The sequence below is a fragment of the Armatimonas rosea genome (assembly GCF_014202505.1).
In the GTDB taxonomy this organism is placed as follows: Bacteria; Armatimonadota; Armatimonadia; order Armatimonadales; family Armatimonadaceae; genus Armatimonas; species Armatimonas rosea.
In genome coordinates this window covers 1129354-1353789 of record NZ_JACHGW010000001.1, presented here as the reverse complement: position 1 = coordinate 1353789, position 224436 = coordinate 1129354, and the positions used below count along the sequence as shown (strand labels likewise).

At 62.5% G+C, this 224436-nt stretch carries 212 protein-coding genes, 8 tRNA genes and 1 pseudogene (2 of these 221 cut by a window edge); 108 read left to right on the top strand and 113 right to left on the bottom strand.

The window, feature by feature from the left end:
• From HNQ39_RS06265 to HNQ39_RS06245, 5 genes are all read right to left on the bottom strand, one after another.
• Positions 1-188 carry the 5' portion of a DUF6941 family protein gene (locus tag HNQ39_RS06265; RefSeq protein WP_184193085.1) on the bottom strand. 208 nt of this gene lie to the left of the window's left edge, so 188 of the gene's 396 nt are visible here — the first part of the coding sequence; its start codon is at positions 186-188; its stop codon lies beyond the left edge, outside the window.
• Entirely contained in the window at positions 189-374 is a 186-nt protein-coding gene (locus HNQ39_RS06260) for a hypothetical protein (RefSeq protein ID WP_184193084.1), read from the bottom strand. It abuts the gene before it with no gap.
• Between the two features lie 62 nt (positions 375-436).
• Positions 437-679 (bottom strand): hypothetical protein, encoded by a 243-nt coding sequence (locus HNQ39_RS06255; protein WP_184193083.1) that lies wholly within the window; start codon positions 677-679, stop codon positions 437-439.
• Between the two features lie 97 nt (positions 680-776).
• Positions 777-1643: a sugar phosphate isomerase/epimerase family protein gene (locus HNQ39_RS06250; RefSeq protein WP_184193082.1), complete on the bottom strand. Its 867-nt coding sequence runs from the start codon at positions 1641-1643 to the stop codon at positions 777-779.
• A gap of 70 nt (positions 1644-1713) precedes the next feature.
• Positions 1714-1932, bottom strand: a complete 219-nt coding sequence (locus HNQ39_RS06245; protein ID WP_184193081.1) for a hypothetical protein — start codon at positions 1930-1932, stop codon at positions 1714-1716.
• A gap of 198 nt (positions 1933-2130) precedes the next feature.
• On the opposite strand from HNQ39_RS06245, the gene HNQ39_RS06240 reads away from it, so the two are divergent.
• Positions 2131-5298 carry a S41 family peptidase gene (locus HNQ39_RS06240; protein WP_184193080.1) on the top strand — a complete coding sequence of 1056 codons (3168 nt, stop codon included), beginning with the start codon at positions 2131-2133 and terminating at the stop codon, positions 5296-5298.
• On the opposite strand, the gene HNQ39_RS06235 is transcribed toward HNQ39_RS06240, so the two are convergent.
• From HNQ39_RS06235 to HNQ39_RS06225, 3 genes are all read right to left on the bottom strand, one after another.
• A complete protein-coding gene (locus HNQ39_RS06235; protein WP_184193079.1) occupies positions 5276-6997 on the bottom strand; it encodes a tetratricopeptide repeat protein in 1722 nt (573 codons plus the stop codon). The two genes, HNQ39_RS06240 and HNQ39_RS06235, sit on opposite strands and share 23 nt — an antisense overlap.
• 80 nt (positions 6998-7077) lie before the next feature.
• On the bottom strand, positions 7078-7572 hold the full coding sequence (locus tag HNQ39_RS06230; RefSeq protein WP_184193078.1) for a fasciclin domain-containing protein: 495 nt from the start codon (positions 7570-7572) through the stop codon (positions 7078-7080).
• 68 nt (positions 7573-7640) lie between these two features.
• A complete protein-coding gene (locus HNQ39_RS06225; protein WP_184193077.1) occupies positions 7641-7943 on the bottom strand; it encodes a hypothetical protein in 303 nt (100 codons plus the stop codon).
• On the opposite strand from HNQ39_RS06225, the gene HNQ39_RS06220 reads away from it, so the two are divergent.
• Entirely contained in the window at positions 7942-8445 is a 504-nt protein-coding gene (locus HNQ39_RS06220) for a hypothetical protein (protein ID WP_184193076.1), read from the top strand. The genes HNQ39_RS06225 and HNQ39_RS06220 overlap by 2 nt on opposite strands.
• On the opposite strand, the gene HNQ39_RS06215 is transcribed toward HNQ39_RS06220, so the two are convergent.
• The 5 genes from HNQ39_RS06215 to rsgA form a co-directional block, all read right to left on the bottom strand.
• A complete protein-coding gene (locus tag HNQ39_RS06215) occupies positions 8344-9042 on the bottom strand; it encodes an SAM-dependent methyltransferase (RefSeq protein ID WP_184193075.1) in 699 nt (232 codons plus the stop codon). The genes HNQ39_RS06220 and HNQ39_RS06215 overlap by 102 nt on opposite strands.
• A gap of 54 nt (positions 9043-9096) precedes the next feature.
• Positions 9097-9315: a hypothetical protein gene (locus HNQ39_RS06210; RefSeq protein WP_184193074.1), complete on the bottom strand. Its 219-nt coding sequence runs from the start codon at positions 9313-9315 to the stop codon at positions 9097-9099.
• 72 nt (positions 9316-9387) lie between these two features.
• Positions 9388-9822: a hypothetical protein gene (locus HNQ39_RS06205; RefSeq protein WP_184193073.1), complete on the bottom strand. Its 435-nt coding sequence runs from the start codon at positions 9820-9822 to the stop codon at positions 9388-9390.
• A gap of 5 nt (positions 9823-9827) precedes the next feature.
• A complete protein-coding gene (locus HNQ39_RS06200; protein ID WP_184193072.1) occupies positions 9828-10379 on the bottom strand; it encodes an ankyrin repeat domain-containing protein in 552 nt (183 codons plus the stop codon).
• Positions 10380-10390: 11 nt separating this feature from the next.
• A complete protein-coding gene (gene rsgA / locus HNQ39_RS06195) occupies positions 10391-11380 on the bottom strand; it encodes a ribosome small subunit-dependent GTPase A (RefSeq protein WP_184193071.1) in 990 nt (329 codons plus the stop codon).
• A gap of 39 nt (positions 11381-11419) precedes the next feature.
• Between rsgA and HNQ39_RS06190 the strand changes: the two genes are divergently transcribed.
• Complete coding sequence (locus tag HNQ39_RS06190; protein WP_184193070.1) at positions 11420-11902, top strand: GNAT family N-acetyltransferase; 483 nt, start codon at positions 11420-11422, stop codon at positions 11900-11902.
• Between the two features lie 96 nt (positions 11903-11998).
• Here HNQ39_RS06190 and HNQ39_RS06185 read toward each other — a convergent pair whose 3' ends face one another.
• Genes HNQ39_RS06185 through HNQ39_RS06170 form a run of 4 tightly spaced genes read right to left on the bottom strand, consistent with a single transcriptional unit; the run spans position 11999 to position 17333 of the window.
• A complete protein-coding gene (locus HNQ39_RS06185) occupies positions 11999-13825 on the bottom strand; it encodes a hypothetical protein (protein ID WP_184193069.1) in 1827 nt (608 codons plus the stop codon).
• 27 nt (positions 13826-13852) lie between these two features.
• Positions 13853-15676 carry a hypothetical protein gene (locus HNQ39_RS06180; RefSeq protein ID WP_184193068.1) on the bottom strand — a complete coding sequence of 608 codons (1824 nt, stop codon included), beginning with the start codon at positions 15674-15676 and terminating at the stop codon, positions 13853-13855.
• A 1-nt stretch (position 15677) separates the two neighbouring features.
• Complete coding sequence (locus HNQ39_RS06175; protein WP_184193067.1) at positions 15678-16721, bottom strand: PilW family protein; 1044 nt, start codon at positions 16719-16721, stop codon at positions 15678-15680.
• A 57-nt stretch (positions 16722-16778) separates the two neighbouring features.
• On the bottom strand, positions 16779-17333 hold the full coding sequence (locus tag HNQ39_RS06170; RefSeq protein WP_184193066.1) for a hypothetical protein: 555 nt from the start codon (positions 17331-17333) through the stop codon (positions 16779-16781).
• A gap of 196 nt (positions 17334-17529) precedes the next feature.
• Here HNQ39_RS06170 and HNQ39_RS06165 point away from each other — a divergent pair, with 196 nt between their 5' ends.
• Both HNQ39_RS06165 and HNQ39_RS06160 read left to right on the top strand, forming a co-directional pair.
• On the top strand, positions 17530-17913 hold the full coding sequence (locus HNQ39_RS06165; RefSeq protein ID WP_184193065.1) for a RidA family protein: 384 nt from the start codon (positions 17530-17532) through the stop codon (positions 17911-17913).
• Between the two features lie 46 nt (positions 17914-17959).
• Positions 17960-19372, top strand: coding sequence for an RNA polymerase factor sigma-54 (locus tag HNQ39_RS06160; protein ID WP_184193064.1), 1413 nt, complete (start codon positions 17960-17962; stop codon positions 19370-19372).
• 161 nt (positions 19373-19533) lie between these two features.
• On the opposite strand, the gene HNQ39_RS06155 is transcribed toward HNQ39_RS06160, so the two are convergent.
• A complete protein-coding gene (locus tag HNQ39_RS06155) occupies positions 19534-20667 on the bottom strand; it encodes a DUF1385 domain-containing protein (RefSeq protein ID WP_184193063.1) in 1134 nt (377 codons plus the stop codon).
• Between the two features lie 64 nt (positions 20668-20731).
• Between HNQ39_RS06155 and HNQ39_RS06150 the strand changes: the two genes are divergently transcribed.
• Positions 20732-21469 (top strand): polysaccharide deacetylase family protein, encoded by a 738-nt coding sequence (locus tag HNQ39_RS06150; RefSeq protein WP_184193062.1) that lies wholly within the window; start codon positions 20732-20734, stop codon positions 21467-21469.
• Positions 21470-21477: 8 nt separating this feature from the next.
• Here HNQ39_RS06150 and HNQ39_RS06145 read toward each other — a convergent pair whose 3' ends face one another.
• From HNQ39_RS06145 to HNQ39_RS06125, 5 genes are all read right to left on the bottom strand, one after another.
• Positions 21478-22182 (bottom strand): winged helix-turn-helix domain-containing protein, encoded by a 705-nt coding sequence (locus HNQ39_RS06145; RefSeq protein WP_184193061.1) that lies wholly within the window; start codon positions 22180-22182, stop codon positions 21478-21480.
• Between the two features lie 57 nt (positions 22183-22239).
• A complete protein-coding gene (locus HNQ39_RS06140; RefSeq protein ID WP_184193060.1) occupies positions 22240-23223 on the bottom strand; it encodes a sensor histidine kinase in 984 nt (327 codons plus the stop codon).
• A gap of 85 nt (positions 23224-23308) precedes the next feature.
• Positions 23309-25069: an ATP-binding protein gene (locus HNQ39_RS06135; RefSeq protein WP_184193059.1), complete on the bottom strand. Its 1761-nt coding sequence runs from the start codon at positions 25067-25069 to the stop codon at positions 23309-23311.
• A 165-nt stretch (positions 25070-25234) separates the two neighbouring features.
• A complete protein-coding gene (locus HNQ39_RS06130) occupies positions 25235-26449 on the bottom strand; it encodes a type II secretion system F family protein (RefSeq protein WP_184193058.1) in 1215 nt (404 codons plus the stop codon).
• A gap of 6 nt (positions 26450-26455) precedes the next feature.
• Positions 26456-27748 carry a type IV pilus twitching motility protein PilT gene (locus HNQ39_RS06125; RefSeq protein WP_246385270.1) on the bottom strand — a complete coding sequence of 431 codons (1293 nt, stop codon included), beginning with the start codon at positions 27746-27748 and terminating at the stop codon, positions 26456-26458.
• A 121-nt stretch (positions 27749-27869) separates the two neighbouring features.
• On the opposite strand from HNQ39_RS06125, the gene HNQ39_RS06120 reads away from it, so the two are divergent.
• From HNQ39_RS06120 to HNQ39_RS06105, 4 genes are read left to right on the top strand one after another with little or no spacing between them, the layout of a single operon-like run.
• Complete coding sequence (locus HNQ39_RS06120; protein ID WP_184193057.1) at positions 27870-29162, top strand: sigma-70 family RNA polymerase sigma factor; 1293 nt, start codon at positions 27870-27872, stop codon at positions 29160-29162.
• Between the two features lie 56 nt (positions 29163-29218).
• Positions 29219-31882 (top strand): hypothetical protein, encoded by a 2664-nt coding sequence (locus tag HNQ39_RS06115; RefSeq protein ID WP_184193056.1) that lies wholly within the window; start codon positions 29219-29221, stop codon positions 31880-31882.
• A gap of 6 nt (positions 31883-31888) precedes the next feature.
• Positions 31889-32566: a 3-keto-disaccharide hydrolase gene (locus HNQ39_RS06110; RefSeq protein ID WP_184193055.1), complete on the top strand. Its 678-nt coding sequence runs from the start codon at positions 31889-31891 to the stop codon at positions 32564-32566.
• A gap of 9 nt (positions 32567-32575) precedes the next feature.
• A complete protein-coding gene (locus tag HNQ39_RS06105) occupies positions 32576-33046 on the top strand; it encodes a hypothetical protein (protein WP_184193054.1) in 471 nt (156 codons plus the stop codon).
• A gap of 90 nt (positions 33047-33136) precedes the next feature.
• Here the strand turns inward: HNQ39_RS06105 and HNQ39_RS06100 are convergent, their stop codons facing one another.
• Both HNQ39_RS06100 and HNQ39_RS06095 read right to left on the bottom strand, forming a co-directional pair.
• The gene (locus HNQ39_RS06100; RefSeq protein ID WP_184193053.1) at positions 33137-34093 is read right to left on the bottom strand and encodes an acetyl-CoA carboxylase carboxyltransferase subunit alpha; all 957 of its coding nucleotides are present in this window, start codon (positions 34091-34093) and stop codon (positions 33137-33139) included.
• Positions 34094-34107: 14 nt separating this feature from the next.
• Positions 34108-34935, bottom strand: coding sequence for an acetyl-CoA carboxylase carboxyltransferase subunit beta (locus tag HNQ39_RS06095; protein WP_184193052.1), 828 nt, complete (start codon positions 34933-34935; stop codon positions 34108-34110).
• 34 nt (positions 34936-34969) lie between these two features.
• Here HNQ39_RS06095 and pheA point away from each other — a divergent pair, with 34 nt between their 5' ends.
• Together pheA and HNQ39_RS06085 are read left to right on the top strand one after the other, a co-directional pair.
• Entirely contained in the window at positions 34970-36043 is a 1074-nt protein-coding gene (pheA, locus tag HNQ39_RS06090; protein ID WP_184193051.1) for a prephenate dehydratase, read from the top strand.
• 8 nt (positions 36044-36051) lie between these two features.
• On the top strand, positions 36052-36423 hold the full coding sequence (locus tag HNQ39_RS06085; RefSeq protein ID WP_184193050.1) for a hypothetical protein: 372 nt from the start codon (positions 36052-36054) through the stop codon (positions 36421-36423).
• 12 nt (positions 36424-36435) lie between these two features.
• Here the strand turns inward: HNQ39_RS06085 and HNQ39_RS06080 are convergent, their stop codons facing one another.
• Genes HNQ39_RS06080 through HNQ39_RS06070 form a run of 3 tightly spaced genes read right to left on the bottom strand, consistent with a single transcriptional unit; the run spans position 36436 to position 39365 of the window.
• Complete coding sequence (locus HNQ39_RS06080; RefSeq protein ID WP_184193049.1) at positions 36436-37392, bottom strand: endonuclease/exonuclease/phosphatase family protein; 957 nt, start codon at positions 37390-37392, stop codon at positions 36436-36438.
• A 19-nt stretch (positions 37393-37411) separates the two neighbouring features.
• Entirely contained in the window at positions 37412-38371 is a 960-nt protein-coding gene (locus HNQ39_RS06075) for a hypothetical protein (protein WP_184193048.1), read from the bottom strand.
• Positions 38372-38381: 10 nt separating this feature from the next.
• The gene (locus tag HNQ39_RS06070; protein WP_184193047.1) at positions 38382-39365 is read right to left on the bottom strand and encodes a hypothetical protein; all 984 of its coding nucleotides are present in this window, start codon (positions 39363-39365) and stop codon (positions 38382-38384) included.
• 72 nt (positions 39366-39437) lie between these two features.
• Between HNQ39_RS06070 and HNQ39_RS06065 the strand changes: the two genes are divergently transcribed.
• On the top strand, positions 39438-41957 hold the full coding sequence (locus tag HNQ39_RS06065) for an ATP-binding protein (RefSeq protein WP_184193046.1): 2520 nt from the start codon (positions 39438-39440) through the stop codon (positions 41955-41957).
• 23 nt (positions 41958-41980) lie between these two features.
• Here HNQ39_RS06065 and HNQ39_RS06060 read toward each other — a convergent pair whose 3' ends face one another.
• The gene (locus HNQ39_RS06060; RefSeq protein WP_184193045.1) at positions 41981-42700 is read right to left on the bottom strand and encodes a PEP-CTERM sorting domain-containing protein; all 720 of its coding nucleotides are present in this window, start codon (positions 42698-42700) and stop codon (positions 41981-41983) included.
• A 193-nt stretch (positions 42701-42893) separates the two neighbouring features.
• On the opposite strand from HNQ39_RS06060, the gene HNQ39_RS06055 reads away from it, so the two are divergent.
• A complete protein-coding gene (locus HNQ39_RS06055) occupies positions 42894-45125 on the top strand; it encodes a glycoside hydrolase family 95 protein (protein ID WP_184193044.1) in 2232 nt (743 codons plus the stop codon).
• Between the two features lie 94 nt (positions 45126-45219).
• Here the strand turns inward: HNQ39_RS06055 and HNQ39_RS06050 are convergent, their stop codons facing one another.
• The 15 genes from HNQ39_RS06050 to HNQ39_RS05985 all read right to left on the bottom strand — a co-directional run bounded on the left by HNQ39_RS06050 (position 45220) and on the right by HNQ39_RS05985 (position 62865).
• Positions 45220-46623: a bifunctional metallophosphatase/5'-nucleotidase gene (locus HNQ39_RS06050; RefSeq protein WP_184193043.1), complete on the bottom strand. Its 1404-nt coding sequence runs from the start codon at positions 46621-46623 to the stop codon at positions 45220-45222.
• A 28-nt stretch (positions 46624-46651) separates the two neighbouring features.
• A complete protein-coding gene (locus HNQ39_RS06045) occupies positions 46652-48193 on the bottom strand; it encodes a HEAT repeat domain-containing protein (RefSeq protein ID WP_184193042.1) in 1542 nt (513 codons plus the stop codon).
• Position 48194: 1 nt separating this feature from the next.
• Positions 48195-48692 (bottom strand): Uma2 family endonuclease, encoded by a 498-nt coding sequence (locus tag HNQ39_RS06040; protein WP_184193041.1) that lies wholly within the window; start codon positions 48690-48692, stop codon positions 48195-48197.
• A 195-nt stretch (positions 48693-48887) separates the two neighbouring features.
• Positions 48888-49634: an undecaprenyl pyrophosphate synthase gene (gene uppS, locus HNQ39_RS06035; protein ID WP_184193516.1), complete on the bottom strand. Its 747-nt coding sequence runs from the start codon at positions 49632-49634 to the stop codon at positions 48888-48890.
• Positions 49635-49735: 101 nt separating this feature from the next.
• Positions 49736-51415, bottom strand: a complete 1680-nt coding sequence (locus tag HNQ39_RS06030) for an alpha/beta hydrolase family protein (RefSeq protein ID WP_184193040.1) — start codon at positions 51413-51415, stop codon at positions 49736-49738.
• Between the two features lie 225 nt (positions 51416-51640).
• A complete protein-coding gene (locus HNQ39_RS06025; RefSeq protein WP_184193039.1) occupies positions 51641-52042 on the bottom strand; it encodes a hypothetical protein in 402 nt (133 codons plus the stop codon).
• Positions 52029-52457: a type II toxin-antitoxin system VapC family toxin gene (locus HNQ39_RS06020; protein ID WP_184193038.1), complete on the bottom strand. Its 429-nt coding sequence runs from the start codon at positions 52455-52457 to the stop codon at positions 52029-52031. The genes HNQ39_RS06025 and HNQ39_RS06020 overlap by 14 nt, the downstream gene beginning before the upstream one ends.
• Before the next feature lie 10 nt (positions 52458-52467).
• Positions 52468-52596: a hypothetical protein gene (locus HNQ39_RS30240; protein WP_281380154.1), complete on the bottom strand. Its 129-nt coding sequence runs from the start codon at positions 52594-52596 to the stop codon at positions 52468-52470.
• Positions 52597-52691: 95 nt separating this feature from the next.
• The gene (locus tag HNQ39_RS06015; protein ID WP_184193037.1) at positions 52692-54629 is read right to left on the bottom strand and encodes a hypothetical protein; all 1938 of its coding nucleotides are present in this window, start codon (positions 54627-54629) and stop codon (positions 52692-52694) included.
• A 3-nt stretch (positions 54630-54632) separates the two neighbouring features.
• Entirely contained in the window at positions 54633-56246 is a 1614-nt protein-coding gene (locus HNQ39_RS06010) for a phospholipid carrier-dependent glycosyltransferase (protein ID WP_184193036.1), read from the bottom strand.
• An 8-nt stretch (positions 56247-56254) separates the two neighbouring features.
• The gene (locus HNQ39_RS06005; protein ID WP_221289826.1) at positions 56255-57061 is read right to left on the bottom strand and encodes a TerC family protein; all 807 of its coding nucleotides are present in this window, start codon (positions 57059-57061) and stop codon (positions 56255-56257) included.
• Positions 57062-57074: 13 nt separating this feature from the next.
• Positions 57075-57911, bottom strand: a complete 837-nt coding sequence (locus HNQ39_RS06000; protein WP_184193035.1) for a histidinol-phosphatase HisJ family protein — start codon at positions 57909-57911, stop codon at positions 57075-57077.
• A gap of 23 nt (positions 57912-57934) precedes the next feature.
• The gene (locus HNQ39_RS05995; protein WP_184193034.1) at positions 57935-61144 is read right to left on the bottom strand and encodes a M56 family metallopeptidase; all 3210 of its coding nucleotides are present in this window, start codon (positions 61142-61144) and stop codon (positions 57935-57937) included.
• 4 nt (positions 61145-61148) lie between these two features.
• Entirely contained in the window at positions 61149-61532 is a 384-nt protein-coding gene (locus HNQ39_RS05990) for a BlaI/MecI/CopY family transcriptional regulator (protein ID WP_184193033.1), read from the bottom strand.
• 58 nt (positions 61533-61590) lie between these two features.
• The gene (locus tag HNQ39_RS05985; protein ID WP_184193032.1) at positions 61591-62865 is read right to left on the bottom strand and encodes an MFS transporter; all 1275 of its coding nucleotides are present in this window, start codon (positions 62863-62865) and stop codon (positions 61591-61593) included.
• Between the two features lie 127 nt (positions 62866-62992).
• Between HNQ39_RS05985 and HNQ39_RS05980 the strand changes: the two genes are divergently transcribed.
• From HNQ39_RS05980 to HNQ39_RS05960, 5 genes are read left to right on the top strand one after another with little or no spacing between them, the layout of a single operon-like run.
• A complete protein-coding gene (locus tag HNQ39_RS05980; RefSeq protein WP_184193031.1) occupies positions 62993-65869 on the top strand; it encodes an ATP-binding protein in 2877 nt (958 codons plus the stop codon).
• A gap of 26 nt (positions 65870-65895) precedes the next feature.
• Positions 65896-67023 (top strand): WD40 repeat domain-containing protein, encoded by a 1128-nt coding sequence (locus HNQ39_RS05975; protein ID WP_184193030.1) that lies wholly within the window; start codon positions 65896-65898, stop codon positions 67021-67023.
• Between the two features lie 9 nt (positions 67024-67032).
• Entirely contained in the window at positions 67033-67857 is an 825-nt protein-coding gene (locus HNQ39_RS05970) for a hypothetical protein (RefSeq protein WP_184193029.1), read from the top strand.
• Between the two features lie 53 nt (positions 67858-67910).
• Positions 67911-69707 carry a M3 family oligoendopeptidase gene (locus tag HNQ39_RS05965; RefSeq protein ID WP_184193028.1) on the top strand — a complete coding sequence of 599 codons (1797 nt, stop codon included), beginning with the start codon at positions 67911-67913 and terminating at the stop codon, positions 69705-69707.
• A gap of 7 nt (positions 69708-69714) precedes the next feature.
• Entirely contained in the window at positions 69715-70128 is a 414-nt protein-coding gene (locus HNQ39_RS05960) for a hypothetical protein (RefSeq protein WP_184193027.1), read from the top strand.
• Between the two features lie 153 nt (positions 70129-70281).
• Here the strand turns inward: HNQ39_RS05960 and HNQ39_RS05955 are convergent, their stop codons facing one another.
• Positions 70282-71061, bottom strand: a complete 780-nt coding sequence (locus tag HNQ39_RS05955; RefSeq protein WP_184193026.1) for a phytanoyl-CoA dioxygenase family protein — start codon at positions 71059-71061, stop codon at positions 70282-70284.
• A 43-nt stretch (positions 71062-71104) separates the two neighbouring features.
• On the opposite strand from HNQ39_RS05955, the gene rfbB reads away from it, so the two are divergent.
• The 4 genes and pseudogenes from rfbB to HNQ39_RS29820 all read left to right on the top strand — a co-directional run.
• Positions 71105-72109, top strand: coding sequence for a dTDP-glucose 4,6-dehydratase (rfbB, locus tag HNQ39_RS05950; RefSeq protein ID WP_184193025.1), 1005 nt, complete (start codon positions 71105-71107; stop codon positions 72107-72109).
• 170 nt (positions 72110-72279) lie between these two features.
• The gene (locus HNQ39_RS05945; RefSeq protein ID WP_184193024.1) at positions 72280-73245 is read left to right on the top strand and encodes a glycine-rich domain-containing protein; all 966 of its coding nucleotides are present in this window, start codon (positions 72280-72282) and stop codon (positions 73243-73245) included.
• 15 nt (positions 73246-73260) lie between these two features.
• Entirely contained in the window at positions 73261-73959 is a 699-nt protein-coding gene (pgl, locus tag HNQ39_RS05940) for a 6-phosphogluconolactonase (RefSeq protein ID WP_184193023.1), read from the top strand.
• A gap of 17 nt (positions 73960-73976) precedes the next feature.
• Positions 73977-74219: pseudogene (locus HNQ39_RS29820) on the top strand (DciA family protein); the annotation flags it as partial.
• Between the two features lie 180 nt (positions 74220-74399).
• Here HNQ39_RS29820 and HNQ39_RS05935 read toward each other — a convergent pair.
• Entirely contained in the window at positions 74400-75716 is a 1317-nt protein-coding gene (locus tag HNQ39_RS05935) for an acyltransferase family protein (protein WP_184193022.1), read from the bottom strand.
• A 50-nt stretch (positions 75717-75766) separates the two neighbouring features.
• Here HNQ39_RS05935 and HNQ39_RS05930 point away from each other — a divergent pair, with 50 nt between their 5' ends.
• The 6 genes from HNQ39_RS05930 to HNQ39_RS05905 all read left to right on the top strand — a co-directional run bounded on the left by HNQ39_RS05930 (position 75767) and on the right by HNQ39_RS05905 (position 84444).
• Positions 75767-77230 (top strand): ComEC/Rec2 family competence protein, encoded by a 1464-nt coding sequence (locus HNQ39_RS05930; protein WP_184193021.1) that lies wholly within the window; start codon positions 75767-75769, stop codon positions 77228-77230.
• The gene (locus tag HNQ39_RS05925; RefSeq protein ID WP_184193020.1) at positions 77227-77844 is read left to right on the top strand and encodes a hypothetical protein; all 618 of its coding nucleotides are present in this window, start codon (positions 77227-77229) and stop codon (positions 77842-77844) included. Before HNQ39_RS05930 ends, HNQ39_RS05925 begins: the two co-directional genes overlap by 4 nt.
• Before the next feature lie 69 nt (positions 77845-77913).
• Entirely contained in the window at positions 77914-78555 is a 642-nt protein-coding gene (locus HNQ39_RS05920; protein ID WP_184193019.1) for a hypothetical protein, read from the top strand.
• A 43-nt stretch (positions 78556-78598) separates the two neighbouring features.
• Positions 78599-81604, top strand: coding sequence for a PSD1 and planctomycete cytochrome C domain-containing protein (locus HNQ39_RS05915; RefSeq protein WP_184193018.1), 3006 nt, complete (start codon positions 78599-78601; stop codon positions 81602-81604).
• Positions 81605-81617: 13 nt separating this feature from the next.
• A complete protein-coding gene (locus tag HNQ39_RS05910) occupies positions 81618-83051 on the top strand; it encodes a DUF1501 domain-containing protein (RefSeq protein WP_184193017.1) in 1434 nt (477 codons plus the stop codon).
• 37 nt (positions 83052-83088) lie between these two features.
• The gene (locus HNQ39_RS05905; protein ID WP_184193016.1) at positions 83089-84444 is read left to right on the top strand and encodes a Gfo/Idh/MocA family protein; all 1356 of its coding nucleotides are present in this window, start codon (positions 83089-83091) and stop codon (positions 84442-84444) included.
• Between the two features lie 2 nt (positions 84445-84446).
• On the opposite strand, the gene HNQ39_RS05900 is transcribed toward HNQ39_RS05905, so the two are convergent.
• From HNQ39_RS05900 to HNQ39_RS05885, 4 genes are read right to left on the bottom strand one after another with little or no spacing between them, the layout of a single operon-like run.
• Entirely contained in the window at positions 84447-85202 is a 756-nt protein-coding gene (locus HNQ39_RS05900; RefSeq protein WP_184193015.1) for an SDR family NAD(P)-dependent oxidoreductase, read from the bottom strand.
• 9 nt (positions 85203-85211) lie between these two features.
• Positions 85212-85538 (bottom strand): permease prefix domain 1-containing protein, encoded by a 327-nt coding sequence (locus HNQ39_RS05895; RefSeq protein WP_184193014.1) that lies wholly within the window; start codon positions 85536-85538, stop codon positions 85212-85214.
• Complete coding sequence (locus HNQ39_RS05890) at positions 85535-86092, bottom strand: permease prefix domain 1-containing protein (protein ID WP_184193013.1); 558 nt, start codon at positions 86090-86092, stop codon at positions 85535-85537. Before HNQ39_RS05890 ends, HNQ39_RS05895 begins: the two co-directional genes overlap by 4 nt.
• On the bottom strand, positions 86073-86429 hold the full coding sequence (locus HNQ39_RS05885) for a PadR family transcriptional regulator (RefSeq protein WP_184193012.1): 357 nt from the start codon (positions 86427-86429) through the stop codon (positions 86073-86075). The genes HNQ39_RS05890 and HNQ39_RS05885 overlap by 20 nt, the downstream gene beginning before the upstream one ends.
• A gap of 73 nt (positions 86430-86502) precedes the next feature.
• Between HNQ39_RS05885 and HNQ39_RS05880 the strand changes: the two genes are divergently transcribed.
• From HNQ39_RS05880 to HNQ39_RS05865, 4 genes are read left to right on the top strand one after another with little or no spacing between them, the layout of a single operon-like run.
• Positions 86503-87318 (top strand): transglutaminase domain-containing protein, encoded by an 816-nt coding sequence (locus HNQ39_RS05880; protein WP_221289825.1) that lies wholly within the window; start codon positions 86503-86505, stop codon positions 87316-87318.
• A gap of 36 nt (positions 87319-87354) precedes the next feature.
• Entirely contained in the window at positions 87355-88107 is a 753-nt protein-coding gene (locus HNQ39_RS05875) for an N-acetylmuramoyl-L-alanine amidase (protein ID WP_184193011.1), read from the top strand.
• A gap of 51 nt (positions 88108-88158) precedes the next feature.
• Positions 88159-89865 carry a GGDEF domain-containing protein gene (locus HNQ39_RS05870; RefSeq protein WP_184193010.1) on the top strand — a complete coding sequence of 569 codons (1707 nt, stop codon included), beginning with the start codon at positions 88159-88161 and terminating at the stop codon, positions 89863-89865.
• Positions 89866-89903: 38 nt separating this feature from the next.
• Positions 89904-90584: an SIMPL domain-containing protein gene (locus tag HNQ39_RS05865; protein WP_184193009.1), complete on the top strand. Its 681-nt coding sequence runs from the start codon at positions 89904-89906 to the stop codon at positions 90582-90584.
• Here the strand turns inward: HNQ39_RS05865 and HNQ39_RS05860 are convergent.
• Complete coding sequence (locus HNQ39_RS05860; protein WP_184193008.1) at positions 90574-91566, bottom strand: acyltransferase family protein; 993 nt, start codon at positions 91564-91566, stop codon at positions 90574-90576. The two genes, HNQ39_RS05865 and HNQ39_RS05860, sit on opposite strands and share 11 nt — an antisense overlap.
• Before the next feature lie 79 nt (positions 91567-91645).
• Between HNQ39_RS05860 and HNQ39_RS05855 the strand changes: the two genes are divergently transcribed.
• The 8 genes from HNQ39_RS05855 to HNQ39_RS05820 all read left to right on the top strand — a co-directional run bounded on the left by HNQ39_RS05855 (position 91646) and on the right by HNQ39_RS05820 (position 100813).
• Positions 91646-92095, top strand: coding sequence for a hypothetical protein (locus HNQ39_RS05855; RefSeq protein WP_184193007.1), 450 nt, complete (start codon positions 91646-91648; stop codon positions 92093-92095).
• 24 nt (positions 92096-92119) lie between these two features.
• Positions 92120-94012, top strand: coding sequence for a DNA mismatch repair endonuclease MutL (gene mutL, locus HNQ39_RS05850; RefSeq protein ID WP_184193006.1), 1893 nt, complete (start codon positions 92120-92122; stop codon positions 94010-94012).
• Between the two features lie 5 nt (positions 94013-94017).
• The gene (locus HNQ39_RS05845; protein WP_184193005.1) at positions 94018-95988 is read left to right on the top strand and encodes a hypothetical protein; all 1971 of its coding nucleotides are present in this window, start codon (positions 94018-94020) and stop codon (positions 95986-95988) included.
• A gap of 232 nt (positions 95989-96220) precedes the next feature.
• Complete coding sequence (locus tag HNQ39_RS05840; protein WP_184193004.1) at positions 96221-96871, top strand: PEP-CTERM sorting domain-containing protein; 651 nt, start codon at positions 96221-96223, stop codon at positions 96869-96871.
• Positions 96872-96928: 57 nt separating this feature from the next.
• Positions 96929-97765 carry a DNA glycosylase gene (locus HNQ39_RS05835; RefSeq protein ID WP_184193003.1) on the top strand — a complete coding sequence of 279 codons (837 nt, stop codon included), beginning with the start codon at positions 96929-96931 and terminating at the stop codon, positions 97763-97765.
• Positions 97766-97932: 167 nt separating this feature from the next.
• Complete coding sequence (cysS, locus tag HNQ39_RS05830) at positions 97933-99348, top strand: cysteine--tRNA ligase (RefSeq protein ID WP_184193002.1); 1416 nt, start codon at positions 97933-97935, stop codon at positions 99346-99348.
• Positions 99345-100013 (top strand): phytanoyl-CoA dioxygenase family protein, encoded by a 669-nt coding sequence (locus tag HNQ39_RS05825; RefSeq protein ID WP_184193001.1) that lies wholly within the window; start codon positions 99345-99347, stop codon positions 100011-100013. The genes cysS and HNQ39_RS05825 overlap by 4 nt, the downstream gene beginning before the upstream one ends.
• 5 nt (positions 100014-100018) lie before the next feature.
• Positions 100019-100813 carry an arylamine N-acetyltransferase family protein gene (locus HNQ39_RS05820; protein ID WP_184193000.1) on the top strand — a complete coding sequence of 265 codons (795 nt, stop codon included), beginning with the start codon at positions 100019-100021 and terminating at the stop codon, positions 100811-100813.
• Between the two features lie 13 nt (positions 100814-100826).
• On the opposite strand, the gene HNQ39_RS05815 is transcribed toward HNQ39_RS05820, so the two are convergent.
• Positions 100827-102035 carry a GDSL-type esterase/lipase family protein gene (locus HNQ39_RS05815; protein ID WP_184192999.1) on the bottom strand — a complete coding sequence of 403 codons (1209 nt, stop codon included), beginning with the start codon at positions 102033-102035 and terminating at the stop codon, positions 100827-100829.
• A gap of 58 nt (positions 102036-102093) precedes the next feature.
• Here HNQ39_RS05815 and HNQ39_RS05810 point away from each other — a divergent pair, with 58 nt between their 5' ends.
• A complete protein-coding gene (locus HNQ39_RS05810; protein WP_184192998.1) occupies positions 102094-102732 on the top strand; it encodes a hypothetical protein in 639 nt (212 codons plus the stop codon).
• Here HNQ39_RS05810 and HNQ39_RS05805 read toward each other — a convergent pair.
• Positions 102729-103283 carry a hypothetical protein gene (locus tag HNQ39_RS05805; protein WP_184192997.1) on the bottom strand — a complete coding sequence of 185 codons (555 nt, stop codon included), beginning with the start codon at positions 103281-103283 and terminating at the stop codon, positions 102729-102731. The two genes, HNQ39_RS05810 and HNQ39_RS05805, sit on opposite strands and share 4 nt — an antisense overlap.
• Before the next feature lie 141 nt (positions 103284-103424).
• Here HNQ39_RS05805 and HNQ39_RS05800 point away from each other — a divergent pair, with 141 nt between their 5' ends.
• From HNQ39_RS05800 to HNQ39_RS29815, 6 genes are all read left to right on the top strand, one after another.
• A complete protein-coding gene (locus HNQ39_RS05800; protein WP_184192996.1) occupies positions 103425-103703 on the top strand; it encodes a hypothetical protein in 279 nt (92 codons plus the stop codon).
• Between the two features lie 69 nt (positions 103704-103772).
• Complete coding sequence (leuC, locus tag HNQ39_RS05795) at positions 103773-105170, top strand: 3-isopropylmalate dehydratase large subunit (protein ID WP_184192995.1); 1398 nt, start codon at positions 103773-103775, stop codon at positions 105168-105170.
• A gap of 4 nt (positions 105171-105174) precedes the next feature.
• Positions 105175-105570: a hypothetical protein gene (locus tag HNQ39_RS05790; RefSeq protein WP_184192994.1), complete on the top strand. Its 396-nt coding sequence runs from the start codon at positions 105175-105177 to the stop codon at positions 105568-105570.
• A 29-nt stretch (positions 105571-105599) separates the two neighbouring features.
• Positions 105600-106166, top strand: coding sequence for a hypothetical protein (locus tag HNQ39_RS05785; protein WP_184192993.1), 567 nt, complete (start codon positions 105600-105602; stop codon positions 106164-106166).
• A 6-nt stretch (positions 106167-106172) separates the two neighbouring features.
• On the top strand, positions 106173-106925 hold the full coding sequence (locus HNQ39_RS05780) for an aspartyl/asparaginyl beta-hydroxylase domain-containing protein (protein WP_184192992.1): 753 nt from the start codon (positions 106173-106175) through the stop codon (positions 106923-106925).
• On the top strand, positions 106922-107461 hold the full coding sequence (locus HNQ39_RS29815; RefSeq protein ID WP_184192991.1) for an MOSC domain-containing protein: 540 nt from the start codon (positions 106922-106924) through the stop codon (positions 107459-107461). Before HNQ39_RS05780 ends, HNQ39_RS29815 begins: the two co-directional genes overlap by 4 nt.
• Positions 107462-107465: 4 nt before the next feature.
• Here the strand turns inward: HNQ39_RS29815 and HNQ39_RS05770 are convergent, their stop codons facing one another.
• The 10 genes from HNQ39_RS05770 to HNQ39_RS05725 form a co-directional block, all read right to left on the bottom strand.
• A complete protein-coding gene (locus tag HNQ39_RS05770) occupies positions 107466-108473 on the bottom strand; it encodes a Clp1/GlmU family protein (RefSeq protein WP_184192990.1) in 1008 nt (335 codons plus the stop codon).
• Between the two features lie 109 nt (positions 108474-108582).
• The gene (gene msrA, locus HNQ39_RS05765) at positions 108583-109155 is read right to left on the bottom strand and encodes a peptide-methionine (S)-S-oxide reductase MsrA (RefSeq protein WP_184192989.1); all 573 of its coding nucleotides are present in this window, start codon (positions 109153-109155) and stop codon (positions 108583-108585) included.
• A 75-nt stretch (positions 109156-109230) separates the two neighbouring features.
• A complete protein-coding gene (locus tag HNQ39_RS05760) occupies positions 109231-110418 on the bottom strand; it encodes an ABC transporter permease (RefSeq protein WP_184192988.1) in 1188 nt (395 codons plus the stop codon).
• 3 nt (positions 110419-110421) lie between these two features.
• On the bottom strand, positions 110422-111162 hold the full coding sequence (locus HNQ39_RS05755; RefSeq protein ID WP_184192987.1) for an ABC transporter ATP-binding protein: 741 nt from the start codon (positions 111160-111162) through the stop codon (positions 110422-110424).
• Positions 111162-111884 carry a LolA-like protein gene (locus HNQ39_RS05750; RefSeq protein WP_184192986.1) on the bottom strand — a complete coding sequence of 241 codons (723 nt, stop codon included), beginning with the start codon at positions 111882-111884 and terminating at the stop codon, positions 111162-111164. The genes HNQ39_RS05755 and HNQ39_RS05750 overlap by 1 nt, the downstream gene beginning before the upstream one ends.
• A complete protein-coding gene (locus HNQ39_RS05745; RefSeq protein WP_184192985.1) occupies positions 111885-113114 on the bottom strand; it encodes a S41 family peptidase in 1230 nt (409 codons plus the stop codon).
• A 47-nt stretch (positions 113115-113161) separates the two neighbouring features.
• Positions 113162-113725, bottom strand: coding sequence for a helix-turn-helix domain-containing protein (locus HNQ39_RS05740; protein ID WP_184192984.1), 564 nt, complete (start codon positions 113723-113725; stop codon positions 113162-113164).
• Between the two features lie 84 nt (positions 113726-113809).
• Positions 113810-114628 (bottom strand): sugar phosphate isomerase/epimerase family protein, encoded by an 819-nt coding sequence (locus HNQ39_RS05735; protein ID WP_184192983.1) that lies wholly within the window; start codon positions 114626-114628, stop codon positions 113810-113812.
• The gene (locus HNQ39_RS05730; protein ID WP_184192982.1) at positions 114609-115742 is read right to left on the bottom strand and encodes an outer membrane protein assembly factor BamB family protein; all 1134 of its coding nucleotides are present in this window, start codon (positions 115740-115742) and stop codon (positions 114609-114611) included. The genes HNQ39_RS05735 and HNQ39_RS05730 overlap by 20 nt, the downstream gene beginning before the upstream one ends.
• A complete protein-coding gene (locus HNQ39_RS05725) occupies positions 115739-116803 on the bottom strand; it encodes a Gfo/Idh/MocA family protein (RefSeq protein WP_184192981.1) in 1065 nt (354 codons plus the stop codon). Before HNQ39_RS05725 ends, HNQ39_RS05730 begins: the two co-directional genes overlap by 4 nt.
• Positions 116804-116917: 114 nt before the next feature.
• Between HNQ39_RS05725 and HNQ39_RS05720 the strand changes: the two genes are divergently transcribed.
• Genes HNQ39_RS05720 through HNQ39_RS05700 form a run of 5 tightly spaced genes read left to right on the top strand, consistent with a single transcriptional unit; the run spans position 116918 to position 120749 of the window.
• Positions 116918-117805, top strand: a complete 888-nt coding sequence (locus HNQ39_RS05720) for a phytanoyl-CoA dioxygenase family protein (protein WP_184192980.1) — start codon at positions 116918-116920, stop codon at positions 117803-117805.
• Complete coding sequence (locus HNQ39_RS05715; RefSeq protein ID WP_184192979.1) at positions 117792-118499, top strand: 2-phosphosulfolactate phosphatase; 708 nt, start codon at positions 117792-117794, stop codon at positions 118497-118499. The genes HNQ39_RS05720 and HNQ39_RS05715 overlap by 14 nt, the downstream gene beginning before the upstream one ends.
• Positions 118496-119470, top strand: coding sequence for a GNAT family N-acetyltransferase (locus tag HNQ39_RS05710; protein ID WP_184192978.1), 975 nt, complete (start codon positions 118496-118498; stop codon positions 119468-119470). The genes HNQ39_RS05715 and HNQ39_RS05710 overlap by 4 nt, the downstream gene beginning before the upstream one ends.
• Entirely contained in the window at positions 119467-120447 is a 981-nt protein-coding gene (locus tag HNQ39_RS05705) for a GNAT family N-acetyltransferase (protein ID WP_184192977.1), read from the top strand. The genes HNQ39_RS05710 and HNQ39_RS05705 overlap by 4 nt, the downstream gene beginning before the upstream one ends.
• A 5-nt stretch (positions 120448-120452) precedes the next feature.
• On the top strand, positions 120453-120749 hold the full coding sequence (locus tag HNQ39_RS05700; protein WP_184192976.1) for a hydrolase: 297 nt from the start codon (positions 120453-120455) through the stop codon (positions 120747-120749).
• On the opposite strand, the gene HNQ39_RS05695 is transcribed toward HNQ39_RS05700, so the two are convergent.
• The 5 genes from HNQ39_RS05695 to HNQ39_RS05675 all read right to left on the bottom strand — a co-directional run bounded on the left by HNQ39_RS05695 (position 120730) and on the right by HNQ39_RS05675 (position 124746).
• Positions 120730-121506, bottom strand: coding sequence for an ABC transporter substrate-binding protein (locus HNQ39_RS05695; RefSeq protein ID WP_184192975.1), 777 nt, complete (start codon positions 121504-121506; stop codon positions 120730-120732). The genes HNQ39_RS05700 and HNQ39_RS05695 overlap by 20 nt on opposite strands.
• Entirely contained in the window at positions 121487-121996 is a 510-nt protein-coding gene (locus tag HNQ39_RS05690) for an ABC transporter substrate-binding protein (protein WP_184192974.1), read from the bottom strand. The genes HNQ39_RS05695 and HNQ39_RS05690 overlap by 20 nt, the downstream gene beginning before the upstream one ends.
• A 34-nt stretch (positions 121997-122030) precedes the next feature.
• Positions 122031-122861, bottom strand: coding sequence for a prepilin-type N-terminal cleavage/methylation domain-containing protein (locus HNQ39_RS05685; protein ID WP_184192973.1), 831 nt, complete (start codon positions 122859-122861; stop codon positions 122031-122033).
• Positions 122862-122943: 82 nt separating this feature from the next.
• A complete protein-coding gene (locus HNQ39_RS05680; protein ID WP_184192972.1) occupies positions 122944-123882 on the bottom strand; it encodes a phytase in 939 nt (312 codons plus the stop codon).
• Positions 123883-123888: 6 nt separating this feature from the next.
• Positions 123889-124746, bottom strand: a complete 858-nt coding sequence (locus tag HNQ39_RS05675) for a DUF1559 family PulG-like putative transporter (protein WP_221289821.1) — start codon at positions 124744-124746, stop codon at positions 123889-123891.
• A 116-nt stretch (positions 124747-124862) separates the two neighbouring features.
• Between HNQ39_RS05675 and HNQ39_RS05670 the strand changes: the two genes are divergently transcribed.
• The 4 genes from HNQ39_RS05670 to HNQ39_RS05655 all read left to right on the top strand — a co-directional run bounded on the left by HNQ39_RS05670 (position 124863) and on the right by HNQ39_RS05655 (position 129112).
• Positions 124863-125774 (top strand): Gfo/Idh/MocA family protein, encoded by a 912-nt coding sequence (locus HNQ39_RS05670; protein WP_184192970.1) that lies wholly within the window; start codon positions 124863-124865, stop codon positions 125772-125774.
• 142 nt (positions 125775-125916) lie between these two features.
• Positions 125917-126588 carry a hypothetical protein gene (locus tag HNQ39_RS05665; RefSeq protein WP_184192969.1) on the top strand — a complete coding sequence of 224 codons (672 nt, stop codon included), beginning with the start codon at positions 125917-125919 and terminating at the stop codon, positions 126586-126588.
• 449 nt (positions 126589-127037) lie between these two features.
• Complete coding sequence (locus HNQ39_RS05660; RefSeq protein ID WP_184192968.1) at positions 127038-127937, top strand: DUF1559 family PulG-like putative transporter; 900 nt, start codon at positions 127038-127040, stop codon at positions 127935-127937.
• 143 nt (positions 127938-128080) lie between these two features.
• The gene (locus tag HNQ39_RS05655; protein WP_184192967.1) at positions 128081-129112 is read left to right on the top strand and encodes a glutamine synthetase beta-grasp domain-containing protein; all 1032 of its coding nucleotides are present in this window, start codon (positions 128081-128083) and stop codon (positions 129110-129112) included.
• Between the two features lie 59 nt (positions 129113-129171).
• On the opposite strand, the gene HNQ39_RS05650 is transcribed toward HNQ39_RS05655, so the two are convergent.
• Entirely contained in the window at positions 129172-130254 is a 1083-nt protein-coding gene (locus tag HNQ39_RS05650) for an NF038122 family metalloprotease (protein WP_184192966.1), read from the bottom strand.
• Between the two features lie 127 nt (positions 130255-130381).
• On the opposite strand from HNQ39_RS05650, the gene fdhD reads away from it, so the two are divergent.
• Positions 130382-131143: a formate dehydrogenase accessory sulfurtransferase FdhD gene (fdhD, locus tag HNQ39_RS05645; protein ID WP_184192965.1), complete on the top strand. Its 762-nt coding sequence runs from the start codon at positions 130382-130384 to the stop codon at positions 131141-131143.
• On the top strand, positions 131133-133400 hold the full coding sequence (locus HNQ39_RS05640; protein ID WP_221289819.1) for an FdhF/YdeP family oxidoreductase: 2268 nt from the start codon (positions 131133-131135) through the stop codon (positions 133398-133400). The genes fdhD and HNQ39_RS05640 overlap by 11 nt, the downstream gene beginning before the upstream one ends.
• On the opposite strand, the gene HNQ39_RS05635 is transcribed toward HNQ39_RS05640, so the two are convergent.
• The 4 genes from HNQ39_RS05635 to HNQ39_RS05620 all read right to left on the bottom strand — a co-directional run bounded on the left by HNQ39_RS05635 (position 133369) and on the right by HNQ39_RS05620 (position 140375).
• On the bottom strand, positions 133369-134466 hold the full coding sequence (locus HNQ39_RS05635; protein WP_184192964.1) for an NF038122 family metalloprotease: 1098 nt from the start codon (positions 134464-134466) through the stop codon (positions 133369-133371). The two genes, HNQ39_RS05640 and HNQ39_RS05635, sit on opposite strands and share 32 nt — an antisense overlap.
• Positions 134467-134651: 185 nt before the next feature.
• Positions 134652-136166, bottom strand: a complete 1515-nt coding sequence (locus tag HNQ39_RS05630; RefSeq protein WP_184192963.1) for a DUF1501 domain-containing protein — start codon at positions 136164-136166, stop codon at positions 134652-134654.
• Positions 136163-139333 (bottom strand): DUF1553 domain-containing protein, encoded by a 3171-nt coding sequence (locus tag HNQ39_RS05625; protein WP_221289817.1) that lies wholly within the window; start codon positions 139331-139333, stop codon positions 136163-136165. The genes HNQ39_RS05630 and HNQ39_RS05625 overlap by 4 nt, the downstream gene beginning before the upstream one ends.
• 337 nt (positions 139334-139670) lie before the next feature.
• Positions 139671-140375 carry an NIPSNAP family protein gene (locus HNQ39_RS05620; RefSeq protein WP_184192962.1) on the bottom strand — a complete coding sequence of 235 codons (705 nt, stop codon included), beginning with the start codon at positions 140373-140375 and terminating at the stop codon, positions 139671-139673.
• A gap of 199 nt (positions 140376-140574) precedes the next feature.
• On the opposite strand from HNQ39_RS05620, the gene HNQ39_RS05615 reads away from it, so the two are divergent.
• From HNQ39_RS05615 to HNQ39_RS05595, 5 genes are all read left to right on the top strand, one after another.
• The gene (locus HNQ39_RS05615) at positions 140575-141999 is read left to right on the top strand and encodes a cytochrome-c peroxidase (protein WP_184192961.1); all 1425 of its coding nucleotides are present in this window, start codon (positions 140575-140577) and stop codon (positions 141997-141999) included.
• 113 nt (positions 142000-142112) lie between these two features.
• A complete protein-coding gene (locus HNQ39_RS05610; protein ID WP_184192960.1) occupies positions 142113-142448 on the top strand; it encodes an ArsR/SmtB family transcription factor in 336 nt (111 codons plus the stop codon).
• Positions 142435-142926, top strand: coding sequence for an ArsI/CadI family heavy metal resistance metalloenzyme (locus HNQ39_RS05605; RefSeq protein WP_184192959.1), 492 nt, complete (start codon positions 142435-142437; stop codon positions 142924-142926). Before HNQ39_RS05610 ends, HNQ39_RS05605 begins: the two co-directional genes overlap by 14 nt.
• The gene (locus tag HNQ39_RS05600; protein ID WP_184192958.1) at positions 142923-143327 is read left to right on the top strand and encodes an arsenate reductase ArsC; all 405 of its coding nucleotides are present in this window, start codon (positions 142923-142925) and stop codon (positions 143325-143327) included. Before HNQ39_RS05605 ends, HNQ39_RS05600 begins: the two co-directional genes overlap by 4 nt.
• Positions 143324-143971 carry an MIP/aquaporin family protein gene (locus HNQ39_RS05595; RefSeq protein ID WP_184192957.1) on the top strand — a complete coding sequence of 216 codons (648 nt, stop codon included), beginning with the start codon at positions 143324-143326 and terminating at the stop codon, positions 143969-143971. The genes HNQ39_RS05600 and HNQ39_RS05595 overlap by 4 nt, the downstream gene beginning before the upstream one ends.
• Here HNQ39_RS05595 and HNQ39_RS05590 read toward each other — a convergent pair.
• The 12 genes from HNQ39_RS05590 to HNQ39_RS30500 form a co-directional block, all read right to left on the bottom strand.
• On the bottom strand, positions 143968-144933 hold the full coding sequence (locus HNQ39_RS05590; protein ID WP_184192956.1) for a galactose oxidase: 966 nt from the start codon (positions 144931-144933) through the stop codon (positions 143968-143970). The genes HNQ39_RS05595 and HNQ39_RS05590 overlap by 4 nt on opposite strands.
• Positions 144930-146168 carry an MFS transporter gene (locus tag HNQ39_RS05585; RefSeq protein ID WP_184192955.1) on the bottom strand — a complete coding sequence of 413 codons (1239 nt, stop codon included), beginning with the start codon at positions 146166-146168 and terminating at the stop codon, positions 144930-144932. Before HNQ39_RS05585 ends, HNQ39_RS05590 begins: the two co-directional genes overlap by 4 nt.
• Positions 146169-146171: 3 nt before the next feature.
• Positions 146172-147188 (bottom strand): NAD-dependent epimerase/dehydratase family protein, encoded by a 1017-nt coding sequence (locus tag HNQ39_RS05580; protein ID WP_184192954.1) that lies wholly within the window; start codon positions 147186-147188, stop codon positions 146172-146174.
• A 198-nt stretch (positions 147189-147386) separates the two neighbouring features.
• On the bottom strand, positions 147387-147854 hold the full coding sequence (locus HNQ39_RS05575; protein ID WP_184192953.1) for a hypothetical protein: 468 nt from the start codon (positions 147852-147854) through the stop codon (positions 147387-147389).
• Positions 147855-147859: 5 nt separating this feature from the next.
• Positions 147860-149311, bottom strand: coding sequence for a hypothetical protein (locus HNQ39_RS05570; protein ID WP_184192952.1), 1452 nt, complete (start codon positions 149309-149311; stop codon positions 147860-147862).
• Complete coding sequence (locus tag HNQ39_RS05565; RefSeq protein WP_184192951.1) at positions 149308-149889, bottom strand: RNA polymerase sigma factor; 582 nt, start codon at positions 149887-149889, stop codon at positions 149308-149310. Before HNQ39_RS05565 ends, HNQ39_RS05570 begins: the two co-directional genes overlap by 4 nt.
• 31 nt (positions 149890-149920) lie before the next feature.
• Complete coding sequence (locus tag HNQ39_RS05560; protein WP_184192950.1) at positions 149921-150316, bottom strand: VOC family protein; 396 nt, start codon at positions 150314-150316, stop codon at positions 149921-149923.
• Positions 150313-151200 carry an ATP-grasp domain-containing protein gene (locus HNQ39_RS05555; protein ID WP_184192949.1) on the bottom strand — a complete coding sequence of 296 codons (888 nt, stop codon included), beginning with the start codon at positions 151198-151200 and terminating at the stop codon, positions 150313-150315. The genes HNQ39_RS05560 and HNQ39_RS05555 overlap by 4 nt, the downstream gene beginning before the upstream one ends.
• 3 nt (positions 151201-151203) lie before the next feature.
• Positions 151204-151950, bottom strand: a complete 747-nt coding sequence (locus tag HNQ39_RS05550) for a type II secretion system protein (protein ID WP_184192948.1) — start codon at positions 151948-151950, stop codon at positions 151204-151206.
• Positions 151951-152017: 67 nt separating this feature from the next.
• Complete coding sequence (locus HNQ39_RS05545) at positions 152018-153304, bottom strand: polysaccharide deacetylase family protein (protein WP_184192947.1); 1287 nt, start codon at positions 153302-153304, stop codon at positions 152018-152020.
• Entirely contained in the window at positions 153297-154079 is a 783-nt protein-coding gene (locus tag HNQ39_RS05540) for a serine hydrolase (RefSeq protein WP_184192946.1), read from the bottom strand. Before HNQ39_RS05540 ends, HNQ39_RS05545 begins: the two co-directional genes overlap by 8 nt.
• Complete coding sequence (locus HNQ39_RS30500) at positions 154080-155687, bottom strand: AAA family ATPase (protein WP_184192945.1); 1608 nt, start codon at positions 155685-155687, stop codon at positions 154080-154082.
• A 227-nt stretch (positions 155688-155914) separates the two neighbouring features.
• On the opposite strand from HNQ39_RS30500, the gene HNQ39_RS05530 reads away from it, so the two are divergent.
• Complete coding sequence (locus HNQ39_RS05530) at positions 155915-156133, top strand: heavy-metal-associated domain-containing protein (protein ID WP_184192944.1); 219 nt, start codon at positions 155915-155917, stop codon at positions 156131-156133.
• Here HNQ39_RS05530 and HNQ39_RS05525 read toward each other — a convergent pair.
• The 5 genes from HNQ39_RS05525 to rplU form a co-directional block, all read right to left on the bottom strand.
• Positions 156130-157017, bottom strand: coding sequence for a ComEC/Rec2 family competence protein (locus tag HNQ39_RS05525; protein ID WP_184192943.1), 888 nt, complete (start codon positions 157015-157017; stop codon positions 156130-156132). The genes HNQ39_RS05530 and HNQ39_RS05525 overlap by 4 nt on opposite strands.
• Positions 157017-157685, bottom strand: coding sequence for a redox-sensing transcriptional repressor Rex (locus HNQ39_RS05520; protein ID WP_184192942.1), 669 nt, complete (start codon positions 157683-157685; stop codon positions 157017-157019). The genes HNQ39_RS05525 and HNQ39_RS05520 overlap by 1 nt, the downstream gene beginning before the upstream one ends.
• A gap of 9 nt (positions 157686-157694) precedes the next feature.
• Positions 157695-159041 carry a GTPase ObgE gene (obgE, locus tag HNQ39_RS05515; RefSeq protein WP_184192941.1) on the bottom strand — a complete coding sequence of 449 codons (1347 nt, stop codon included), beginning with the start codon at positions 159039-159041 and terminating at the stop codon, positions 157695-157697.
• A gap of 67 nt (positions 159042-159108) precedes the next feature.
• Positions 159109-159390 carry a 50S ribosomal protein L27 gene (gene rpmA, locus HNQ39_RS05510; RefSeq protein WP_184192940.1) on the bottom strand — a complete coding sequence of 94 codons (282 nt, stop codon included), beginning with the start codon at positions 159388-159390 and terminating at the stop codon, positions 159109-159111.
• A gap of 30 nt (positions 159391-159420) precedes the next feature.
• Complete coding sequence (gene rplU, locus HNQ39_RS05505; protein ID WP_184192939.1) at positions 159421-159729, bottom strand: 50S ribosomal protein L21; 309 nt, start codon at positions 159727-159729, stop codon at positions 159421-159423.
• Between the two features lie 92 nt (positions 159730-159821).
• Here rplU and HNQ39_RS05500 point away from each other — a divergent pair, with 92 nt between their 5' ends.
• From HNQ39_RS05500 to HNQ39_RS05490, 3 genes are all read left to right on the top strand, one after another.
• Complete coding sequence (locus tag HNQ39_RS05500; protein ID WP_184192938.1) at positions 159822-160211, top strand: RidA family protein; 390 nt, start codon at positions 159822-159824, stop codon at positions 160209-160211.
• 131 nt (positions 160212-160342) lie between these two features.
• Complete coding sequence (locus HNQ39_RS05495; RefSeq protein ID WP_184192937.1) at positions 160343-161059, top strand: RNA methyltransferase; 717 nt, start codon at positions 160343-160345, stop codon at positions 161057-161059.
• 99 nt (positions 161060-161158) lie between these two features.
• Positions 161159-163150: an OPT/YSL family transporter gene (locus HNQ39_RS05490; RefSeq protein WP_184192936.1), complete on the top strand. Its 1992-nt coding sequence runs from the start codon at positions 161159-161161 to the stop codon at positions 163148-163150.
• Between the two features lie 9 nt (positions 163151-163159).
• Here HNQ39_RS05490 and HNQ39_RS05485 read toward each other — a convergent pair whose 3' ends face one another.
• Both HNQ39_RS05485 and HNQ39_RS05480 read right to left on the bottom strand, forming a co-directional pair.
• Positions 163160-163936, bottom strand: coding sequence for a glycoside hydrolase family 16 protein (locus tag HNQ39_RS05485; RefSeq protein ID WP_184192935.1), 777 nt, complete (start codon positions 163934-163936; stop codon positions 163160-163162).
• Positions 163933-164700, bottom strand: a complete 768-nt coding sequence (locus HNQ39_RS05480; RefSeq protein ID WP_184192934.1) for a hypothetical protein — start codon at positions 164698-164700, stop codon at positions 163933-163935. The genes HNQ39_RS05485 and HNQ39_RS05480 overlap by 4 nt, the downstream gene beginning before the upstream one ends.
• Before the next feature lie 35 nt (positions 164701-164735).
• Between HNQ39_RS05480 and HNQ39_RS05475 the strand changes: the two genes are divergently transcribed.
• Positions 164736-164806: transfer RNA gene (locus tag HNQ39_RS05475), tRNA-Gly, on the top strand.
• Between the two features lie 214 nt (positions 164807-165020).
• A tRNA-Ala gene (locus HNQ39_RS05470) sits at positions 165021-165091 on the top strand.
• Here HNQ39_RS05470 and HNQ39_RS05465 read toward each other — a convergent pair.
• Positions 165092-165991, bottom strand: coding sequence for a hypothetical protein (locus tag HNQ39_RS05465; RefSeq protein WP_184192933.1), 900 nt, complete (start codon positions 165989-165991; stop codon positions 165092-165094). It lies immediately after the preceding tRNA gene.
• Between the two features lie 21 nt (positions 165992-166012).
• Here HNQ39_RS05465 and HNQ39_RS05460 point away from each other — a divergent pair.
• The 3 genes from HNQ39_RS05460 to HNQ39_RS05450 all read left to right on the top strand — a co-directional run bounded on the left by HNQ39_RS05460 (position 166013) and on the right by HNQ39_RS05450 (position 166367).
• Positions 166013-166084 (top strand) — tRNA-Cys (locus HNQ39_RS05460).
• Positions 166085-166204: 120 nt separating this feature from the next.
• A tRNA-OTHER gene (locus tag HNQ39_RS05455) sits at positions 166205-166277 on the top strand.
• 18 nt (positions 166278-166295) lie between these two features.
• Positions 166296-166367 (top strand) — tRNA-Met (locus HNQ39_RS05450).
• A gap of 88 nt (positions 166368-166455) precedes the next feature.
• On the opposite strand, the gene HNQ39_RS05445 is transcribed toward HNQ39_RS05450, so the two are convergent.
• Complete coding sequence (locus tag HNQ39_RS05445) at positions 166456-167334, bottom strand: hypothetical protein (protein ID WP_184192932.1); 879 nt, start codon at positions 167332-167334, stop codon at positions 166456-166458.
• A gap of 27 nt (positions 167335-167361) precedes the next feature.
• Between HNQ39_RS05445 and HNQ39_RS05440 the strand changes: the two genes are divergently transcribed.
• From HNQ39_RS05440 to HNQ39_RS05410, 7 genes are all read left to right on the top strand, one after another.
• Positions 167362-167463, top strand: a tRNA-Tyr gene (locus HNQ39_RS05440).
• A 41-nt stretch (positions 167464-167504) separates the two neighbouring features.
• Positions 167505-167571: transfer RNA gene (locus tag HNQ39_RS05435), tRNA-Trp, on the top strand.
• Positions 167572-167591: 20 nt separating this feature from the next.
• Positions 167592-167666, top strand: a tRNA-OTHER gene (locus HNQ39_RS05430).
• Between the two features lie 10 nt (positions 167667-167676).
• Complete coding sequence (locus HNQ39_RS05425) at positions 167677-168990, top strand: SDR family NAD(P)-dependent oxidoreductase (RefSeq protein ID WP_184192931.1); 1314 nt, start codon at positions 167677-167679, stop codon at positions 168988-168990.
• Positions 168980-169474 (top strand): SMI1/KNR4 family protein, encoded by a 495-nt coding sequence (locus HNQ39_RS05420; protein ID WP_184192930.1) that lies wholly within the window; start codon positions 168980-168982, stop codon positions 169472-169474. Before HNQ39_RS05425 ends, HNQ39_RS05420 begins: the two co-directional genes overlap by 11 nt.
• Before the next feature lie 14 nt (positions 169475-169488).
• On the top strand, positions 169489-169941 hold the full coding sequence (locus HNQ39_RS05415) for a hypothetical protein (RefSeq protein ID WP_184192929.1): 453 nt from the start codon (positions 169489-169491) through the stop codon (positions 169939-169941).
• Between the two features lie 30 nt (positions 169942-169971).
• A complete protein-coding gene (locus HNQ39_RS05410) occupies positions 169972-172113 on the top strand; it encodes a M20/M25/M40 family metallo-hydrolase (protein WP_184192928.1) in 2142 nt (713 codons plus the stop codon).
• A gap of 208 nt (positions 172114-172321) precedes the next feature.
• Here HNQ39_RS05410 and HNQ39_RS05405 read toward each other — a convergent pair whose 3' ends face one another.
• Positions 172322-172663: an endonuclease domain-containing protein gene (locus tag HNQ39_RS05405; RefSeq protein ID WP_184192927.1), complete on the bottom strand. Its 342-nt coding sequence runs from the start codon at positions 172661-172663 to the stop codon at positions 172322-172324.
• A 260-nt stretch (positions 172664-172923) separates the two neighbouring features.
• On the opposite strand from HNQ39_RS05405, the gene HNQ39_RS05400 reads away from it, so the two are divergent.
• Positions 172924-173829: an ROK family protein gene (locus tag HNQ39_RS05400; protein WP_184192926.1), complete on the top strand. Its 906-nt coding sequence runs from the start codon at positions 172924-172926 to the stop codon at positions 173827-173829.
• Here the strand turns inward: HNQ39_RS05400 and HNQ39_RS05395 are convergent.
• The 3 genes from HNQ39_RS05395 to HNQ39_RS05385 all read right to left on the bottom strand — a co-directional run bounded on the left by HNQ39_RS05395 (position 173826) and on the right by HNQ39_RS05385 (position 177451).
• Complete coding sequence (locus HNQ39_RS05395) at positions 173826-174128, bottom strand: P-II family nitrogen regulator (protein ID WP_184192925.1); 303 nt, start codon at positions 174126-174128, stop codon at positions 173826-173828. The two genes, HNQ39_RS05400 and HNQ39_RS05395, sit on opposite strands and share 4 nt — an antisense overlap.
• A complete protein-coding gene (locus HNQ39_RS05390; protein ID WP_184192924.1) occupies positions 174125-175105 on the bottom strand; it encodes a sodium-dependent bicarbonate transport family permease in 981 nt (326 codons plus the stop codon). Before HNQ39_RS05390 ends, HNQ39_RS05395 begins: the two co-directional genes overlap by 4 nt.
• 72 nt (positions 175106-175177) lie before the next feature.
• Positions 175178-177451, bottom strand: coding sequence for a CHAT domain-containing protein (locus HNQ39_RS05385; RefSeq protein ID WP_184192923.1), 2274 nt, complete (start codon positions 177449-177451; stop codon positions 175178-175180).
• 87 nt (positions 177452-177538) lie between these two features.
• Here HNQ39_RS05385 and HNQ39_RS05380 point away from each other — a divergent pair, with 87 nt between their 5' ends.
• From HNQ39_RS05380 to HNQ39_RS05360, 5 genes are read left to right on the top strand one after another with little or no spacing between them, the layout of a single operon-like run.
• Positions 177539-177952 carry a hypothetical protein gene (locus HNQ39_RS05380; RefSeq protein WP_184192922.1) on the top strand — a complete coding sequence of 138 codons (414 nt, stop codon included), beginning with the start codon at positions 177539-177541 and terminating at the stop codon, positions 177950-177952.
• 9 nt (positions 177953-177961) lie between these two features.
• On the top strand, positions 177962-179821 hold the full coding sequence (locus HNQ39_RS05375) for a beta-galactosidase (RefSeq protein WP_184192921.1): 1860 nt from the start codon (positions 177962-177964) through the stop codon (positions 179819-179821).
• Between the two features lie 43 nt (positions 179822-179864).
• Positions 179865-180014, top strand: coding sequence for a hypothetical protein (locus HNQ39_RS05370; RefSeq protein WP_184192920.1), 150 nt, complete (start codon positions 179865-179867; stop codon positions 180012-180014).
• Positions 180015-180062: 48 nt separating this feature from the next.
• Positions 180063-180581 (top strand): RNA polymerase sigma factor, encoded by a 519-nt coding sequence (locus HNQ39_RS05365; protein WP_184192919.1) that lies wholly within the window; start codon positions 180063-180065, stop codon positions 180579-180581.
• Positions 180565-181752 (top strand): hypothetical protein, encoded by a 1188-nt coding sequence (locus HNQ39_RS05360; RefSeq protein WP_184192918.1) that lies wholly within the window; start codon positions 180565-180567, stop codon positions 181750-181752. The genes HNQ39_RS05365 and HNQ39_RS05360 overlap by 17 nt, the downstream gene beginning before the upstream one ends.
• Here HNQ39_RS05360 and HNQ39_RS05355 read toward each other — a convergent pair.
• From HNQ39_RS05355 to HNQ39_RS05345, 3 genes are all read right to left on the bottom strand, one after another.
• Complete coding sequence (locus HNQ39_RS05355) at positions 181682-182707, bottom strand: phytanoyl-CoA dioxygenase family protein (RefSeq protein WP_184192917.1); 1026 nt, start codon at positions 182705-182707, stop codon at positions 181682-181684. The two genes, HNQ39_RS05360 and HNQ39_RS05355, sit on opposite strands and share 71 nt — an antisense overlap.
• A gap of 54 nt (positions 182708-182761) precedes the next feature.
• Positions 182762-183268, bottom strand: a complete 507-nt coding sequence (locus HNQ39_RS05350) for a hypothetical protein (protein ID WP_184192916.1) — start codon at positions 183266-183268, stop codon at positions 182762-182764.
• 98 nt (positions 183269-183366) lie between these two features.
• Positions 183367-185445, bottom strand: a complete 2079-nt coding sequence (locus HNQ39_RS05345; RefSeq protein WP_184192915.1) for a hypothetical protein — start codon at positions 185443-185445, stop codon at positions 183367-183369.
• Positions 185446-185636: 191 nt separating this feature from the next.
• Between HNQ39_RS05345 and pilM the strand changes: the two genes are divergently transcribed.
• The 11 genes from pilM (at position 185637) to HNQ39_RS05290 (ending at position 199011) form a co-directional block, all read left to right on the top strand.
• Positions 185637-186764, top strand: a complete 1128-nt coding sequence (pilM, locus tag HNQ39_RS05340) for a type IV pilus assembly protein PilM (RefSeq protein ID WP_184192914.1) — start codon at positions 185637-185639, stop codon at positions 186762-186764.
• A 21-nt stretch (positions 186765-186785) separates the two neighbouring features.
• A complete protein-coding gene (locus tag HNQ39_RS05335; protein WP_184192913.1) occupies positions 186786-187427 on the top strand; it encodes a PilN domain-containing protein in 642 nt (213 codons plus the stop codon).
• Positions 187420-188163 (top strand): hypothetical protein, encoded by a 744-nt coding sequence (locus HNQ39_RS05330; protein ID WP_184192912.1) that lies wholly within the window; start codon positions 187420-187422, stop codon positions 188161-188163. The genes HNQ39_RS05335 and HNQ39_RS05330 overlap by 8 nt, the downstream gene beginning before the upstream one ends.
• 15 nt (positions 188164-188178) lie before the next feature.
• Positions 188179-188940: a hypothetical protein gene (locus tag HNQ39_RS05325; RefSeq protein WP_184192911.1), complete on the top strand. Its 762-nt coding sequence runs from the start codon at positions 188179-188181 to the stop codon at positions 188938-188940.
• A 23-nt stretch (positions 188941-188963) separates the two neighbouring features.
• Positions 188964-191753: a hypothetical protein gene (locus tag HNQ39_RS30495; protein ID WP_184192910.1), complete on the top strand. Its 2790-nt coding sequence runs from the start codon at positions 188964-188966 to the stop codon at positions 191751-191753.
• Between the two features lie 84 nt (positions 191754-191837).
• Positions 191838-193559, top strand: a complete 1722-nt coding sequence (locus HNQ39_RS05315) for a GspE/PulE family protein (RefSeq protein WP_184192909.1) — start codon at positions 191838-191840, stop codon at positions 193557-193559.
• Between the two features lie 45 nt (positions 193560-193604).
• Positions 193605-195359 carry an Hsp70 family protein gene (locus HNQ39_RS05310; RefSeq protein WP_184192908.1) on the top strand — a complete coding sequence of 585 codons (1755 nt, stop codon included), beginning with the start codon at positions 193605-193607 and terminating at the stop codon, positions 195357-195359.
• A 46-nt stretch (positions 195360-195405) separates the two neighbouring features.
• On the top strand, positions 195406-196698 hold the full coding sequence (locus HNQ39_RS05305) for a J domain-containing protein (protein ID WP_184192907.1): 1293 nt from the start codon (positions 195406-195408) through the stop codon (positions 196696-196698).
• A gap of 55 nt (positions 196699-196753) precedes the next feature.
• Positions 196754-198067: a phosphopyruvate hydratase gene (gene eno / locus HNQ39_RS05300; protein WP_184192906.1), complete on the top strand. Its 1314-nt coding sequence runs from the start codon at positions 196754-196756 to the stop codon at positions 198065-198067.
• Positions 198068-198239: 172 nt separating this feature from the next.
• The gene (locus HNQ39_RS05295; protein ID WP_184192905.1) at positions 198240-198614 is read left to right on the top strand and encodes a DUF4234 domain-containing protein; all 375 of its coding nucleotides are present in this window, start codon (positions 198240-198242) and stop codon (positions 198612-198614) included.
• Positions 198589-199011: a DUF2752 domain-containing protein gene (locus HNQ39_RS05290; RefSeq protein WP_184192904.1), complete on the top strand. Its 423-nt coding sequence runs from the start codon at positions 198589-198591 to the stop codon at positions 199009-199011. Before HNQ39_RS05295 ends, HNQ39_RS05290 begins: the two co-directional genes overlap by 26 nt.
• On the opposite strand, the gene HNQ39_RS05285 is transcribed toward HNQ39_RS05290, so the two are convergent.
• The 3 genes from HNQ39_RS05285 to HNQ39_RS05275 are packed head-to-tail and all read right to left on the bottom strand — an operon-like array spanning position 199012 to position 201304.
• Entirely contained in the window at positions 199012-199479 is a 468-nt protein-coding gene (locus HNQ39_RS05285; RefSeq protein WP_184192903.1) for a hypothetical protein, read from the bottom strand.
• Entirely contained in the window at positions 199480-200034 is a 555-nt protein-coding gene (locus HNQ39_RS05280; RefSeq protein ID WP_184192902.1) for a Uma2 family endonuclease, read from the bottom strand.
• A 4-nt stretch (positions 200035-200038) separates the two neighbouring features.
• Positions 200039-201304, bottom strand: a complete 1266-nt coding sequence (locus HNQ39_RS05275; protein ID WP_281380153.1) for a BaiN/RdsA family NAD(P)/FAD-dependent oxidoreductase — start codon at positions 201302-201304, stop codon at positions 200039-200041.
• Between the two features lie 49 nt (positions 201305-201353).
• Between HNQ39_RS05275 and HNQ39_RS05270 the strand changes: the two genes are divergently transcribed.
• The 8 genes from HNQ39_RS05270 (at position 201354) to HNQ39_RS05235 (ending at position 210003) form a co-directional block, all read left to right on the top strand.
• The gene (locus tag HNQ39_RS05270) at positions 201354-202586 is read left to right on the top strand and encodes an FAD-binding protein (RefSeq protein ID WP_184192900.1); all 1233 of its coding nucleotides are present in this window, start codon (positions 201354-201356) and stop codon (positions 202584-202586) included.
• Positions 202583-203467 carry an MBL fold metallo-hydrolase gene (locus tag HNQ39_RS05265; RefSeq protein ID WP_184192899.1) on the top strand — a complete coding sequence of 295 codons (885 nt, stop codon included), beginning with the start codon at positions 202583-202585 and terminating at the stop codon, positions 203465-203467. Before HNQ39_RS05270 ends, HNQ39_RS05265 begins: the two co-directional genes overlap by 4 nt.
• A gap of 115 nt (positions 203468-203582) precedes the next feature.
• Positions 203583-204335 carry a PEP-CTERM sorting domain-containing protein gene (locus HNQ39_RS05260; protein WP_184192898.1) on the top strand — a complete coding sequence of 251 codons (753 nt, stop codon included), beginning with the start codon at positions 203583-203585 and terminating at the stop codon, positions 204333-204335.
• 36 nt (positions 204336-204371) lie between these two features.
• On the top strand, positions 204372-205040 hold the full coding sequence (locus tag HNQ39_RS05255) for an ABC transporter ATP-binding protein (RefSeq protein WP_184192897.1): 669 nt from the start codon (positions 204372-204374) through the stop codon (positions 205038-205040).
• Positions 205037-208318 carry an ABC transporter permease gene (locus tag HNQ39_RS05250; RefSeq protein WP_184192896.1) on the top strand — a complete coding sequence of 1094 codons (3282 nt, stop codon included), beginning with the start codon at positions 205037-205039 and terminating at the stop codon, positions 208316-208318. Before HNQ39_RS05255 ends, HNQ39_RS05250 begins: the two co-directional genes overlap by 4 nt.
• Before the next feature lie 4 nt (positions 208319-208322).
• Positions 208323-208832 (top strand): DUF4365 domain-containing protein, encoded by a 510-nt coding sequence (locus HNQ39_RS05245; protein WP_184192895.1) that lies wholly within the window; start codon positions 208323-208325, stop codon positions 208830-208832.
• Positions 208825-209085 (top strand): hypothetical protein, encoded by a 261-nt coding sequence (locus HNQ39_RS05240; RefSeq protein ID WP_184192894.1) that lies wholly within the window; start codon positions 208825-208827, stop codon positions 209083-209085. Before HNQ39_RS05245 ends, HNQ39_RS05240 begins: the two co-directional genes overlap by 8 nt.
• 3 nt (positions 209086-209088) lie before the next feature.
• Positions 209089-210003: a YwqG family protein gene (locus HNQ39_RS05235; protein ID WP_184192893.1), complete on the top strand. Its 915-nt coding sequence runs from the start codon at positions 209089-209091 to the stop codon at positions 210001-210003.
• Between the two features lie 3 nt (positions 210004-210006).
• Here HNQ39_RS05235 and HNQ39_RS05230 read toward each other — a convergent pair whose 3' ends face one another.
• Positions 210007-212640 carry a beta propeller repeat protein gene (locus HNQ39_RS05230; RefSeq protein WP_184192892.1) on the bottom strand — a complete coding sequence of 878 codons (2634 nt, stop codon included), beginning with the start codon at positions 212638-212640 and terminating at the stop codon, positions 210007-210009.
• Between the two features lie 31 nt (positions 212641-212671).
• On the opposite strand from HNQ39_RS05230, the gene HNQ39_RS05225 reads away from it, so the two are divergent.
• The 3 genes from HNQ39_RS05225 to HNQ39_RS05215 are packed head-to-tail and all read left to right on the top strand — an operon-like array spanning position 212672 to position 215695.
• A complete protein-coding gene (locus tag HNQ39_RS05225) occupies positions 212672-213652 on the top strand; it encodes an NAD-dependent epimerase/dehydratase family protein (RefSeq protein ID WP_184192891.1) in 981 nt (326 codons plus the stop codon).
• Positions 213653-213676: 24 nt separating this feature from the next.
• Positions 213677-214822 (top strand): glycosyltransferase family 4 protein, encoded by a 1146-nt coding sequence (locus tag HNQ39_RS05220; RefSeq protein WP_184192890.1) that lies wholly within the window; start codon positions 213677-213679, stop codon positions 214820-214822.
• 27 nt (positions 214823-214849) lie between these two features.
• The gene (locus HNQ39_RS05215) at positions 214850-215695 is read left to right on the top strand and encodes a glycosyltransferase (protein ID WP_184192889.1); all 846 of its coding nucleotides are present in this window, start codon (positions 214850-214852) and stop codon (positions 215693-215695) included.
• A gap of 29 nt (positions 215696-215724) precedes the next feature.
• On the opposite strand, the gene HNQ39_RS05210 is transcribed toward HNQ39_RS05215, so the two are convergent.
• From HNQ39_RS05210 to HNQ39_RS05175, 8 genes are all read right to left on the bottom strand, one after another.
• Positions 215725-216993: a glycosyltransferase gene (locus HNQ39_RS05210; protein WP_184192888.1), complete on the bottom strand. Its 1269-nt coding sequence runs from the start codon at positions 216991-216993 to the stop codon at positions 215725-215727.
• A 78-nt stretch (positions 216994-217071) separates the two neighbouring features.
• Positions 217072-217857, bottom strand: coding sequence for an FkbM family methyltransferase (locus HNQ39_RS05205; RefSeq protein ID WP_184192887.1), 786 nt, complete (start codon positions 217855-217857; stop codon positions 217072-217074).
• Positions 217854-218135 carry a hypothetical protein gene (locus HNQ39_RS05200; RefSeq protein ID WP_184192886.1) on the bottom strand — a complete coding sequence of 94 codons (282 nt, stop codon included), beginning with the start codon at positions 218133-218135 and terminating at the stop codon, positions 217854-217856. The genes HNQ39_RS05205 and HNQ39_RS05200 overlap by 4 nt, the downstream gene beginning before the upstream one ends.
• A gap of 8 nt (positions 218136-218143) precedes the next feature.
• Positions 218144-219103, bottom strand: coding sequence for an ABC transporter ATP-binding protein (locus tag HNQ39_RS05195; RefSeq protein ID WP_184192885.1), 960 nt, complete (start codon positions 219101-219103; stop codon positions 218144-218146).
• Positions 219104-219115: 12 nt separating this feature from the next.
• On the bottom strand, positions 219116-220003 hold the full coding sequence (locus HNQ39_RS05190) for an ABC transporter permease (protein ID WP_184192884.1): 888 nt from the start codon (positions 220001-220003) through the stop codon (positions 219116-219118).
• Between the two features lie 108 nt (positions 220004-220111).
• Entirely contained in the window at positions 220112-221065 is a 954-nt protein-coding gene (locus HNQ39_RS05185; RefSeq protein ID WP_184192883.1) for a 3-keto-disaccharide hydrolase, read from the bottom strand.
• Positions 221066-222490 (bottom strand): DUF1501 domain-containing protein, encoded by a 1425-nt coding sequence (locus HNQ39_RS05180; protein ID WP_184192882.1) that lies wholly within the window; start codon positions 222488-222490, stop codon positions 221066-221068. It abuts the gene before it with no gap.
• 201 nt (positions 222491-222691) lie between these two features.
• Positions 222692-224436: the 3' portion of a PSD1 and planctomycete cytochrome C domain-containing protein gene (locus HNQ39_RS05175; protein ID WP_184192881.1), read on the bottom strand. It continues 586 nt past the right edge of the window; the window shows 1745 of its 2331 coding nt (coding positions 587-2331); its start codon lies off the right edge, out of view; the stop codon is at positions 222692-222694.

Sequence of the window (224436 nt, the reverse complement as noted above, 5' to 3'; positions counted from 1 at the left end):
AGGTGAAACTCCAGCCGACACGCTCTCCCCAGGTCCGTAGCGTCGAGCTCTAGGTTTACAAAGAGGGGCATCTTCTCCAGAGTCACGGGGAGGCTAGGAAACCCAAAGCCCTCGGTCAGGCCACAGAGGTCGATCCCATTCTCCCCCTGCCGCACCCCATCCACAAACACCGCACAGGAAATCGTCACTTACTTCTTCTCCGCTCCATAGCGCACCTTGAACTGGCGCAGGGCTTTCCATAAAATCGAGCCGGTGACTCCGGCGAATGCCAAGGTAATGAGCAGCATAATCCAGCCAAAGTGCGGCTCTGCCTGAAACGCGATAACCGTGATGCTCGAAAAAACAAGTAGTCCAATGACAACACGAATGCTCAAGACGGTCAGGATAATCTTTTCGGCCGCTTTGGTAGGCTTAGGGCGCACACGCTGGCGGGGGATCACTGGCGCTGTGCCTCCCGCTCCGCGAGCTTTTGCTGGCGCTCAGCGCTGAGCTTCTTCCACAGCACGATCGTGCTACGGTGCAGAAAGAGGGAGCCCGCCGCGAGCACCCCCACCGAGACCCAGCTCTTTTGCACGAGGCTGTAGACCACCATGATATTGGCGACCAGGCAAAGAAAAAAGCGCCCCAGCAGGTGCAGGAGGTCTGCGGGATCGGTGATGGGCTCAGCGCGTTTTGGCATAGCGTCTCTATGGTACCGCACCCAGTGGCCCCCTGACCCCCACGCGTGGGGGAAATATGCGGAATCGGAGTCCTTACGGTTCCCCCAATCTTGGGGGTCAGGGGGCCGCGTCCCAGGCCTCTTGGGCGAGGCGGGTCATCAGCAGGCCCTGCTCCCAGCGGTCGGAGATCTCTTTGCCGTCGGGGGTGGTGATGGCGTAGCGCGGGGGGCCAAGCTCCGACGAGAACGGGAGGATATCGCCGGGGGCGGCGGCGGCTTTCCAGCTTTGGATCGCGATCGTCCAGAGTTTCACAAAGAACCGCGCCCAAGGCGTGCTTCCATCGCCGCAGTCCACCTGCACCTGCTCGCCGTTGCTGATGCGGCCGTGGATATGGGAGACACGCTCTAGGATCGGCAGCATCCGCTCGTGGGCGCGCTCCGCCTCCCAGCCGTAGAACTCCCCGACCACCACAAAGTGCGAGAGATCGGCGGTGATGCGAATCTCGGGGACGCGCTCGATCAGCGCTAGGGTCTGGGGGATGGTCTCGGTGAAGTTGCCGCGGTGGGTCTCCACGAAGTAGCACAGGCCAGCGTCGTTGGCGAGCCTCCTGCCGTCGGTGACCAGCTTGGCGACCTCGTCGAGGGGCGTGTAGGCATCGGCGGGCTGGGCCATGACATAGTCTGCCCCGACCCGCACCGCACGCTCGATCAGCCGCTGTGTGTCGTCGATTTTAAAGGGCCGGTGCCCCAGGGCAAGCCGCAGCCCATGGCGCTGGAGCGCCTCGGTCACGTCTTTTTCGTTGCTGTCGTCCAGCCAGCACTCGACTCCCTCCAAGCCTGCCGCCTTGCAGCGCGCGAACTTCTCGTCGAGTGTCCACTCCGCCGCGCCGTTCATCGGGAGCTTGACCATCCCCCAGAGAGTCTGCTGCACCCGCAAGCGCGGTGCGCTCTGTGTGCCGTCGTTGAGCCTATCAAAAGCCGCCATGGTTTTCCTTCGTCCTCCAGCAACCAAGTTCGACAGCAGCTCCGCGAGGCCCTCCTCAGGCTTAAACTTGCTAGTGTGTCAGTTGGGTATCGAGGAAGCGCTTGACGTTCTCGGCGATCTGGGTGGGCTTGAGGCCCTGCGTGACCACGTGCGCGGAGATATCTTCATTGTTGACCAGCGCACGGTAGCTCCACTGTCGGAGCGGGCTTCGCCCGATATAGGCAACTCGGGGTGTCTCACGGATGGTGACCTGATAGCCGCGGTGGGCCTCTTCTAAAACAACTCTCATGTGCAATCGATTCTCCCAATGTACTCTACCAAGCGGGACGGGGAAATGTTTCCCGCACTAGACAGACGGACCAAAACCCGCCCTAGCCTGCACAGGGGGCAGGATCGACAACGAGTGTCCGGGCAAATCTGTCCGGGCTTCATTCGTTGTCCGGGCCGCCTGTCCGGGAATCCTACGCCAAAAGGTACAATGCCCTCTATGCAAACCCTGCGACGAACGCTCTCTCTTGCCCTCTGCTTTGCGCCTTGCTCTCTAGCACTGGCTCAGCTGACTCCCCCCGTGGACAAGCCCGTGGTGGGGGCGCGGATGCCGGCGCTCTCTCCCGATGGGAGCAAGCTGGCGTTTGTCTGGCGGGGCGATATCTGGGTGTCACCGTCGAGCGGCGGGCGCGCCTACCCGGTGACCACACACGCGGAGTACGATGCCTACCCCGTGTTCTCCCCCGATGGCAAGTGGATCGCGTTTCAGTCCAACCGCACGGGCTCGTCGGATATCTGGGTCGTGCCGGCGGAGGGGGGGACGCCACGCCAGCTGACCTTTGCGGGTGGCACCGAGTCCCCCACCGACTGGTCCCCCGATGGCAAGAGCCTGCTGTTTGTCAGCCGCCGCGACCGCCCCTACGACACGGTCTTCTCCCTGGACCTGGCGACCCGCCGCTTCACCAAGCTCGCCGAGGACTTCAAGAAGCTCAACCGCCCCACCCTCTCGCCCGATGGCACCCGGCTAGTCTACGAGCGCAATGGCTTCCCCTGGACACGGCCGCGCTACAGTGGCTCCGCCGCCGCGCAGCTCTGGACCGAGGATCTGAGTTCAGGGAAGAGCAGTCCCCTGGTCGAGGATGGCAGGCAGCACCTCTACCCCCACTTCCTCCCCGATGGCAAGAGCATTGTCTGTGTGACCTACGGTGAGGAGAGCCCCAGTGTCACGCTGCTGGGCAAGACACCGCCCAAGCTCGACGATAGCCCCAAGCGCACCCCGAACCTCTGGGCCTTTCCCGCAGGCGGCGGCAAGCCCAAGCAGCTCACGCAGTTTGTGGGGAGCGCGGTGCGTTTTCCTTCCGTGGCGCGCAGGTCCGGGGATATCGCCTTTGAGCACGGCACCGACCTCTACCTGCTCAAGGCGGGTAGCAACGAGCCGATCAAGCTCTCCCTGCTCTGCGGCGGCGATGACAAGAGCAACGCCGAGCAGCGCAGTGTCATCAGCAACGCCGATGTCAGCGAGGCGCGGATCAGCCCCGATGGCAAGACCTTTGCCTTTGTCCTGCGCGACGAGCTCTGGACCATCCCGGTCGATAAAGCCAAGAGCCGCAACGCCGACCAGGCGACGCGTCTCACGGACTACCCCGGCACCGACCACGACCTCTGCTGGAGCAAGGACGGCAAGACTCTCTTCTTTGTCTCGGACCGCAACGGCAACGAGCGGGTCTTTGCGATGGAGGTGGCCACCAAGGCGGTCAAGCCGGTCTGGACGGGCCGCTCCGATGCCAGCACCCCGATCCTCTCCCCGGACAGCAAGACCCTAGGCTTCTGGGTGAAGGGCAAGGAAGAGGAGGGCGCGGGCTTCTACACCTGCCCGGTCGATCTCTCCGCGCCCCCGACCCGCCTGCTCACAATCGCCGGCGATGTCCAGGGCGAGGTCGCGTGGTCGCCGGACCAGCGCTGGATCGCCTTTACCCGCCGGGGCCGCGAGTCCGGGGGGACGAACCTCTATATCGCCAAGAGCAATGGCACCGACCCGATCAATGTCACCCGCCTGAATGCGTCGCACAGCGCCCCCACCTGGTCCGCCGATGGCCGCTACCTCTACTTCGGCAGCAACCGCGACGGTAGCAATGGGCTTTGGGTTCTCCCGCTCACCCGCGAGGAGGCACGCGGCGCGGAGCTGGAGGTGAAGTACATCAAGCCTGGCGACCCTGTGCAGGTGACCATCGACTTTGAGGATGTCCACTACCGCCTCCGCAAGCTCAGCAGCACCCCGCCCGAGGCCGATCTCCAGCTCACCGACTCCGACGGAACCCTCTACTTCCTCTCCGGCGGCAATGTCTGGGCCGCCTCCTACGACGGCAAAGAGGTCCGGCCGCTCACCGGGATCGGGGGGATCGGGAACCTGCGGATCAGCGCCGCGGGCGACATGGCCTACTTCCAGCGCGGGGGCCAGCTCTTCTCCCTACGCACCCGTGTCCCCGGTGCCCAGCCCAGCCTGATCGGCTTCAGCGCGTCCTATATCCAGAACCTGCGCGCCCTGCGTCAGGCCGCCTTCAACCAGCTCTGGCGGAGCTACAACACCCGCTTCTACGACCCCAACTTCCACGGGCGCGACTTCGCGGCCCTCAAGGCACGCTACGAGCCGATGCTGGAGGGTGTGGGAACGCGCGAGGAGATGGCCAACCTGGGGAACCTCCTGCTCGGGGAGCTCGAGGCCAGCCACTCCGAGGTGAGCGCCGCGCCCGGAACCACGATCGGCCCGAGCACGGCGCAGCTTGGGGTGTACTTTGACTACAGCTATGTCGGCCCCGGCATCCGTGTGAAAGAGGTCCCCAAGCGCGCGCCCGGCAGCTACGAGAAGACCCGGATCAAGCCCGGGGAGTACATTGTCGCCATTGATGGGGTGGATGTCACGCTTGATGAGAACCTCTACAGCGTCCTCAACGACAAGGGCGAGCGGGACTTCACGCTCCTGGTCAACGACAAGCCGGGCCGCGACGGTGCCCGGACCGTCACCTACAAGGCCCTGAGCGAGGCCGAGTGGAGCGACCTGCACTACCGCAACCGAATCGAGGCGCGGAGCAAGCAGGTCGAGCAGGCATCGGGTGGGAAAGTAGGCTATGTCCATATCTCGGGGATGGGCGGCCAGAACCAGCAGCAGTTTGTCCGGGAGTTCTACGAGTGGGCCGAGGGCAAGGACGCGATGATTATCGATGTCCGGGAGAACGGCGGCGGCAATATCGGCGATACCCTGATCTCCTGGCTGCGCTTCAAGCCCTACGCCACCAACTCCCCCCGCGGCGGCTATGTGGTCCCCGCCCCCATCCTTGAGGGACGCCAGCCGTGGAACAAGCCGATTGTCGTGCTCATGGGAGACTCGTCGTTCTCCAACGCGGAGATGTTCCCCTACGGCATGCGCGCCACCGGCCTCGCCAAGCTCGTGGGAGAGCCCACCCCGGGCTATGTCATCTGGACCTATGGGCTGGGGCTTGTCGATGGGACGGGTGCCCGCATGCCCTTCCAAGGTGTCTGGCGCACCGATGGCACCCCGCTGGAGAATATCGGGGAGCGCCCCGACTATCTCGTGCCCTGGAGCACCGCGGACTACTTCGCCGGAAAAGACCCGCAGCTCGAGAAAGCTATCTCCCTGCTGAAGAAATAGCCGCGAGCGCCGTGCGTGCCCGGGTGTAGCCCGGGTCTCGTGCAAGCGCCTGCAGGAGATAGCCTCGGGCCTCGTCGCTCTTGCCCTGCTCCTGTAGGCAAACCGCGAGGTTGTAGTAGCTCTGCGGCGACTCCGGGGAGAGCTGGAGCGCCCGCGCAAACGCCTCCTGTGCCGGGCTTAGCTCCCCCTTGAGGTAGGCAGCCTCCCCCAGGCTTGTCCAATACTCCGCGTTCGCAGGCTCCTGCTGCAGCGCACGGCGTAGATACAGCTCGGCATCATCGGGGCGCTTTAGGGCCAGCAGGCGGTTTCCCGCACTCCAGCAGTCCTGGCTATCCCAGTGGGCTCTCGGGAGCCTGAACCAGTCTCCGCCCACGAGGAGGAGGAGCCCCGCCAGAAGCACGAGTGCCTGCTTCCCGAGGCGCTCGTGGTAGCAATGCAGAAGCTGCCAGCCCCCCTCGACCGCAAACAAGAGCAAGAGCGGAACCAGGGGCAGGCGGAAACGGTCTGCGGCAAAGAACACGACAATACTCAGAAAGTACAGCCCTAGGAAGCCCACCAAGAGCTGGATCGCCGCACGCTGAGGGTGCCGCCGTAGCGCCAGGAAGAGCCCCACTCCGCCCAGCGGCCCCGCCCAGGCAAACCCAAAGGGGGCCAGCCAGAGCAGAGGGACCCAGGCCTCGCGGATGTAGTGGTAGCCCGTGTTGTTTCGAATCTCGACAGACGAGAGGGTTAAGATCGCCTTCTTGAGCGTGAGTGCCAGCGCCTCTCTCGGGTGCGCCTGCCACCAGCGGAGCGTTTGGCCCACCCAGTAGCGCGAGACCTCGGAGGGGCGCAGGCGCTTGCCCAGGGCCTCCTCCGCGGCGCGCTGTCCGTAGAGCGCGACCGAGTCTTCGTAGGCGGAGTCGAACCGATAACGCTGGGGGGTGCTGGGAGTAAAGCCATCGGCGTGGGCGCGGTTCCCGAGATAGAGGTTGATCCCTCCCTGGGACGCGATAAAAACAGGGTCCCCACTGACGCGTGCATTGCGAAGCGTAACGGCGAGCGGAGGCAGGAGGGCAAGGACCACAAAGAGCACCAGCGCTCGCCACGGCCGCCGCGTCTGCCAGAGATACCACAGCCCCAACGGGAGCAGGACCAGCGCATTCGGGCGGGCAAGTGCCGCAAGCCCTGCAAGCCCCCCGGCAAGCGCCACGCCCTTCAGACCAACACCGGAGCGCACCAGAGCGGTCAGGGCCGCTAGGGTAAAGAAGACCTCCACCACGGGCGTATGGAGCTCCAGGTTGTTGTAGACAAGCGGCCCGTAGAGCGCCATGCTCACCGCGGCCAGAAACGCAACACAGGGACGAAAGAGGCGCTCTCCCAGGAGATACAGCAGCAGGACACTCCCCGAGCCGACCACGAGCTGCACCAGCCGCGGTGCCCAAGGGCCTTCACCCAGTGTCGCATAGACCCCCGAGAGGAGCCAGAGGTAGAGGGGAGCACGGAAGTAGGGCTCGGCGGGGGCCTGCCTGTGAGCGAGGGCATGGGCCTGGAGGCTATGGTAGAGCGCATCCATCCGAGGCACCCAGAAGAACGGAGAGGCGGCGTACTGGGTTAGGCAGAGAAACGGAATGCCGAGGGCTAAGACAAAGAGATAGACCAGGCTCTTACCGCGCCTCGCACGTAGCCAGGCATCTGCTTTTTCTGCGACACTCTCCACAACCTTAGTATCGGTACAACGACTAGGTTCGTGGAGGAAAAAAGACGCTAGGGGCGAGCCCGCCCCTAGCGTCGCGCTTCCTAGAGCTTGAGGCCCTTGGGCAGGATGACGCTGTCGATCACATGGATCACGCCGTTGCTGCCGACAATATCGGTCTTGACAACCTTGGCCTTGTCGACCGTGACGCCGTGCTTGGTGCCCACGGTGATCGAGGCGCCGTTGACGGTCTTGACCTTGGTGCCGCTCTTGAGCTTCACGACATCCGCCGCCATGACCTTACCGGCCACGACATGGTAGGTCAGGACTGCCTTGAGTGCCTCCGGGTTCTTACCCAGCTTGTCGAGGACGGTCTTCGGGACCTTGGCAAACGCCGCGTTGGTGGGAGCAAAGACCGTGAAGGGGCCGGTGCCACTGAGGGTCTCCGCCAGACCGGCGGCCTTCACCAGGGAGACGAGGGTGGAGAAATCAGGGTTGCTTGCGGCGATCTCGACGATGGTCTTGTCCTGGGCAAAGACGGGGCGCACGGGAGCTAGAGCAGCCAGCGCAAGCGCGGCAAGGACAAAATACTTTTTCATGGGAACAACTCTCTTTCAGAGGGGTTTGAGATTCTGTAGGGAGGGCGCGCTCCTCCTCACTTGCTACTCTAAACGCCACTCTTTCCAAGCTGTTCCCAATTTTTAGTATTTTTTCTCAGTCCTTGCTTTTCCGCCCCCAGGCAAAAATAAACCCGGTCCAAGAGATCAGACCGGGTTTCCATCACGTCCGATGGACAGTGAAAAGGAGGACATGCGCTGGTTATTAGTACGAATTCCCCCCGCGAATTGTTCCCTGTTTCTAAAAAATAGCTTTTTGTCGGCGCATCACGGGCAGCTCCTTGTCTCCAGGCGGCTTCTTGTGATACACCCTCTTTTACCTTACCGTACTCTCTTTGAGGCGTCTCTCTCATGCGACTTGGCTACTCTTACCGCCTCTCCCAGTATGCCTTCGGCCTAGGCGTCCTTGCGCTTGTGGTTGCTGGGGGAGTTATTTTTTTCTTGAACTTAATCACGCTGCGCACGGAGCAGTTTCAGACGAAGCTCTCCACTCGGCTCGCCCAGGCCACTCCGGTTGAGGAGCAGGAGGAGGCAACACCGCCCTCTCCGTCGCCGGAAGCCTCACCGTCGCCGGAGCCCGCCAGAGGAGGCAAGCCCCCCAAGAGCGCGGTCGCCTCCCCGCCGCGCGAGCGGTCCCTCACCCGGCTTGCAGCGCTCCAGACCGTGCGGATGCTCCGGCCCCTTGCCCTCTACCTGCTCCTGACCGGCGTCGCGCTGGTGCTTCTGCGGAGTGCTAAAAAACAGGAGCCCTCGCTAGCCTTTGCGGGAGAGGAACATAACCTCAATCTCGTCCCAGTCGAGGGGGCGGCGAGCCCAGCTCCCAGCAGTGCCCCCCCAGACATGCTCGACACTTAGCCCCGCGCCCTCGTGCATCTTCACAAGCTCGGGGACGATGTAGTGCCGCCCCTGGAGCATCCCGGAGTCGTCGCCGGGCCAGGTCTCCACCATGCTCAGCGGATCGAGTGCGGTCTCTTTCCCCGCGCGGCGGATCGTCCGATAGCCATTGAGGGTGGTCAGGAGGAACGCCGCCCCCGGCTTGAGGCAGGCCGCGATATGCCGCAGCACCCGCACATTGTCTTCGTCGGTCTGGAGCAGGGCAAACGCTCCCTCGCACAGGCAGACCGCGGCATCGAAGGCGAGTGGCCGCACAAAATCGCGGGCATCGGCGAGGACAAACTCGGCGCGCTCGCTCAGGCCCTCGCGGGCGGCGGCCTCTTGCGCGAACTGAATAAACTTCTCGGTAAAGTCCACCCCGGTGACCTGGAAGCCACGGCGTGCCAACTCCAGCGAGTGCCGCCCCGGCCCACAGCCCATGTCCAGAACCCGTGCGCCGGGGGTGAGCCCACAGGCATCGATCACAAAATCGACCTCGGCGAGCGTGTGCTGTGTGAACACCTCAGTCAGGTAGCGCTCAGGTCCAAGCGCCTCAAAAAATCGTTTCCAGTCGTTCATAACTCTCTGCCGACCGTGCTCAGGTCGCCGGACAATTCTATCATCCCTGACGTTTTATCCGTGAGGCAGCTCCGGGATGGCGAGCGGGCGCCCCTTGGGCCCGTTGTAGAAATAGAGCTCGTCCTTGCCGTCCACAACCCCTTGCAAGACGGGCTCGTCGGTGTCCAAGCGAATGCCCTTGCGGGTCGCTTCCTGCTGTAGAAACAGCCGCAGCCGCTCCAGCTTGACCTCGTCGGGGAGGTCCCCCTTGATGGCAAATGCCACCGCCTTCATGGATACAATAAGTTTGGTTCCGCGCACGACAGTCCTCCGGAGAGAGTATATCCCGCTCAGGAGGCAAGTGTCTTACTCGGTCTTTATACGCTCTACTTCAGTGACGACTGCCTCATAGAAGCCGCGGTGCTCCTTCTTGATGTACGTGTTTACCTCTTCAGAGTCTGGCCCAGGGGTACATCGATGCAGAGACGCAATCCCTCCGGTCCAGTAGTAGTTATTCACCGCTTCGTCGAAAGAGAGCGGGGTCTTTCTCCCGTGGGCGTAGGGCTCCTTCAACGTAATCGTTTTTGTCTTCTCAGGCGCAGGGGTCGGGCAGATAGTCACCAACGTCCCCCAATTACAGCCACCGGCAAATGGGTCAGGTCTCGGTGATGGTTCCGGAGTGGCACGCTCCCAGCACCTTCCTGTGGTCATTGTCCAAGGCCGGGTAGCGATCAAACGATACAGCCCCACAGAGGCCACGATACCCAGGAGGGCAAAGGTGATTTTCTTGGGTTGGTTCATGCCGGTTACTCCTTCGCTCCCCTCTCCAACAGCAGCGAGATCACACTGTCGCGCTGGGTGGCGCGTGCGAGCTTGAGCGCGGTATCCCCTCGCGTCGTTCGGTGATTTATCTCCGCACCATGCTCCAGCAGCAGGCGGACAATCCGCGGGCTCCCGGCCTCCGTGGCGGCAATCAGCGGTGTGATCCCATCGAGAAAGGCCACGTTGGGGTTGGCGTTGTGCTTGAGAAGGGCCTTGACCGCGTCTTCGTTGGCGTTGGTACAGGCCATAAAGAGCAGCGGCATCGGCTCGTACCCCGTGGCGGGAGTGCCCCCGGCCACGAGCGCGACGAGCTTCTCCTTGACGCTAGGCTCCGAGTAGGTTCGGTCGAGGTAGTTAGGATCTACCCCTTGCTCTAAGAGGGTTTCAAAGATCGGGCCGTCTTCATAGTCTTGGATCGCGGTCACAAAGCGGTGCGCCTGGGCATCTGGGCTACGGGCTACCATCCACCAAGCCCCCAAGACACCGGTAACCACAAGCGCAACGAGCCCTACGATTACTTTACGATGTTTTGTCATGGCGGTATCTCTCAGGATGGAGCGGTCTTACGGGGGGCGCTCCCGTGCGTGGGATCGGTCAGGGTCATCTGGAGGTAGCTCTGGTAGCGCCGAGGGCTGACCCGCTGGTCGTCGACCGCGGCGCGGACCGCGCAGCCAGGCTCCTTGCGGTGGCGGCAGTTGGGGAACTTGCAGTGGCCCATCAGCGGCTCCAGCTCCGGGAAACAGAAGGCGACATCCTCGGGGAGCAGGTCCCAGAACTCCACCTGACGGAGCCCCGGCGTGTCCGCGACCCAGCCACCGACCTCCAGGGTGAGCAGCTCTGCGCGGACGGTCGTGTGGCGCCCAGCGTGGGTGATCTCGCTGGTCTCCCCGGTCTTGAGGCGCAGGCCCGGCTGGACCGCGTTGAGCAGCGACGACTTCCCCACCCCCGACGGCCCACAGAACGCGGAGAGGCGGCCCTTGAGCCGGGCACGGAGCGTGTCGATCCCCTCGCCCGTGATCCGGCTGGTGGTGAGGATCTCGTAGCCAATCGCGCGGTACTCCGCCAGGGCCTCGGTGAGCTCGCTGGGGTCGGCGAGGTCGGCTTTGTTGAGGACGATCAGGATCTCTAGCTCGCTATCCTCGGCGAGGACAAGAAAACGGTCCAGCTTGAAGAGATCGGGGCGGGGCTCGGCGGCGGAGAAGACAATCACGGCCAGCTCCAGGTTGGCGACCAGGGTCTGGCGCTCCCGCTCGTTGCCGGAGCGGCGCACCAGGGCCTTGCGGCGGGGGAGCACTTCCTCGATCACCCCCTCGATCCCCGAGTCGCCCACCGCGATCACGACCCTATCTCCCACGGCAATCGGGTCGGTCTCGGCTAGTTTCTTGACCTTCTCCACCCGCCGAACATGGCTGGCGGTCTCGGAGTAGGTAAAGCGCTTCTTCAGGTTTCCCCGCAAGCGGCAGGGCAAGATGCGCCCCGTATCGGTCTGAACCGTGTAGAGCCCACGTCCCGCCCGTGTCACGATGCCTTCACTCAATCATTATCCCCTCGCTGTTGCACGAGGTATTATAGCGCCGTGTTCACGATAAAGGAAACCTCGGCGGACTCTCTCCTCGCCCTGCGCTGGCGGGTGCTTCGCCCCGGCCGCCCAGAGAGCACCACGCACTTCCCCGGCGACGACCTCCCGACCACACGCCACTTCGCCGCTCTGGATCAAAAGGGCGAGGTTATCGGCTGCGCTAGCGTCCTTGAGGCAGACTCCCGGCTCCAGCTTCGCGGCATGGCCACTGCCCCCGAGTGGCAGGGCAAGGGGGTGGGACGTGCGGTATTAGAGGCGGTCCACCAGTACGCCAGCCATCGCGCCCTCCCGCTCTGGTGCAACGCACGGGTGAGTGCGGTGGGCTTCTATGAAAAAAACGGCTGGCAGGTAGAAGGGGACCGCTTCGAGGTCCCCGATGTCGGCCCCCACTACAAGATGCACTACGTTACGGGGAGACTACCAGGGCCTGAAAGTCCCCGTCTGATGCCGCCTACAACGAAGCGGCCCGAGGCCGCGTAGAGTACTTAGACTTCTCTGCGGGCTCGGCCCGCTTCGCGCTTGCGCGGCCCAGAAGTGGACTTTCAGGCCACTGACGGACGGTTCATAGCAAAGGCCCTAGTTGAGGGTGGTATTGACCTTCTGGAAGGACATCACCTGGTAGCTCCGGTCCGCGGCGGGGTAGGCCGGAGGCGGGTTGTCGGAGATACGCTGGTCGTAGTTGCGGTTGAGGATAAAGCCGTTATTGACCGTCCCATCCAGCTGAACCACCCCCATCTGGCTGTTGTTCTTGACAATAAAGCCCCCCAAGAGGTTGATCACCCCCGGAGCACGGGTCGTAGGATCGACCACTTGAAACGTGTTGTAGGCCATGGTCACCGCATGGATCGTCAGGTAGGTCAGTGCCGTCCCCCCACCATCCAGCAGCGGAACGCGGTAGTTCCCCGCCACCAGCCCCAGCGTTCCGGTACTGTCCGTCGCGCTATTGGCACTGGACTTCAGGTTATTGGGATTGGTGCCATCGGTGATCAGGTTCTTGTAGACAATGCCACCGTCGATATTGATGGTCTTGTTGCTCGCCGTGGCGATGGTCCAGGTATTGGGCCGCACAACGGTGGAGCCGGACATGTAGTTCATCGCAATCGCGCCGGAGAGGCCACCGGTGTAGGGAGCGGTCTGGCTGCCAATGTTCCCATTGACATAGATCGTCCCATTGGTCGTGCCGCCGGTGTAGTTAGTGGTCCCATCGTGCTGCCAAGAGGCCGTTGGGCTCGCCCGCTCGTAGGTCTTTATCTTGATATCGTTGTTGAGATTGCAGACCTCGATGACATACTTTTTCTCGCCCGTTCCGTCCTGCTGGATAATCTCAAAGATCTGATCGTCCTGGCCAGAGTGCAGGTTGGTGGACATCGTAAAGTCCTTAACATCTCCGCCAATGTAGATGCCTGCGGTCGGGGTGGAGCCGCTCATGGGGATAAAGACGCCCCTAAAGCCGATAGCGGGCTCGCTGGCCGTCCCCAGCGCGGCGTTCTTCTGGTCCGTGGTCGCGGTGGGCATCTTGATGATCGGCTGGTCGGTCTTGGGCGCACGGTTCGCCGCCGTGATATGCCCCCAGGAAGGCATCCACCAGTTTGGATCGTAGCCGTAGGCTCCCGCTCCGTAGGAGTAGACCCAGTTGATCTGGGAGTAGCTCATCGCGGTCGTGAAGTAGCCATCATCGGGGTACGTGAAGATCCAGTCGGTGGTGTAGGGTGCGGTCCAGTCTGCCATCTTGAACAAGATATTGATGCGCGCATTGGGATCGACCGCGTTGCCCGTCGAGTCCACACCATTGACATGCACCGGACCTTGGAAGCGCGTGCTGCCCGCAACCCACCAGCCCGACGGAGCCGTGTCGCTGAAGTACGCGTAACGTGCAAAGCTGTTCTGGCGCACAAACACACGCGATGTGTAGCTGTAGCCCTGGTACTCACCGATGGACTCAATCCCAAACATCTTACGGTTCGAGGTCGCGTTGCTCGCATACGGGTAGAAGCGAATACGAGCCGTGCCGTTCACCTGACCCGCAGTCGCGTTCTCGCTGCTCGTCGGACCCTGGTTGATGCTCACCTCCGTCCAACCGCTCACCGTCGTGCCACCGTAGAACGCGGCCACATCCGAGGGCGCAAACGCCGTCAGGTTCGTCGGGGCGCTCGACTGCTGCATCAGCCACTGCAGCGACATACGAACACCCGCCTCAGAGATCGTCTGCGCCCCAAGAAGCTCCGCACGACGACGCGTCAGGTGTAGACCGCTCTTAGCAGACGAGGCCACGTCCCCGCCACGCCCCTGGTTGAGCATCGAGATCATGTACAGCGAGAGGATCAAGAAGAGCAAGATCATCACACCGACCATCGCCACACCGCGGCGATTTAGTTTCCCTCGTTGGGGAGTCTTTGTTTTCATTTTGCGAGCGAGTAGCTTTCTTAAGCATTAGTTGAGGGTGGTATTGACCTTCTGGAAGGACATCACCTGGTAGCTCCGGTCCGCGACCGGGTAGGCGGGCGGTGGGCTATCGGCGATGCGCTGGTCGTAGTTGCGGTTGAGGATAAAGCCATTGACAACCGTCCCATCCAGCTGGACGACCCCCATCTGGCTGTTGTTCTTGACAATGAAGCCCCCCAGGAGGTTGATCACCCCTGGAGCACGGGTCGTGGGATCGACCACCGCAAAGGTGTTGTAGGCCATGGTCACGGCATGAATCGTCAGGTAGTCCAAGACGGCTCCCCCATCGTCGAGCAGGGGCACACGGAAGCTCCCCGCCACCAGCCCCATCGTCCCCGATGTGTCGTTGGCGGCTCCGGCATTGGACTTCATGTTGTAGGCATTGGTCGTATCGCTTACCAAGTTCTGGTAGACAATGCCGCCGTTGATATTGATGGTCTTGGTGCTCTCGGTGGCGACAGTCCAGGTATTGGGCTTGAGTATCGTGCTCCCGGACATCATGTTATTGGCAACAATCCCCGAGATCCCTCCGGAGAAGCTTCCAGTCTGTGAGCCAATATTGCCATTGACATAGATCACCCCATTGGTCAGGTTGGTGTAGTTAGTCGTACTTACCAGAGTCCATGCAGCCGTGGCACTGGCGCGTGTGTAGACCATCAGACGGGTATAGGGATCATCAGGGCAGATATCCAGCGAGCTTTTGATCTGGCTTGTCCCCGAGCCGGCCTGGATAATATCGATCAGCTGGTCCTGGTGTGTCGTGCGCTGCTGGTAGGAGAGGTTCATGTCCAGCACATCGCCCCCCACATAGATCCCTGCGGTTGCGGTTGTCCCGGAGGCGGGGATAAAGACACCAACAAAGCTAGATCCCGGCTCACTGGCACTGCCGAGCGCGGCGCTCTTCTGGTCCGTGGTCGCGGTGGGCATCTTGATGATCGGCTGGTTGGTCTTGGGAGCACGACTTGCGGCGGTGATATGCTCCCACGACGGCATCCACCAGTTCGGATCGTAGGGCGAGGCGCTCCCACCAGAGCTATGCACCCAGTTGATCTGGGAGTAGTCCATCGCGGTCGTGAAGTAGCCATCGTCAGTGTAGGTGAAGATCCAGTCGGTCGTGTAGGGTGCGGTCCAGTCATCCATCTTGAACAAGATATTGATGCGCGCATTGGGATCGACCGCGTTGCCCGTCGAGTCCACACCATTGACATGCACCGGACCTTGGAAGCGCGTGCTGCCCGCAACCCACCAGCCCGACGGAGCCGTGTCGCTGAAGTACGCGTAACGTGCAAAGCTGTTCTGGCGCACAAACACACGCGATGTGTAGCTGTAGCCCTGGTACTCACCGATGGACTCAATCCCAAACATCTTACGGTTCGAGGTCGCGTTGCTCGCATACGGGTAGAAGCGAATACGAGCCGTGCCGTTCACCTGACCCGCAGTCGCGTTCTCGCCACTGGTTGGCCCCTGGTTGATGCTCACCTCCGTCCAACCGCTCACCGTCGTGCCACCGTAGAACGCCGCCACATCCGAGGGCGCAAACGCCGTCAGGTTCGTCGGGGCGCTCGACTGCTGCATCAGCCACTGCAGCGACATACGAACACCCGCCTCAGAGATCGTCTGCGCCCCAAGAAGCTCCGCACGACGACGCGTCAGGTGTAGACCGCTCTTGGCAGACGAGGCCACGTCCCCGCCACGCCCTTGGTTGAGCATCGAGATCATGTACAGCGAGAGGATCAAGAAGAGCAAGATCATCACACCAACCATCGCCACACCGCGGCGGCGCAGATTTTTAGTGGGAAGTAGCTTCATCATCTTAGTTAATCGGGATCGGTGTCGGGGTGGGCGTTGGAACAGGCGTGGGTGTCGGCACCGGGGTTGCGGTGGGAACAGGAGTGGGTGCTGGAGTAGGTGTCGGCACGGGAGTCGGGGTTGCGGGTGCCGGAGTCATCCCAAAAGGGGTCGGGGTTGGGGTCGGGCGCGGTGTCGGGCTGGGACTCGGTGTCGGCGTCGGAGTCGGTGGCACCGGAGTCGGCGAGGGCGTCGCCGTATTCGCCTGGGGCAGGAGCAGCGGGTTGTTCGGGTAGGTGATCGTCGTCTGTGTTGTCATCGCCGTATTGGCCATGTAGATCACGCGCCCGGAGGTCTGGGTCACCTTCGACTTGCTATCGGTGCTATCGCTGGTCTGCTCGCCATAGGCATAGGCGGACTCCCCACAGACCGCCTTGACCTCCACTGCACGCTCGGTGGTGTTGTGTCGCCGAAAGTACAGCGCGTTCCAGGCCGTACTGAGCTCATTGGTCAGCAAGCGAGTCTCGACCCGGTTTCCATTCTCAAAGCGCCACACCCAGAGGCAGGTGCCATAGCCCGGGTTGGTCGTCCCATCGGGGTTGCCTCGGTAGACCAGTGCGGTGCGAGTGATCACAGCGGCTCCCCGGTTGACCGGCAAGTTGCCTCCCGCGAGGACCAGATCAGCTCCACTGGAGCCCTTGACTGTCGCTGCCCCCGCGGGTGGGTAGAGGATAAAGACCGCCGTGTTGAGCTCCGAGGGCCAGGCCGCATTCACCGTCCCGCCAGGATTGTCTGCCACATAGTGGCTTACCGCCCCGAGCTGGCCCGCATCCCAAGCCGGGTTGCTATCGCTGGGGAGAACCACACCGTAGGCCTCGTGGAGCTCATTATCGAGCCACTGCATCACGAGCCCGGCGGAGCGGGTGCTATTGGTCATGGCATGCATCTTCCCCACGGTTCGTCCCGTGGTCATGAAGAGCTGTGCCACCACCAGAAAGAGCAGGCTCATCAGCACCATGGCAACGAGTACCTCGGTGAGAGAGAACGCCCTTGCTAGCTTCTTAAACAACGTTTTATTTTTCAACATCATCGCTAGTTCACTGTCGCTGCTAGTTCACTGTCGCTGCTAGTTCACGGTCGCGCGTGGGATCAGCGTGGTCCCCGAGAAGGCCTGCATGTTGCCCTTGCTCGTCCACCACTGAACCGTCACCGTGGCACGGATCAGCCCGTACTCGGTCGCTCCCGCGGCATTGGTGTAGGCACTGGGGCTGTAGGGGGCCAGGTAGATATAGCCACGCGGGGTATTGCTACCGGTGATCCGAGCACCGGTCGAGTCCACTCCTCCGGCAAAGGACTGCCAGAGCTTGTCCCGGTCCGTAAACTCAAAGGTCACGCTCTGGTCTCCCAGGGGGTTGGTCGCCGGGGTGTTGGGGGAGCCATCGATAATCGCCAGCCCGTTACCGCCCAAGTTCGGGGCGTTCATCCCGTTGTAGCCAGCGTCTTGGAGCTGGTTGATCTTGTGCTGGACCAGGGAGGCAGCCTGCGAGAAATCGGTGCTGTAGCGGCTGGTGCGCAGAGAGCTAGGAACCACGGCGGCGACCATCACCACCATAAACAGCACGACCAAGAGGGAGAGGACCACCTCCATGATCGTAAACGCACGAGGAATCCTCGGGGACACGCGGGCTCTATTCTTGAAACGGCTAAGCATGATTTCTCCACTGAGGATTATCGGTCTCTCAGGAGAGCACATTTAGGTTAGGCAGTCTCTCGCCAAAAACCGTAATGCTACTTGTTTTTCCCTATCTTGCTCCCTTACTCCCCCTAAAATCGCGAAATGCCAGGTACTATTGCTGGTTGAAAAGGAAAACCAACCTATGGAAAAAACACCTATCTTTGGCGCGGGCGCTGCGGTCTCGGGCGCTCCCTACACCCCGGCTGTCCGTGTGGGCGACCTGCTCTTTATCTCCGGTCAGCTCGGGCTCGACCCTGAGACCAAGCAGCCGCATGCCGAGTTTGCCGCACAGGTCGAGGGCGCGATTGCGGGGATCAAGGCGCTTGTCGAGGCCGCGGGGGGGACACTGGCCAATGTGGTCAAGACCACGATCTTCCTCTCGGGCGACATGTCGCGCTTCGCGGAGCTCAATGGGCTCTATGCGGCGCACTTTGCCGACGGTGTCAAGCCGGCGCGCTCGACCTTTGCGGTCGCGGCCCTGCCCCTGGGAGCGCTGGTAGAGATCGAAGCGATCGCCGTTTTATAAGTCCTCTAAATTTGGGAAGGGTCTGCCGAAAATAGCTCTAGAAGTTATGAGACTTTCGCAGACCCTAGAAGCCCGACAGCACCAGACCCAGCGTATCGACCCGCGCCAGATCCTCGCCAGCGAGATTCTCGCCTGGACCACCGAGGAGCTGGAGGCGGCGATTGAGCGTGAGCTGGCCGAGAACCCCGCCCTGGAAGCGCAGGAGAATGAGTCGTTCTCGGCGCTGAGCAACACCCAGGCCACGGCGGAGCCTCTCTCCCTGACCATTGCGATCGGCGGCAAGAACGACACGGCGACGGCGGCGGAGAACACTGCCCCGGCGCTTCAGGTGATGGGCGGTGGGCTCGATGACGAAGACCCGCTGGACCGAGTCGCCTCCAACACCACCCTGCGAGAGCACCTGCGTAGCCAGGTCGGGCAGGTAAAGGCGGGGGTTCCGCTGGAGCTACTGCGCTACCTGATCGAGAATGTCGATGACCGGGGCTACCTGATCGGGGACCTCGACGAGATGATGGAGCGCTTCCGCCTCACCCGAACCGGCCTAGAAGACGCGGTGAAGGCCCTCCAGAGCATGGACCCCGCCGGGGTGGGAGCGCGTGACCTGCGCGAGTGTCTCCTACTCCAGATCGACTATCTTGAGCAGACCGGGGAGGGCCATGCCCTCGCGCGGCGTATCCTCACCCGCTGCTGGGACGAGCTCGTGGCGCGCCGCGAAGACCGGATCGCCACTCGGCTCAAGGTCTCCCCGAGCGAGGTCAGCCGCGCCGTGCGCTTCTTGCAGCAGGCGCTCTCCCCCTATCCCGGTGCCCTCTTCCGCCCCAGCGACCACCGCGCGGCGGCCAGCGCCCCCGTGGTCAAGCCCGATATTCTCTTCTTGCGCACCGAGGCCGGCATTGTTGTCGAGCTAGCCCGCGACTTTGAGCAGCTTGTCTCGGTCGCCCCGCTCTGGAAGCGCCTCGCCGATGGTAGCGAGACCCACTCGGATGAGGCGATGCGTCGCTACATCCGCGACCATGTCGATCGCGCCCAGAGCTTCATGGCCGGTGTCTCCCGCCGTGGCCGGACCCTGCGCGCCATCGCACGCGAGATCGCCCGGGTCCAGCAGGGCTACCTCGAGACCCGAAACCGCGCCTTTCTCAAGCCCCTCACCCGCCAGGCCTTGGCCGAGAAGCTCAAGCTCGATGAGTCCGTGATTAGCCGCGCGGTCGCCGATAAGTGGGCACAGCTCCCCAGCGGCGAGATCATCCCGCTGGATGCCTTCTTTGGCAACTCCCAGGCGGTGCGCGAGGCGCTGCTGAACCTCATTAGCTCCGAGAGCCCCAGCAACCCCTACTCCGACGACGAGATCGCGGCGATCTTAACCGAGCAAGGCTTTCCGCTCGCACGGCGCACGGTGGCAAAGTACCGTGGGATCGAGCGCATCCTCCCGGCCCGCCTGCGCAAGCGCAAAGCGGCGTAGGCGTTTTACATCGCCGCCGGTTGGAAACCGGCGTCTGCAACGGCCTTCGGCCACAAAGCCCGTGCCGGGCTGGCCTCCCCCGGCTCAGCGAACCGGGGGAGGCAAAACACGCCACGGGGGAGGCTAAACGCAGCGCGGGGGACAGCAAACTCAAGCAGCGGCTAGAAAAGCTCGTTCCAGTGCGGGCGCAGAACATCCCCAAGGGCGGGGATCAGCAGGCAGAGCAGCGCGAGAAAGCCCACCCCGAGCGCAAAGCCCAGCAGCATCTGCGGCATCCCACTGTGGAGCAAGCGGCGCAGCGGCGTGGGGGTGATGGTCGAGGCCTCGTGGCGCTCTAGGAGGGTGCGGGCCGCGGCAATCGCCTGGACGAGCTGCGCCTCGGTCGCGGGGCGGGTTGTGAGGTGCTCCTGGAGCCAGGCCCCGACAGAGCGCCAGTAGAAGAGAGTCAGCAGGCCGGAGAGCACAAAGCCAAGCTCCCCCAAGAGCGGCGTGAACGCCCCACCCAGCCCCAGCAGGAACATCCCCGCCATGAGATTGGTCCCACAGCGCGGGTGGACGCGTGGCATCCGCGCCACTTGGTCTGGCAGGAGCGGGACACTCCGCTCCACAGCATGGACCACCTGGTGCTCGGCCGCATGAAAGCCCGCCAAGGGCGAGAGCCGGATCAGTGCGAGAAAGCCCGTGAGGGTCACGAGGCCGGTCAGGGTAAGCTCGATAGCCTCCCGCCAGCTTGGGGGGAGCGGCAGAGTGGGAAGGTAGGGAGTCACGACAGTCAGCAGCGCCAGCAGCGCAAACTGAGCGACAAAGAAGCAGAAACCGGTCGCGACCAGGGCCGGGTTGCCCACCCCCGCCGCCACACTGCCGGTCGAGAGGTGCACCCCCACGGGAGTCGCCATCCCCGCGAGCTGCGGCAGGGCAAGCGGGCGCAGGAGCTCACGCACCAGGTCCCCCGCCCCGATCATCCCCAGATAGAGCCCGTTGCCCTCGGCAAGCGGCAGGGCCTCGACTCCCTCGGCAGCCAGCGCGTCTTGTAGCTCAGCCACACTCAGGAGCGGATGCAGAGCAGCGGTGGGGGCCAGCACGGTTCCCTCCACGGGAGCCTCCAGCCAGCGGCGGCGCTCCGGGCCATCGGGGGCCCGGCAGAGGTAGGCCGCCAGCGAGCGCTCGGTGACAAGGCCCAACAAAATCCCCCCCGAGAGCACGGGCACGCAACGATACGGGGAGACACGAACCCACTCGGCGGCGACCCCCACTCGCTCTTGGGGAGAGACTCCAGGAAGGGGGCGAGCAAGCATGTGAATGGGGCTCGCGGCTATGGCGGAAGAGGACATGCTGTGCTACACTCTATCACGTTTTCCCATGCCAAATCGAGACCCTGAGTACCGCCGTCTTCTCGCCCTCGCCCTCCAAGACGATGTCGAGCGCCAGAAGGGGATTCGTGTCAGTCGTGTCATTACCGGCGACCCCAGCCAGCGCCTCGCGGCGCTTACCTTCGACGACGGCCCGCATGGGGAGAAGACCGGTGACCTGCTCACCGTCCTGCGCCGCCTGCGTGTGCCGGCGACCTTCTTTGTTGTGGGCAAGATGTCCCTGCGCTACCCCAACCTGATCGAGCGCATTGTCCTCGATGGCCACGAGCTCGGCAACCACACCTACAACCACTACCGCCTCCCCCAGATCCCGCTCAGCGAGGTCGCCGGTGAGCTGAACCGGACACGGGATGTCCTCACCGGGATCGTCGGTGCCCCGACCCGGCTCTTCCGCCCCCCAGGCGGCGAGTACAACGACCGGATTCAGAAGATCATCGCCCAAGAGGGCTACACCAACATGCTCTGGACCGACGATCCCGCGGACTACAAGCTCGGGCGCACCGCCTCCCGGATCACGGAGCTGGTGATGCGGGACCTGACCCCCGGCGCGATCATCCTGCTCCACAGCGGCCTCCCCGAGACCACCAAGGCGGTCCCCGAGTTTGTCGCGCGTATTCGTGCCCAGGGCTACACCTTTGTCACCTGCTCCGAGCTGATCCAGCGCGGTAACGGCCTCCTGCACCTGCAGAACCTACCCGCCCACATCAGCCGCACCGCCGCCAGCTAGCGCGTGCGCTAGTCCACCCGGAAGCCGTAGCCCATCCCCCGCCGTGTCTCCAGGAGCGCGGCGGTCTCCTCGGGGAGCTTGGCACGCAGACGTCGGATATGGATATCCACAGTCCGCTCCCCGCCCTCGTAGTCAACCCCCCAGACCATTGCCAGGATCTGCTCCCGCGGGAAGCGCCGGCCCCGGTGGGTCAGCAAGAAGCGCAGGAGGTCAAATTCCCGCGGGGTGAGCGCCAGCGGCCGACCGTCGGCGGTCGAGACCTTGCCCGCCCCCAGGCTCAGCCGAATCCCGCCAAAGTAGAGCATGTCCCCCGCCTCGACCGAGCGCTTGCGGAAGAAGAGCAGCGCCACCCGCGCCTTTACCTCCTCGGGCTCGTAGGGGGGCAGGAGAAAGTCATCGACAAAGGCACGGAGCTCGGGAACCCCGAGATGCCGGCGGGTCAGCAGGGCCAGCACGGGGGGCACGGGCACTCCCTCACCCCAGATCGTGAGCATCCGGCTCCGGGCGCTCCGCAGGAGAAAGAGGTCGCTACTATCCGAGAGGTCCGCAACAATGAGGTGCGGCGGCACCCCATTAAACGCGTTGATCCACTCGCCATCCCCCGCCTCAAAGGGCAGCGGACAGACATGCAGACTCGCCGCCATCAGCGCATGGGTCACCTGCAGCGGCGGCCGGTCCGGGGCATCTCGGGTTAAGATAAGAACGTTTTGCAACTCTGAGAGCTGTTGTATCGCCAGAGCGAGCGCTTAGCCACCCCCTTCCCTCGCGCCCTAAGGGAGAGTCTCCAGAAAAGCCAGTAGATTTCCGCGCTCCTCACGGGCGAGGCGACGGAGCTCCTGAAGGGCATCGGAGAAGTACAGCGGGTGCCACGGCTGCGGCGGCAGGGCCATGAGCGTGCTCAGTGCCTCGTACATCTGGGCGAGCCGTGCCCGAAGCGCCTGGTACTCGCGGTCGTCCGCGGCGATCGTGATCGGGAGCGTAAACCAGACCGTCGGCAGGCCCTTCTCGCCCTCGTTGGTCGCCCAGATCGTCCCGCCGTGACGCTCAACATAGTGCTGGCAGGACCTCACACTCTGTCCTTTTCGGAGATCCTGTGTATCGAGGGGCCACTCGCCGTAGCGCTCTCGCTCCTCGGGGGGCAGAGGTGTACCGGTATGCTGCACGGAGAAGAGGAGCTGGGTGCTATCGTATCGTGCGCCCCGTACCACGACCTCGCTTCCCGCAGGCGAGTCTTGCATGGCCGAGTGAATCAGCACCATGAGTACCTGTGAGAGGGTGTCGTGATCCAGCCGGACCAGCACGGGCACGCTCTCGTCGAGCTCCAGGCGTACGTGGTGATTGCCGGGATTGTAGCGGGGATCGCTCCAGCGATCCAAGACATACATCCCAATAAACTCCCGGAGGAAGGTCAGCACGGGGACGTAGTTGCGCCCCACACTGCTCGACCGACTGGGAGCGAGCCGCTTTAGAAGCGTGGCGCACTCCTTGAGCAACGCTATCAGGGAGTCGAGTGCTTCAGGGGGATAGGCACGCAGGTGGTGGTTGTCTTGGAAGGCCTCCTGGAGAATCCCCTGGATCGCCGGAAGATACTGGCGCAGGCTGGACAGTGTCCCTTGGTCCATGATCGTCAGCGTGTGCGTCTCATGCAGCGCTTTAAGCTCCAGAAACCGGGCGATCGTGAGGCCGTAGTCCTTGGCACGCAGCTCCAGCTGTGCATAGGCTTGGTCGTCGAGGTCAAGAGTAACAGTCGGCATAGACAGCGCTCCTTAAAAGCAAAAGCCCCACCCCCTTTGATTCCCCCGTCGGACGGGGGCTAGGAGGTGGGGCCAGCGGAAGGGACTACCCGGCGACGCGGCTAGAGAGAGACTCGGCGTTTTCGTCGAGCTCGGGCTGCTTGATCGGGAGGGTGAAGTAGGCCGTGGTGCCCTTGCCCAGGCCCTCGGACTCGGCCCACATGTCGCCGTTGTGTACCTCGACAAAGTTCTTCACCAGGAACGCCCCGATTCCCGTGCCGTTGATGGAGCGGGTATCGCGGTTGTCGGCGCGGGCGAACTTCTGGCCGAACTTCTGGAGAAACTCGGGGGTCATTCCCAGGCCCTTGTCGGAGATCGCAAACTGCAGCGTGTTCTCGTCCTTTCGGGACACGTGCAGGTGGACCGGGCCGCCATCCGGGGAGTACTTCAGCGAGTTGCCCACCAGGTTGTGGAGGATCTGCTCGAACTTATCGCCATCGGCCTCGATCACCTCGGGGACATCGGAGTCGATCGTGAAGTCCAGGGTGTGGTTGTCCTTCTTGTAGGTCGAGCCATTGTCGATCATGATGGCCTTCTTGACCAGCTCGTGGAGCTGAACATCCTCAAAGTTGGGCAGCATCGATGCACCAGCCTCGATACGGCTCACGTTGAGCAGGTCATCGATCAGGCGCTTGAGGCGGTCACACTCTTTATCGACAATCCCGTAGAACTCCAGGCGGTCCGAGTGCTGGAACATCGTCCCGTCCTCGTCCATGAGCAGCGTGGAGATAAAGCCCTTGATCGAGGTCATCGGGGTGCGCAGCTCGTGGGAGACGGTCGAGACAAACGCGGTCTTGAGCTTGTCGATATTCTTTAGCTCGGTGATGTCGCTAAAGATCGCCGCGGTGCCCACCATCTCGCTGTTCTCGTTCTTGACCACGGTGGACTGGATCTGGAAGGTGCGCGACGCATCGGCGGTGCTATCGTTGATGGTCACCTCTTCCTGGATCTCCTCGGAGAGCGCACGGGCCAGCACCTCGCGGACGGTATCGTCCTTGACCAGCTGGTCGTAGGTGCGCACGCCTAGCACCTCGCTGGGCTCCAGGCCGAAGATGCGCCGCGCCGACGAGTTCATCTGGAGGACACGGCCATTGCGCCCGATCATCACGAGACCGGCGGTCAGAGCGTCGGTCATCTCGTGGAGCTGCTCTTTTTCCTCCACCACCTTGCGGAAGGTCGAGGCCGTGTTGATCACCGCAGCCGCGTTCTTGGACATGCGCTCCAGGAGCTGAATGTCCTCGTCCACAAAGACCCCGCCAAACTTCTTGTTGAAGACCCAGATCACCCCAATGGTCTTGCGGTCAACAACGGCGTTGGTCTCGTCGTCGCGCTTCTCCACGATGAGCGGCACGGCGATTCCATTGCGGATGCCCAGCGAGGTAAAGGTCTGACAGTCTTCCCGAGCATCAGACTCGGTGTCGTAGATATTGACTGCCTTGCTGGTAGCGTAGCAGACACCCGAGGCCCCGGTGCCTTCATTGAAGCGGAGCTCCTCGATCTGCCCCTCTTCAAAACCAAGAGCAGGCTTGCCCGCATAGAGCTCGCGTGTCTCTTGGTCATGGATCATAAACAGACACTTAGCGCCCTGAACAATCATTGCAATTCGCGTCATAAGACGCTTTAGAGTTTCCTCTAGCTCTGAGAGCTCTGCGGTAGGTTGGGCATTCTCATTGGCAGTCTGAACCTTCTGTTGAAGGTCCTTGATCATCTTCTCGAGCTGACTGACCGCCTGGGACTTCTGATTGACTTCGGATTCCAGGCTGAGAATACGGGCTTTGAGGGACTCGACGCTGTCGTCCAGGTTCATCGAGGGCAGGATCCTTTCTTGCGTACAAGAATTAATAGAACTTAGAATGTAGGACGGCGCGGCAGAGCTGCCGCGCCGGAACCCCATTATACACCAACCTCCCCTGTCAAGGCAATGGACAGGGGAGGCAGTGAAGAAAACGACAGATTAAGTTTTGGAGCGCGTTTAGCGGATCTGGTTGATGATGGAGAACATCGGCCCCATGATCGAGATCACGATAAACCCGACGATCACCCCGAGGAAGACAATCAAGATCGGCTCGATCAAGCTGGTGAGCGCCTTGACGGTCGCATCGACTTCCTGCTCGTAGAACTCCGCGACCTTGACCAGCATCTCGGACATGCGGCCGGTCTCCTCACCGATATCGATCATGTGGGTCACCATCGGAGGGAAGAGGCCAGACTTTACCAGTGGCGGCGAGAGGCGGCTTCCTTCCCGCAGAGCGATCTTGGTATCGTTGATCGCGCGGCAGAGCACCTCGTTGCCCGCAGTCTCCGCCACGATCTCGATCGCACGCATCATCGGGACACCGGAGCTCAGCAGCGTACCAAACGTGCGGCAGAAGCGCGCCACGGAGAGCTTGAGGACGATCTCTCCCATGATGGGGATCTTGAGCTTGACCTGGTCGATCTTATAGGCACCGTCGGGGGTCTTGCCGTACTGCTTGATCGCAATGGCGGCAAACAGCGGCGCAAAGACAAACAGATACCAGTTGTGGACCATGAAGTCCGACATGTTAAAGAGCGCCTCGGTCATGGCGGGCATCTGCGCCCCCATATCGGCAAACATCTGCTTAAAGGTCGGCAGGATGAACAAGAACATCGCCGCCAGGATAATCATGGCGAAGCACAAGACAATGATCGGGTAGGTAAGGGCGGACTTGACCTTCTGACGAATCTCCTGCTCTTTTTCGAGGAACTGCGCCAGGCGGTCAAGAATGGTATCCAGGATACCTCCCAGCTCGGCGGCGCGGATCATGTTGATGTAGAGCTTGGAGAAGCAGTTGGTGTGCTTGGCCATGGCATCGCCCAGCGAGACACCGGTCTGGACATCGCGCTTGATGGCGTTGAGCGACTGCTTCAGGGGGAGGTCCTTGGTCTGTTGCTCCAGGATGTCCAGGCACTTGAGCACCGCAAGCCCCGCATCGACCATCGTCGCAAACTGCCGCGAGAAGACCACCAGAGACTGGAGCTTGGGAGCCCCCATCGCCTTCTTGCTGCCCACCGATGAGAACGCGCTGGCTTTTTGCTCGCTGATACTGAGGATATGGAGGCGCTGCTCATGGAGGCGGCTCAGGACCGCTCCCTCGCTATCGGCCTCCATCTTCCCCTTGACATTGTTGCCCGAGGAGTCGATTACGTCATAGACAAATGTTGGCATGGAAGCTTAGTTCCCTCCCTTAAGGTGGCGCATAAAGTTATCGCGGTCGTTACAGCGGGTGGCAGCCTCTTCCATCGTGACCATCCCGGAGCGGTGAAGCTCTGCCAGGACCTTGTCCATCTGCTGCATGCCGTACTGGGCACCGGTCTCGATCGAGCTCAGGAGCTGGTGGCTCTTGCCCTCACGGATCAGGTTGCGGATCGCGGCGGTGGCGACCATGATCTCAATGGCGGCAACACGTCCCCCCCCCACTTGCGGAAGGAGCTGCTGGGCAACCACGGCCTGGAGCGAGCCGGCAAACATCACCCGGATCTGGTCCTGCTGGTCAGCGGGAAAGACATCGATAATACGGTCGACTGTTGCGGGGGCGCTGCGGGTGTGGAGCGTCCCAAAGACCAGGTGGCCCGTCTCCGCAAGGGTCAGTGCTGCGGCGATGGTCTCTTTATCACGCATCTCACCGACCAGGATGATATCGGGGTCCTCACGAAGGGCGGCGCGGATACAGTTGGCAAACGACTCGGAGTCCTGCCCAATCTCGCGCTGGTTGACCATCCCAACTTTGTGCTGGTGGATGTACTCGATCGGGTCCTCCATGGTCAGGATGTGCACCGGGCGCTCGGCGTTGATCACATCGATCATCGACGCAATTGTTGTCGACTTTCCGGAGCCGGTGGGACCGGTCACGAGGATCACGCCTGAGTGCTTCTTGGTGAGCTCCTTGAGCACGGGGGGCAGGCGCAGCGACTCCAGCGAGGGGATCTTGGCGGGAATGGCACGCATCGCACACCCCACCGAGCCACGCTGTCGGTAGACATTGAAGCGGAAGCGCCCCACCCCATGCACGCCGTAGGAAAAGTCCAGCTCCTTGGTGCGCTCGTAGCGCTCGATCTGGTCGGAGAGCAGGATATCGTAGATCAGGCGCTGGGCCTCACGCGGGGTGACCGTCTCCCAAGGCGTCGGGATCAGCTTGCCATCGACGCGGATCATCGGGGGCAGGTTCACGGTCAGGTGGATATCCGACGCCTTCACCTGCTGGCTGTAGCGCAGGATGTCATCGATATGCGTATCGGCCAGGGGGGTGACACTGGAGGCAGCGCTACGGTTATCGTCGAAGCTTTCCAGTCCCAAGGACGCGGCGTGGGAGCTCCCTGGAGGCATGAGCAGAGCCCCATCTTCCAGGAGGCCACGGAGCATCTGTGTCCCGTCCAGAGCAGCCGGGGCGTTGGTCGCAGCCGGGCGTGGTGAGCCGGCGGTCGGCAGCAGTGGTGCCAAGTCGTCGTCAGGGAGAATCGAGTTCATGCTCAAGATTTTCGGAGTACTCTCGCATAATCTTCAGGCTTTGATTCGGGATTTCCCAAAGCCCTTCCGAAAAAAGGGACTGGAAAAACCAGCGATACAAGCCGATAAAGAACATAAGCTTATGGCTCTCTTAACTGATGGCACCAAACCTGTTGCCGAAGCAACACTACACCGCTGGCTCCAGGAGTACGCACGCCGCCGTGGCGAGGGGGGTGGTCGCTCCTTGGGCGATCTCCCCCTTCCGGTACTCCGCGAGAAGATTGCACGCGCTCACGGCCCCCTTGTGGAGTCGGTGGCACGGAAGTTTTTAGGCACGGGAGAGCCGCTGGAGGACCTCGCGCAGGAAGGCTATCTGGGCCTCCTCTCTGCCCTAGAGTACTACGACCCCGGCAAGGGTGTCCGCTTCTCCACCTACGCAACCCACTTTATCGGGGGGGCCATCCGGCACTTTCTCCGCGACCGCAGCCGCATGATCCGCGAGCCCGCCTGGCTCCAGGAGACTGCGGGGCGCCTGGAGCGCGCCATCGAGCAGCTCACCGCCCAGCTGGAGCGCGAGCCCACGTCGGGCGAGATCGCGGCCGTCCTCGCGATCCCCGTGGAGACGGTCGAGGAGATCCAGGCATCGCGGGGTACCTTCCGGGTGGTCTCCTACGACGATAGCGCGGGCGGGGACTACGACGGCATCTTGGAGTCCATCGACGACGACGACGAGCCGATGGCGATCCATGTGGAGAACCGCATTGTCCTGCGCCAGCTCATCCAGCGGCTCCGGCCCTTTGAGCAGCAAGTGGTCTACGAGTTCTACTTCCGCAACCTCAACCAGACCGAGATCGCCACCAAGCTCAGTGTCTCCTGTAACTATGTCTCGGTGACCCTGCGCAAGGCGGTAGACCGGCTCGGCAAGCTCCTCGGGGAGGCCGAGGCCTACGACCGCCGGCGCCAGCGTGAGCACTCGATTGTCGATCCCTACACCGGCCTCTACACCTACGAGCACCTCGTGGCGCGCCTCGATGAGGGCATCTCACGTGCTGTCCGAGCGGGCATGCCCATCTCGGTGATCCAGTTCCAGATCCAGGGTATTCCCAGTAGCGGGCGCGCCTACGACGAAGCCATGGAGGCCTGTGGCAATCGGCTACGAACATCGATCCGCCGGATGGACATGGCGGGCCGCGGCGAGGGAAGCACGCTCCTGGCAGTCCTCGGGGGAACGGGACCTCAGGTCGAGGTCGCCGCACGCCGCCTGACCAGTGTTCTAGAGGATGTGGGTCCCCAGGTCCACCTCCCCCTACGCATTGTCACCGGCACCGCCTGGCACCCCGAGCAGGGCCGCACGGCCCAAGAGCTCCTGACCGAGGCACGACGCGCCCTCGACGAAGAGCGGGACCATCCGCGAAACCTCCCGAAAGCGGCCTAAGTCCCGTGGACCGCGTTTGCTAGAACGCCGTGTCTCGTTCGGGTACGATAACAACCATGCGACGAGGGACTGTTTTTCTGGCGATGGCGTTGGGGCTCCTGACTGGAGCGTGTGCGCGTGCTCAAAACCCAGGCTCCCCCAAGATTGGGGGCGGGGGGGGCGATTTTGTCTGGTTCGAGGCGGAGAGCCCCCGAGCGACCAACTTTCCCGCACGCCACTCGTTTATGCCCGCCAACGACACCGAGAAGGCCGTTCTCTCCGGCGGGGCCTGGATCGGGGCGGAGGGGCCCCGGAGCCTGCCGCTGTTTCTAGAGTACGAGGTCACAACTCCCAGCGCGGGGAGCTACGACTTCTACGCCCGCAAGTTCTGGAAGCACGGCCCCTTCCGCTGGCGCTTCGACCAGCAGCCCTGGCAGTTCGTGGGGAAAGACCCCGCCCTCCTCGATGACGCATCGATTCGGCAGTTTGTGGGGGCGAACTGGGTCGGGGCGGGGACGGTCTCTCTCACGGCGGGGAAGCACACGCTCCGCATCGAGCTGACCGAGAACAATGGCGCGGCGGCCTTCGACTGCTTCGTGCTCACCAAGGTCCCGTTTCTCCCGCGCGGCAAGAGCAAGCCTGGCGAGAAGCTCAACCGGACCGAGCCCGGCTGGTTTGCCTTCGAGCCCGACTTAGATGCGTTCCAGCCCACCTCACTCGACCTGCGTGGGCTCAATGAAAAAGTCGCGGGCGAAAATGGGTTTATTGTCCGCAAGGGCGAGAGCTTTGTGCACAGCAAGACCGGCCAGCCCGAGCGCTTCTGGGCGGTCAATGCCGGCGGCGAGCTCACCCGCATGCCCCCGGCAGCGCTGCGCTACCTGGCGCGGGACCTGGCGAAGAAAGGCGTGAACCTCGTGCGGATCCATGGGGCGCTCTGGAAGGACGACAACTTCCGCGCGATAGACCCCGAGAAGCTCGCGGGCCTGCAGCGCTTCGTGGCCGCGCTCAAGAGCGAGGGAATCTACTCCTGCCTCTCGATCTACTTCCCGCTCTGGCTGGAGATCCCCGCGGGCGACTCGCTGGCGGGCTATACCCCGGGCAAGAAGCCCTTCTCCCTGCTCTTCTTCAACCCGGAGTTTCAGGCGATCTACCGGAGCTGGTGGAAGACCCTCCTCACGGCCCCAAACCCGAGCGGCGAGCCTCTGGGCCGCGACCCCGCCGTGGCCCTGACCGAGCTCTGCAACGAGGACAGCTACCTGTTCTGGACCTTCTCCTACGACAGTATCCCCCCGCCACAGATGGCGCTCTTAGAGAAGCAGTTCGGGCAGTGGCTGGCAAAGAAGTACGGCTCGGTCGAGGCAGCCCTGGCGGCGTGGAAGCAGCCCGATGCCAAAGACAAGCCCACCGAGGGGCGTGCGGCGTTCCTGCCGATCTGGAACCTCGGGAATCAGCGCAGCCTGCGCTCGCAAGACACGGTCGCGTTTCTGGCACAGAGCCAGCGGGCGTTCTTTGATAGCACGGCCCAGTACCTCAAGACCGAGCTCGGCTTTCAGGCCAGTGTCTACGGCTCGAACTGGGTGACGGGTGAGGCGCGGTTCCTGGGGCCGCTGGACAAGTGGAGCAACACGGGTCTGGATGCGATGGACCGCCATGGCTACTTCGGCGGCAAGCACGAGGGGCCACGCGCCAGCTACAGCCTGAGTGTCGGGGATCTGTATGAGGATAAGTCCGCGCTGAAGTCGCCCGACGAAGGCTTGCCACTCTTTGACCTCAAGTGGAACGGGCTACCGTCGATGGTCTCCGAGGTGAACTGGCCCATGCCCAACCGCTACCGCGCCGACCTGCCGATCCTTGCGGCGGCCTACGGCGCGCTCCAGGGCTCCAGTGCGATCCACTTCTTTGCCCTCTCCGGCCCGAGCTGGAGCCAGCAGCACGGCAAGTTCGACCTGCAAGTCCCGAGTGTGCTGGGCCAGTCCCCCGCCGCCGCCCTGATCTTCCGCAAGGGCTTGGTCAAGACCGGCCCGACCGTTATCGAGGTGAACCTGAAGCAGGCCAGCCTCTTCGCGCTGCAAGGTGCCCCGGTCAGCGCCCCGGTCAACCTCGATGCCCTGCGCGCCGCCGATCTCCCAAGCGGCCAGACCAAATCCCTAGACACACTGCCCTCGCTCGACCCGCTGGCCTACTTGGTCGGGCAGGTGCGTGCCAATATCTCCGAGGCCGGAGCACCATCGAAGCTGGGCAGCCTTGCGGGAATCGACCGCGCGAAGAAAGTGGCAAGAAGCGCGACCGGGGAGCTGGCCTGGAACTGGGGCAGTGGCCGCGCTGTGATCGCCGCGCCACAGGCCAATGGCCTCCTGGGCTTCCTCGCTGATGCGGGCACTGTGAGCCTGCCCGGAATGACCATCACCAGCCAGCTCGACTACGGTGCGATCACCCTGGTGAGCCTGGATGGCCTGCCGATCGCCACGTCCAAAAAGCTCCTGCTCCAGGTGATGTCTGAGGACAAGAACTGGGGCTGGAAGACCGCGCCCGGCGACAAGGGGCTCCAGCGGATCGAGAGCCTCGGCGGTGCCCCGATTCTCGTCAAGAACCTCAATGGCACGGTCAACCTCACCCGCCCCGATGCCGCCTCGCTCACGGTTACGGCGCTAGATGCCAATGGCTACCCGGTCGCCAAGCTCGGCACTGCCAAGACCATCCTCCTGCGCCCCGACACGCTCTACTACCTGATTGAGAAATAGGATCAAATGAAACGACTCGCTCTGCTCAGCCTCGCCGCCCTTACCGTAGTGCCGCTCTACGCCCAGGTCGCCCCGCCCACGAAGTCTCTCTTCGATGGCAAGACCCTCACGAACTGGAAGAGCACGCCGTTCGGTGACGAAGGCTCGGTCACAGTCAAAGACGGCATGATTGTCCTGGCCAAGGGGGATGAGATGACCGGGATCACCTGGACCGGCGACACGGCAGCGCTCCCCAAGCTCAACTACGAGATTTCTCTCCAAGCCCAGCGCATCGACGGCAACGACTTCTTCTGCGGCCTGACCTTCCCGGTCAAAGACGATCCGTGCAGCTTCATTGTCGGCGGCTGGAACGGCGGGGTGGTCGGGCTCTCCAGCCTCGATGGCAAGGACGCCGCCCGAAACGAGACCGCGCGGTTCATGGAGTTCACCAACAAGCGCTGGTACAAGATCCGTGTCCGGGTCAGCGAGCGCGGCATCGCCGCCTGGATCGACGACAAGCAAGTGGTGGGGGTCGAGACAAAGGGTCGCAAGATCGGCATCCGCTCCGAGGTGGAGGCATCACGCCCGCTGGGAATCGCCTGCTACAACACAGTCGCTGGGATCAAGGACATCCAAATCCGCCCCCTCACCCCCGACGAAGCCAAGGCCTCAATCCCCGTTCCGCCCGTGCCAAAACCGAAGTAGTCTCGTCGCATGATGCGTGTGGGAACTAACGAAACCGAGCTAATTGCGATTCTGCGCGAGGTCGTCAGCTTGATAGGCGAAGGTCGAATCGAGGATGCCGTGGACTGCCTCTTCGTCGTGGACAGAGAAAAAGCCTGCTCGCTGATTCGTCTCGGGATTGCCACCAACGGAAGCTACAACACCACGTTTCTTAACGATCCTGAATGGAACTGGCAAACCCACCTCGCCCCGATCACCCACAGCAATGAGGTCGTCTTCTACCGTGTCTCTAGGATTTTTTTGGAAGACGGGTGGATGCAGGAAAGCAAGCCACGAGACTTTTCCGGTATCTCCGCCTCTCACTACGATTCCAGCCTCTACGCAGGAATCGCTACAACCTGGCTTATGATGGCCGAAGACTACTCCGACCTTGCCATTGAGTTCTGGATTCGCCGCGTCCCTGGTGGCCTCGCGCTGGAGTACGACCTCGTCAAGCGTTAATCGACCTCTTACCCCCTTCGCCCCTCGGAACGAGGCGGGTACCCTCTGGGTGTGGCGAAGGGGGTCGGCGGTGGTGCCGCCGGGGGGATGTTAAATGTCGGTAAACCGCCCCATGCCGCGCAGGCGTGTGGCCCGGCGGGCGAGGAGCGCATCTGTGGTGAGCGGGGTGAGCTCGGCGAGGGCGGCGGTGATCGCGTCGCGGATGGCTTCTGCGGTGGCGGCGGGGTCGCGGTGGGCGCCGCCGAGCGGCTCTTTGATCACGCCATCGATCAGGCCCAGCGCGAGCGCATCGTGCGCCGTGACCTTCATCCAGCGCGCGGCGTCGCTTCCCTTGGTGGCATCGCGGGCGATAATCGCGGCGCAGCCCTCGGGGGCGATCACGGAGTAGAAGCTATGCTCCAGCATCAAGACGCAGTCCGCGACCGCGATCCCAAGTGCACCACCCGAGCCGCCCTCGCCGATCACGATAGCGATAGTGGGCGTGGGAAGCACGGCGAGCTCACGGAGGTTGCGGGCGATCGCCTCGGAGATGCCGCGCTCCTCGGAGGGCACATTGGGGTCGGCGCCGGGGGTGTCCACAAACGAGACCACGGGCTTGGTGAACTTGCCGGCGAGCTGCATCAGGCGCAGGGCTTTCCGATAGCCCTCGGGCTTCATGTAGCCGAAGTTGCGTTTCTGACGCTCTTTTAAATCGCGGCCCTTTTGCTGCCCGAGCACCATCACGCTCTGCCCGGCGAGGCGTGCGAAACCGCCCACCAATGCGCCGTCGTCGCCGAAGAGCCGGTCCCCGTGCAGCTCGATAAAGTCATCGCAGATCGTGCTGATGTAGTCGAGCGCGTAGGGCCGCTGGGCGTGGCGTGCCAGCAGGACATTGTCCCAGGGGGTCAGCTTATCAAAGAATCGTTCCACGTAGCCATCTCGCTGGGCGCGCAGTTTCTGCACCTCAGCCGCCGCCGCCGCGTTGTCCGTACGCTGTGCGGCTTGATCCAGCTTGGCTATATTGTCGTCGAGCTCGGCAAGAAACTGCTCAAACTCTTGGATAGTCATGTTTTCCAATGGTTTCAGGATCCCAGAAATGCGAGCGTCTTTGCCAGCATCGTCGTTAACTCTTTACGGGCGACAATTTTATCGACCTGCCCGTGCTCTTCCATAAACTCTGCCGTGCGGTAGTTGGCGGGCGGCTTGACACTCTGGGCCTGCGCCGCGACCCGCTCGCCCGAGAGCCCGACAGTCGCGCCCGGCTCGGCGTAGATCACATCCCCGAGGCTGGCATAAGACGCCACGGCCCCCCCCGTGGAGGGGTTGGTCAGCACGACAATATAGGGCACGCGGGCCTTATCGAGCTGCGCGACCGAGAGGCTGGTCTTGGCCATCTGCATCAGGCTGGTGAGGCCCTCTTGCATGCGCGCCCCTCCCGAGGCGCAGAACGTGATGAGGGCGCTCTGCTCCTCCAGGGCACGGTCGGCGGCGCGGGCGAACTTCTCGCCAAAGACACTCCCCATGGTCCCCGCGAGGCGGCCCCACTCGAAGTCCGAGACCGCGAGGACACAAGGGTGGCCGCTGATGGTCGCCACTCCCGTGACCAGGCCATCGGTGCGGGCGTTTTCCTCAGCAGACTCGGCGCCGGTGAGCTTGTCGCCGTAGCCGGGGAACTGCAGAAAATCGAGGGCGCGGATGTCGCGACGGCCAAACTCCACGAAGCTGCCTTCGTCGGCGGTCATGGCGATGCGCTCATCGGCGCTGAGACGGTGGTGGTGTCCGCACTTGTTGCAGACCTTGAAATCCCGCTCAAAGTCCTTGGTGTAAAGAATCGCGCCGCACTTGGTGCACTTGGTGAAGGCACCTTCGGGTACGGCGGCGGGGGCGGGACGGCGAAACCAGTCAGGCATAAAATTGCATACCTTGATATAATCCTGGGCACGTATGTCGCTTCAAGAACTCCGGCGTCAGATCGACGCCCTCGATGCCCAGATTTTAGACCTTCTAACCCAGCGGGCGCATGTCGTCCAGGAGGTAGGTCACTCCAAGACACGCACTCAGACTAAGTTTTTCTCGCCTGAGCGCGAGCGCCAGATCTTTGAGCGTCTCGAAGAAGCCAACCGGGGACCGCTCCCGCCGACGGCGGTTCGTGCGATCTTCCGGGAGATCCTCTCCGGGATGCGAGCCCTGGAGGCGCAGATTCGTGTCGCGCATCTTGGCCCAGCGGGGACATTCTCCCACCAGGCAGCGCTCGACAAGTTCGGGACGTCTTCCGAGCTCAAGGCCGCCGATACTATACCCGATGTTTTCGCACTCGTCGAACGGGGCGAGGCGGACTACGGGGTGGTCCCTGTGGAGAACAGCACCGAGGGGATCGTCCCCTACACCCTCGACATGTTCCACGAGAAGGGCACGCGCCTCAAGATCTGCGCCGAGGTCTATGTCCCTGTCGTGCACAACCTCGCCACCCACGCCGAGACCCTCGCCGACATCCAGAAGCTCTACGCCCACCCGCAGGCCTACGCCCAGAGCCGCAACTGGATTCGGGACAATATCGGCACGAGTGTCGAGGTGGTCGATGCGACCTCGAACTCCAAGGCCGCCCTGCTCGCCGCCGCGGACCCGACCAGCGCCGCCATCACCACCAGTATCGCCAGCGAGCTCTACGCCATCCCCCTGCTCGCCCAGCACATCGAGGACTCGCCGCACAACCGCACGCGCTTCCTCGTGATCGGGGAGAACGAGCCGCAGCCATCGGGCAAGGACAAGACCAGCATCTTCTTCTCGGTCCAGCACCGCGCCGGCTCGCTGATGCGCGCCATGGCCGCCTTCGATGCCCACGACATCAACCTCACGATGATCGAGAGCCGCCCCACCAAGCAGCTCCCCTGGGAGTATGTCTTCTTTATCGACATCCAGGGCCACCACAAAGAAGCGCAAGTCACCCGCGCCCTCAAGCTCCTAGAGGAACACAGCCTCTTTGTCACGATCCTAGGCTCCTACCCTGAAGCCAACTGAGAACCGCCATGCCCTACCGTCAGCCCCTTCAGATTCTGAGTGTGCACCATAAGCTCGTGCGCAGCCCCTCGGGGCTTCCCCTGAAGCTCTCCCTGAAAGTTCGCCTCAACCAGGAAGCCAAGCTCGATGCACAGCTCAAGACAGTGGTAGGAAGGTCGCTGATGACACTCAGCCGCCCAGTACCTCCCGTCCAAGTTGCTCCGCCAGCGCCACCTCTCACCAAGACAGACAGCCGGCCGCAAGAGATCGAGCTAGAAGGCGAGCTCAAGGATGCGGAGGGGCAACAGCTCCGTCCAGGGGGCTACCTGCTGGAGATCACAGCAACCACCGACGGTGACCAGAAGGTGACCCGGCGGCTTCCCCTCACCCTGATACGCTAAAGCTCACGGAGGTTAGCGAGGGCTCGACTGGGACAGCAGATCGCAGATGAGCATGCGGTGATCGGAGTTCTGGGTCTTGACGGCAATCAGCGCCTGCGGGTTGTGCCCTCGTAGCCAGAGCTGGTCTATCCGGTGAATCGGTAGGTCGTTGGCGATCGTGTTGCCCCAGCCAAGCCCCGCGACGGGCCAGACATCTTGTAGGCGGAGGGGGTTCAGCTCCGAGAAGACGCCGTCACCTGCCGGAGCATTGAGATCGCCCCCGACAAGCAATGCTCCATCGCGGGAGAGCTGCGCCACCACGGCACGTAGCTCGGCGCGACGTGTTTGGCGGTTCTCTGTGTGGGCTTTCCAGCACTCAGGGCTCCAGAAGTCCACGCGCAGGATGCTAGGAGAGAGCCGGACGCTGGCGACGGTGCCATGCGGCGTCTTTGCGACCACGGCATAGCGCTGGAGGTCGTGGGGAAGTGGAACCGCAGTAAGGTTTCGGGCAAGGACAGCGGTGTCGAAGCCAACAGCACAGGCATCGCGGCTCCCGTAAAGCTTCTCCGCCAGTGCTCGGACACTCTCAGGGTTCGGTATTTCTTGGAGCAGCACCACATCGGGCTTCCAGGCACGCACTTCCTCCGCCGCTTTGGGATCGCCGCCCGCACAGTTTAGCGAGACAACGCGCCAGGTACCCGCTGCTTTCCCGGTGGTGGTGGGCGAAGAGAGCCAGCGCAGCGGGTGGGTGAGAGGGCGTAGCTCGTCCACAAACAGAAGGGCAAAGAGCCCCCACAGAGCCCAGAGAGTCCGCACCCGCCGCGGTTTCCACCGCACGCCTGCCAGAAGAGCCCCCGGCAAGGGCCAGCACCAAGCAGGGACGACCGTAACTGCCGCGAGCGTGTCCCAACGTGTGGCATAGCAGAAGGTAATAAACCCCAGACAGATGCCAGAGAGCACGGGGAACAACCAGAACCGGAGCCGCTTCACATCCCGCAGTGTACCGTTTCTAGTGGTGTGCGCGTCTCTGCTTTCGTGTGACGATCACCAGGGTCGCCCCCAGTGCGAGAAAGGTCAGTGTCCCTGGCTCGGGGGCGCTGGCGAGGCTGGTGTAGAGGTTGTTGCTGATCCCCCCCTGCGCCGAGCTGATCGTGCCTCCCCCCGCGATATTAAAAACCGGCCCCGAGGTCGCCCAGGAGAAGGTGTTCTCCATATCGGTCTTTCCCGTGGTCGCGTTGCCCCCGTTGGTAAACGATGTGGCGTAGCCGCTCAGGAACCAGTCCATCTTAAAAGGCGCGCCCTTGGTGACCGAGAAGCTATTGGTCGTGTAGATCGTCGAGATGGTCGGGGCGACGACCAGCGACTCGGGGAGGAGCCCCGTGCCGACCTGGCTAGACACCCCTGCGGCGTCCCGGCGGACCTTTAGTGTCCCACTGCCGATCCCCACCCCGCCCTGGCTCACCGAGAAGCCGAGATAGAACCCGCTCTCGGCGAAGTAGCTTCCCAAGGCGGTGGCGGCGGTGGACTGGAGGATGGCGTGGAGGCTCATGTTCGCACTGACCGTGGTCACCCCCACCCCCGGAATCAGCAGGTCATCGACTGCAAACTGCGCCGCGGTGGCATAGAAACCAGGTGCCGTGGGATCGAAGACCGCCGCGTTATCGCGCCCACTAAAGGCAAAGTTCTGGTCGGCCCCCACCGCAAGGCTCGTGCTATCGGTGCGTGTCTCTGCCAGCACGTGCAGCGCCCCCAGCTCCGTCCACGAGTACCCGTAGGCGATTCCCGTCCCGCCCATCGGTGAGGTCGCGGTGGTACGCGCCGACGATACCCCGCCGAGGCCGTCGTGAAAATCCGTGACCGGCACCCCGGAGAACCCCGTGGCCGCCGCCCAGGACTTGTAGACCTGTGCCCGTGCCGGCAGCGTCCCCGTAAGCAGACAGAGCACCAGAAGCGCAAGGCTTTGTTTCATCACCTGCTCCTTACCGAAACAGCCGCACATCGAAGCGCTCCAGGGTGCCAGAGGAGTGGCAGGTCGCCCCCGCAATTCCCCCACCGCCTGTCCAGCACTCTGCGGTGAGATTGAGATGGAACCGCTCCTCCACACCGGGATTGGGCCGTACGTAGCGGGCAAGCAAGGAGACAGGCGCACGAAATACCTTGTCGCCGCTTCCCACCACCACCGCCATCATGTGCACCATGCTCCGCCGATCTTCGGTCAGGAGCTGGTTTGAGGCAGTCAAGAGCCGTAGCGTGAGGAGTGCCTCCGCCGACGCATAGCCGCCGGTGGCGAGAGCGTAGGCCCTTGCGTCGTAGCGTGACAGCACGGCGATCACCTCAATCTCACGGACCCCCGCAGGCACCACGAGGGTCTGGCCAATAAAGCCAAGCTTCTGGCTAGAACCTGCAATGACCGCAAAGTTGCCCACATAAAACGTCCCACTATCCTGCCCCGTCTCCCCGCCAGAAAAGCTAAAGGGGGCTGTCAGCCTCAGCTCCGCATTGCCACTGGGAGGTGTTGACGAAGGATTTTCCTCGATAGAGATCCCCCCGGTCTGGCCCGAGCGCACGCGTTGCTTCTTGCTCAGAGCCAGCTTGCTGGTGAAGCCCTTGTAGGAACTCGATCCCTCAAACTTTGCGTAGAGACTCCCCAGAGCACTCGCATTTTTCTTTGCGAAGGCATCCAGCCGCGCCTCCTGGAGCTTGGGATCGGTGAGGGCGCTGATTTGCTTGAGCTCCGTAGCAAGCGCCTCTAGGTTGATCCCCAAGGCCTTCGCATCGGCTTCGAGCTGAGGCTGATAGCTGAGCTGACAGTTTTTGAGGGCATCTTGACGTAGCGCAAAGCCCTGGAGGTTTGTCGTGGAGAGCTGGGGCAGAGCGGTCTGGTAGCTGGCTCGCAGTACCTCAGGACGGACAATAAACTGTGCGCCGCCTTGAAGGTTTTTTTGTTGTTTCAAAGACATCATGGGCTATTTTCCCGCCCGAGGCGTACCACAAAGCGTGACACAAGGCCGGTGAAATTTTGTACAATAGGCACGATGCTCTCGCTACGCTTGCTGGGCTCCCCCCTTTTTCTGGTCGATGGCGCCCCCCTGACCGGGCTCCGCTACCCACAAGGACGGAAGCTACTGGCCTACCTCGCGCTCCAAGGCGGTCGCCCGGTGGAGCGGTCCTACCTGGCGGGGCTGTTCTGGCCCGATACCGACGAGCCCCGGGCGCTTTTCTACCTGCGACGTGTGCTCTCTGACCTGCGCAAGGCCCTGGGCGACGAAGCGGGGCGCGTGCTTGCGCCCAGTCCGCGCACCCTCGCCCTGAACCTGGAGGGAGCGGAGTGCGATCTGGAGAGCGGCAGCCCCGAGGAGCTCCTACAAGGCTGGACCGACGACTGGGTCTTGGAGGCGCGCTATGCGCAGCAGAATCAGAGTGCAACAGCTCCCCACAGCCACCCAAGCCTCGTGATTGCTCCGTTTCTGGGCCGCGAGGCGCTTCTGGCAACGGTCCTGGTGCAGCTTGAGACGGAGGTTCTGGTCACGCTTACCGGGCCGGGGGGCGTGGGCAAGACACGCCTCGCGCGCGCAGTGGCACAGGCCCACGGGGGAGCCGTGGGCTTCGTCCCCCTCGCAAGCCTCCCCCCGGAGAGCTCCGCTGAGGAACTCTTGGCTTGCGTGGCCACCGCGCTCGAGCTCCCCACCGCAGGCCTGTCCCTCCCGCACCTCGCAGCGCAGCTCAAGGGGCGATTCTCTCTGGTGGTGCTGGACAACTGTGAGCAGGTACGTGACCACAGCGCCGCTCTTGTCGCCGCCCTCCCCGAGGTGCGCTTTCTGGCAACGAGCCGCCTTCCCTTAGAGTGCGCGGGGGAGTGCCCAGTCCCGGTTCCCCCACTAGAGCTGGAGGTCGCCGCGACCCTCTTCTTGGAGCACGCCGCCCGAGAGGGAGTGCGCTACCCACGGGATGAGACGGTCGAGGCGATCTGCCAGAGTGTCGACTGCCTCCCACTCGCCCTGGAGCTGGCCGCCTCGCGCTTGAAGCTCATGACACCTCAGCAGCTCCGTGAGCGCCTCAGCGCTCCTCTGCGCCTGCTGCGACGAAGCGCGGGGGGAGGCTCCCCACGCCAGGCAACTCTGGAGGCGACCATCCGGTGGAGCTACGACCTGCTCTCGGCGCGGGAGCGGGATGCCTTCCTTCGGCTCGGGGTCTTTCAAGGCGACTGGAGCCTAGAGGATGCCGAGGCCGTACTGGAGACCCGCGAGGCGCTCCCTCTCCTAGAGTCCCTGGTCTCACACTCGCTCGTGGTCGCCCAGCGCACGGCGACACGTGTCCATTTCCGGTTTCTGGAGACCATCCGCGAGTTCGCCCGAACCCAGTGCGAGCCGTGTACCACGTCTGCTGCAAGAGCAGCCCATGCCCGCCACTTTGCCTCCCTGCTCCAGAGAGCGGCCCACGAGTGGCTTGGTCCCCAGCAGCCCCACTGGGTTCGCTGGCTGGAGACCCACCAGCAGGAGCTTCAGATCGCCCTCAGCTGGCTGACCCAGCACGACCCTCTCCGTGGTCTAGAGCTCATGGTGGGCCTGGAGACCTTCTGGACACGCCAGACCGGCTTTCCCGCGCGCCGCTCTCTCCACGCGCTCTTACAGGCAACCGAGGGCCAGCGCACTCCCCTCCAGAGCGCCCAAGGCCTGCGCACCCTCGCCATGGTCACCCCCGACGATACCCAGAGCCGGCAAATCCTCCAGCAGGCACGTGCCACTGCCCTGGAGTACCAGCTGGAGCAGGAGCTCGCCGAGTGCGCCCTGGCAGCCTGCCTCCAGGAAAAACAGCGCGACCTTACTGCGCTCCGTCGCCACGCCCAAGAGGCCTACGAGCGCTACGGGCGCTTGGGGGACCTCTACGGCCAGGCCCACGCCCTTGAGTACGATGCGATCGCGGCCCTCCGGCAGGGAGATATGGTCGGGGCCGAGCGGGGCTACACCCACTTTCTGGTCCTAGCCCGCCAGCTGGAGAGCCCGCTCAACCTCTGGGATGCACACTATGGGCTCGCCCAGGCGCTCCTCTTTCAGGAGCGACTCGATGAGGCCGAGCAAACCGCCGCCGCCGCGCACGCCCTGCTCTCCCAGGCCCCCGATACGATGAGCCGCGCGAACCTGCTCTTGCTTCTGGGAGAGCTCGCCCGCTTCAAGGGCCGGGCCGACGATGCCCAGGCCTACTACGCCGAGAGCCTCCAGCTCTGCCACGGGAATACAATCCATGTTCTCCCCGCCTTTATCGAGCGGAGCCGCGCGATTGTCTTTGCCAGCACCGGCAACTTCCCCGCCGCCTGGGCGAGTCTCCAGTGGGCTCTCGTGGAGTTTCGGCGCTACAGGATCAGTGGGCAGCTCGGCTCTACCCTGGCAGAGATGGCCTGGATCGCGGGGCTGGAGGGCAGGCACCAAGAAGCCGCCCTCTTTGCCCAGCAGGCCCAGCTCGCCCCTCCCCAGGATGCACGCTACCCCCACGATCAGGCACGCCTCCAGCAAGCGCTGGCCCCAAAAACGAAAACTCCCCAAGAGCCAAGCTCCTGAGGAGTTTTAATCGCTATCTTAAGCTAGTGCTTGCGGCGGCGAACAGCCAGTCCGGCAATTCCGAGGCCAGCAAGAACCAGGGTGCCCGGCTCAGGCGCGGTGGTCGAGACCGGTGTCGTGGTGAGCACGGTCGCCGTGGTGTTGGCGGAGACGCCTCCCCCAAGGACGGCAGCCCCCCCATTCGTGATGATATCGCTGGTCGTTCCGGCCATGCGGATCAGGTAGATGGGGCTATTCTGGTTTGCCGTGAGGGCAGGAGTCGTGCTGAAGGCAACACTATCGCCCTGGTCGGTAGCATCGGAGCGGATATCGCGGTTGGGTGCACCGGTGATCGAGCTGGTCAGCGCACTGGCACCGTCGAGATCGGTATTGGTGGTCGCGGCGTAGCTAAGGGTACGCCCCCCAAACCCAGCGACCGAGAAGTCCGCAGTCGCAGCGTTGCCGGTGGAGGTCTGCAGCTGGTAGGCAAAGATCAGCTCACTGCCATTGCTGAAGACAGCGGAGACAAGGTTCCCCGAGATGGTGTTGCCCGCATTGGTGCCGCTGTAGGCCGCCAGCTGAGTCGCACCAAACTGGAAGAAGCCACCGGGTAGCCCCCCCGTGGTGGTGAGGCCGCCGTAGGTCCCGATCCCATTGACCGGAAGGCTGCCAAAAGTTACCTGAGCCTGTGCGGAAGTTGCTCCGAAAACGGCTCCCACCGCCAGAGCACTCGTGACAAGCCCTTTAAGATTTATTCGATTCAAAACCATGGTTTACGTCCTTTTTTCTAGCGCAGAGAGGCAGAGTTGGCACAAACCCCACGCCTAATCCTGCCTTCTCCATTATTGGAAGCCGATGAGAATTCTTTATATAGATTCCTGCAGCAAAATCTCATAAGCACTTTTCGGGGAAAGCAAAAACCGTGCCAGACGTAGAATCCGGTACACTCAGGGCAAGATGCAGGAAACAACTCTCTGGTACGAGCAGCCCGCCGCGGACTGGAACGCGGCCCTTCCCGTGGGCAATGGGCGCCTCGGGGCGATGGTCTTTGGGGGCATAGAGCACGAGCGAATCCAGCTCAACGAGGAGTCGCTCTGGGACGGCTACGCACAAGACCGGCACAATCCCAAGGCAAAGGCCGCGCTCCCTGAGGTGCGCAAGCTGATCTTTGCCGGCAAGCACCACGAGGCGGAGGCGCTCTGTAAAGACGCGCTTTTAGGCGTGCCGGAGCGCATCCACTCCTACCAGAGCCTGGGGGACTTGTTTATCGAGCAGGCCCTTCCCGGCCCGACAAAAAACTACCGCCGCGCCCTAGATCTAGACACCGCGGTCGCCAGCACGGCGTTTACCGCCAAGAGCACGCGCTTCACCCGTGAGGTCTTTGCCAGCGCCCCCGACGATGTCCTGATTGTCCGCTTCCACACCGACACGCCCGAGAGCCTGAACCTCAAGATTCGCCTGACCCGCGCAGCCAAAGACGCCAACCAGACCCTGGAGGTGAAGGCCACGGGGCGCGATAGCCTGGCCCTGCGCGGGCAGCTTGAGCGCGACGGCAAGGGGCTGCACTTTGCCTGCTTTGTCCGCGCCCGGGTCGAGGGCGGCCTGGTCAAGGCAACCGACGACACGATCCAGATTGTCGATGCGACCGTGGTGACCCTCTTTCTCACGGCACGCACGAGCTGGCAAGGTCGAAACCCGGAGGACGCGCAGACGACCCTGGAGACAGCCTTCCACCGCCCGACCAGCGAGCTTCAGGCGCGGCACCAGGTCGAGCACCAGCGGCTCTTTCGCCGGGTGGCGTTCAGTCTTCCCTCCGCGCACCCCAAGCTCCCCACCGACCAGCGCCTTACGCTCCACAGCGACGATCCCGGCCTGGCGGCGCTCTACTTCCACTACGGACGCTACTTGCTGATCGCCAGCTCCCGCCCAGAGAACCTGCCCGCGAACCTGCAAGGGCTCTGGTGCGAGCACATGAAGGCACCGTGGAACAGCGACTACCACACCAATATCAACCTCCAGATGAACTACTGGCCCGCCGAGGTGACCAGCCTCTCGGACTGCCACGAGGCACTCTTTGCCTATACCGAGAGCCTGGTCGCGCCGGGGAAAGAGCTGGTTCAGAAACACTACGGCCTCAAGCGCGGCTGGGTGGTGCACCACCTCTCCGATATCTTTGGGTTTGTCGCACCCGCAGACGGCATCTGGGGGCTCTGGCCGATGGGCGCGGCGTGGCTCTGTCAGCACCTCTTTGAGCACTGGCGCTTCGCCCCGGAGAAGCAGAAGCACCTGAAGCGCATCTACCCCACCCTCAAGGGCGCAGCGGAGTTTCTGCTGGACTTTGCGGTCACCGGCCCCAAGGGCAAGCTCACCCTGTGCCCGTCGCAGTCGCCCGAGAATAAGTTCCGCACCAAGTCCGGCGAGGAGTCCTGGTTCACCTACGGCGCGACCATGGACCTGCAAATCACGCGCGAGTGCTGGGAGAACACGCTCGCCGTGGCGCAGCTACTCAGTATCGACGATGGCTTTCAGCAGGAGCTAGAGCGGGCGCTAAACCGCCTTGCCCCCCTCTGTGTCTCCCCCCGTGATGGCCGCCTCCAGGAGTGGCAGGAGGACTACGACGAGCCCGAGCCCGGTCACCGGCACATTAGCCACGCCTACGGCTTCTACCCCGGCAACGCCATCACGCTCCGGGGCACCCCCGAGCTCGCCGAAGCACTGAAGAAAACCATCACCGCGCGGCTTGCCCACGGCGGCGGGCACACAGGCTGGAGCCGCGCGTGGCTGCTCTGCCTGGCGGCGCGCTTCGAGGACGGCAAGGCGGCCCAAGAGCACCTGCAAGCCCTGTTGACCAAGTGCACGCTCCCCAATCTCTTTGACTCGCACCCGCCGTTCCAGATCGACGGTAACTTCGGCGGTACGGCGGGGATGGCGGAGTGCTTGCTCCAGAGCCACGCCTACGAGGTGCACCTACTCCCCGCCCTCCCCCCAGACTGGAAATCGGGCAGTGTCACGGGCCTGCGGGCGCGCGGGGGGATCACAGTGACCTCGCTCGCCTGGGAAGACGGCAGGCTCACCCAAGCGACCCTCGTCGCGAGCCACACACTAAAGATCCCCGTCCGCGTCCAGCGCTCCGAGCACACCAAGCTCATCACGCTCCCCGCCGGAAAGGCTGTGGTGATTACCCCCTAACCCCACCACCCTCGCTTCGCGGGGTACCCGGGCGGGGGGACAATGAGGAATCGGATTCCTTGTATTCCCCCCGTTGCACGGGGGTTAGGGGGCTTCAGAGCTTTCCGAGGCCCGCGATCACGGCCTCACGCAGGTCCCCACCGACGCTCAGGCGGCTCGCGTCTAGCTTGAGCGTCCCTGTGGCCGTGAAGTCCACCAGTGCAACCGTGTAGAGCCTGGTGGGGTCACTTGCGGGGGCACTCAGGATCAGGCCCTTGTTCTTCTGCTTCAGCTCGGCCAGCTCCGCGCCGGTCATCGTGAGCGTGGCGACTTTGTTCTTGAAGGGCATCACGGCCCAGATATCGTAGCGGGTGAGCGTCGCGGTGCGGAAGACATCGAAGAAGCCATCGCCCTCGACGTGCAGGCCAATCTCGGCGTTGGTTGCCTTTGCCAGCGCCAAGGCCACCGCCTCGCTCGTGCGCCGCGTGCGCTCGTCGGGGGTGGCTCCCAGAAAGCGCTTTGGCAAGAGCACTCCGGGGCCATTTTTCAGCGGCGCGGCGTAGGCATCGGCTACGGCTTTGACATCTCTTGCCTCTTTGAGCTTAGAGGTAATGGGAAGCAAGGCGTAGTCATAGCTCGCCAGCTTCCAGCCACCGGCAGGTGTTTTGGCAAAGTGCAGGTCGAACTTGCCCAGGTTCACCCCAAACTCGCCGGTCTGGACAATCGGGACCCCATTCACCTCGACTGCCTTGTACAGAAACGTGTGCGAGTCCCCGCCCACAATCGCATCGATCCCCGGCACCTCCGCGATTTTCTTATCGTCATCCACACCCACATGGGTCAGTGCCACGAGCACATCGCAGTTTTTCCGAACAATCGGCACCCACTTCTTCGCGGCCTCGACCGGATCGCCCACCCACCAGCCCTTCACTTGCGGATAGCCATTGGAGCGTGGTGCGGTCAGCCCGAGAAAGCCCACGCGGACGCCGTTGATCTCGCGCACCAGATAGGGATGGACACCCGGAATCAGCTCGCCCTTGGCCGCCTCCCCGACACCCGCATTAGCACAGACCCAGGGAAAGTGCGAGCGGCGCAGCACTTGCAGCAGCGCGTTCTGCGCCCCGGCGGCATCGAAGCGCTCGGCGGCATCTTTCAGCTTGAACTCATTGTTGCCGATCGTCCCGATATCGTAGCCCGTCGCGTTGAGCGCCTCGATATCCGCGATCCCCTCGTAGGCATTGGTCAGCGGCCCACGGGTCGCCACATCGCCCAGGTCGATCACCATGACCGGGTTCTTCGCCTTTTTCTTCAGCTCCCGAATCAGAGTCGCCCGCCGCGCCGCGCCCCCCACCGACGGCTGCTCGTCCTTGCTACGCTCCGGCTCCGTGTAGGCAAAGGGTAGCGTGTGCCCGTGCAGGTCGTTGGTGTGGAGAATCGTCAGATCGAGCTTGTCTTGCGCCCACGCAGGCAGCGCGGCAAGGGCAAGAGTGGCGGCGAGGAAAACACGGCGGGTCAGCATGCCGCTATTTTACCCCGTGCCTGGAGCGTTAGTACGGGGAGAAGCGTGTTTCAAGCGCAGCAGGGGGCGGTTGGCTCAGATACGCGACTGCAAGCGTCGCAGCTTCACGAACCTCAGAATCTTCCTCGGTTGTCGCAAGCTGGGTGAGTTCGTCTCTGGCTGTCTCCACACGGAGCCAAGCAAGCGCTAGTGCGGCGGCTTGGCGTGTGCTTGCGTTTTCAGAGCGAAGCTGGTGTCGTAGCGGCTCATGGGCTACTTCTCCCAGTTTTGCAAGTACCTGAAGAATATCGTAGTCCACCACCCAGGCATCGGTTCCTGTGGTGTGCTCTGCAAGAGGCTCGACAATTTCGGGGATTGCCAAGGTTACTAACGCCTGCCGAACACTCCACTTTATCCCCCACCGCATATCGTCTAACAAAGCGGCAAGCGGAACTGCCGCTCGCATGTCGCCCAGTGCCCCAAGAGCTGCTGCCACGTAACCAATAACCCCATCCTCCCAGGTCTTGTGGCGATAACTTAAGAGCCGAATCAGCGGCTCTACTGCCATCGGCTCCTTACGTGCTTGTAAAGCCAGAACTGCACCAATAATCAGCGTCGGTTTTTTGCTCTTGAGAGCTTTTAGAAGCGGCTCCACGACCTCAGGGCCAAGTAAGACAAACCCTTCCGTGGACGAGGCTCCCCAGTCAAGGTCATCATAATAAGGCAGGCACTCCAGCATCGCATCTTGTGCCTCGGGTGCCTTGAGCTTCGCCAGCGCCAGTGCTAACTCCACTTGCACCCCGACTCGGTCTTCACGGTTGAGCTGGTCAAAAGGCGGTACACGCTCCTTCCAGCGAGGCTGAAGCGCACGTAAGCGTGGCAGAACCTCAGAATCGCCGATCTCCCCTAGTGCCCAGATCGCCTGTTTTGCCAGGAGGGCATCGCCCTTGCCCATCTCCAGAACCTCAAAAAGAAGTGGGATTGCCTCATGGTCTTTCTGTCTCCCCAAAACATCGGCTGCGAGCCAGAGCAGATCATCGTCTTCTGTTTCCACACCGTCCAGATAGTGCCGGATCGCAGCACGACATTCCGCAGGATCATCAGGAGGAAGGTGCTTGTTTAGCAGTTGCATCAGCTCCGCAGGCCAGGGAAGCGGCACAACCTCACGGAGCACCGTAACAATCTCTCTCAGATCGTAAACGTGACTTTTCGTCTCCCGCAAAAAGTTGGTCAGAGCCGGAAAAACTTCCACACCAAACTGTTTCAAAAGCACCGTGCGACTATCTCTGTCTCGAAAATCACCAAAACGCTGGAAGAAGGCATGGTGGCGTTTTAACAAATTGACTGCCCTTGGATGAGGAAATGCTGCAAAAGTGCGAAGGGTGAAAACAGGGCTTAGTTCTAAGAGAGCCTCGATACCTTGCTCACCCATCAGCCGCAAGGCGCGTATTGCATACTCACTAGGCATTTTTTCCAGGAGTAACGGGATAGTCTCGACATCGCCACGGGCTCCTAGAATTGCTGCCACAAGCCACTGGTGATCGTAGTCGTGCTCGCGACTTAGAATTTCGAGAAGTGCCTCATCATCCATATCAGACCGTGACGGTGCAACCGCAGGTGAGTGCGATGCTCTGTGGCGACGTGTAGCGCTGCTCGGAGTGACTGGGGCGGAAGTGACGGACTTCGCCTGTGGCGGGATCGAAGACAATCACGTCCTTGATGCCTTGGCGCAGGAAAAACGGTACGCCCACACTGAGGTCCTTGCCTTCGTAGTCCGGGCTGACAATCTCAATCACGGCCTCGGGGAGCATGGTGACCGCCGTGGTCTGCTCCTCGGGCTCACCGCAGAAAATCGCGATATCGGGGCGCTTGAGCGAGCCATCGGGGAACTGGATATAGATATCGGCGTAGTGGACGCAGCCACAGTCGGTGATGGGGGTGGCGGCAGGCTGGATCGAGGCACGAATCCGGTCCACGGCTCGCTGATGACGCACCGAGGGGAATGCCTCCCAGGTCGTGATGCCGCCCGCCACTTCCAGCCGGACACCACTCGCCTCGCCCAGCCGTATCGCCTCCTCAACGCTGCTCATGCGGTTATTTTACCGCCGATTGAAAATCGGCGTCTGCAGTGGCGTACCGCCGCGAAGCCCGTTCCGGGCTAGCCTCCCCCCGACAGCACCACCGCCGACCCCCTCCGGCAAGCGAAGGGGGCTAGTATTGGTAGCCCGGCACGGGCTTTGCGGCTGAGGAACGAAGCCACTGTAGACGCCTAATTCTATTCGGCGTTATTTCAGCCCACCGAAGCGGCGCTCGCGGCGCTGGAACTCGGCGATGGCTTCTTCGAGGTGGGTCTTGCGGAAGTCGGGCCAGCGGACGGGGGTGAAGTAGATCTCGGCGTAGGCGATCTGCCAGAGGAGGTAGTTGGAGATGCGCAGGTCCCCGGCGGGGCGGATCAAGAGGTCCGGGTCGGGCATCCCAGCGGTGTAGAGCTCCTGCTCAAAGAGCGTGTCGTTGATCTGGTCGGGAGTGAGCTCACCCGCCGCGACTTTCTCGGCGAGGCGACGTGCGGCATCGACAATCTCGGCGCGCCCGCCGTAGTTCAGGCAGACATTGAGGATCAGCCCAGTATTGGCGCTGGTGACCTCACAGTGGCGGTTGAGCTCTTTTCGGAGATCGGCAGGGAGTGCCTCTAGCCGGCCGGAGAAGCGCATCTGGACATTGTTCTCGTGCAGCTCCTTGAGCTCGCGGCGCGCCCCTTCGACAAAGAGCCGCATGAGACCGTCGGTTTCGAGTTGCGGGCGGCGCCAGTTCTCGGTGGAGAAGGCGTAGAGGGTGAGGGCTTCCAGCCCCATATCGGAGGCGGCACGCACGACCTCACGGACACTCTGGTAGCCCTCCCAGTGCCCAGAGAGGCGCGGCAGGCCCCGGTCCTTGGCCCAGCGCCCGTTGCCATCGCAGATAATGGCGACATGGCGGGGCAGACGCTCCGGGGCTGGGTCGTAGGGGAGCGATTTAGCGGGCACGGTAGACATGGTAATGGGTCGGGTGGCCAGGGTCGTCATCTGATTCACTTTGCCTCACAAAGAACTTCGCACACAAAGTATCACAGTTTAGAGCCTTGGTCAAGCCCAGTTTACCCGACACTCTTAAGCCACGCGCGGATTTCGTCGTCGCTTAGTCTCTCCGGCTCCAGCCGACAGGTGATATTCTCCGCGCGAAACTTTCGCTGCGTGTTGTGCAGAAGCAGTGGTTTATTATTGGCCAGCAGCGCCGCCGTATGCAGGCCCCCGATCCCCCGCAGCCCCGGCGCGTAGGCCCGCTCCAGGTACGCCGCGTCGTCATCGGCGGCAAAGCCCCCTAAATCCACGACCGTCGGGCCGGGGCAGAGATCGGGAGCCACCGCACGCGCCAGGAGCACCTCGATCCCCCCGATCAGCGTGAGGCTCCCCACGCCCGCCTGGCTCGCCTCGGCCATGTTTTTTAGAACCGTCTGCACCTGCTCACCCAGCGGAGTGCGGTTGTAGCAGGAGAAAAAGTCCTTCCAGAGGGCACTCTTTTCCTGTGCCAGCGGCCCCGCCACCACACGCAGCTCGTCGGCGCGGCCTCTCTTGCCCTTTGCCTTGGGGATGTCCACCGCCAGCGCCCGTGCCAGCCCCTTGCGCAGGACCTCACGGGATTTTTTATCGTTCTTCTGGCGCAGGGCGGCCATCGTCTCCGCACGCTCGCGCTTCAGATCGCTCAGGAGCTCGGTGTCGCTCTTGCCGGCGGGGCGCTTGACCCGGAGCTGCTTGGGGTCGAGCTCCAGGGGCTTTTCTTTCTCCCCCACCTCGCCGCGCAGGTGCTTCTTGAAGAAGGCGTACATGGCCTCGCGGCTCTCGACATTGTAGTTGTGGGCGTAGTTATACTGCACCCACTGGAGGTTCTCGGGCTTGCCGTAGAGCTCGTAGACTTTCCTTGCCGCCGGGCCTTCCTCACTGGGAACGTGGCTGGTCCAGTCCCCCGTGCAGGAGACAAAGAGCTGGGGCTTGGGCGCAAACACCGACGCCACCTCCACATTATCCGTCCCGACCCTCAAGCCCGGCGCGTTCTCGCAGTTGCAGCCGCCCTGCATATACGCCGAGACCATGTTCACGGGAACACTCACCTGCACCCTGTCATCGACCGCAGCCAGCAGAAAGGTCTGGGAGCCCCCGCCCGATGCCCCGGTCGCGCCGAGCTTTTTCTTATCGACAAACGGCAACGACTGTAAATAATCCAGAACGCGAATACTGTTCCAGGTCTGGACACCCAGCTCGCTCACGCCCCAGAGCCACTGGTCCAGGCTCGCCCCGAGCTTGCGGTGCACAAACTGGTCGGTGTCGTTGTAGCCCAGCATGTCGTAGGCGAAGACCACAAAGCCCTGCCGCGCCAGGCTCGCCGCCAGCGCCACGAGATCGGCCTTCCCCGCCCCACGTGCCCCCGGTGCCGGCGGTGCCTTGGGAACATCGGCTTCACGCTGCAGGCGACCGTCTTCCCAGTGCCCGTGCATGTTGGCAATCGCAGGAAATGGCCCCGCGCCCTTGGGCTTGTACAGGCTCCCACAGAGCCAGAACCCCGGAAAGGTCTCCAGCGCCACGTTCTCAATCGTGATGTCCGAAAGCTCGACCGTGCTGGTCACCGTGGGCCGTAGCGGTGTCTTCTTAGGCAGCGGCCAGAGCCCGCAGGAGAACAAAATCCGCTCCCGAATCTCCTTGGCACGGGCCTCCCACGCCTCGCGGGTGGCGGGGGCGGAAAACAGATGGTGGGTATCAAGATCGCGCGGCGGTGCAGACATGACAAAAGCTCCTCAGAGTTCGATTGCGAGTTGAGGACAGTTTAACACAAGCTCACGCTGTCTGGACTGGCTCGTGGGTCAAGTTCAGAAAAGGCTCATTTTGCGAAGGATCATCAGGCAAGTAGACAATCAGGATTGGCCCTCCTTCGTGAAAGCGACTCAGCCAACCGGATGTACACTCTCCTTTGACTCGCTTTCCTTCCACCATCTGGAATTCGTAGGAAATCACAAAATCCACTGATTCTCCCATCTCACCATACCCATTCTTTTTTCGATACTCATGACCGTCCCTACAGCCACTTGGCCGCTCTGGACCAGTAAGGCATGTCCGAAGTGTTCATTAAAACTCTGCGGTAGCAGAAGTATCGCTAGCCCCCCACCCAGGACAAAAAAGACGATCAGTAAAACCGTCACGCTCCCGCGAAATACGGGAAAAAAGTCGGAAAGAGCACCCAACGCACCAGCGACAATAACGATCACGGCTAGGAAAGGTCTATAGCACTCAAGCCAGCTCCAGGGGTCGTGGCGCCAGTGGGCTTTCCGTCGAACCCGGCGCGGGGTGGGCGCAGCAAAGCCAGGAAGTACTTCGCGCTCTTCAGGGGTTAGTTGCTGCTCACTCTGGCTCATGGAGCAGAGTCCAGTCTTCACAAAGTAGACCAGGAACTTGGGAAAAGTGGGTAGTGTTGCGTGTCACGACCACGATACCATGGTTGAGCGCCTGGGCGGCAATCCGGCAGTCCTGTCGCCCAATGCGCTTTACTGAGGCAGGGAACTGCTTGAACTGTGCTTCATCCGCATCCGTATAGTTGAGAATCTGGAAACGATGGACTAAGTGAAGGGTTTCCAGAAACCACTCGTAGGCGAGCGTGATACCGACCTTGCTCTTGCCTTCACGAGCATCATTGAGCTCCGCTAAGCGCCCTCGGGTCATCTCCTCCACCGCAACGGCGCTCAGGAAGAGGTTCTCGGCGGGCGTTGCCAAGACATTCTGTGCGACAGTGGGCTCCCCTGCCAAGATCGCCCGGACAATGTTGGTGTCCAACAGATAGCGGCTATCCCTCCGCGCCACGCTCTTTTGCCTCGACCTCGCGCCGATACGCCTCAACACGCTCTGTCAGTGTCTTGAGTTTCTCCGTATCCTTCCAGGCACCAACCAGTGAGGCGAGCGGGTGAGGAGCCACTTCGGGTGAAGGCTCAGCTTTCGGATTTTTTTCTGTAATTGTGGCTTGTGGCATAAGAAAACCTCGCTCATTATCGTACCACGCACAAGGCACATTTATCGGACTTTAAAGAGCACGTACTCCCCCTGCTGGGCGACCACGGGGTAGCGCTGGCGGAAGAGGGTTTCGTTGAGGGGGAGGTGCTTTTTATTGTCGCCGTGGCTGGGGATATCGCCGCGCTCACGGGGGGTGATGGCGATATAGTCGATCTCGTACTGGTTGAGAAGGGCCTCAGCTTCTACGGGCGTGGCGGCGGTGTAGATCGCGAGGAGGGCATCTTCGCGGTACTTGTAGACCAGCCCGTGTGAGCTGAGCCAGCCGGGGTAGCCCAGCCACATGCGCCGGCCCGCCCAGTAGACCGGGTGGATGTAGGCCGGGGCGGTGAGGATCTTGGCGTGGGGCGGGGTGACCGCCAGGATCGCCTCGCCGAAGCGCTGCTCCTGGGGAGAGAAGATCTGCTGCTTGTCGCTACCGGTCGCCACGTGCCAGGCATCGACCGCGCCCGCGGCCATGCAGCACAGTGCGATCAGAGGGGTCCAGACCCGCAGGCCGGGGGTCTTGAGCCAGCCCGCCAGGAGCCCTGCGACCAAGGGCACACTCAGCAGGTACCAGTAGATCAGCACCTTGAGGTTGTCCCAGATCCACGGGGCGAGCTGGAGGACATTGGGGCCGATAAAGCAGAGCAAAAACGGCAGGTAGAAGGCCACGACCCGCTGGGGAGCACGGAGGGCCGCCAAGACGAGCAGCGGGATAAACGGCCCGGTGTTGAAGAGCCAGAAGCGCGCCCAGCCCACCACATCGGTCGCGCCGCCGTCCCAGCCCAGGGCGAAGCGGCGGAAGTTCTCGGTGTGGGTGGCGCTGCCTAGGAGCATGTAGGCCAGCGACGGTACCGCGCCCAGGACGAGTAGTGTAAAGAACGGGAGCCAGCGGTGCAGAGCGGCTTTAAAGCCATCGCGGCGGAGGCTTCCCAGCGCTTGCAGGGCCGCGACACCACTCATGGAGGCGAAGGTATGGACATGGCCCAGAGGGAGTAGCCCAACCATCAGCCCCGCTAGCCACATCCCCGAGCGCTTGCCGTCCCACCAGAGCCGCACCACGGTCAGCGCGAGTGGCATCCCGAGCACGATGCTCCGCTGCGTCCCGAGCAAGACACAGAGCATGTTGCCCCAGCGCAGGCTCCGGTCGGCATCGTTGGTGTAGCTCTTGGGCAGGTGAAGGAGAAACTCCTGGAGGCTCCCACTAGGGGCAAGGTGCCAGTCGCCGCCGATATAGAGAAAGCCCCAGCCGCCGCAGAACACCGCCAGCGGGAGCGCGAGATGGGCAGCCAGCGAGTCCCGCGTGAAGAGGCGCGTGAGCCGCCAGAGGGCGTAGAGCGTGCAGGCCACCAGGGTGGCGTCCTGGAAGAAAAACGCACCGGGCACACTCGCGCCGCCCCGGACATAGAGCGCCGCGGTGAAGTCCACGATAAAGGGGTAGGTCAGCCGCGCGCCCAGCAGCGCCGGGTGGTCGGGCGGGAAGTTCTCCCCCACGGTAAAGCCCCGGACAATCCCGATATGGAGCGGCAGATCCCCCAGATTCGCGACATTGAGGGTCCAGATCGCACCGTCGGCATCGGCGTAGCACGCGCCCCAGAAGAAGCGCAGGAGAAACGCCAAGAAGACGCTATACCAGATCCCCAGCACGACCCGCTGCCGGCCCCGTGTGCGCAGGTGCTGCCGCATGCGTCCCAGGCTCACCCGCACGACCCGCACCAGTCGCCGCCGTGGCCCCATGCGCAGCCAGACCAGTGCCGGGGCAGAGCTGAGGACAACCGCGAGCCCCATCGCTACCGGGGTCATCCCCAGGCGCGATGCCAGCGCCAGCCCAATCAGCCCGATCAGCAGGTTGCCCAGCGGGACCGCCGCCGCCAGCCGCTCGCCTAGGGTCCAGCGTCGTGCAAAGAGCCCCACCAGCCCCAGTGCCCCCAGGGTCGAGAGCAGGAAGATCAGCAGCATCGCCTAGAGCCAGAGCTTTCCGAGCCAGAGGTGCGCCCGCACGTAGAGATCGGGGATGGGCAGGGCCGAGAGCAGCGGGTAGAAGAAGCCAAACCAGAAGAGGATCAGCGCCCCGTAGCCCGCCGCCATGTAGCGGTAGTCGTCGTCGCGGCTGGCCCACAGGCGTGCGCCAAAGTGGCCTAGGGCGATACAGGCAAAGGGCAGCGCCTCGAAGAAGTAGTGCAGAAACACCAGCGAGCGGGGCTGAATCCCCCAGGCCAGCCAGAGCCCCAGCCCCAGCAGCGCGGCAAACCCCAGCCCAACATGTCGATCGCGCCGGGCACGCCAGGCCGCAAAGACCAGCGCCGGTATGCTCGCCCACCAGACAAAGACATTGCCGATACAGACAATCCCGGTGATGCGGTTGTCCCCCGGCCCGACCGCGCTGTACTCGTACCAGGTCGGGCGCAGCACCAGCGGCCACGACCACCAGGGCGAGCTGTAGGGATGGGTCTCCTTCATGCCCGCGTGGTAGTTCCACATGTTGCGCTGCTCATCAAATACCTTGAAGAGATCGTGGCCCTGGCGCATGTAGGGGAGATAGGAGAGCAGGTAGAGCGCCACGGGCATCCCGATAAAGGTCAGCAGGTACCAGCCGGGCAGTGAGAGGAGCGTGTTCTTGCGGTCTAGGGCCTTGAGAACCCCAAAGACCAGCAGGTAGAGCACCACCGAGCCCACTAGCAGAGGCCCTAGCGCACCGACAATCGCCTGACCCGCCTCAGGGTGCATCGGATCGGCCTTGTAGAAGCTCGCGGCCTTGACAAAGAGCACCCCAAGAAGGGTGACACCTAGGCCTGCCAGCCCCAGCACCTTGGGGGACTTGGCCGCGCGGGGCAGGTCGTAGGCGAGGAGCCAGAGCCCGATCAGGCCCACGGCATAGAGCGTGGTCCAGCGTGTCGCCACCGCAAGGCCCAGTGCCAGGCCGAGCAGGAGCATCCACCCGGTCTTGCCACTCGCCCGGTAGTTCCAGGCCGCCAGCGCCGCCGCGAGGATAAAGCAGACCGTGTAGATATTGGTCATCGCGATCCGGCTCTGGACAAAGAAGACCCCATCCAGGGCCAGCATCACGGTCGCCAGGAGCGCCGCCAGCCGGTTTCCCGTGACGGCGCGCGCCAGGTAGAACATCAGCCAGATCGAGAGCGCTCCAAAGACCGTGCTCCCAAAGCGCCAGCCAAACGCGGCGGCGTGGGAGAAGCTCATGTCGGGCTTGTAGATCCCCTCGGTTGGGTTGAAGGTCCCGCCAAAGAGCTTGAGCCCCCCCGCGATAATCAGCTTCGCCAGCGGCGGGTGGGTCCACTCCATCGGGTTCTGCCCGATCAGGTACTGCATCCCCGTGCGGGAGTGGTAGCACTCATCGAAGACCGCCTTGGCGGGAAAATCAAGCCGCCAGAGGATGATGCAGAAAAACCCCATCGCCAGAGTCCCGGCCAGCAGGTGGTCGAGGCGCTGTAGCGGCTCTTGTTCCAGCCCGGGTCTCTCCTGGGCCTCTTTCAGACGAAAGAAGTCCCAGAGTGCTTTTGAGACCAAGAACACCACCGTCAGTGGCAGGAGAAAATGGGCTGGTGTGAGGTTGTTCATACCTCCTATTATAGCTTGGGTTCGATAAGCTCAACAGCCTTATTCTTCTTATCCGAGTTCGCCCGGATATTGAGCACCTGGACAAAGACCGAGAAACCCATCGAGAAATAGACATACCCTTGAGGAATCTCGAAGTGAAAGCCCTCAATCACGAGGTTAAAGCCGATCAGCAAGAGAAACGAGAGCGCCAGGATCTTGACACCGGGGTGCTTCTCGACAAAGCGGCTCACGGGGTTGACTGTCAGGGCCATGATCCCTGTGGAGACCAGCACCGCCAGGATCATCACGGTCACCTGGCTGGGGGGGATCATGCCAATGGCGGTGACAATCGAGTCGAGGGAGAAGACAATGTTGAGGAGCATGATCTGCACCATCACGGCAGCGAACTTGCCACTGCCACTCTTGCGCTCCTCCGGGTTCTCCTCGATATGATCGTCGCCCTCCAGCTTACTGTGGAGCTCGTGGGCCGCTTTCCCCAAGAGGAAGATCCCGCCGATAATCAGCACCAGGTCCTGCAGCGAGATTCCGATCCCCGGCGCACCAGTATGGGGGTCCTTGAAGGGGAGGTGGAAGAGCGCCGCCTTCATGCTCAGCACCAGTGGGATGAAGAGCAGTAGAACAATTCGAGGAATCACCGCGAGGGTCATGCCGGTCTTGCGGCCCTGTGCTTGCTGCTCAGGGGGAAGCTTCCCAGAGAGGATGGAGATAAAGACAATGTTGTCGATCCCCAACACGATCTCCAGTGCGATCAGTGTCAGTAGCCCTATCCAGGCCCCCGGACTTGTCACCCAGCTAAAATTCGTCAGATTCTCCAAAACAGCTTGCCCCCTAGCCCCCGCGACGCGGGGGAACACAAAACGTCATGATCTGACCACGTTTTACCCGATTTGGTTGCGCTTTCGGAGAAATTTCAAACGTTGCAAGGAGCTCCTCCACCCTTTCACGCGCAAAATGAATCTCCTGTGGCGCGTGGCAGTCCGAGCCAAAGGTGAGGGGGACACCGTGGGCGATCAGCTCGGTGAGGAGCTTTGGGTTCGGGTACGGCGCGTCCCAGGACGGTTGTTTGCGGTAGCACGATGTGTTGAGCTCGACAATGCAGCCCGACTCCGCAATCGCCGCCGCCACAGGGGGGTAGAGCTCGTCGGCGAGGCGCTCGGGGATCTTAGGGGCGTAGGTGTCGATGACACTCAGGTGCGAGAGAATATCAAAGAGCCCGGAGCGTGCTGCGAGAACCACCTGGCGGTAGTAGTCCCGGAAGACCGCCTCCGGGTCTTGCTCACGCCAGCGCCGCCGGTCGAAGACACTCTTGCCCAGGCAGTAGTGCACGCTTCCTAAGACATAGTCAAAGGGGTGCGCCGCTAGCCAGCCCGCGAGCGCCTCTTCCTGCCCCTCGATAAAGTCCGCCTCGATCCCCACGGCGAGCGCGAGCTGGTCGGCGTAGCGCTCTTTGAGTGCCACTGCCTCCGCAACATAGCTCGGCAGCTCCGAGACCGCCATCTGGATTGTCGGCTGGGCATGGTCGCCCTCCAGCCAGTAGGCGGGACCGTGGTCGGACATGCCAAAGTGGGTCAGCCCCAGCGCCACGGCCTGCTGGACATAGTCCTCCAGCTTCCCGACCGCGTGGCCACAGCGGTCGTTGTGGCTGTGGTAGTCAAAGGTAATCACGGGCCTAGTGTACCAGCGCTTTCTCAGCGTGGGCGCGACACGGTAAACGGCAGGCGAGCGGTGAGAGTCTGCTCACTTTTCCCTGCAACCGTGACCCCCAGTGAAAAGCGTGCTTCGTAGGGGCTCGGCGGCGGTGAGCCACTCGCCAGATACGGCCCCTGCGGCAGGGAGTCCCACCGCTCTTGAGCCTGCTCCGGGATTGCAATCGTCCCCAGCACGATGCTCTCCCCAACCGCCAGTCGCTTTGCCTGCTGGATATACGGCCCTGCGACGGTGTGGATATAGGGAATCGGCTCACCCTCCGTGGTGAAGATATCGGGGCCATAGAGCTCAAAGCGCGATGGAGCAACCCAGCTTGCCGTAAGAGACTTATCGGAGCGATTACGAAGAAATACTTCAAAGTGCACTTGGCTAAGCTTTGCAAATGTCGTCACGCCCTTGGGCAGACGAAGCCCCAGTTGCAGGCCCTGCTCCACTCTCCCCCAAGTAATCGGCTCGTCTTCCTGGGGAATTACCGGTAGGCTTCCTGTAGCCTGCTTATGGGCTCCGCACTGAAAGCGAAACTGAGCGAACAAGCTTGGCAAGGGAGCGGTTCCAAGGTGAAGGAGATCACGAATCTGCCCTTCCCTGATCTGAATGGTATAGGTCATCAGTTGTCGCTTTTGCCCAGGTGCTAGTGTCTGCCGGGAAAAGGGGAATGAGGAAGAGCGTTGGGGGTAGGTGAGCTCGTCACGTCTCCCTATCAGGATCACTAGGGAGCGCTGGGTCGAAACATTCCAAGAGGGGTGTGGGTACTCAAGGTTTTTTGAAGAGACATTTCGCACCCAGAGTGAGCACTGCGGCATCCCCTCATCACGGAGCCCTAGCTGAAACCCTTCGAGCGTCTCTCCCCAAGCAATACCATCGCTGAAAACGGCGGGCGGTATATCACCGACCACAGTGAAGGTAGCCTCGCCGCTCTGAGGGTTTGGCCCGCCGGGCGCACTGACACCCCCGAAGCCACTGAGCTTGTAGGTGCCAGGTGCCAGCGTGATGTGCCCTGGTGCCAGGTTGCTCGTCGGTGGGGGTGTCCCCTTGGGAACCAGCGTCAGCGCGACCACTCCCAGGGAGCGTATCTCACGCGCTCCCAGGCTCACGGCTGGGGAGTAGAGCATCAGACGTGCACCAAAGTCGATCGGGAGCCCATGCCCAGTAGTGTCGCTGAGAATGGGATAGAGATCGGATGCACGTGGAAGCGGGGTGGTAATCGGGGTGCTCGTGGTGTTGCGCCAGAGAAACTCAGCCTGCAGTGTCTCGCCAGTTTTGAGAGCACGGGTTGGATTGACCAAACGGATACCGCACTGGAGCCCCTTGTCTATCTTGCCCCAGACCGCCGTGCTGGCGTTGCGCTCCGCCGCCGCATTGAGCGTGCCAATTTCGAGGTAGCTGTAGGCTTCCAGTGTCTGCCCACCCTCGATTCGTCCCGTATCGCCCCCCAGACCTGTTGCCCGATTTGCAGGCTCGGTGCGCACTCTGCCGTCGGGGGAGACCTTGGAGAGCGTGTAGATTCCCATCATGTCGGCGAGGGAGAGCTTGTCGGGTGTGCGGTAGATCGTGACGGGCTGGACAATCTTCAGGTGCCCCGGCGTGAACGCGGCGATACTCGGGCTGTCGCTACTGCCGCCCTCGCCCACGTAGAGTTCCAGGCTCTCTCGGCCATTTTGTGCTGGGACAATCACCGACTCGCCGGGGGCCAGCGTGACGGAGTAGAGCGGATCGAGCGGGTAGCCGCGCTTCGCGCCTTTGGTCGGCTTGCCGTCAACAGTGGGCACTTCGTAGCCGTCGTACTGGAGCAGGCGCGTCAGAAATGCGAGGGGCTTGTTGGACGTGTTGCGCACTAGGGTCTGGTAGGTGAGCTTGGAGCCCAGCGGGACGCGGGAGCTGGAAGTGAGAAGAAAGCCCGCCTGCAAGCCATCCACCGCCTCGTTCCAGACGACTTTTTCAAGGGCAAGCCGGGGAGGCTCCGGTGTCGCAGGAGCAGGTATAGGAGCAAGGGGCTGTGGCATCATTAACCTCCCGGCTCGCTTAGGCTCACCACCCTCCGGCTTCGCGAAGGGTTTGGGCGCACTCAACGTCGCTTTTGCCTGTGCCAGCAACGCACTTGGGGTTAGGAAAGTCAGCTTGGGGGCGAGCAGCTCAACCGCCTCTTGTAGACGACTGACAGGGCGCTCGCCGGGCTTGGCCGCGACTTTGAGCGACGCGAGCGGAAGAAGAGCCAGCCCGAGTGCTGCCGTGAGCGCCAGGCGCAGCCGCTGTGAGTGGCGCGGCTTTTTCGGATCGAGAATATGCTTCACACGCGCCTCCATACTGCCCGCCGCCGCCATTCCCAGCGCGAGTGAGCTTGCCCGCCCCACTTTCAGAATCTCCAGCAGGTGCGCCGCGTAGTCCGGGCCGGAGACTCCCGAGAGAAGCACCCGGTCATCACAGGCACGCTCGCTCTCGGCGCGCAGCCGACGGCGGAGCCACCATGCGCCGGGCTGGAACCAGCAGAGGGCACAGACGACCTCCGCGAGCAAGTGCCAGAGCCAGTCGCGGCGGGCGATATGGGCTTTCTCGTGGCGCAGGGCACTCTCGGCGACAGCGGGATCGCCGGTAAGTAGCGCGGCAGGAAGCAAGATCACTGGGCAACGAACGCCCCAGGTCAGCGGCGTGGTGATGTGCTCGCTCACCAGAATCTCAGTCTCCAAAAGGCTTGTGCGCTGGCTACGCTTTTCCAGCTGGCGCAGACGAACCAGCGCCACGGCAAGGCGCACGAGCAGGAGAGCCGCTCCCAGTGCCCAGCAAGCCAGAACCCACCAGAACCCATATGCCCCGAACCCACCCGGCTGAACCCACCCGGCTCTCTGCTCATTCTTCGCTCCGAGCCACCCTCCCTGCCGCAGGGAGGGTCCGGGTGGGTCTTCTCCCCTTCCCGGGTACCCTCTGGGTGCTGAGGGAAGGGGCTGGGGGATGGGTTCAAAGCGCTGGGGAACTAAGGGGCCGGGATCAAGCACAACAGGCTTATCTGCCTTCAAAAGGGGCAAGGGGGGCAATAGCTCCTGAACCAGCGGTAGCGTGAGTAGGCCACAGAGCGCCAGCGTGCAGAGCAGGTGCCGGTAGGTCGCGGCGGCGCGGCGCAGGAGCAACAGTGTTAGGGCGACCAAGAGGCACAGCAGGGTGCCACGAACGAGCAGTTCCACAAAAAAGAGCGCCATCGCATTAGGTTCCTTTCTGGCGAGCCTCCGCAATCAGCACGGAGAGCCGCTCCAGCTCGTCGTCGGTGAGCTTGCGCTCCTCGTCGGTGAGGAGCGCGACGACCACCTGCTCGGGGCGGCCTCCGAAGAAGGTCTCCATGAGCTTGGTGAGCGCCTCACGGGCCACGGGGGGGCGGGCATTGACGGGGTGGTAGATGTACTTGGCACCGTCCTGGGTGTGGGTCACGTGGCCCTTCTCCTCCAGGATGCGCAAGAACGCCCGAACCGCGGAGTAGCTGGGCGGATCGGGGAGCTCGGCGAGGACATCGCCCACCGACGCCCCCCCTCGTCGGTAGAGCGCCTCTAGGATCTGCCGCTCGCGGCGGCTAAGTTTCTCGGTAAAGTGCATGAGTTGGTGCTAATCCTTTAGCATACTGCTAATAGATTAGCACCAACCCGAGTCTTTGTCAAGTGGCAGGAGCGACCGCGGTTGCAGGCAGGCTCAAGGTTCCCTGTTCGCCCTCTTTCGGCTGGCGAATGTGGTGCGGGATGAACGGGAGCACCACCAGGATCAGCGCGGTAAAGACGGTCGAGATCCCCAGTGCTAGCCCAAAGCCACCCTTTTCGTAGAGCCAGGCTCCAAACAGATCGCTGGTCACCCCCGCAATGCTCCCCCCGGTTCCCACCAGCGCCCCGGCGATCCCCTCACGCCCCTTGAGGTAGGTCCGCATCGCCAGGTCCATGAAGGCGGAGTTGGCCATCCCCAGTAAGAACCCCAGCAGAGCCGCCACTAAGTAGGCCTGTAGGGGGCTATGGATCAGCAGAAACAGCCCATTGGTCGCGATCCCCAGAATTGTCCCTATCCAGAGGAGCCGCGAGAGCGACATCCAGCGGCACAGAGCGCTGTAGAGGATTGTCCCCAGCATGATAAAGCCCGGCACGATCGCACTGTAGTTCCCAAACTCCTGCTGCGTGAGCTTCACCTTGTTCGTGAGCTGAAAGAACACCGGTGTCCCCCAGCCCGGGCAGAAGTTCCACAAGATCACCAGGATAAAGGCACACCAGAAGGCAACCGACTTAAACTGATCCTTCAAGCCCGGGAGTGTCTCCAGCGCGGCCTCGTACTCTGCGGCAGGCTCAAGCTCCTCCAGCGGGGCCACAAAAACCGGCTTCCAGAAGGCGAGCCCCACTAAGACCAGGGAAAAGAAGGCGCTACAGAAAAAAACATGCTGAGGGCGCACGTGGGTTGTCAGCCAGCCACCTGCCAGGGATGCGATAATCCCGGGGACCATGTTGATAAACATAAAGGCGGAGGTCAGCCGCCCGGTCATGGCGTGCTGGCGCGCGGTGGCCGCCATAAACCCGCCCAAGGCCACTCCGGTCAGCCCGTTGGAGACGCCGCAGATCAGGAGGGTGGTCACCAGGCGGTTGTAGCTCAGCTCACCCGAGGCGAGAAACAGATAGCATGCCGCTGTGACGGGCGGAGCGACCGCAAAGTAGCCCCGGTCTCCCCAGTGCTTTCCCAGCGGCTTCCACTGGTCCCGGAGGTACCCCAGGAGAAACCCGACATAGCTCGGGATCGAGAGCAGTGCCCCGTAGCGTGACATCTCCTGAGGAGAGAGCTTTAAGACATCCTTGAGGTAGAACGCGACAGGGATTCCTGCGATTCCTGTCGCGAGCCCAAAGCAGAGTGCAATGGTCGCGAAGTAGCTCACAATGCGCCAGACGGGAGTGTTTTTCATGGTGGGTAGGTTCCTTTCGTCGAAACCACGGGGGTTCTTTAGCGGCATCATAGCGAGGGGGCGTATAGACAAGCGTATAGAAAAACGAGGAATCTCACCCCCTCGGCGGGAAATAAGCCTCTGCTAGATGTCCCACCCAAGCTCTTCTCCCCCTGCGCTCCTGTGTCTCTGGCTTCTGGGGCGCTTTGCCCTGACCGTCGAGGGAAGGCCCGTGATAGTTTCCTCACGCAAGGCGCGCTGGCTACTGGCCCTCCTGGCGCTACGCCGAGGAAAAGAGACCGAGCGCACCTGGCTGGCCGAGACCCTCTGGCCGGAGAGCGTCTCCGAGAAGGCTCTCTTTAACCTGCGCCAGCTCCTTGTGGAGCTCCGTAAGGCACTGGGGAGTGCCAGTCGCTGCCTTGTCTCTCCCACGCCCCACTCTCTGCTACTGACAGTGGCGGAGACCTGGGTCGATACCGAGGCGTTTCGGGTGCAGGCCACGCAGCCGGGAGCCCACGAGAGTGCTGTCGCGCTCTACGAAGGGCCGCTCTTGCCCGAGTGCCCAGACGAGTGGGCCTCCGGGGAGCGCGAAGCTCTCTCCCAGATCTATCTGCAGCTACTAGAGACCCTGGCCCAGCAGGCACGCGCCGTGCAGGCCCACAGCGCTGCCGTGGGCTGGCTCCGGCGGCTTCTCCAGGCAGATCCCTACCGAGAGAGCGCCCACCGCGCCCTGCTAGAGACCCTCGCCCAGGCAGGCGACCGCGCCGCGCTCCAGCAGGTCTACCAGGAGCTACGCCGCAAGCTGAGAGACGAGCTCAATGTCGAGCCCGCGCCCGAGACCGTCCAGCTCTACCATGCCCTGCAAAAGAGCCCCCCTGCCCCTCCGCCTCTCGTCGCGCCTACCCCCAAAGCCACGCCCGGCTACCTACCGATCCCCCTGACCGCCCTGCTCGACCGTGAGGAAGCACTCCAGGAGCTGGGAGTGGCCTTGAAGCGCAACCGGCTCGTGACCCTCGTGGGGCCTGGGGGGATTGGCAAGACGCGCCTTTCGATCGCGGTCGGGCAGCAGCATGTCGCCGCGTTTACGGGGGGTGTCTGGTTTATCGATCTTGCGCCCCTCACCGAGCCCGAGCTCGTCCCCCAGCTTGTCCTCAGCACGCTAGGGCTCAAGGCCGAGGCAGGCCTCAGCCTCGACGACACCCTGGTACAAGCACTGCTGACCACGAACACCCTGCTCGTCCTCGATAACTGCGAGCACCTGATCGCCGCGTGCCGTCGCCTTGCCGCGCTCTTGCTCACCCGCTGTCCTCAGGTGGTCCTGCTCACCACGAGCCGGGAGCCCTTAGGAATCACCGGAGAGCAGGTCTATCCCGTCCTGCCCCTCCAGCTCCCGCCTCTCTTGCCTCCCGCGGCCCGTGAGAAAAACCCCCAGGTGCTCCTGGAGTACAGCGCGGTCCAGCTCTTTGTGGAGCGTGCCCTCCAGGTATCGCCGCGCTTCACCCTCACCACCCGCAACGCCGAGTCCGTGGCCCAGATCTGCCGCCAGCTCGACGGGCTCCCTTTGGCCATTGAGATGGCGGCGGCCCGGGTGCGCTCTCTCTCCGTCCAAGAGGTGGAGGCCCGGCTGGCAGATCGTTTCCAGCTCCTCACCACGGGCAGTAAGGCGGCCCTCTCCCGGCACCAGACCCTCCGCGCCCTGATCGACTGGTCCTACAGCCTCCTCTCGGAACCCGAGCAGGTGCTCTTCCGGCGGCTCGCAGTCTTCTCCGGGGGCTGGACACTCGCCGCCGCCGAGGCCGTGGTGGAGCTCCCCGAGCTGGAGGAGCTGCTGTACTCGCTTGTCGATAAGTCCCTGGTTGTGGTCGAGCACGGCCCTACCGAGACACGCTACCGGATGCTGGAGACGATCCTTGAGTACGCCCACGAGGCGCTAGAGCGCTGCCCGGAGCGCCGCACGATCCAGGAGCACCAGCTAGAGTACTACCGCTCCGTCGCTGCCGTCCTAGAAGAGAGCGAGGCGCAGGAGGACCAGGAGCGGGTCGAGCGCGAGCAGGAGAACCTCCGCCGTGCCCTCGACTGGTCCCGGAGCCCGGACGGCAACCTGGAGAAGGGAATGCTCCTGGCGCGGCACCTCTACTGGTTTTGGTACGACAAGAGCTACTACGCTGAGGGCTACTCCCAGCTCAAGTCGCTCCTCGCCCTCGCTCCCACCACAAAGACCCAGCTCTACTCCACCCTCACCCGCCGCCTTGGGGACATGGCCTACCGGATCGGGCGGGAGGACGAGGCCCTGGAGCAGCTCGACCGCTCGATCGCGCTGGACCAAGAGCTCGGGGATATCGGCTGGGAGGGCCGCGGCCACTACCTCAAGATCGCCGTGCAGCTCTCTCTGGGCGAGCTCTCGGGCGCACGGCAGGCTGCCCACGAGGCCCTCCGCTGCTTCCGCCAGGCCGAGGACACATCGTGGGAGGCTGCAACCCTGACAAACCTCGCCACGGTCGCACGACAGAGTGGCGCTCTGGAGGAAGCACTCGACTGGATCGATCAGGCAGAGCGGATTCGCACCGACCGACGCCTCATTCTACAACGCCTGCTCGTCTGGATGGAGCAGGGGCACTATTCAGGCGTCCGTGAGCGGCTAGAGTCTCTCGTCAACGAATACCCTCTGTTCGCCAATGAGTTCTTGATCCCTCTTTTTGACCTTGATCGGCGTGAGGGAAAGCAGGAGCTTGCCGCCGTACACCTATCCGAGTACCTGCACGCCGCTCTGGAAGTGAGAGACCGGGTCGGGATCGCCCATGGCTTGGAGCTCGCCGCTCTTTTACTCGGCCCGCAGCGTCCCGCCGGTATCCTCCTTGCTGCCACCGTCGCCTTCGCTCCACGACGTCAGTCCCGTGTCACGCCGCACACCAAGGCGCTTGCCGACCTCCAGGCCCAGCTCGCCGCGCAGTTCCACGATCCGCCAGTAGCCCCTCACTCCCTGGAACATGCAGCCACTCTTGCCCTCGACTGGCTGGCCTCCTAAAACAGGGTACTCTAGCGCCATCAACCATGTCCCGATTCACCCGCACCCACTGTCTTGCGTGCCACACTCCCTATGTACCGCGCGCCACTGCTTGCACAAGCTGCGGCAAACCCCGTGAGCCCTTCAGCCCCCGAGAGCTTCTCGTCGAAGAGCTACCCGAGGGCGTCCGGCTCCTCCACTGCCTGCAAGACTCCGCCAGCACCGTTCTTCGTATCGCCTTCGCGCCCGAGGGAGACACCCTTGCCAGTGCCAGCGCGGACAGTAAAATCCGGCTCTGGGACACGAAGACCGGAGAGCTCCGCCAAGTTCTCACAGGGCATACCGCGAGCGTCCTCTCTGTCGCCTACTCTCCCGATGGCCAGACCCTCGTCAGCACCAGCTACGACAACACGGTACAGCTCTGGGATGCCCGCAGAGGAGAGCACCGCCAGACCCTGGAGGCCCACACCGACGATGTCTATCAGGCAGCCTTCTCGCCTGATGGGAAGACCCTTGCCAGCGCCAGTAAAGACCAGACCATCCGTCTCTGGGATGCAGAAACGGGCGAGCCACAACAGCGACTGACAGGACACACCGAGGCGGTCCACACCGTACTCTTCTCGCCCGATGGCCAGTGCCTCGCAAGCGGTAGCGAGGATAAAACCATTCGTCTCTGGGACGCAAAGACAGGACAGGGGATTCAGACACTCAACGAGGAGACGAACGGTCCTTACTACTGCCTCGCCTTCTCCCCCGACGGCACCACCCTCGCCAGCACAAGCGACTGTAGCTTCGTTCGCAAAGGAGGCAGTGCCAATGTCATCACCCTCTGGAATGTCGCAACGGGCGAGATCCTCCAGCGACTGCAACACTACTACAAGCCCTTGCAAATCCCCTACCTCACCAGCCTTGCCTTCTCTCCAGACGGGCAACTCCTTGCCTCCCTCAATCCCGATGTGCGACTCTGGCATGTGGAAACAGGAGCGCAGCTTGCCTTGATTCACGAGCCCTTCGCCTACGGCTGGACATCGAACCTCGTCTTCCATCCCCACCTTCCTCTCCTTGCGACGATAGGCTCGCTCCCCGCAAAGGGACGACGAAACCCCGCCTACAATGGCGACGAGATCCATCTCTATACACTTGACATCCCTGTCTTACTTGGCAAGGCGCTGTAGAATCATCGCATGTCCGACCAGACCTGGCTCACCTCCCCCGAGGGGCTCACCCTGCTCCGCCCGTTTGCGGGTGCGCCCTACCCCCACCCCAGCCGCGCCCAGGGTCATACCTACCAGGGCAAGCTCTTCGATGCCGCGACCCACTACGCCGATAGCACGGTCGGGCTGGTGATTCCGGCGGGCTTTGCGCCTACGCAGAGCACGGACTTTATTGTCCACTTTCACGGCTGGGGAAACCATGTTAGCAACGTGATCGAGCACCACGCGCTCCGAAAACAGCTCGCCGCCAGTGGCCGCAATGCGATCTTGATCGTCCCCCAAGGCCCCAAAGACGCCAGCGACTCGGGCTGTGGGAAGTTAGAAGAGGCGGGCGGCTTTGAGCGCCTGGTCCGGGAGGTCGCGCAGTTTCTCAAGGCCGATGGAAAAATCCCCACGGAGCGGATCGGGAAGCTGACGCTCAGTGCCCACAGCGGCGGCTACAAGGTGACCAGCGCGGTTCTTGAGCACGGCGGCCTCGCCCCAAACATTTCGGATGTCCTGCTCTTCGATGCCTCCTACGGTGGCCTGGAGGTCTTTGCCGCGTGGGGTGCGCAGAGAAACCACCGCCTGCTCAGCCTCTTCACTGCCCATTTAGCGTCGGAGAACTTCCAGCTCCAGACCCTCCTGCAAAAACACGGTGCGACTGTCGCGACTCTCCTAGAACAAGCGCCCGGCCTCGACGAGAAGGCGCTCCGCCAGCGCCGCCCCACGCTGATCCACACCCTCGATCTCCTCCACGACGACGTCCTGATGAAGCGCAGCTACTTCGAGCTTTTCCTCAAGACCGCCTCCTAGCCCCCGCCGCGCGGGGGTTAGGGGGGCGGTCTTCTGGGGTACAATCCGACATCATGTCAACGTCTAACGCTCTCCCGCACTGGGACCTCACCCCCCTCTTCACCGAGCTCGATACCCCGGAGTTCACTGCAGCCTTCGCGGATGTCCTCACGCAGCTTCAGGGGCTGGAGACACTCTTTACCGAGAAAAATATCACCGCACGAACAGAAGCCACGCCCACCGACGACGATATCGCGGCCTATGAGGCGGCAACCCATGGCTTCAACGCCCTCTACAGCGACCTGCGCCGGGTACGTGCCTATGTCGCGCTCCGCGTGACCACCAACTCCCGCGATGCCGCCGCGCAGGCCAAGCTCAGCGAGCTCCGCGGGGCGCTCGTCCCGCTGTCCAGCCTGAGTACCCGCTTCACCGCCTTTATCGGCTCGCTCGATAGCGAGGCGCTGATCGCGCGCTCCGCGGTCGCGGCGGCACACGCCTACGGGGTCCGGGAGGCGCGCATCTACGCCGAGCACCAGCTCCCGCTCGAACAAGAGGACCTGGTCGCCAACCTCTCGCTCTCGGGTAGTAGCGCGTGGGCACGGCTCCACAACGATATCACCAGCCAGCTCACCCTGGAGTTCAACGGCGAGAGCACCCCGATGAGCGTCATCCGCACCCTCGCCACCGACCCGAGCGCCGCCGTGCGCAAGCAGGCCTACGATGCCGAGCTGGCAGCTTGGAAGGGCGTGGCGCTGCCCCTCTCCTTTGCCCTGAACTCCATCAAGCACGAGACCCGCCTGCTCGCCGAGCGCCGGGGCTGGAGCGATGTCCTAGAGCTCTGCTGCAACAACAACTCCATCACCCGCGCCACCCTCGATGCCATGCGCGCCGCCGCCGAGAAGTCCTTCCCCGACTTCCGCCGCTACCTCAAGGCCAAGGCGAAAAAGGTCAGCAGTGCTGAGGCGCTTCCCTGGTGGGACCTCTTCGCTCCCCTGGAAGTGGAGGGCGGCACGGAGAGCGACTGGAGCTGGGAGGCCGCCAAGGTCTTTATCGGGGAGAACTTTGACAGCTACTCCCAGAAGATGGGCGACTTTGCCCGCAAGACCTTCGCGGAGAACTGGATCGATGCCGAGCCGCGCCCCGGCAAGCGTGATGGCGCGTTCTGCTCCAGTGTCGGGCCGGGCGAGTCGCGCATCCTGCAAAACTACCGCCCCAGCTTCGATGGGGTCAGCACCCTCGCCCATGAGCTGGGCCATGCCTACCACAACCTCTGCCTCAAGGACCGCACGATCCTCCAGTCCGGCACCCCCATGACCCTCGCCGAGACAGCCAGTATCTTCTGTGAGACCATTGTCAAGCACGCCGCGCTCAAGAGCGCTGGCCCCGAGGAGCGCCTCGCGATCCTGGAGGCGTCGCTCCAGAACGCCTGCCAGGTGGTGGTGGATATCGACAGCCGCTTCCGCTTTGAAAAAGCCGTGATCGAGAAGCGCAAGGAGCGCGATCTCTCCGCCGATGAGCTGTGCGAGCTGATGCTCACCGCACAGCGCGAGACCTACGGCGACGGCCTCGATAGCGACGCGCTCCATCCCTACATGTGGGCGGTGAAGGGCCACTACTACGGCTCCGCGTTCTACAACTTCCCCTACATGTTTGGCTTCCTCTTTGGGCTGGGCCTCTACGCCCAGTACGAGCAAGCCCCCGAGCGCTTCCGGTCCGCCTACGACGATCTCCTCTCCCAGACCGGCATGGCCGATGCCACCGAGCTCGCCCAGCGCTTCGGGCTGGATATCGAGAGCGAGGCCTTCTGGAGCGGGTCGCTGGACGTGGTCCGCGCCGAGATCGACCAGTTTGTCGCGCTGGTGGGGGCATAGGGCCACGATGGCGACGGTCGCGGGAGGCTGGCTGGGCGAGTACCACTTCGATAGCGGCTTCCCCGAGCCCTGCGGCTTCGAGGCCACGTTCTCCGCAGTCGGCCCTGATGGCATGTTCCACGGCACGATCCTCGACGACGGCCCGCTGGGCGAGGCGGTGCTCCACCACGCACGGCAGGTCGGCGACGAGGTAATCTTCACCAAGGTCTACCGCCAAAAACGGCGTGGCCTCCTCCCCGTGCGCTACGAAGGGCGGCTCCTCAACGACGGCAAGCTCCTGCGCGGCAAGTGGGCCATTGTCCACAGCCGCTACGGTACCACCGGCTGGTGGGAGGCCCGCCGCACCTGGGACGCGCTCGAAGTGGGCCTCGCCGACGAAGAGGCCGAGGTGCAGCAGCGCGAGCTTGTGACGGCTCGTTAGTCCCGCCCGTCGGAGGGGCGGGACTGGAGAGCCTCGTTCCTAGGCTACAAAGGGCGTGCCGCCCATAATTCCGAGGTAACTCGGTATGGCCCGAAGCGGCCTTTGTAGCGCGAAGCGCTCGTTAGTCCCGCCGCTACAACCGGCGGGCATCTTCTACCCACGTGCTGCCTTCGCGCGAGCTTCACGAGGTGTCTCTTTGATCTCATTCCACGGAAAGCTACGCGCTGCGCCCTGGCGGGGTTTGTTGGGCAGGCCGGCTCCCAGAATGAGCGCCCGGCGCGGAATCGCAGATGTGTTTGCTCCGGCATAGTGCGCCGTGCGGTTGCGGTGGATCGTGATGCCACCCGCGGGCAAGGGGCACGCGATGGCGTCTTTGGCGAACGCGGTGTCCAGCATCTCCAGGCCGTGGATGCGCACATCGCCCCCGATCGGCTGGTGCGGCTGGACATCCCACTCGTGGCTCCCGGGCATGAACCAGAGGCAGCCGTTCTCGATAGTCGCCTCTTGGAGCGGCATCCAGATCGAGACATTCTTGTACTGCCACTGCGGGTCCCAGTAGGCCTCGTCCTGGTGCCACGGGGTCGGGGCGCCGTGGCCCGCGGGCTTGAAGATGGCGTGGGCGACTCCCACCGAGACCTCGGGGCCGAGGAGCTGGCGGACGATCTCCGTGGCGACCCCCAGGTACTTGCCGTCTCGGAGCTCCGGGGCGTACTTAGCGGGGTTTAGGATCTGCGGCAGCGCCTCGGTCTTGCCGTCTTCATCGGTGCCCCCCAGGTCAAACTGATCGCCCGACTCCCGCCCCGCCTTCTGCGCAAAGATACGGTCGTAGACCTCGCGCATCCACGCCAGCTCGGTCTCGTCGGTGATGGGCGTGGGGATAGAGAGAAATCCATTGAGGTGAAAGAAGCGAATCTGGTCTGTCGTCAGTGTCATGGTTTGCAATTTCCCTCCATCGGGCCGATAATCCTTCTGAACTATGAAACGCTTCCTTGTGACCGGTGGGGCCGGGTTTATTGGCTCTAACTTCGTGCGCTACTTCCTGAACAAGTACCCGGACTACACGGTCTGGGTGCTCGATGCCCTGACCTATGCCGGTAACACCGACAACTTCCACGACCTCTGGGACAACCCGCGCTTCGCGTTCTTCCAGGGCCGGATCGAGGATGCCGCGCTGGTGGACAACCTCGCACGCAATGTCGACTGCATCATCAACTTCGCCGCCGAGAGCCACAACGACCGCGCGATCCTCGACCCCGAGACCGCGCAGAAGACCAACTTCAACGGGGTTGGAGTATTGCTGGAGGCCGCGCGCAAGCACCAGCATGTCCGCTTCCACCAGGTCTCCACCGACGAGGTCTACGGCAGCACCGATGGCGAGTTCAAGGAGGGCGACCCGCTGGAGCCCAACCAACCCTACTCGGCGGCCAAGGCGGGGGGTGAGCTTTTGGTCCGTGCCTACAACGTGACCTTTGGGCTCAATACGATTGTCACCCGCGGCTCCAACACCTTCGGACCCTACCACTACCCCGAGAAGCTGATTCCCCTGATGATCACCAATGCCATGCAGGACATCCCGCTGCCGGTCTACGGCGATGGCAAGCAGGTCCGCGACTGGATGTGGGTGCTGGACCACTGTATCGGGGTGGATATCGCGCTGCACCAGGGCAAGGCGGGCGAGATCTACAATGTCGGGGGCGGCTCCGAGCGGCACAATATCGACGTGGTCAAGGGAATCCTGGCCGCGCTGGGCAAGCCGGAGACCCTCATCCGCTATGTCACCGACCGCCCCGGCCACGACCGGCGCTACAGCCTCAACACCGAGAAGATGGAGGCGCTTGGCTTTGCCCCCCGCCGCGACTTTGAGGTGCTGCTGGAGCAGACCGTGAAGTGGTACGTCGACAACGAGGCCTGGTGGCGCAAGATCAAGGCCAGCGACGACTACCAGAACTTCACCAAGAAATGGTACGGCGACCGGAAATAGGCCGGCCCTCATGAACGAGGGGGCACCGCTTCGCTGCTGGCATTCTGCCACAAAGTCGCTCCGCGACAGGGGGTTTTATATTTAATACAGCCTTAATAGTCTTCTTTTTTGCGACGGGTCAGATCTGGTGAAAGAGAAAAATAAAAGCGAAAAGGAAGACTACTAAGGACATGAACAACAAGACAACCACCCCCTACCAAGAAGATCCGCTCTGGCAGAAGCTCGCGGGATTTCCACTGGACGAAGGATTTAGCAAGCGCCTCGCTCGTGAAAACGGGTGGGGCGCTTTGTTTACCGAGCAAGTGATCGGGGAGTACCGGCGGTTTCTGTATCTCACCGAGGTGGCGGGGCATCCCGTGACACCGTCGAAGGCGATCGACGAGGCCTGGCACCTGCACTTGCTCTACACCCGCTCGTACTGGGAGGGACTCTGTGGGGAGGTGCTGGGTAAGCCGCTCCACCATGAACCAGGGACGGGAAAAGCGGGCGACACCGCGCACTTTGCCCGGCAGTTTGCACAGACACAGGCAAGCTACCAGCACGTCTTTGGGAGCGAGCCTCCCACAGAGGTCTGGGGACAGACAAGCCCACGCTCTCAGGCCACACAGAACCGTTCCACGCAGAAGCGAGCCCTCGGCTGGCTGGCGACGGGGCTGGGCGGTGCGGCCCTGATCGGGGCCAGCGGCGGGGATGCCTTCTTTGGAATTGTCTTTGTGGGAGTCTTAATCGCCCTGGTCGCAGCGGCCTTCCGGTCACAGCGCCCCGAGCCGGGGAGAAAAAACAACCCAGGCGGGACAAACAGCACCACGACAGACGGAATGACAGCGACCAGCACAAGCTCCTGCGGCGGCTTCTTCGGGGTAAGCAGCACCACAACCGTCCTCCCAGCGACGAGCGGTGAGAGTGAGCAGAGCACCTCCCACAGTCACGGTCATAGCCACGGACACAGCCATGGTCACAGTCACTCCCACTCCCACGATAGCGGCCACAGCCACGACTCCGGGGCGAGCTGTAGCACCAGCAGCGACACTGGAGCCAGCGCCAGTTCTTGCTCCACGGCAAGCTCTTGCTCCAGCGCGAGCTCTTGTAGCAGCGGAAGCTCGTGCTCCTCGGGGAGCTCCTGCGGAAGCAGTTAGCGATACAATAGGGCCATGCAGCCCACGTTTCTCCCCCTCCCCGATCCTAATGCCGTTGCGAGTGATGCGGCGGCGCGCTTTCTCGCCCTCGCCGAGGCGGCAATCGCTGAGCGCGGGCGGTTTGTGGTGGCGCTGGCGGGCGGCTCCACCCCGGAGCGGCTCTATAAAATCCTAGCGACCCGCGAGCTCGACTGGACCAAGATTCTTGTCTTCTTCTCCGACGACCGCTTTCTCTCGCCCGCGAGCCGCTTTAGCAATGCCGGGCTCGCCCTGCGCCTGCTCCCGCTGAACCCCAAGACCACCTACCCCGTTCCCGCCGAGACCAGCCTCGATGCCGCCGAGTGCGCCACGCAGTACGAGCGAGAGCTCCTCGCAGCCCTAGGGAGCGAGCCGCGCTTCGACCTGGTACTCTTGGGCATGGGCGAGGATGGCCACACGGCGTCGCTCTTTCCCGGGAAAACGGCGCTTTCGGCGACAAGCTGGGTCACCCACTCGACACCGGGGGTCTTGCCGCCACCCGTGGACCGTATTACGTTTACCTTTCCCCTGATCAATGCCGCCCGCAACGTGCTCTTTCTGGTGACCGGGGCAAATAAGAAAGCAAAAGTGGCGCTGTGGAAGGCAAACTCGGGAAGCGTGAGCACACTTCCCGTGCTGGGGGTGGCCCCCACCGACGGCACACTCACGGTTCTTCTGGACGAGGCGGCGAGCTAGTGCGGCGCGGCGGGAAGATGAACCGGCTGGGGATCGACATGGAGCGTGTCCTCGGAGGGCGGGAGATGCTGCGCAAGCTCAAGGAGCACACCGCCCCGATTGTCTGGGCCGAGGTGGTCGGGGAGCAGGTGGCGGCCGCAACCGAGGTGCTGGGCGTGAGCGGCGGCGTCCTGCGGGTCTCGACAAAATCATCGGTGTGGGCCAATGAGCTGACGTTCTATAAAGCCGATATCCTCAAGCGCCTCAACAACAAGCTCGGGACCCCGCGCGTGCCCGTCATCACCGACATCCACTTCCAGAGCCGCGGCATCACCAAGACCGCCGAGGTCGCCAAGCTAGAGCCCGAGGTGCCGATCGACTCCATCGAGCTCTCCGTGCGCGAGCGCCAGCAGATCGAGGAGAGTATCTACACCATCAAGGACCCCGACCTGCGAGAGCGCCTACGCCGCACGCGCTTTAGTGAGCTCCGCCTCCGCAACTGGCGGCTCGACAACGGCTGGGTCCCCTGCCTCCACTGCGGCGAGCTGGTCGCGCCCTTCCCCGGCGGCGACAAGGTGAGCTGCCCCCGCTGTCGCATCCTGGGAGACAACGGCTAGCGCCGGGGCCTTCTTCTTGAGCCACGGTGCCTCGAAGCAGTGGTAGAACACCCGCGCGGTCAGCAGGCAAAAGGGCAGGAGTCCTCCCCAGAAGATCGCCACGCGGGGCAGAAACTGGTCTTTCAGGAAGAGCTCCGTGAAGACACTGGTAAAGGCGATCAGAGGCTCGTGCACCAAGTAGAGCGAGTAGGAGACTGTCCCCACCCCCACCAAGAGCCGCGGCACGCGCCCGGCAAACCAGGCCCCAGGGACGGCCGAGAGCCCCACGAGCATCAGGGCAAAGGCAATCCCCCAGAGGTGGTCGTGCCAGACCCCAAAGCGCCCACGTGCTGCCAGGGTCGCCACAACAAGCAGCGGCAACGAGCCGGCGAGGGCCAAGAGCACAGGAGTCGCGCGGCCACGTCCCTTTGCCACCCACTGCGCCGCCACCATCCCACAGACAAACTCAAAGAGGCGCGCGGGCAGGGCATAGAGCCAGGCATTGCCGACACTCACCTCGGGGGCCTCGGGGTAGCCGGGCAGGCGTGCCCATACCAGGCGCTGCCAGGCAACTCCCAGCACCAGGGTACCTAGCGCCGGCGCGAGCCAGCCCTTGCGCCGTGCCCAGGCCAGCACCAGGGGAAAGGCCACGTACCACTGCGCCTCCAGCCCCAGCGACCAGAACGAGCCATTGAGGGTTAAGACCGTCTTGCTACTCAGGTTGTGCACCAAAAACGCATGTGCCAGCACGTCCCAGCCCCAGCCAATGACAGGATGGCGCATCGGGGCCTCCGCGAGGGTGAGTGCCACCAGGGCCACCAGAGCCAGCGCGACATAGTAGGGCGGCAGGATCCGCCGGGCACGCCGCACGGCAAACTCCCGCAGGTTCAAGCGGGTCTGGGAGAGATCGCCGCCGGCACGTCGTAGCACCGGGTAGGTCAGGCAGAACCCGGAGAGCACCAAGAAGAGATGCACCCCCAGGTAGCCTAGCTGCGCCACCGACAGCCCCACTGTCGCCAGCGGGGAGACAAGAGGGTCCGTGCTGCGCCAGTCCGGGAGCACTTGCCAGCCATTAGCATGAAAAACCACTACCCAGAGGCAGGCAACCCCACGGAGAAAGTCGACAAAGGCCAGGTGCTCCGGCGGGGAGTCGGGTTTCGGCGTGTGTGCAGTCTGTGGCATAGGCTCTAATTGTCGGGCGAAAGCGGCCTTTCGTGAAGTACAATCCTGGCATGCGCCTGCGCCCGCTGTTCACCGCTCTCGCCCTTGTGGTGCTCGGCATCCTGGCCGCGCCCTTTCTTCCCCACCAGCCCCTCGTTTTCGATGTGCTCGCTCTGGTAAGTGCCCTTTCGGGTGTTGCGTTTCTACGCCGCCCCACTCTCGCCACCACGCTTCTCCTCCTGCCGTTCTTGCTTTTCCCTCTCGCGCAGACACAGCGCATGCTCCAGCCCGATGGCCTAGTAGCAATTGAGGGCCACTATCAGATCCTGAGTGGGCGTGTGGAGACCGCACCAGAGCCGACACGGCAGGGGGGTGTACGCTTCGTGCTGGCCACCGCACAGGGCCAGACCCAGGTCACAACCCGCACGGCCCAGTCGCTCTATCGGGGTGACTTTGTCACCGCACACGGTCGCCTAGAGCTTCCCCCACGTGCCACCAACCCCGGTGAGTTCGACTACCGCAGCTACCTGCTTCGGCAGGGAATTCACACGGTGCTGTATGCCAACCGGGTCGATACTCAGCTCCTGCTACGCCGCGCGACCCTGGCAGAGCGTCTTCGAGCAACCATCCGAGGAGCCTGTCATGCCCACCTTGCGCCCGAGAGCGCGGGGCTCCTCTCTGGCCTGCTGATCTCAGACCGCAGCCAGCTTCCCACAGAGCTCCAGGATGCCTTCTCTCGCACGGGGACGATCCACATTCTCTCGACCTCGGGGCTCCACCTGAGTGTCTTTGCGGCGGTGCTAGTGGCGCTCTTTGGCCGAGGAAAGCCACTTCCGACCTTTCTGGCGCTGGCCCTGCTCTGGACCTACGCCCTCGCGGCAGGGACGGGCGGCGCCGTGATGCGCTCCGCCGTCATGACCACCGTCATGCTCCTCGCCCCGCTCCTCAAGCGTGAGGCCGAGCCCCTGCACACCCTCGCCTTCGCCGCGCTCCTGATCCTGCTCCCCGAGCCTCTCGCCCTCTATGATCCTGGGACGCAGCTCTCCTTTGCCACGGTCGCGACACTTGTCGCCTGGGCACGGCCACTAGAAAATCTTATCTGGCCCTGGGAGCCCGAGCAGCGCCCCCTCACCCGCTTTCTACGCGCCTGCACGGTCGGCCTACTGGTCGGCATTCTCGCGCAAGTTGGCTCCGCACCGCTCGTGGCCTACCACTACAACCTCTTCTCCTGGATCTCCCCAATCGCTAATCTGCCCATCGCTGCCCTCGCCGAGCTTCTCTTGCTTGCTGGCCTCGCAGCGGTCGCGCTCCCGTTTCTCACCCCGCTCTGGGGTCTGCTCACCCTGGGACTAGAGCTCCTCAAGACCCTCGCACTGGGCTTCGCCGCCCTCCCCTACGCCGCCCTCTCGGTCGCCTCGCCCCCCGCCGAGCTCGTCGTCCTCTGGTATGCGCTCTTGCTCCTCCCTGCCCCTTACGTCCGCGTCCGCCTAAACCGCCGACGTTTTCGGGGAGTCTCCCCAGAGAGAGACGCATGACCACAAACCCACTCGTCCACGAGATCATCGCGTTTTTGGAACAAGACCAGCTCCTACGCCCCCATCCTCTGAGCACTTTTCATGGGGCAATTGTCGAACGCGACGTACACAAAGCGTTTTTGTATCTACGAGAAGGGGTTGAGAAAGCGCTTGAGCTCGCAAGCGACCCTGAGGAGGAGCGCTTCGAGGAGCTACTGGCAACAGAGAACTATCCGCTCTGGTGGATTCTTGATACCGAGAAAAGCAATATTTACAAACTAATCAACAATGACCAATTGCTATCAGCAAATTATAAAGACAAAAATAGACAAGCAGAGTACAGTGCTTTACAAAAACAAATCTCCGAGCTACTCCAGCGCAGTATCAGCTCCCTAGGCCTATCCTTTCCCAACGACAGCTCTGTGCTCTTGGAGGCAGTGCCTTATCTTGAAGCCTCTCTCCTCGCATGTGCCTTCAGCAGACTTTTCGTAGGTACTCAGCACCCGTTCTTTGAGAAGATGCTCCAGGTATTTTTTCAAGGTGGCTGGCCCTATGGTTGGCGAGGCCACTACCCTGAAGGAGACCTATTCGTTTTTGTACCAGCGAAAGACTATCGCGCGAGCGGAGTGATTTAACCAGGAGTTCTGTTCCCACAAACTCAAGGAACTTAACGCACGTACTCAGCGCATCAGGTTACGATACCTATGAACGCCCCACATAACCGTCTGCTCCATCCTCCTGAGCCCCGCTGGCCCGCCGCGGTCGCCCTGGTTGCCCTCGGGGGGCTGCACATGGCCTTGCCCAAGGAGCTCGCGGTCGGGCCAAGCTGGCTCTTGCCCACGGTGGTGGTTCTGCTACTGATCCCGACCATTGTCACGCTTCGGCTCAATCGGCACCGGCTCAATCGGCTCTTTGGCTTTCTCTCGCTCGGGGTGGTGACCGGTGCGGAGCTCTGGTCGCTGAGCCTGCTGGTGCTCTCGCTGCCCAAGCACACGCTCACACCGGGGCACTTGCTCAAGGCGGCAGCGGCGCTGTGGATCACCAATGTGCTGGTCTTTGCGCTCTGGTACTGGCGGCTCGATGCGGGCGGCCCCCACCAGCGAGAGACACGTGACCACCACCACGGCGGGGCGTTTCTCTTCCCCCAGCTAGGTATGGAGGGTCAAGAGGCCTGGAAGCCGCACTTTATCGACTACCTATTTCTCTCCTTCAACCACAGCACCGCCCTCTCACCCACCGACACGGCGATCCTCTCGCGCTGGGCCAAGGGGCTCATTATGCTCCAGGCAAGTATCTCCCTGACCACGATCGCGCTCCTGGCGGCGCGCGCAGTGAATATTCTGTAGAGAAAAACAGGAAATAGCACGCCTCTGCCATAATCAAAGAGTTATGACGGAAACACGTCCGCTCCGCGGCGCTCTCCTCGCGCTGACCTCCCTCACGATCGCCGGCGCAAGCCTGCTGCCCGCACGGTCGTCCAGTCAGATCAAGGCCCCCACTGCCCAAGTGCCTGACTTCGCCAAGGAGGTCCAGCCCCTCCTGCGTGCCAAGTGCATGCCCTGCCACGGCGATATCCAAGCCGCCGGCGGGCTGAAGCTCACCCAGCTCAAGAGCGCTATGGCAGGAGGGAGCAGCGGCGCGCGCGGCCTCGTGCCGCACGACCCCGATGCCAGCGCGGTCATCCAGCGGGTCTCCACCACCGACACCGACCTAATCATGCCCCCCAAGACCAGTGGCAAGACCCCGCTGACGCCCGCCGAGGTGGCAACCCTGCGCCGCTGGGTGCAGTCGGGGCCGACCTGGCCCGAGGCGGGTGCAGCGACGCCTGCCGGGGACACGCACTGGTCGCTCCAGCCGATCAAGAAGCCTGCGCTCCCCTCCGGCAAGGCACCGCACCCCGTGGACCGCTTTCTGGAGGCGCGCCTCGCTGCCAAGGGGCTGGGCTTCTCTCCCGAGGCCGACCGCACCACCCTGATCCGCCGCGTGACATTCGATCTCATCGGCCTCCCGCCCACCGAGGCGGAGCTCACGGATTTTCTCAACGATAGAGCGCCGGGAGCCTACGAGCGCCTCGTGGATCGCCTGCTGGCATCGCCGCGCTACGGGGAGCGCTGGGCGCGCCACTGGCTCGACACCATCCACTACGCCGACTCCCACGGCTCGGAGCACGACATGGGCCGCAAGAACGCCTGGCCGTTCCGCGACTATGTCATCCAGACCTTCAATAGCGATGTCACCTACGCCCGCTTCGTCCGTGAGCAGCTGGCCGCCGATGTCCTCTACCCGAATCGCCCCGACCTCACCCCCGCGCTGGGCTACCTGAGCGCCGGCAACTTCGACCTGAGCGCCTACTACACCGCGCCCATCCCGTTCCAGATCCTGGACCGCGACGACATGGTCAACCAGGCGATGTCGACGTTTGTCAGCACGACTGCCAACTGCGCGCGGTGCCACGACCACAAGTTCGATCCCATCCCCACCACCGACTACTGGTCGCTCCAGGCGGTCTTCGCGGGGGTCATCAAGGGCGATGTCACCTACGACGAGAAGCGCGAGATCGCGGAGCAGCGCGCAAAGTGGAACAAGCTGAAGGAGGCCGCCGAGAGCAAGAGTGCCGCCCGTATCCTGGCCACAGAGAACAAGCCTGTGGTGGACAGCTTTGTGGCGGCGCTCTCTAGTTTTGCGGGTTGGAAGCCCCTGCGCGTGACCAAGGCGACGAGCACGGGCAGTGCGACCTTCACCCTCGCCGACGACGGCCGGGTGGCGGTGGGCGGCCCGCGCCCGGCCAAGGACACCTACACGCTGGTCACCCGGCCCGGCGGGGGGCGCATCGGGGCCCTGCGCCTCGATGCCTACGCGTCCCCGGAGCTCCCCAAGGGCGGCCCGGGTCGCGCCGACGACGGCGGCTACCTGCTCCACGAGCTCACGATAGAGGTCGTTCGTGCGGACGGCAAGCGCGAGAAGGCAAAGACTTTCCGGGCCAGCGCCGACTACGCCCAGCCCAACGGGGACGCTGCACGTGCCGCCGACGGCAACCCCGGCTCGGCGTGGGGGATCGGGCCGGAGTTTGGCAAGGACCACCACCTCGTGCTGGCTTTTGAGAAACCTCTCGACCTGGCCGATGGCGATGCGCTGGAGGTGGTTCTGGAGCAAAACGATGGCTCGGGCCACACGCTGGGGCGCTTCCGCCTGAGTGTCGCCGATGCCCCCCGCCTCGCGCTCTGCGCCGTGCCGCCCAAGGTCGCCGAGCTTCTGAAGACACCCACACAAAACCAGGCTGCCCGCGTAGAGCTCGCCGCCTTCGCGCTGCGGGAGACAGCCGCCGATGGGATCGCGGCGCTGCCTCCCCAGAAGCGTGTCTATGTCGCCGCAAAAGCCGCCGATGTCGCCGATGTGGGGTTTGTGAATATCGACAAGCCCCGCGAGATCCACGTGCTGGAGCGGGGCGAGATGAGCCGGCCCAAGCAGCTGGTCGGGCCAGGGGCGCTCTCGGCGCTCCCGGAGCTGGCAATCTACTTCAAGCGCCGCGACATGAGCCAGGAGAGCCAGCGCCGTGCCGCGCTCGCGGAGTGGGTCGTGGACCGGCGCAACCCCCTCACCTGGCGTAGTATTGTCAACCGAGTCTGGCACTACCACTTTGGCAAGGGCATTGTCGACACCCCCGGTGACTTCGGCCGCATGGGCGGTGCCCCCAGCCACCCCGAGTTGCTCGACTATCTCGCGGCGTGGTTCAAGGACGATGCAGAGGGCTCGTTCAAAAAGCTGCACCGGCTGATTGTCACCAGCCAGGCCTACAAGCAGAGCTCCGCCGACCGACCAGAGGCGGACAAGCTCGATCGGGACAACCGCCTGCTCTGGCGGGCCAATCGCCTGCGCCTGGATGCCGACCAGTACCGGGACGCCGCGCTCCAGACCGCTGGGCGGCTCGACTTCACCATGGGCGGGCCGGGGGTCAACCACTTCAAGATGGGGCCGGGACCGCAGATGACGCCCGCTCTGGACTACGCAGCCTTCGACTGGGAGAGCCCCGCGGCCAACCGGCGCTCGGTCTACCGCACGGTCTGGCGCTCCATCCCGGACCCGTTCATGGACTCGCTGGACTTCCCCGACCTGACCCTGCTCTCCCCCACCCGCGGCACGAGTGTCTCCGCCCTGCAGGCCCTGACACTCTACAACAATAACTTCGTCCTCTCATGCGCCCAGTCGCTGGCAAGGCGTGTCGTGGCCGAGGGCGGCACACTACCCAAACAAATCGAGCGGGCGGCGACTCTGGCGTGGGGCCGAGCCCTCACCGACAAAGAGCGGAAGGTGCTCCAGACCCTGGCAAGCAGCCATGGCCTGGAGGCGACCTGTCGTGTTATTCTCAACGCGAATGCGTTTCTGTTCGTAGACTGATAGGAGGCAATCCATGAGCGACGACCACTGGGGTTTCCCCACCAACCGGCGAGAGTTCTTAACCGGACTCGGCGGAGGATTCGCGGGCCTCGCCCTGACCAGCCTGCTGGCCAAGGAGAGCCAAGCGGCACCCGCCGGGCAGGGCTCGCTAAATATGCAGCACCACCCGCCGAAGGTGAAGCGGATCATCCAGCTCTTCATGAACGGCGGCGCAAGCCCCATGGACCTCTTCGACTACAAGCCCGCGCTGATCAAGTACCACGGCCAGAAGCTCCCCGACCACATCCGCCCCGAGGGACTGGCCAGCGCCCCGGGCCTCTGCCTCAAGAGCCCGTTTACGTTCAAGCAGTACGGCCAGTCGGGGCGCTGGGTGAGCGAGGTCTTCCCCGAGCAGGCGAAGCTCGTGGACGAGATGGCGTTCTTTATGGCGATGGCCAGCAAGTCCAGTGTCCATGGGCCGGCGTCGTACATGATGAACACGGGCTTCATCCAGCCGGGATTCCCGTCGATGGGGGCGTGGATCTCGTATGCGATCGGGAACCTGCGCGACAACCTGCCCACTTTCGTCGTGCTCCCGGACTCCCGCGGCCTGCCCTACAACCAGCGGGGAAACTTCAGCAGCGGGTTCCTGCCGGTGGTGCACCAGGGGACGATGATCAATGGCACAGGGCCGGAGGCGGTCTCCGATCTCTTTGCCAGTGGCCGCTACAAGTTCGCCAACCCGGCCTCGGACAAGGCGGGACTCGATGCCCTGAGCCAGCTCAATAAGGCGCACGCGGCGGCCCATCCCGGCGACTCGCGGCTGGATGCCCGGATCGCCAGCTACGAGCTCGCGGCCCGGATGCAGCTGAGCGCACCGGAGGCGTTCGATATCTCGCGCGAGTCACAGGCGGTCAAAGACTCCTACGGGATCGGGGCGCAGCCCACCGATGACTTTGGCAAGCGCTGCCTGCTCGCCGCGCGGCTGGCGGAGCGCGGCGTGCGCTTTGTCCAGGTGTGGAGCGGCCCGCAGGGGGCGGTGAACAACTGGGACAACCACGGCAGCATCAAGCGGGAGCTCACGCCGATGGCGGCCAGTATCGACAAGCCGATCGCGGCGCTCCTGCGCGACCTCAAGGCCCGTGGGCTGGACAAGGACACGCTGGTGATCTGGACCACGGAGTTTGGCCGGACTCCCACGGCGCAGAGCGGCGATGGCCGCGACCACAACGGTGGGACCTTCGTCAGCTGGATCTGGGGCGCGGGGGTCAAGCCGGGCGTGGCGTACGGCGAGAGCGACGAGCTAGCGTTCAAGACCGCCGTGAACACCACCTACTCCTACGACTTCCACGCCACTGTGCTGCACCTGCTGGGAATCGACCACACCAAGCTCACCTGGCGCCAGAACGGCATCGACCGCCGCCTCACCGATGTGCACGGGCACGTCGTAAAGGAAGTCCTCGCGTAGAGGAAAACATGCTCCTCGTACAGAACTGGAAAGCACCATGAGTACAAACAACGATTCGAAGCGGGACCGTAGGCAGTTTCTCACCGAGGCAGGACTCGGGGCGGCTCTCTTGACCCTGAGCCCCTCGTCCGTCCTCGCCGACGACAAGCCGATCAACTTTGCGGGGATTGGGGTCGGGAGCCAAGGGGGAAGCGATGTAGACCAGGTGGTCGCGGCCGGGGGGAACCTCGTGGCGCTCTGCGATGTGGACCACAAGTACGCGGCCAAGAAGTTCGCCCAGTACCCCAACGCCAAGAAGTTCACCGACTACCGCGTGATGCTCAAAGAGATGGGCAAGGAGCTGGACGCCGTGGTGATCGGCACGCCGGACCACACCCACGCCGTGATCGCGATGGAGGCGATGAAGCGTGGCAAGCATGTCTACTGCGAGAAGCCGCTCGCCCACACGATCCACGAGGTACGCACCCTGATGGCGGCGGCGCGCAAGTACAACGTGGTCACCCAGCTAGGCAACCAGGGCCACTCCACCGACTCCATCCGCCGTGTGGTCGAGTGGGTCAAGGCGGGCGCGATCGGGCAGGTTCATACCGTCCATGCGGCCTGCGGCGAGTTCAAGGATGTCTACAACCAGAGCCGGAACCTGGAGAAGCTCGCGCAAAAGTACGATGTCCCCGCCGAGCTGGACTACGACCTCTGGCTGGGCCCCGCGGCCTACCGCCCCTACACGCCCTTCTGGGTCCACTGGAACTGGCGCGGCTGGATGCCCTTCGGGACCGGCACGATCGGGGACTGGTTCTGCCACGTGATCGACCCCGCGTTCTGGGCGCTCGACCTAGATGCTCCGACGACGGTCCGTGCCGAGGTGAGCGGCTACGACCCGGCGACCCAGGGGCTGACCTACCCGCCCGCCAGCCGGATCACCTTTGAGTTTCCCGCCAACAAGGAGCGCGGCCCGGTCACGTTGGTCTGGCACGATGGCAACAATCCCATCCCGCAGCCCAAGGACTTCGGCGACGACGAAGTGCCACGAACGGGGGCGATCCTCTTTGGCGAGAAGGGGATGATTGTCCACGGCTCGCACGGCGGCGGCGGGTGCCATATCCTGCCGGAGAAGCTCCGCCTTGAGAACACGGGAGCCAATGCCCCCAAAGAGACCATCCCACGGGTCAAGGGCCACCACTGGGACTGGCTGGAGGCGATCCGAACGGGGCGGCAAGCCGGCTCCCACTTCGACTACGGGGGCCGACTCACCCAGGTGGCGCTGCTTGGCGCGATCGCGATCCGCTTCCCGGACCAGACCCTCAAGTGGGATGTCAAGGCGGGGCGCTTCACCAACAACGATGCTGCCAACGCCTTGATCAACCCGCCCTACCGCAAGGGCTGGAAGCTCTAGCTCTAGCCGCGCATGTCCATGCCGCCATCGACCGTCAGGGTCATGCCGGTGACAAACTTCGCGAGGTCCGAGAGCAGAAAAACGGTCGGCCCGGCGATATCGTCGGGCTGGCCGATCCGGCCTAAAACGAATTTTTTGCCTTCGTCCTCGCGCCCTAAAACATCCAGCGACGGTGCGGCCATGTCGGTGTCGGTCCAGGCGGGGGCGATACAGTTCACCCGGATTTGGTCGGCACCGAGCTCCTTTGCCATCGAGCGCATGAAGAGAATCTGTGCGCCCTTGCTGGTGGCATAGGCCGAGAAGACATCGCTGCCGCGCTGGCCTGCGGTGCTGGTGTAGATGACAATGCTCCCGCCGCCCCGCTCCCGTAGATGCGGAACCGCAGCCTTGACCGTCAGAAAGGTCCCCGCCAGGTTGATCTCCATCGTCCGGTTCCAGAACGCCAGGTCCATCTCGTCGAGCGCCGCCCCCTCAAAGATCCCCGCAGAGACCACGAGCCCCGTCAGCGGCCCCAGGGTCGCCACGGCCGCATCGATGGCCTTCTGCGCTGCGCCGTCTTGGGAGACATCGGCCTGGAACGCCGCCGCGCGCCCCCCCGCCGCCACGATGGTATCGACAGTCGCGTGGGCCGCTGCCGCATTGCTGAGATAGTTCACCGAGACCGCCGCGCCCGCCTTGGCCGCCATGATCGCCGCCGCCCGCCCGATCCCTCGGGAGCCGCCTGCGATAAAGATGTGTTGCTTGGAAAGATCGATCATGCAGGCATTCTACCTGCTGGCGCGCTGCTTTTTGGTCGTGGTTTGCCAGACATAGAGCTGGTAGTAGGCATAGAGCGTGTAGAACGTCCACGGTGCCTTGACCAAGCTCACCAGAAGCAGGTAGCCGCCAGCGCAGAGCAGCCCCCATAGAATTGGGGAGCGCCGCAGCCCCTGCCAGCGCAGCTCGCGTAGTACAGTCTCTGTCTCGCCAAACTTCTCGCGGGCCGAGAGAGCGGCTTGCTCCGGTGTCTCGCCCAGCTCGATATAGGCCTGCACCCGCTCCGCAAGGTGCGCCTCAAGCTCCGCCTTGTCTTCGTCACGAAACCGTTGTCTCATTGTCGTTGCCGCTCTCGGCGCGCATGACAGGCCATTCGCCAGCCGATAAGCGCCCCGTGCAGAGTTGGCACCCCTACCAGAAGCCAGCTCAAGAGATCGGCGGAAGGAGAGTGCAAGAAGCTAAAACTGAGAACTCCCAGCAGGAGAGTGGGGGGGTGCTTTGGAAAGCGCTCCACGCCCTTATACATTACCAAGACGGCGGCGGGAACCAGCGTGACATAGACCCGTGTCAGTAGCAGTAGCACCTCACTTCCGCCAAAGGGAAAGGGCGTGCGCTCGTGGACGATGGGAGTCACTAGCCAGCCCGTGAGCAGGTGCAGAACTGCCGCCACGGCGAGCCAGCAAAGCCCTGCCAGCGCCCCAATCGCCACGGGATGGCGTCGATTACGCTGAAGCCGTAGCTCTTTTAGCACGACCTCCGTCTCGCCGAACTTCTCACGGGCCGAGACCAGTGCCTGCTCTGGTGTCTCCCCCAGCTCAACATAGGCTTGGATACGCTCGGCAAGGTGTGCCTCAAGCTCGACTTGGTCTTCGTTAAATCGCTGGTTCTGCATCCTGTCCTCCCAAGGTTCCTAAGATGCGCTCGACATTCTTGGCGTAGCTGCGCCAGAGCGTGGCGCGGCGGGTGGCTTCGAGCTTGCCTTCGTCGGTGAGGCGGTAGGTCTTTCGGGGCGGACCGCCGCTCTCGGTGCTGGGCTGCCACTCCCCGACAATTAAGCCATCGTCTTCCAGCGCACGCAGCGCCGGGTAGAGGGCACCGTCGCGCAGGACCAGGCCGCCGTCACAGCGCCTATCGATCTCGCGGGCGATGGCGTAGCCGTGCGCCGGACCACTCTCCAGGACCGCGAGGACAAAGACGGGAATATCGTTGCGTGGAAGCTCTCGTGCCATCTCTTGACTTACTACCCCGAAATAAGAATACCCTGATTTCAGGGTAGTGTCAAGCCGGTATACTCTCTCTAGTTTGTCCCCCCCAAAAGAGAAGGAGAGAGAGATGCGCCTCAGTGCGGGATGTGAGCTAGTGCTAGAGGTGGACTCCCCGTACCCGGTGCCCCTGATCCTGATGCTCTCCCCCTCGACCAGCGAGACCCAGTGGCTCGCCGAGGAGCGCCACACGCTCACGCCGCAGGTGCCCGTGCGGGAGTATATCGACAGCTTCGGCAACCGCTGCCAGCGCCTGCATGCACCGCCGGGGCGCTTTGTGATCACGACCGAGGTTGTCGCCGAGACCGCCCCCGCGCGGGAGAGTGCGCCCGGTGCCCCCCTCAATCTGGTCGCCGAGCTTCCCGATAGCGCCTTGCAGTTTCTCCTCCCCAGCCGCTACTGCCCGTCGGACCTGCTGGGCACCCTCGCGCTGGAGGTTGCTCAGGGCTATCTCCCCGGCTACGACCAGGTCGCGGGGATCTGCCGTTGGATCAATCAAAATATTCAGTACTGCTACGGCACCAGCGATACGTCGACCTCGGCCCTCGAGACAGCGCGCGACCGGAGCGGGGTGTGCCGGGACTTCGCCCACCTGGGTATCGCGCTCTGCCGCAGCCTGACCATCCCCGCACGCATGGTGGTCGGCTACCTCTATGAGCTCAAACCGATGGACATGCACGCCTGGTTCGAGGCGTTTGTCGGGGGGCGCTGGTACACCTTTGACCCTACCCAGGCGCAGGCCTCGGGTGGGAGGATCGCGGTGGCCGTGGGCCGCGATGCCGCCGATGTTGCGCTCCTCACCCAGTTTGGCCCCGCGCTCCTCACCGAGATGCGAGTCTGGGTAGAGAGAGCCTAGCCCCCCCTTCCCTAGGGCACGGTAGAATGTCCCTGGATGCGTAGACCTGCTGCCCCTAAGAGCCCCAAGAAAAAGACACCCTCCAAGTCCAGCCGTGCGGCCCGTGTTCTGCAGGGCACGATTGTCGTGCTCGACCCGGGCCATGGCGGCGGCGACCCCGGTGCGAGCCGAGCGGGAATCACCGAGGCGACCCTGAGCTACCGTATGGCGGCGACCCTGGCAGAGGTCCTCAAGCCCCTGGGAGCGGAGGTGCGCTTCACCGCCCGAAGTGCCGCCCTGCGACGCAGGCCTGTCTTTGGAAAGCCGGAGCCCCCCCTGCTCGCCCCGATCGATGCCACCCTGCCCACTGGCCAGCGCCTCAACGCAGGCCGTGAGGTGCCCGAGTACCTCCATGCCCGCGCCGCCGTGGCGGCCAAGGCCTGGAAGCAGAGGCGACCGCACGTGGTCTTTATGGCGCTCCACTTCGATGTCTCGGCGGACCCGGGCGACCATGGAGGCTTTGCCATGTGGGATATCCGTGAGAACCATGCCTGTAGCCTCGCCTGCGAGCTCACCCGCCGCTTTGGGGAGGCAGGCCTCAGCGGGAACCGCCGCCCCCAGCCACGCCCCAACGACCTGGGGGTCCTCAACCCTGAGTTCAACCCCGTGCGCCAGAAGACCCTGGTCGAGCTTGCCACCATCAGCAGTGCCAGCGACCGCGCCAAGGCCCTCGACCCGAAGTGGCGCTGGCGGGTTGCCCGCATTCTCGCCGCCTCGATTGTCGCCTGCAAGAAGAACAAGCTGATCTGAAACTGCCAAGGTGAAAGTTTCGGTGTTTCATGGCAACACTAGGTACAGACCATGCAGACACCGGCTCTTACTCTGGCGCAAAGTGGCACCCCAAGACGCGGCCTCTCCCGTGAGCTTGGGAGCATCTTGCTGCTCAATGGTGCCCTGGCTCTCTGGCTCCTCTTCCATCAAAAGACGGGCGCACTGCACAAGGCAGTCGACAATTTCCTTCAGCTACTCGGCCCCTTGGGAATGGCGATTTGGGCGAGCCGACGTGTCTGGAAGACAGCTCTTCCTCGCCGTAGCCAGCTTGGTCTCCAGCTCCTCTTGCTGGGTGGCGGCGGCTTCGGCCTGGGCACCTTAATCTGGGGGACGCAGGAGGCTCTCCTCAAGGCCACTCCTCCCTTCCCCTCGGTTGCAGATGTAATCTGGATCCCCTCACTACTGGCGGTTCTACCCGGTATTTTCCTGATAGCAGGGGAGCGTAGCAGTGCAGTCGCCCGCATCCGCGTGATCCTGGATAGCCTCACGACCCTATCGGCCCTGATCACCTTCAGCTGGTACTACATCCTTGGCCCAACGCTGCTCAATAGTAAAGAGTCCCTCCAGACCCGTCTTGCCAGTGCGTTCTACCCGGCCTTTGATCTCCTGCTGGTCTTTAGTGTCCTACTGCTTGCTCTCTTGCAGGGAAGAGCCCGCCTCCAGCTACCCACTCTGAAGCTCGCTTGGTCCTTTGTGATTGTCATTGTGGCCGACACAAGCTTCTCCTACCAGTCCCTCCTAGGCACCTACCAGACAGGGGGCATCCTCGATCTGGGCTGGCCCCTGGGCTGGATGCTGGTGGCGCTCAGTATCGACCGGCTCCGGGAGTCCATGATCGGTACCGAAGCGCCACAGACAAGCCAGAACAAGCGCCAGCCCTTCTGGCGGTTTCTCATCCCTTACCTGCTCCTGCCTGCCATTGGGATGCTGGTGATCTCTGCGGCGCGTAACCCTGGAGATGAGAAGCTGGAGCCGGGAATCTTTTTCTGTAGCCTCGTGACCATCTTGCTGGTGGTCTTGCGACAGGTGATCGCGCTCCTGGAGAACCGGCAGCTCTACGAAAAAGTCCTGGAGTCGAAGCTCGCACTGGAGCAAGAGCACGCCGTGAGCCGAGCGGTGAGCCAGCAGCTCCAGGAGAGCAATGCTCAGCTTGTGGCGACCCAGACAGAGCTGCTCAACAACAACATGGCGCTTGCGGAGGCCAATGTCCGCCTTGCGGCCCTCGCGACCACCGATGGCATGACCGGCCTCGCCAACCACCGTACGTTCCAAGAGCAGCTGCGCCTGGAGCTAGGCCAGACCGCGGCGGCACACGAGCCCTGCGCCCTCCTGCTGATCGATGTGGACCACTTCAAGAGCTTCAACGATACCTTCGGGCACCCCGCCGGTGACCTGGTCCTCTGCACAGTCAGTGGCCTGCTGCGCCAGGCGCTCAGCGCCAGCCACCTCGCGGCACGCTACGGCGGCGAGGAGTTCGCGGTGCTCCTTCCTGGGCTCGATGCCACGGAGGCGGCGGCCCTCGCGGAGGACGTTCGCGCCCGTATCGCCGACCATGCCTTTCCCCAGCGCCGTATCACGGTCAGTATCGGGATCGCGGTCAGCCCCGACGATGCCATGAGCCCGGAGGACCTGATCCTTGCGGCGGACCAGGCGCTCTACCACTCCAAGAGCTCGGGCCGCAACCAGGCCACGCTCGCCCGCGATGTCTGTAGCCTCCGCACCCTCTTCGCCGCCTGAGCTGTCACAAAAGTGACGAAAGGTGCATTATATTCTGCATGAAGTGCTTTCTCTCTCTTGTCGCCGCCCTCGCCCTCACCCTCCCCGCCGTCGCCCAGTCCGACCCCGCCACCGCGCCCGCCTCGACACAAGCCTACGGCCTGACCACGCTGGGACGCGCAAGCACCTCGGTCACTCCCGATACCTGCTATCTGTTTTTCCCCCTCAGCGACACCAAGCAACGCCAAGCACTTGTCACGGCCCTCAGCCCACTTGGGCTCGTGCTCGACAAGACAACACGTGTCCCCGCGTCTATGAATAGCTTTCCCGCTAGCTTTCCCACGGGAGTCTCGGCAAGCCTTACCTTCCGTATCAACGACAAGGGCGAGGTGGTCTTTGCTCCCAGCTCCCTCTCTGAGCTCAGCAAGACTCTCCAGACCCTGGGGGTTACCAACTACTTTATCTTTGGCTACTCCCCCAAGGCACAAGAAGCCGCAAGGAAGCCGCTTGTGGAGCAAGCGATCAAGGACGGCATGGCGCAGGCGGTCACCCTGGCGACTGCGGCGGGGGTGTCGAAGCTCCAGCTGGTCGAGCTCAAGGAGAATGGCTTCTCAAGCTTGGTATCCCCTCCTGCCTCCTGGCCAGACGCCGCCCCGTTTCTGGCTCCCTCGCAGGAGCTCAGCTACTCGATCAAGCTCTGCTTTGCCCCGCTGGACCTCGTGATCCCGATCAAGAAGTAGAGGACTTGGGCTTGGCAGCACGCACGCCCAAGACCCAGGTGCACTTGAGACGCTCCGCCAGCTTGTAGAGCACCAGCGGCGCGATCGTCCCGACGATCGTCCCCAGCACGATGTGCCCAGCCACTCCCTGGTAGTGCAGCACTTTCTGGAGCGCGATCCGGGTGCCCGCCGTGAAGAGAATGTGTGCCAGATAGATCGGCATCGAGAGCTTCCCCAGGGTCGCCAGCGGCTCCTGGAGCTTGAGCGGCAGACGCTCGGAGAGCCCCACCACCACCAGTGTCCCGCTGACACCGAGGGCAAAGTCCAGCAGCACCCAGGCAACGCTGGTGTGGCTAAAGTCGGCGGGAAGGTGGAGCAAGACCGGCAGCAGCGCCCCAAAGACCACCGCAGAGAGCAGGGTTCTCAGAGGCCCGATAAGGCGCACCAGCCCCGCGACTGTCAGCACGGCCCCCAGCGCAAAGACCGGCGTGTAGCGTGCCCAAGACGTGAGGACGGGCAAGAGCGCCAGCCCAAAGCTCACCGGCAGCACCCAGAGCTTCCAGCGGGGCAAGCGCGATACCAGCGAGAGAAAGACAATCACAAAGAGCAGCGCCTGCAAGAACCAGAACTGCGCCTTGGGAACCAAGAGCCCGGTTACGAGCGAGAGCGGATCGGTGCTGACCTTGGTGTTCACCGAGCCGGCAAACCCGACTGTCATCAGGCTCTGCAGGAGGTTCCAGATCAGGTAGACCGGGACGAAGTCCAGCAAGCGCTCCTTGATCCCCGCCCACCAGTGGTCGTACTTCTCGGCGCGGAAAAAGACACCCGAGAGCAGGAAAAACAGCGGCATGTGAAACGCATAGAGCACGGTGTCGCTGGTGGCGGCCCAGCCGGTCGGGGACGTAATCCCTGCGGACATCAGGCCCCGTAGCACGTGCCCATAGACCACCAAGAGAATTCCCAGTCCCTTGGCAGTGTCGATATAGGTCAGTCGTGTTTTCATGAGGCGCTCCTCGATTCTACCTGCTTCCCCGCAACTTTTCCCAAGCGATAGGGTCTTATTCCGGCGGAGGATACCCCTTATGCAGACCACAACCCCCATGGAGTTCGAGGAGCTCATCACCCGCTGGATTCAGTCCGTACACCACGGCGGCGGTCCCGCGTTTCGCAAGTCCGTCGGCCCTAACTTCTCGTTTAAGTGGGGTGGCGAGGAGCTCTTTGGCGAGCGGGGAATCAAGGAGTTCGCCCGCCACTGCGACACGCTCAAGGGAGCCAAGTACCGCACCCTGGGCTACGGCCAAAATGTGAGCCCGCCTTTTGCGGGGGTCACGCTGCGTGAGGAGCTAGTCCGCCAGCAAGGCGGTGCCTCCGTGAGCACCCTGGCCTGCTGGAAGCTCAACTGGCAGCGCCTGGAGGCGGGCTGGAAGCTGATCGGGGTGACCAAGATTCGGGAGAACCAGCTCCCTGGGAGCCCCCAGTTCTGTATCGCCGAGGGCCTGCCGCAGGTCGCTCTGCCGCCACGCCGACGCTAGAGCGGCTGGGGTATACTAACCCCTGTGCCGGATGAAACTGAGGACTCTGTCGTGCGCCTGCTCGACGACAACACCGCCAACCAGATCGCGGCGGGCGAGGTTGTCGAGCGGCCGTCGTCGGTGGTGAAAGAGCTGGTTGAGAACAGCCTCGATGCCGGCGCGACCCGGATCGAGGTAGAGCTCTTTGAGGGCGGCAAGCGCAAGATCGTCATCCGCGACAATGGGATGGGCATGAGCCGCGCCGATGCCATCCTCGCGCTCCAGCGTCATGCGACGAGCAAGATTCGCACCGCCGACGATCTCTTCTCCATCCACACACTCGGCTTCCGCGGCGAGGCACTCCCCTCGATAGCATCGGTCTCGGACTTTCGAATCCTGACCAAGCGCCCCCACGACGAGACCGGCACGGAGGTGATTGTCCGGGCGGGCGAGCTGGCCGAGGTGCGCGATGCCGCGACACCCGATGGCACGGTGATCACGGTGGAGAACCTGTTTTTCTCTGTCCCTGCCCGTCTCAAGTTCCTCAAGACCACCCAGACCGAGCTCAACCACGCCACGGACTTCCTGCACCGCCTCATTCTCGCCTACCACACGATTGGCTTCCGGCTCACCCACGACGGCCACGAGCTGATCTCCTACCCCGGCTCGGCCGATCCCCGGCAGGCGCTGGCGGCGGTCTACGGCCGCGATGTCGCGCGGGAGATGGTGCCCCTGCTCTACGAGTCGCCGGGGCTGACGGTACGTGGCTCGGTGAGCAAGCCCAGTGTGAGCAAGGCGACTCGGAGCGCGCAGGCGTTCTTTGTCAATGGCCGCCATGTACGAAGCCGCACGGTACAGCACGCCTTCGATGCCGCCTTCTCCCGCCTGATGACCACCGAGCGTCACCCGGTTGTCGCACTGTTTGTGGAGATCTCCCCCGAGCTGGTCGATGTCAATGTCCACCCCGCCAAGACCGAGGTGCGCTTCACTCGTGATGGCGAGGTCTACGCGGCGATCAGCCGCGCCGTGGAGAGTGCGCTCCTCACCGGTGGCCTGGTCCCCGAGGTCACGGTGCAGGCATCGCTCCCCGAGCTCGCAGCGCCTACGACCCTCGCCATGCCCGGCATGGGCGAGCGCGGCAGCGACCGCCTCGCGCCGCCGCCGCGCACCAGCCTCTCCAACTACGTGAATATCGAACCCACCCCGGCTTCGGTCGTTCCTCCCTCCGCCGACCCTCCCTTGCGGCAACGCCCAGAGGGCACCCGGGTGGATGCGAGGGACGAGCAGCCGGGTGGGTTCGAACAGCCTGCGGCCTACATCGGCTTTGATGGCTACCGGATCGGGCGGCTTCGGGTGCTGGGCCAGTCGCGCAACACCTACATCATCGCCGAAACCGACGATGCCCTGCTTCTGATCGACCAGCACATCGCCCATGAGCGCGTGCTCTACGAGCAGATGATGAACGGAGCCACCGAGCGCCAGAGTAGCTGGGGCGTGGTCGCGCAGCACCTCGCGGTGCCCCAGACCCTGGAGCTCTCCCCTGCCGACTCCCGCGTGGTCCAAGAGCGCCTGGGGGCACTGGAGCGCTCGGGTTTTGTCCTGGAGCCCTTTGGCGGCGATACCTTCGTGGTGCGCGCGGTCCCCGCCCGGATCGCGGACAAGCCGTATCTGGAGACTCTCAAGGAGATTATCGAGGAGCTTACCCACACCAGTGTCGCCCGGCGCTTGCTCGTGCCCCATGAGTCGGCAATTATCATGGCATCGTGTAAAATGGCGGTCAAGAAGGGCGACCCCCTCACGATGGAGGAGATGACGCGCCTGCTTGCCGACCTCGCCCAGATGCGCAACCCCTTCACCTGTCCGCATGGCAGACCGATCCTGCTGGCGCTCTCCCACCACGAGATGGACCGCAAGTTCCACCGGATCGGCCCACACTAGTTTAGATGCTTATGAAATGTCTCGCGCTTGTTTTCTGGATCGCTCTTGTCGCCCTTCCCGTAGCGGCACAGCCTGCCTGGACACCCCGTGTTCAGACACAAGGCACGGAGCTGAGAGTCAATGATGTCCTCGTGCTCCGTGCCCGAAGCTCTGTCGGGGGGATCGAGCCCACAGAGCGCATCCAGCTCAGCGCGGAGCGCCTCAAAGAGCTTACCCAAGCTGGCCTAGAGCCACGGGAGGTGCGTGTGGATGTCGAGACCGAGACCCGCCACCGCAACGAGACCCGCACCGTCACCAAGATGGTGGAGAAGAAGGTAACCCGCCGGATCAAGAAGAAGCGCCGCACGGTGACGATCGAGGTGCCGGTGCAGGTAAAGCAGACGGTCGATGTGGCCTATGAGGTCGAGACGGAGGCCCGCCTGATGGCCCGTGGGAAGGTGCTCGCCACCGCCACCCCCACCGAGGCGCAGCTCTCGCGTATCGCCAAGCCCTCGCTCCTGGTGGAGGGTTGGGCGGGGCAGCTCCGCAAGGCCCTTGCGATCCCGGGAATCGCGCTCAGCGAGACCGGGCAGATCGTCCCCTGGATGGAGAAGCGCACCTTGAAGTTCTCGGGAGCCGCACGCGGGCCGGTCGTGGTTCAGCGCCAGAGCGGCCCCGGTAGCCCGGTGGAGGCGACCGTCGATCTCGCCACGAGCACGATCACACTGACGGGCAAGTCGGTCGGTCGGGATATCCTTGTGGTCTCTCGCGAGGGGGCCAGCGACAAGCTCACCGTGGCGGTCCAGCCCTACGCCGCGGCCCTGCTCCCCCCGCAGCCGGTCGTCCTAACCGGAAGCGGTGTCGAGGGAGAGCGGGTTGCCAAGCTCGTGCTCGCCAGTGCCCGTGCGGCTATCCAGCCCCTCGCCGGGGCCAGCATCAAGATCGAGAGCGAGCCTGCCTCCGTCCCACCGCCGGGCCAGGGCAAGTCGCTCTCCGTTCCCATTAGTGTCAGTGTCTCCGGGCCGGAGATGCTCCCGGTGCGCCAGTCCCTCAAGGTGCCCGTGGTAGGCCGCTCGCTCCCCAAGGCCGAGACCAACGCGCTCTTTTTCTCCAACTCCCCAGAGCGGGTGAAGGAGCCGCAGACCCTCTATGTCGGACGACTGAGCATGGGGACGGCCCGCCTGCTGTACCACCACCTCAACAATGCGGGCCAGACCCTCTGGTTTGTCGCGGAGCTCGTCAATGACAGCGACTCCGCCACACGCGTCCAGGTGCTCGGAAACGACGCCGGCCCGGTGCGCGATACGGTCTGGGTGGGCTACCGAGCAGCATCGGACTTTATGAGCGCCTTCCAGAGCGACTCGGGCATGGTGGTCGAGATCCCTGCCCACAGCCGCATGGCGTTTCAGGCCATCCGGCTCCCCAACGACCTGATCCTCTCGGGCCTCTTTCAGCTCCGCCTCCTCTCAGGAAGCGCGCCCCTGGTGCGGGTCGCGGCGGACCTCCCCGGCTCGCCCCAGACCATCAGCGAGACCCTGAGTGCGGTCCCTCTCTCTGCCACACTGCAGAACCAGCTCCGGGAGCTCGAGAGTAAGTCCCCCCATGTCTACCCCAAGCCAGGGGTGGCTCTGACAGCGAAGTACAGCGTGGGAAGCCACCGCTGGGGGTTCTTCTCCGTGGGGCGCGCTCCCTTAGTCGGCACCGACCCTAGCCAGATCCTAGAGGGCAACTACGGGGTCTTCTACGACATCCAGCTCACCCTAGACAACCCCACGACAAGCCCTGCGGAGGTTCGGCTGATCTTTGAGCCCGCGGGCGGCATGGCGGGTGCGGTCTTTGTGATCGACGGCAAGCGCGCTGAGATCCCCCAGACCAGTAGCCCGGAGACAACCTTGGCGACCTTTCGCTTGGCTCCCGGAGCCCGCAAGGTCGTCCCGGTCCGCACGCTCCCCTTGTCAGGCTCCAACTACCCTATCAACTTGTTTGTAAAATCTTAAAGTTTTCGGGGAGAGGCTTGACAGAGAGGGCAGAAGTTGGTAAAGTGGGGGAGACGTGGCAGAACACATCTGGCATGAGAGTGTCAGACGTCTTTAACCACATGAATGTTTAGACACCTTGTAAAGTGGGTATCATCCCTACAGGTAGTCTCTAGTCCTAGAGCATGCAACTAGCGTGCCAAAAACTACTCAATCGTTTCTTGGTTTTGTTTTACGTAAGGGGTATAGCAGTATGCGAGTTTCGCGAAGTTTCACCGGTAGCACTCTCCTAGTGGCAATCGTCCTGGGAGTTGCAGGTTCTAGCCAGGCACAGACCATCACCCTCAGCGCCGCCTGGGATACCAACCCGATCACGGGCAGCACCTCGGGGGGTCTTGCTACCCTCACAGGAAATGGTAGCCCCCTATCGGCTAACTCCTCGCTGTCTTGGGACCGCCTGGCAGATATCGGCGTCACCAAGGTATTCACGTTTAACAGCCCGGTGACCGCGACGATCAAGGATGCCTCGGGGAGCAGCTTTGAGAACTACTTCAAGGCGACTCAGGTAAACTTTACGGGTGCAGGTTCCACCACGGGGCTGTTCACCCAGATCTTTACGCTACAAGACGATGGCTCCACGGGTACATTTAAGTACTGGGGTTCCAACACGGTTCAGTTCTCCAGCACGAATGCCAACCTAACCTACATCTGGTCGGGTACCTACGCTGGCCAAGCCCCCGTCACCCAAGCCTTCTCCGGTAGCCCCGCGCAGACCACCTACGCTTGGCCCGATGCCGCCATGAACGTGACCCTCGTTGCGGTCATCCCGGAGCCCGCCACCCTGGCGCTCTTCGGTCTTGGTCTCGCCCCGGTTGCGGTCGCGATCCGCCGCCGTCGCAAGTAAGTTTCTTAAAACCCCTTCCTGAAAGCCGGGTGGACTCCACCCGGCTTTTTTGCGTCTATGATCTCTCTTACCCTCCCTGAGCACGAGCTCGACCTCGAAGCGACGCTCTTCTCCGGCCAGCTCTTTCGCTGGCAACGGCAAGACGATGGCTGGCTGACGGGCTACGTGGGCACACAGCGACTCTGCCTACGACAGACCGAGAGCACACTAGAGCTTGCGGAGACGGATGAAGCCACGGTGCGGCACTTTCTGCGCCTCGATGAGCTCGCCCTGGGTGAACAAGCACGCCGCTGGAGCGCTAGCGATCCCCTCTTTGCCAGTGCCTGGAAGCGACAACCCGGTCTACGCCTCCTGCGACAAGACCCGCACGAGTGCTTCTTCTCGTTTCTCTGCGCCTCCGTCGCCCCTATCGCACGCATCAGCAAGATGCTCCAAGCGGTCTGCGAGGAGGCCAGCGGCGAGCCCCTTGGCCCGTTCCCCTCGCTAGAGGCACTCCTCACCCTCCGCGAGAGCCAGCTCCGCGCCCGCGGCCTCGGCTTCCGCGCCGAGCGCGTGGTCGCCGCCGCACGCAAGCTCGCCGAGAAGCCCGACGGCTGGCTGGACTCTCTCCGAGGAAAGCCTCTCGCCGAGATAGAGAGCGAGCTCACCCCGTTCCCCGGTATCGGCCGCAAGATCGCCGACTGTATCGCGCTCTTCTCCCTCGATGCCGATGCCGCCGTGCCCGTGGACACCCATATCTGGCGGATCGCCAAGACCCACTACGCCCCCGAGCTACGCGATGCCTCGCTCACCCCGGCCAACTACGAGCGCGCCGCGTCGGCCTTCCAGCGCAAGTTTGGCCCCTACGCCGGCTGGGCACAGCAAACACTCTTCTACCAGCAGGCGGTAAAATAGGTCACACCGCTTTTCATCGCCCCCGTTGGAGGGGGGCGTCTCGCTGTCGCTACGCGACACAAAGGCCTTCGGCCATGGCCGGAGGCCTTCGTGTCGGAGCCTGCGACGGCAGCAAGACGCTCCCGTTCATGGGAGCGATCTAAAATAGGAGCGTTCCGAACAATATCATGGATATCTTTCTCTACAACACACTCAGTCGCAGCAAAGAGCGCCTCGCGCCCCTGACCCCCGGAAAAGTGGGGCTCTACACCTGTGGGCCGACTGTCTACAACTACGCCCATATCGGCAACCTCCGTACTTTTCTCTTTGAGGACCTGCTGGTGCGCACCCTGCGCCTCGCTGGGCTGGAGACCACCTGGGTGATGAACATCACCGATGTCGGGCACCTGACCAGCGACGAGGACGAGGGCGACGATAAGATGGCGATCGCGGCCCAGCGGGAGGGAAAAGACCCCTGGGCGATCGCGGAGTTCTATACCGAGGCGTTCCTGAAGGATATCGACCGGCTCAATATCGACCGCCCCACTCATCTGCCGCGCGCCACGGACCACATCCAGGAGATGATCGACATCAACAAGACCTTGGAAGAGAAGGGCTACACCTACACCACGCCTGAGGCGCTGTACTTCGACACCAGCAAGTTCCCCGACTACGGCAAGCTCGCCCGTCTGCGCCTCGATGAGCTGAAGGTGGCGGCCCGCGACGATGTGAATGTGGACAGCGGCAAGCGGGGCCCCGCAGACTTTGTTCTCTGGTTCTCCAACAAGCCCAACCACATCATGAAGTGGGAGTCGCCGTGGGGGATTGGCTACCCCGGCTGGCATATCGAGTGCTCCGCGATGAGCATGAAGTATCTGGGAGAGACCTTCGATATCCACTGCGGCGGCAACGACCATATCAATGTCCACCACACCAATGAGATCGCGCAGTCCGAGTGCTGCACGGGCCACACCTTCGCCAATATCTGGATGCACTCGGCGTTTCTGACCCTGGGCCGCGACACGAAGATGAGCAAGTCCAAGGGCGGGTTTATCACGCTGGAGACCCTGATCGCCTCGGGCTACGACCCCATCGCCTACCGCTACCTCTGCCTCCAGGCACACTACCGCAGTGAGCTGGAGCTGAAGTGGGCGTGGAACCCGGAGAACCAGGAGATTGGCAAGGCATCGAATCTGGACGCCGCGGCGGGAACCCTCAAGCGCCTCTACGAGCGGGTGGCGCGGGTGGAAGATGAGCCCCTCACCGACGACACCGCGTTTGCGTCAGCAGTCGCCGATGTCCTCGGGGCGCTCGCCGATGACCTGAATGTCCCCCGGGCGGTCGGGCTACTACACTCCTACGACTCCCCCCGGCTCTGGAAGCACTTCGATGCCGTGCTGGGGCTGAAGCTGGAGGAGCGCGCGGTCAAGACCGAGGAGGTGGCGGTCGAGGTGCCTGCGGAGATTCAAGCGCTGGTCGACGAGCGCCAAGCCGCACGCAAGGCCAAGGACTTCGCCCGCTCCGACGTGATCCGCACCCAGCTCGCGGAGCTTGGCTGGGACCTCGCCGACACGCCACAAGGCCCGAAGGTCTCGCGCAGATGAGCCTTCTCACTCCCGAGCAACGTAGCGCTTTTGACCGCGATGGTTTTTTGCTCGTCCCTGGCCTCATCCCCGATGAGCTCGCCGCCAGGGCCGAGGCGGCGATCTGGGCGAAGCTCGGTGCCGACCCGTGCGATCCCGCCACCTGGGAGGGCGCGCCGGTCGGCTCCAGCCACGACTCGCCCGAGGTCTGCGCGATCTTTAGCACTGAGATGGCGCGGCTCGTGGACGAGCTCTGTGGCGAGGCAGAGCCCAGCTGGCAGCCGCCGCGCTCGGCGTTTGCGATCAATATCTTCCCCCAGCCCGGCCCCTGGGCGCACCACGGCCCACACATCGACCACGCCCTGGAGCGGGATAACTTTGTGGTCTTCCCCCGCCCCATGCGCCTGGCGTCGCTGCTCTACCTCACCGACTGCAAGCGCGACGGTGCCCCGACCGTGGTCTGGCCGGGCTCCCATAAGAAAATTGAGGCCTTTGCCGCGAGCGATCCTGAGCGCTTTCAGCGGATGTTCACCCTCAACAACGCTCTGGGCGAGCTGGAGTTGGGCGAGGGGATTCAGGTGGAGGGCAAGCGCGGCGATGTGCTCTTCTATCACTACCTCTGCGCCCACTCGGGGAGCCGCAACGCCCGCGACTACCCCCGCTTCGCGATCGCCCACAAGTGGTAGAGCCCATGCCCGAGTTCGACCTAGACGCCTACCTCGCCCGGATCGGCTACGACGGCCCACGAACCGTCTGCGGGGAGACTCTGGCGGCGCTTCAGCTCGCCCACGCAACCCACATTCCCTTCGAGAACCTCGATGTGCTCTTGGGGCAGCGTATCGCGCTGGATAGTGAGAGCCTCCAGGCCAAGCTGGTCACGGCGCGACGCGGCGGCTACTGCTTCGAGCAGAACACGCTCCTCTTGCACGCTCTGGAGAGCCTTGGCTTCACCGTCACCCGCCTGCTGGCTCGTGTTCGCTACCGCTCGGTCACGCTGCGTCCCCGTACCCATCTTCTGTTGCGTGTCGAGCTCGAGGGCACGGTTTGGCTGGTCGATGTGGGTTTTGGCTCCGAGGGGCTCCTCCAGCCGCTCCCGCTTGTCGAGGGCCAGCCCCAAACGCACGGCGACTGGCACTACCGCCTCCTGCGCGAGGGCACGACCTGGGTGCTCCAGTCCATCAGCAACACGGGCTGGAAAGACCTCTACGCCTTCACGGATGAGCTCTCGTACGGGATCGATGTCGAGGTCGCCAGCCACTACACGTCCACCCACCCCGACACAATCTTCAAGAAAGTCCTCACCGTCCAGCTCCCCGGCCTCACCCAGCGCACCTACCTCCGCAACCACGAGCTTGTAACCGAGACCGCCACCAGCACGACCACGCAGCCCCTCACTGAGCCCGAGCTTCTCCCTCTGCTCACGGAGCGCTTTGGCCTCTCTCTTCCCGAAGAAGTTATCCACAGGCTGTGGATAACCTGTGGATAACTCTCAATGAGTATTACTTAACCAAACTCTGAATTTTTGGGAGGAGGCGCTCGCGGTAGAGGCGGTAGCCGGCGGCGTTGGGGTGGATCTGGTCGGGGAAGAGGCGGTCGCTGAGGGTGCCGTCGGGCTCTAGGAAGTCCTTGCCCAGCTCTAGGAAGTGCGGGAGCTGGGCGGCGAGCAGGGCGTTGGTCTGCTGGATGCGTGCGCGGATCGGGTGGGTGGCGCTCTTTTCTGTGGGGAAGATGCCCACGACCAAGACCTTTGTGCCCGGACAGGCGCGCTCGACCGCACGGACGCAGGCCAGCACGCCCGCCGCGACACGCTCCGGGGGGTAGGTATCGCGGATCAGGTTGTTGGCCCCCACCGCAAGCACCACGAGCTTGGGATGGAGCCCCGCGAGCGTGCCGTCTTGGATGCGCCAGAGCACCTGCGAGGTCCGGTCCCCTTCCAAACCCAGGTTGAGCGCCCCCAGCGGCGCAAAGAACCGCTCCCACTCGTCGCTACCGTCGAGCCGCCAGCGCTTGGTGATCGAGTCGCCCAGAAAGACGATATTCGGGGTTGCGCTGCGTGCCTGGGCCTTGAGCGCCTGGTGCACCTCGTACCAGGTGGGCAGGTGCGTGCCGGGGTAGGGGCGCTCGGGCTCCTGGTGCTGGGGCGGGAGCACGGTCAGCGGATCGGAGGGAACTGTCTCCACACGCTCCCCCGAGAGCTGGACATCGTCGAGCCAGACCGCCCCCGCGCCCGCCGCCCGAAGCGCCACACTGAAGCTCAGGGCGTTCTCCGGGAGGGTGAGCGGCTGCGAGAAGTGGGTCCAGCCCGTGGGCTTTTCCACCATAAAAAAGGCGGGAGCGGCGAGCGCGGTACCACGGCTGCCGTAGGGCAAGACCCCCACCTGAACTCGAAGGGCTCCCTCGGTCTTGAGCCAGCCACTCAGCACCACGGAGCGCCCTGCCCCCCCGACAACCAGCTGCTCCAAGGTTCGCTCGTGGTCGCGGGGGGTGAGCTGAAAGCGTAGCGACGCGCTCCCGCTGTGCTTGACTTGCGTGTCGCGGCTCAGGGCATGGCGCTTGTAGCCCACCCAGTCGCCGCCCCAGTCCGTGGGGGCATCGGTGCCCTGCTCCATCCCCCCGTTGTGGAGCTGGAGGAGCGGGAGCGGGGCGGGATTTCTCGGGGTGCAGCCGCTCAGCAGAGAGCCTAGCGCCAGATAAAACCAGGGTCGCATCGGGCTCTATGATACCGCTTGGGGCGGCGAAGCGGGGAGGAACTGCTATACTGACAGCATGCCAACGACCCAAGCCTCCCTCACCGCCCCTGCCGTCCGCGTTGGCGGCAAGCCCTTCCAGCTCCAGCTGGACACCGAGCGGCTTCGGGAGCGACTGACGGCACTCGGGTATGCTGGAGCGCTGCGGGTGGAGTGGACCACGGGGATCAATCCCGGCGAGTACTACCAGGAAGAGAGTGGCGAGGACTGTGTCTGCCTCAACCCGCACTTTATTGTCCTGGCGCGCCTGGGGCTCTTTCCGCTTCCCTGGCCGACCGCGCTCTGCGCCCTGCCGCTCTACCGCAAGCGCCTGCTCCAGACCCTTGCCCACGAGCTACGCCACGCCCAGCAGACCGCCGGGCTAACCGAGGTCACCGATAAAGAGCCCTGGCTCTCCTATGTCACCCTGCGTAACCTCGGGCGGGGCTATATCGTGGTTGCGCTCCTCGGGGCCGTGGCGATCCAGCAGCTTCTTGCGCGTGAGCAAATGCAACCTGCCCTGATCCTAGGCGGCCTGCTAATCGTGCTAGCGCTGGTCTATATTGTCCTGGCGTACCTGAACTACCACCTCGATCCCATGGAGGTGGATGCCCGCGCCTACGAGCGCAGCAGCTGGCAGGAGTGGGGCGACTGCCTCACGCTGGAGCCGCAGGCCTAGAGCCGGTAGCCGACATTGAAGGCGACGATGTGCCGGTTCCCTTGGTAAGAGAGCTCCCCAAAGATATCGTCGGCGAAGTTGTAGCCCGCCGCGATCCAGCGTAGCTGGAGCTGGTAGCGCCAGCGCTGGCTCAGGCGCGGCAGAGAGAAGTAGTCGCTGCTGTCCGGGGGAAGCGCTGTCTTTTCGTAGACCAGACCGCCGCCTATCCCCGTGTAGAAGCCGCGCTCCTGAGGCCGACGGGTTCGCGCGGTGTAGAACAGCCCCGTGGTCTCTAGGAGTGTCCTCAGGGTAGCGCTCCCCGATGAGTAGTACACGGTCTCGCTACCGGCAACACGGGTGTGGAAGAGCTCCAGGCTCTTGTAGCCATCGCCGCGGGGAAGGTTGTAGGCGACACCAAACGCGCTCCCCGTACCAGACACCTGCCGCCCGCCCCCGGTGGAGCCAAACTGAAAGGAGAGGTCTTTACTCCTCCCCGACCCTCCCCCCTGTGCCAGGGCACCCGGTGCGAGCAGAAACAACGAAAACAACCCAAGGGTAAGTGTCTTTTTCATAGCTCTCTCTTTCGATCCACTTCTTGATCTTTCCTTCAAAAATGCAAAATTATTGGCACGGAGCAAGCCTCTTTACCTCGTAGCTCTACGGGTTTCCTCAGTGAGCACAGAAAACAGCACTCGGGTGCGGAATGACCAAGTATGGAAGCAAATAAACATCTCGCTCAGAAAAGCCTAGCTGCAAAATCAATCGAGGAAAAGCTCAAGAACAACCGAACGCTTCGGGACGTCCGCCGTGAGATGGGGAAGTTCTGCCTAGACTGCACCAAGATCACGCTCTCCATTCGCCGGGGAACCCTCACTATTTTTGGCAAGTTCGCCCCTCTCAGCGGCAACGAGTCTATCTTCAGCGACGAGCTCAAGGCACTGACCCGCGCCCTCCAGGGCATGGCCGAGGTCGATAAGGTGATCTTTCAGTAGGTTTTGCCTATCACTTAGATCGAAACTATCCGTTGGACACGGGGCAGGCAAGCGGCCTATAATCAGGGCATGACACCACGAACGCTCTTTGAGAAGATCTGGGACGCCCATGTCGTCCGCGCCGAAGCGGGGAAGCCTGCCCTCCTGTATATCGACCTGCACCTTGTGCACGAAGTGACCAGCCCCCAAGCCTTTGAGGGCCTGCGCCTCACGGGGCGGAAGGTACGGCGCCCGGAGCGAACCGTGGCGACCATGGACCACAATGTCCCCACCACCAGCCGCCTGCTCCCCATCACCGATGAGATCTCCCTGAAGCAGATCCAGGCACTGGCCAAGAACTGCGAGGAGTTTGGGATCACGCTCTACGACCTCCACTCTGACAAGCAGGGCGTGGTGCACGTCATGGGGCCGGAGCTAGGCTACACACAGCCGGGCCAGACCATTGTCTGCGGCGACTCCCACACCAGCACCCACGGCGCATTTGGGGCACTGGCCTTCGGGATCGGGACGAGCGAGGTGGAGCATGTCCTAGCGACCCAGTGCCTGCCCCAGAGCCGCCCCAAGACCATGGAGATTCGCATCAACGGCCCGCTCCATCCCGATGCGACCCCCAAGGACATTATCCTGGCGATTATCGGCAAGATCGGCACCGATGGCGCGACCGGCTACGTGGTCGAGTACACCGGCGAGGCGATTCGTGCGCTCTCGATGGAGGGCCGCATGACGGTCTGTAACATGTCGATTGAGGCGGGAGCACGCGCGGGGATGATCGCCCCCGACGAGACCACCTTCGCCTACCTCAAGGGCCGTGAGTTTGCGCCGCAGGGCGCGGCCTGGGACGCCGCCGTGGCGCAGTGGAGCACGCTGGCCACCGACGAAGGCGCGACCTACGACACGCTGGTCGAGCTCAGTGGCCCTGAGATTGCCCCCCACGTGACCTGGGGAACGTCGCCGGGCCAAGCGCTCCCGCTCACCGCCGTTGTCCCCAGCCCCGACCAGTTCACCGACCACGCCGACCGTCGCTCGTGCGAGCAGGCGCTGGCCTACATGGACCTCACACCCGGCACGCCGCTGCGCTCTATCGCCGTGGACACGGTCTGGATCGGCTCGTGCACCAATGGCCGTATCGAGGACCTCCGCGCCGCCGCCGCCGTGCTCAAGGGGCATAAAGTAAGCGTCAAGCGCGCGCTGTGCGTCCCCGGCTCGGGCCTCGTGAAGAAGCAAGCCGAGGCCGAGGGCCTGGATAAGATCTTTGTCGAGGCAGGCTTCGAGTGGCGCGAGCCCGGCTGCTCCATGTGCCTTGGGATGAACCCCGATATCCTCCAGCCCGGCGAGCGCTGCGCCTCTACCAGCAACCGCAACTTCGAGGGACGCCAGGGCAAGGGCGGACGTACGCACCTCGTCAGCCCAACCATGGCCGCCGCCACCGCCATCCGAGGAACCCTCTCCACGCCCAGCGACTTGTAGCCCCATGCTCCAGATCGGCCTCGGAACGAGTGCCTCACCCCGTCCCCACTCCGACCAGCCGTCGTTGTTTCTCGACGACGACGGCTACTACTGGTTTCTCCACCCGCTCTTTGAACAACTAGCCAAGGAGACTGGCCAATACATTGACCTCTATGGCAACGCCTACTTCGAAGGCGCGAGCCTTGATGCCCTTCTGGAAGTGCTTATACAAGCCCGTCAGCAGATCGAAAGCCAGCCCACGACCTGGCCTGTCTCTGTCAGCATCCAGATCTGGCCCGAGTACAAGGAAATCTTTGAGGACGTCAACAAAGCTATTTTTCTTGAGCGACTTAATCAATGGGAAAATCTTGTCGTGCTAGCTCGGCAGCAAAACCTTGCGATTGTCTGCCAGGGCGACTAAGAGGTCTCCCGAAACAGGTAAACTAGGCCATGAGCTCCCTCACGCGCAGTGCAATTCAAGGCGGACTTGGCTTTGGGCTGGCGAGCCTAGCGGTTTTTGCGACGGTCGCGTTTGGGGAGCGCTGGATGTACACGCATCTGGGGCTCTGGGGCGCGTATCTGGCCTGGACCGTGCTCTTTATCGGGCTGGGGGGCGGGGTGCTCCTGCCGCTCGCGCCGCCGTCGTGGCGCGGGGGGCGCTTCTTTGGGCTCTTTGCACTGGCGTTTTTTCTCTACGCCGCGAGCTGGACAGCAATCTACTTTCTCTCCAAGGGGACGCGCACCGGGGAGTGGGCTGCCTCGCTCGGAAGCTCGGTGGTGATGGCCTACACGTTTGTGGTCGCTCTCAAGAAGCCATCGCCCTCCGCGCCACTTGCCCTCGTGCTGTTTCTGGCCAACTCGCTGGGCTACTTTGCCGGGAGCGCCCTCAACGATGCGTTTGTACGGCCCACGGGGATGCTGCTCTGGGGCGGGGTCTATGGGCTCTGTTTGGGAGCGGGGCTAGGGGCGGTGCTCTCTCTTGCGCAGTCGAAAAATGCCCCGGAGCGGGTACACTGAGCTGATATGAATTTTATGGGTGTAGGCATCGGCCTACTGGCATTTCTCGGTCTCGGCGTCTACGATCTCGGGCGCAACAAGCGGGTGGACGCGGCGGGGATCAAGCGCTACTTCACCGGCAATGGGCTCTTTACCTGGCTTCTCTCGCCCGTCAACACGCTCCTCGATATCCTCTCGCTTCCCTATATCAACAAGGGAATCTACAAGCTGGAGGACCTTCCCCCGTCCCACCAGGCCGAGATCAAGCGCCTGATCGATGCGGCACACAAAGAGAACCTGGTCGAGAAGATGGCCGAGAAGATCAAGGACAACCCGCGGACGATGTTCTTCTTCAAGTGGTATGGCCAGGATGTCAAGAACGATATCGATGTGCCGTCGTTCCATGAGAACTACAAGTACATCAAGACCATCGGTGTCTCGGTGTTTAACAAGAAGCAGTCCACCTCCAAGCACTTTGGCCCGATGCGCGCCACGCTGAGAGTTCTCTACAATGTCAATGACATGAAGGACAAGACTGCCTATATCGAGGTGGGAGACTGCTTCCACTACTGGCAGGACGAGAAGCTCTTTATCTTCGACGATACTCTCCAACACCAGTCCTTCAACGACTCCGACAATGTCCGCTACTGCCTCTTTGTCGATATCATGCGCCCCTGCCTCCTGCCGGGCCTACTCTCGGTGTTTGTGAGTATCCTGTGTTTGCTCCTCAAGGGCGTCAACAATGTCTTCTACAAGAACTGGAAAGTGGTCAAGCCGTGAGCCGGGTCGTGGCGGTCAGCAGTAGCCCCCGCCACACGTTTCATAAAGACAACCTCCCCCAGATTCAGCTCCTCGCTGGGCTGGGGGTAGAGGGCGATGCCCACTGCGGCGCGACCGTCAAGCACCGCTCCCGTGTCGCGCAGAACCCCGACCAGCCCAACCTGCGCCAGGTACACCTGATCCCTTCGGAGCTCTTCGACGAGCTTATGAGCGCGGGCTTCACGGTCGCACCAGGGGAGCTGGGCGAGAATATCACCACCTGTGGCGTCGAGTTGCTCAGCCTGCCCGTCGGGGCGCGGCTTGCGATTGGGGAGTCCGCGGTCGTTGAGCTGACGGGCCTCCGAAACCCCTGCGCCCAGATCGACCGCTTCCAGAAAGGCTTACTGGCAGCGGTCTTGGGCCGCGACGACCAAGGCCAGCTGGTTCGTAAGGCCGGCGTGATGGGGATTGTTTTGACAGGTGGGACGGTGCGCCCCGGCGACGCCATCCACGTGACGCTCCCTCCCGAGCCGCACCAACCCCTGGAGCGTGTCTAGGCGCTCAGACCTCGCCGGGCTTGAGCTCGCCCAGCATCTGCCCGTCGGCGGCGAGGCGGAAGCGTCCAAAGGCAAGCAGGGCCAGGCGCTCCACCGAGGCGGTCGTAGAGAGGCGCAGGCGCAGGGTCTCCGGGTCGATCCCCAGAAAGCGCCCGATCCCCAGAAAGCGCCCGGTCTCCTCATGGAGGCCCAGGCAGGTCCCCTCCAGCGCCGTGAGTGAGAGTGCCCGCACCCGCCCGAGCTGAAAGTGGTCCAGCACCGGCCCCACCAGCGACTCCCAGCCGGGCCGGAGCGGGCCGGCGACAAAGAGGGAGAGCGTGGACTCGGCGACCTCGCCGTAGACCGCACTCAGGTGCAGGGCACTCCCGGCCCAGCGCGCTAGGTGCGGCGCGATCGGGGTCCCCGTTCCCAGAGTCGCCCCGAGCGTTGTCAATCCTTCCAGGGCTAGCTCGTGCTCGGTCGCGCCCTCCAGCACCCGTGCGAGCCGCGTGAGGCGCCGGGTAGCCCGGACACTGGGCGACTTGCGCACCACAGCCTCCGCGACCGGCAGGGGGGTCAGCTCCGCCCCACTCAGCGCGGCCAGCATCGCCGGGAGGCTGCCAAGCTCACTGTCGCGCTCCAGCACGAGAATACGACTCGGGGCGAGCGCCTGCACAAGCGCGGCCAGAAAGCGACGCGCCCCCGGTCCGCTGACATAGCCGGGGGTATCGATAAAGAGCAGGTTCGCCCCCGCCGCCTCTGCCTGCCGGACAACCTCTAGCACGGCCACCACCAGCTCCAGCGCCGCTGCTGCCGGACTCAGCGCCCCGACAAAGCGCGTCCCTCCGCGCTGTGGCCCCTCGGCCTGCACCCACGCCCAGCTCACGGTTCCCGGCGGCCCTAGCTCCGACTGGCCCGTGTCGGTGTCGATCAGGGCGACTTTGTGGGTCCGGGCCGCCTCGCGTGCCAGCTGGTGGATGGTATAGGTCTTCCCCCGGTCACTCGCCCCGAGGATCAGCACGCGCTCTGCCATACGCTATCGGGCATTGAAATACCCGCCTCCTAAACGGGAGCGTCCCGGGGACGTGCAGAACACAACGGCTCTGCACGTCCTCGGGACGTCCCTTTTCCTGACCCTCGGGCTAGTTTTTGAACTTTGCCGCGAACTCTTTGCGTGCCTTCGCCACCTTGGGAGCGATGATGTACTGGCAGTAACCACCGTTCATCTTCATCTTCTCAAACGTACTGGCCTTGCTGAACTTATCAAAGTAGTTCTGGTGGTACTCCTCCGCGCGGTAGAAGATCGTCAGCGGCTCCAGGCTCGTGACAATCCGCTGGCGCCCCCAGATCTTGTTCTCCGTGGAGAAGTAAGCGATCACTTTCTGGGCCAGTGCCTTCTCCGCCGGGTTCTTGAAGAAGACCGCGGAGCGGTACTGCGTGCCATGATCCGGCCCCTGCTGGTTGAGGGTCGTGGGGTTGTGGATCGTGAAGAAGATCTTGAGGATGTCCTCCGCCGTGATGATCTTGGGATCGTAGGTGATCTTCACCGCCTCCGCGTGGCCCGTCTCTCCGGTGCAGACCTGCTCGTAGGTCGGGTCGGGGACACGCCCTCCGCAGTAGCCCGACTCCGCTCGTAGAATGCCCTTTAGCTGGGAGTAGACTGCCTCTACACACCAGAAACAGCCCCCTGCCACCACAATTGTCTCTTCTGCCATTGCCGTATCCTCTTTGGTTCCTTGCGCTTGCATCGTGTCTTTAAGTACATTCGACGAACAGAAAAAGTTCCGTGTTCAGAACCGTGCCAGGACCTCCTCGCGCTTGAAGAGGCTCGCGGCAAAGGCGACCGCGACCGCGGCATAGACCACGGACATGGCACAGGCGAGGCCCACAAAGGTCGGGTTGAGCATTCCCTGGAGCGCCTGCTTGAGCACCAGCCCCGCGTTGGTGATGGGAACCACCGCCCAGTAGAGCTCGGCATCGGCACGAACCAGCATCGAGAGCATCGCCCCCACGCTGGCCGCCAGGATGATTGGGCCCATCATGGTCTGCATCTCTTTCTGGTTGCGTGCCATGGTCGAGAGCGCCAGGAGCACGCCCGCGCCCAGCACGGCCAGAGGGAGCTGCACCAAGAGGATCGCCGCAAAGGCCGACGGTCCCAGGCTGAGGCCATCACGGGTCATCCAGTCGAACATGGGGAGCTTGATGTAGAACGGCCAGAAGAGCCCCACGATCGAGAGCAGGCTACTCACCAGGGCCGTCGCGGTGACCGTGCAGAACTTGCCCAGGGCGATATCGCGCCGGGAGAGCGGGGCGACCAGCAGGGTCTCTAGGGTCCCGCGCTCTTTCTCCCCCGCGACGGAGTCGGTGGCGGCCATCATGCCTCCCATGATCGCGGAGAGGGCCAGGATGTAGGGTAAGAAGGTCGCCAGGAGCTGCATACCACTGCCGCCGCTGCCACTGATCTTCTTGTCGCCCACCAGGAAGGGCTTGACCAGCTGCTTGGAGAGGCCCGCGTCTTGGAGGCGCCGCGCCGCCAGCAGATCGCCGCGCTCGGTGAGGAGCTCTTTCACGCGCTTGGCTGCCTGCTCCGATGCCTCGTTGCCCGCATCCTGTACCACGGGAACCGAGAGCGAGTCGCCGTTGTCGAGCCGCTCATCGGCATCGTCAGGGAGGATCAGCGCGGCCTTCTGGGTTCGCTTGCGGATGTTCTCCTCCGCTGCCTCGACCGTGGCGACCGGCTCCAGGATGATCTTATTGGCCCCCTTGAGCTCGTCCATGAGGTGCGGAGCCTTTTCCATCCCCACCACCCCCACCTTGATGCTCTCGTTGCGGCTGTCCTTGGCCTGCTTCTGCGCCATGGTCCCGATCAGTGCCAGGACAAGGGGCGTGATGAGCAGCGGGCTTGCAATCACATTGAAGCGTGTCCGGGAGTCGGAGAAGATCTCCTTGAACTCCTTCTTAAAGATAATCTGCCACATGTGCTAGTCCTCCTCCACCCCGATAATCCGCAGGAACACCGTCTCAAAAAACTCCGCATTGGTCCGCGCTCGTAGCTCAGCGAGCGTGCCGACCGCCGCCACCTTCCCATCGTAGATAATCGCGATCCGGTCACAGAGGGCCTCGACCTCGCTCATGATGTGGGTGGAGAAGATGACGCACTTTCCCTGCTCTTTGCAGCGGCGGATGTAGCGCACGACGGTCCGCGCCGCCATGAGATCCAGGCCGCTGGTGGGCTCGTCGAAGAAGACCACAGGGGGGTCGTGGAGGACGGAGCGGGCGATCGAGACCCGCTGCTTCTGGCCTGTGGAGAGGCGGTCGCAGCGACCATCCAGAAACTCGCCCATGTCCAGCTCGCGGGTCAGCTCCCCGATCCGCGCCTCGACCTTCTCGGGGGCCATGCCGTAGAGTGCCCCGAAGTAGCGCAGCACCTCCCGACCGGTCAGGCGCTCGTAGAGCCCTGCGGAGCCGGTGAGGTAGCCCAGCTGTGCTCGGACCTTCTCCGGCTCCTGGACAATATCGTAGCCCCCGATGGTCGCGGTCCCGGAGGTTGGAGTGAGGATGGTGGCCAGCATGCGCAGAAGGGTAGTCTTCCCCGCGCCATTGGGCCCCAGCACCCCAAAGATCTCCCCCGGCCGCGCGTCCAGCGAGACTCCCTGGACCGCCAGCACCTGCCCGCGCTTCTTGTCGGTGAAGGTCTTGCTTAGGTTTTCAACATGGATCATTATTCTTTGGGCTTTGCAAAGACACTGTCCTCGGGGGTGGCGTTGACCTTGACCTCCGTGAACTGGATGACAATCTCGGCCTGGCCCACGAGCTGGCGTGTCTTGAAGGGCATCTTGATCCCCCCGACCGTCCGGTAGTCGGAGAGGTAGGACTCCACGGCGATCTTGCCCTGAGGGCTCTCGACCACCTGATCGCTGCGCACCTGCAGGCCGGTCTTGACATCGAAGTACTGGGTCTCGGGGTTGCCCACCTTGGGCGTGAGCTTGACCTTGTAGGCCGGCGCGCCATTGACCTTGACCGTCCCGATCAGCGCCGCGCTGGAGTAGACCGTCTTCCAGAGGCTCGGGCGCAGGCTCAGCGACGACTGTGCCTTGAGGGCGGCCAGCTCCCCACCCTTGAGCTCACGCAGGCCCGAGAAGCCGTCTTTGGACCAGCCCACCGTCCCATCGAAGGCGCTGCTGGAGTCGCCGACCCCTTTGATGCTCTGCTTCATGGCGAACTTATTGGGAGCCTTCGCGTAGACCTCCACCGTCCCCGAGATGCTCTGTGCCGCCACGGTGACAGTTCCCTTGGCCGTGAAGCTCTGGACCGCCTGCCAGGCCGCGCCCCCGCTGGCGGTGACATTCTTATCGAGGATCTGCGCGCCCGTGGGCTTGGGCGCCTGAGCGACAACCGGTGCCGCACAGGCGGCGGCGAGCAGTAAAAAACCGTAGCGATTCATCTATTTCTTCTCCAATTGTGTTTGAAAGTAGGTCCGTGCCGCGGCGATATCGGGATCGCCTAGTGAGCGTAGCGACTGTGGGGTCAGGACGACCGGAATATCGGGGGTGACTCCCTTGCCCTCCAGGAGGACACCGCGGGGGGTCTTGAAGTCTGCGAAGGCGTACTGGAAGCGGACCCCACCGGGGAGCTTATCGATCGCGGAGGGAAGCACCATCCCGGGGGTCTTGCGGCCGATCACCACGGCGCGCTTGAGCTCTTGCAGCCCTCCCGCCAGGATCTCGGAGCACGATGCCGAGAGCTCATCGGTGAGGACAGCTACCGGGCCGGCGTAGCGCGGTGCCTGCGGCAGGATGGGAAACTGGACCGTGACAGTCCGTTGCTTCATCGTCCCCAGGGTCCCCGGCTTTTGGCTCAGCATCCCCGCGATGGCGTAGGTGACCGGTGCCAGTCCACCGGGATTGCCCCGGAGATCGAGGATCAGCCCTGCGGCGCTAGCGTGTTCTTTGATCGCCTTTCGGAGATCGTCCATGAGCAGCGCGGTAAAGAGCGAGAAGCGGACGTAGCCGATATCGCCGTCGAGGCGCTTGCTCTCTAGCTCCGCAGGATAGGGCGGGAAGCCCGGGAGGACATTGTCCCGCTTCTTCGGCCCGGCCCCGAGGACAACGGCAACCTCGCGCGTGCTGCCATCGGGCTCCCGGAGGGCGAGCACTCGCTTCTGGCCTTCATTGCCACCCACGGCGCGGTTGAGGAGGGCGCGTGGCAGGAAGCCTGACTTGAGCTGCTCGGGTGTCAGGCGTGCCAGGAGCGTGGTGAGCGGCTTGCCATCGATTGCCTCGAGCTGGGCTCCGGGAAGCACCCCGGCTTGCTGCGCGGCGGAGTCGGCGGCGACCGCGAACACGGTCGGGGCTCCGGCGATCAGGCCCAGGGTCAGGCCACTGCTCCCCTCCCCGCGCTCGTCCTTGCCGACAGCATCTCCCATGGTGTAGGCCTCGGGAGGCAGGATCGAGAAGTGGCTCTGCTTGAGCTCCCCGATCAGCTGGTTGAGAAGCGTGTACAGCTCCGCATTGTTCTTGGCCTTGGCGACCAAGGGGGCGTACTTTTTCTTCATCGCCGGCCAGTTGACACCGCCAAAGGTCGGGTCGAAGTGGGAGACATTCACCCGGTTCCAGACAGCCTCAAAGACCTGCTGGCGGGTTCGTGGATCAAGTTCTTTTTGTGATATTTTCATTTTTGGAATTGGCTCTGTAATTTAGAGACTGAGCACGGCAAAAAAAGTTACGACTCGTCGCTATTTTTTTTCTCCGGCTCGAAGTCCGGCGCAGAGAAGAAGGCGATCATCCGGCGCGGCTCACCCGCTTGCGGCGCTTCGCACGACTCGGCGCGCATCAGCTCAAGAAGATACTGGCGGAGGGCCAGGTAGCGTTCCTCCGAGAGCGTCAGGGAGCGCACCAGAAAGGAGACATCTCCCTCGGGCGGGGGCAGAGGGGCGTGGCGGACATAGCGGTGAAAGACCTCTTGAACCGCTCCTGTCAGGGCCCCGACGAGGCCCGTGATGTCCTCGGCGGTCAGTGAGGCACGGTCCTCGTCGTTTAGGTAGGTCGCGGCCTCGACCACGGTAAAGACCCGCTCGACCGTCCCGTGCACACGACGCTCCGCGACCACCTCCAGGAGCCCCGCCTCGAGGAGCAGGTTGATATGCCGGTAGAGTGTCGTCAGCGGAACATCGTCTAGAAAGACAGAGAGCTGGCGCGGGGTGAGCTGCCGGTCCTGGAGCGCGGTGACAATCCGCACACGAATCGGATGGAGCAAGGCACGAGCACGAGGAGAGCGTCCAGGCATGACGTGATTATATTTCCATTTTTGGAAATAGTCAAGAAAAAGAAAAGCGCCCGCTCTCGCAGACGCTTCTTTTTTCTTTGACCGTTACTTCTTGCTGTAGCCGAGGCCGCGCACAAAACCGATACAGGACGCCACTTCGTCGAGGGGGCCATCGCCGTTGATCTCGTACTCAATGGAGAGGTGCCCTTGGTAGTTCTGCTTGCGGAACTCCTCCAAGATGGCGGGGATATCGCTGACCCCGGTGCCGTAGGGGACATCGTGGCCGTGGGGCTCACCAAAGGAGCTGAGGTCCTTGAGGTGGGAGCCATGGATGCGCCCCTTGAGGATCTTCATGGCATCGACCGGCTTGACCCCGCTGCGTACCCAGTGCCCCGTGTCGGCGCAGGAGCCGATCCGCTTGTCAAACGGGGAGACCAGCTCCAGAACATACTTGGGGTCCCAGACCTTGTAGTTGGGGTTCTTGGGCTGGCGCGGGTGGTTGTGGATCGCCAGGTAGAGGTCCATGTCCTTGAGGAAGGGCTCCATCACCTTGAGCTCCGCCGCCCCCGACTCGGTGACAATCGTGCGGATTCCCAGCTTCTTGGCAAACGTGGCTAGCTTGCGGGCATCGGCCTCGTTGGCGGCAAAGCCCGTGACACCGAAGGCCACGGGCGTGATCCCTGCCTTCTGGCACCAGTCCTTGACCTTGGCGATGGTCGCATCGGAGTTGTCCGGGCCAAGCCCCTCTTTGGAGTCTGCCTCAAGCTTCTGGCCGGGGAAGAACTCGATTGTCTTACCGCCCGCCTTCGCCGTGAGCTGGATCGCCTCCGCGACCGTCCGTCGGTTGAAAGTCCATGCCTGGCAGCCAAGCCAGAACCCGCCAATCTTTGGCGCCGTGATCGTGTTATTGGATTGAAAATGCATAAAAGTATCCGTTCGTTGATGCGAGATAGAGCCGCCCGCCCGCCAGTGCGGGTGCGGCCTGGAGAGAGCCGAGCTTGTAGTCCCAGACCGAAACACCGGTCCGGGCATTGAGAGCGGTCAGGGTGGGGTTGTCCTTGTAGGTGAGGCTGCTGAGATAGAGCACGTTGCGCTTCTCATCGAGCGCGGGCCGGGCCAGGGCGGGGCCGAGCACCTTGGTGGACCACTTCACCTTTCCACTCGTGGTATCCAGCGCGTAGACATTGCGCCGGTAGCTGGAGACATAGAGGGTCTTGCCCACCACGAGGGGGGCACCAAACCAGTCTGGGCCGGTCTTCTCATCCCCGACCCGGAAGCGCCAGCGCCGCTCGCCGGTCTCGGCATCCAGCGCGACCACGCCCGCGCCATCGCCCGCGACATAGACACGCTCGCCGCTGAGCACGGGGGTCCCCAGCGCCTTGCCTCCTAGTGGCGTGCGCCAGGTCTCCTCGCCCGTGGTGGCACTGAGACGATAGACCGTGCTCTCCCCACAGACCAGGACACTCCCCGCGGGCCCTGCGGCCGGGGCGGCGTAGCCCAAGGAGCCATCGGGGCGGTAGAACTTCCACTTGATCGTCCCCGTGAGCAGCTCTAGCCCGTAGACATAGTTGTCGAGGCACTCCACCACGAGCCGGTCCCCAACCACCGCCGGAGCCATGCGCACCGTGCTCCCCAGAGTGGCTTTCCAGGCGACGGCCCCATTGGCGCGGTCCAGCGCGTAGACCGTCCCCCGCTCCGAGCCCACGTAGACCCGGCGGGCGTCCAGCGTCACCTCCGCAGCAGTCGGCCCGATCTCGGTGGACCAGTCGGTGCGGCCCTCGCTATTGAAGCGGTGGACCGCGCTCCCACCGGCGACATAGGCCGCCTCTTTGCCCACGGCAGCGGTTCCCTCACCGCGCTTGACCGATGTCCGCCAGAGCAGGGTCGGCTGCCAAGGGGTAGTGTCACTGGGGAGCGCCTGTCCTCCTTGAGGAGCCGGGGTCGGGGTTGCCACGGGCGGCTTGGGCGCGATCACGGGGGGCTTCTTGCCGGGCAGGGGCGTGAACTGCCCCAGAGCGAGTAGTGCGAGCAACATCATAGCGCTTCCTCTAGAATCTCCTGAATCATGACACGGCGGCCAGTCTCTGCCGAGCGTACCACAGCCTTGCAGACCGCCACATCGGTGCAGCCGACCTCCACCGGCACCACGGGCGGGCGTCCGTGGCGCACGCTCTCTAAGAACGCGAGATGCTGGTCGAACTCCCCGCCGGAGCCGCGCAGGGTATTGCCCCCCACCGCAGGCCGCGTAAAATTGCCCTCAGGGTCGGTCTGGAGCACGCTTCCTTGGAACTGCCCCCGAATCCGCCCGGTAAGCTGTGCGCCCTCGGTTCCGTGAATCGTCACGCTTCCTTCTGACCCATAGAGCTGGAAGCAGGTTCCCTCCGCATTCCACGCCGACTCAAAGACCCCGATTGCCCCCCCCGAAAACTCCGCCACACACGCCGCGGTATCATCGCCGCCGATATTTTCGCACATCAGGTTCTTGGCGTAGCCCATCACCGAGACAATCTCTTCCCCTAACAGAAACGACGCCAAGTTGGTATGGTGGATCGCCAGCTGGATAAACGAGCCGCCGCCGGTCTTCTCCGCCGAGCCGCGCCACGCGCTCGGGGCCGTGGTGAGGCCGCCGCGGTGGGCGTAGCGTGCGCGGATGCCGGTGACTCTCCCCAAGTGCCCCTGCGCGACCATGGCTCGCAGGTCCCAGACCGCTGGGTCCTCTAGATCGGAGAGGTAGACTCCTGCTGTCGTGCCGCTCTTTTGTGCCGCCGCGACAATCCGCTGGCACGCCGCCACACTCGGGGCGAGGGGCTTCTGCAAGATCACGTGCTTCCCCGCCTCCAGCAGCGCGACTGCCTGCTCTTCATGGAGGTGGTTAGGAGTCGAGATATCCACCACGTCGATATCGTCGGCGAGGGCCTCGCGCCAGTCCGTGGACCAGCGGGCAACTCCCAGCTCAGCCGCGACACGCTGGGCGACCTCGGCAGCGACATCGACTACCAGCTGAAAGGGGGCGTGTGGGTAGCGGGCATAGACCCCGCGGTAGTGGCTCGCCATCCCGCCACAGCCAATCAATGCGGTTCCTCGCAAATTCTCCAGCACGGCGGCATTATACCGCTGCGTGGGTTGAAAACCCACGCCTCGCGGGAAATAGCGTCCCGAGGACGCACCGGGCTCCTGGATTATTTTTTTAGCCGATGGGGTATACTCACACGGATGTTTGACGAAGCGGGCTATCTTCTGGTCACGGACGTACTGGGGCTCTCCACGGTGGAGCGCCTGCGTGTGGCCTTGGAGAGTGCCGGCGAGAGCTCGCAGCGTGGGGAGAGTGTCTACGCCCGGCGCAATATCCTCGTCCTCCCCGAGGTCCAAGCGGTCGCCGCCGATCCGCGTGTCTTGGCGCTCACGGGCGCGGCAACCACCCTTACACGGGCGATCTTCTTTGATAAAGTTCCGGGGGCCAACTGGCATGTCGGGTGGCACCAGGACCGTGCCATCGCGGTCACGGAGCGCATCGAATTGCCGGGCTGGGGGCCGTGGAGCACCAAGGCGGGTGTCTTGCACGTGCTGCCTCCCGCGGAGATCTTGGAGAAGATGGTCACCGTGCGCCTGCACCTCGATCCCTGCGACGAGACCAATGGCCCGCTCCGCGTCCTGCCTGGCTCGCACCGCCAGGGGATTTTAAGCAGCGAGCAGATCGCGGCGCTCCGAGAACAAACCGCCGAAGTAATCTGCACCGGCCCGGTGGGAAGCGCGGTCGTGATGTCCCCCCTGCTCTTGCATGCCTCGTCGCCCGCCCAGAGCCCGAGCCACCGCCGGATCTTGCACCTGGAGTTCGCCCCCGAGAAGCTTCTCCCCGAGGGGCTTTGTTTTGCCTCGGCATGCCTTTTGGCATCCCTCCCCCCGGCCCCCTCCCTTCCCCTGAGACCCAACTTCGTTGGGGGGAAGGGAGGGGGAGTCAGAGGGGGCACTCCCCCGCCTCGTCCCTCGGCACCCCCTCTCCTCCCGACGAAGGAGGAAACAGAGGGAGAGGGGGTCGGCCAGAGCGAGGAACGAGCGGAGGCCGGGGGGAGTGTCCGGGAGAGTACTAATGAGCTGGTTTGAGCAAGCGGGCTACGCCCTGCGGTTTGACTGGGGCCAAGACGGCGCGGCGCGTGCCGGTGCCCGTGGCGATGTGGTGGTGATTGTGGATACGCTACGCTTCTCTACCACAGTCGCGGCGCATCTGGCGGCGGGAGCCACGGTCGAGCCGCGTCACTGGAAAGACGGCTCGGACACATCGTTACTGTCCCCCCGCTCCGCGGGGGCTAGGGGGGACGCGGGGGCTGGGGGGCCGATCGCCCTTGCCTCGCCCAATGGCGCGATGTGCTGCCGGGCGGCGAGCGAAGCGGGAGCGAGCGCGGTCTTTGCGGGGGCTCTAGTCAATGCCCGTGCGGTCGCCGCTGTCGTGCAAGAGCTCGCCTCCCCCACCACCGTGCTTGCCTGTGGCGAGCGCTGGCCCGACAGCTCCCTACGCTTTGCCATCGAGGATTTGTTGGGCGCGGGGGCGATTGTCGCCGCGCTCCCCAATCTGAGATCGTCGCCCGAGGCTAAGGCCGCACGCGCCGCGTTTCTGGGCGCGAAGAAGCAGCTCCTCGCCCGGCTACTCGCCTGCGGAAGCGGGATCGAGCTGATCGACAAGGGGCACGAGGCCGATATCCACTACGCGGCCCAGCTCAGCTCCCTCTCCGTTGCGCCACGACTCACCGACGGCATTTTTAGCAATTGCATTCCCTCAGACGATAGGACACTGTCATGACCATTCGACCCGACACTCTCAGCGAGGCGGACTACGCCGCGCGGATCGCGATCTCCCACGCCTGCTATCCCGACTATGTCGAGACCATCGAAGAGATGCGCTTCTCCGATGCCAATCGCGACCCCAAGATCAAGTGGGCACGGTTTCTGGTGGAGCGCGACGGCAAGGTGATCGCCGCGGGAGGCTACAGCCAGAGCACCGACATGTACCACCCGCAGAAGTTCGGGATCAGTATCTCCGTTCTACCCGAGCACGAGGGCCAAGGAATTGGTAAGGCGCTCTATGCCCATCTCCTGGATGCCCTCGCCCCCCACGACCCGATCTTGCTCCGTAGCAACGCCCGCGAGGACAAGCCCCGTGCGCTGCGCTTCCTCACCGACCGGGGCTTCACCGAGGCGATGCGCGAGTGGGAGAGCCGCCTCGCTACCCAGACCTTCGACCCTGCCCCCTTTGTCGAGGCCGCACGGAAGGCCACCGACGCCGGCATCACGGTGCAGAGTGTCGGTGAGCTTGCCAAGGCGGTCCCGGACTGGAAGCAGCGGCTCAAGGAGCTGGACTGGACCCTCACACTCGATATCCCCGCCACCGATGTCCTCACCGACCCCGGCTTCGAGCACTTCGAGAAGACCACCCTGAGCAACCCCGACTTCCTCCCCGAGGCCTGGTTTATCGCCATTGACTCCGACGGCGACCACTGGGTGGGCGAGAGCGCGCTCTGGAAGAGCGCGGGCGAGCCGGACGTGCTCTATGTCGGAGTGACGGGAGTCCGGCGGGAGTACCGGCGCAAGGGAATCGCCACGGCTCTTAAGCTTGCGGCGGTGCAGTGGGCCAAGGACGCCGGCATCCGGGAGATCCGCACCTGGAACGCCCAGCAGAACCGCGCCATGCTCTCTATCAACGAGGCACTTGGCTTTGAGAAGATCCCCGCCTGGATCAGCTACGAGAAGAACCTGAAAGACGAAACCAAATGACCCTCCGTGACTTTAACCCCGAGCAGGACTACGAAAAGCTCGCCGCCCTCCATAATGCCGTCTGGCCGGACTATCCTGTCACGGTTGAGGAGCTCCAGTCCAGCGATGCCCAGCGCGAGGCCAAGCTCCGCCACCACCGTCTCTTGGTAGAAAAAGATGGCCACGTGGTCGCGCAGGGCCGGATCGGGCAGTCGTCGTGGACCTACCATCCCCAGAAGTTCTACATGGGAGTCGATGTCCACCCGGACTTCCGCCAGCGCGGGATCGGGAAGCTCCTACTCGCCGCGCTGGAGGAGAAGGTCGCCGATACCAACCCGATCCAGTACGGGGCCGATACCCGCGAGGACAAGCCCGAGTCGCTGGGCTTTCTTGCCAAGCACGGCTTTGTTGAGTGCATGCGCGCCTGGGAGTCTCGCCTGAACGTGGCGTCGGTGGACCTCGCTCCCTTCGCGGAGGCACGCCAAAAACCGCTGGCACACGGCCTGCGCCTGGTGGATCTGGCCACCCTCCTGGAGGAAGAGGGAGAAGACGCCTATGTCAAGCTCCACGATATGGAGATGGAGTGCGATGCCGATGTCCCGCTCCCCGAGGGCGAGAAGCATACCCCGATGACCTACGATGCCTGGCGGGAGATGATCCGCAAGAGTGTCCGCTTCACCCCGGAGTGCCAGTTTATCGCGGTCGCCCCCGACGGCCAGTACGCCGGCATCTCGATGCTCTTCCCCCCCAAGATCGGCGACTACCTCAGCACTGGCCTCACCGGGGTCCGGCGCGCCTACCGCCGCAAGGGGATCGCGCTGGCGCTCAAGTGCATGGCAGTCGAGTACGCCAAGGCAAAGGGAGTCCCCGAGATCCGCACCGACAACGCCCAGAGCAACCGCGCGATGCTCTCTATCAACGAGGCACTTGGCTTTGAAAAACAACCGGCTTGGATCATGTACGAAAAACGGCTGGGCGGGGAATCCTCGGGCGGATAATCGCGATGGCCCGTGTTGCGTTTGTGGATGTCGATGACACGCTGGTGCGCTCCGTGGGGACAAAACGGATTCCCATGGTGCGTACGATTGAGCATGTCAGAACCCTCAAAAACGACGGTTGGGGGCTGTACTGCTGGAGTGCCGGGGGCGGAGAATACGCAAGGCAGTCCGCCGAGGAGCTGGGAATCGCGGATTGCTTTGTGGGATTTCTTCCCAAGCCAAACCTGATGATCGACGATCTCCGCCCCGACGAATGGCGCGGCTTTTCGATCCTCCATCCGTCTAATCTTCAGAACTCTTGACAGCCGCTCGAAGCGCCGTCGTCAGGAGCCGTAGCCCCTCGCGCAGGCGAGGGGTGGGGCGAAAGAGCAGGTCGGCGGGGATTCGGGCCATGGGAATATTGCGGAGAGCGGGCGGTGTCTCCGGCTGGCCGGGGTAGGTGGCGATGACATAGAGCTGGGGCTTGAGCGTGAGGAGCCTCTCTCTGGTGAGTTGCGGAAATGAGTCGCCGGTTGTGATGACATTCTGGCCACCTGCCACCCGAATCAGGTCGTCCACAAACGAGCCCGGCCCAACCACGAACAGCGGCGAGGCGCTGATCTGCACCAGGACCGGGACCGGCTTGCCCTGCGGCGGAGTGGCGAGCGCACGGCGCACCTGGGCCGCGAGAGCCGTGGCGGACTTGCCCGTCAGCTGCCCCAGCGCCTCCAAGTGATGAGGGACATCGGCAGCTTTCTCGGAGCGCTGGACAAACACGGGGACACGCACCCGGGCGGCGAGGCTCTCGACCGCGGGCTTTTTCACGGTCGCGGAGTCAAAGACAATGAGATCCGGCTTGAGCGCGAGGATCTTCTCGTAGGAGGGCCGCGTAAAGTCCCCGACTCGTGGGAGCTTCTGAGCCTCTACCGGAAAGTCACAAGCACTCGTCGCCCCGACAACGGCACTTCCGGCACCGATGGCAAAGAGGTTCTCGGTCGTGGCGGGGGAGAGGGAGAGGATGCGCCGAGCGGGCTGCGTGAGGATAAGCCGACGCCCTAGATCATCCGTCAGATTCAGCATCGTCGGGGCTCGGAGGTGTGAAGAGCTCCAGCGGGGCGAGCTGGACCGAGAACGAGGGGAGCATCTGGGTAAAGATATCCGGGTGGAGGATGGTTGCCAAGACACGCGCGGCCTCCGCCAGTCCCTCCCCCACCTCGCTGATATAGGCGGGCTCCACTAAATAGACCTCGTGCTCCGTGACCGCGGGGAGCGCAAACCAGCCCTCCAGCTCCGTAAGCCCCTCGGTGTCCTCGCCGACGATCACGATCACCTCGGGGGCGAAGGCGGTGAGCTCCGCAGCGGTCAGGTCGTGCGCCTCAGGGTTGGCCAGCCCCGTTGCTCCGGCGGCGATGAGTAGCTCGCGCTCCCAGAGCCCCAGGGTGCGGGGCGGGTTGACCGCAGCGAGAACGAGGGTCCGAGGGCGGCTCTCCTGCGCGGCGGTCTTCTTAGCAGTGGGCTCCCAGGCGGCGGTGATCGCCGCCGCTACCGCCCCTAAAGTCTCAGAGATCATCGAGCGTTATGGTACCACGCAGAGCAGGCAGGCCCTAGTTACAGGGCGGTGCGCCCAGCGGGTTGGGAACAAAGGGAGTGGGCAGGAACCTATCGCCCCAGAGGAAGCTATTGGGATCGATTGTCTGCTCGACACGCAACCACTTGGCATGGCCATCGGCGAAGGTGTAGTTCGCCCCCTGGTTGTGCCGATCCCACTTGACACGGATCAGCTCAGGTTTCTTGTCGTTGGCGGCCAGCAGTCCTGCATCGGCATCGGCCTTGGTGACTAGCCTCCAGGTATCGCCGGGACAGATCTGGCCGCCTCCTGAGGACGACCCACGTGCCGTGCTGGTAGCCACGAGCCCGCTCATCCCCTTCCACTGACCAACCACGGCGCCGCTGGTCAGCTTATCGCGGCGCTCGGCGAGGGCGATCAGGTTGGCGGGTGCCTCGATGGCGGCAGCACTGGGGGCCAGCCAGTCGTGGGCAGGGATGACGTTGTAGTTATTGATGTAGGAGAAGGCGGGCACCTGGCCGTCGCAGCTCACCCCCACTACCTGTCCCGCGGCACAAGGCGCGTTGGGCTTGACCGGAGCGGGATCGGAGGGGCAGACAAAGACACGCTCGTTCTTGACATAGGGCTGGAGGACATAGGACCAGTGCACCTTCCAGGTCGGAATCTCCCAGGTCGTCTGCATCAAGGTCTCGTCGTAGTCCTGCGCGTACATCATCAGCCCTAGGCCCAGCTGCTTCATGTTCGAGAGGCAGGAGGTCTGGCGTGCCTTCTCACGCGCCTGTGCGAAGACAGGAAAGAGAATGGCGGCCAAGATGGCGATAATAGCAATAACTACCAATAATTCAATTAATGTAAAAGCACGTTTCATAGCCCCCATGTTAGGGGCTATGAGCAACGCCTTTATTAAGCTGAGGTTACAGTATGATTAATTTATGTTTAAGCCGCCATTTTCACCTCACCGAGCGAGTATGCGGCAGTGAATAGCATAAAAAATTCTTAGTATTACTATTCATGGCCACCAAGATACCGTGGGGGAAGCGCTTGCCCAGCGGCTTGCCTACCATCTCAATTCCATCGGTCTCATCTGCGCCGCCACGGATCACGAAGTGCGGAGTATCAGGGCTCTCTTTTTTGAATCCATAGTAGAGACTGCCCCCAACGATCTGATCGGTGCAGACCACGTAGTTCCCCCAGAGCGCGATTCCTTCGTGATCGCCCTTCCAGCCTGTGCGCGCAAAGACCGCCCGCTCTCGATTTGCCTGAGGCGCATCGGGGTCGGCGGGCCAGCAACGAACTCCAAAGCCCTCGTCGCTGTAGTACACCAGATCGGCTGCATCGTCCACCGCCACCGACTCGATCTCTTTCTTGCCGGAGTAGCTACCAAAGCGCCGGACAAGTGTCCCGGTGACGTTCGTGCCTCTCGTCTGGAGACGCCACTGCTCTAAGTAGCCTGTCGCGGGGCCACTCTTGCGGCTGACGATCACAAAGAGGGCCTTATCGCGGGGGCGAAGGTAAAAGTCGATCCCCATCGGGGCCGCGAAGTCGTCTTTCTCCCCGACAAAAACCGGCAGCACTCCTGCGTCCGTGAGCGGCTTGGCCGTATCGGCGATGCGGAAGAAGTGAAGCTGGGACCTCAGGCGCTCTGTGACCGCTGCCAGTGAGCCACGCACAGCGACATTGTTGGGACGATCAAGTCCGCCAAAAATCTGGCGGACTTTCCCATCAAGCCCAAACACATAGAGTGCCCCGCCCTCCGCTGCGGACGTCTTATTTGTCCCCAGGATCAGGCTCCTCTCAGGTTGGTGGGGATGCATCCAGATCGCGGGGTCATCAGGGTCGGTGCCCACTGGCTCGGTGGCGACAGTGGGCTTGAGTTCTATGATATGCATACGTGCTTATTTACAGGGCTGGCCGTTGTCAAAGCGCACGTTGTCATTGCCTGGTGCTGTCCAAGGGCCACAGTCGAACTGGGAGTTAGCGGCTCCCGGAGGAGAGATCCAGTTAGCGCGTGTTGCCGACGAGCTGGAGAGGGTTCCGTAGCTCACCCGAAGCCACTTTGCGTGACCGTCGAGGTAGGTAATGTTCATTCCCTCACTATGGCGCACCTGCGCACCAATCCAGTTATTTTTGGCGAAGGTTCCAGGCGTGCGGGAGAGCTCGTCCCCCTCCAGCTCGGACTTATTGGCCTCCAGGATCATGTACGAGTTGGCAGGCTCTTCCCAGCGAGCCAGCTCCGGCCCTTCGTTGGGGAACTCCGCATCGCAGAGGTGCTCGTTGATGGCGTAGGAGTTGTACCAAGCGAAGCTCCCATTGGCGCGGGGCACCAGGTTCCAGTTCTGCTGGAGCCACTGGGGCGTAAAGCCGTAGCAGACATAGTCTCCCGGCATATCCATCTCATGGAGCGACGAGCCACTGGGGCAGTTGAAGATGCTCGCACCCTGTTGCTGAATATTTCCCGCCCGCTGCTTGATGTAGGGATAGAAGTGAAAGACCCAGAAGTCCTTACCCCAGTCGCCGTCGAGTGCAGCCGGACAGGCAGGGCGAGCGACCCCTGCATCCGAGGGCATTCGCTCGTCGTAGTCCTGCAAATACATCATCGCAGCAATTCCGATCTGCTTCATATTTGAGAGACAGGAAGCGGAGCGTGCTTTCTCGCGTGCTTGGGCAAAGACAGGGAAGAGAATCGCAGCTAGAATGGCAATAATGGCAATCACCACTAGCAGCTCAATTAATGTAAAGGCGTGTCGTTTCATAACTATCATTTCTCCGCCAAGAGAATATCACATGAAACAAAATACCTGTATTATTATTCGCGAATCAAAGATTAACTTTGTGTGAAGTTTTGCCCTGATCCTGGTAGAGTAGTGGCATGCGTTGGGGAATTTTAGGCTGTGGCGATGTGGCGGAGAAGAAGGGCGGCCCGGCGCTCTACCAAGCAGAGGGCTCCGCGCTCATCGCGGTGATGCGTCGGGACTTGGAGAAAGCCCAGGACTTCGCGCGGCGGCACGGAGCAAGACGGGCCTATGCAACCGTCGAGGGGCTGCTCTCGGACCCCGAGGTTGATGCGGTCTATATTGCCACGCCGCCCCACCTACACTGTGAGCAGACGCTCCAAGCGGCGGCGGCGGGCAAGCATGTCTTGGTCGAGAAGCCCATGGCGCTCACCGTGGCGGAGTGCGACCAGATGATCGCGGCCTGCGCGGCGGCGGGGGTCTCGCTCCATGTCGCCTACTACCGGCGCTACTGGCCCAAGTTCCAGGCGATCAAGGCAGCCCTGGAGGCAGGGGCACTAGGAACCGTCCTTGGGGCACGGCTCCAGCTCTGCACCAAAGCTCCGGCGAGCGGCTGGCGGGTGGACCCGGCGATCTCGGGCGGGGGCCATGTGGTGGATGTCGGCTCACACCGTCTCGACATGCTCCTCTATCTGCTAGGCGATATCACCGCGGTCCACGGCTTTGCCGCCAATCGCCTCGGGCACCACGCCGCGGAGAACGACAGTGTCTTTGCGCTTCAGTTCGCCAGCGGTGTCGTGGCCTCTGCATGCTTTCACTTTGCGACCCGTCCTAGCCGGGATGTCCTAGAGCTGTTTGGCACCGACGGCACCCTCACCTGTGATCCCTTCGACGGCACCGCGTTCACTCTCAACGGGGTCGAGCACCGCTTTGAGACCCCAGCCCCCACCCACCTGCCTTTCGTGCAGGCCTTAGTCAACCAGGAGCCGGGCCATGTGACGGGTACAGAGGGAAAGAAGGTGACCGAGCTTCTCCGTGCGTTATCCTGATATAGCAAAGTTTTATCTCCCCAAAATGCTCCCAAGCTTAAACTCGTAGTTCTACCGGTTTGTAGCGACTTCCCTAAACGAATTCCTAAGCGCCGCCAATACTTTAGGGCATAAGCAACTCTTAATCTACGGGTATAAAACCATGGAACCAAAACCTAAACGACCTTCTTTTTTCAGCAATATATTCGCGGATTCAAAATCGAACACGGAATCTATGCTAAGCACAGAGCCCACCCCGAAGAAAAACGGCCATACCAGCATAAAATATAATAAGCACTATGACGAGCTAATACTCCCCACAAAAAAATCAGAAACCAACTATAGCAAAGTCTTAGAAAACGCGATTTCTCTCGTCAGCACCTTTACGGACAATATTCCAAGAGAGATCAAGCAGCAAATCTGCCAGCAATCGATCCTCCAGCAGAGTGACGGTGATATCGATCAGGTCTTAGTCGAAGCCTCCAAGCGCAAGGCACACCTCATGCAAGAGATCAAGCAGTCCGCTGAGGAGTCAGAAGCCTCTGTCGCGGAGATCAATGCGGAGATAGACCGGCTTTGGAACCTACGGGACCAGCTTCAGGAAGACTCGAAGCAGAAGCAGTGGCATCTAACCCAGTCGAGTGAGCAGCTCGATCAGCTGATCTCCCTCCTGGTAGACACTAGCTCCCCCGTAAGCCAAGTTCCATCGCAAGAAACTCCCGAAGCGAAGGAGCCTGAGGTTGTTGTGGTTGCCGTGCCTCCGAGCAATGAGTCCGCCTCCTTGGCATCCCGCAACCCACGCCGGCTAAGCACCCTGATGACCGCGACAAATTAGGGCTCCTTCGATAAAACAGGGCTCTCTTCCAGGGTCTGTCTCGTGATACATGGGCATCCAGAGCTGCTGCCCATGTATCCCCAACCGTCGTCAATAAAGTAGCGCAAAGGGCTTGTGCGACACCTCACCGAGCACGCCGATCAGTGCCCTGCGGTAAATACGATCCTTCGTGAGAGCGATCTGCTCCGCAGGAGTGGCTCCGCGTCCCTTAGCCCGCAGTGATCTGAGTTCCGGCTCCCGATCTCCTTCCAGGCCTGTACAAGCCGCAAGGCGATCCTCGCACTGCACCTGGGGGGAGCCAATGGGGCTTATATACCTTGATAATCATTAACAAATTATGATACGATTGGGAACCTAATACGCCGCAGCTCTGTCTTACTGCACGTGCGATGGCCCTGAGAAATCAGGGTAAGATCTCGCTAGCTAAATCAATAAGGATTTCTTTTTCTATGACTAGAAAGTGCCGTGCCACCGGGTTTACCCTCATCGAGCTCCTCGTGGTAATCGCCATTATCGCCATCCTGGCAGCCATTCTCTTCCCCGTCTTTGCCCAGGCACGGGAAAAAGCGCGCTCCGCCTCCTGTCTCTCCAACCAGAAGCAGATCGGCCTGGCGGTTCTCCAGTATGTCCAGGACTACGACGAGACCTTCCCCCCCGCCGCCTACATGGGGCCTCGTCCCTTAGCCACCACGACCCCTGTCGCGCTTCCTGCGGGCGGCCCTTCCGTCATCACGATCTATGACCTGATGCAGCCCTACATGAAGAATGTCGATATCTTCAACTGCCCCAGCTACAAGCCGGGTCTGGACTGGTACAGCCGCCTCGGGCCCCTCTGGTCGGGTGTCTTCCGCTACGTGGGAATCGTCCCCAACTTTGGCCTGTTTGGTGACAATCTCTGCGGTGGAGGCGGCATGCCTGCACTCAAGGGAGCCTACACCCCCGTGACCTCCATTGCCGCCGCAGCCTTCCCCGCGGAGACCATTATGTTCTTTGATGGCTCACACCGCAACGAAGCCGCCGCTCCCACGGTCAAGCTGGGGGCACAGAACTTCCTGGCAGATGCGCGCCACAACGACGGTGTGAATGTCAACTTCTCCGATGGGCATGCCAAGTGGTTCCGCTACGGGGCCAATCCCGCGCCCAACCAGGTCACCACGACTGCGGTCAATGGCCGCCCTGCAGGCACCCCAATCTACGGCTGGCGCACCGGAATCGCGACCCCGGTCAAGGGAACGGCGCTGGAGAACCCTGCCTCCACGGTGAGCACCGCCGCCGATCCCTACAACGACTTCCATGGTATCCCCGGTGGTCCCATCTTCGACTCAGAGGACACAGTCGCCTGCCCCTAGAGCAAGACTCCCCGAGAAGCCTCGCCGGTTACGGCGGGGCTTTTTTTGTTTGGAAACCGAATGGAAACATAAAAAAGGGTAGAATTTCTGCGACGATTCCCCCGAGGAGCGACTTCTAAACCTCCTCAAAACGGTAACGAATTATGGCAAAAGCAAAACTGGAATATATCTGGCTCGACGGCTATCAGCCCATGCAGAGCCTTCGCAGCAAGACCAAGATTGAGAACGACTTCAGTGGTAAGCTGGAGGACTGTGAGATCTGGTCGTTCGACGGCTCCTCGACGGAGCAGGCTCCCGGCGGCTCGTCGGACTGCCAGCTCAAGCCGGTCTTTATCTGCCCCGATCCGGAGCGCTCCAAGCTGGGCACCCCCGCCTACCTGGTGATGTGTGAGGTTCTCGATGCCTACGGCATGCCCCACCGCTCCAATGGCCGCGCGACAATCGAGGACGACGACAACGATTTCTGGTTTGGCTTTGAGCAGGAGTACTTCCTCTACGCCGGTTCCACCAACAAGCCCCTGGGCTTCCCGGAGCGCGGCTACCCGGGTCCGCAGGGTCCCTACTACTGCTCGGTGGGTGCACGCAATGCCTTTGGACGTAGCATTGTCGAGGAGCACCTGGAGCAGTGCCTTCAGGCAGGCCTGAATGTCGAGGGCATCAACGCCGAGGTCGCCACGGGTCAGTGGGAGTTTCAGATCTTCGCCAAGGGTGCCAAAGAGGCCGGCGACCAGATCTGGATCGCACGCTACCTCCTGGAGCGCATCGGCGAGGAGTACGATGTCTGGGTGAACTGGCACTGCAAGCCGCTGGGCGATACCGACTGGAACGGCTCGGGCATGCACGCCAACTTCTCCAACACCGCCCTGCGCACCGCGGGTAAGAAGGAAGTCTACGATGCGATCTGCCAGGCGTTTGCTCCTGAGGAGATCATCATGGCCCATATCGATGTCTATGGACCGGACAACCACCTGCGCCTGACCGGCAAGCACGAGACCGCACCGTGGAACAAGTTCTCCTACGGTGTCTCCGACCGGGGCGCGTCGATCCGCATCCCCATCGGAGCCGTGCAGCGTGGCTGGAAGGGCTGGCTGGAAGACCGCCGTCCCAACTCCGCCGCCGATCCCTACAAGGTGGCCGCACGGATCATCAAGACGGTCAAGTCCGCAGAGATCTAAGCGTAAATCAAAAAGCCCCGGCCAGCTGGCCGGGGCTTTTTTGTTTGCATGGCTCGTCGCTACGCTCTGCGACGGCGAAGCACGGCGATAGCGGGAATCCCGAGCAGCGCCAGTGCTAGTGTCCCGGGCTCGGGGGCACTTGTCGCGGCCAGTGTCCAGCCGATGGCATCGAACGCTTGAATATCACGCGCAGTGATGGTCAGTAGCTCGCCCGTACCCGCCGTCGGGTCCATCACGCCCAGCCCCAGGTTGTCCTTCCAGTGGCTTGCCTGCTGACCATCGCCAAAGGTTTGCCCATTGGAGAAGAGCCCCAGGTTGGTAGTGCCCCCATCCAGCGAGAAGTACTTGTCGCGGTTATCTGCAGCCCAGTCAATGGTGTCATTTCCCCCATTGGCAAGACTCAAGGCCGAGCGTCGGAAGAGATCCAGGGTGGAGACAAAGGTAAACGCATTGCTGCTGAACCCCGTGGGATTGCCATCCAAGGTATCGACGCCACTGATAAAACCAAGCGAGTGCCCGATCTCATGGGTCGCAATCCCGATAAAATCGAAGTTTCCCGCGGTGATTCCATTGCTGGGATCGAAGTCCCAGCTAAAGGCAGTGCTGAAGGTAATACTGGCATCGGTTGCAGCATTGTTACCCGACAGAAGCCCAAGTGCCTTAGCATTGGCATTGCTCATACGAACCGTGGTGGTGTTGTTTCCAGTCGTGTCCAGAAAAGGAGTGGCACTGTTGGCCCCGTTGGGGTTATCGGTCGTGCGGTTGATCATCACACCAAAGGAGGTGCCTCCATTACGGTTCGGGAGCTGCGCGATCGCGGCCGCATCCGTCGCCGAGCTTGCATCGTTGATCAGAGCGTTGCGGACATTGGTGTAGGTATAGGTATTTTGGGTGCTACCTGCCTGTGCCAGAATCCCTGACCCCAGCGCGGAGAAGCCAATCGTCAAATTGACGGTGACATTGTCGGTGAAGAGCGCCGACCAGCGGGCACCAGCGGCGGCGAAGCCATCGATGGCTTGCTGGCTCGTGCCCGGGACGGGTGTGAAGTTGAAGGTAAGGGCATGGGAGGTTCCGATCAGACTAATCAGAGTCAGAGCGGAGAGTCCAAGCCGAGTGCGTGAGAGACCATTGAGATTGCGCATACATTTCCCTTAGTAGAGAGTTCCCCTGCCCTGACATCGGGTACAGAGGTTTGGCACATTATAGCAACTTCAGCTATCCCCTAACGCGCCGAGGAAACATTTTTTGCGAGGGGGTACAATCGCCAGTATGCGAACCAGCACCACCACCCTTCTCCGCAGCGAGGCGGGGAAGCGCACCCCTTACGAGGACTGCCTGGCGGTAGAGGAGCCTCTCACCATCCGGGTAAATGGGGAGATACTCTCGGTGACCATGCGCACACCGGGCGAGGATGAAGAGCTCACCCTAGGCTTCCTCTACGGCGAGGGGATTCTCCCACGCCCCACCGACTACCTCCAGCTCCAAGGCGGCGATATCACCCTCGCTCCTGGCATCCCGCTTCCCCCTCCCCTGCGCCGCTTTCCCACCCACGCTGCCTGTGGGGTCTGTGGGCGCACGAGCCTACCTCACGCCACCGAGCCCCCCGCACGCAAGGGCGGCCCCCTCTTTCCAGAGGCACTCTTTCGCACCCTCGATCCCCAGGTCCGGGCCGCCCAGGCGATCTTTGAGACCACCGGCGGACTCCACGCCGCCGCGCTCTTCGCACAAGACGGCACCCTGCTGTGCTTGCGAGAAGATATCGGGCGTCACAATGCGGTCGATAAAGTGATCGGCTGGGCGCTCCAGAACGGGCACGTGCCCCTGACCAGCCACCTGCTCTTTCTCAGTGGGCGGGTCAGCTACGAGCTGGTGCAGAAAGCCGCGCGTGCCGGGATTCCCGCCCTCGTTGCCGTAGGCGCACCCTCGTCGCTGGCGGTCGCGATGTGCCAGGAGGCGGATATCACCCTGGTGGGATTTCTGCGGGGAGAGCGCTACAATATCTACTCAGGAGAGTGGCGCATTGTCTTCTAGAGAAAAAGCGGCGGCCCAGCCGCCTATCGAGACCCATGTCCGCCTAGGGGAGCGCAAGGACTTCGCCGGGGGAAAGAATGCGGTCCTCAAGGCCACCGAGGCGATGAGCCGGGAGCAGGGCTGGGCAAGGGGAGTCAAGACCTGGCTCACGGTCAACCAGAAAGAGGGCTTCGACTGCCCGTCGTGCGCCTGGCCCGACCCGCTGGAGCACCGGAGCCGCTTTGAGTTCTGCGAGAACGGTGCCAAGGCGATCGCCAGCGAGGCCACCAGCAAGCGGATCGGGCGGGAGTTCTTCGCCGCGCACTCCGTGCAAGCACTCGCACAAAACTCCGACCTCTGGCTGGACCGCCAGGGCCGCCTCACCGAGCCGCTCGTGCTACGCCCCGGGAGCAACCACTACGAGCCCATCGCCTGGGACGCTGCCTTTGCGCTGATCGGGGAGCACCTCAAGGCGCTCGTCTCCCCCGACGAAGCGATCTTCTACACATCGGGGCGGGCGAGCAACGAGGCAGCGTTTCTCTACCAGCTCTTTGTGCGCCGCTTTGGCACCAACAACCTCCCGGACTGCTCCAACATGTGCCATGAGTCGTCGGGGGTGGGCCTGAGCGAGAGCATTGGCTTTGGCAAGTCCACGGTCACCCTCGCGGAGCTAGAGAGCGCCGACACGATCTTTGTCTTTGGGCAGAACCCTGGCACCAATCATCCGCGGATGCTCACGAGCCTACAAAAAGCGGTCCGAGGCGGCGCAAGGTTGGTCTCCGTCAACCCCCTCCCCGAGGCGGGCCTGACGGCGTTTGCCCACCCGCAAGAGCCGCTGGGGATGCTCGACCAGCCCACGCCCCTCGCCTGCCTGCACCTGCCCGTCCGTATCAACGGCGATGTGGCGCTGCTCAAGGGGCTCTGCAAGGCCGTGCTGGAGGCGGGGGCACAGGACAGTGCCTTTATCGCGGCGCACACCGTGGGCTACGATGCCTTTCTGGCCGATCTGGAGGCGACAAGCTGGCAGGAGCTCACGGAGAGCTGCGGGGTGAGTGAGGCGGAGCTACGCCGTGCCGGGGAGCTCGCGAGCCAGGCCAAGCGGCTGGTGCTCTGCTGGGCGATGGGGCTGACGCAGCACAAGAACGGGGTCGCCAATGTGCAGTACCTGGTCAACCTAGCCCTGCTCCGGGGAATGCTGGGCAAGGACGGTGGCGGGCTGATGTGTGTCCGTGGCCACAGCAATGTCCAGGGCGACCGCACGATGGGAATCTACGAGAAGATGCCCGATTCCTGGCTCGACCGGCTTGGTGCTGTCTTTGGCTTCACGCCCCCACGCAAGCACGGCTACGACACGGTCGAGGCGATCCAGGCGATGCTCGACGGCAAGGCGCGTGTCTTCTTTGCGCTGGGCGGCAACTTCCTCTCAGCCACCCCCGATACCGAGGTCACGGCGGAGGCGCTGCGCCAGTGTGCGCTGACGGTGCAGGTCTCGACCAAGCTCAACCGGAGCCACCTGGTGACCGGCGAGACCGCCCTGATCCTCCCCTGCCTGGGCCGCACGGAGCGCGATCTCCAGAGCACGGGCGAGCAGTTTGTGACGGTCGAGGACTCGGTCTGCAATGTGCATGCGTCACGGGGGAGCCTGGAGCCCGCCTCGCCCCACCTCAAGAGTGAGCCCGCCATTGTTGCCGGCGTGGCGCAGGCGACTCTTGGCGAGGACTGGTCGGGCTTTATCAGCGACTACGATCGGATTCGCGACAAGATCGCCGCGGTCGTGCCGGGCTTTGAGGAATTCAATGCCCGCGTGCGCGTCCCCGGCGGCTTTATCCTGCCCAACCCTCCCCGTGAGCGCGAGTTCCGCACGCCCAGCGGCAAGGCGCTGTTCACGGTCCATGCCGTCCCCAAGTGGCACCTCTGCGAGAGCGAGTGGCTGATGATGACCATTCGCACCCACGACCAGTTCAACACGACGGTCTACGGCAACGACGACCGCTACCGGGGTATCTACGAGGGCCGCCGCGTGGTGCTACTCCACCCCGACGATCTCGCGCAAGCGGGTTTCCAGCAGGGCCAGCTCGTGGATATCGTGAGTGTCTTTGAGGGCGAGGAGCGCCGCGCGGAGAGCTTCGTGGTGGTTGCCTACGCCATCCCCCGCCGCTGCTGCGCGACCTACTTCCCGGAGGCCAATGTCCTGATCCCACTCCGCAGCCACGCCGAGAAGTCCAAGACCCCCACCAGCAAGTCGGTTATCGTCCAGCTCGTCGCACGCGCCGCATGACCAGTAGCCCCGAGGCCCCTAGCAGCGCCAGCGCCAGCGCTCCCGGCTCGGGGGCACTGGCGGCGGGAGAGAGGTTCCAGCCGATGGCATCAAAGGCCTGGATATCGCGCCCGGTGATCGCCAGCAGCTCGCCCTGTGCCGCGGTGGGGTCCATGATCCCCAATCCCAAACTATCTTTCCAGTGGCTCGCCTGCCGCCCATCGCCGTGGATGCGCCCGGTGGAGAAGAGCCCCTGGTTGGTGACGCCGCCGTCGAGGGAAAAGTAGGCGTTCGAGGCACCCGCGGTAAAGTCTATGGTCGAGTTGCCCCCCGTGGAGAGGCTCAGCGCCGAGCGGCGGTAGAGGTCCAGAGGGTAGACATACTGAAAGAAGTCATCGTCGTGGAAGGTCCCCGTGCTGCGGGTGTCCAGTTCATCGACTCCACTGAAAAACCCCAGGGCATGCCCGATCTCGTGGGTCGCGATCCCCACAAAGTCGTAGGCCCCTGCGGTGACTCCATCGCTAGGATCGAAGTCAAAGGTGAAGGAGCTACTAAACAGGATCGTGCCATCGACCGCGCTATTGGTTCCCGGCAGGAGCCCCAGTGCCTTGGCGTTTGCCTTGGTCATGAGGATAGTGGTGTTGTTGGCATCGCCATCGTTGTCTAGGTACGCGGTCGGGCTGCCCACCCCATTGGGGTTGTTGTTGGTGTAGTTGAGCATCAGGTTGAAGGCGGTCCCGCCGCTCACATTGGGCAGGTTCGCCACGGCCAGCGCATCGGTGATGGAGAGGGCATCGCTGCCCAGAGCGCTCCGCACACTGGCGTAGCTAAACGACACATCGGTGGTGCTGGTGACGCCCAGCGAGCTCATGGCCTGGTAGCCAATCTGCAGGTTCACCGTGACATTGTCGGTAAACAGCGCGGACCAGCGGCTGGCGGCCTGGACAAACCCATTGTAGGCCTGGGGAGCACTTGCCTGGATATTGTTGGGGTCGATAAAGTTAAAGACCAGCTGGGCATGCGCCGTGCTGGCTAGCCCCAGACAGACAAGAAGGGGAACTCCGAGGCGTACAAGACGAAGACGCATGATTTTATCCTTGGAAGAGTTCCGGCCATTATAGCCGATCTCTTCCCAGGGAGGCCAGCGGCGGGGATTGAAAATCCCCCGCCTCACGAAAAGAGCGTCCTGGGGACGCAGGAGCACAATGGCTCCGCGCGTCCTCGGGACGCTCCCCTAAAACGCCAGACGGGGATTTCCAATCCCCGGCGGCATCACGCAATCAGCTCTTTGATGACCTTGGCGGGCTCCACGCCTGTGAGCCGCTGGTCCAGCCCCTGGTACTTGTAGGTAAAGCGCTCGTGGTCGATGCCGAGCAATCTTAGCACTGTGGCGTGGAAGTCGTGGACATCGCAGGGGTCTTTGACGATATTGTAGGAGAAGTCGTCGGTCTCGCCGTAGACAGTCCCGCCCTTCGAGCCGCCGCCCGCCATCCACATCGTGAAGCAGCGCGGGTGGTGGTCACGGCCGTAGTTCTCCTTCGAGAGCCCGCCCTGAGAGTAGATCGTCCGCCCGAACTCCCCGCCCCAGATAATCAGGGTCTCGTCGAAGAGGCCCCGGTTCTTGAGGTCCTGGATCAGCCCTGCGCAAGCCTGGTCGATATCCTTGCACTGGCTCGGAAGCCGGCCAGCGACATTGGCGTGGGTGTCCCAGTTGTTGAGGTAGACCTGGACAAAGCGGACGCCTCGCTCGACCATGCGGCGGGCCATCAGAGCGGTGTAGGCAAAGCTCCCCGGCTTCTTGGCGGCATCGCCGTAGAGCTGGTAGGTGCTCTCGGGCTCGTTCTTCATGTCGGTGAGCTCGGGGACCGATGCCTGCATGCGAAACGCCAGCTCGTACTGCGCGATCCGGGTGTGGGTCTCCTCGTCCCCGACTGTCTGGTAGGTCAGCTGGTTGAGCGCCTTGAGGCCATTGAGGGTCTGGCGGCGCACCGTGGGATCGACTCCAGGCGGGTTGTTGATGTAGAGGATCGGGTCCCCCGCCGCCCGAAACGAGCAGGCCGCGTGCTCGCCCGGCAGGTAGCCCGACTGCCAGAGCCGCGCGGAGATCGCCTGCACCTGGTCGGTGTTGCTGGGCTGCGCCACCAGCACCACAAAGGTCGGCAGGTCCGAGTTCATCGAGCCCAGCCCGTAGCTGGTCCACGCCCCCAGACACGGCCGCCCGGTCACCTGGTTGCCGGTCTGCATGTAGGTAATCGCGGGCTCGTGGTTGATCGCCTCGGTGTGCATCGAGCGGATGAAGCAGATGTCATCGACCTTAGTCGCCAGGTTCGGCAGTAGCTCCGAGAGCCACATCCCGCTCTTGCCGTGCTGCTTAAAGGCGAACTTGCTGGGCGCGATCGGGAAGCGTGCCTGTCCACTGGTCATAGTGGTGAGGCGCTGGCCCTTGCGGATCGACTCGGGGAGGTCCTTGTCGTACATCTTGACCATCTCCGGCTTGTAGTCAAAGAGGTCCATCTGCGGCGGCCCCCCGACCATGTGCAGGTAGATGACATGCTTGGCCTTGGGCGCGAAGTGCAGCTTGGGCAGCGCCCCTGGCACCGTTTTGTACTTCGCCCCCTGGCCCCCACGCGTGGGGGAAATTTGCGGTTTTGCAAAGGCCTCGCCGCCTAGCGCCGCCAGCGCGGCCATTCCGAGCGCATTGGCTCCCTGGCGCAGAAACTGCCGCCGGGTCTCCAGGCGCACCCACTCCGCAATCAGCGGATCGATCGGTTCTTTTTCGTACGTCATTTGTTTAGTACCTCATCTAGGTTGAGCATCTGATTGGCGAGCATGGTCCAGGCGGCGAGCTGGGCCGTGTTGAGGCTCGGGTCGGGCTTGGACTCGCCGAAGGTGATGAGCTCCCGCGCTTCTTTCGGGTGGGAGTCGTAGTGGGCTTTGAGCTCATCTAGGCTTGTCTCCGTGATGACGCGCTCTGTGGCTGTGAGCGGGCGGGCCAGCAGGCGGTGAGAGAGATAGTCCAGCGCATTGCCGCTCTTGAGCGAGTTGGTCGCAAGCTGCCGCGCCGCCTCCACAAACTGGATGTCGTTGAGGGTCACGAGGGCTTGCAGGGGCGTGTTGGTACGCTCGCGCTTGACGGTGCAGGTCTCGCGGTTGGGGGCGTTGAAGAGCTCCATCGATGCCGGCGGGGCGGCGCGCTTCCAGAGGGTGTACATCGAGCGGCGGTAGAGATTCTCGCCGGTATCTCTTCGATAGTCGCGGGTGTTGGAGCCGATCATCGCCACCGCCTCCCAGACCCCATCGGGCTGGTAGGGCTTCACGCTCGCGCCCCCGATCTTCTTGACCAAGAGACCACTGGTCGCTAGCGCGTAGTCGCGCACCATCTCACCGTCCATGCGGAAGCGCGGGCCACGGGAGAGCAGGCGGTTGTCGCGGTCTTTGGCGCGTTTCTCCGGCGTGAGGAGCGCGGCCTGGCGGTAGGTACTGCTCATCACCAGCTGCTTGAAGAAGCGCTTGACATTCCAGTCGCGCTGGAAATCCAGGGCGAGCCAGTCCAGAAGCTCAGGGTGGCTGGGCAGCTCGCCGGTGATCCCAAAGTCGCCTGCGGTCTTAACCAGGCCAGTGCCAAAGAGCTCCTGCCAGTAGCGGTTGACCGTCACGCGCGCGGTCAGCGGATGCCCCGGCGCGAGCAGCCACTTGGCCAGCCCCAGACGGTTCTTGGGGAGCGCAGGGCTCATCGCGGGGAGCGCGGCCGGGGTCATCGGGGTCACCTTATCGCGGCGCTTGTCGTACTCTCCTCGGAAGAGCACATAGGCCTCGGGCATCCCCGGCTTCTCATTGGCGACATGGGCCACGGTTCCGCGTCCCTTGATCGCCGCCTCCTCGCTCTGCAGGCTGGCGAGCTTGCTGGAGAGCTGCTTGTAGACCGGGTCGCCCGATGCCAGCCAGCCCGAGAACAGCTCGTCGCGTTGTGCCGGCTTGAGCTTGTCGCTGCCCAGCGCCAGCAGGTAGTCCGAGCGCAGTGCCAGGAGCGCCGCAACCTCGTTGGCAGCGAGTGCGCGCTTGTAGAGCCGCAGGTCCTGGAGTGCCAGTCCCTCGATCGGGGCGGTGTTGTGGCGCTGGGCCAGCTTAAAGGGGACAGTCGTCTTGATACTTCCCTTTAGGTTCTCGGCCTGGGCATCGGTGGCTTTCTCGATACCATCGACATAGACCTTCATCCCCGAGCGCTTCAGGCTACCGTCGTAGGTCAAGGTCACCAGGTGCCAGACTCCGACCGTGAGCGCCTCCTGCGTGACCACTTTCAGGGCATCGTCGGGCCACTTATGGATGATATGGCTCCCCACTTTATTGCCCTCGACCCACAGGTCCCAGCCCCGGTAGTCATTGCCATCGTCCATGCGCGCCATGATCGCACCACCGGAGTTGCCCTGTGGCAGCTTGATCCACGCCGAGCAAGTGAACGCCTGGTTGTTCTCAAAGTCGCCCACCTCGGGGAGCTCGACGGGGCCACCGGGCTTCTTGACAAACGCCTTCTCGGCAAGCTGCCCGTCGCCCCAGCTCGCGCCTCCACCTAGGATGGGGTACTTTGCGGGCTGTCCATCACGGATCGCGGCGAGTTCTTTGCCCTTGCCCTCATCGAGCTTCGCCTGGAAGACCAGACCCTCGGTCGGAGCGGCCAGCGCGGTGCGTGTCGTGGAGGTCAGCCACTTGTCGAAGTCGGCTTTTGCGGTGGCCTTGCGCGCCTCGGTCGCTTTTTTCGCCTCGGCCAGCTCCCGCTGGAGCGCCATAAAGCGTGGGCGGTCCGCATTGACCGGCACCTGGATAATGGGCGGCGTGTCCTTGATATTGCCGTCCATGGCGTTCTGGGTCGTGTTGTTAAAGAACGCGGAGAGGCTATAGAAATCTTTCTGGCTAATCGGGTCGAACTTATGGTCGTGGCAGACCGCGCAGCCCGCCGTGCTCCCCAGCCAGACCTGCGCCGCGGTCTCGGTGCGGTCCCGGGTGTACATCACCTTGACTTCTTCGTCGATCGAGCCGCCCTCGTTGGTGGTGATGTTGCAGCGCGTGAAGCCCGTGGCGATCCGCTGATCGAGAGTGGGTTCTGGGAGTAAGTCGCCGGCGAGTTGCTCGATGGTGAACTGGTCGAAGCGCATGTTCTGGTTGAAGGCATTGATCACCCAGTCCCGGTAGGCCCACATCTCGCGGTAGTTGTCGAAGTGAATCCCGTGCGTGTCGGCGTAGCGTGCCGCATCGAGCCAGTAGCGCCCGCGGTGCTCGCCCCACTGCGGGGTCGCCATGAGCTTATCCACCAGCTTCTCGTAGGCATTGGGCGCTCTATCGGCCACAAACGCCTCGACATCGGCGGGCTCGGGCGGCAGGCCCGTCAGGTCCAGCGAGAGCCGCCGCGCCAGGGTCCGCCGGTCGGCTTCCGGTGCGGGCGAGAGCCCCTTCTCCTCCAGCTTGGCCAGCACAAAGGCATCGATGGGGTTCCTTACCCAGGCGGCATTCTTCACCTTGGGCGGGGTCTGGGGCCTGGGCGGCAGGTAGCTCCAGTGCTGCTCGTACGGTGCGCCCTCCCCGATCCAGCGGGTCAGGAGCGTGACTTGCTCGGGTGTCAGGCGCTTGTGGCCCGCGGCGGGGGGCATGGTGAGGGCATCGCTCTGGGGAAGCCGCACCCGGCGCAGTATCTCGCTCGCCAGGGGGTCTCCCGGGACGATCGCCCCCCGCGCCCGCGCATCCGCCAGCCGATCCAGGCGCAGGCTGGCTTTGCGCGCGGCTGAGTCTGGGCCGTGGCAGGGGAAGCAGTTCTCCGCCAAGATCGGCCGGATGTCTTTGTTGTAGGATAGCTTGCCCACCACCGGTGCCGCTGGTTTCTGTGTCCCTGGCGCGGCTCCTACTGCAAACGAGGCGGCCAGCAGCCCGGCCCCCATGCCAACTCCCCAAACGGTTCTGCGCATCTTTTCCCTCTTCGGCGAAGCGGGCGGAGCCCGCACGGAATATGCTTGAATTCTAGCACATTCCGCCGGGCTGTTCTACGTCGAGGACGCGCAAAACTTAAGCGATCCTGCTACATCCTCACCGGCAGAGATTAGAGAGACAGGACATGGGAGGGGAGCCCCCAGCTTACTCTCCGGCCAGCTCGTCTGTTATCCTGAGCAGCGGGCTCATCAACGCCTCCAGCGCGTTCATCAACACTCCCTACCGGGTTCATCAATGCTTACTGCCGAGGCATTAAATTGTGGGAAGTAGGAAATAACGCCGCCTCTCCGATAAATAGGGCGGCATCGCGGCCTATTACTGGAGGGGTGAGTAGTCCGTAGGAGCAAGCGGCACCGAGACCACGCCACCGTCTTTGAGGGTCAGCATCCCGCCCGCCTCTCTCTCCGATGCCTCCCGCGCCGCGAGCCAGGCCGGGTCGGTGCGGAAGGTGTCCCACGATGCTTTTCGGGCGGCTTCATTGGGGTAGGCCATGAGATAGACCAGGGTGTTGTCCGCGCCTTTTTGATCCGGGTCGAGCTCCCAGTAGGCGATATTGGTCATCTTGTGCTTCTCAAAGAGCTTGAGCGTGTGCTGCCGAAAGCGGTTCTGGAGCCGCGCCAGATTCCCCGGCGAGGCAAAGTAGGTCCGGAGCTCAAAGGCCCGTGGCTGGCGTGCGGACTTGGCAGGGAGCTTGGGCGAGAAATCCAGCGTGTGCAGAAACTGCGACTCCACCTTAACAGCGAGCCGGCCGTCTTTTTCGGACTCTTTGTAGACCGCCTGCCACTCGGGGTCGGCACCGAAGGCCTTGAAGGCGGCATCCCGAAACTCCCGGCTGGGGAACGAGAGGATGTAATAGAGCTTGCGCTCCGGGTTCTCCAGCGGCATCCAGTAGCCTACATTGGTCATGCCATGTTTCTTAAAGAGCCCCAGCGTGTGGTTGCGGAAGCGGGCATTGAGGGCATCGAGCTTGCCCTCCCCCGCCGTGTAGATGCGAAGCTCGTAGCAGCGCTTGTCGTTCATGAGGCAATTCTAGCACAAACTCGGAGACGGGGATTGGAAATCCCCGTCTCCGAGTTTGGGGAGCGTCCCGAGGACGCGCAGAGGCCGAGCATTTCCCGCGTCCTCGGGACGCTCTTTTCGGGAGGCGGGGATTTCCAATCCCCGCCAATATGCCACGCTTCATGACTTCTTCACGACTAAGATTTACCCTGAGGCCACTATGGAATCAAAAGACTTGCTCACCCCTCGGCGGCGACGCGTCCTCTCTCTGCTCTTTACCCTGCAAGCCTTTGCTCTCGTTGCCACGGGCGGCTGTGGCGGGGGCGGTGGGACGGCGGCGACGCCCACTCCTGCCCCCACGGCCGCTCCAACCGCGACACCGAGCCCCACCCCGACACCGGGAGCCACCGCGACACCCACGCCCACACCGGACCCGGGCGGCACGCCCACCCCCACGCCGACGCCAACCCCGACTCCCACCCCAAGTCCGACACCGACGCCGACGCCAACTCCCACCCCAACACCGACGCCGACCCCAACGCCCACGCCGACTCCTACTCCCACCCCCACGCCAGACCCGTTTGCGGGGACCAAAGAGTACACGACGATCGACGTGACGAACCTCTTTAACTACGCCAACCCCACCTACCCGGTGCACTACGATGCCACTGTGCAGGGGCAGAACAACACGCCCGCCAACAACCAGCTCACCGACCGGGGCGCGACTCTGGGACGCGTCCTCTTCTTCGATCCCCGCCTGAGCCGCAACAACACGGTCGCCTGTGCCACCTGCCACAGCCAAAACCAAGGCTTCACCGACAACAAGACACTCAGCACGGGCTTCGAGGGCGGCCAGACAGGGGCGCACGCCATGCGGATCGCCAATGCACGCTTCTACACCGGGATGCAGATGTTCTGGGACAAGCGCGCCGCCAGCCTGGAGGCCCAGGCCACCCAGCCGATCCAGAACTCGGTCGAGATGGGCTTCGATACCGCCAACGGAGGAATGTCCGCGCTCATCACCAAGATGAACACCCTCCCCTACTACCCCGAGCTCTTCAAGTGGGTCTTTGGCGATAGCACTATCACGGAGGACCGTATCCAGCGCGCCATCGCCCAGTACGAGCGCAGCATGGTCTCGGTGAATAGCCGCTTCGACACGGAGTTCGCCAAGGTCTTCAACCCGGGGCAACCCAATGCCAATATCGGGGCGCGCTTCACGGGCTACACCGACCAAGAGGAGCGCGGCAAGCAGGTCTATCTCCTCGCACCCAACCAGGGTGGGGCGGGCTGTGCGGGCTGCCACACGATCCCGACCTTCTCGCTTACCGCCAACTCGCGCAGCAATGGCCTCGATGCCGGCGAGACCCGCATCTTTAAGTCGCCGTCGCTGAAGAACATCGCGGTCACCGGCCCCTACATGCACGATGGGCGCTTCACCACTCTCGGGCAGGTGGTGGACCACTATATCGGGGGGGTAAAAGACGGTCCCGCGCTCGACAACCGGCTCAAGGGGCCGGGGGGCGTCCCACAGCGCCTGAATATCTCCGGGGAGGACAGGGATGCGCTGATCGCGTTCCTGCGCACGCTGACCGACAACTCCATCCTCAGCGATCCCAAGTTCTCCAATCCGTTCAAGAAGTAGCACGCTCTCTAACCACCCACTCTATCGCGGCCCACCCGGGCCGCGATTTTTTTTCTTGCGCCTTGTGCGAGACGGGGGTAGAATTATTTCGTCATTTCGCGAAATAAAACATCATGACAGACGAACAGCTTACCACCGCCTTTAAAGCCCTCGGGGACCCGACCCGCTTGGCGATCTTTCAGTGCCTGCGCGACTGCTGCCCAACCGCCGCCATAGAGGAAGATGGCGGGATTCGTCCCACGGTCGGCCCCACAGTCGGTGAGGTCTGCTGCAAGATCACCGGTGCGGAGAAGATCACCTCCACGGTCTCGGCCCATCTTAAGGAGCTACGGCTCGCGGGGCTTATCACGATGGAGAAGCGTGGCAAGTTTGTTGTCTGTGCCCTCAATCCCTCAACCGTCGCGGCGCTTGCCGCATTTCTAGGAGAAAAACCCCATGGCTGCTGCTAAGACCCATGTCTCGCTCAATGTGAGCGATGTGATACGATCGGTCGCTTTCTACGAGGCGTTTTTTGGTGTCCCTGCCCATAAAATCCGCCCCGGCTACGCCAACTTTGACCTGGAGACCCCAGCACTCAAGCTGGCTCTCAACCAGAGCGCACTCCCTGCTACAGGCGGTGCCCTCAACCACCTGGGTGTGGTCCTAGACTCGGTGGAGGCGGTGCAGGCCGCCCGAGAGCGCCTGACCGCTGCCGGGCTCGTCTCCCTGGATGAGGGGGACACTGTCTGCTGCCATGCCCGCCAAGAAAAGGTCTGGGCACAGGACCCCGATGGCAATTCCTGGGAGATCTACACGATCCTGGACGACATGATGGACGGCGCTTTTGAGGCACCTCCTCAGGCAGGGGCGGAGCCCGCAGGGTGCTGTACTCCCCAGGCACGTGGGCTGAGCCTGACGATGGCAAAGACGGGGTGTGGCTGCTCATGAAGACCGTGCTCTTTGTCTGTGTCCACAACGCCGGACGCTCCCAGATGGCGGAGGCCTTTGTCAATCACTACGCCAAGGAGCGTGGCCTCGCGGTGGTGGGTGAGTCGGCGGGAACGGTGGCGGGGACCCAGATCAACCCGGTTGCTGTCGAGGTCATGGCGGAGCTCGGTATCTCCATGGCCGCTCAGAGCCCCAAGCAGCTCACCCAAGAGCTCGCAGATCGGGCGGACAAGAAGATCACGATGGGCTGTGGAGTGGACGCGGATGCCTGTCCCGCACGCATCTTCTTCACCGAGGACTGGGGCCTAGACGATCCCAAGGGCCAGCCGATCGAGAAGGTGCGCGAGATTCGGGACCAGATAAAGGCCCGTGTTGAGACCCTCCTGGCAGAGCTTGCATGAAACAGAAGTTTCTCGCGGAGCTGCTCGGCACGTTTGGGATTGTCTTTGCGCCTGTCGCGCTCTCGGCATCGGGGAAGCTCCACGGCGGCGACAGCTCGCTGGCGGCGGCAGCCTGGGTCTCGGGGCTGGCGGTGCTGGCGATGATCACCGCCTTTGGGCATATCAGCGCGGCGCACTTCAACCCCGCGGTCACTCTGGGCTTTGCGGTCTCGGGCAAGTTCCCGTGGAAGCAGGTCCCCGGCTATGTCGTGGCGCAAGTACTTGGAGCGACTCTGGCGGCGGGCCTGACCGCGCTGATCTTTGGTGCCGGTGCCCATGGGACCCATGTTCCCGCAGTCGGGGCTTCGGTGCTCTCTTGTCTCGTGCTGGAGGCGACTCTTGCCTGCTTGCTCATGCTCCTGATTCTGGCGGTCGCCACCGACCCACGGGCCTCCACTCCCGTTGCAGGGGTAGCGATTGGCCTGTGCGTGGTCTTTTTGGTCTGGATCGGGGGGCCACTCACGGGGGGCTCGATGAACCCGGCCCGCTCGCTTGGGCCTGCACTGGTCTCGGGAGGAGCAGCGCTGACACACGGGTGGATCTATCTGCTGGGGCCCTGTCTTGGCACCACTGTCGCGGCACGCCTCTACGCTGTCTTCCGCTAGGGCCGCACCGCCCAGACCTCGGGGGAGCGCACACCGGGCCGGGCCTCCCCCCCAGCGATCACCCAGCGGTCCTCCCAGTGCACCACGGGGACCGTCACCCGCGCCACCCTGAGCTCCCCCACGCGTCGCCACTGATCGGTCGCGGGCTCGTAGCGCAGCAGGGTCTTGGAAAAACCCGGGTGCGTCTGCTGCGGCAAGCCCGCGCGCTGGCCATCGTCGCCGCCCAGCAGGTAGATTCCCATCGCCGATGTCGGGGCGGGGGTCGGTGCCGCCACCGCGGGGGCGGGTAGGTCGGCCAGCCGCCGCCAGCCCGTTTTGGGGGCGTACTGGTAGGCATCGCGCAGGTAGCGCCGCAGCACCGTGCCATCGTCCTTGGCAAAGAGCTCCGCCCCGCCAAAGACCCAGAGGCTCCCCTCGTGCGCCGCCGCGGTGGCTAGAATCCGCCCGGGGCCGGGCAAGGGCGGCAGCTCGCTCCAGCCCGCCGCGCTCCGAGAGAGAGTCAGGCAGAAAGCCCGGTTGCTGGCGCTCGTGCTCCCCGGAGCCTCCTGCCCCCCCACCACAAAGAGCTGGTCGTCCACCCGCGTGCCGCAGGCGTTCGCCAGCGGGATCGGCAGGGGAGGCAGGGTATGGATCGCTAGCTTGCCGTCGCGCCACTCCAGCGCAAACGTGTCGGGATAGTGCCGGGTCGAGTCGCTCCCCCCCACACAGAGCAGGCTGTCCTCAAACGACACACTCACCCCATAGCCGCGCGGACCGGGGAGCCTGCCTAGCGTGCGCCAGGTGCCGCCGGGGCGCTCCAGCCCAAAGACGGAGTCGGTCCAGACCTTGGTGCCTCCCTCCCAGGGCCGCTTCTCCGGGAAGTTCGCGCCGCCCGCGACCAGCAGCGCCCCGTGGCTTGTCCCCGCAAACGAGCCCGCAAAGCCCTCACGGTCGGGGAGGTTGGGGAGTTTTTGCCAGTTCATACGCGCTCTAGCTCCGGGGTGAGCTCCGGGCGGGGCCGGATCAGCAGCACCAGCAGGACATTGACCGCCACCGCGCACGCCGTCAAACTAAGAATCCCCGCGAAGCTCGCCCCCGAGTCGCGGAGCCGCCCCACCCCGATATCGGCAAAGCCCCCCAGGCTGACGCTCACAAAGTTCATCACGCCATAGCCGGTCGCGCGGAGATCGGGGCGGACGAGCTGGGAGAGGATGGGCATGTTGTTGCCATCGAAGAGCCCAAAGCCCAGCCCAAAGAGCGCCAGAAACCCGATTGCCACCCCAATGCTGGGCGAGTAGCCAAGGCCAAAGAGAGCGGGAATAATTAGCCCCATCCCGATCGCGCTCACGGTGGTGCGCCCGCGGACACTCTTTCGCACCCAGCGGTCGGCCCAGAGCCCACCTAAAAACAGCCCCACAAAGCCCGCCAGGTTCACGTAGAGCCCCGCCGAGACCCCCGCCCGCCCCTGGCTCAGCTCGAACTGGGACTTGAGCATCGCGGGCATCCAGTCTTTCATCATCCAGCCCGGCCAGGCGATCAGCGCAAAGTAGAGCGTCAGGAGTAGAAACGACGGGTTACGGAGTAGCTGCTTGAGCGCCCCGAGCGGGGAGTTTCTGGGAGCGCTCTCTCCCGTGCGCGGCGGGTCCTTGAGCAAAAGCCAAAGCGGGAGCGCGTAGACAATCCCCACGGCTCCCGCCGTGTGAAACGCCCAGCGCCAGCCTAGTCCGGGCGCATCGGCGACATAGCCGGCAAAGCCCCCAAGAATGACGCCCAGATAGATCGCGGCCATGTGGATGCCGGTCGCGCGGGACTTGGTGGCCCCCGTGTGGTAGTCCATGAGGAGGGCGAGCGCGGCGGGGATGTAGAAAGCCTCGCTCACTCCCATCAGGGTGCGTGCCCAGAGGAGCTCCGAGTAGCTGGTCGCCTGCCCGGTCCACCAGGTGATCGCGGACCAGACCGCAAGGCTCCCCACAATGATCCCCCGGCGGCTGAAGCGGTCCGCCAGGTAGCCCCCGACCGGGCTCAGGCAGGCATAGACCCACTTGAACTGCGCCAGCATGATCCCCCAGCGGGTGTCGCTGCCAATGTCGCGCAGCTCGCCCATCACCGAGAACTTCATCGCCGAGAGCATCTGGCGGTCGAGGTAGTTGAGGAGCGCGACAGGCGCAAGCAGAAACACCACCCACCAGAGCAGGTGCGGCTTGCGCCCGTCGGGCATGCCCTATGCCTCCAGCTGCGGGAGCGCGCCCACGAGCTCCTGCCAAGCGGCGATCAGGCGGTCTTCGTAGGTATCGCTCTCCGCGGGCTGAGCCTTGCCATTGGCCTCCATCCAGGCGATGGTCCGCGCCGCGCCCGCCGCCCAGGAGATGCTCTGGCCGGGGTAGCCGCCGATTGCCTTGATCTTGTCGGTGGTGAAGATACTGGGCCAGGCGAAGATCTCGCGCAGGCCACCGGTCCAGTCCGGCTTGGCGAGCTTGGCGAGCACCGTGGTGGGAATGTAGACGGGATTAAATGTCCCCCCGACCACCTCCGCGACAATCTCATGGTAGCGGTTCCAGGTGACATTCTCCTCGCCGGTGATATTGAAGCACTCCCCAATGGCGGCCGACTTGCCCATCACGGAGATAAAGCCCTCCGCGACATCATCGACATGGCAGCTCGCCCAGACATTGGTGCCATCGCCGGGGACAATCACGGGGAGGCCCTTGCGCAGGCGGTCCGGGAAGGTGCCAAAGGAGCCCCAGCCGCCCACGGGCCGGATGAGCATCCCGCCCTCGCCGTAGCTGTGCGATGGCCGCAGGACCGTGGCAGGGAAGTCGGGCTCGCTCAGGAAGAGCTGCTCACAGGCCGCCTTGTTCTTGCCGTAGCCCCCGATCGAGTGGTAGGGCTCGCTCTCGGGGGTCGGGATGGTCACCGGCGGCCCCGAGTACACGCAGACGGTCGAGCAGAAGAGAAAGTGCTCGCAGCGGCCCTTGAAGGCGCGGATGCTCGACGCGGCATCGTCGGGGCTGAAGCAGATCATGTCTACCACGACATCGAAGTGCTTGCCCTCAAAGAGCGCCTCAAACGCCGCGCGGTCGCTCCGGTCCCCGTTCAGAATCGTCAGGTTGGGGTGTGCCTCTAGCCGGTTCTCACTCCGCCCTCGGTTGAAGCACGTCACCTGCTCGCCACGCTGGAGCAGCTTACGCGCAATCGCTGTTGAGATGAGGCCCGTGCCTCCTAGAAATAGTACATGCATGCCCTAAGATTCGGGGGAGCATCCCCTTATCCCTCTTAGAGCGTCTTATCGGTTGGCCACTCTTCATTGCGGCGCGCCTGCACTTCATTCGTAATCAGTGCAACAACCATCAAAACTAAAGCGACCCATACTACGTTTAACATCGTCGTCCAGCTCCTTAACTCTCTGATATTTGGTAGGAGCGGATTTTAGAGCCATCTAGTAAAGTTGCCGTATTTCCTGTCGAATAACCCACAGAGGAATCGCGCCAAAGACACCAAACGCGCAGTCGATCAGCCGCCAGCCAAAGGGAATTCCCCGCAGTGGCCCGGCGATCAGCGCCAGCGGCAGCACCATCGCGCAGGCGATCAGCCCAAACTCAATCACCCAGATATTCTTCACTGGGTCGCGCCACGGCCCGATAAACGCGACCGCGATCACCAGATGGGCAAAGGCCAGCCAGTCCGTGCCGTAGGCCAGAAATGGGTAGTGCCTGTCGGTCTCCACCAGCCCCGTGTGCACCGTGCGAAGCCACTCCGCCAGCGCGCTATCCCCCTGCCCAAACCAGCGCACCAAGAGCCCCAGCTCCCAGGTCAGCAGAAACGCCGTCACCCCCGAGAGCACCAGCCCGACAATAAACACCGCCAGCCAGAGACGAATGCGCCGCAGGCGTCTTTCAGAAGTCATGGCCGCTATTTCGGGCGCAGCAGCTTTTCTTCCTGCTCCAGCCACGCGCGTTGTTGCGGTGCCATCTGATCCCGGCGGACGTGCGCCAGAGCCTCACGGGCCTCCTCTTGCTGCCCTAGCTCACGGAGTGCCTCGGTGCGGTAGAGGTAGAGAGCTGTCGCTGAGGTCATTCGTCCCATGATCTCGCCGTGTTGTTCGCGCAGTTTTTGTCCGTCGTCGGTTAGCTCTAGCACACGTCGCCAGTGCCCTTGTCGCTTGGCATCCTCTAAGAACGACAGCAAGCGTGCGTTTTTTTGATCCAGCAACTCACGAACCGTATCGTGGTACCAGGGGTACTGTGGGAGCCGTCGTTGCGAGGTAGTCACAGACTTCGTGAGCCGCAGCTCGGGCTTTCCCTTACGACGAACCGTCAGCTGTAGTTTCTGTGCGGGGTGGCCGGAGCTTGTCGGAAAAAACCACTGTGCATTCGGTGTGACAAGCTTTCCGGTCGAGACATAGCGGCGGCCTTGCTCATCGGTCAGCTCCAGGGTCGGGTCTTCCTCCTGCGAGCCTGTGTAGGGGATTCCCAGGCAAACATAGACCTCACCCTGCGCATTCACAAAGGCATAGCGTAGTGTGGTCTTGGTTCCTAGGAAGCTATTTTCAAAGAGAGAGCCGATCCAATCTTGATTGAGAATCTTCTTGCCGGGGAAGCGCGTGTCAAAAAGCTCTGGACGATTTGGTAGACCGGTTCGAAACGTGGTGCGCAGAAACGGTTTCCAGGTGCCACGCTCCCGTACCTGAAGCTCTAGCGCCGTCACCGCTCCATTTGTGGCTTGTTGAATCAGTAGACGCTGATCTCGATTGGAGTGCTGCGAGATCAACCTCCCATCGGGGAGACGCCCTAGCCGAGCGCTATGGCTGAGCCAAAACACACCACTCTCCATCGCAGCTAGCTGAACCCTATTGACGGGGTTCTCGTCTCCAAGTGACGATTCCCCTTGCTCGACAAACGGGCTTCCGGGCTGGCTGAGATGAAGTGTCCTATCGTTCCAGATTGCCAGGAGCTCGTCGCGCTCCAGCCTTGCTTGGATCGTCGTGCCTACGTGTCGCCTATAAAACTCACTCACGCGACGCTGTGTTCCATCTGGCAAGACTCGGTACGAGGTTGCTTGAAGGAAGGGGGCTTCGTCCAGCCTCTGCGCCGCCTGCCAAAGAGAGACGCCATAGAATACCCGAGGGCCCACGGCAATCCCAACTCCAAGAAATCCAGCGACGATCACACTCAGCAACACACGGCGAAGCTTCAGGGCTCTCTCCATCTTTCTCTGCACCACGGCTTCACGCCATTTTGACTCCGAGGCTTTGGCCTCAGCGAGCTGTGAGACTTTGAGCGCCAAGGCCTCACTGGGCTCTGAAGTCGGGTGGATGCGCTGCATCGCTTCGATGAGTGTGTCTGTTTTTCTCTCTCTGCTCATAGCTCCGTCTCCTCAAAGTACGCGCTTCCCTTGGCTCGTGCGGCGGCGCGGGCACGGTGCAGAAGCTGGCCCACCGCCGCCGGGGAGCGCCTGAGAATGATCCCTATCTCCACTAAGCTCAGCTCCTCGACATACTTAAGCCGTAGCGCCTCCCGCTGGTCCTCGGGGAGGGTGGCGAGGACGGCCTTGAGCTGGCCCAGCGCTTCATCGCCCAAAAGCTCCAACTCAGGTGAGCCCGCTCCTATTTTTGTCTGCGCCTCGCTCAGCTCAGACTCGGGGTGGCGCTGGCGACGGCGCAGGGCATCCACGACTTTCCGGCGGGCGATTCCAAAGAGCCAGGCACGCACCGGGTCGTGGTCGGTAGCTTCAGCGGCGGGAGTCGGGCAGTGCTTCCAGCTTGCAAACGCGGCGGCAAAGACCTCCGCCGCCACATCTTCCGCCTCGGCACCGGGACCGAGCCGCGCCGATGTGTAGCGCACCACCGTTGCCAGATAGCGCGTGGGCAGCTCACCGGGTGTCAGGCGCTCCACAGCCCGCGTACGTCTCCAGGGCAGGGCAAAAGTGGTGCGCGTGGTCATCTACAGTATCATTCGCACAGCGGCGTGAAATTTAACGCGGCCACGTGGCGTTTTGTAGCACGACCCGGTAGCCGTCGGGGTCCTCGAAGGTCTTGCCCATCCGGTCCCAGTACGGGTTGTACGACGGCACCGGGGCGAAGCCGTGTGCCTCCATGCGGGCGACGGCGACTTGCCACTGCGCGGTGTCCGGGAGATAGAACACGACTAAGTTGTCCTGCGATGGCGCGGGCCCGACCGTGTGGCCCTTCTGGCGGGTGAACTCGAAGTGATACGGCGCACCCGGAGCGCCGAGCATCATTCCGTCGAAGCCGTCGTGGTCTTCAAACGAGCCGAGCAGCTCCAGCCCAAGGCCCTCACGGTAGAAGCGCAGGAGCTCGTCCCAATGGTCCGTGGGCCGCGCGATACGTAGCTTGAGTTCGGGTGTCATGCCCCTAAGCGTACCCGAAGCTGGTTCCAGAGCGTGAGTCTTGGGGTCTGGCTGAGGCCGGAGAACTGGGCATCGCCGGTCTCGATCACCCACCAGCGGCTGTCTTCGTCCTGCCCGATATCGACCGTGAGGTAGGGAGTCCCGACGCGCTGGGCGGCTTCTCGGACCAGTGCGTGGACTGCTTGTTCTTCGTCGGGAGTGAGGCGTGCCAGGGGGTCGTCGCCCTCCCAGTAGTAGCCGCCCGCGAGGAGCTCGCCGTGGAGGACAAAGAAGCGAAACTCCCGTCCCAAGGGAAATGCTCCCGGCCCTGTGCGGGCGTGGCGGAGGCGGAGCAAGCGCCGGATCGCGACACGGCCTCGGCTGCGTGCCTCCAGGGAGAAGAGGGCGGTGCAGAGCCGCTCCAGCGCCTCGGGGCTCTCGGCCACACAGGCCTGCCAGCCACGGCTCTTGCGGGACTGAACGGCTCCCTTGACAAAGACAGGGAAGCCTAGGTGCTCTGCGGCGGCATGTGCCTGCTCGGGCGCGGTGACAAAGACCGTGGCGGGTGTCAGCTCCCCCAGACACGGGAGCGAGCGGTCCATCTCCTGGGCATTCAGGTGCTGGTCGAGGGTGTTGAGAAGCGTGATGTTCTTGGCGCTCGCAGCGGCGTAGAGCTGGGCGTAGCGCTCCGGGGAGGGAATGTAGCCAATCCAGACGGCAGGCATGGGCGTCGACTGCTCGGGAGTCCAGTCCAGCGCGGCCTCGGCACCGCCACACGTCTCAAAGTCCTCAGGGATTGAGAACACCCGCGCCCCGACAAGCTGTGCCGCCTCGGTCATGGCCGTGATATCGCGCAGGCTCGCCGACGGGGGCAGGTGCGGGGAGGCCTCGCTAAAGACAATCATGGCCTATTCTATCGACCAAGGGCAGCGATCTGCTCCGCCGCCCGTGCCACACCCCAGCTGTCCTCGGGCGCTCCAGCGGGCGTGCCCATCCGCAAAGGCAGAGTTAGAGCCGTTCGTGTGGCGCGTGGCTCCTAGGCGCTGGCCATGGCTATCCGAGGGCCGGGGATCCCACTGGTAGCTACCGCTAAAAAGCGAGTGGGCCTCGACCAAGAGCACGGTCTGGGCAGGAGCCGCAACAGCCGCAAGGGAGCTGGTGGAGACTCCATCCTCCTCGAGATTGGCAAATAGCGGAGTCGCACCACCTGGGTAACGGTGGACGCGTGGCACTGCGTAGGCGGCTGTCCCTCGAAAATCCAAGGTGGAGAAGACGAAATCGTAGAGCGGCTGCCCCTCGCTATCGGTCCCCACACGAACCCGAAAGGCACGGCGACGGGTATCCGGGCGCCAAGAGCGTAGGCGCACCTGTGGACAGAAATGCACCTCGTGAGACCGCACGTACGGGTGAAGCGCGAAGCGCCAGGTGTAGCCACGGGGCGTATCCGCCTCGCCAAAGAACACCGCAGGAGGCGTCTCATCATAGTCTTGGGAGTACATCAGCTGCGCGAGAGCAAGCTGCTTCATGTTGGTGAGACAGACACTCTGACGAGCCTTCCCACGTACTTGGGCAAAGACGGGGAAGAGAATCGCGGCCAGAATTGCGATAATGGCGATGACGACCAGTAGCTCCGTGAGAGTGAAACCTCGACGCATCCCTAAAGACTCCCTTGTGTGTGAGATTATACAAGAAAACCCTAAAAATTTGCCATGTTTTTCAGCACTAGGGCTGTACCCAGACCTCCATGGTCGTGAGGGCGGGGTCGGTGGTGGGGACGAGGCCTGTGGCCAGGGTGGCACTGGCGTTGGGCAGGAGGGCATAGAGCAGCCAGACTCCCCACGCGGGCTTGAGGGGACCATCGACAAGGGTTTGGGACGCGCCTGAGGTGGTGAGCGCTAGGCTAAGACGAAACTCCGGGCGGGTCTCGCCGCGCTGGAGCAGGCGCACCCCTGCGACCCGAACCGGTCTTGGGAAGCGGAGCTCGCGCACGGGGCCGGAGTAGACGCACTCCAGAGCAGCGGGCGGCGCGGCATCAGGCTTGCCGAGCAACGGTGTGGTGAGCCAGGCGGTCTCCCCCTGGCGGTAGAGAGTTGCCCCGGGCGGTGTCGGGGCATCGGCAGGCAGCCCCTTGAGCTGAAGAGTGAGCGGGCTTCCGGGGAGGCTCTCGGGGAGCGTGACCGTGAGGCCATCGCGCTCGATCTTGAGCTTGGCGACGCGTGCGGCCTGGAGGTAGGCGACCACGGCGGGGGTGGGTGCGCACCAGAGCCCGTCCCCGAGCCTCTCGATAAACCCCAGGCGCTCCCGCCAGCGCTTGTGGTTGGGCGAGGAGGGCGCGGCCTCCATGCCGTGCGTAAAGTCGATCACCCACTGCCCCGGCTGCGGTACCCGCGGGAGCCCCACCAAGGGGTCGTTGGCCTTGCTCCAGACACTCTCATCGAGGTAGTTTCGGTCGAGGTCGGAGAGAGTGGAGAGGCCGGGCTTCTTTCCCGCAACACGGGAGCCTGACACCAGCCCAAACGCGCTGAGGTGCTGCTGGTAGGCCATGTAGCCATTGGGGTAGACAAAGTGCGTGGGGCTCCGGTGGCTCTCGCGGCTCGCGGCAAGAACGACCTGGCTCCAGAAGAGCTCCTCGCGGAGCTGGGCGGGCGTGAGGGCACCGTCGGGTTCCCAGCTATTGCCGCGATGGGCATAGCCGTGGTTGAGCACCGCCCAGCCCGCACGCTCAAGCTGCTGGAGCTGCGCGGTCTCCAGATAGGCCGGGCTTCCCGTCCCCACCCGCAGGGGAAAGACCGCCGCGCCGCCCACAAACGGCAGGAGCTTGCCCCCCGTAACACCAGGGGGCGCATCGGAGAAGTAGTACGATGCCAAGAGCGGGAGCGAGACTGCCAGGGTCGATGCCGGGCCGTCGTCGATCTCCACGGAGTAGGCCCAGCTCTTGCCGTAGAGAAAGGGCGCGACACGGACCTCCGGGGCAGCGCTCCCCTTCCAGCGCCAGCGGAACTCAGCCACGGAAGAAGTGCTCCACGAGCTGCTCGACCGCGCGGGCCACGGCAAGACACCCCGCGTTCTCGACCGTCCAGCGCGGGTCGGGGCAGCCCTTGGTAAAGACCGCAACCGTGAGGGTCTTGCCGTTCTGCTCGATAAAGCCGACATCGTTGCGAACCCCGCTCACGGCCCCCGGCTTGTGCGCGACCGTGAAGGGCGGCGGCGCGAGACGCAGGTCACGGGCGTAGGCATTGACACCGAGCAGCCGGGGAAGCATCGCGGTATCGCTGACCTGGGCCATGCGTTTTTTGGTCTCCGGCCCGAGCTGGGCTAGGATCGCCAGAAAGTCGGCGGGGGTTCCCGTGGCGGTGTGCGGTGGGTCGCTCTCCTCAAGCTTGAACTTGATCGGGCGGTGGACCTTGGTCTGGGTGCAGCCCCACGCGGCCAGCCGCGCGTTCACCGCCTCCGGCCCTCCCACGGCTCTCAGACAGAGATTGCTCGCCGTGTTGTCCGAGACCGTGATCGCCAGAGTCGCCAGGTCCCCGAGGGGGAGGGCCACACCAGGCGTGAGGCTCGCCAGGACACCGCTCCCGCCCACGAAGTCCGCCTCAGTCACCCGCACGGGCTGCGCGAGGTCGAGCCCCTGCCGAAAGACCTCCTCGACAATGGCGATCTTGATCGAGCTGGCTGTGGGGAAGAGGGTCTCGGCCTGGTAGAGCACGCTCTCCCCCGCACAGGTCGCCGCCAGCCCGAGAGTTCCTCCCCCCAGGCTGGCCTCCAGCGCCGCAAGCTCCTTCACCTAGTGCGACTCGTCGTCGTCGAGGTTGTCCATGCGGTAGGGCGCATCGTCCTCGTCGTCGTCCGCGTCTAGGATCTCCTGTGCGGACTCGGCCTGCACCGACGATACCGGGCGGGCGCGCTCGTCGGCCCAGTTGCGCAGGTGGTCGATACTCTCCTGCATGGTCACCGAGAGCGGCACGGAGATCTTGATCGAGCGCTTCAGGTCGTCCACCGTCACCTCACGGATCGTCTCCTCGCCCGTCTTTGCGTCTTTCTTGCTATCGGCAAACGCGGAGAAGAGTGCCGAGACCACCGCCTGCTCAATCTCCGCCCCCGAGAACCCCACGGAGACCCGCCCGAGCTCCTCGGTGTTGAAGTTCTTGGGATCGCGCCCACGCTTCTTGAGGTGGATATCGAAGATCTCCTTGCGCTCCGCCTTCGACGGCAGGTCCACAAAGAAGATCTCATCGAAGCGCCCTTTTCGCAGAAGCTCCGCCGGAAGCGCCGTGACATCGTTGCTGGTCGCGATCACAAACACCGGCGCTTTCTTGTCCTGCATCCACGCCAAGAACGTCCCAAAGACACGACTGGTCGTTCCTCCATCGCTAGAGCCCGAGCTTTGCGTCCCCGAAAAGCCCTTTTCCAGCTCATCGATCCAGAGGACACAGGGGGCCACGGACTCCGCGGTCGAGATCGCCTTTCGGATGTTCTCTTCGCTCTGCCCAACAATTCCTCCGAAGATTTTACCAACATCTAGGCGTAATAAAGGTAATTTCCAGAGAGAACCAATGGCTTTAGCTGTAAGCGATTTACCACAGCCTTGCACACCGAGCAGTAAGACGCCTTTTGGCTCCGGGAGGCCGTACTGGCGCGCGGCATCGGTGAAGCTGGCGGTGCGCTGGCTCATCCACTCTTTTAGGAGGTCCATGCCTCCCACATCGGAGAAGGCCTCGCTGGCGGGATAGTACTCCAGGATTCCAGACTTGCGGATGATCTGCTCTTTCTCCGAGAGGATCACGTCGATATCGAACTTGCGCTTCTCGACCAGGGACTTGGCAAAGACATTCTCCGCCTCGTTGCTGGTGAGGCCCGATGCCGCTTTGAGGATCTGCTCGCGCTCCAGGGGAGTCAGGTTCACATCGATCTGGTTGTTGGAGCGCACGGACTGGATAATCCCCTCCAGCAGGCGGTCGATGTCTTTTGGCGTCGGGAGCTGGTAGTCCACGACCGTGATCTCTTTCTCCAGCTCGACCGGCAGTTTCAGCGTGGGCGAGAGGAGGATCAGGGTCTTAAAGCTTGTCTTGAGGGCGTAGACTAGGTCGCGGAGCTTGCGGACCACCATGTGGTCGTTCATGAAGGGGTGGAAGTCCTTGAGCAAGAAGACCGTCTGATCGGGGGCGGCGAGGACTTGATCGAGGGCGGCCAGCGGGTCGCGCGAGGCCACATTCCCCCCCAGGCCGCTGGTGATCGTCCACTGGATCAGCTTCTTACCACGCTTCTGGCAGATCTCCCGGAGCGTCTCCTCCACACGTCGCTCCTCCCAGGACACGACATAGATAATCGGGTAGCGGGCACGGATGAGTGTCTCCAGCTCCACATCAACAGGCTTGGACCAGTTCTGGGCCACGGCGTTCGTTCTCCTTGCGCAAGAAGCGCGTCCTATTATAGTCCGCCAAGGGGCGGTTGTACAATCTACTATAAACCCGCAGGGCTACCAGGGCGAAGCGGCATTTATTCTGCGGAGCTTGTACTCCTGTAGAGTGCTTCCTTCACTGGGACGTTTCTCTTCAAATCCTTCTCTCCACTATCCCTGCCGGTGCCGGTCAGGGATTTTTTTTGGGTAGACTCTCTGCCATGTTAGAGACAACGCTACGGGCTCCCGAGTTGGAGGATGACGCGGGTGTGCAGACGATCCAGCGCGCCTTGGCCAGCACCGAGGGGCTCGCGCAGCTACGAGTCGATAGGGGTAGCAAGACCGTCACGGTCCTCCACGATCCCGAGCTTCTCTCCGTGGCGGCGATCCAGACGCGCCTCGATCATGTCGGCTTTCTCACCACCGTGGCTCTCCCCTAGCGTGCCTGCTCGACGGTCTGCCCATCGGAGAAGAAGAAGAGGTCGCTAGGGCTGCGGTCGGTGCGCAGGAGGGTGGCCCCCGTGGCGGTCAGGCGCTCCAGGGTCGCGGGTGCCGGCAGCTCCCCGTCTTTATCGTCGGCGCTGATCACCACAAAGCGTGGCTGGACCTCACGGAGCAGCTCGGGGGTGGAGGCCCCAGCGTTGCCGAAGCGGGCCACCCGGAGCACATCGGCCGTGAGCTCGTAGCCGAGCCCCAAGAACGCCTGCTCCCCCGCCTCCTCCAAGCCCCCCTCCCAGAGGAAGTGGGTCTGGCCCCAGGTGAGGCGCAGGACAATCGCGTTGTTGGGCGCGACCGGGGTGCGAGAGACCAAGGGCTCGTGGGGAAAGAGAATATCGAGCCGCCCCCCGTGCCCCAGGTCGAAGGCATGCCCCGCACGGGCCACCTGCACCGGGATCTTTCGCTGGAGAAGCGCCGCACGGGTCTCACGCTGGCGCTGGTTGACCAGGGGGCCTCCCACCTCGAGCGCCGCCTTGATCGGGAACTGCGCCACCAGCTCCAACGCCCCCCCGAGGGCCTCGCTGTAGGCATAGGGCAGGACTAGTAGGTCGATCTGCTTTGCCCCCGCGGCGCGCAGCGTCTCGGCGATATGTGCCCCCGAGCCGACCGGCCCCGCCCCGATCACCAGGAAGCGGCCATCGGCGGTCTTGACCCAGGAAGCCTCGCCGTGGCCCACCTTGAGGTAGGCGACAATCAGGGCACGGGGCGGGAGCGGAGGAAGTCTTGTGGCGCCCGACGGCCGCCGGAGCGCGATGCCCAGCCCGAGCGAGAGCGCCCCTAGCAGGAGCACGAGTGCCAGCAGTCCCCAGCGGCGGTGCCGCGCCACTAGGTGCCTCGCTTCTCAGTCTCGGTGAGGTGGTAGGAGAGCACGGCAAGCTCCTGGAGGAAGGAGACATTGCGCACCACCACCCCGGCGGGCACCTTCAGCGGCGCGGGAGCAAAGTTCAGAAGCGCACGCACGCCGTTTTGGATCGCGGTGTCTGCGGCGGCCTGTGCCGCGCCCGTGGGAACTGCCAAGATCGCGATCTGCGCCTGGAGGACCTCATTGATCTCGCCGAGCTGGGAGAAGTCGATGATATCCATGCCGTGGACGCGCTTGCCGATCTTGTGGGGGTCGGTGTCAAAGAGAGCGACAATGCGGAACTTGTGCTCTTCCAGGCCGGGGTAGGCCGCGAGCGCCATCCCGAGGTTCCCCGCCCCGATCAGCAGGATGGGCTGGAGCTTGTGGATCTGGAGAATCCGCGCGATCCGCGCCTCCAGCTCCGAGACCTGGTAGCCCACGCCGGGCTTGCCAAACTCCCCAAAGTAGGAGAGGTCTTTTCGGAACTGGGCGGCACTGATGCGCGTGTGCTCCTCGATCTGTGCTGAGGAGATTGTCTGGACTCCACTTGCCCCCAGATCGACCAGACAACGCAGGTAGGTTGTCAGGCGCTCCAGAGTCGGGATCGGAACTTTAGGAAGCGATGCCGATTCTTCTGTGGGAGTTTGTACCATTGTTCACAATTATACCGTATCCGTCTCAAACTCTTCGTCGTCTTCCACTTCCTCGGCATCCCAAGCGTCTTCGTCCACGTAGTCAAACTCCGTGGTGCGGATACGGACCGTGTCGCCCTCTTGTGCCCCAAAGGTCTTGAGCTTGGTGAAGACTCCCCAGCGCTCCAGCTGGCGCTGTAGGCGACGAACCGCGTACTCGTTGCCCATGTCGGTCATGGCGACCACGCGCTCCAGTGCCTTGCCCGAGACCACCAGCACTCCTTCGTCGTCGCGGGTGATCGTAAAGTGCTTCGGGTCATCGTCGGCGCGGTTGTTATTGGTGATGTGCACCACCCCGCTCAGCTTGGGAACTTCCTTGGGAATCTCTTGCAGCTTGGTCCAGACATGCAGGATCAGGTCGCGCACGCCCTCGCCGGTCACCGCGGAGATCGGGAAGACCTCCAGCCCACGCGCCTCGAAGAACTGCCGTAGCGGCACGAGGCCCGTGCGGTCGCCCAGCACATCGATCCGGGAGAAGACCACGATCTGCGGGAGCTTGGCCAGGTCCTCGGAGAAGGCATCGAGCTCGCGGTTGATGATCCCAAAGTCCTCCAAGGGGTCGCGACCGGAGAGGCCCGAGACATCGAGCAGGTGCACGAGCAGGCGGGTGCGCTCCAGGTGCTTGAGGAACTGAATCCCTAGCCCCGCGCCCTCGCTGGCGTTCTCGATCAGCCCTGGCACATCGGCCATGACAAAGTTATGGTGGTCCGCCGCCGGCACGACCCCGAGATTGGGGACAAGTGTTGTAAACGGGTAGTCGGCGATCTTGGGGCGCGCGGCGCTCACCGCGGCGAGCAGCGTGGACTTGCCGACATTGGGAAAGCCCAGGAGCCCCACATCGGCCAGGAGCTTCAGCGAGAGCTTGACCCGCCGCTCCTCGCCCGGCTCGCCTTTCTCGGCGAACTTGGGGGTCTGGTGGACACTGGTGACAAAGTGGACATTGCCGCGTCCGCCGCGCCCACCCGCCGCCAGCACTTCTTTCTGCGGCACGTGGGAGAGATCGGCGAGCAGCTCCCCGCTCTCGGCATCGAAGACCTGGGTTCCCGGGGGGACTTTGAGCACCAGGTCGGGGCCATTCTTGCCGTACTGGCGCTTGCCCATACCGTTCTCGCCCCGCTCGGCGCGGTACTTCTTGCCGGGGCGGTAGTCCAGCAGGGTGGAGAGGTTGGAGTCCACCTCAAAGACCACGGAGCCCCCATGCCCGCCGTCGCCGCCATCAGGACCGCCACGGGGGACGTGCTTTTCGGTACGGAAGGTCAGCGCTCCGCTGCCTCCCGAGCCCGCCATCAGCCAGATCTCAACTTCATCAATAAACATGGGGTACCCCAAAGCAAAAGCCCGGCTGCCAAGCAGACCGGGCCTGAGTTTCTTTTTGAGAGAAAGCTTACGCGGTGGCGACCGCTTCCTCAACCGGAGCCACTGCGTACACCGAGATACGGCGATTCTGCTTGTGGCCTTCAAACTTCACGACACCGTCGATCTTGGCGAAGAGCGTGTAGTCGCTGCCCTGGCCAACATTCTTGCCCGGATCGAACTCGCTGCCACGCTGGCGGATCAAGATAGAACCGGCGGTGACATACTGCCCGGCGTACTCTTTGACGCCCAGGCGCTGGGCATTGGAATCGCGGCCGTTACGGGACGAACCTACCCCTTTTTTATGTGCCATTTTCTATTTCTTCCTTGCTTTTGTAAGAGCCTACGCCGCGATGGAGTCGATGCGAAGCCGGGTCTCCAGCTGGCGGTGGCCGTAGTGGCGCTGGTGGTTCTTCACCTTGATGTAGGTGATGCCATTGATCTTCTTGCCCTTGCCCTGGCTCACGATGGTCGCGGTCACTTTCGCGCCGGCGACGGTCGGAGTGCCGAATACGGGGGCGTCCCCACCGACGAAGAGAACATCGTCGATGACCACGGTGTCGCCCTCAGCGCCATCCAGCTTTTCCACAACAAGAGTATCTTTTTCTGCGACACGGTATTGTTTGCCGCCCGTTCGAATCACTGCATACATAATTTTTTGTCAACCTCTGTCAAGACAACCCTCGGAGTTTATCACGGGCGCTACACTTGCGCAAATCAAATTTTATCTGTAGGGTGGCAGGCATGAATGGAACGGAACTCATGGCCGACGGCGGCCCGGACCCTGTCGCCGCCTACCCCCACGCCCGCCGGGTCGGCAACTTTCTCTTTATCAGCGGCCTCGGCCCCCACAAGCGTGGCGAGAGAGAGCTCCCCGCCACCTTCGCCGACGAAGTCCACGGGGTCTTCTATAATCTAAAAGTCATCCTAGAAGCCGCCGGACTCGGGCTCGAAAACGTGGTCGATGTCACCGGCTTCCTCACGGATTTAGAGACCGACTTCGCCACCTACAACGCCATCTACGCCGAGTACCTCGGCCAGATTCGCCCCGCCCGCACCACGATCCAGGTCTCGGCGCTCCCGCGGGGGATCCATGTGGAGATCAAGGTGCTGGCGGTTTGCCCCGCCGATTAGAACGGCGGTGCTGGAGAGCCTCCGGCTGGGAAGGGCGTGCCGCCCATATAATTTTGTATGGCCGGAACGGCCTTTGCAGCGGAGCCTGCGACGCTCTCCAGCACCGCCGCTCCAACCGGCGGTGAACGCATATGAATAACTTTCACATCATCCTGATCGAGCCGCAGGAGAGCCTCAATATCGGCTCGGTGGCGCGGGCGATGCAGAACCTGGGGTTTGAACACCTGCATCTGGTCGCGCCGCGCGGCTACGACCGGGAGCGAGCCTGTGTCACCGCGCGGGACGCGTCGGTGCTCCTCGACACGATGACGATCCACGAGAGCTTTACCGAGGCGATTGCTCCGATGCAAGAAGTGGTCGGGCTGGCGCTGCGAAAAGGCGAGAACCCCGCGCACTATGTCAGCCTGCCCCAGTGGTCGGAGAAATTAACACAGCGCGCTGACCGCACAACCGCACTGGTCTTCGGCCCCGAGGACGACGACCTGCGCCATGAGCACCTGAATCTCTGCCGCTGGGTCGTGCGGATTCCCACCACGGCGGCCTACCCGAGCTTCAACCTCGCGCAGTCGGTCTTGCTGACGCTCTACGAGATCACGCGCAGCCTGCCGGAAAGTCTTGCGCTTGCCCCGACTCTCGCCGATGCGCCCACCGAAAACGAGTTCGTCCAGCTCGACCGGCACCTCGACGGCGTGATGGCGGCGAGCGGCTTTGTGCGCCCCGGGACGCCCGCGCCGGTTCCTGCGCTGGTCAAGTCCCTCCTGCGCCGCTGCGATCCCACGCGCCATGAGCTAAGCGTTCTGCTCGCGCTCTTTAGCCGGGTGCATAAAAACCTGCCGCCGGCCCCCTAACCCCCGTCGAACGGGGGGAATACAAGGAGCTTCTTTCCTCGTTGTCCCCCCGCCAGGCGGGGGTTAGGGGGCCGGGCCGTATCACGGTAAAATACCCCCATGAAAACCACGCGGGCTCAGGAAACGACACGGGCTCTGGGCCTGACGGTGCGCTCGGTCTTGCTGGGGCTGGGGCTGACCGTGCTCACCAACCTCTGGATTCACTACGCCGAGCTGATCATGAGCGGTGTCCAGGGCCACTCGGCGATTGCGGCGACCGCCACTCCGGTCGGGGCGGTGACCTTGATCTTTGGGGTGGCGGGGGTCAATCTGCTCCTCAAGCGCTTCCTCCCCCAGACCATGCTGACGGCAGCGGAGATGCTGATTGTCTATGTCATGGTGACGACTTCGACCGTGCTCAGCTCGTCGGGCCAGCTCCACTTTCTGGTCCCGACCATTGTCGCCTCGTTCCACTACGCCACCGATGCCAACGCCTGGGCCTCCACGTTTCATCGCTTCGTCCCGCACTGGCTGGCACAGACCAACCCGGAGGTGCTCGACGGTTTCTACAAGGGCAAGACCACGCCGCCGTGGGGGCTCTGGGGGCCACAACTACTTGTCTGGATTGGCTTTCTCCTGACCCTCACGTTTGCCACTTTCTGCCTGGTCTCACTCATGCGCCGCCAGTGGGTCGATCGCGAGAAACTTAGTTTTCCCACCGTGGCACTACCCCTCGCCCTCGTGGAAGCCGGCACCGACGATGGGAAGGGCTCGCTCTTTCGCAATAAGATCTTCTGGGCCGGCCTAGCGCTTCCCTTCGTCCTCACGCTCATCAACACCCTCGCCCTCAACGACCCCAAGTTCCCGCTGGTCTCCCTCCGCGCCGACACGGACCTGGCACAAATGCCCGCGATTGTCTCCAGCCCACCGTGGAACGCGATGGGGCGCACGCCGCTCTCGTTCTACCCGTTTGTGATCGGGGTAGCGTACTTTATTCCGGTCGAGGTGACGTTCTCCGGCTGGTTTTTCTTCCTACTCACCCGCATCGAGAACGTGGTCGGGGCGGCACTCAATATCGACGCCGGTATGACCGGGACGCAGCGCGCGACCTTTCCCTTTATCGGGCAGCAAGGTGCCGGCGCGTTTCTCGCCCTTGCGCTCGTCCCGCTCTGGCTCGCCCGTAGCTATGTCAAAGAAGTGGTGACGATGGCCTTTGGAGGCCCCAAAGGCGAGCTCGATGACACCGACGAAGCCCTGAGCTACCGTGCCGCCGCGATTGGCCTGCTGGTCTCAGTGGGCCTCATGATCGCGTTCTGTATTGTCGCCGGGATGCAGCCGCTGATCGCTGCCCTCCTGGTGATCCTAGCCCTCTGCTACATGGTCGCCGCCACCCGCATCCGCGCCGAGACCGGCAATGCCTGGCTCTTTGGCCCCGAGGTGGATGTCAACCACATGCTCACCCGCACCCTCGGCACTGGCCTGCTCACCCCTGCCGACCTCACGGTTCTCGCGTTCATGCGCCCCGTGCTGGGCAACTTCGACATGCGCTGCCTGCCCATGCCCCACCAGCTCGAAGCGCTCAAGATGGCCGATAGTGTCGGGGCCAGCCGCCGCAAGACTTTTGTCGCCATCGCAATCGCCACCGTGATTGGGCTTATCTCGTCGTTTGCCATCGCCCTCCTGCTCTGGCACGGCTACGGTGCCGAAGCAAAAACCGATGCCTGGCGTACGAGCATGGGCCGCCAGCCCTTCGACAACCTAGTCGCCCTGCTACGCAACCCCGCCGCCCCGGACCTGCGTGGCCTCGCCGCCATTGGCTTTGGCTTTGCCTTCACGGCCGGGATGATGTTCCTACGCGCCCGTTTCCTCTGGTGGCCGCTGCACCCGGTCGGCTACGCCATGGCAAACACCAACACCATGACCAGCACCTGGCTCCCGTTTCTGATCGCCTGGGGCGTCAAGATTTTGGTTCTGCGCTACGGCGGCGCGGACACCTACAAAAAATTCGCCCCGTTCTTCCTTGGCCTGATCGCCGGCGACCTGCTTGGCGGGGGCCTCACCACCGCCTGGGGCGCCCTCTCCGGCATCAATGTCTACCCCATTAACTGGTAGGAGCGGCTACTACGGCTTCTTCTGCCAGACCCGGACGTAGTCCACGACAAAGGCATCGGGGTAGAGGGTGCGGGTCATGTCGGCGGGGTTGCTGGGGTACTCCATGCTCAGGATCAGATACTCCTTGATCTGGGAGATGCCCTGGGTCACCTCGTAGAACTTCAGGCCATCCACATAAAAAACATACTTCTCCGGGGTCCACTCCAGCCCAAAGGTGTGAAAGCCCGTCCCGACTCCCTTGAGGTAGCTCTGCATCCCGCGCGTGGTCTTCTGGTTGGGGCCATACGCCCAGTGGACATTGTGGGAGACAATATCGGTGCCCAGCTTGCGGAAGCACTCCATGATGTCGATCTCCGCCCCAAAGACCGCCGGGTCCTCCCCCTTGGCGATCTCGGTGGACTGAATCCAGAACGCCGCCCACACCCCCGGCGACTTCTGCACCTGCGCCCGGCACTCGTAGTAGCCGTAGCGGGAGGAAAAAAGCCCCTCTGTCCCCACCGCGCTCCCCAGTAGCTGCTCGCCCTTCTTCTTCGCCCAGAGCCAGAGGTAGCCGTCCTTGACCTCCACCGCCTCCTCCGAGACATATGCCAGCGCTCGTGGCCCCACACCCCGCACCTTCCACTTGGTGGAATCGAGCTTGCTTCCCTCAAACTCATCCTCCCAGACCAGCGCATAACCCGCCTTCTCTGGCACAAACGGCACGGTCGAGACCGGCCCCTGCGCGGGCCGCTGGGCAAAGCTCACCGAAGCAAGCAATGTCAGCGCAATCGCTCCGAAAACTCTCATAAAATCCCCTCACTTCCTCGTGCCGCCGCACGTACCCAGACATGCCCATCCTGCTGGAGCCGCTTCTTCATTAGTTTTATCGTCGGGTTTAAAGCCAAGGCAAATCGCCGCTCCCAGTGCGGGTGCTCTGCCCATTTTTGGAGAGGATTTTGCATGTGTGCAATGGCGAGCACAGTCGCCAGGCTCGTCCCACGCTGCCCAGCAATCTTCTCTAGCACTTTCTGGCGCTCCCCCTCGGGCAAGAGCGGCTGCGGCTGGAGGGGATACGGTAGTCGTCGGTTGATGGCATCGGGGAGCGCTCCGGCACGCATCACCCAGACAAGCGAGCTATCGCGCCAGAGCCGTGTCGTAAAATCGTCGAGAAGCTCCTGCTCCCAGTCGGCGCTCGCCTCCCCCACCAGAGTCACGTGCTGGCGCGCCGCGCGGGCAATCCAGCCCACAGGATGGGAGGTGAGCGCCTCTAAAAACGTGGAAGTTGTGTTGCCATGGCGCAGGCATGTCGCAATAAAGGCGCGGTCGAGCTCATGCAGAAACTGTCCTTCTATCAGAAACAGAGGCCACGCGGGATTCAGCAGCCCCTGGTTTGGTGCCAGCGGAAAGAGTGCCGTATAGATGTCCGGCGGGCAGTTCGGACTCCCTACTAAGGTCTCAATCACTCCGGTGCGCTCGTAGCCGTGGAGCGTGTCAAGCTGACTGTAGAGCCGCTTGATCTCGTCGCTATTGAGCTCTGCTTGCTTCAGAAGTTCTCGGTCCGTGCTACGCATGAGCTTTTATACCTTAGGCAGATACAATGTCACCGAAGGCGGTAAGCAATGGAAGCGGCTTGGATTTCCAATCTTCGCAGTGCGGGTTCGACTCCCGCCCGCCTTCTTTGTCCGCCCAATGGAATTGGGCGTCAGCAGTGGCGCAAGCGCCGCGAAGCCTGTTCCAGGCTGCCTCCCTCGGCCTCGTGGAACTCGGCCACTTGTGCACCCTGTGGGCACGGCTTCGCGAAGGAAGGTAGATTGGGGAGCCCGCACCCAGAGGGTGCACGGGCTTTGTGGCGGAACGCCATTGCAGACGCCGATTTCCAATCGGCGGACGGGGAGCGGTGGCGCAATGGAAGCGCGCTTCAACGGCATTGAAGAGGTGTAGGTTCGACTCCTGCCCGCTCCGTTAAAACAAACGCCAGCTGGGATCAGCGAGACGCTGCCGGGCCACCGCACGCACCCAGCGGTTGCCGTCGTTGGCGAGGTAGCCGAGGATACTTCGGGCGCTATCTTCTGTGTCAGAATCCAATGGACTCGTGTAGTACCAGTTCTCGACATACCGTGCTTGGGGATTTAAGGCGATTCCCAGCCGCTTCCAAGGCAGAACACTCCGATAAAGCTCGCGCAGGACACTCTTTGAGGGAGTTACAGTGAGGGCAAGGAGCGGCACCAGCTCGCCGTGGGTTCGGGCATAGTGAATGAGCATCTCTTCCGATGAGGCTTTTTGGCCACTCTTGGCACTCAGTAAGTCCATTACCTCAACCCAAGGGTCTAGCCGCGTCGCTCGAAAGCTCTGGCAATGGGCAGGGGACACGACCACGGGGTGTGGCAGATAGTCTTGGAGTCGTGCGGGGAAAAATCCCTCCCGCGCCAGCCAGACAAGCCGTCCATCGCGCCGAAGCGTCCCCAGCTTCTGCAAGAGTGCCTCATCAAGGTCTCCCGACACGCTCCCCGCATAGGAGACATGCTCCGCCACCTGTGCCCGCACCTGAGCATTGGGATGCTGACAGAGTAGCTCTAAGTAGGAATAGGGAAGACTCCCCACACAAAGTTGCTCAAGAACGGGCTCTTGTGCGCCTAGAATGCCTCCCTCCAGCATAAGCAAGCACCAGGCAGGGTTCTCCGTCACTGCCTGTGGCACCGACAGCAAGAGCTGCCGAATAATCTTTGGGGGACAGTTCGGATGCCGCGCCAGTGCCTCCAGCAAGCTCGCCCCTTGTGCACCCCGACGGGGTATCTCATAGTAGAGCTGTGCCAGCGCATCACCGCTAGTAGAAAGGTTGTGGAGAGGGCCCCAGAGATTCATGCCTGACTGATAAAATACCTTGGAGGTTGTGGTGTAGAGAAACACGCCGTACTGCAATCGCGGAGATGTGGGTGCGAGTCCCGCCTTCCTCCTCTTCGCACTCTCTCAGGTACACTCTCCCCGGAAAGCGGTGGTGTTCAATGGAAGCATGCCCGATTCTCAGTCGGGAGGTACCAGTTCGACTCTGGTTCGTTTTCCAAATGCCCAGCTCAGGGAGGGAGTGGTGTGAAGGGAACCACGCCGGTTTGCAAGCCGGAGATGCGGGTTCGATTCCCGTCTCTCTCCTTTGATAAAATGCCTCTGGAAAGCGGTGGTGTAATAGAAGCACAAGGGAGCTCATAACCCCAAAGTGCAGGTGCAAATCCTGCCCGCTTTCTACGGCAGAACCCACCCGGCTCGAACCCACCCGGCCACTCGCACAGCTCGCGTCCACCCTCCCTGCGGCAGGGAAGGCTGGGGTGGGGTCAAAATAAGCGCCACTTCGGATCGGCGAGGCGTTTTTGGGCCACGGCGCGTACCCAGCGGTTGCCATCGTCGGTGAGGCGCGGGAGAGCGGAGGTGGGCAAGTGGTGGTTGAGGGCGGCTCCCAAGCGCTTGTACCAAACCGGAGCGACAGTCGCGTTGGTGAGCAAGCGCCGTGCCGCAACTTGGGCAAGGGCAAGAAAAGGCGCCAGCTCACCGTCGCTGCAGGCGAAGAAGGTTAAGATCGCATGGCGCTGGTCTCGCTCGGGGAGAGCTAGCCCGTCTTCCAGTACAAGCTGTCCAAGCCGAGCATTGTACTGCCAGCGCGGCTCCCAGTCCTCGTACGGCGGGATCCCCCGAGGAGAGCGAGGTGGGAGCGGAGTCGGTCGGATGGGATAGGGCAAGGCAGCATTGAGCGCCTCCGGCAGCGCCCCCACCCGTGCGAGCCAGACCAAGCGTCGGTCTCGATGGAGCTCGCTGGCAAGCAACTGAAGCAGCTCAGCCTCCCAGCCCGCCACGACCTCCCCTGCGAATGCCTGATGGTGACGCGCCTCCTGTGCTACTTTTCGGGCTTCGGCGTGGGTGAGAAGTTCCAAAACGGAGGCGGGGATATCGGGGCGACGGAGGAGATGGTGTAGGGTCCAGGCACTCTGGTGGGTCAGGCTCTCGGACTCCAAGAGAAGCAGCGAGAACGAAGGGTTGCTCGCCGCCAGCGCGGGATGGTGCAGAAAAAGCTCCCAGAAGAGCGTGGGCGAACAGTTGGGATGGAGAAGAATCGCTCCTGCAATAGGGCCGTCGAGGGTCCGTATCCCCTGCCAGATCTCTTCAATGCGTACCACGGGGAGGGTCGGATCTTTAAGCGCCACGAGCCTTTCGTCCATGCCCGTATTTTACGGTATAAAGAGCCGGGAGGGAGTTGCGTAACGGAAGCGCGCCGCAGAGTACCTGCGGGTGCCGGAAGCGCACCGCTTGCGTAGCGGACGTGTGGGTTCGAGTCCCGTCTCTCTCCTCGTCTTTAACAATCGGCACGTACATACGATAGAGTCTGTGGAAAGCGGTAGTGTCAAGGGAAGTAACACGACTCCACATCGAGCTGCGGGTTCGAATCCCGCCCGCTTTCCAATCCCTGAAGGTTGTGGGGGGAGTAACTCAGTAGGAAGAGGCCGGTTACGCTAAAACCGGAAGTCGGAGGTTCGAGTCCTCCCTCTCTCCACCCAATCGCCATGCCCTTTACCGATGACGAGCTAGAGACCACGCTACGCGTACTGCAAGAGATCGCCGAGGACCCGTCGGTGATGGATGCGCACGAGCGCTTCAAGGGATTGGTCGCCAAGATCCACCGCGAGGGCAAGCGGGGGCAGCGGCAGTCGCAACGAGAAACAGCGCGGGAGCAGTCGTGGGCGGCGCAGGCGCAGACGGGGCTCGTGCGCCAGCAGCAGCAAATCAACGAGCCGCGCTTGCTGGGTGAGGGCAGTGCTGTGCTGGCCAAGGCGCAGCCGTGCTACATCTGCAAGCAGTCCTACACCCAGCTCCATCATTTCTACCACCGCCTCTGCCCGACCTGCGCCGCCAAGAGCTGGGAGAAGCGCCACCAGAGTGTCGATTTGACAGGGCGTTTTGCCCTCGTGACCGGCGGGCGCATCAAGATTGGCTACCAGCTCGCCCTGCGACTACTGCGCGACGGTGCCAGCGTGACTGTCACCACCCGCTTTCCCCGCGATGCCGCCGAGCGCTTCGCCCAAGAGCCCGATGTGGCGCTCTGGCGGGAGCGGCTGACCCTGGAGGGGCTGGACCTGCGCAACCTGCCCGGTGTCGAGGCCTTCGCGGATGCCCTCAACGCCCGCCTGCCACACCTGGATATCCTGGTCAACAACGCCGCCCAGACCGTCAAGCGCCCACGCGCGTTCTACCAGGAGCTGATCGCCAAAGAGAGCGCCCCCTGGCTCTTGGAGGCGCAGAGCGGCTACACCGGAAACCTCCCCGGAGTCGAGCGCTACTTCCCCGCCGGGGAGCGGGACTACGACGGCCAGCCGCTGGACAAGCGCCCGACCAACTCCTGGGCACTGAGCCTGCATGAAGTGAGCACGCTGGAGCTCTTGGAGGTGCAGCTTGTCAATGCCACCGCGCCCTTTGTGCTCACCGGCCGCCTCAAGCCCGCCCTCCTGCGCTCGCCGCACGCACGGCGCTTTGTGGTCCAGGCATCGGCAATGGAGGGGCAGTTCAACCGCGCCAGCAAGACCGAGCGGCACCCGCACACCAACATGGCAAAGGCGGCGCTCAATATGCTGGTTCGCACGAGCGCACAGGAGTGGGCACGCGAGGGCATCTACATGAACGCGGTCGATACCGGCTGGATCACCGACGAAAACCCCTACCCGAAGGCGACCCACCTGCGCGACGATAAAAACTTCTATACGCCGCTGGACTCGGTGGACGGCATGGCGCGCCTCTACGATCCTATCGCGCAGGGCCTGACCTCCCCCGACGAGCCCCGCTTTGGGCACTTCCTCAAGGACTTTGAACCCTATGCCTGGTGATCTCGACATGCTCTCTATTTTCGAGCAGCTTCTCACCGACCTAGAGCCCCACGGCCTCTCACGAAGCCACCTCAATCCGGGACTCACCGCACCACCAGACACGCCCGTCCCTCCCGAGCTTCTGGCACTCCACCAACGCTACGACGGCATGAGCAACGAGGCGTTCTATGGCTTTCGCCTCTATGGTCTCTATCACTGGTACCCACTGGCAACTCTCATACAGCTTTATCATCACGATATCTCCCGACGTGATCTCTGCCCTGCCGATCCCGACCTACTTGAATCCCCAGTCCCGGCATCCGCACTCTTTCCCTTTCTTTATGACGACAGCTACTGCTACTGCATTGCAATGGACGGCAATAACAGAGGCAAAATCTATCACCTTGACGAAGAAGGCACGATCTCTGAGGAAGCCACTTCACTGACCGAATTCCTCCATTTGCAGAGAGAAGAGCTAAAAAATCGTAGCCATCCCCTTTTTTGATTTAGAATAGCCCCATGAAAAAGCTCCACCTGAAGCCTGGCCGTGTCGAGTTCCCTGAGCTTGTCAAGCTGAGCCCCTTTATTCTCCGCGGCCAAGTCGAGCTCGTGACCAGTTCGGGCCTTGCCTTGATCGAGGTAAAACAAGCCTTCAAAGGAAGACCGGCGCGTTATCTCCCCTTCTTCGTTGGAACAGATCGCAACCGTGTCTTTGAGCTCTCACCCGGGAGGGAGTGTCTATTTTTCCTAGAGCCCGACGAAGAGGAGCCGACGCACTACGTGGACGTGTGGTCGGGCCGTGGGGTGATGCCCGTGACGCAGCGTGGCTCAAAGCAAGCCGTTGAGATATTCACGGTGACGGTGATCCTGGACAAAAAGCTCAAGGTCCTGGAGCCCGGCCCTCAGTCCACCACCAGCTTCTTTGACTACCGAGAGATCGTCCGCGCGATACGCCGCCATACCCAACGGTAAACGCTCCCCTTTTTGCTCTACAATAGCCCCATGAAAAAGCTCCAGCGGCCCTTGGGTATCTTGGCTCTGCTTGCACTGATCACGGCGTTTGTGCTGTGGATGCAGGAGCCACCTTCACCCGTGGCGGCGAGTGCCCCCACCCATGTGTTCTCTGCAGAGCGGGCGATGGTGCACGTTCGCCAGATCGCGCGGGCACCGCACCCGCCGGGGACCCCGGAGCACGACCGGGTGCGGGACTACCTGGTGGCGGAGCTGACCAAGCTCGGCTTTCAAACGACGGTCCAAAGACGCCTCGCGCACCGGGACGAGCACGACGGGGCGCTTCGCATGGCGAGTGTCGAGAACATTGTCGCGGAGAGACCCGGCACGGCCCCGACTGGCACGCTACTCCTCGCTGCGCACTACGACTCGCACCTCAGTGGCCCCGGCGCGGGCGACGATGCCGCCGGGGTCGCAGCGCTGCTGGAGGCGATGCGGGCGCTTGGGTCGGGGGCTTCTAAAAATACCCTCCGTGTGCTCCTCACCGATGCGGAGGAGCTCGGCCTGCTCGGGGCGCAGGGCTATGTAGACAGCCTCGCGGAGAAACCCGAGACCTCCCCAACGCTTGTGCTGAACTTCGAGGCACGTGGCGGCGGTGGCCCCGTCTTCATGTTCGAGACCAGCGAGGGCAACCTGCCGCTCATCCGTGAGTTCGCTACCACCTGCCCCAGCCCCCATGCGTCGTCGCTGATGTACGCGCTCTATAAAACCCTGCCCAACGACACGGACCTGACGGTGTTTAAGAAGGCGGGGATGGCGGGCCTGAACTTCGCCTTTGTGGGGCGCTGGCAGAGCTACCACTCGGCGCTGGACACGCCCGAGAACCTGGACCAGCGCAGCCTTCAGCAGCACGGTGCCAGTGCGCTGGCCCTGAGCAAGCGCTTTCTCACCGCCGATCTGGCCGCACTGACCAAGCCCGACCAAGGTGAGGCGCTCTACTTCGATCTGCTGGGCCGGCTTGAGCTGACCTATCCCGCCAGCCTCACGTGGCCGCTCATGCTAGTTGCCATCGCACTCTTCGTCGGTCTGCTCTGGCGCAACAAAAAAGAAGCAGACGCACCAAAGGCATTCTTTACAGGCCTTGGCATGGGGCTCGGAACTCTCGTCACCGGCGCATTGATCGCCACCCTGGTGGGCTTTGCCGTTGGCCCCTTCCGCCTGTCCGTCCCCAACCGCGATCCGTACGGTGTCCGCTGGTTCGAGGCGACGCTCCTGGTGGCAACACTGGCCTTTGTCTGGCTGGAGTGGGGGCCGGTGCTGCGACGCTTTACAGGCAAGCTACTCGCACTCGGGGCGCTTTTCTGGTGGGTCGTGGCCCTCCTCGCCACCTCCGCTCTCCTCCCCGGCGCGACCTATCTCTTCCTCTGGCCGCTGGTCTTCGCGCTCGCCGCCCTCGCCCTCGACAAGCCCTGGCTCGCCGCCGTGCCACTCCTAGTGTTTCTTGCGCCCGTCTGGCATAGCCTCGCACTGCTCCTGGGCTTCGGGCTCCCGCCGTTCTTGGGTGTACTCGCCGCCTTTGGCCTGCTCCCACTCCTGCCCCTCATCCAGGAGACCACCAAGCCCCTCTTGCTCCTGCCGTCGCTGACGCTTCTCCTCGTGGGCCTGCTATGCTTTGGAGTCGGCACGCAACAGACGGGCCCACGCACCAGCGCCCTGCTCTACCGGGAAGACACCGATACGAGCAAGGCAGAGTGGGTGAGCCTGCAAAAGCCCAATGCCTGGACAAAATCCGTGCTCGGCGAGAATCCTGCGTCGACAATGCTCGACGACTTCCCCGCCTTTTCCGCACCCACACCAAGCCTCAAGCTCCCCACTCCAACCGTCACGCGCGATGGCCAAAGCATCACGATCACGCTCCCGGAACGCGCCACAGAGCTGATGCTGCGCTTCGATAGCCCCACCTCACTCGAACTGGAAGGCAAGAAGCTCCCCACGCTCACCAACCTGCGCTGGTTTGGGCCCCCAAAGACGGCGACTCTCTCCGTGGAAGGGCCGCCCGCAGGGATGCTGATCGTGGATATGGTGCTCCCTGGCTTGCCACCAAACGCTCCACCGCGCCCCGCCGGCTGGATTCCTGTGTCGGTGGACTCGGGCACGGATGTGCGCATTGTGCGACGAAGTGTGCGGCTGTGAGTTTTTTTGGCACTCCCCCCGGCCTGCGCTCGTTCCTCGCTCTGGCCGACCCCCTCTCCCTCTTTTCCTCCTTCGTCGGGAGGAGAGGGGGTGCCGAGGGACGAGGCGGGGGAGTGGCCCCCCTCTCTGATCTCCCCCTCCCTTCGCCCCTCGGAACGAGGGTTTCAGGCGAAGGGAGGGGGCTGGGGGGAGGGATGTCTGAGGGATGCTAAACATACTTTCCAACCGCCAGTAACAGCTGTCGGTAGAGAGCCTCGGACTCCCCCGCAAAAACCTCCTCATTTGTGAGGTGTACCACGGTCACTCCTCGCTCCAGGAGCCATGCCTCCCGGTGTGCGTCCCTCTGCCAGACGCCTTCTTGCTCGTGCACTCCCCCGTCCACCTCGACCGCAAGGTGAAGTGCGGGGCAGTAAAAGTCCACCACATACACACCAAGGGCACGCTGGCGCAGAAAACGGTAGCCAAAGCAACGTCGTCCGCGCAGGAGCTCCCACAGCACCCGCTCCGCATCGGTTGCCTCATGTCGCAGGCGACGAGCCACATCGCGCATGTGCCGATACCCCTGAAATCGTCCGGGTTCGTATCGCTTGTCTTCCATGCCCCTATAACGGGTGAGCATGCCAAAATCTGATAAAACCAAGAAAAATTTCTCCCGGACACTCCCCCGGACACTCCCCCGCCTCGTCCCTCGGCACCCCCTCTCCTCCCGCGGAACGCGGAAACAGAGGGAGAGGGGGTCGGCCAGAGCGAGGAACGAGCGCAGGCCGGGGGGAGTGCCAAATATGCGGGGGGAGTGCCATAATACTCACCATGAGCATACTTCTCGGGGTGGATATTGGCGGAACAAAGATCGCGGTGGGGCTGGTCGATGCGGCGACAGGCCAAGTGCTCTACAAAGCCCGCATTCCCACCGAAGCCGAAAACGGCGGCGCATCGGTCCTGGCACGTGCGATTGAGCTGGCAAAGCAAGTTCTCCCCCGTGCGGCGGGGGCCGAGGGGGCGGGGGTGACCGGAATCGGCATTGGGGCGGGGGGGCAGATCGACCCGGTCGCAGGGGTCGTGGTCAACGCCACCGAGATCCTCCCCGGCTGGAAGGGGCAGCGGCTCAAGACGGCGTTTGAGGCGGCGTTTGCACTGCCCGCCTTCGCCGACAACGATGTCAATGCGCTGGCAGTTGGGGAGAGCCGCTACGGCGCAGGGAAAGACTACCGCCACTTGATCTATCTGGGGCTAGGAACGGGGGTCGGCGGGGCGCTGGTCCACGATGGCAAGCTCGTGCATGGGCCAAGGGGCGCGGGGAGCGAGCCGGGGCACCTCGTGCTCTACCCCGATGCCCCGCCCTACGCCAATGGGACGCGCGGTTGTCTGGAGCAGTTCACCAGCGGCCCGGCGATCCTCGAGAGATTTGGTGACCCCACCCTCACCGGCCCGGAGCTGGCCGCGCTCGCCCACGCAGGCGACACCCAAGCACTTGCGTGCCTTGCCGCGGTGGGCCGTGACCTCGGCATCGGGCTGGCGACCCTCGCCAATATCTACGGCCCCGAGGCGTTTCTACTGGGCGGCGGCGTGATCGACGGCTTCGGGGAGCTCCTGCTCGCCCACGCCCGTGCGGAGCTCTTCGAGCGTGCCCTCCCCGCTGTCAAAGAAACCCCGATCCTGCGAGCCGGCCTGGGCACCGATGCACCTCTGATCGGGGCCGCTGCGCTGGCTCTTTAGACATACTTCTCGCCGCGCACCACCTCGACTGTCTCCTGGTAGGCGATCACGGCATAGCTGACAAAGTAGCGCTCCGAGAGCCAAGCAAGGATGGTCAGGGCGATCTCCGGGGCAACGATGGTCTCGATCTTGATATTGTTGCCCTCCCACTCGCTGGCGCGCACTCCCCGTGAGCCCTCTCCGCGAACCTCGGTTACGGTGTAGCCACGCGCCCCGAGGCGACGGATATCGGCCAGGAGCCGCTCTTCCAGCAAGGCCTCACTGATAATGGTAATGCGCTTTAACTCAACCAGGTTCATCCATGACCTCCGTGTAGGTACAGCGAGAGAGCCGCGTAGAGTGGGATCCCCAGTGTCAGGTTGAAGGGGAAGGTAATGCCCAGTGACATGCCCAGGTAGTAGCCCGGATTCGCATCGGGTAGGGCCACACGCACCGCAGCGGGGGCAGCAATATAGGAGGCACTCGCCGCCATGCTCCCCAGGACAGCACTCCCTCCCACCGAGAGCCCCACGGACGTTCCCAGTAGCACCCCTACACTACCGTGTAGAATCGGCCCCAGGATCGCGTAGATCCAGAGGAAACGAGACGCGGAGCGAAGGTCACGGAGGCGTCGCGCAGTGACCATGCCCAGCTCCAGCAGAAAGAGTGTCAGAGCCCCTTTGAACGGATCGAAAAAGAAGACTGTCACGGGCTTGACCCCCTCCGGGCCGCAGATCACTCCGATCAGAAGCCCCCCGACAAGAGCAAAGATACTCTTCCCGGTCAACAGGTCGCGCAGTGCCTCACGCACCCCCTCACCGTTGGCACGCCCGGTTCGGAGCCGCGCCAGGCCCAGGGCGACGATAATCGCAGGGGCTTCCAGGAGCGCGACCAGTGCCGGCAAGAACCCCTCGGGCTTGAAGCCGCCCATCGTGAGCATTGTCTGTGCCGCCGAGAATGTCACCACACTCACCGAGCCGTAGTGCGCCGCAATCGCCGCCGCATCCGTCACGCTCTGCTTCCCTAGCCGTCTTAGCAGAAAGTAAGCGAGCAGGGGCACGGTCACCCCAAGCCCCAGAGTCGCCAGTGCCGGCTTCCAGACCATCAAAAAGGGCGTGTGTACCAGCTCCTCCCCTCCCTTCAGCCCCAAGGAGAAAAGCAGATAGAACGAGAGCACTGTGTAGAGCTCGGCGGGTAGCCTCAGGTCGCTCCGCAGCCAAGTCGCCAGTAGCCCCATCACAAAAGCCAGTACCATCGGCGAGGTGAGGTTCGCCCGAACCAAGTCCCAAGATTGCATCTCGGAGCACTATACCATAAATCACGAATTTTAATTCACGATTTGAAAGTTGCAAGAAAGTAGCTGCTGTACCTAGCGTGGGTTGCCGTAGAGGGCGAACCCCGCCCAGTAGAACGGGTGGAGCCGGCGCTCCAAGGCGGGGTAGGCCGGCGCGGTGAGGGTCGGAAGCCGCCCCATCGGCCCCGTACGGAGCTGGGCACCCGGTTTTGTCTCACCGCGGAGCACCGCCAGCTGCGCATCGCGCAGGGCCAGGGACTTGGTGGTGTTGCGCCGCCAGCGCCGGTAGAAGTCCACCATCAGGGCGCTCGTGATCGAGTCGCTCACGCTCCAGACGTTGGTCAGCACCGCCGCGACCCCCTTGCTCTGGGCAAGCTGCGCGATACTCTCGATCGCTCCTTGGCTACGCTCGGTGTCTTGGGCCGGTGTCTGGAAGGTCGAGAAGGTCAGCAGGCTCAGGCTAGAGAGTGGGTCCGCCGGGAGGAGCCGGAGCTGCTCCAAGGAGAGCTTCTTGCCATCGGCGAGCAGGAGGCCCCACTCGCCCTCCGGGCCGACAAGGTTGAAGGGGCTCGCCACGTGGCAGATGTCCAGCCTCTCTTTCTGCAGGTTCTCCAGCCAGCGCTCCTCTGTAAAGTCCACATTGAGCAGTGCCGGCTGCCCGAGTGCCTGCACCTCCTGGGCCACCCCCGCCAGCGGAATCGTCGTGCCCGTCCCCTCGCTCACCCCCACGGCAAGGCACCGCTCCGCGGTCACGGGCTGGAGCAGGCTGGTGGGGCTGGCCGGCGTCAACAGGCTCGTGCTCCAGCGCTCCAGAGCGTAGCGGGTGCCATCGTAGAGCGCGGCAAAGGGGATCGCCGGCAGGCTCTGGTCGAGGGTCAGGAGCAGGTGCTTTGCCGTGCTCAGTGTGTTCTCAAACGGCGCCAGGAAGAGCTCATAGAGCGCCTTCCCAGCCGGCCGCGGGTCCAGGCTCGGGGTCTGGAGGAGCCAGCGGAACTGCTGCACTAGCTTCTTCAGCTCGGCAGCCTTGATCGCGGATTTGTGCAGGGTCACGGTCTCGGGGGTCACCAGGAGCACAAAGAGGGCCTCATCGCCCACAAACGTGTAGAGCGCGACATGCCCTGGCTCCAGCGCCTTCAGCAGGGTCTGGATCGAGATCACCTCGGGGATGGCATCGACACGCTCCTGCTGGACTCCGGGCTGGCGGAACTCGTCGTTGAGCTCTTCGAGGGCCTGCAGGAAACGCTCGCGTGTCGTGGCAAAGAGCTGGGTCAGCTGGGTGTGCTGCAGGGTCTCGTCGGGCGTGCGCTTTGTCTTTTTCGCCAGCGGAGCCAGCTCGGTCGCCACTTGGGAGAGCCTCTCGCTGATCCCACTCAGGCGCGAGGTCGCCACCTGCTCGCGCTGGGTGAAGGCCAGGGTCTTAGGCTCCACGACAAGACTCTTGCGCTCGCTGGGAAAGAGGGTCAGGTACTGCTCGGTCTTGACCTGCTCCAGGACTTGCAGCGCTTCCTGGCTACGGTCCAGGGTAAACAAAGACTCCGCAAGCAGGCGAAAGGTCCCCTCGATCGTGAGCACCGGGTTCTTAGCGGTCCCCCGGTCCAGCGAGCGAATCCCCTCGGGGAGGCTCAGGTAGAGGTTGCCCGCTTGCTTGCCATAGACCAAGGCCACCGCAAGGCTCCGCTGCCCAAAGCGGGGCGACTGCCAGAGCGCAAACAGGCTCCCCAGGGTCCGCGCCTCGCCCGCCCGGTCGCCTGAGGCCTTGCGCAGGGGCAGTGCCTGGTTGTAGAACTCCAGCGCCCGCGGTAGCTCCCCCCGATCCTCGTAGAGCTTCCCGAGGTTGTTGAGGGTCCTGGCCTCGCCCGCCTGATCGCCCGTGGACCGACGCAAAGGCAGCGCCTGGTTGTAGAACTCCAGCGCCTTGGCGGGCTCGCCCAGAAACGTGGAGACCACGCCCAGGTTGTGCAGGTCCGCGGCGGCGTCTTGCTCGCGGTAGGTCTTGTCCAGCGCATAGGCGGCCTGGTAGTGGGTCAGCGCCTCTTGCCAGCGTCCCTGCCTCTGCGACTCCAGCCCCCAGGCAAAGTGGGCATCGGCCAGCCCCACCGCCAGCGCCCGCTTTTCGTCGTCGGTGAGCTTGGCCCCAAGCTCTTTCTGGGCCTTCTCCAGCGCGGAGACCGCCCCCGCGAACTTGCGCGTCGAGAGCTGCTCCGCCGAGCGGGTGAGCGCCTCCACCACGGGCTTAGCGAGCGCACTGGCGGGTGGGGTATCCTGCGCAAAGCCACGCGGACGAGCACTCAAAAAGAGGCCCACAGAGGCGATTAGCTGACGTCGGTTGAGCATGGTTGTATCGTCCATGATACCGCGTCCAACGTGCGGGCTCCCCCAAACCTGGCGCATTTTTGGTATCTTGCTTGAGGTAGAAAAAACAACGGGAGAGACAGCATGACGACCGAGAACAAAGAGGCGGCAGTAGACTTTTTCCGCTTCGTGAGTGGCATCGTCCTCAATAGATCCCTCGTGCTACTCGGGGGAATCGTGGGAGCGATGGGGCTCACGGCGCTAACGATGGCGTACCACGAGTTTCTCTGGCCCGGCATTGGGGGCGATGGTCAGTATGGAATGGTGCTTTTTCCGACCGCGACGTGGGGAGGTTTCTTCTACGGCGCTGCCTCTGCCGTGCTGTACCTGGATCGCAAGAAAAAACCGTTTCGCGTGTGTCGGACGCTCACACTGGTGGGGCTGTCCTCCAGTGGGCTCTGGGTACTTGGCTGGCTGAGTGGAGGGAGCCTCTTCTGTCTTCCTACACTTGTGGTGGGTCTTGTTCTGCTGGCCTATCTTGTGGGTCGCGAGAGGTAAACTATGTCCATGCAACAGACACCGCAGTCGGATAGGTACACGACCATTCTCTGGGTCGGGGGCTCGGAGGCCAAGCGCCCGGAGAAGTTTCCGCTCTTTGTGCAGCGCCTCAAGGAGATGGGCATCAACACCGGGATGGTCACGGGCGACGAAGACCCGACGCGCTGGGTCAAAGCCGGGATGCCCTACTATGTCGAGAATGTGGTCAACCGTGGCCTCTGCCTGAAGTTCAGCTCCCGTGTCACGGACTGGGACAAGTTCGTGACGCAGTGGGTCAAGGACGGCCGCCCCGAGGCGGCGTTTGTGCGGGACTACTGCCTCGACGATCCGGCGTGGCGGCAGGAGGCGGCCAAGAAGATGCAGGCGGCGGTGGCGGTGCACAAGGCCAACAAGCCCGCGCTCTACGATATCCGCGACGAGCTTTCGACCACGATCAGCGCCAACCCGTTTGACTACGACTTCTCCCCGCGCTCGCTAGCCGGCTTTCGGACGTGGCTCCAGACCCAATACGCGAGTGTCGCCGCGCTAAACGCACAGTGGCAGACAAGCTTCGCAACTTGGGATGCCGTGCTCCCCTTCTCCACCGACAAGATCAAGAACCGCATGGGCGGCGGCGGCCCCGAGCCCCGCGGTAAGCCCGACTGGGGCGAGGTGCAGGCCCTCAAGTTCGCCCCGGCGACAGCGCAGAAAGACCCGACCCGCTGGAACTTCTCGCCGTGGTGCGACTTTCGGACCTACATGGATATCGCCCTCACCCGCGCGCTCTCGGAGATTCGCGATGCCGCCAAGGCGACCGATCCGAGCGCAAGAGTCGGGATCGAGGGGACACAGATGCCCAGCGCCTTTGGCGGCTACGATCTGGCGCGGCTCGCCACGGCGCTAGACTGGGTGGAGCCCTATGATATCGGCAACGCGCGGGAGATATTTGGGAGCTTCATGCCCGGCAAGCCGATGCTCACGACAGTCGGGGAGGCGGACGCGCGCGCGGCCCAGCGGCGGCTCTGGCACCTCTTGCTCCAGGGCGACACCGGCTGCATTATCTGGTGGAGCGAGGACTGCCTTGACTTTAGCAAAGACGACTGGCCGCTCACCAAGCGCGCCCAAGCCCTCGCGCCGGTCTTAAAAGAGCTGCAAGGCCCCGTGGCGACACGCTTCCGCAAGGCGACACGCACCACCGACCCGATCTATATCCACTACTCCCAGCCCAGCATCCAGGTGGCGTGGCTCTTAGAATCTACCGTGGATGGCTCGACCTGGCACCGGCGCTTCTCCAGCTACGAGGCGCAGAACAACCAGCACGCCAAGGTCCGCGCCGCCTGGCTCGGGGCGCTCCATGACCTGGGCTACACCCCGCAGTTCACCGCCGACCTCGCCGCGCTCCCAGCCAACGCGACCGTGATCCTGCCGCACTCCTACGCCCTCACCGACACCGAGCGCAAGGCCCTCTCGCGCTTTAAGACGGTCCTGACGAGCGGCCCGGTCGGGGTGTTCGACGGTCACGGGAAGCTCACCGACGGCTACTCTGGCCCGATGAAAGCCTTCGCGCAGCCGCCCACTCCCGACGAGCTGGCGCGCCTGCTCCCGCCTCCCTCCGTGCAGGTACGCCCCAGCGACCATGTCCGTGTCCACCGCTACACCTCGGGTAGCGAGCGCCTCCTCGCCTTCGAGCGCGGTGTCCGCTACCAGATGAGCGAGTCGCTGCAGCAAGCGGGCGGCAACGAGGCGCTGGAGAAACCCATCGACGTGGTCGTCACGCTCGACAAGCCCGGCCTGGTCACCGACCTTGCCAGCGGCAAGTCACTAGGCCGCACTGCCACCCTGCGCTTCACGCTCGATCCCTGGAAGCCAAGCCTGTTCTCCGTGCGCTAGCCGTGCCCTAAAGAACCCCGTAAAACTACCAGAGAATAAGAGCATGTCTCTTGCTCTTTGGAATCAGATCCCGCTTGTCCTTGTGCCGATCCTGCTCGCGCTACTAACCTGGATCGTCTCACTCACGCTACGTGTGCTGGATGTCTGGCGCTGGACCAACGAGCCCCGGCGCATAAAGTTTGGGCACTTCTGAATAAATCGCCTGCTTCTGTGCTACTAAACACAGAGAGAGGCGATGCGAATGCTCCAGGCACTAAAACTAAGAACCCAGACGTCCGATGCGGCCTTTGAGAGGCTCTGGGAGGCGCAGCGGCCCCGTATCCAGCGCCTGGCGACCCGGCTCTGTGGTAACCCGGAGCTGGCCGAGGACCTAACCCAGGAGATCGGGCTCCAGGCACTCGCCGCCTACCCGACTTTCCGCCGCCAGTGCGCCCCCACGACCTTTCTCTACCGAATCGCGGTCCGCACGATCCACCGCTACCGCGACCGGCACCCCGCTGTCAGCCTCGAACCCGAGCATGCCGAGCGCCTCCCCGACCCCACCACCCTCGCGCCCCCCGACCAGAGCCTCACATTGGCCCAGGCCCTGACCACCCTCCCCGATGAGCTGCGCACCACGCTCCTGCTGCGCCTCTACGAAGGGCTCTCCTGCCGCGAGATCGCCGCCGTGCTGGAGATTCCCCTCGGCACGGTCCTCTCCCGCCTCCACACCGCCCGCGAGCGCCTGCGAAAGGAACTCACCGATGACCACGCCCTGTAAAATCGCCCCCGAGACCCTCACCGCCCTCCACGAGAGCGCCCTCCCCTGGTGGCAAGCCCTTGCTCTGAAAAGCCACACCCGGCGCTGCACAAGCTGCCAAGCGCAGCTTGCACACTGTATTGCCCTCGACACACAGCTCCGCACCCTCGCCCCGATTCCGGCGGAGCTCACACAATCTCTTGTGCAGAAACACCGCCGCCTGCTACTTGGCTCCAGCCTCGTTTTGGCCCTACTCGGAGCTGGCACGTGGCGCTTTTTCACGCCGGAGATCACTTGGGCCGACGTGGAGAGGGCGATGAAGCAAGTGGAGAGTGTCCACTGGAAACGCACCATCCGACAAGAGCGTATCGATCCCCTTCCCGTTGTGAGCGCACTGGTTCGCCTGAGCGATCGCTCTCTCAACCCACCTGCTCCGACCTTCACCTACTCCTACAGCTACCAAAAATCCCCTGCTTGGCACCAGGGAGACTACTCCGATCCCTACTTCGACTCGTCCCCACGCCCCCAGCTAGACAACTTAGACGCAGTCATAAACCGCGACTGGACCACTCTGCACCCCTTGCTCCCCGATGCGCACCAGCACCACTTCTCGCCTCCAAAAGTGCAGTGGTTCCAAGGAAAGCGTGCCCTTGTCTTCACACGAAAAATCAACCTGCCTAAAAATATGTACAACTACACGTCTTTAGGTATAGAAGAAGACACTGTCATTGTAGATCCCCAGACACGGCATATTGTCTGGAGAAACAGAGTGTTCACGAGTGCAGAGAGTAAGTCTGATTTCAAGATAAGTGACACCTGCGAAAGGATATCTTATTCACGTATCTCCAAACAGGTAATACTACAAAAAAATTTACAAACAAATGAAGCAAACATCATCAGAAACTCCATATCTGATTTTGCAAAGGCAAGAGAGTCATCAGATAGAAAAAATACGAGTTTCACCTACCAGCTCCTGCGTTCTATCCCGGCTAATAAGACCCAAGACCCCAATGCAGTCGCGTTTCTCTTTCGGGTCATCCTTGAGTTTATCGACACCAAACAACGCCAGACTGTCAAGGAGCACTACGTGCTTCGCTTTGAGCGCTCGGGCTCGGGGGAGTTTACTCTGGTGACGCGCCCTCTTCCACCGCCACAGCCGCTGCCGCTCTCCGACGCTCCCCCCGCACGATAGCGGCGGCGACCGACCACTCATACGTGAGGTCTTCTTCGGCGGCGCTGCGGTAGGTGACAATCCAGGCGTAGCGATCCTGGCCGCTGGTGTTGGGGTGCGATGCGTGCAGCGTGAGATCGTGGAAGAAGACGGCATCGCCGGGCTCGCAGGGTAGGCTGAGGGCGAGAGTCTCATCGACTGCATCTTCCGCCAGGCGGTGACCGAAGCCCTCGCCCTCCTTGGCCGTGCCATCGTGCTCGGCGAGAGACTTGTGGCTTCCGGGGAGGAGCTTGAGGCAGCCATTTTCTTTGGTCGCGGCCTCCAGCGCCACCCAGACCGAGAGCTTGTGCGCCCCTTTCCAGTAGGGCCAGTCCTGGTGCCACGGCGAGCCGTAGTCTAAATCGGCGGACTTGTAGACCACCTTATCGGAGAGGAACTCGATATCCGGCCCGAGCAGCGGCTCCAGTGCATCGAGCAGGCGCGGGTCCCGCACCGCCTCCGCAAAGACCGGACTACTGGCCGCCAGCCCCACAAAGACCCCGGCGTGGTGCCCCTTCTCCGCGACAATCTTTAGTATTTCGTCCTTGAGCGCCGCGACCTCGTCGGGGGGGAAGAGCTGCCGGACGACCACGTAGCCAAACTGCTCGTAGGTTGCTTTGAGGCCGCCGTCGGCCTCGGTGCCAATGGGTTCCATAGAGAAGAGACCTTCCTCCTCGCGCCAGGTGTTCATCGCCTCCGCGAGGTAGTGCCAGCGGACGCTCCACGAGCGAAAGTGGCGGTGGGCGTTCATCTGGGCAAAGAGCGCCTCGGCGGCAAAGGGATCAGGCGAGGCGAGCTGAAGGAGCGCAAGCCACTGGCGCGCGGCATCGGCTCCCTGCAAGAACGCCGCCTGTGCCGGGCTCTCTTGCGCCGCACGCGCCTCGAAGTACGCAAGGCAGTCCGTAGCGATAGTCAGAAACGAAGGCCCGCTGGGCATAGGGCTATTGTACGGCAAAAGTTACCGGAACCACGAGAGTTCCGGCTTAAAGGCCTACTTGCTGTCAAGGAATCGCTGGACGGGATTGCCTTGGGGAGCGTGATGCCGAATGGAGTCCGCGAACGCACTGGGGCGGGTTACTGTCATGGGAATAATCAGAGGCGTACGGCGACTCTCAGGGGACGGTGAGACCTTCAGATACGACACAAAGAGGCACTTGCCTGGAGTCGCGCTCTGGATCTCGTCCCAGCGTAAGATCTGCTTGGCTCCCCAAACCGTCGTGAGAGTGATCCCCGAGCTATCAATATGGATCGGAGAGAGTCGTGAGACAAGAAAGGCCAGTGCGACTTCCCCAAGAATCCCCCAAGCAAAGAGGGGGAATAGTGGGGGGAGTAGAGCGAGTGCCTCGGTTGCGGGCATGAGAAAAAACATACTGGCGTAGACTGCTGCCATCAACAAGAACAGAAGCAGGCAGAGAACCCGTGCGACCGTGGCGGGAGCTGTGTAGAAAACCTGCGAGGCTCGCTCTGTTTGTTTTTGTGTGTCTGTTTGTTTTCGCATGACAGACCTAAAACGCAGGAGTTCCCCCTTGGTTACGGGGGCGCAAAAAAAAGGCCCTGGGGTGAGCCAGGGCCAAGAGTAAGCGTCTCTCGTTTCGCCTACGTATCTGCGAGGAACACCCCGATCATGGCCTCACTGCCATCCCCGAGCGGGATCAGCTCGGCGCGGGTGTCCAGAGTGCCGTTGAGCAAGTTTCGCATCATCGGCTCGCGTTGGTTCTTCACAATCTTTAAGAGCTTGGTCCCCGGAGGCGCGATCACGGGGATCAGCACCTGGAGCGTGGTGGGACAGACCAGCGGCAGGTAGTCCACGGGCTCTCCCTCGGGGGTGGTGACCTGGAGGTACTCCCATGCGGCGGGCTCGGGGGCGAAGGTCTGCCACTGGCGGAGCACAGCGAGCTTCTCCCGGTCCGCGCTACAGTGGCTCCCCAGCGCGCCCACGGCAAGCAAGAGCGCCAGAGGAAGCTGGGTCAGCCGGGTCAGGGTCGCCACCGGTAGTGCGTTGAGCTCGTCGCCTGCCAGAGACTTCGCCGCCCGCAGGGCACGCAGCGCCAGCAGGAGCCAGCGGTGGTCCTTGTCCACACGGGAGAGGGCGATTGCCGCTTGGGCTCCCGCCAGAGTCGCCAGCAGGTTCTCGTCGGGGTGGAGCGGGTCGCCTAGTGAGCCATCGGGGCGGCGACGGGTACGCAGCAGGGTCGCCACCTCTTTGGCCAGGGCGATCATGCGCTCGCTCTCGTACTCTCGGGAGACCATCAGGACCCCCTCGACCAGTGCGGCGAGCTGCTGGGTCGAGGCCACATCCGGGGCGAGGGTCGCCAGCTCCATGCCCTCCTCGATATTGGCGACACTCCGCAGGGCAGCACGCAGGAAGGTCTCGTTGTTGGTGCGCCGGAAGGTCTCCACCAGGGGAATGAGTGCCTCCCCGACCGCCCAGGGCGAGACATGGGGCAGTGCCTCGCCGCCCTCGTGGAAGCGCTCGCCCTGGAGAAAGCCGTCTTTGTCCATGCGGAGCAGGAGCCACTGGGCTGCGCCAATCGCGGTGCGGGAGAGCAGCTCGGTCTGGAAGTGGGCGTGGAGGATGTGCAGCCCGGTCGCGGCCCGTGCGGTCGCGGCGGTGGAGACGGTGGGCTGGCCGTGGATATCCTCAAAGCGGCGCTCTTGCCAGTGGACATCCCAGATCGCCCCCCAGTGCGGGCTCTCCTCCGAGGTCACCTGGTAGTCGCAGACCCCACGGCCCAAGAGGCGTGCCCGCCGGCGCAGGGCATCGTCCCCGGTGAGGTAGTAGCGTCCCAGGAGCGCGGTCGCCGCGAGCGCGGCATCGGTCCCCTCGCCCGCCGCGGTCCGGTTCTCATCGAGGCAGTAGCTCAGCCGGTCCACTCCCCGCTTGCGGACGCGCCCCTCCTCCATCAGCCCCAGCGCCGCTTGGGTCGAGAGCTCCCAGAGGAACGGCTCGTGTGTCTCCGCGCGGCGCTGGCGTGTGTCGGCGACCAGCGCGGCGTGGGCGCGGAGTGCCTGATGGACATCGGCCTCGGTCTTTGCGAGCGCCAAGCGTGTCTCCCAGCCGAGGGTTGCCCCCTCCCCGCCGAGCTGTGCGTGGGTATGCACCAGCTCAATGGCATTCTCGCGCACCTCGGGAGAGACTCCCTCGGTCTTGCTCACCAGGGTGGCCACCAGTTCCTTGGACCACACCGCGAGTGCCCTCTCCTCCAGCCCGAGAGCCAGGGAAAAAACCTGCGGCTGGCCGGGAAGAAACGGGAGCCGCAGGCGGATCGTATCGGGGGTGTCGGTCAGCGGCGTCGCGGCCAGGGCGGGTGCGGTCGCTCCCACCCGCCAGGTCCAGGCCAGCGTGTCCTCACGCCCCTCGATAAAGACCAGAAAACGCAGCGCCGCCCGGGAGGCAGTCGCGGTCTTGCGCCGCCCGGCCAGCACGATCCGGTCCCGCTTCTTGCGGGAGTGCTGGTTCAGGTAGACCGGGAAGGTCTGCCCGCGCAGGGTCACCTCGGCGATCGGGCGAAACGCGGTGGTCTCAAAGACCGCGCGGATCCCCTTACCACGGAGCCAGCACAGGCGTACCCGGAACAGATCCCGGTTGTCCGGGACCAGCTCCAGCGCCGTGTGTGAGTACGGAAACCGGTAGAGGGTCTCCTGCTTCTCCGAGAGTGTGGGCGGTGTTGTCATGGCTACTAAAGTTATCGGTACTGGCCAGGAGGTGGTGCCCTGTTAAGATAACGGGATCGCTCCCCGTAAAAACGCCAGAACTTCAAGACCCCGCTTTTCAGGTTTCTCTACAGATTCAGAGCCAGATTCCCATAATCCAGTTATGTCCTCTCGTGCGAGAGGAGGAAGCTGTTTTATTTTGGAGGTTGATTGTGTCTATTCTGTCCTCGCTGTTTGGAAAAGAAGTGGTGGTCGGGCTCGATATTGGGAGCTCTATGATCAAGGCCGTACAGATCGAAGCTGTCCGCGGTGGCTTTCGTATCGTCCGGGCGGCGGAGCAGAAAACGCCTCAGGGAGCGGTACGCGATGGGATCGTCATCAGCCGTGAGCCGGTCGCAGCGGCGATCCGCCAGATGCTCCAGGCCGCCGGAATCACCGCCAACACCGCGGTGCTCTCCGTAGCTGGCCCCAGTGTGACCGTCCGCCAGATCCGTGTCCCGAAGATGAACGAGGCGACCCTCAACAAGGCCATTCGCTACGAAGCGGGCAAGTACATCAACACCAACCTAGAAGATGCCGCCCTCGCCTTTGAGATCCTTGGGCCTGCCGAGGACGACCCCACGCAGATGGATGTGATGCTCGTGGGCACCAGCCGTGAGATTGTCGACTCCCGCGTCGCGGTGGCCCAGCTCGCCGACCTGGATGCGGTCGCGGTGGATATCGAGTCCTTTGCCATCATGCGCGCCATTGTGGACCTCTCCCCGGATGACTTCGCCGACGAGAACCTGCGCGCCATTGTGGATATCGGTGCCTCGCACACCGAGGTGATCATTCTCTCCGGCCCCGACTTCGCCCTCACCCGCTCGATCCCCATCTCGGGCGATACGTTTGCCGATGCGCTGAAGAACCAGCTGCGGATCGAGGCGAGCGAGGCCGAGCTGCGCAAGATGGAGATCGACATGGGCGCTCTCATCACCGGCGAGGGAACCACCGAGTCGCTGGAGATGGCCCGCATTGTCCAGACCACGATCGACGAGCTCCTGCGGGAGATTCGCCGCTCGATCAACTACTTCCAGTCGCAGCTCACGGAGGAGGGTGTGAGCACCAACCTCTCAGAGATCCTGCTGGTGGGAGGCTCGGCCCAGATGCGCAATATCGCGGCCTACATGTCGGCCCGCCTGGGAATCTCCACCCGCCTGTGCGACCCGTTCTCCAGTGCTCGGATCGAGACCAGCCCTGAGGCAGAGGAGTGGCTCCAGGACCAAGGCCCCAGCCTGACCGCGGCGCTCGGCCTCGCGATGAAGGAGCACATGAACCCTGTCGCCGCAGGGAAGCGCTAGGCGAGGAAACAGACAACTACCATGCCAAATATCAACCTAATTTTAGAGCGCCGCCAAGAAAAACGGCGCATGGAGACCCTGAGCCGGAACCTCTTCTTCACCCTGGGAGGCTCCCTGGCGGTCTTTGTCGCGATCGGCTCCTACCTCGTGACCGAGCGCTTCACGCTCCAGGGCGATGTCGATGAGGCGGAGCGCAAGATGGAGAAGCTCAAGCCCATCCTCGCCGATATCGACCGGATCAAGAAAGAGACCGCCGACAAGCAGCCCAAGGTAGACACTCTGGAGAAGGCCCGCTACGACACCCTGCGCTGGACCATGCTCTTCCAGTCGGTCGCGGAGTCGCTGCCCAAGGATGTCTGGCTCACCAACATGGGAGCTGCCGAGGGCGATCCGCTGGTAGTGAGCCTCGCGGGCTCGGCCCCCTCGCAGAGCAAGGCGAGTGACCTGGCCCTGAACCTTAGGAAGCAAGTCCTCTTCGAGAAAGTGGAGCTCCTGAGCACCAGCCGTATCGAGGGAGCCAACCATGTGGAGAAAGACTCCCGCTTTGTCTTCCAGATCACGGCACCGATCAAGCAGGTCGTGATGCCCACGGCCGCTCCGGCGGGTCCCAACAAGACCGCCCAGAGCACCGAGACCAGCACCGGAGGAAACAGCCGTGTATAACGCCCCGATTAAGAGCGCACGGGCCTTCTCGTTCCGTCCCAGCAAGCGCACCGCCATCATCATGGGCTCCTTGGCGGGAGGCATCTTACTCATGACAGGCGGGCTCTACTTCTGGCAGACCGGCGAGATCGACCGCATTGAAAAAGATGTCGCCGCCAAGCAAGACGAAGTGCACCACGGGGAGCGTGCCGCCAAGCAGCTCGAAGTGGTTCGCCAAGACGCCGCCGCGGTCGATGGCAAGCTCCGCTTCCTAGAGCAGAATGTCTCGTCGGGGGCCTACATCCCCACCATGCTCCAGCAGATGGAGAAGCGCGCGGGCTCCTTTGGGCTTGTGGTGACCAACTCACGCCACAATATCGAGGTTCCACCGCCCCCACCGCCCCTCAGCCGCGAGGAACAAAAAGCGGGCAAGAAGCCGCCCCCGCCCCCGCCCTACAACAAAGCGCGCATCGAGATGGACCTCAACGGGACCTACGGAAATGTCGCACGCTTTATCCACAGCCTGACCCGCTTTGAGAAGATCATCGCGGTCAACTCGGTCATGGAGCAGACCAAGATGGACGCGACCAGCTCGTCGCCCTCCCTCTCCGTTCGGCTTGTCATGACCGGCTACGTCTTCCCGGACTCGGAGAATGTCGCCAATGCCCCCGTGCAGCAGCCGAAGCCCGGCTCGCTAAGTGAGCGCCGTGCGACAGAAAACCAGCTCTCCAGTCCGCCGAGTCCCCAGCCGAAATAATAGGTAGAAAACCACATGAAGCCTGTTGATAAGAAAGATATGCCCAAGCTAATCGCCCTGATTGGCTTGACGGTTTGTGCGCTGGGGTATGGCATCTACTCCCTGGTCGGGAGCACAGCAACCGCGGCTCCTCCTCCCAAGAAAGAGGAGAAGGCGGCGACATCCCCTGCCAACGGTGCCGCGCCCGGAGCGGTGGCGGCGGCCGACGACCCCATGATGCTGGGGCTCAAGCGCCTGGAGGGTCTCTCGGAGCCCGTCTTGGTGCGTGATCCCTTCACGGTCCCTGGCGCTCCCGCAGCGGGTGCACAGCCCGGCGCACCGGGCACCACTCCTGTGGCCCCTTCGGCCCCTGCCCCCCAAGCGCCGGTCAAGAACCCGCTGGAGGCCAAGCAGGACATCGCGATGGCAAATGCGGCGGCGCGGGGCAAGTCCTTGCGTGAGCTACTTGGCCTGGAGGTCAAGCCCGCACGTGGCGGCGGTGAGGATCTGACGGGCAGCTCGCCGGCTGCGCCAGGGGCTTCGAGTGTCGTCCCCATGAAGCTTCCCCCTCCCCAGCCCCCCAATATCGTGGTCACCGGCGTCCTAGTCGCCGAGAACGGGCAGGGGGAGAGTGTGGCCATTGTTCGTGTGAATGACAAGCCGCGCTGGCTCTCGATCGGAGACCGGCTAGAAGGTGGCTTTGTCGTCCGCAGTATCCGCCGAACGGATCGCGGGAGTGAACTGGAGATCGTTGATTCGAATGACAAAAGTCGCCGCTTCCCCTTCAAGGTGAACTGAGCGCAAATTTAGAGGAGTCTCTCGTGCAAACTCAAAAAAATATTTTCTCTCTTGGACTAACATCACTGGGGGTAATCGCCTCCGCAAGCCCATCTCTGGCGGCCCCGCGTGCTGTCAACGATGTCACTGAGGTGAGTGTCACCGCAGAAGAAACCGCGACCCGTATCGTCATCACGGGCTCTCAGTCCTTCACCCCTGAGGTAAAGAGCCTGGGCAAGACCGGCGTGACCACCATCACCCTCCCCGGTGTCTGGCAGGCTGGCCGTGCGGGGACACAGACCATCCAGAAAAATGGAATCGCCTTTGTCCGCTACGGCCAGTTCTCCATGCGCCCCAGCCAGCAAGTTCGGATCGTCGCCAACTACAACAGCAAGCAGCGCAAGCCGCTCAAGTACGAGCTCGTCCCCTCGGCGGACAAGACCCGCTGGGAGGTGGTTCTCTTCGCCCCGGGTGCTGAGGTCGCGGAGCTGAACTCCATGGAGGTGCGCCCGGTCGAGCTCACCCCGATCACCGCCGCCGCCCCCAAGAGTATCTCGCGGATGCAGCTGGCCCTTCAGACGGAGAAAGACCCAATCCCCGGCATCTCGGTGCGTAGCCAGCGCGCCGTGGTCTCGGTGGATACCCGGGCGCTTGCCGCCGCCGCGACCCGTGTCGCCTCCAGCACGGTCTTTGCCCCGTTCCATACACCCGCCGCTGTCTCCTACGACCTGACCACCGCGCCCCGGCTCAGCCTGGCCAATGTCCTGGCCCTGACCCCCCGCTCGCGGCCTCTGGCCACCGCCGGTGCCGCGGCTGGCGATGCCAAGCTCAAGCCCTACCCCACCCGCTCGGCAGAGCCCAAGGTCGCTGCGGTCCGACGGCCCGCGCTTCCCAAGATCGAGAAGCCGACCGTGGCAGAGCGCCCGGTGACAGTCACGGAGGCACTGGCGACTCCCGTTGCCCGCGCCGCCGAGGCCCAGCAGAAGAAGCCCATCGTGGTCAATGCCAACCCGCCCTCCCCTGCCCTCACGGCAAGCGTGGCGGCCTCGGCGGCACCCGCTACGGAGCTGAAGCCCGAGCCTAAGGCCGAGCCCAAGCCCGCCCCGGTGCAGGCCGACCCCATGGAGCGCCTGGTCTCCCTGGACTTTGTCAACTCCGAGCTCTCGGATGTGCTCAAGCTGCTCTCGGTGCAGGCCAAGGTCAACGTGGTCTCCGGTCAGAGCATCATCGGCAAGAAGGTAACCCTCTCGCTGCAGAAGATCATGCTGCGCGATGCCCTGGACTGGATCACCCGCACCTCGGGGATCTCCTACACCATGGAGGGCTCCAACACGATCATTGTCGGCAGTGGCCAGGAAGTGACCCTGCTACGCCGCACCAACAACCAGACCCCGGATGTCGTCTCGGCCAATATCTCCTTCTTCTACGCCGACTCCGAGTCGCTCAAGACCGCCCTGACCTCGTCGTTCCCCAACGTGACGATCCATATCATCAAGGCGAGCGAGGAGTCCAAGAAGAGCGACGAAGGCAAGCAGGGTGTCCCTCCCGGTGATGGCGCCAGCCTCAGGCCAACCACAGGGAGCACTCCCGAGGGCGGCACCTTCTCCTCGCTCACCAGCATCAAGCCGCGCGGTGGCTCGGTCTACGTTGTCGGAACGCGCACCGTGATCGACGAGATTCGCCGCACGATCGAGGACACCGAGAAGGGCCTGGTCGAGATCGCCCAGCGCGACTCGGACCGCAAGTCTGACCAGATGCGCAACTTTGTCAATGATGTCTATGAGGTCAAGTACGTCGATCCCAGCCAGGTCTCGCGCCTGGTGCTGGAGAGCGTCCCCAACATCATCATCCGCCCTGGGCCCTCCCAGCGCTTTATCGCCAACCCCGGCGGCCTTGGTGGTGCTCTGGGTGCCATCGGCGGTGGCGGGGCAGGCGGTGGCGGCGGCCAGATGGCCGGCGGTGGCGGTGGACAGGTAGGGGGCGGTGCGCAGGGTGGTGCCGGAGCCGCCAATGGTGCCGCCGGCGGCACGGGCACGGGCTCTGGCCTGGTCGAGTCCCGGATCCTCCTGCTCACCGGCAAGGAGCAAGATGTCAGCCGCGCCAAGGACATGCTCAAGCAGCTCGATGTCAAGATGCCACAGTTCAACTACGAGGCACGCCTGGTCGAGGTCAGCAAGGACGATCTCACGAAGCTTGGGATCAACTACGACTTTGGCCGCGCCGTACAGATCGGGGAGAACGACAACGGGGGCAATGGCTCCGTGATCAACCAGGTTGGTGGAGGACGCAAGCTTAATGGCGGCGCGATCTTCCGGACGCCCTACAGTGTCGCCAGCCAGATCGATGCTCTTGCCACTCTGGGCAAGGCCAATATCCTGGCACGCCCCAACCTCTCGGCGCTCGATGGCAACCCGGCGGTGACCTTTATCGGGGACCAGATTCCCTATGTCATCTCCCAGTCCATCAGCCCGACCGGTGGCCTCAATGTCCAGACCGGTGTGGCCAATGCGGGAATCCAGCTCCAGGTGACGGGGCGCTCCAACGGCGATGGCACCATGACCATCTATGTCCACCCGGAGATCTCCACCATCACCCAGTTTGTCGGGGGGCTGCCTCAGATCTCCCGGCGCATGGTCGATACCACCATCCGTATCAAGGATGGAGAGACAATCGCCATCGGGGGCCTGGTGCAGAAGCAGGATATCGACACCATGAAGAAGGTTCCGGGCCTGGGCGATCTGCCGGTCCTGGGACAGCTCTTCCGCTCAAACGAGCGCCGTATCAAGGAGAGCGAGGTGCTGATCTTCATCACCTGCCGCCTGTCCAAAGACTAGGGTGCCTCACGGAAAAGAGGTCAGACGTGCACGAGCGTCTGGCCTCTTTTTTTTGCGTTACTCTGCCAATAATACCTGTAGATCATGACAGCAACACAGACAAACCGAATCGGCGACTTGCTTGTTGAGAAAGGCCTCCTCACCCAAGACCAGCTCCTGGGCGCGATGGACAAGCAGAAGCAGCTGGGGGGTAAGCAGGCACTAGGCGAGATCCTCGTCTCCATGGGCCTGATCTCAGAAAAGGACCGTGTCAAAGCACTGGGCGAGCAGTGGGGCGTGGAGTACATCGACCTCACCGAGCTAATGATCCCCAGTGAGGTCACCAACCTCATCTCCCAAGAGCTCGCCCGTCGCTACAAGATGATCCCCGTCGAGCTGACCGGCAACCGGATCAAGATGGCGATGAAGAATCCTCTGGATATCTTCGCCACCGACGAGATCCGCCTGATGACGGGCAAAGAGGTGATCCCGATGATCGCGCCGGAGGACGATATCCTCTTGGCGATCAATGAGAGCTACCGGGTTGCTGCCCAGAACCTCAACAATGTCCTCCAGACCTTCCAGGCCGAGGAAGTGGAGCTGGACCGCAAGCGCCCCGAGGACCTCGCCGCCGAGGTGGACCAGGCCGAGGCCGATGCCGCCCCGATCATCCAGCTCGCCAACGCGCTGATCTCCCGCGCCATCCAAGAGAAGGCGTCGGATATCCATATCGAGCCCGGCCGCGAGTCGATCCGCATCCGCTATCGTGTCGATGGCATCCTCATGGACGGCCTGACGGTCCCTAAGAACGCCCAGAACGCCCTTACCAGCCGCTTTAAGATCATGGCGGACATGGATATCGCCGAGAAGCGCGCGCCGCAAGACGGCCGTATCTCGATGATTATCCAGGGCAAGCAGTTTGACTTCCGTGTCTCCAGCCTCCCCGCGGTCTACGGTGAGAAGATCGTGATGCGCGTCCTGGACAAGAGCAACATCAATATCGGTCTGCACCGCCTCGGGCTCCTCCCCCACACCTTTGAGATGTTTGAGTCGATGCTCATGCGCTCGTATGGCATCATCCTGGTGACCGGGCCTACGGGCTCGGGGAAGTCCACGACACTCTACTCCAGCCTGGCCAAGGTCAACTCGGGTGAGAAGAACATTATCACGATCGAGGACCCGGTCGAGTACGAGATCCCCGGCATCACTCAGGTCGGGGTGAACAACAAGGCCAACATGACCTTTGCGGCGGGCCTCAAGGCCATGCTGCGCCAGGACCCCGATATCATCATGGTTGGTGAGATGCGAGACCAAGAGACCGCCAATATCGCCATCGAGGCGGCGCTCACCGGCCACTTGGTCTTCTCCACACTCCACACCAACGATGCCCCCGGCGCGGTCGCGCGTCTGATGGACATGGGAGTCGAGCCGTTTCTCATCGCCTCCGCCACCGTGGGCGTCATGGCCCAGCGCCTCATGCGCCGTGTCTGCGATAAGTGCAAGACCACCTACGAGCCCCCCAAAGAGGCGATCAAGCGCCTGGGGATGAACCTCGATGAGATGGAGCGGAGCCGAGTCACTTTCTACCGTGGCCGTGGCTGCGAGGTCTGCAAGGGCACGGGCTACAAGGGCCGTGTCGGCTGCTACGAGCTCATGCCGGTCACCGATAAGGTCCGCGAGCTGATCCTGGCCCACGCGTCTGCCTACGCCATCCGCGAGGCGGCGATCGAGGGAGGGATGCGCTCCCTCAAAGAAGATGCCATGGAGAAGATCCTCCTGGGAATGACGACACTCGAAGAGAGCCTGCGTGTCATCTACTCCGGTTAGCCTAAAGAATCGCCTTCCAAAAGCGCACAATAGTTAATAGACGTTATGAATACACCCCCCAGTGGCGTAGCTCCGAAAAATATTCCCAGCGGTCCTATCATCGGGATAGACCTTGGTACGTCTACCTCTGCCATCGCCTTCCTCACCCCCGACGGTGAGCCCGAGCTGATCCAGGACCTCAACGGCGACACGATTGTCCCCAGCATGGTCCAGCTCCTGCCCGACGGCCAGCTGGTGGTGGGCTCGGTCGCCAAGAGCGGCGCGGTCACCTACCACGACCGGACGGCCATGGAGGTCAAGCGCCTCATGGGCACCGGCGAGACCGTCAAGCTCGGCAAGAAAGTCTTCTTCCCTGAGGAGATCGGCACTGAGATCCTCAAGCACCTCAAGCAGGCCGCCGAGGCCAAGCTCAACCGTGAGGTCAAGGATGTCGTGATCTCGGTGCCGGCACGCTTTGAGAACTCCGCCCGCGAGGCCACCCGCAAGGCCGCCGAGGCCGCTGGCCTGGAGGTCATCCGGCTGATCAACGAGCCCACCGCGGCGGCGCTCGCCTACGGCCTGGGCCATATCGCCGACCAGAGCAAGGTGTTGGTCTTCGACTTTGGCGGCGGGACGCTCGATGTGACGGTCCTAGAGATGTTTGAGGGAATCCTGGATATTCGGACGTCGGTGGGCGACGACAAGCTCGGCGGAAAAGATATCGACGAGGCCGTGATGGCGCTCCTGCGCGATAAGTTCAAGGAGACCACCGGCAAGAAGATGCCGCCCCCCTCGCGCGACCGCAAGGCCGCCCAGCGCATCAAAGAAGAGGGAGAGATCGTCAAGAAGACCCTCTCGTTCTCGGAGAGTGTCCAGGTCAACCTCCCCAATCTCGTGGGTGACCAGAGCCTGGTGTGCACGATCACCCGCGATGAGCTCGATGCCCAGCTCGAAGACATGCTCATGCGCGCCATGGCCGTGGTCAATGAAGCGCTAGCACGCGCCCGGCTGAAGTGGGACGATATCGATGTGATCCTGCCGATCGGGGGCTCCAGCCGCATCCCGATGTTCCGGCGCGCCCTGCAGTTCGCATCGGGGAAGGAGCTCTACTCGGGCGGCCTGAACCCCGATGAGGCCGTGGCTCTGGGCGCGGCGATTGCGGCGGGAATCGAGCAGGACCTCTACCAGAAGCAGCAAAAAGACATCATGATCCTGGATGTCTCCCCGCACCGGCTGGGAGTGGCCACGATCAAGCAGGTCGGCAGTGAGCAGTTCGTCGAGGACTACTTCAGCGAGCTGATCCCCAAGGACGCCAAGCTGCCCGCGATCACCAAGCGAGACTACATGACCCTCTCGGACGGCACTGGTCCCATCGCGATCCGTATCTACGAGGCGGTCACCGAGGGCAACCTCTGCCGCGAGCACCGGATGATCTCCGAGCTGGCGCTGCGTGCGCTCAATAAAGAGTCCAAGGACGAGCCTGTCCAGGTGGAGTTCCGCTACACCCTCGATGGCACCCTGGAGGTCGCCGCACGCTACATCAGTGCGCCTATGGTCCAGGTCGATGGAAAGTTCGTCCTCGATGCCCCCGGAGCCGGTGGCGCAGAGATTCCCCAGGAGGTCTGGCGCAACGCCCCCCTTGCGGGGCTGGTCTTGCCCCTGATCGAGCAGGTTGAGCGCCAGGTCAAGGAGCGCCCCGATATCGCCAGTACCCTGAATGACATGGCCGGCTTTGTCAAGCTCGCCGTGATCCAGAACGACGAGGACGAGGTCCGAAAGCGCCTGGACAAGCTCACGGACTTGCTGTTTGAGTTGACGTAACACCCTCCAGTCTAAAGCGCTCACTACCAATAATAAAAGACACGGTATGAGCGAAACAACCTACGAGACGAGCCTTTACGACACGCTGGAGGTCCCCGAGACGGCGACCCAAGACGAGATCCAGCAGGCTTACTTTCGTCTGGTTCGTCTCTGCCCACCCCAGCGTGACCCCGAGCGCTACCAGGCCCTCAACGAGGCCCGCAACACCCTGCTCGACCCCCAGCGCCGGAGCGAGTACGACCAGACCCGCAGGAGTGGCCCGCGCGTCCGCGTCCTGGTCGATCAGGCGGCTCTTGCGATCGACCGTGACCCCCAGAAAGCGCTCTCCCTGCTCAAGAGTGCGGTGATGCTCGCTCCCGACCTGCCGCGCCCGCGCCTGCTCCTGACCCAGCTCTTGATGCGCAACCGGGACTATGTCCTCGCCGAGCGCCAGTACCAGTGGCTCCTGCGGCGGACCCCCAACGACGAAGCGCTGCGCTGCAAGCTCGCCCGCTGCTACCTGTTCCAGCAAAAGCCTGCGGAGGCCGAGGCCGAGCTCAAGCGGGTCCTAGAGCTTAACGAAGCCCACTACGATGCCCAGCTGCTCCTCGCCCGCATCTACCGAAGCCAGGGGCGCACCCGTGAGCTGATCGAAGCGCTCGAAGAGGCGATCTTCATGGACCAGGAAGAGGACTTCTCGGACTTCAATGCCCTGCTCCAGCTCGTGATGGTCTATATCCAGAACGAGGACGAGAAGAACGCGGCCCTGACCGCACACCGCCTCCTGGATGTCATCCCCGCCGATAAAGTTGGGATCGCAGCCGATGCCTTTATCCGCACGGCGGAGCTCTTCCTCAACGAGGAGTACTATGTCTGGACGCGCCAGCTCTTGCTGCACCTCCAGGAGCTGCCCCTCGCCGACGAAGACCCACGCCGGGTGCGCTTTGGTGAGCTGATCCATAAGTCCGAGATCCAGCAGGAGATCGTCCGCCTGAGCAAGGACCTGCTCTGTGTGGGACCGATCCAGCAGTGCTTCCTCACCCTCTACCAGGACAAGTCGTCGGACAATATCCGCCAGTCCCGCATGAGCTCCGCCCTCGAGCGAATCCAGCGCGAGACCGAAGCCCTCCCCCGCCAGGTGCTCCAGCAGCTCGCCTACATCCGCCGGGAGTACCCGCTGATCAGTGTCGAGCAAGACGCGTTCCTGGGGACACTCTGCCAGCGAGCGCTCCACTGCCAGGCCGTTGCGGAGATGCAGACAATCGCTCGCCCCACCCACATGCCCGCGCCAAGCCCTGCCCCTGTCGCGAAAGAAGCCCGCCGCGGTGGGCTCTTTGGCCGCATCTTAAGCGCCCGCTAAACTCTTAAACGCCTGAGAAACAAGCGGGTCTCCGCGCGTGCTATAATTTCCTAGCATGAGCCAACTAACTTTAATTGAAGAAGTCCGCGCCCGCCAGATTCTGGACTCGCGCGGCAACCCCACTGTAGAAGTGGATGTCGTCCTGGAGTGTGGTGTGGTCGGACGCGCGGCCGTTCCCTCGGGAGCGTCCACCGGTGCCCACGAAGCGGTCGAGCTACGCGACGGCGATAAGTCGGTCTACCTGGGAAAAGGTGTCCTGAAGGCTGTCGCCAATGTCAACGACTCTATCTCCCCCGAGCTTGCGGGCTTTGATGCCTCCGACCAGGCGGGCCTCGATAGCCTGCTCCTGACCCTCGATGGCACCCCCAACAAGGCCAAGTTCGGTGCCAACGCCATCCTGGGTGTCTCCCTCGCCGCGGCCAAGGCCGCCGCAGAGGCACTGGAGACCCCACTGTGGCGCTACATCGGCGGAGCCAACGCCAAGCAGCTTCCCGTCCCGATGATGAACATCATCAATGGCGGCAAGCACGCCGACAACTCCGTGGACCTGCAGGAGTTCATGGTCATGCCCGTGGGCGCGACCAGCTTCTCCGAGGGCCTGCGCTGGGGTGCGGAGATCTTCCATGCGCTCAAGTCCGTGCTCAAGGGCAAGGGCTACGGCACCGCGGTCGGGGACGAGGGTGGCTACGCGCCCAACCTCAAGAGCAACCAAGAGGCGCTCGATGTGATCATGGAGGCGATCAACAAGGCCGGCTACACCCCCGGTGCCCAGATCCAGATCGCCATGGACCCCGCCACCACCGAGCTCTACGAAGAGGGCAAGGCAAATGGCCGCGAGGGCAGCTACTACTTCTGGAAGTCCAACCTCTGGAAGACCCGTGAGGAGATGGTCGCCTTCTGGGCCGATCTGGCCGCCAACTACCCGATTATCTCGATCGAGGACGGCATGTCCGAGGACGACTGGGAGGGCTGGAAGCTGCTCACCGACGCGATCGGTAAGAAGGTGCAGCTGGTCGGGGACGATCTCTTTGTCACCAACACCAAGCGCCTCGCCGATGGGATTGAGAAGGGCGTGGGCAACTCCATTCTCGTGAAGGTCAACCAGATCGGCACCCTCACCGAGACGCTTGAGGCGGTCGAGATGGCCAAGCGCGCCGGCTACACCGCGATTCTCTCCCACCGCTCCGGCGAGACCGAGGACACCACGATCGCCGATATCGCAGTCGCCACCAACTGCGGCCAGATCAAGACCGGCGCTCCCAGCCGCACGGACCGTGTCGCCAAGTACAACCAGCTCATTCGTATCGAAGAAGCCCTGGGAACGTCGGCGGTCTACCAAGGCCTCAAGAGCTTCTACAACCTCAAGTAAGTACCTCTCCTCTCCCCAACCCCTCACCTAAAGGCAAGGGACTTTCGGAAAACCCTCTCTCTGGCTCCCCCTCCTTGCCTTTAGGTGAGGAGGGGGCTGGGGGGAGGAGAAGTACCCCTTGTAACTAAATCAGTAGGTCGCGTGTCGTAGGAAGTGGAGGCACGATTCTTCAATGCGAAATGGAACACGACGCGACCTGCTGATGATGGCGATCTTGATGTTGGTTACTTGTGGGCTCTACTACTTCTACTGGCTCTACAAGACCAGCCAGGAGATGGACGAGTACACGGGCGAGCAGGGCATCCCCCCGATTGTCCACCTGCTCCTGCTGATCTTCACGGGGACGCTCTGGGGTATTGCCTGGGACATCCTGACCGCGCAGAAGATCGAGCGGATGCAACAGCTGGCCGGGATTACGTCCCGGAACAACAGCGGGCTCTACCTGGTGCTGGATATCCTCGGTGCCGGCCCGATCTACGGCCTGGGCATGGTGGTTCCGTTCCTGCAACAGAACGAGCTCAATGAGATCTACGCTCGGCGTGCTTAGGGAGTCTGTACAAAAAGGGGGTCGGGTGCTCTGGCACCCGGCCCCGTTTCTCTTGCTGGCCCTCTTTCTTGTTCCCACCCCAGGCCTGGACAACAAGTCTCTCCTGGGTCTCCCCCCTCTCTGCCCCACCAAGGCCCTCTTCCACCTTCCCTGCCCCGGTTGTGGGATGAGCCGCTCCCTGGTCTGCTGTGCCCACGGCGAGCTCGTGCGTGCCTTCTGGCTCCACCCCCTCGGCCCGGTCTTCTTTGGCCTGCTTATCGGTGCGGTCGTCCTGCGCTTCTTTCCGCGGCTCCAGCCCTCCCCAAAGCTCCTCCGCGTGAGCTCATGGGTGCTTATCGTGCTCATGCTCCTGCTCTGGGTCACGCGCCTGCTGGGCTGGCTCCCAAAGCCTCCGTAGCTAGCGGGCGAAGTTCCAGACAATGGACAGAGGCTCGCCGCAGACACCACACTCGAAAATGCCATCCTTGATGACATTGCGCTGACCGCAGCGGTCACAGCGCCGGAAGAGATAGCTTGTTGTAAAGCCACCGGGATGCACGATCCCCGCTCTATCGAGCGCGGCCTGAAGCGCCGCCCAGCACTCAGGCTCGGGGCAGTAGCCGGTGGAGAGATTGGTGGCGGCGATCAGCTCCTCGCCCGAAAAAATCAGCTCCCCCGCCGCTTGAACCTCCGCACCACGGGCACACGAGACATGCTCCGAGCGCTGGTCCGCCAGCCAGAGCATACCGTCGGCAGTGACAACAAAGGTCGCGGTGCTCCCAAAGACTCCCTTGCGCCACGCCTCTAAATCTGCGGCCGATTTTATCGGCCAGCGGGCAGTCTCTGCGAGTAGCTCCGTCGCTCCCAGGTAGCGATAGAGGCGCATCTAGGGAAGTAAAGTGCTTACCAAGACAGTGGCGTCGGCATGGGCAAGCGGGGCGATGGTCTGGGACTCGGCGAGGGTGAGGATGCGCCCATAGCCTGCTTCCGACGGGTCAAGGTGGACATGAAGGCGACGGTTGGGTAGATCAAGAACCCAGTACTCCGCGACACCTGCTCGGGCGTAGAGGCTGGCCTTGCGGGTGAGATCGTACTCTAGCGTGCTATCTGAGATTTCGACCACAAGGTGCACCTCCGTCGCTGTCGGGTGAAGCTCAAGATAGGCATCCTCAGAATCTTTCGTAATGGCAACATCAGGCTCAGGCTCATTGAAAAGATCAAGAATCAGCGGATCCTGCGCACGCACAAAGCTCTCCCCAAAGTGCTCCACCGCCCAATGATTTGTCTGGCGTGTTGCAGTGACATGTGCCGGATTTTTTGGCATCTTTCGTAGAAGCTCTCCCTCCACTAGCTCATATTGCCCATCGTCGAGCAAGCCACTATGCTGAAGAAAACGAGCTTCTTCGCGTGTCCAGAGCTTAGTTCGTGGCTTTGTCATCATGTCTCTATTCTACGGCATTTTGGGCAGCGCTGTCTCCGGCGACGATGCCCGTGGACCAGGCGGCTTGTAGGTTGTAGCCCCCGACGGGACCGGCGATATCGAGTACCTCGCCGCAGAGGTAGAGGCCCTTGATCTTTCGGCTTTCCATCGTTTTGGAATCGACTTCATCAAGCGCCACACCCCCTGCGACCACCTCGCCGCGCTCCAGTGGAACGGCACGAACGCGGCCTACTTGCCAGCCTTTAATCGTATTTGCCAGTCGATTGCGGTCTTTGGCGGTAAGCTGTGCACACCGCGTTGCGGGATCGAGCTTGGCAGATTCGAGCAAGGGCTTACGCAGGCGCTCCGGGAGCGGGGCATCGTCGATGAGGCCGAGCAGGGTCTTTTTCGGGTTCTGCTGCGCCTGGGCCAGGAGCCGCGCGGTGACTTGCTCGAAGGCCTCATCGGGGTAGAGATCGACCTCGACCGTGGAGTTCTCCGGCAGTGCCTCGGCGATCTCGCGGGAGACACCGAGTGCGGTCGGACCGGAGACACCTTTATGGGTAAAGAGCAGGTCGCCGCGCCAGTGCATGCGCTCCTTGCCCGTGCTACTGTCAGGGTTTTGCTTGCGGGCGCGGAGCACACAGTCCCGGAGCGCCACCCCACTCCAGTCGTCGGGCGGGGTGGGGTCCAGGTAGAGCGGGGCGAGCGCGGCGGTCAGCCTCACAATCGTGTGCCCTAGCTCCGCCAGCCACTTCCAGCCATCGCCCGTGCAGCCCGTGCCCGGAAACGACGAGCCCCCGACCGCGACAATCAGCCGCGTGCAGGGAAGCACCTTCTCACCAACCTGGACGCCGGTCACCACGCCGCCCTCCACGAGGATCTTCTCCACGGGGCAGTCGAGGCGCACCTTCACGCCAGCATCACGGACATGGCGCTCCAGAATCTCGACAACGTCCTTGGCATCGGTGGGCGGAACGGGGAAGATGCGGCCATCGGGGCGGGTGTAGACCTTCATCCCCTGCCCCGTGAGCAGCTCCAGAAAGTCCTCGTTGGTGAAGCGGTAGAACGACGGCTTGAGAAACCCGGCCTCATTGCTACGGAACTGGCGGCGAATCTCCTCCATCTCCCCCGCATGGGTCAGGTTGCACTTCCCGCCCCCGGAGATCAGAATCTTGGTCCCCAGCCGGCTCTTTTTCTCCAGCAGAGTCACCCGTGCGCCCCGCTGCGCCGCCCGCCACGCCGCAAGCATCCCCGCCGCCCCACCGCCCACCACAATCACCTCAGTCATACGGGCAAGTATACCGTCGGCGATAGGCAGATTACCGTACAATAGCCCCATGGAAAGCCGAAAGAACTGGGCGGGCAACCTAACCTATAGCGCGGAGTGGCTCCACAAGCCCACGAGTGTGGCGCAGGTCCAGGACCTGGTCTGTCAGTGCCAAAAACTGCGCGCCCTCGGGACGCGCCACTGTTTCAACACGATTGCGGACTGCCCCCAGGACATGCTCTCGACCGAGCGGCTCACCAAGATTCTTGGGCTGGACCGGGAGCAGCGGACGGTCACCATAGAGAGCGGGGTGCGCTACGGCGAGCTGGCGAGCTTCTTGCACGCGGAGGGCTTTGGGCTTCCCAACCTAGCATCGCTGCCCCATATCTCCGTGGCGGGCGCGGTGGCGACCGGGACCCATGGCTCAGGAGATGGCAACGGGAACCTCGCGACCTCGGTTGTCGGCATGGAGCTGGTCACGGCTAGTGGCGACAAAGTAGCCGTCTCCCGTGCGACACACGGCGCGGACTTCGACGGCATGGTGGTGCACCTGGGCGCACTCGGCGTCGTGACGCAGCTCACGCTCGCCCTCGAGCCGACCTTTGAGATCGCGCAGACCGCCTACACCCACCTCCCTGTCGCGGCGCTGCACGCCCACTTCGATGCAATCACCGGCAGCGGTTACTCCGTCAGCCTCTTCACCGACTGGCAGAGCGACTCTATCAACCAGGTCTGGGTGAAGTCCAGGACGGGCGACTTTCCCGAGACGCTCTTTGGCGCGCAAAAAGCCACCGAGGACCGCCACCCGCTTCCCGATCACTCCGCCGAGAGCTGCACACCCCAGTGCGGCATCCCCGGCCCCTGGCACGAGCGCCTGCCGCACTTCAAGCTCGCCTTCACCCCCAGCAGCGGCGCGGAGCTCCAGAGCGAGTACTTCGTGGACCGCAGAGACGCCCTCGCCGCTTTTACGGCAATCGCCGCGCTGAGAGAAAAACTCGCACCGCACCTGATGATCTCCGAGATCCGCACGATCGCCGCTGACAACCTCTGGCTGAGCCCCCACTACCAGCGCGACTCGGTCGGCTTCCACTTCACCTGGAAACAGAATATCCCCGAAGTGCTCGCTCTCCTCCCGACTATCGAGGCCGCTCTCGCCCCGTTTGCCCCGCGTCCACACTGGGGCAAGGTCTTCACGATGCGCCCCACAAACTACCCCAAGCTCCCCGAGTTCCTGCGCCTCTGCAAAGAATTCGATCCCAGCGGCAAGTTCTGGAATGCGTTTTTGGAGCAAGTGCTCGGATGAGCCACGATGCGGCTCCCTCCCGCTTGATCTTACTGGGGACGGCAGGTGGCCCGACCCCCAAAGCCAACCGGGCACCGTCGGCGTATGCGCTGGTAGTCGGCGATGAGACCTTTGTGATCGATGCGGGTAACGGGGTCGGGCAACAGCTGGCGAAGGCGAAAATTGGGATCAATAGCTTCCGGCATGTCTTTCTGACGCACCAGCACTCGGACCATAGCGCCGATATGGGGACACTGGCTCTCTTGGCGTGGGCGACCAACCCGAGCAAGCCGCTCACGCTCTGGGGGCCGCCGCCGCTCAAGGCGATGCTGAAGCACTTCCAGGCATTTGCGGCGCTGGACATCAAGACGCGGATCGCCGACGAAGGCAGGCCGCCGTTTGAGAGCTTTGTGAGCATCCGGGAGCTCACCAAGCCCGGCGAGCTACTGAGCGAGGGCGGCGTCCGGGTGCGGGCGGCGCTCAATGCCCATCCGCCGCTGAAGCACTCCTTTGCCTACCGCTTCGACACGCCCGACCGCTCGGTGGTCTTCTCCGGCGACACCACCTACAGCAAGAGTGTGGTCGAGCTTGCCACCGGTGCCGATCTCCTGGTGCACGAGATCATGCTCCCCAGCGCACTGGAGCCGCTGATCGCCAGCGAGCCCAATGCCAAGACCCTCCGGGAGCACCTGTACGCCAGCCACTCCACGCCGGAGCAAGTCGGCCGGGTCGCCACCGAGGCAGGTGTCAAGACCCTCGTCCTCTCGCACTTTGTCCCCGGCGGTGCCCCCCTCCCCGACTCGGTCTGGCACGATGCCGTCCGCCCCTACTTCTCCGGCACGATTGTCGTCGGGCGGGACTTCCTAGAGCTACCCTCCTCGCTCCAAAATAAAACCTCGTAAAATACCAGGTTTTTGACTTCCCCTAACAATTGCCTTGTGATCTACCAATTATTTACCTGCTGAGACCCCGTGGAAATAATAGGTAGATCACTTGATTCGGAAGTTATATTTTTGTTTGCTTCTCCTCGGTTTAGGACAAGCCAGCCATGCCCAGATATTTATGGATATCACCAGCCTCACCAGTGGTGGGACGGGTGTCGGTGCCTTCTCCGGGACTCTGGGAGCAGCCACGGTGACGGGGAGTATCCTGAGCTCCAACTACGCCAACTCCTTCACCTTCAACCCGACCAGTAGTGGCACCCTGGGTGCATGGGAGCTCTCCAACACCGGAGGAACCTCCCCCCAGTTTAGCTACTCCACCATCTACGCCACCGCCAAGAACAATGTCGATACGCTCGGCTACACCCTCTTCAACAACAACCCTGTGGGCACCAATAACACGGCGCGCATGAAGATCAACTTCTCCATCCCTATCAAAGATCTGGTAATCAATGTTGCCAACCTCGACAACTCGATCTGGGACTTTACCGCCAGTGGGGGAGTCACCTCGCTGACCCTACTCAAAGGCAATGGTGGCGGTGGGGATGGTCTTGGGATTAGCGGGAAGACGATCATTGACCTCGCCACAGGAGATGCGGGAATCGCCCCCTCCACCACCCCCACAACCTCAGGGACGCGCTCGGGGTATGGCTCGGTGATGATCAATGGAACCTACTCCTCCCTGACCATTGATCTGACAGCGACCCACTCTCTGGGCGGCGATGGAGGAAACTTTACCTTTACCCTCGTCCCCGAGCCGACAAGCCTGGGGCTCCTTCTGCCAGGAGCGGCGGGCCTGCTCCTTCTACGGCGACGGCGTAAAAACTAGCCGTAGCGAGGAGCCCGAATCGGGTACAGTAGCTCCATGAGTCTGCTGGAGCTTTCGGGCGTTGTCAAGAGTTTTGTCGGGGTGGAGAAGCCTGTCTTGCGCGGGGTGAACCTGCGCCTCGAGGCGGGTGAGATGGCCGCGATTGTCGGGCCGTCGGGGTCGGGCAAGAGCACGCTGCTCAATATTATCGGCACCCTGGAGTCCCCCGACAGCGGGAGTGTCCTGCTGGACGGCACCAGCCTGACGGGTCTCGACGCGCGAGCCCTGGCGCGGGTGCGCAGCCAGAAGCTCGGGATGATCTTCCAGCTCCACCACCTCTTGCCGCAGTGCACGGTTCTCGAAAACGTGCTCATCCCCACACTCGCCGAGGGCCCCGCGCAGCGTAAAGAGCCCACCGAGGCCCGCGCCAAGCGCCTGCTCGGCCGCGTGGGCCTCTCGGACCGCTTTGCGCACCGCCCCGGCCAGCTCTCCGGCGGCGAGCGCCAGCGGGTTGCGGTCGTGCGGGCACTCCTCAACGAGCCCAAGCTGCTCCTCGCCGACGAGCCCACGGGCGCGCTGGACCAAGACTCCGCAACCAACCTCACCGACCTGCTGATCGAGCTCAACAAAGAAGAAGGGGTCGCGCTCCTGGTCATCACCCACTCCCCCGAGCTCGCTTCCCGTCTAGGCAAGACCTACCGTCTCCACGAAGGAGTGCTGGTATGAACCTCCTTAAGCTCGCTCTGGCAGGACTCAAGTTCCACAAGAAAGCACACCTCGGGGTGTTTCTGGGGGCGGTGCTGGCGGCGGCGATCCTCACGGGGGCGCTTGCAGTCGGGGACTCGGTGCGCTATAGCCTGACACAGCAAGCCCTCGCGCGCATTGGAGGGATCGAGCACGCGCTCTACAACCCCGGGCGCTTCTTTCGAACGGAGCTGACGGGCGAGCTCGGTGTGGCGGCCCCGACCTCGGCAGCGATCCTCCTTCGCGGCGCGGCGGCCAATAGCGAGGGGACAGCGCGAGCGGGGCGCGTCCAAGTGGTCGGCGTGGACGAGGCGTTCTGGAAGCTAGGCGGCGCGGGCACGGTCAACATGGCTGAGGACGGTGTCGCGCTCAACGAGCGTCTGGCGAAGTTCCTCGGGGTCGATGTGGGCGATGAGGTGCTGATCCGGGTGGACAAGCCCAGCCTGCTCTCCCGCGATGCCCCGCTCTCCAAGATCGAGGACGCCACCGTGGCCCTGCGCCTGCCGGTGCGCTTTGTGATCACCGAGCAGCGCTTTGGCAACTTCAGCCTCGATGCCAACCAGATTCCGCCCTACAACGCCTTTATTCCCCGTGCGACCCTGCAAAAAGCCATCGGGCAGGAGGGCCGCGCCAACCTCCTGCTGGTCGGCTCCGGGATCGCGCCCGACTCCCTCACCCGCGCCCTCTGGGAGAAGTGGAAGCTCACCGATGCAGGCCTCAAGCTCAAGCCCGTCCCTGCCACCGGAGAGCTAGAGCTCCGCACCGACCGTGTCTTCCTCGAGCCCGAGGTCGCCAAGGCCGCCGAGACCGCGCAGCCCGGCGCCCGCCGCATCTTGACCTACTTTGTCAACCGCCTGACATTTGGGGGAAAGTCCACGCCCTACTCCACGGTCGCCGCGCTCGAAGGCGCTCCCCTGCCCGACGGCATGGGCGACGACGAAGCGCTGATCAACCAGTGGCTCGCCGATGATACCGGGGCCAAGGTGGGAGATAAAATCACGCTCACCTACTGGCTGGTCGGGCCGCTCCGCAAGCTCGAAGAGCACACCAGCGCGTTTAAAATTCGCGGCATCGTCCCCCTCTCCGGCCCCACACTCGACCCGGCGCTCATGCCCGATATCCCCGGCCTCTCCGACAAGAAAGACTGCCGCCAGTGGGAGCCGGGTGTCCCCATCGATCTCGAAAAAATCCGCGACAAAGACCAGGCCTACTGGAGCGCCTTTCGCGGCACGCCCAAGGCCTTTATCACCCTCAAGGCCGGCCAGACCATCTGGAACAACCGCTTTGGCAACCTCACCGCGATTCGCTACAAGTCCGACAGCGCAACAGTTGAGGCGTGTGTCCGCCAAGCGCTCAGCCCTGCCGCACTGGGGCTTTTCTTCCAGCCCATCCGCGAGCGCGCCCTCTCCGCCAGCGCGAACTCCATGGACTTTGGCTCGCTCTTTCTAGGCTTCAGTATCTTTCTCATCGTCGCCGCCTTGCTCCTCGCCGCCCTGCTCTTTGGCTTCGGGGTCGAGCAGCGCAGCCGCGAGGTCGGGACGCTCCTCGCCATCGGCGTGACGCCACGCCGCGTGCGGACACTGCTCCTGCTCGAAGGTGGCCTGATCGCCTCTCTCGCCAGTGTCGCCGGGGTCTTTGTCGCCACCCTCTACACCCGCGCCGTGATCGCCGGGCTGGGTAGTGTCTGGAAAGACGCCGTGGTAAGCTCGCCGCTCACCTACTACGCCAAGCCCGAGACCCTGATCGGCGGCGGCATCGGCAGCTTCCTGGTCGCGCTCCTCGTTATCTGGCTCGTCGCCCGCAAGCAAGGCCAAGCCACCGCGCAAGCGCTCTTGAGTGGCAACCGTGAAGTCCCTCTTCCTAGCGAGGGACGAGCGCCAGGGAAGAGGGAAGCCGTCTCAGCGGCAGGGAGATGGCTCCCCCTTATCCTTCCCTTCCTCGCGGTCGGCCTTGCTCTCTTTGGCATCGGCAAGCATGGCGAAGAGGCGGCAGGGATCTTCTTTACGTCGGGCGCCCTGCTTCTCATCGCCGGGATTCTGGCGGCGCGGCAGCTCTTGCAAAAGCTGGAGCGCACCGAGGGAGTGCTGAGCCTCACAAGTGTCGGGCGGCGCAATGCGGCGCGGCGGCTCTCGCGTAGCACCGGCGCGATCACGCTACTCGCCTGCGGGAGCTTTCTGGTGATCGCGGTCGGGGCCAACCGCCACGATCCTCGTGAGGCCGCCCGCGAGCGCGCCTCAGGGACGGGCGGCTTCGCCCTCTATGCCGAGGCCTCGCTACCGGTCTACCAGGACCTCAACTCCGCCGAGGGTCGCGATGCCTTCGGGCTCGACGGACAAGAAATGGCCGACGCAAAGGTCGTCCCGTTCCGCCTGCGAGAGGGCGATGAGGCAAGCTGCCTCAACCTCAACCGCGCCCAGACCCCGCGCCTGCTGGGAGTCGATCCCAAGCTCCTCGCCGAGCGCAGCGCCTTCGGGTTCAGCCAGTCGCTCGCCGATAAAAAAGCCAGCCCCTGGAGCCTGCTGGACTGGGACGACGGCACCGACACCATCCCAGTGATCGGGGACATGAACACCGTGATGTGGATGCTCCACTCCGGGGTTGGCCAGACAATCGACTACACCGACGACCGCGGCACGATCCACAAGCTCAAGGTGGTGGGGATCATCAACAACTCCGTGCTCCAGGGCAACCTCATCCTCTCCGAGCGCCACTTCACCAAGCTTTTTGCCAACCACAGCGGCTACCAGGTATTTCTTGTCGATACCCCCGAGGCAAAGACCAAGGCCCTCGCCGAGTCCCTGACGCGCGGGCTAGAAGACAACGGCCTCAGTGTCGCCACCACCCCCGAGCGCCTGGGAATGTTCAGTGCCGTCGAGAACACCTACCTCTCGATCTTTGCGATCCTCGGCGGTATGGGCCTGCTCCTGGGAAGCCTCGGCCTCGGGGTGATCGTCCTCCGCAATGTCCTAGAGCGCCAGGGCGAGCTCGCCCTGCTCCGTGCGATCGGGTTCACGAAACGCTCCCTCCACCAGCTTGTCTTCTCCGAGCACGTTATGCTCCTCTTCCTCGGCCTCGCCATCGGAGTCGCCGCCGCGCTGGTGGCCGTCCTACCGTCGCTCAAGACGCCCGGCGTCGGCGTTCCCTTCGTCAGCCTCGGACTCACCCTCCTCGGCGTCCTAGGAAGCGGCCTGCTCTGGGTCTGGCTCGCCACCACCGCAGCGCTCCGCAGCTCGCTCCTGGGAGCACTACGGAGCGAGTAAGACCATGTTACGCATTACCGAAGGCACACGCCGCACACGCGAACACATCCTTGCTGACCTAAGTATCGTTCACGCGGAAAGTATGATTATCCCTCAGGGGCATGTGGTCGAACGCCTCTCCAATGACTATGGCTACGACCTACGCCTCATCACCTTTACTGAAACGGGCTTTCTCGAACCAGACCACATCTTGATCCAGGTCAAGGCAACCGATAACCCCAAGTTTCTTGCGGATCGAAGTGCGATTGCTTTTGAGCTCGAACGAAAACACCTGTGGACATGGAGTCGTGAGCTCTCTCCCATCATCTTGATTCTCTACGATGCCTCAGAGAGCAGAGCCTACTGGCTCCAGCTCACTCGTCCCGAACTCCGTATGCTGGCTCAGACAAACCAAGCCACCTGCACCGTCCATCTTCCCACGAACCAAATCTTCGACCCAGACGCCGTTGAGACCATTCGCCAAATAAAGAATGATCTGGTAGCATTCTATGAGAGGCAAACAACCCATGGCTGAAACCCTTACCTACAACGAGTTAAGTACCCTGCTCAACGAGCTTGGGTTCGTCGCGAAGCACAGCGACGAGGCGACCGTGTATCGACATGGAAATGGTGCCCTGCTCCTCCTCCCTGATGATGCCCCTAACACCTCTCTCACTCCCGCCCAGCGCCGTAATGTCCATGACACCTTGGTTCGCTACGGCCTCCTCACGCCTCTTCAGGCGGAAGCGCAGCTGAGCCATACCCATATTGCCAGCACCGCCGCCTGAGCAATGCCGCAGTTTCTTGAGTCCATTGTCGCTGCGCCCGAGCTAAGTCGCGTCTCAGAGACACTTCGTCAGCTCGTACGTCCGACCGTGCGGCTTCATGCGACACGTGTTGAGGAAGTGGCTCTGGCACTAGGGACAAGCAAGCTCGGCGGCTATCCCGATCTGCCCGCGGCGCTGAGCTGGCCGGTCTCCCTGCACACGCAAAAGTGGTTCTCGCGTGATGTCTCCGCCAAGATCGCCCTTCCTTTTCTGGCCCAGCTTGCCTGCTCTGAGCTGAAACCCTACGATGGCTCGGGGCTTTTACCGGACGAAGGGCGGCTCTACTTTTTCTACGCCGGCTGCCAGCAAGCCACCCTCTACGACGATGACGGTGGGGCGCATGTAGAATTTATGTACGATGGCTCGTCTCTCTTTCGTGTCCTCTGGTGGCCCGATGAGTCCACGTCACTACAGCGCCAAACGCCTCCTGGCAATCTTGTCACAAATGAGGACATGGTAAATGGAGCCTACTATGCCTGTTCGCTTCAACCAGAGACGGCGTGGACACTCCCCGATGTCGAGACCTGCTGGATCGGGGAACCAGGCGACGTTCTGACTCAAAAAGAGTGGGAAATCTACTCTGAGCTATGTCATGAAGCGACCGTCTATCCCCGCCACCTGCTTCTTGGCCATAGCGACGACTCTCAGCCCTACGCCATTGAAGGCGGCTACCAACTGGTGCGCTCCGAGTTCTGGCCCGAGCTCCCTCCAGCAACCGCCTCAACAGCCGAGCAGCAAGCCAACCGTCTCTTACTCCAGATAGATGCCGCCGATGAAACGGAGATGTGGTTTGGACGTGGTGGCCCCGTTTACTTTGGCATCCGCGACGAAGATCTCAGGAACCGGGACTTCTCTAAGGTCTGGGCCACCACACAATAACCCCTACTTTCGCGGGTCGGGTTTTACCTCAAGCGGCTGCTCCCAGATGCCTCCCTCAATGGTCAGGCGGAGGGTGTATTTTCCGGGCGCGACCCAGGGGGCTTTGGACGTCGGGGTGTTCTGCCAGATCGCGTCCATGCCGAGCCCACTGGCGGGGGCATACTGACGCAGGTTCCAGACAAAGCGGTGGGAGCCTGTGGTCGCTAAGAGCGGCTGCCAAGGGCGTGCCCAGCGCGGATCGACCGTAATTTTAAGCGGGTCGAGAGTATCAGGCTTGTCGGTGCTGCTCCATTTTCGGACGACCTTGCCTTGGGAGTCGCGTACCTCGAGAATGACCTCCTTGGCCTCCAATGCGAGGTAATAGTCGATCACGACCCCATCGGGGGGGTTCTGGCCCGCGGGCTCCTCCGGGGGAAGCGGCGTGTCGGTGTTGCGGTTCCAGTCCACGAGGTAGGCAACGCTTGGGGCGTAGAGCGCAACCGGCTCACGGGAGAGCTGGCGCAGAGCGGTGATGGAGTCCAGGATCCAGAACGAGCGCCCGTGGGTCCCCACCACGAGGTCGTCGTCGTGGACCACTAAGTCGCGGATGGACGTGGCGGGCATGTTGTTGCGCAGCGGGTTCCAGTTCGCCCCGTCGTCGTCGGAGAACCAGACCATCCGCTCCGTGCCGCAGTAGAGCAGGCCCGGCTTCTTGGGGTCTTCACGGACGGTATTCACGGGGGCATCGTCGAGGAGGCCGTAGGTGATGCGCTTCCAGGTCTTGCCAAAGTTATCCGTCTTGTAGATATAGGGCTTGTTGTCGTCGCAGCGCAGGCGGTTCACGGCGGCGTAGGCGCGGCCCGGCACAAAACGGCTCGCCTCTAGCTGCGCGATCTTGCTCCACGACGAAATCTCTGGCGGGGTGACATTTGCCCAGCTCTTGCCGCCGTCCTGGGTCAGCCAGAGCAGGCCATCGTCGGTGCCGCACCAGATCACGTTGATATCGGTCGGTGAGGGCGCGACCGAATAAATAACACCCCGGCGCGGCATGGTCTTTCCCTGGTCCGAGACGGCAGCGAAGGGTGCGGGGACATCCCAGGTCTCGCGGCTCAGGTCAGGGGAGATAGCCTCCCAGGTCGTGCCGCCATCGCGGGTCTTGAGCAGGCGGTTGCTCGCCAGAAAGAGCGTGCGCGGGTCGGCCTCGGAGAAGAGCATTGGCATCGTGCGAAGATAGCGCAGGCCCTCTATCTTGGGCCGAATGCTGGTCACCTCGCCCGTTTTTTTATTGTACTTACTCCCCTTGGAACCATAGATAATGTCCGGGTTGAGCGGGTCGGCGGCGACATAGGCATACTCCTCGGCCCCCACCGGGTGCCAGTCCCGGAACGTAATCTGGCCGTCTTGTCCGCGGCTCGCAATCCCCACCGAGCCGCTCTCTTGCTGGCCGCCGTAGACCCAGTACGGGAACTGGTTGTCGGTGCTGACATGATAGAACTGCGCGGTCGGCTGGTTGTACCACGAGCTCCAGGTCTCCCCCCCGTTCACCGAGATCGTCGCGCCCTGGTCCGCCGCGAGCAGAATAATCTGGGGATTGACCGGGTTGATCCAGATCGTGTGGTAGTCGTCGCCGCCGGGTGCGCCCTTAATGCAGACAAAGGTCTTCCCACCATCCACGGACTTATAGGTCGATGTATTGGCGGCGTAGACCACATCGCGCTGCTTGGGATCGGTGCGCACCTCGGCAAAGTCGCTCCCCCGGCTCCAGAGGCGCGGCTCGCCGTTGGTGAAGACCCAGCTCTTGCCGCCGTCATCGGAGCGGTAGATCCCCCCACCCGTGGTCGCGTCCACCGTGGCATAGAGCCGCTTGGCATCGAACACCGAGAACCCGATCCGCCCAAGGCCCTGCGCGATCGTCGGCAGGCCCTTGGTAAGCGGTGTCCAGGTCGTGCCGCCATCGGTAGACTTGAACAAGCCACTGGTCGTCCCCTGCCAGACGCCATTCTCCCAGGGTGCCTGCCGCGCCGCCCAGAGCGAGCAGTAGACCGTACTCGGGTTGGTCGGATCGAGCGCGACTTCCACCGCGCCGGTGTTCTCGTCTTTGTAGAGCACCCTCTCCCAGCTCTTGCCGCCATTGAGCGTCCGAAAGAGCCCACGGGTGGTGTTGGGTCCGTACGGGTGCCCCAGCACGGCGGCGAACGCCCGGTCTGGGTTCTTCGGGTCCACGCAGAGATCGCTGATCTGCCAGCCATCTTTCAGGCCCGTGTTCACCCAGCTCTTGCCACCATCCGTGGTCTTGTAGACCCCGTCACCCACCGAGAGATCGGGGCGCTGGAGGCCCTCGCCGCTGCCCACATAGATCGTGTCGGGGCGGCTCTGGGCGATCGCGAGGCAGCCAACACTCCCGGTAGGCTGACTGTCGAAGATCGGCTTCCAAGTGTGACCGTAGTCCGTTGTCTTCCAGACTCCCCCATTATTTACCCCGATAAAGAGCACGTTGGGCTGGGAGATCACACCCTCAGCCCCAACCGTTCGTCCGCCACGAAACGGCCCGATACAGCGCCAGGTCAGGCAGTCGTAGCGTGCTGAGGCCACTTGAGCGCGGGCGGGAAAGAACGAGAAAAGAAGGAGGGCAAAAAGCGTGAGGGATTTAGCGAACATACGATATTATGACACAGGGTACACTAGAGCTATGCGAATTTTGGTGACAGGTGCGACAGGTAAGGTCGGACAAACATTCCTGAAGGCATTTCTCGCCGACCAGCGCTTTGACGGTGCGATCGTCAGGGCGTTCTGTCACAACCGCGTTGTCGAGGCAACGGAGCGGGTCGAGGTGGTGAAGGGCTCGATGTCCTCACGCGCCGATGTTGCGCGGGCGATGGAGGGCGTCACCCATGTGCTCCACCTAGCCACCTGTAAAGAGACCCCCGAAGACATCATGGATGTCGCCATCAAGGGGTTCTTCTGGCTCTTGGAGGAAGCGCGCCTCTCTCCCACCTTTCAGCAGCTCGTCCTGATCGGCGGCGATGCGGGGATGGGGCACTTTGTCTACCCGCACCCGATTCCCGTCACCGAGACCCAGCGCCACAGCGCCTACCCAGGCTGCTACGCGCTCTCAAAGGTCCTCGAAGAGGTCCTGCTGGAGCAGTACTACATCCAGTACAACCTCAATGGTTGCTGCCTACGCGCCCCTTGGATCATGGAAAAGGACGACTTCAAGTACACGCAGAGCTTCGGCGACGATGTCTTTGGTGGTCCTCGCTGGCGTGACCTGGTCGGTGCCGATGCGGCGGATGCCTACCAAGCCACTAACACCATCCCCGTCCTCTGCGATCCCGACGGCAACCCGATCAAGCGCAACTTTGTGCATGTCGATGACCTGGTGAGCGCTATCCTAGCCGCTCTCAACCATCCCAAGTCCCGTCAGCAGACCTTCAATATCTGCATGGACGAGCCCGTGGACTATGGTGTCGTCGCAGAGTACCTCAGCACAACCCGTGGCTTTCCCAGCGTCAAGCTCACCACGGAGTTTCACACCACCTGGCTCGACAATGCCAAGGCACGCTTTCTCCTAGGCTGGAAACCCGTCTACGACACCACCAAACTCATCGACGCCGCCTACGACTACCAGCGCCCCGCAGACGATCCCCGTGTGATCTGGTACCCCGGGTAGAGAGTGTCCGCTTGAGTTATCACGATGAAAATTGCAATTGCGTCTAGCGGACTAGGACACATCAAACGAGGTATTGAGACTTGGGCCGAGGACCTAGCCAAAGCACTCTTCAAGCGCCAGTGTGACGTAACCCTATTTCAAGGGGGCAGTACCTCCGATGCCTTACCTTCGTATGTCAGGTGCCTCAATACACCTTCGCGATTTAGTCAAAAGATCAGCAAAGAAGTTAGTACACTGCGCAAACGAGGTGGCTGGCGCTACGGCTTCGGCTCAGACTATCAGGCCGAGCAAACCCATTTTGCACTGAAGCTCTTGTCCCAAGTACGCCATGACTATGATCTTGTTCATGTACAGGACCCATGGCTTGCGCTCCTGATGCAAAAATTTCACCAGCTTGGCCTAAGCCGTCCGAAAGTTATCCTGGGTCATGGGACAGAAGAAAGTGTCAGTACCCTCAGACGGTATACCTATCTTCAGCACCTTGCTCCGTGTTATTTAGAGGACTGGGAAGCCCAGAGACCTAAGTCTCAAATGGCATTTGCCATACCAAATTTTGTCAATACGGAGCTCTTTAAACCTGGCGATAAAGAAGTAGCCCGCAGGATCTGGGGCTTACCCCAAGATTGCCTTGTTGTTCTGTCGATAGCAGCAATTAAATCCACACATAAGCGAGTTGATTACCTCATTCGAGAATTTCATGCATTCTCCAAGACCTATTCTCAGCCTTGCGTACTCGTCGTTGCGGGTGCTCATGAAGCAGAATCCGATGCCCTCATAAAATTAGGGAAAGAGCTATTGGGGGATCGCATTTCCTTTCTTCAAAATGTCCCACGGGAGAAAATTCCATCCCTCTATCAATCCGCGGATATTTTCGCACATGGTGCACTACACGAGATGCTCCCCATCGCGTTTCTTGAAGCAATCGCAACAGGCCTCCCGATTACCTGCAATAATACGCCAACACTAAGCTGGATAGTAGGAGACTCGGGTAAACTCGCAGATCTCTCACAGGAAGGTTCACTAAGTAAACAGCTAGCTCTCTTAGCAGATGAAAGCATAAGAAAAAAACTATCTTCTAAAGCACAAAGTCAAGCATTTAATATATTCTCAGAAGACGTAGTCACCCCACAATACATTAACATATACAATAAAATTGTAGCGGCTAAATAAAAAATGAGCACTAGGCCAAAAATCAGCGTGATCATTCCTGCCTATAATGCAGCAGAATATATTGAGAAAGCCATTAACAGTGTACTAGAGCAAACATATCCAGCTGCAGAAATCTTTGTTATCGACGATGGATCATCCGACAATACAGCAGAAGTCGTTTCCAAATATCCACCACCTGTCTATCTTCTTCGTCAAGAGAATGGTGGTCCTGCATCCGCACGAAATCACGGAGCCCGACATGCAACAGGGGATTGGCTAGCCTTTCTAGATGCAGACGACACTTGGTTGCCGGAAAAACTAGAAAAGCAAATTCCATTAACAGAAGATCCTCAAGTAGTTTTGGTACATTGCTGTAGTAAACCTATAGATTCGCCTATTACATTTGAAACTCTATGGCAATGCAACCAGATTATCAACTCAACGGTTCTAGTCCGCCGTCTTAGTTTTGAAAACGTGGGAGGGTTTAATGAAGACAGAACATTGATTGGTGTAGAAGATTACAATCTTTGGCTCAGGTTATTATCTCTCGGCAGTTTTACACAAATACCATATCTTCTTATTAACTATACACCTTCACATAATAGTTTATCATCACAAACCGAAAGATTCGTCAAAGCAGAGATCCGAAACATTGAAATAATATCGCAGATTTTACCAATCAGTAAAAACCAGATCCTCAAAAAACATGTTGATGTGCTGATGACATACGGTAAAATTTTCGTAAATATGCGCGATCAAAAAAAAGCTCGCATCCTCTTCAAATCAGCATTAGACATGCAAATTTCGGCAACCCTCATAGCTTGGTGGTTAATAACTTTCATACCAACTCATTTTTTAGATATCCGTCGCCATATCCGCACTATAAAGGCATAACACATGCTATATACCATGTACATACCCCACTAACGATATGGTTTCTCCATTAGTAATCTTTCATATATTTCTACAGTTTCATTTACCATTTTTTGACTCGTAAATTTTTCCTGAATACGCTTACGCCCTTTCTCCCCCATTGACTGACATAAAGAGGAATTTTGACCTAGAATGCAGATTTTTTCTGCCAAAGAAGCTACATTTTTTGCAGGAACAAGGAAACCTGTCTCACCATCAACAATCGTTTCAGGTATACCACCAACAGCAGAAGCCACAATTGGAAGCCCCATAGCGCCTGCTTCCAAAGTCCCAAATGGATGCGCTTCGCATAATGATGGCTGCACATAGACATCAAGCATCTCTAAGAATGCATGAGTATCTCTTACAAATCCTAAAAATATTAAACAGTCAGCCACACCCAGTCTTTGTGCCTGTTCAATAAGTTCTTCTTTCAGTGGACCAGAACCCGCTATAACAACCAATATATTGGGTATATGCAAACGTATTTTAGGAAGAGCTTCGATCAAATACATAAATCCCTTAGCCTTATCAAGACGTCCTAGGCTTCCTAAAATAAATTTATCATTTCCCGGTAATCCGAAAGCTAATCTTATTTTAGACTTCTCTCTCTCTTGTGTAAATGCATCTACATCCACACCATTATAAACCACAGATATTCGCTTTTCATACTCTTCGTTCAAACCACAACGATTAACCCAATCATTCTTCGTAGCTTCACTTACAGAGATCACATGATCAATAGAATTCATACATTGACGTTCTAAATATCGGTAATGCTTACCTTGAAAATTACCATCAAGATCATAGGTAGAATCAACATGCCAAGTCGCCACTATTCGAGGTACACCAACACGGCGCATCGCAATAGGCGCGATCTCTGCACCCGCATGATTAGTATGCAACAAATCAACAGTCTTTCTATTGAATAGTTCCTCTAGTACATATTTCTCTTTGAACATGCCGAGTGTCCATGCAACTAAATGTGGAATTTTCACCCACGACAAACGCTTACGAGTTATGGTCGCGGAGTGGTTAATCTTAGTTACTTCACCAAGAGAATCCATGATTGTGTCTGGTGTTATTAATTCGACATCAGAATCTTTTAACAATTGATGCCATGGAAAAGATTTCGTCGAAAAAAATACCGGATAATATTTATCTCGATTCAATCCATCTACTAGTTCTAGGAGATACCTTGTCGTACCTCCTAACCCCTTACTTTCATCATGAAAACCAATTATATATTTTTTTTCCATAAAAATACCAATAGCCTTCACATAAAAGAATCTATTAATTCCATTTGTTCAAAAAAAACTTCAATTAACAGCAAAAAAAACTCACAAACATAACCATTATTAGCCCATATACTTATTTAAGACTATAGTAGTATGATCATTCTCTTCCGCTATCTCGAAACCAGCAGCCACTATCAGATTATCAAAATCACTAATCTTTCGGCTATCACCATGAAATTCTATAGCTACACAACGTATATTTTTAAGCCAGCTAGTATCACGACTAAATAATTCAATCTCAGCACCTTCAATATCTATTTTCAGAACATCAACCGTTTCAAAACCAGAAAATCCGATTATATCTTCTATAGTCAAACCATCAATAGCATCAACATAACTTTCTCCTGGCAAAACCTCTCCAAACTCAAAAGAATTAGCATGCCCACCCTTATTTTTCAATATCAGATTAGTTTTCCTACCCCAAACAGCAGCGTTTATATTTTTTGCACGCCCGTTAGCAGCTAATAGCTTAAGATTTTTTTCCAGTATCAAAAAATTCTCAGTATCGGGTTCAACTGCACATATATTCGCATTCGGACAATTAATTGCAAAAAATGCTGATGCCAAACCAATATTAGCACCGAGGTCAATAACATATGAACAATTCTTTACATATTTAAAAATCCCAGCATATACTTCACCATCAAAAATCTCACATAATGTCGCAATATCAGTATCACCACCTCTAATCACGATATCTCTGATCATGTCAGACTTGAATTTAAAGGTAACATGCTCCTCATCATTGATACCATGTAAAAAACACTGCCTCAGTTTTAATATTGAGGCAAAATCAATATACTTTCTCCATTTCTTATAAAGCGAATAGTTCCAACTATTTCTCATGCTTTTTCAAATCTCCAGTCATAGTTACATATAACAACACCTTGATCTGCTCTATTAGAAAAACCTGATATATTGCCTTCAACAACATCAAGAATCCTGGCATTCTCGATTTGATCTAACAATGCCCCATCAAACATCCATAATTCAAACATAACTTGCCTACCTGGTCGTATTGGCAATTGGTAAAATCGACACTCAACTTTTTGTGTCCCTTCAATCAGATCAATTTTGACATCTTTTTCATCTGTCCAGCTTGAGATAATCCTAGTGCCAGTCAAAGTTTTAATTACAATTGCAATAGATACTCTCCCAATATTTTTTTCGCTTCAATCTCAAGTATACATCTCAGATCCTTACCACTTTCAACATATGACAATGGGATCCCCATACTATCTAGAACTTCCAGACTTTTAAAAACGGCACGTCGATCCCCTGAGCGCTGTTTATCAGTTAAAGATTTTGAATTATCGTCTGATGACAAACTTGAGAGATAACTATCAATAATTCTGTTTGACATACCATACTCTACGACTTGTCCATTTCGCATCCATAAAGCAGATCGACAAAGAGTAGGAATCATTTCCATATTGTGACTTACAAATAAAAGTGTACATCCCGACTGTGCAAGTTTTTGCATACGCTCGATGCACCGTTTCTGAAATGGCGCATCACCAACAGCAAGGACTTCATCGATAACAAGTATTTCAGGTTCCAGATAAGCCGCCACAGCAAATGCCAAGCGCAGTTGCATCCCGCTTGAAAACCGCTTAACTGGCGTATCTATGAATTTCTCTACTTCAGCAAAAGCGACTATCTCGTCAAATTTTCGTTCAATTTCTCGACGAGACATTCCTAGGATTGCACCATTCAGAAATATATTCTCTCGCCCAGTTAATTCCTGATGGAATCCCGTTCCAACTTCTAGAAGGGATGCCACGCGACCAAATAGTTCGACTTTCCCAGATGTTGGTTCTGTAATTCTAGAAAAGATCTTAAGGAGAGTGCTCTTTCCAGCACCATTGCGACCAATGATTCCGAGAGTTTCACCGGGAGCAACTTCAAAGCTGACATCCTTAAGTGCCCACAGAGTCGTAGATTCAGATTTGTCTTGGCCTGCCGTGTAACGGCGGCGGAGTGCTTGACCTGCACCTGCTATCGAGTCTCGGAGGGTGTGGTAGCGCTCTTGAGTTGCTCCTAACTGGTAGGATTTTGAGAGGTTTGTTACTCGAATCGCGGGGTTTGACATGGTCTTGAGATTCTAGATGATATCGGCAAATCGCCGTTCGACGGAGCGGAAGTAGAAAACCCCCATGAAGAAAAGTGCGATAGAGACAGCAAGGGAGATGAGGATGTTGCCCCACTCTAGGGGACGCCCTAGGAAAGAGGCACGGAAGCCGTCGATTAATCCAGCCATGGGGTTGAGTGCCTGCACCCAGCGCCATTCCTTTGGGATGATGGAGCTTGGGTAGATGACCGGAGTAATGAACATCCAGATTTGCACGAGGAAGGGCACGACATAGCGAAAATCACGGTAGGCCACGGTTAGTGCAGAGAGTAGTGTACCTACTCCCGTTGCGGCAAGCACGGTCCCAAAGAGGAATAAAGGAACCAAGAAAAGTTGGGCAGTCAGCGCGATTTTGTACCAGACCATCATGACCAACAGAACACTAAAGGAGATGGCGAGGTCCACCAGGCCAGCCCCTGCAGAAGCCAAGGGAATGATGAGCCGAGGGAAGTAGACCTTGGTAATCAGGTTCGCGCTGCCAACGACGGAGTTGCCACTATTAGCAAGCGCCGTCGAGAAGAATGTCCACGGCAGGAGCCCGGCAAAGACATAGATAGGGTAGGGAACTCCCCCGGTGCGAGTATCCATCCCTGCGAGACGGCCAAAAAGCAGGGAGAAGACAATCATTGTCATCACGGGCTGCAGGATCGCCCAGGCAGCTCCTAGGGCAGTCTGCTTGTAACGGATTTTGACATCGCGCCAGGTCAAAAAGTAGAGTAGCTCACGGTAGCGCCAGAGCTCACGGAAGGGTAGGTTTAGCCCGCTCTTGGCTTCGATAACTTGGTAGTGCTCAAGTGCTGCCCCGGTGGACTCGGTTGGGAGGGTTGGCAAGTCTTTTTGGGGGACGTCGTAGCTATTCATTCACGTGTTTACTAACAAGGTAGCATCATAGTAAATACCACACACTACCTCTCCACCAAGTGCAAGGGAGAGAGGTAGTGTGCAATATTGGTCGATGAGGCCGGGCAGCTACGGCTTCGGGTTTTCGTCGCTTTTGGGTGCAGTACCCTTGGTGGGCTTTGCCAGCGGCTTGATGTAGAGGTTCTTAAAACTTGCCACGGTATTGGGCCCGTGGCAGAGCTGGAAGGCGATCGGGCCGCTCTTGAAGCCATCGGGGTCGTCGCCTTCGGCGGTCTTGACGCCATTGAGGTAGATGGTGATGTGGGTGCCGACCATCTTGAAGTAGTAGTGGTTCCAGTCACCCTGCTTGACGAGCTGGTTCTGCAGCTCGGTCGGGAAGTCGAAGATCTTCTTTTGGCGGTGGTGCTCGTCCCAGAGGCAGCCCCAGAAGCCATCGCCCATGTCCACTTGGTAGCCCGGCACATCATCGAAGGACTTGGGCTGCACACGCGGGCAGACTCCGCTGTTGTAGCCGGTCATCTTCACATCGACATGCATCTCAAAGTCGGAGTAGTCCTGGTCGGTGAAGAGGTAGTGGTGGTGGGGCGTGTTGCCCTTCTTATCGCCGACAATCACGCCATCGACCACAGACCAGTAGCCCTTCTCCCATGTAAACCCCTTGAGGTCCTTGCCATTGAAGAGCGACTTCCAGCCTTTGGCGACCGGCTTACCGTCTTTGACCACGCCATCGGGGCCGTCTCCAAAGGCCAGCGTCCCGGTGCCGGGATAGACCGCGTTGAGCTTCACGACAGGCTTGGGTGCAGTCAGGCTCGCAGGCTTGGAGTCGGCGAGCGGGCCGATCTCGACGCCCGCTTTTTTCGCCTCGGCGGCATCGTCGAAGCCCTCAAACGTGAGGTTGTGCAGCTTGTAGTAGTCGCCGCGGTAGTTACGCTTGGGCTGCTGGCCACTGTGACAGTAGGTACACTTGACCCCCTCCTTCTGCGCAAACGGCGGCTTCGCCTGAGCGCTCGCCGCCAAGAACATCGTCAGCGGCAGCGCCGCAAGAATCGTCGTTGTTTTCATCTATACCAATGCTTTCTTGATGATAGTGCCGCCGGTGCCGGTGAGGCGCTGGTTGCGGCCGTTGAAGAGATAGGTCAGCCGGGTGTGCTCTAGGCCCATGCAGTGCAGGATAGTGGCGTGGAGGTCGTTGATGGGGTGTGGGTCTTCGCCGGTCTTGTAGCCGACCTCGTCCGAGGAGCCGACCACCGTGCCGCCTTTGATCCCGCCCCCTGCCAGCCAGACGGTCTGGACACCGGGGTTGTGATCGCGTCCTGCGCCGCCTTGTGAGATCGGCATGCGCCCAAACTCCCCTGCCCAGACAACGAGTGTGGAGTCCAAGAGGCCGCGTCGCTTGAGGTCTTGGAGCAGGCCTGCGATGGGCTTGTCGGTCGCGCCGGCGTGCTTGCCGTGGTTGCTCTCGATATTGCCATGGGCATCCCAGGTATCGTCGCCATGCCCCCCGCCTGAGTAGAGCTGGATAAAGCGCACACCGCGCTCGACCATGCGGCGCGCCAGGAGGCACTTGCGCCCAAAGTCCGCCGTCTCGGGCTTGTCCATGCCGTAGAGCGCCTTGGTCTCCTCCGTCTCTTTGGAAAAGTCCACGGCCTCGGGGGCGGCCATCTGCATCCGATAGGCCAGCTCATAGCTCTTGATACGGGCGTCTAAGTCACTATCACTGGGCCGGGCTGTGAGGTGCTCGTGGTTGAGCTGGGCGAGAAACTCCAGGTCTTGTTTTTGGTTATCGTCGCTGACTCCCTCGCCGGGCTTGAGGTCCAAGATCGGAACACCACTGGGCCGAAAGACTGTCCCCTGGTAGCTCGCGGGCATGTAGCCGCTGGCCCAGTTCGGGGCACCGCCGATCGGGCCGCCGCGGGGATCGAGCATCACCACGAAACCGGGGAGGTTCTGGTTCTCCGAGCCAAGGCCGTAGGTCGTCCAGCTGCCCAGCGACGGTGCGCCCTGGAGAATTGTCCCCGTGTTCATCTCAAAGAGGGCAGGCGCGTGGTTGTTGGAGCTGCCAAAGACCGAGCGCACGAAGCAGATATCATCCACACAGCCCCCGACATGCGGGAAGAAGTCGCTCACCTCGATACCGCTCTTGCCGTATCTTTTAAAAGGGATCGTGCTGCGCATCAGCGGCGCGTTGTTGCCACCGCCAAAGGTCTTTATCTCGCCCGCGGTGGGCAGGGCGACACTCATGGTCTTGCCGTGGTACTTATCGAGGCCGGGCTTGGGGTCAAACGTGTCCATCTGGCTGGGGCCGCCGTACATGAACAAGAAGATCACCGACTTAGCTTTGGCGGGATAGTGTGGCTTCTTGACCGTCTGTGCCTGGGCTTCCTCGGCGAGGAGTGCGCTTAGAGCAAGCGCTCCAAAACCGACTCCCGCGCGGGCGAGAAAGTCGCGGCGGGAGGTCGAGCGGGTGAAGTGTGGGCTAGTCGGCATTAGTTCGACACTCCCCCCGCATACCCCACAAGTGGGGCCCCTGCGACCCCCTCTCCCTCTTTTCCTCCTTCGTCGGGAGGAGAGGGGGTGCCGAGGGACGAGGCGGGGGAGTGGCACCACCCCCTCTGCCTCCCCCTCCCTTCGCCCCGACGAAGTCGGGTTTCAGGCGAAGGGAGGGGGCTGGGGGGAGGGATGTTATTTCTAGTCGGCATAGAGGAACTCGTTGGTATTGAACAGGATATGGCAGAGATCGGCAAGGGCGGCTTGCTCGGGGTTGGCCTTCTTCTCGGCGCGATGGAGCTCGGCTTTTTTGGCCAGAAACGCCGTGGCTTGGGCAAGCTGCGTGGGGGTTGGCTTGCGCACCAGCGCGAGACGGTAGGCGAGTGTCACTTGCGCCGCGGGGTCGCTTCCGGCGTCTTTGGCGACACGCTCGGCGAAGTGCCTTGCTTGCTCCCAGCCGAACTCACCGTTGAACATCGCCAGCGCTTGGGGCGCGATGGTGGTGGACTGGCGCTTGGGGCAGGTGTTGACCATGTCTGGGCCGTCGAAGACCTCGGTGATGGGCAGGGCGAGTGAGCGGCGCTGAAAGACATAGACTGTTCGTCGGCGCTGCTGGTCGCCCTCGGAGCTGCCCCACTTATGGGTCGAGCCGGTCGCCAGCACCTCGCCGGAGACCTTGGGATAGATACTGGGGCCGGCCATCTGTGGGTTGAGCTGCCCGGAGACGGCGAGCATGGAGTCCCGGATCGCCTCGCCCTCCAAGCGCTGCCGTCGCTGCCGCCACAGGAGCGTGTTGGCGGGATCGAGCTTGGCCGCGACAGGGTTTGTCCCCACGCTCTGCCGGTAGGTCGCGCTGGTCAGGATCGTCTTATGGAGTTTCTTGAGGCTCCAACCGTTTTGTACCAGCTCACGGGCGAGCCAGTCGAGCAGCTCTGGGTGGGTGGGCTTGGCACCATTGCGCCCAAAGTCCGACGGCGTCGCGACAATTCCCTGCCCGAAGTGGTGCTGCCACAGCCGGTTGGCGATCACACGTGCGGTCAGGGGATTCTGCGGCGAGGCGACCCAGCGTGCCAGCTCCAGCCGTGCCTTCCCCGTGGTCACTTCTTCGTCTTTGCCGCCACAGAGGCTCGTGATGTAGCCAGGCTTGACGATCTCCCCCGGCGTGGCGAGGCTCCCCCGCACCAGCACTTTATGGGTGATGGGCTTCTGGTTCTTGTCCGTGACCGCCTCCGCGACACTATCGATGGGGCCGAGCTGGCGGTTGAGCGCATCGATCTCGGCTTCGATCCCCTCTTTCTTGCGCTTGCGCTTGGGCTCCTCCATGTCGCCCTTCTCGGCGCGCTCGGCCTCTTGCTGGGCGCGTTTTGCCTTGAGCTGCTCTTGGATTTCGTTGCGGCGCGCGACTAGCTCGGGGCTATCGACCTCACCGGGCAGGCGCTCGTCGGACCAGCGCGTGTTGGCAAAGAACGCCTGGAGCTTGTAGTAGTCGCGGGCGGTGATCTTGTCGTACTTGTGGTCGTGGCAGCGCGCACAGCCCACCGTCATCCCCAGCATCACCGAGCCCACGGTATCGGTGGCATCGTTGAGGTAGTCCTGCCAGCGGCCGTCGGGGTCGCGCGAGAGCTCGTCCCAGGAGCCTAGGCGCGCAAACCCCGTGGCGATCAGCGAGTCCGCGGTTCGGTTGGGGAGCAAGTCCCCGGCGAGCTGCTCGCTCAGAAACTGGTCGTAGGGCTTGTCGGCGTTGAAGCTGCGAATCACATAGTCCCGGTAGCGCCAGGCACGGGAGCGGATATTGTCGGCCTCAAAGCCGTGTGTCTCAGCGTAGCGTACCAGGTCCAGCCAGTGCCTCCCCCAGCGCTCGCCGTAGCGCGGGTCCGCAAGGAGCCGGTCCACTAATTTTTCGTAGGCATCGGGCGCCGTGTCGGAGAGAAACGCCTCGGTCTCCT

Bases quoted from the DNA above. Each gene is read 5' to 3' on its own strand.
- HNQ39_RS06255 (WP_184193083.1), bottom strand. From the start codon at position 679: ATGCCAAAACGCGCTGAGCCCATCACCGATCCCGCAGACCTCCTGCAC.
- HNQ39_RS06250 (WP_184193082.1), bottom strand. From the start codon at position 1,643: ATGGCGGCTTTTGATAGGCTCAACGACGGCACACAGAGCGCACCGCGC.
- HNQ39_RS06245 (WP_184193081.1), bottom strand. From the start codon at position 1,932: ATGAGAGTTGTTTTAGAAGAGGCCCACCGCGGCTATCAGGTCACCATC.
- HNQ39_RS06240 (WP_184193080.1), top strand. From the start codon at position 2,131: ATGCAAACCCTGCGACGAACGCTCTCTCTTGCCCTCTGCTTTGCGCCT.
- HNQ39_RS06230 (WP_184193078.1), bottom strand. From the start codon at position 7,572: ATGAAAAAGTATTTTGTCCTTGCCGCGCTTGCGCTGGCTGCTCTAGCT.
- HNQ39_RS06220 (WP_184193076.1), top strand. From the start codon at position 7,942: ATGCGACTTGGCTACTCTTACCGCCTCTCCCAGTATGCCTTCGGCCTA.
- HNQ39_RS06225 (WP_184193077.1), bottom strand. From the start codon at position 7,943: ATGAGAGAGACGCCTCAAAGAGAGTACGGTAAGGTAAAAGAGGGTGTA.
- HNQ39_RS06215 (WP_184193075.1), bottom strand. From the start codon at position 9,042: ATGAACGACTGGAAACGATTTTTTGAGGCGCTTGGACCTGAGCGCTAC.
- HNQ39_RS06210 (WP_184193074.1), bottom strand. From the start codon at position 9,315: ATGAAGGCGGTGGCATTTGCCATCAAGGGGGACCTCCCCGACGAGGTC.
- HNQ39_RS06205 (WP_184193073.1), bottom strand. From the start codon at position 9,822: ATGAACCAACCCAAGAAAATCACCTTTGCCCTCCTGGGTATCGTGGCC.
- HNQ39_RS06200 (WP_184193072.1), bottom strand. From the start codon at position 10,379: ATGACAAAACATCGTAAAGTAATCGTAGGGCTCGTTGCGCTTGTGGTT.
- HNQ39_RS06185 (WP_184193069.1), bottom strand. From the start codon at position 13,825: ATGAAAACAAAGACTCCCCAACGAGGGAAACTAAATCGCCGCGGTGTG.
- HNQ39_RS06180 (WP_184193068.1), bottom strand. From the start codon at position 15,676: ATGATGAAGCTACTTCCCACTAAAAATCTGCGCCGCCGCGGTGTGGCG.
- HNQ39_RS06165 (WP_184193065.1), top strand. From the start codon at position 17,530: ATGGAAAAAACACCTATCTTTGGCGCGGGCGCTGCGGTCTCGGGCGCT.
- HNQ39_RS06160 (WP_184193064.1), top strand. From the start codon at position 17,960: ATGAGACTTTCGCAGACCCTAGAAGCCCGACAGCACCAGACCCAGCGT.
- HNQ39_RS06155 (WP_184193063.1), bottom strand. From the start codon at position 20,667: ATGCTTGCTCGCCCCCTTCCTGGAGTCTCTCCCCAAGAGCGAGTGGGG.
- HNQ39_RS06150 (WP_184193062.1), top strand. From the start codon at position 20,732: ATGCCAAATCGAGACCCTGAGTACCGCCGTCTTCTCGCCCTCGCCCTC.
- HNQ39_RS06140 (WP_184193060.1), bottom strand. From the start codon at position 23,223: ATGCCGACTGTTACTCTTGACCTCGACGACCAAGCCTATGCACAGCTG.
- HNQ39_RS06135 (WP_184193059.1), bottom strand. From the start codon at position 25,069: ATGAACCTGGACGACAGCGTCGAGTCCCTCAAAGCCCGTATTCTCAGC.
- HNQ39_RS06130 (WP_184193058.1), bottom strand. From the start codon at position 26,449: ATGCCAACATTTGTCTATGACGTAATCGACTCCTCGGGCAACAATGTC.
- HNQ39_RS06125 (WP_246385270.1), bottom strand. From the start codon at position 27,748: ATGAACTCGATTCTCCCTGACGACGACTTGGCACCACTGCTGCCGACC.
- HNQ39_RS06120 (WP_184193057.1), top strand. From the start codon at position 27,870: ATGGCTCTCTTAACTGATGGCACCAAACCTGTTGCCGAAGCAACACTA.
- HNQ39_RS06115 (WP_184193056.1), top strand. From the start codon at position 29,219: ATGCGACGAGGGACTGTTTTTCTGGCGATGGCGTTGGGGCTCCTGACT.
- HNQ39_RS06110 (WP_184193055.1), top strand. From the start codon at position 31,889: ATGAAACGACTCGCTCTGCTCAGCCTCGCCGCCCTTACCGTAGTGCCG.
- HNQ39_RS06105 (WP_184193054.1), top strand. From the start codon at position 32,576: ATGATGCGTGTGGGAACTAACGAAACCGAGCTAATTGCGATTCTGCGC.
- HNQ39_RS06100 (WP_184193053.1), bottom strand. From the start codon at position 34,093: ATGACTATCCAAGAGTTTGAGCAGTTTCTTGCCGAGCTCGACGACAAT.
- HNQ39_RS06095 (WP_184193052.1), bottom strand. From the start codon at position 34,935: ATGCCTGACTGGTTTCGCCGTCCCGCCCCCGCCGCCGTACCCGAAGGT.
- pheA (WP_184193051.1), top strand. From the start codon at position 34,970: ATGTCGCTTCAAGAACTCCGGCGTCAGATCGACGCCCTCGATGCCCAG.
- HNQ39_RS06085 (WP_184193050.1), top strand. From the start codon at position 36,052: ATGCCCTACCGTCAGCCCCTTCAGATTCTGAGTGTGCACCATAAGCTC.
- HNQ39_RS06075 (WP_184193048.1), bottom strand. From the start codon at position 38,371: ATGAAACAAAGCCTTGCGCTTCTGGTGCTCTGTCTGCTTACGGGGACG.
- HNQ39_RS06070 (WP_184193047.1), bottom strand. From the start codon at position 39,365: ATGATGTCTTTGAAACAACAAAAAAACCTTCAAGGCGGCGCACAGTTT.
- HNQ39_RS06065 (WP_184193046.1), top strand. From the start codon at position 39,438: ATGCTCTCGCTACGCTTGCTGGGCTCCCCCCTTTTTCTGGTCGATGGC.
- HNQ39_RS06055 (WP_184193044.1), top strand. From the start codon at position 42,894: ATGCAGGAAACAACTCTCTGGTACGAGCAGCCCGCCGCGGACTGGAAC.
- HNQ39_RS06050 (WP_184193043.1), bottom strand. From the start codon at position 46,623: ATGCTGACCCGCCGTGTTTTCCTCGCCGCCACTCTTGCCCTTGCCGCG.
- HNQ39_RS06045 (WP_184193042.1), bottom strand. From the start codon at position 48,193: ATGGATGATGAGGCACTTCTCGAAATTCTAAGTCGCGAGCACGACTAC.
- HNQ39_RS06040 (WP_184193041.1), bottom strand. From the start codon at position 48,692: ATGAGCAGCGTTGAGGAGGCGATACGGCTGGGCGAGGCGAGTGGTGTC.
- uppS (WP_184193516.1), bottom strand. From the start codon at position 49,634: ATGTCTACCGTGCCCGCTAAATCGCTCCCCTACGACCCAGCCCCGGAG.
- HNQ39_RS06030 (WP_184193040.1), bottom strand. From the start codon at position 51,415: ATGTCTGCACCGCCGCGCGATCTTGATACCCACCATCTGTTTTCCGCC.
- HNQ39_RS06025 (WP_184193039.1), bottom strand. From the start codon at position 52,042: ATGAGCCAGAGTGAGCAGCAACTAACCCCTGAAGAGCGCGAAGTACTT.
- HNQ39_RS06015 (WP_184193037.1), bottom strand. From the start codon at position 54,629: ATGCTGCTGATCTTCCTGCTCTCGACCCTGGGGGCACTGGGGCTGGTG.
- HNQ39_RS06010 (WP_184193036.1), bottom strand. From the start codon at position 56,246: ATGAACAACCTCACACCAGCCCATTTTCTCCTGCCACTGACGGTGGTG.
- HNQ39_RS05995 (WP_184193034.1), bottom strand. From the start codon at position 61,144: ATGGCGCTCTTTTTTGTGGAACTGCTCGTTCGTGGCACCCTGCTGTGC.
- HNQ39_RS05990 (WP_184193033.1), bottom strand. From the start codon at position 61,532: ATGCACTTTACCGAGAAACTTAGCCGCCGCGAGCGGCAGATCCTAGAG.
- HNQ39_RS05985 (WP_184193032.1), bottom strand. From the start codon at position 62,865: ATGAAAAACACTCCCGTCTGGCGCATTGTGAGCTACTTCGCGACCATT.
- HNQ39_RS05980 (WP_184193031.1), top strand. From the start codon at position 62,993: ATGTCCCACCCAAGCTCTTCTCCCCCTGCGCTCCTGTGTCTCTGGCTT.
- HNQ39_RS05975 (WP_184193030.1), top strand. From the start codon at position 65,896: ATGTCCCGATTCACCCGCACCCACTGTCTTGCGTGCCACACTCCCTAT.
- HNQ39_RS05970 (WP_184193029.1), top strand. From the start codon at position 67,033: ATGTCCGACCAGACCTGGCTCACCTCCCCCGAGGGGCTCACCCTGCTC.
- HNQ39_RS05965 (WP_184193028.1), top strand. From the start codon at position 67,911: ATGTCAACGTCTAACGCTCTCCCGCACTGGGACCTCACCCCCCTCTTC.
- HNQ39_RS05960 (WP_184193027.1), top strand. From the start codon at position 69,715: ATGGCGACGGTCGCGGGAGGCTGGCTGGGCGAGTACCACTTCGATAGC.
- HNQ39_RS05955 (WP_184193026.1), bottom strand. From the start codon at position 71,061: ATGACACTGACGACAGACCAGATTCGCTTCTTTCACCTCAATGGATTT.
- rfbB (WP_184193025.1), top strand. From the start codon at position 71,105: ATGAAACGCTTCCTTGTGACCGGTGGGGCCGGGTTTATTGGCTCTAAC.
- HNQ39_RS05945 (WP_184193024.1), top strand. From the start codon at position 72,280: ATGAACAACAAGACAACCACCCCCTACCAAGAAGATCCGCTCTGGCAG.
- pgl (WP_184193023.1), top strand. From the start codon at position 73,261: ATGCAGCCCACGTTTCTCCCCCTCCCCGATCCTAATGCCGTTGCGAGT.
- HNQ39_RS05935 (WP_184193022.1), bottom strand. From the start codon at position 75,716: ATGCCACAGACTGCACACACGCCGAAACCCGACTCCCCGCCGGAGCAC.
- HNQ39_RS05930 (WP_184193021.1), top strand. From the start codon at position 75,767: ATGCGCCTGCGCCCGCTGTTCACCGCTCTCGCCCTTGTGGTGCTCGGC.
- HNQ39_RS05925 (WP_184193020.1), top strand. From the start codon at position 77,227: ATGACCACAAACCCACTCGTCCACGAGATCATCGCGTTTTTGGAACAA.
- HNQ39_RS05920 (WP_184193019.1), top strand. From the start codon at position 77,914: ATGAACGCCCCACATAACCGTCTGCTCCATCCTCCTGAGCCCCGCTGG.
- HNQ39_RS05915 (WP_184193018.1), top strand. From the start codon at position 78,599: ATGACGGAAACACGTCCGCTCCGCGGCGCTCTCCTCGCGCTGACCTCC.
- HNQ39_RS05910 (WP_184193017.1), top strand. From the start codon at position 81,618: ATGAGCGACGACCACTGGGGTTTCCCCACCAACCGGCGAGAGTTCTTA.
- HNQ39_RS05905 (WP_184193016.1), top strand. From the start codon at position 83,089: ATGAGTACAAACAACGATTCGAAGCGGGACCGTAGGCAGTTTCTCACC.
- HNQ39_RS05900 (WP_184193015.1), bottom strand. From the start codon at position 85,202: ATGATCGATCTTTCCAAGCAACACATCTTTATCGCAGGCGGCTCCCGA.
- HNQ39_RS05895 (WP_184193014.1), bottom strand. From the start codon at position 85,538: ATGAGACAACGGTTTCGTGACGAAGACAAGGCGGAGCTTGAGGCGCAC.
- HNQ39_RS05890 (WP_184193013.1), bottom strand. From the start codon at position 86,092: ATGCAGAACCAGCGATTTAACGAAGACCAAGTCGAGCTTGAGGCACAC.
- HNQ39_RS05885 (WP_184193012.1), bottom strand. From the start codon at position 86,429: ATGGCACGAGAGCTTCCACGCAACGATATTCCCGTCTTTGTCCTCGCG.
- HNQ39_RS05875 (WP_184193011.1), top strand. From the start codon at position 87,355: ATGCGTAGACCTGCTGCCCCTAAGAGCCCCAAGAAAAAGACACCCTCC.
- HNQ39_RS05870 (WP_184193010.1), top strand. From the start codon at position 88,159: ATGCAGACACCGGCTCTTACTCTGGCGCAAAGTGGCACCCCAAGACGC.
- HNQ39_RS05865 (WP_184193009.1), top strand. From the start codon at position 89,904: ATGAAGTGCTTTCTCTCTCTTGTCGCCGCCCTCGCCCTCACCCTCCCC.
- HNQ39_RS05860 (WP_184193008.1), bottom strand. From the start codon at position 91,566: ATGAAAACACGACTGACCTATATCGACACTGCCAAGGGACTGGGAATT.
- HNQ39_RS05855 (WP_184193007.1), top strand. From the start codon at position 91,646: ATGCAGACCACAACCCCCATGGAGTTCGAGGAGCTCATCACCCGCTGG.
- HNQ39_RS05845 (WP_184193005.1), top strand. From the start codon at position 94,018: ATGCTTATGAAATGTCTCGCGCTTGTTTTCTGGATCGCTCTTGTCGCC.
- HNQ39_RS05840 (WP_184193004.1), top strand. From the start codon at position 96,221: ATGCGAGTTTCGCGAAGTTTCACCGGTAGCACTCTCCTAGTGGCAATC.
- HNQ39_RS05835 (WP_184193003.1), top strand. From the start codon at position 96,929: ATGATCTCTCTTACCCTCCCTGAGCACGAGCTCGACCTCGAAGCGACG.
- cysS (WP_184193002.1), top strand. From the start codon at position 97,933: ATGGATATCTTTCTCTACAACACACTCAGTCGCAGCAAAGAGCGCCTC.
- HNQ39_RS05825 (WP_184193001.1), top strand. From the start codon at position 99,345: ATGAGCCTTCTCACTCCCGAGCAACGTAGCGCTTTTGACCGCGATGGT.
- HNQ39_RS05820 (WP_184193000.1), top strand. From the start codon at position 100,019: ATGCCCGAGTTCGACCTAGACGCCTACCTCGCCCGGATCGGCTACGAC.
- HNQ39_RS05815 (WP_184192999.1), bottom strand. From the start codon at position 102,035: ATGCGACCCTGGTTTTATCTGGCGCTAGGCTCTCTGCTGAGCGGCTGC.
- HNQ39_RS05810 (WP_184192998.1), top strand. From the start codon at position 102,094: ATGCCAACGACCCAAGCCTCCCTCACCGCCCCTGCCGTCCGCGTTGGC.
- HNQ39_RS05805 (WP_184192997.1), bottom strand. From the start codon at position 103,283: ATGAAAAAGACACTTACCCTTGGGTTGTTTTCGTTGTTTCTGCTCGCA.
- HNQ39_RS05800 (WP_184192996.1), top strand. From the start codon at position 103,425: ATGGAAGCAAATAAACATCTCGCTCAGAAAAGCCTAGCTGCAAAATCA.
- leuC (WP_184192995.1), top strand. From the start codon at position 103,773: ATGACACCACGAACGCTCTTTGAGAAGATCTGGGACGCCCATGTCGTC.
- HNQ39_RS05790 (WP_184192994.1), top strand. From the start codon at position 105,175: ATGCTCCAGATCGGCCTCGGAACGAGTGCCTCACCCCGTCCCCACTCC.
- HNQ39_RS05785 (WP_184192993.1), top strand. From the start codon at position 105,600: ATGAGCTCCCTCACGCGCAGTGCAATTCAAGGCGGACTTGGCTTTGGG.
- HNQ39_RS05780 (WP_184192992.1), top strand. From the start codon at position 106,173: ATGAATTTTATGGGTGTAGGCATCGGCCTACTGGCATTTCTCGGTCTC.
- HNQ39_RS05770 (WP_184192990.1), bottom strand. From the start codon at position 108,473: ATGGCAGAGCGCGTGCTGATCCTCGGGGCGAGTGACCGGGGGAAGACC.
- msrA (WP_184192989.1), bottom strand. From the start codon at position 109,155: ATGGCAGAAGAGACAATTGTGGTGGCAGGGGGCTGTTTCTGGTGTGTA.
- HNQ39_RS05760 (WP_184192988.1), bottom strand. From the start codon at position 110,418: ATGTGGCAGATTATCTTTAAGAAGGAGTTCAAGGAGATCTTCTCCGAC.
- HNQ39_RS05755 (WP_184192987.1), bottom strand. From the start codon at position 111,162: ATGATCCATGTTGAAAACCTAAGCAAGACCTTCACCGACAAGAAGCGC.
- HNQ39_RS05750 (WP_184192986.1), bottom strand. From the start codon at position 111,884: ATGAATCGCTACGGTTTTTTACTGCTCGCCGCCGCCTGTGCGGCACCG.
- HNQ39_RS05745 (WP_184192985.1), bottom strand. From the start codon at position 113,114: ATGAAAATATCACAAAAAGAACTTGATCCACGAACCCGCCAGCAGGTC.
- HNQ39_RS05740 (WP_184192984.1), bottom strand. From the start codon at position 113,725: ATGCCTGGACGCTCTCCTCGTGCTCGTGCCTTGCTCCATCCGATTCGT.
- HNQ39_RS05735 (WP_184192983.1), bottom strand. From the start codon at position 114,628: ATGCATTTTCAATCCAATAACACGATCACGGCGCCAAAGATTGGCGGG.
- HNQ39_RS05730 (WP_184192982.1), bottom strand. From the start codon at position 115,742: ATGATGTTGCTCGCACTACTCGCTCTGGGGCAGTTCACGCCCCTGCCC.
- HNQ39_RS05720 (WP_184192980.1), top strand. From the start codon at position 116,918: ATGTTTGACGAAGCGGGCTATCTTCTGGTCACGGACGTACTGGGGCTC.
- HNQ39_RS05715 (WP_184192979.1), top strand. From the start codon at position 117,792: ATGAGCTGGTTTGAGCAAGCGGGCTACGCCCTGCGGTTTGACTGGGGC.
- HNQ39_RS05710 (WP_184192978.1), top strand. From the start codon at position 118,496: ATGACCATTCGACCCGACACTCTCAGCGAGGCGGACTACGCCGCGCGG.
- HNQ39_RS05705 (WP_184192977.1), top strand. From the start codon at position 119,467: ATGACCCTCCGTGACTTTAACCCCGAGCAGGACTACGAAAAGCTCGCC.
- HNQ39_RS05700 (WP_184192976.1), top strand. From the start codon at position 120,453: ATGGCCCGTGTTGCGTTTGTGGATGTCGATGACACGCTGGTGCGCTCC.
- HNQ39_RS05695 (WP_184192975.1), bottom strand. From the start codon at position 121,506: ATGCTGAATCTGACGGATGATCTAGGGCGTCGGCTTATCCTCACGCAG.
- HNQ39_RS05690 (WP_184192974.1), bottom strand. From the start codon at position 121,996: ATGATCTCTGAGACTTTAGGGGCGGTAGCGGCGGCGATCACCGCCGCC.
- HNQ39_RS05685 (WP_184192973.1), bottom strand. From the start codon at position 122,861: ATGAAACGTGCTTTTACATTAATTGAATTATTGGTAGTTATTGCTATT.
- HNQ39_RS05680 (WP_184192972.1), bottom strand. From the start codon at position 123,882: ATGCATATCATAGAACTCAAGCCCACTGTCGCCACCGAGCCAGTGGGC.
- HNQ39_RS05675 (WP_221289821.1), bottom strand. From the start codon at position 124,746: ATGAAACGACACGCCTTTACATTAATTGAGCTGCTAGTGGTGATTGCC.
- HNQ39_RS05670 (WP_184192970.1), top strand. From the start codon at position 124,863: ATGCGTTGGGGAATTTTAGGCTGTGGCGATGTGGCGGAGAAGAAGGGC.
- HNQ39_RS05665 (WP_184192969.1), top strand. From the start codon at position 125,917: ATGGAACCAAAACCTAAACGACCTTCTTTTTTCAGCAATATATTCGCG.
- HNQ39_RS05660 (WP_184192968.1), top strand. From the start codon at position 127,038: ATGACTAGAAAGTGCCGTGCCACCGGGTTTACCCTCATCGAGCTCCTC.
- HNQ39_RS05655 (WP_184192967.1), top strand. From the start codon at position 128,081: ATGGCAAAAGCAAAACTGGAATATATCTGGCTCGACGGCTATCAGCCC.
- HNQ39_RS05650 (WP_184192966.1), bottom strand. From the start codon at position 130,254: ATGCGCAATCTCAATGGTCTCTCACGCACTCGGCTTGGACTCTCCGCT.
- fdhD (WP_184192965.1), top strand. From the start codon at position 130,382: ATGCGAACCAGCACCACCACCCTTCTCCGCAGCGAGGCGGGGAAGCGC.
- HNQ39_RS05635 (WP_184192964.1), bottom strand. From the start codon at position 134,466: ATGCGTCTTCGTCTTGTACGCCTCGGAGTTCCCCTTCTTGTCTGTCTG.
- HNQ39_RS05630 (WP_184192963.1), bottom strand. From the start codon at position 136,166: ATGACGTACGAAAAAGAACCGATCGATCCGCTGATTGCGGAGTGGGTG.
- HNQ39_RS05625 (WP_221289817.1), bottom strand. From the start codon at position 139,333: ATGCGCAGAACCGTTTGGGGAGTTGGCATGGGGGCCGGGCTGCTGGCC.
- HNQ39_RS05620 (WP_184192962.1), bottom strand. From the start codon at position 140,375: ATGAACGACAAGCGCTGCTACGAGCTTCGCATCTACACGGCGGGGGAG.
- HNQ39_RS05615 (WP_184192961.1), top strand. From the start codon at position 140,575: ATGGAATCAAAAGACTTGCTCACCCCTCGGCGGCGACGCGTCCTCTCT.
- HNQ39_RS05610 (WP_184192960.1), top strand. From the start codon at position 142,113: ATGACAGACGAACAGCTTACCACCGCCTTTAAAGCCCTCGGGGACCCG.
- HNQ39_RS05605 (WP_184192959.1), top strand. From the start codon at position 142,435: ATGGCTGCTGCTAAGACCCATGTCTCGCTCAATGTGAGCGATGTGATA.
- HNQ39_RS05600 (WP_184192958.1), top strand. From the start codon at position 142,923: ATGAAGACCGTGCTCTTTGTCTGTGTCCACAACGCCGGACGCTCCCAG.
- HNQ39_RS05595 (WP_184192957.1), top strand. From the start codon at position 143,324: ATGAAACAGAAGTTTCTCGCGGAGCTGCTCGGCACGTTTGGGATTGTC.
- HNQ39_RS05590 (WP_184192956.1), bottom strand. From the start codon at position 144,933: ATGAACTGGCAAAAACTCCCCAACCTCCCCGACCGTGAGGGCTTTGCG.
- HNQ39_RS05585 (WP_184192955.1), bottom strand. From the start codon at position 146,168: ATGCCCGACGGGCGCAAGCCGCACCTGCTCTGGTGGGTGGTGTTTCTG.
- HNQ39_RS05580 (WP_184192954.1), bottom strand. From the start codon at position 147,188: ATGCATGTACTATTTCTAGGAGGCACGGGCCTCATCTCAACAGCGATT.
- HNQ39_RS05575 (WP_184192953.1), bottom strand. From the start codon at position 147,854: ATGACTTCTGAAAGACGCCTGCGGCGCATTCGTCTCTGGCTGGCGGTG.
- HNQ39_RS05570 (WP_184192952.1), bottom strand. From the start codon at position 149,311: ATGAGCAGAGAGAGAAAAACAGACACACTCATCGAAGCGATGCAGCGC.
- HNQ39_RS05565 (WP_184192951.1), bottom strand. From the start codon at position 149,889: ATGACCACGCGCACCACTTTTGCCCTGCCCTGGAGACGTACGCGGGCT.
- HNQ39_RS05560 (WP_184192950.1), bottom strand. From the start codon at position 150,316: ATGACACCCGAACTCAAGCTACGTATCGCGCGGCCCACGGACCATTGG.
- HNQ39_RS05555 (WP_184192949.1), bottom strand. From the start codon at position 151,200: ATGATTGTCTTTAGCGAGGCCTCCCCGCACCTGCCCCCGTCGGCGAGC.
- HNQ39_RS05550 (WP_184192948.1), bottom strand. From the start codon at position 151,950: ATGCGTCGAGGTTTCACTCTCACGGAGCTACTGGTCGTCATCGCCATT.
- HNQ39_RS05530 (WP_184192944.1), top strand. From the start codon at position 155,915: ATGTTAGAGACAACGCTACGGGCTCCCGAGTTGGAGGATGACGCGGGT.
- HNQ39_RS05520 (WP_184192942.1), bottom strand. From the start codon at position 157,685: ATGGTACAAACTCCCACAGAAGAATCGGCATCGCTTCCTAAAGTTCCG.
- obgE (WP_184192941.1), bottom strand. From the start codon at position 159,041: ATGTTTATTGATGAAGTTGAGATCTGGCTGATGGCGGGCTCGGGAGGC.
- rpmA (WP_184192940.1), bottom strand. From the start codon at position 159,390: ATGGCACATAAAAAAGGGGTAGGTTCGTCCCGTAACGGCCGCGATTCC.
- rplU (WP_184192939.1), bottom strand. From the start codon at position 159,729: ATGTATGCAGTGATTCGAACGGGCGGCAAACAATACCGTGTCGCAGAA.
- HNQ39_RS05500 (WP_184192938.1), top strand. From the start codon at position 159,822: ATGAATGGAACGGAACTCATGGCCGACGGCGGCCCGGACCCTGTCGCC.
- HNQ39_RS05495 (WP_184192937.1), top strand. From the start codon at position 160,343: ATGAATAACTTTCACATCATCCTGATCGAGCCGCAGGAGAGCCTCAAT.
- HNQ39_RS05490 (WP_184192936.1), top strand. From the start codon at position 161,159: ATGAAAACCACGCGGGCTCAGGAAACGACACGGGCTCTGGGCCTGACG.
- HNQ39_RS05485 (WP_184192935.1), bottom strand. From the start codon at position 163,936: ATGAGAGTTTTCGGAGCGATTGCGCTGACATTGCTTGCTTCGGTGAGC.
- HNQ39_RS05480 (WP_184192934.1), bottom strand. From the start codon at position 164,700: ATGCGTAGCACGGACCGAGAACTTCTGAAGCAAGCAGAGCTCAATAGC.
- HNQ39_RS05465 (WP_184192933.1), bottom strand. From the start codon at position 165,991: ATGAATCTCTGGGGCCCTCTCCACAACCTTTCTACTAGCGGTGATGCG.
- HNQ39_RS05445 (WP_184192932.1), bottom strand. From the start codon at position 167,334: ATGGACGAAAGGCTCGTGGCGCTTAAAGATCCGACCCTCCCCGTGGTA.
- HNQ39_RS05425 (WP_184192931.1), top strand. From the start codon at position 167,677: ATGCCCTTTACCGATGACGAGCTAGAGACCACGCTACGCGTACTGCAA.
- HNQ39_RS05420 (WP_184192930.1), top strand. From the start codon at position 168,980: ATGCCTGGTGATCTCGACATGCTCTCTATTTTCGAGCAGCTTCTCACC.
- HNQ39_RS05415 (WP_184192929.1), top strand. From the start codon at position 169,489: ATGAAAAAGCTCCACCTGAAGCCTGGCCGTGTCGAGTTCCCTGAGCTT.
- HNQ39_RS05410 (WP_184192928.1), top strand. From the start codon at position 169,972: ATGAAAAAGCTCCAGCGGCCCTTGGGTATCTTGGCTCTGCTTGCACTG.
- HNQ39_RS05405 (WP_184192927.1), bottom strand. From the start codon at position 172,663: ATGCGCGATGTGGCTCGTCGCCTGCGACATGAGGCAACCGATGCGGAG.
- HNQ39_RS05400 (WP_184192926.1), top strand. From the start codon at position 172,924: ATGAGCATACTTCTCGGGGTGGATATTGGCGGAACAAAGATCGCGGTG.
- HNQ39_RS05395 (WP_184192925.1), bottom strand. From the start codon at position 174,128: ATGAACCTGGTTGAGTTAAAGCGCATTACCATTATCAGTGAGGCCTTG.
- HNQ39_RS05390 (WP_184192924.1), bottom strand. From the start codon at position 175,105: ATGCAATCTTGGGACTTGGTTCGGGCGAACCTCACCTCGCCGATGGTA.
- HNQ39_RS05385 (WP_184192923.1), bottom strand. From the start codon at position 177,451: ATGGACGATACAACCATGCTCAACCGACGTCAGCTAATCGCCTCTGTG.
- HNQ39_RS05380 (WP_184192922.1), top strand. From the start codon at position 177,539: ATGACGACCGAGAACAAAGAGGCGGCAGTAGACTTTTTCCGCTTCGTG.
- HNQ39_RS05375 (WP_184192921.1), top strand. From the start codon at position 177,962: ATGCAACAGACACCGCAGTCGGATAGGTACACGACCATTCTCTGGGTC.
- HNQ39_RS05370 (WP_184192920.1), top strand. From the start codon at position 179,865: ATGTCTCTTGCTCTTTGGAATCAGATCCCGCTTGTCCTTGTGCCGATC.
- HNQ39_RS05365 (WP_184192919.1), top strand. From the start codon at position 180,063: ATGCTCCAGGCACTAAAACTAAGAACCCAGACGTCCGATGCGGCCTTT.
- HNQ39_RS05360 (WP_184192918.1), top strand. From the start codon at position 180,565: ATGACCACGCCCTGTAAAATCGCCCCCGAGACCCTCACCGCCCTCCAC.
- HNQ39_RS05355 (WP_184192917.1), bottom strand. From the start codon at position 182,707: ATGCCCAGCGGGCCTTCGTTTCTGACTATCGCTACGGACTGCCTTGCG.
- HNQ39_RS05350 (WP_184192916.1), bottom strand. From the start codon at position 183,268: ATGCGAAAACAAACAGACACACAAAAACAAACAGAGCGAGCCTCGCAG.
- HNQ39_RS05345 (WP_184192915.1), bottom strand. From the start codon at position 185,445: ATGACAACACCGCCCACACTCTCGGAGAAGCAGGAGACCCTCTACCGG.
- HNQ39_RS05335 (WP_184192913.1), top strand. From the start codon at position 186,786: ATGCCAAATATCAACCTAATTTTAGAGCGCCGCCAAGAAAAACGGCGC.
- HNQ39_RS05325 (WP_184192911.1), top strand. From the start codon at position 188,179: ATGAAGCCTGTTGATAAGAAAGATATGCCCAAGCTAATCGCCCTGATT.
- HNQ39_RS05315 (WP_184192909.1), top strand. From the start codon at position 191,838: ATGACAGCAACACAGACAAACCGAATCGGCGACTTGCTTGTTGAGAAA.
- HNQ39_RS05310 (WP_184192908.1), top strand. From the start codon at position 193,605: ATGAATACACCCCCCAGTGGCGTAGCTCCGAAAAATATTCCCAGCGGT.
- HNQ39_RS05305 (WP_184192907.1), top strand. From the start codon at position 195,406: ATGAGCGAAACAACCTACGAGACGAGCCTTTACGACACGCTGGAGGTC.
- eno (WP_184192906.1), top strand. From the start codon at position 196,754: ATGAGCCAACTAACTTTAATTGAAGAAGTCCGCGCCCGCCAGATTCTG.
- HNQ39_RS05295 (WP_184192905.1), top strand. From the start codon at position 198,240: ATGCGAAATGGAACACGACGCGACCTGCTGATGATGGCGATCTTGATG.
- HNQ39_RS05290 (WP_184192904.1), top strand. From the start codon at position 198,589: ATGAGATCTACGCTCGGCGTGCTTAGGGAGTCTGTACAAAAAGGGGGT.
- HNQ39_RS05285 (WP_184192903.1), bottom strand. From the start codon at position 199,479: ATGCGCCTCTATCGCTACCTGGGAGCGACGGAGCTACTCGCAGAGACT.
- HNQ39_RS05280 (WP_184192902.1), bottom strand. From the start codon at position 200,034: ATGATGACAAAGCCACGAACTAAGCTCTGGACACGCGAAGAAGCTCGT.
- HNQ39_RS05275 (WP_281380153.1), bottom strand. From the start codon at position 201,304: ATGACTGAGGTGATTGTGGTGGGCGGTGGGGCGGCGGGGATGCTTGCG.
- HNQ39_RS05270 (WP_184192900.1), top strand. From the start codon at position 201,354: ATGGAAAGCCGAAAGAACTGGGCGGGCAACCTAACCTATAGCGCGGAG.
- HNQ39_RS05265 (WP_184192899.1), top strand. From the start codon at position 202,583: ATGAGCCACGATGCGGCTCCCTCCCGCTTGATCTTACTGGGGACGGCA.
- HNQ39_RS05255 (WP_184192897.1), top strand. From the start codon at position 204,372: ATGAGTCTGCTGGAGCTTTCGGGCGTTGTCAAGAGTTTTGTCGGGGTG.
- HNQ39_RS05250 (WP_184192896.1), top strand. From the start codon at position 205,037: ATGAACCTCCTTAAGCTCGCTCTGGCAGGACTCAAGTTCCACAAGAAA.
- HNQ39_RS05245 (WP_184192895.1), top strand. From the start codon at position 208,323: ATGTTACGCATTACCGAAGGCACACGCCGCACACGCGAACACATCCTT.
- HNQ39_RS05240 (WP_184192894.1), top strand. From the start codon at position 208,825: ATGGCTGAAACCCTTACCTACAACGAGTTAAGTACCCTGCTCAACGAG.
- HNQ39_RS05235 (WP_184192893.1), top strand. From the start codon at position 209,089: ATGCCGCAGTTTCTTGAGTCCATTGTCGCTGCGCCCGAGCTAAGTCGC.
- HNQ39_RS05230 (WP_184192892.1), bottom strand. From the start codon at position 212,640: ATGTTCGCTAAATCCCTCACGCTTTTTGCCCTCCTTCTTTTCTCGTTC.
- HNQ39_RS05225 (WP_184192891.1), top strand. From the start codon at position 212,672: ATGCGAATTTTGGTGACAGGTGCGACAGGTAAGGTCGGACAAACATTC.
- HNQ39_RS05220 (WP_184192890.1), top strand. From the start codon at position 213,677: ATGAAAATTGCAATTGCGTCTAGCGGACTAGGACACATCAAACGAGGT.
- HNQ39_RS05205 (WP_184192887.1), bottom strand. From the start codon at position 217,857: ATGAGAAATAGTTGGAACTATTCGCTTTATAAGAAATGGAGAAAGTAT.
- HNQ39_RS05195 (WP_184192885.1), bottom strand. From the start codon at position 219,103: ATGTCAAACCCCGCGATTCGAGTAACAAACCTCTCAAAATCCTACCAG.
- HNQ39_RS05190 (WP_184192884.1), bottom strand. From the start codon at position 220,003: ATGAATAGCTACGACGTCCCCCAAAAAGACTTGCCAACCCTCCCAACC.
- HNQ39_RS05185 (WP_184192883.1), bottom strand. From the start codon at position 221,065: ATGAAAACAACGACGATTCTTGCGGCGCTGCCGCTGACGATGTTCTTG.
- HNQ39_RS05180 (WP_184192882.1), bottom strand. From the start codon at position 222,490: ATGCCGACTAGCCCACACTTCACCCGCTCGACCTCCCGCCGCGACTTT.